The sequence below is a fragment of the Cupriavidus sp. USMAHM13 genome, assembly GCF_001854285.1.
Lineage (GTDB): Bacteria > Pseudomonadota > Gammaproteobacteria > Burkholderiales > Burkholderiaceae > Cupriavidus > Cupriavidus malaysiensis.
Genome location: NZ_CP017752.1, coordinates 2,259,811 through 2,483,847, shown reverse-complemented (window position 1 = coordinate 2,483,847; position 224,037 = coordinate 2,259,811). Strand labels below are relative to the sequence as shown.

Sequence of the window (224,037 nt, the reverse complement as noted above, 5' to 3'; positions counted from 1 at the left end):
GGCCATGGTACCGAGGCGCCCGGCCGGGCAGATCTGCCAGAACTGGCGGGTCTTCTCCTCTCCTGCATTGGCCAGGTAGTCTTCGAAATCTGGCGTCAGTACCCCGCCCGGCGCCATCGCGTTGACGAAGATGTTGGCACCGGCGACCTCGGCGGCGACCGACTTGGTGAAGGCGATCACCGCGCCCTTGGTGGCGCTGTAGTGCGGGCTATGCGCGCTCATCGCCGACAGGCCGGCGACCGACGCGATGTTGACGATGCGGCCGTAGCGCTGCGTCTCCATCTGCCGCAGCGCGGCGCGCGTGCAGTAGAACACGCCGTGAACATTGACGTCCCAGAAGCGATGCCACTCCTCGTCGCTCAGCGCGCTGGTGAACTGCAGTGACTGCCGCGGCAGCGGTGTGGTCAGGTAGGCATAGTGGCGGTTGCGCCGTTCGACGTCGGCCGGCCGGGTCGGGATCACGGCGGCGTTGTTGATGAGGATGTGCAGGCTCCCGCATTGCCGCACGATGTCGTCGACCATGGCATCGACCGCCGCGCTGGCGGAGACGTCGCAGGGGAAGGCGAGGCAGCGGGCACCGGTGGCGGCCACCGTCGCGCGGGTATGCTCCAGCGCCGGCAAGTCGATATCGCACACGGCGACGGTGGCGCCGGCCTGGCCGAGCGCCAGCGCGATTGCGCCGCCGAGGCCGCGTCCTGCTCCGGTGACGAGCGCCACGCGGCCGTCCAGGGCCCGGTTTTCCTGAAGCATGGTGCTGTCTCCTTCAGCGTGTGGCGTGGATGCCGGCAAGCGCCGGCCGGCGGGCACAGCGCGCGGCACAGGCAAAGGCGATGGCGGAAGCGATCGCCACCAGGTCGGTGCCCAGCAGGACGTAGGTGATCGGCGACGCGGTCCCTTGCCGGCCGAGCAGGTCGATGGCCCAGCCGGCCAGCAGGTTGCCGGCCGAGATCGCGAACACATTGATGCACAGCATCGAGAAGCCGGTCATCGTCGAGCGCGTGTGCGCCGGCACGCGCGCCATGATGGCGGCGTTCGCCGGCCCGTAGACCGCCAGCGGCAGGAAGGCGCCGGCGCACATGCCGGCATAGAAGGCCGGCGAACCCGGTTCGGCGAAGCGGTAGGCGATCATCAGCGGTGCGCACAGCAGCACCAGCAAGGCCATCAGCGCGGCGTGCCCTCCCGGCAGGCGGCGCGCCGCGCGGTCGCCGAGCATGCCGCCGACGACGGCGCCGAGCGTGCCGAACACCAGTTGCAGCAGCCCGATGCGGGTGGCGATGACGGCCGCATCCATGCCGCGTTCCTTGACCAGCCAGAGCTGCGTGAACGACAGCCCGGCAAAGACCACATGCACCAGCACCACGCCGGCGAGCAAGTGGCGCAGCGGCCGGCTTTCCCGTATCAGGCGCAACACTGCTGCCATCTGCTGCAGGAAGGGGGCGCCGCGCTCCGTGATCGCCTGCGCCGTGCGGTCTTCCCGCAGGCAGGCCAGCGGCAGGGCCAGGGCCATGCCGGCGGCACCCAGTGCATAGAAGGTGGCGCGCCAGCCGTGGCTGGCGCCGAAGGTGCCGGCCAGCAGGAAACTGCAGCCCACGCCCATCGGGATGCCCATGAAGAACACCCCCATGGCGGTGCTGCGGCGCCGCTCGCTGAACAGCTCGGCCAGCAGGCTCACTGCCGCCGGCACCAGCGCCGCTTCGCCGCTGGCGACGAAGAAGCGCGCCAGCACCAGCTGGCCGAAGCTCTGCGCATGGCCCGAGGCCCAGGTGCAGAGGCTCCAGATCAGCACGCCGGCGGCAATCACGCGGGTACGGCTGAAGCGGTCGGCCAGCGACCCCAGCACCAGCGCCATCGCACCGAAGCTCAACACCCATACGGCGCCGACCAGGAAACCGTACTGGGCATTGCTGAGGTGGAGTTCCGCGATCACTTGGGGCGAGAAGCCCAGCAGCATATTGCGGTCGATGTGCGCCAGCAGGTGGATCACCAGCAGGCAGGCCAGCACGGCCGGGGGGCGCTTCTTCCAGTCCATCAGTCGTCTCCGTTCAGGGCAAAGACCGCGCCCGCGGGCGCGCCGGCGCGGCGGCACACTGCCGCCGCTGGCCGGGGTGCGGCAGGGTTGCCGTCAGGCTGCCTTGCGCAGCGGTACGCCACGCTGCGCCGTGCCGCGGTTGGGCACCATGCCCAGGTGTGCGAGGGTCTCGTCGGCGCCGCTCCAGAAGGTGCCGGTCCGGTAGATGCGGTGAGCATCCTCGCCGCTGGCCACCTCGCGGTGCAGTTCGCGCGCGATGCGCACCATCTGCTCGACCTGCCGGACCGAGCTGGCGCGCTCGCCGTCCGGGCCGAACAGGGTGTCTTCGATGCCGACTCGTACATGCAGGCCCAGCGCGATGGCCATGGTGTTCATCGGCACCACGTTGCGGTTCAGCGTCTCGATGGTCAGCACGGCGCCGTCGGGCGTGCGGCGCGCGAACTCGATCATGTCGGCCGGATGCAGGCCGGCGGCGCCGCCGCCGATCGCCACGTAGTTGAGCACCAGCGGCCCGCAGTAGTCGCCACGGCGGATCAGCCGCTCGACCGTCTCCAGCGAGGTCAGGTTGCCCAGCATGAAGTGCGGCTGGATGCCGTTGGCGACCAGGCGGCGGATGTGCTCCACATGCCAGGATGGATTGGACGGCACGATCATGTCGCGATAGGCGGCCTGCAGGGCGGGACTGGCGAGCGAGGTGCCGGCGACGTCCGCCGCGGTCATCAGCTCCATCACGTTCATCTGGCTGGTGTTGATGGCCACCGTGACCTGGTCCGGGCGCGGCTGCAATTCGGCCAGCATATGGCGGGTGTCGTCGTTGAGCCAGCGTGCGGCCTGGCCGTCGTCTTCCGGCGCGAAGGAGATCGAGCCGCCCACCTGCAACACCATCTTCGGCACGGCTTCGCGCAGGCGCGCCAGCATCTCGTTGAACATCGACAGCCGCTTGCTGCCCTTGCCGTCGGCCTCGCGCACATGCACGTGCAGCACCGTGGCGCCGGCGTTGTAGCAATCCACCGCCTTCTGCACTTGTTCGTCCAGGGTCACCGGGATGTCATCGGAATCGCCCGGCAGCCACTGGGGGCCGTAGGGCGCGACCTGGATCACCAGCTTCTCCTGGTTTTCGGGCAGCAGGGAATCATCGAGGAAATGCATGTTCTGTCTCCTTGTGGTTCGGGATCGGGCTGGCGCGGCACGCTGCCGTGCCAGCAGAAACTCGCGGAAACCCGGGCAGGCGCGCCGGCCTCAGGCCGCGGCGGCTCGCACCGTGTCCTCGCTGTGCGCCGGCTCCAGCGCGGCCAGTTCTTCCAGCAGCATCGGCATGCCCAGGCTGGCCGAGTGGATGCCCAGCACGCTGACCGCCTGCAGCACGGCGGCGATCTCTGCGCGGGTGGCGCCAAGTTCGAGGGCCTTGCGGATATGGCGGCGGGTACCCGGCGCGTACATATGGGTGCAGGAGGCATCGACGGCGATGGCCAGGAACTCCAGCACCTTGGGCTCCAGCACGCCGGCGAGCACCGGGTGCATGCCCATCGCCATGAACTTCTCGGTCCACGCCGGATCGATTTCCGCCAGCGCGTCCCAGGCCGGATTCCAGTTGCCCGTGGCACGCAGTTGGTCGCAGATGGGGGTGGCGCCGGGGGTGCTCCCTTGGCCTTTGTCGATCGGCATCGTCGGTCTCCTTGCAGTCCCGGCTGGCGGGGCGCTGTGTCTGGTGTGGGGGGCGGCCCCGCCGGACGCTGTTTCCGTGCCGTGGCCGTGGTCGAAGTATCGCCGTTTGACCCGTCGTAATTTGACGTTTTGGGAAATTGACTTTACATTTTGGGAGGGTCCGGGAAAACACCATGCCTTACTTCGTCCGCAGTGCGAGCCTGATCAACTATGTGGAAGTCGCGCGCTCCGTGGGCCTGGAGCCGAACCGGCTGTTGCGTGCCGAGGGCATCAGTTCCTACGCCCTGCTCGATCCCGACAGCCGCATTCCGGTGGATGCCGTCGGCAGGCTGCTGGAAGCCTCGGCACGTGAAGCGGGCATCGAGGACTTCGGCCTGCGCATGGCGCAGACGCGGCAGCTTTCCAACCTGGGCCCGCTTGCCATGGCCGTGCGTGAAGAACCGACGCTGCGCCGCGCGATGGAGGCGATGGCGCGCTATATGCGGCTGCACAACGAAGCACTGGTCACACGCGTGGAGGAAGCCGAAGGCCTGGTGATGATCCGCGAGGACCTGATCGACCAGGCCGCGGTGCCCTTGCGCCAGTCGACCGAACTGGTGATCGGCGTGCTGTTCCGCACGCTGCAGCTGTTCCTCGGTGCGGGCTGGAAGCCGCGCAGCATCTGCTTCACGCACGGCCCGCCCGCGAGCACCGCCACCCATCGGCGCCTGTTCGGCATGCCGGTGCTGTTCCACCAGGAGTTCGACGGTATCGTCTGCCGGGCGGCGGAGCTGGAAACGCCGCTGCCCGGCTACGACGCCGCCATCGCGCAGCAGGTCCGGCAATACATGGATGCCATGCTGGCGCAGTCGAGTTCCAGCATGGCCGATAAGGTGCGTGAACTGGTGCTGGCGATGCTGCCGCTGGGCATCTGCTCGGTGGAGCGGATCGCCGGCCAGCTCGACGTGGACCGGCGTACCGTCCATCATCACCTGAGCGCGCGCGGCGAGAGCTATTCCTCCATCCTGAACGCGGTGCGCGTCGACCTCGTGGTGCGCTATATCGAGAACCGCGAGCGGCCGCTGTCCGAGGTGGCGACCCTGCTGGGCTTCGCTTCGCTGAGCGCCTTCTCGCGCTGGTTCGGCGGACAGTTCGGCTGCAGTGTGTCCAAGTGGCGGACACGCCAGGGACGATGACCCGCTGCGGCCTTGCCGGTGATGCCGGCGGCGCTGATCTGCATCAAGCCGCCCACGCCTTGCACGGCGCACAATGGCCGCAGGCGCTCACACAGGGTGAGTGGCCATTGCAGGCAGGGCACGCCAGGAGGAAAGCGGATGTTTCCCGAGTATCGCGAGCAGATTTCGGTATTGAAGACACAGGATGCGCACTTCGCGCGCCTGTTCGACCGTCATAACGAACTGGACCAGCAGATCAAGAACATGGAGGCCGGCATCGTCCCGGCCGACGAGCTGGCGATCGAGCAGCGCAAGAAAGAGAAGCTCCACCTGAAGGACCAGCTCTACGTGATCTTGCGAAAGACGGCCGGAGACTGATATCTGATATCGCGCTGCCGCGCGCGGCACTTCAATTGGTGCGGTGGCGCGGCCGGGCCGGATGATGATGCCGCGAACGGAGCAGCCCGCGCCGGTGGCTGAAGATCGAGCGTACGGCAAACACGTAGACGGCAAGGATCAGCAATGCCAGGAGCAGGAGCAACACGAACGGTGTCGCCATGGCAATCCCTCCGGGACCGCGCGGTCCCTGTGCGTGACATGGATGAGGCACATTGGCGCCGCGGCGCCGGGGACGGCGCCGTCGGATGCGGGCCGGGCACCATGCGCCCGGCCGGAGTGGGCTGGCGCCGCAGACGATCGCCCGCGCGCCAGACAGGGTGCCCTTCCAGTGTAGTGCGCCGGCGCACCGACGGCGGCCGCCGGCCTGCGTTGGCAGGGTTAACCAGCGCATGCGCGCCGGCGTCGCGAGCCTGCCGGCGGGGCTGCGTGCTGCATCCTGCCCTGCTGCCGCGCGCGCCGCGCGGTGCCGGGGTTTCACCCACCGCCTAAGCTAAGTCGAAACGATCAGTTCGCGCCGGCGCGGCCGCTTCCTATACTCGCCCTCCTCGCGGCAGAAGCCGCATACCGATCCCGGGGAGAGCGATGTTGAAATCATTGGGCAAGCTGGCGGCACTGGCCGCCCTCGTGCTGGCGGTCGGCGCCGTCGCCGCGCAGGAGCGCACGCGTATCAAGGTGGGCGTGTCGGTGGGCAACGCCGAGCAGACCTTCGAGGTCGTCAAGAAGGTGGCCGCGCGCGACGGGCTGGACATCCAGGTCGTTGTCTTCAGCGATTACCTGCAGCCCAACGAGGCGCTCGCCGCCGGCGACCTCGACGCCAATGCCTTCCAGCACAAGCCCTTCCTCGACAGCCAGATCAAGGCGCGGGGCTACAAGATCGTGCCGGTGGGCCTGACCTTGACGGCACCGCTGGGCATCTACTCCAAGCGCTACAAGTCCGTCGACCAGTTGCCGGCGGGGGCGCGTATCGGCATCCAGAACGATCCGTCGAACGGCAACCGCGCACTGCTGCTGCTGCAGAAGGCCGGCCTGCTCAAGCTGCGGCCGGGCGTCGGCGAGAACGGCGTCAATGCCACGCCGCTCGACGTGGTGGAGAACCCGCGCAAGCTGAAGCTGATCGAGCTGGATGCGGCGCAATTGCCGCGCGCCCTCGACGATCTCGCCGCGGCCTCGATCAATAACGACTACGCCTTCCGCGCCGGACTCTCGCTGCAGCGCGACACCATCGCGGTCGAAGACGCGAAGGGGCCCTACGCGAACCTGATCGCCACACGTGCCGAAGACAAGGACAAGCCCTGGGTCAGGAAGCTGGTCAAGGCCTACCAGTCGGAGGAGGTGCGCCGCTTCATCGAGAGCGAGTTCAAGGGCTCGCTGGTACCCGCCTTCTGAAGCCGCCCCGAGCGGCGCGCCGCGCGGCATGCGCCGCGCGCATATGGATTCCCGCAATGCTTCGTTGTCCGGCGCTGCGGGTTTCGCTACCGTGTCTCGTCAGCAGACACCTCCCCAACGCCTGAGCAGCCGGCCGCAAGCGGACCCAGACCGCGGCCGAGGGCGGCGCTCATCGGCAACCGACAGCAGGAGCCGCGCATGGCAAGCAATGGATTCGGATTCGATAGGCAGACCGGCCACGCGGACACCGCGGCCGACGTCCTGGTGATCGGCGGCGGACCCGCCGGCACCTGGGCCGCGCTGGCGGCCGCCGAGGCCGGTGCGCGCGTGGTACTGGCCGACAAGGGCCATTGCGGCACCTCCGGCGCCACGGCGGCGGCGGGCACCGCGATCTGGCACGTGCAGCCCGAGCGCGCCGCGCGCGAGGCCGCCAAGGCGAGCCGCTACGAACTGGGTGGACGGCTGGCCGAGCCGCACTGGATGGACCGCGTTCTCGACCAGACCTATGCCGGCCTGGAGCGGCTGTCCCAGTGGGGCTACCCCTTTCCGCGTGACGCGTCCGCACGCGAACAGCGTGCCTCGCTGCAGGGGCCGGAATATATGCGGCTGATGCGCAGGCGCGCCAAGGCGGCCGGCGTGCGCATCCTCGACCACCATCCCGCGCTCGAACTGCTGCGCGACGAGGCCGGCGCGGTGCGCGGCGCGCGCGGACTGCACCGGCAGGCTGCCGACGGTGCTCCGGCGCACTGGACGGTGCGCGCCTCGGCGGTGGTGATCGCCACCGGCGGCTGCGCCTTCCTGAGCCGCGCGCTCGGCTGTAATGTGCTGACCGGCGACGGCTACCTGATGGCGGCGGAGGCCGGCGCGGCGCTGTCCGGCATGGAGTTCTCCAGCGCTTATGGCCTGGGCCCTGCGTTTTCTTCGGTCACGAAGTCGCTGTTCTACCAGTGGGCCACCTTCTACGACGGCCTCGGCCAGGAGATCGAAGGCGCAGGCTCGGCGCGCGGCCGCGGCTTGATCGCCAAGACGCTGCAGACGCAGGCCGTCTACGCCCGGCTGGACCGTGCCGATGCGCGCGTGCGTGCCTGGATGCGCGCGTCCCAGCCCAACTTCTTCCTGCCCTTCGACCGTCTCGGCATCGATCCTTTCACCCAGCGCTTCCCCGTCACCCTGCGCCTGGAGGGCACGGTGCGCGGCACCGGCGGCCTGCGCCTTGCCGATGCGCACTGTGGTACCGGCGTCGCCGGCCTCTACGCAGCCGGCGACGCCGCCACGCGCGAGCTGATCTGCGGCGGCTTCACCGGGGGCGGCAGCCACAACGCCGCCTGGGCACTCTCTTCCGGCTGGTGGGCCGGCCAGGGCGCAGCGGCGCATGCCGCCCGCCGCGCCCCGCCCGCGGCGGCCGGATTGCAGGGCGCCGGCAGTGCCGGCCTGCGTGGCGAGCCGGTGGCCGAGGCCGACAGCGCGGCGCTGGTGCAGGCCGTGCAGGCCGAGGTCTTCCCCTATGAGCGCAACTGGTTCCGCGACGGCGAGGCGCTGGCGCAGTCGCTGCAGCGGCTGGATGCGCTGTGGCAGCACTGGCGCGGCATCGTGCCGGGCGCGGGGACGGCCTTGTCCACCACCGGACAGGCGCTGCGCACGCGCGAGGCGATCGCCATGCTGGCCACCGCGCGCTGGATGTACCGCAGTGCCCTCGCCCGTACCGAGACGCGCGGCATGCACCGCCGGCTCGACCATCCCGCCCTCGACGAAGCACAGCGCTACCGCCTGCTCAGCCAGGGACTGGACGAGATCCGCATCACGCGCGAGCGGGTGGCTGATGCGGCCGATGCAGCCGATGCAGCCGGCTGGCAGGAGGCCGCATGATCGAGGCGCTCGACCCGGCCCGCTGCACGTCCTGCAATATCTGCGTGCGCGTCTGCCCTACCAATGTGTTCTCGCCCCAGCCGGGCGGCACGCCGCGCATCGCGCGCCAGCTCGATTGCCAGACCTGCTTCCTGTGCGAGGTCTACTGCCCTGAGGATGCCCTGTTCGTGTCGCCGCTGGCCGACAGCTGCGTGCCGGCGGACGAGGCGGCGGCCAGGCTGCCGGTCCATGCGGGTGCTTACCGTGCCGCGGTGGGCTGGGGCCGCGGACGTTCGCCCGGGGCGGCCGAAGACCGCAGCCACGCGCTGCTCGCGCTGGTGCAGCGTTAGCAGCCGGCGCAGCGCCTGGCCAGCCCTCGGAGCCCCGCCATGAAAGACCTGCTCGATTGGATCACCGCCATCGGCGCCGGCTTGGTCGTCTACGCCGCCCTCAGCCATCCGCTCTATCCACCGGGATCCGCCAGTGCGCGCAAGGCGTCGCGCCCGCCGCCCCAGCGCGGCGGCGACGCGGAAGACGCCGCCGCGGAGCCGCCGCCGCGCTGATGCCCGCAGGATCGCGCGCGTTCATCTCATTCACCTTACTCACCTGCCGCGCAGCGATGCGCGTCGATGCTGCGCGGTGACGCAGCGTGTCGATGCGCGCCGGACCGAGTAAGCATCTACGCAAATATTCGTGGGAAGCGCCACCCTTGCCATGCTGCAATGCCAGCATGGCTGCGGGCCTCCAGCAAGCACCGCAAGCCGCTGCGGCAACACCCTCCGGCAGCGGCAGGCGCCGCCGGGCGTTCGCCCCGGGCTGGTTCCCACCGGGCCCCAAGGCAGCCAGGCCGGTCCGCCGGCCATGATCGAACCGCGACTGCCATGACAACCTTGTCCGATTTCCCGACCCATGCCATTCCCGTGCCGCCGGCACGGCTCCCCGAACCTCACCGCGTGCGCCGCATCGCCGATGACGCCGAGGCCCTGCAGCGCGCCCACGAACTTGCCGCGGTCTTTGCCGCCGGCGCCGCCGAGCGTGACCGCGAGCGCCGCCTGCCGTGGCAGGAACTCGACCTGTGGTCGGAAAGCGGCCTGGGCGGCATCACCGTGCCGCGCGCGCACGGCGGCGCCGAGGTGTCCTACGCCACGCTGGCGGAGGTCTTCGTCATCCTGTGCGCCGCCGACCCGGCGCTGGGCCAGATCCCGCAGAACCATTTCGGCCTGCTGGGCGTGCTGCGCGAGATCGGCAGCGAAGCGCAGAAGCGCCGTTTCTACGGCGAGATACTGGCCGGCGCGCGGCTGGGCAATGCCGGCCCCGAACGGCGCTCGGCCGACAGCCCCACCGTCCTGCACGGCACCACGCGCCTGGTGCGCACCGAGCACGGCCTGCGCCTGAGCGGGCGCCGCTTCTACTCCACCGGCGCGTTGTTCGCCCACCGGGTGCCGGCCCGCGCGCTCGACGAAGCCGGCCGCGCGGTGCAGGTCTGGTCGCCGCGCGAGGTGCGCGGGCTCAGCGTCATCGATGACTGGTCTTCCTTCGGCCAGCGCACCACCGCCAGCGGCACGGTGGTGTTCGACGACGTGCCCGTGTCCCCCGACGACGTGCTGCCGCTGTGGCAGCTCGCCGAGCGGCCCGGTCTCTACGGCCCCAATTCGCAACTGATCCAGGCCGCCATCGACCAGGGCATCGCCGAGGCCGCGCTGGCCGACGCCATCGCTTTCGTGCGCGAACGCGCGCGTCCCTGGATGGATTCGGGCCTGGCGCGCGCCGCCGACGACCCCTACATCATCCAGGACGTGGGGCGCTTGCAGATCGATGTGCACGCCGCGCGCGAGGTCCTGCTGGACGCCGGCCGCACGCTCGACGCCATTGCCGCCGGCCCGCTCGACGCCGCGGCCAGCGCGCGCGCCTCGGTGGCGGTGGCGGAGGCCAAGGTGCTGACCACCGAGGTCGCGCTGGAGGCCAGCCAGAAACTGTTCGAGCTGGCCGGTTCCTCGGCCACGCGCGCCGCTTACAACCTCGACCGCCACTGGCGCAATGCACGCACCCATACGCTGCACGATCCGGTGCGCTGGAAGACCCAGTTGATCGGCAACTACCACCTGAACGGCGTGCTGCCCGCGCGCCACTCCTGGAACTGAGCCGGAGCCCTGCCATGTCCCTGCTATCCCAACCCCTGCCGGAGGCCGCCGGTGCCAGCCGGCCCGCGCCGGCGGCGCCCCCGGCCCCGCTGGCCCGCTTGATCCGCGACGACACCGAGGCGCTGGCCGTCGCCCAGGCGCTGGCGGCCCGCTTCGCGCCCGAAGCCGCTGCGCGTGATCGCGAGCGGCGGCTGCCGTGGGCCGAGCTCGACGACTTCAGCGCCAGCGGCCTGTGGGGCATCACGGTGCCGCGCGAGTACGGCGGTGCCGGCGTGTCCAATGTCACGCTGGCCCAGGTGGTCGCCACCATCGCCGCCGCCGACGGCTCGCTGGGCCAGATCCCGCAGAACCACTTCTATGCGCTGGAAGTGCTGCGCGTGGGCGGCAGCGAGGCGCAGAAGCGCTTCTTCTTCGCCCGCGCGCTGGCCGGCGAACGTTTCGGCAACGCGCTCGCCGAGATCGGCCACAAGGACTTCAAGCGCCGCACGCGGCTGAGCCGCGAGGGCAGCGGCTGGCGGATCGACGGCAAGAAGTTCTACTGCACCGGCGCGCTGTACGCGCACTGGATCCCCACCCTGGTGGTCGCGCAGGAAGACGGGCGCGAGGTCAGCTACCTGGCCTTCGTGCCCCGCCGCGCGCCCGGCGTCACCATCGTCGACGACTGGGACGGCTTCGGGCAGCGCGTCACCGGCAGCGGCTCGGTCAGCTTCGAGCATGTGCACGTGGAGGCGGATTGGGTGGTGCCGTTCCAGGCATCTTTCGACACGCCGACCACCATCGGCCCGGTGGCGCAGCTGTTGCACGCGGCCATCGATCTGGGCATCGGGCGTGGGGCTTTCGCCGCCACGCTGGAATTCGTGCGCGAGCACGCCCGGCCCTGGGTCGATGCCGGCGTCGAGCGGGCCGCCGACGATCCGCTGGCGATCCAGCAGGTGGGCGACGTGGCAGTGCGCCTGCGCGCGGCGGAAGCGCTGCTGCACCGGGCCGGGCGCATCGTCGATGCCACCCAGCGCGGGCCGGACGCCGACAGCGTGGCCAACGCATCGGTGGCGGTGGCCGAAGCGCGCGCGCTGACCACCACCGCTTCGCTGCTGGCCGGCAGCAAGCTGTTCGAACTGGGTGGCACCGGTGCCACGCTGGACCATCTCGGGCTGGACCGTTTCTGGCGCAACGCGCGCACCCATACCCTGCATGATCCGGTGCGCTGGAAATACCACGCGGTGGGGAACTTCTACCTGAACGACCGGAACCCGCCCCGGCACGGAGCCCTGTGATGGCCGCCAAGCCTATCCTGCTCAACGCCTTCAACATGAACTGCGTGGGCCACATCAACCACGGCCTGTGGACCCATCCGCGCGACCGCTCGCTCGACTATCACACCCTGTCCTACTGGACCGAGCAGGCCCGTATCCTGGAGCGCGGCCTGTTCGACGGCCTCTTCCTCGCCGACATCGTCGGCGTCTACGACGTCTACCAGGGCAATGTCGACGTGACGCTGCGCGAATCGATCCAGCTCCCGGTCAACGATCCCCTGCTGCTGGTCTCGGCCATGGCCGCGGTCACGCAGCACCTGGGCTTCGGCGTCACCGTCAATCTCACCTATGAGGCGCCCTACCTGCTGGCGCGCCGCTTCTCCACGCTGGACCACCTAAGCGGCGGCCGCGTCGGCTGGAACATCGTCACCGGCTATCTCGACAGCGCCGCGCGGGCCATGGGCCTGGACGGCCAGATCGCCCACGACGAGCGCTACGACCGTGCCGACGAGTATCTGGAAGTCCTGTACAAGCTGTGGGAAGGCAGCTGGGAGGACGGTGCCGTGCGGCGCGACAAGGCGGCGCGCGTGTTCGCCGACCCGGCGCGGGTGCATAAGGTGCGCCATGCCGGCCGCTACTACCAGGTCGAGGGCTACCACCTGGCGGAGCCCTCGCCGCAGCGCACGCCGGTGCTGTTCCAGGCCGGCAGTTCCGGGCGCGGGCAGCGCTTCGCCGCACGCCATGCCGAGTGCGTCTTCATTTCGCCGCCCAGCAAGGAGGCTGCGCGCCAGACCGTCAAGACCCTGCGCGAACAGCTGGTGGCGGCAGGCCGGCGGCCTGACGACGTCAAGGTCTTCATGGGCACCGCGGTGGTCACCGCCCGCACCGAGGCCGAAGCGCGCCAGAAGCATGCCGAGTACAAGGACTACGCCAGCCGCGAGGCCGGGCTGGCGCATTTCGCCGCCAGCACCGGCGTGGACTTCGGCCGCTACGACCTCGATGCTCCGGTCGACTATGGCGGCGGCAACGCCATCGAATCGGCCACCCGCACCGCGCAGCAGCACGGCTGGACCCGGCGCAAGCTGCTGCAACTGTTCGAACTGGGCGGGCGCTATCCGGCCATCGTCGGCGATCCCGGCCAGGTGGCCGACGAACTGGTGTCCTGGATCGACGAGACGGGGATCGATGGCTTCAACCTGAGCCGCACGGTGGTGCCGGAGAGTTATGCCGACTTCGTCGAGCTGGTGGTGCCGGCCCTGCAGGAGCGCGGCCGCTACAAGACCGCCTACGGGGAAGGCAGCCTGCGCCAGAAGCTGTTCGGCGCCGGCGACCGCCTGCCGGCGCGGCATGCGGCCGCCGCCTTCCGTGTGCCGCCGGGCTGAGCCGGCCCCCGGCGCTACAGGCGCTACAGGCGCTACAGGCGCTTCGGGCGCTTCGGGCGCTTCGGGCGCTTCGGGCGCCGGCGATTCTTTCCCCTTTTCCTTGCTTGCAGACTCCGCATCATGAAGCAGAAACGACGACTGTTGTGCTCCCTCCCCGCCCTGCTGCTCGCTGCCGTGGCGGCGCTGGCGCCGCTCTCCGGAGCCCGTGGCGCCCAGGCGGGGCCGCTGAAGATCGGCGTCACGCCGGGCGCCCTGGCCGACTCGGTCGAGGTGGCCGCGGCCGAGGCCCGCAAGCAGGGCCTGGACGTCAAGGTGATCGAGTTCACCGACTGGACCACGCCCAACGTGGCGCTGGCCTCGGGCGATCTCGATCTCAACTACTTCCAGCACCAGGCCTTTCTCGACAATGCCGTCAAGGAGCGCGGCTACGCCTTCCGCAGCGTCGGCATCGGCGTGCTGCCCAATATCGGCCTCTACTCCAGCCGTATCCAGCGCTTCGACCAGCTCAAGCCGGGCGCGCGCGTCGGCGTCGCCAGCGATCCCGTCAACCAAGGGCGCGGCCTGCTCCTGCTGCAGAAGGCCGGCCTGATCACCTTGCGCGCCGGCGTCGGCGCGCGCGGCGGGCTGGATGACGTGACGGCCAACCCGAAGCAACTCAAGTTCGTCGAGATCGAAGGGCCGCAACTGGTACGCGCGCTCGACGACGTCGACCTGGCACAGGGCTATCCGGCCCACTTCGTCAATGCCGGCAAGGCGAAGATCGCCGGCTCTGCCCTGCTCTACTCGGGCGTGGACGACGCCTACTTCGCCATCCGCTTCGTCAGCCGCCAGGACAATGCCGCCGATCCGCGCATCGCACGCTTCGTCAAGCTCTACCAGTCGTCGCCCGCGGTGCGCAAGCAGCTCAGCGCCTCCTATGCCGACGACGACAAGCTCTACAGCCTGCCCTGGCTGAAGCCCTGACAGCCGACGCCATGAGCCACGTGTCATGAGCAACGCAAGCGCAATCGAACGGCGCGGCATCGCCGGCATCCCGCGCGGTGAAGCCGCGCGTCCGCAGGCAGCCATCGAAGCGGCGGCGGACCGCCGCGCTGCCGGCACCATCGCCTTCCAGGGCGTGGGCAAGGTCTACCAGGCGGGGGCCGGCGCGGTCCATGCCCTGCAGGACGTCGACGCCGAGATCCCGGCCGGCAGCATCTTCGGCATCATCGGCCGCAGCGGGGCCGGCAAGTCGAGCCTGCTGCGCACCATCAACCGGCTGGAGCAGCCCAGCCGCGGCCGTGTGCTGGTCGACGGCGCGGACATCGCCGGCCTCGACGCCGCCGGCCTGGTGCGGCTGCGCCGGCGCATCGGCATGATCTTCCAGCACTTCAACCTGTTATCGGCCAAGACGGTGCGCGAGAACGTGGCGCTGCCGCTCAAGGTCGCCGGCGTGCCGCGCGCCGAGATCGAGCGCCGCGTCGGCGAACTGCTGGGGCTGGTCGGGCTGGCCGGCAAGGAAGACAGCTATCCTGGCCGCCTGTCGGGCGGGCAGAAGCAGCGCGTCGGCATCGCGCGGGCACTGGTGCATCGCCCGGAGATCCTGCTGTGCGACGAAGCCACCTCGGCGCTCGACCCCGAATCCACGCAGTCGATCCTGGCGCTGCTGCGCGATATCAATCGCCGCTTCGGCCTGACCATCGTGCTGATCACGCACGAGATGCGCGTGATCCGCGACATCTGCGACCGCGTGCTGGTGCTGGAGGGAGGCCGCGTCGCCGAGCAGGGGGCGGTGTGGCAGGTGTTCGGCACGCCGCGCCATGCAGCCACGCGCGCCTTGCTGCGGCCGCTGGAATCCGCGTTGCCGGAGGACCTGGCCCTGCTGCTGCGGGCCGAGCCGCCGGCCTCAGGCCGCTACGAGCAACTGGTGGAGCTGCGCTACGCCGGCGGGGCGTCGGAGTCCGACCTGCCGGCCGCCGCACCCGACCTGGCCCGCATCGCCAGCGCACTGGGCGGCCGTGCGCGCCTGCTCCACGCCGGGCTCGATCGCATCCAGGCCCGCACGCAGGGACGGCTGCTGGTGGCGGTGCCGTCCGGCATCGCGCTGCCGCCCGTCTTTGCCGCCCCCTCTCCCACCCACGCCAAGGTCCTCGGCTATGTCCCCGCTTACGATTGAACGCATCTGGCAAGGCTTGTTCGACACCCTCACCATGGTCGGTGCCTCGGCCCTGGTGGCCGTGGCCGCCGGCATTCCCCTGGCCCTGGTGCTGGTGCTGAGCGCGCCCGGCGGCGTGCTGGCCGCGCCGCGCCTGCATCGTGCGCTGGGCAGCGTGGTCAACGGCTTCCGCGCCACCCCCTTCCTGGTGCTGCTGGTGGCGCTGCTGCCTTTCACCCGGCTGGTGGTCGGCGCCACCATCGGTGTGTGGGCCGCGGTGGTGCCGCTCGCCGTCAGCGCCACGCCCTTCTTTGCCCGCATCGCGGAGATCAGCCTGCGCGAGGTCGACCGCGGCCTGGTGGAGGCGGCGCAGGCCATGGGCTGCGGCCGCTGGCACATCGTCTGGCATGTGCTGCTGCCGGAAGCCTTGCCGGGCATCGTCGGCGGCTTCGTGATCACGGTGGTGTCGCTGATCGGCGCCTCGGCCATGGCCGGTGCGGTGGGCGCCGGCGGCCTGGGCGACATCGCCATCCGTTACGGCTACCAGCGCTTCGACACCACGGTGATGGCGGTGGTGATCGTGCTGCTGATCGGCCTGGTCAGCCTGGTCCAGTGGGCCGGGGACCGCTGGGTGCGCTATCTGCGGGCACGCTGACAGGCCGATCGCCAGGCCGATCGGCTCGCCGTAACGTAGCGGCCGGAACGGGCCGGGCAGCGTCGGGACGGATACTACGGATACGGAGGCGGCGCAGATCGCAGATGGCGCGGCGGAAGGCAGGGCAAAGGCCCCACCTTCCGCTGCCGCTCCGGAATGGTCGCGCAGGCTGGGCCCCGGGGCTGCCGCGCTTAGGCCGCTCGCGCTCAGGCCGCCCTCAGGCAGCCTTGACGCCGACCGACCAGTAGTAGGTCGGCGCGGACCCGTTGATCAGGTTGTCGCCCAGGGCGCGCGCCTTGTAGATGACCGGATTGTGCGAGGCCAGCGTGCGCGCGTTGCGCCAGTGCCGGTCGAGGCGCCGGTCCTCGTCCAGTGCCGAGGCGCCGCCGATGTCGAACAGCCGGGTGGCCGCCGACAGTACCAGCTCGGTGACGCCGACCTGGGCCCTGGCCACGCGCAGTTCGAGTTCGTCGAGGCGTTCGCCCGGCACCGGCACGCCTTGCTCGCGCAGGCGGTCGATGTCGCCCAGGCCGCGCGCCAGGTCGGCGGTTGCCGCCGCGCTGAGGTAGGCGGCCGCGCCGATCTGGCCGACCACCTGCTGCACCAGCGGGTCCTGCGCCGCGGTGGCGGCGCTGCCGTGGCTGTAGACGCGCGTGCGGGCCCGCACGAAGGCGGCCGCGTCGCGCTCGATGGCGCGGGCGATGCCTGCCAGCGTGGCCAGGTGGCAGAGCTGGAAGTAGGCGGTCATCGAGGTCGGCGCCTGGCGCGGAATCGCCAGTACCTGCTCGTCCGCGACGGGCACGCCGCGCAGGCGCGTGGTGCCGGAGCCGGTCAGGCGCTGGCCGAAGCCACGCCAGTCGTCGACCCGCTCCACGCCCGGTGCGTCGGCCGGAACCACGGCGTAGACCGGATCGCTGTCACCGGGCCGGCTGGCCACCACCACGATCCAGTCGGCATACAGGGTGCCCGTGCTGTAGAACTTCTCGCCATCCAGGCGCCAGCCGGCGCCGTCGCGCGTCAGCGCGGTGCGGTGGCGGCCCAGCGCGCCCTCGCCACGCTCGGTGGTGGCATTGCCGAAGATCGCGCCCTGTCCGGCCAGGCGCAGCCAGCGTTCGCGCTGCGCAGCCGGCACCTCGGCATACAGGCGCTCGATGAAGCCGAAGTGGGCGCGCAGGATCTGCGGCAGGTTGGAATCGGCCTCGCCCAGTTCGACCAGCAGCGCGAACAGTTGCTCGACCGAGGCGCCCAGGCCGCCCAGGGCCGGCGCCACGCGCAAGGCGCCGAAGCCGGCCTCGCGCAGCCAGGCGACGGCGTCATGGGCCAGCTCGCGTTCCTGCTCGCGCTGCGCGGCCCGCGCCGCGATGCGGGCGAAGATCGGACGGAAGCGTTCGGCCAGCGCCTCGCTGGCGGGAGGGTGTGCGGTCATCGTGCTCACGCTCCCGTCAGGCGGCATGCTGCAGGGCGACCTGGCGGCTGGCGGGGAACAGCGGCGCGGCGCGGTCGGCGGCCAGGCGGATGCGTGCCGCCAGCGCCGCGCTGCTGACCTGGTAGCTCTCGAAGTCGGCCGGCCCCGCGAAGACGCCGATCGGCAGCGTCAGCGCCTGCAGGAAGCCGAACAGGGGGCGCAACTGGTGCTCCAGCACCAGGGCATGGCGGTCGCTGCCGCCGGTGGCGGCGAGCAGCACCGGCTTGTCCACCAGCGCCTCCTGGCCGACCAGGTCGAACAGGTGCTTGAAGTGCCCCGGATAGGAGCCCCGGTAGACCGGTGCCGCCACCAGCAGCAGGTCGGCGCTTTCGATCGCGCGCAGCTCGCGCTCGACGCTCTCCGGCAGTTCCTGGCGCGACAGCGCGCCGCCGAGCGGACGGGCGATCTCGCCCAGGTTGACGATATGGCTGCGCAGCAGCAGGCGGCCCTGCAGTTCGGCGATCAGTGCCTGCAGCAGAGCGAGCGTGCGCGACGGTTGTTGGGCGCTGCCGTTGACGGCAACCACGTTGAGCTGGACGGCCATGGGGAGATTCTCCGGTCGGATCAGGATGAGGGCATTTCCCGGAGGGTGCGCGGCGCCTCGCTGGCGGGTGCGGCCCGGGAACAGCGGCAGCAGCGACGGCATCAGTCACAGCAAGAGCAACGGCCGGCCGCTGGCGATGACAAAACGATAGCGCAGGGCCGGCGCGCACCGAAGGACGCATTTCGACTATGCATAGACGCGGCCGGCGCATATCGCCATGCGGCAGCCGGGCCGCCTGCCGCTCGACGTCACAGCCGGAAACGTTGCCGGCCGCGGTCGCGGGCTAAGCTTGGATGCCAGTCCGGGCCGCCTTCGTCCGCCGCCTGCGGCAGCCGTGTTCTTTGACCGCTTTCCTCAGCCACCGCCCGGAGATCCTCGCCCATGCGCGTCCCTTTCCCCGTCCCTCTCCCCTTCCCCGTCCCTCTCTGCTGTGCCGCCGCGTTGCTGCCGCAGCTGCTGCTGTGGCTGCTGGGGTTCTCCGCCGGCGCGGCGGCGCAGGGCGCCGTGGCCACCAAATGTCGCGACGGCGCCCGCATCCTGTATCAGTTCGGGCCATGCCCGCCCGGCCATGTCGAGATCACGACCGCCCCGGGCGGCACGCTGTCGGTGCTCGGCAAGAGCCCGGCGCAGCGGGCCCAGGAGGAGGCCTTCCTGGCGGAGCGCGAGCGCCAGCAGCGGCAGGAACAGGCATGGCTGGCGCAGCAAAGCCGCAACCTGGAGCTGGCGGAGCAAAGGCGCCACGAAGCCTGCCAGCGCCTCGCGCGGCGCCTGCGTGATCACGATGCGGCCGCGCAGCGCACCAGGAATGCGGAGCGTCGCGAGGCCCTGCAGCGCGGACGGCGCGCCTTGCAGGAAGCACAGCGCCGGCAGGATTGCCGCCCGTGACGGGCCCGCAGTCCTCCATCCTGAAGCCGCGCGAGAGCCGGCCCAGGCAGGCCATCGGCGAACTGGCCGTGGCGATGCCGGGCGTGGAGATCCTGGTCGTGGAGATGCCGGGCGAACAGGCGCTGCGCTGGCGCGGCCCGCTGGCGGCAGCCGACGCCGCGCCCGGTCTCGATCCGGAGGGCAATGCCGCCGTGGCCGACACCTTGCTGCCGGCGTTCCTTCACAGCCGCGCCTACACCATCTTAGGCGGGGCGGCCGAGGTCCGGCTGGACATCATCGCCAGGACCGCGCTCAGCCGTGCCAGCCGCCGGCCAGCAGCGCCTTGGCCACCATGCCCAGCGCCACCAGGCCGGCGATCACGGCAAAGCCCTGCTGCAGGCGCGGGCCGCTGATGCGCTTGGAGACCAGGCGCCCGCCCAGCATGCCGGCGATGGCGCCGCCGGCGAAGGGAATGGCAACCGGCCAGTTCATGCGGCCGGCAATGGCGGTGGACACCACGCCCGAGGTCGACACCAGGGTGATGACCGCCAGCGAGGTGGCCACGATGGCGTGCATCGGTGCATTGGTGGCGCGCCGCAGCGCCGGCACGATGACGAAGCCGCCGCCGACGCCGAGCAGGCCGGACAGGAAGCCCGCGCCCACGCCCGAGGCGGCCAGCGCGCGCGTGCAGGCGGCGGTCCAGACGAAGCGGCCGCTCTGCGTGTCGAGCTGGCAGGGCTGGGGCGGGCCGCTGAAGGCCGGCTGCGGCGCCCCCTGCCCGGCCGGCGCGGTGGCCTGGCGGTACATGCGTACCGAGACATAGGCCAGCACGGCGGCAAAGATCAGGGTCAGCGGGCCGCTCGGCAGCTTGTGCGCCAGCCACAGGCCCAGCGGTGAGAAGACCACGCCGGCGGCCGCCATCAGCGCCGCCGCACGGTAGCGCACGATGCCGGCGCGCAGCCCGATGGCGGCGCCCACCGCCGCCGACACGCCGACCGCGAGCAAGGCGATCGGGCCTGCCTCGGCCACGCCCAGGTGCAGCACGAACAGCAGCAGGGGCACGGCCAGGATGGCACCGCCGGCGCCAGTCAATGCCAGGATCAGGCCGACCACGCCGCCCAGGATCGCACTACTTCCCATGGTTCTCTCACTTCCTTTTGTCTTATTTCCTGGTCCGGTCGGCTGTCTGTGATGGCGCCGATCCTGCCAGTGCATGTCGTCTTGGCTGCGCCGCGGCGCAGCCTCGCGCCGGCGCGGCTCAGCCCGCCAGGCGCAGTGCCACGGCCAGGGCCAGCGCGAGCGCGAGCGCGCAGGCCCAGCCCGAAAACAGCCAGCGCCACAACCAGAAGCGCGGCAGGAAGCCGACGCCGCGCACGAAGCCCGCGCTCATGGCCCAGAACATCAGCGCCGCGATGCCGTGGTCGGCCTGGCCGGCCGCGTTGGACATCGCCTGCGGATAGACGGTGGCACCCACCATCAGCAGCAGCGCCGCGCCCAGGCAGGCCAGATGCAGCCGCGCCTGCCCGGCGGGGCTTTGCTCGCCATCGTGATGCTCGCGGCCGTCACTGTTCACCGCTCGTCCTCGCTCCGCATGCGGGCGTCGCTGGCTTCGCCCCACATCGCGTTGAGCACGGCCAGCAGCACGGCGAAGCCGACGCCCAGAACCCAGCTGAAGTACCACATCGTCGTTTCCTCCTGTCTGTGGGAGAGGCTGCGGGAGATGCCGGCCCGGCTCAGTAGGCCGAATGCTCGTTGGCGCGGATATGCTCGGCGGTGACCTTGCCGCGCATCACGCGGTAGGCCCAGCCGGTGTAGCTGACCACGATGGGCACGAAGATCAGCGCCACCCAGAACATCAGGCCCAGCGTGAAGTGGCTGGACACGCAGTCCCAGATCGTCAGGCTGGCCTGCGGCAGGCTGGAGGACGGCATCACGAAGGGGAACATGGCCGCTCCGGCGGTGCCGATGATGCCCGCCAGCGACAGCGCCGAGGCGACGAAGGCCAGCAGCGTGCGCCCTGCCCCGGACAGCGCGGCCCCGGCCAGTGCGCCGGCCACGCCCAGCGCGGGCAGCAGCCACAGCGCCGGCACCTTGCCGTAGTTGGCCCACCAGGCCCCGGCGCTGCGCGCCACGGTCTTGGCCATCGGGTTGGACGGCGCGGCCGGATCGATGGCCGAGGTGATGGCGTAGCCGTCGATGCCGCCCCAGCGCAGCCAGGCGCCGGCGGCCAGGAAGGCCAGCACCGCCACCAGCGCGGCCCAGGCGGCGGCGCGCCGGGCGCGGCGCTGCACCTCGCCCTCGGTGCGGTGCGCCAGGTAGATGCCGCCGTGCATGGTGATCATGGCGCTGGACAGTACCCCGCACAGCAGCGCGAAGGGGTTGAGCAGCTGCCAGAAGGTGCCGGTGTAGGTGGAGACCATGAAGGCATCGAACTGGAAGGGCACGCCCTGCAGCAGGTTGCCGAAGGCCACGCCGAAGATCAGCGGGGGCACCGCGCCGCCCACGAACAGGCCCCAGTCCCAGGCGCTGCGCCAGGTGGGATGGTGGATCTTGCTGCGGTAGTCGAAGCCCACCGGGCGGAAGAACAGCGCCCACAGCACTGCCAGCATGGCCCAGTAGAAGCCGCTGAAGGCGGTGGCGTAGACCAGCGGCCAGGCGGCGAAGATGGCGCCGCCGCCGGTGATGAACCAGACCTGGTTGCCGTCCCAGTGCGGGCCCACGGTGTTGATGATGACGCGGCGCTCGTCGTCGCTGCGGCCGACGAAGGGCAGCAGCGTGCCCACGCCCATGTCGTGGCCGTCCATGATGGCGAAGCCGATCAACAGCACGCCCACCAGCAGCCACCAGATGATTTTCAGGGTTGGATAGTCAAGCATGGCGGTCTCCTCAGGCGTGGCTCGGCTCGAACTGGTAGCGGCCGGTGCCCAGGCTGCCCGGGCCCTGGCGGGCGAACTTCACCATCAGGTAGACCTCGACGACCAGCAGCAGCGTGTAGAAGCCGAGGAAGCCGGCCAGCGAGCCGTACAGGCTCTGCACGCTCAGCGTGGACACGCTCAGGTGGGTGGGCAGCACGCCGTAGATGGTCCACGGCTGGCGCCCGTACTCGGCCACGATCCAGCCCAGCTCGATGGCGATCCAGGGCGCGGGCAGCATGCACAGCGCCCAGCGCAGCAGCCAGCGCGGCGCCAGCCGCTGCGGGCGCAGCGTGGTCCAGAAGGCCAGGCCGAACAGCGCCAGCATCAGGAAGCCCAGGCCCACCATGATGCGGAAGCCCCAGAACATCGGCCACACGCGCGGCACGGTGTCGTTGACCGCCTGCTCGATCATGGCCGGGGTGGCCTGGCGCACGTCGGTGGTGTATTTCCGCAGCAGCAGGCCGAAGCCCAGGTCCTGCTGGTGGCTTGCCAGGGTCTGGCGCGCGCTGGCGTCGTCCGGGTTGGCGCGCAGCGCCTCCAGCGCCAGCACGGCCGGGATGCCGTTGCGGATGCGCTCGCGGTTGCGCACCTTGATGTCATGGATGCCCGGGATCTCCTTGGTCACCGAGCGCGTGCCGATCAGGCCCATCACCCAGGGGATCTCGATGGCCCAGTCGTTCTTCTGCGCGGCCTCGTTGATGCCGGCCACCAGGTTGAAGCTGGCCGGCGCCGGCTCGGTCTCCCACATGGCCTCGATGGCGGCCATCTTGGTCTGCTGGGCCTCGCCCACGGTGTAGCCGGACTCGTCGCCGAGCACGATCACCGAGCACACGCTGGCCAGGCCGAAGGCTGCCGCCACGCGGAAGCTGCGCCGGGCGAACTCGAGGTCGCGCCCGCGCAGCAGGTACCAGCTGGAGACCGACAGCACGAACATGGCGCCGGTGACGTAGCCGGCCGAGACCGTGTGCACGAACTTGGCCTGGGCCACGGGGTTGAACACCACGGCCCAGAAGTCGGTCATCTCCATGCGCATGGTCTGCCAGTTGAAGGCGGCGCCGACCGGATTCTGCATCCAGCCGTTGGCGATCAGGATCCACAGGGCGGAGAGGTTGGTGCCGACCGCCATCAGGGTGGTGACCAGCAGGTGCTGGGTGCGCGAGAGGCGGTCCCAGCCGAAGAAGAACAGGCCGATGAAGGTGGATTCGAGGAAGAAGGCCATCAGGCCCTCGATGGCCAGCGGAGCGCCGAAGATGTCGCCGACGTAGTGGGAGTAATAGGCCCAGTTGGTGCCGAACTGGAATTCGAGCGTGATGCCGGTGGTGACGCCGAGCGCGAAGTTGATGCCGAACAGCTTGCCCCAGAAGCGCGTCATGTCCTTCCAGATGACCTTGCCGGTCATCACATAGACGCTCTCCATGATGACCAGCAGCCAGACCATGCCCAGCGTGAGCGGCACGAACAGGAAGTGGTACATGGCGGTGGCGGCGAACTGCAACCGGGACAGGTCGACCAGGTGCTCCGAGATCACGGCTGTGCTCCTTGTGCTGTTGGGGGCGGACCCAGGCGGTCGGCGGCGCGCCGGGCATCCACGGCAACCCGCTGGTCGGCCACGAAACACCACCAGAGCAAGGCCAGCACGGCAATCTTCACCGCGACGGCGAGCAGCAGGTGGCGCAACAGTCGTCGATCGTTGGGGGTCATGCCATGGAGCTGATCAAGAAGCGTGCCAGTGGCGACGTTCTCGAAAAGTCATATCGATTCAGTAGCTTAGTCGGCACAAGGCCACTTTGCCAGTCGGCGCGGCCCTGGCAATCTGGCAGAAGATGGCAGTCTGGCAGTGTACTGGCAGTCGCCTGACAGTGATCCGACCGTGATGCGTCAAGGATCCGGCCATGATCCGGCGGAGGCGCGACCACGTGGCCTGCGCCCTGCCGCTCAGGCCAGGCCGAGGGACTTGAGGCGCCGGTAGAGCGTGCGCTCCGACAGGCCGAGGGCGGCCGCCAGTTCGCGCCGCGTGCCGCGGAAGGCCGCCACCTGGCGCCGCAGTTCGGCCTCGTCCAGCACCGGAGCGATCGCCGCCGCCACCGCGGCTGTCAGCGCCGCCCTGCCCGCCGGTTCGGGCGGCGGTGCCAGGCCCAGTCCCGGCGGCAGCGCCTCCACCCCGATCACGCTGCCTTCGGCAAACAGCCTGGCGCGCTCCAGCACATTGCGCAGCTCGCGGATATTGCCGGGCCAGCGGTGTGCCTGCAGGCGCGCCATGGCGGCCGCGTCCACGCTCAGGCGGCGCCCGCCCGCGCCGCCGCGCTGCAGGAAGGAGTCCACCAGCAGCGGGATATCGTCCAGCCGTTCGCGCAGCGGCGGCAGGTGGACCGGGAAAGCGCTGATGCGGTAGTAGAGATCCTGGCGGAACTCTCCCTCGGCCACCATCTTCTCGAGCGGCTTGTGAGTGGCCGCCACCAGGCGGAAGTCGGCCTGCTGGGTGTCGACGCTGCCGACCCGGCGGAAGGTGCCCGATTCGATCAGGCGCAGCAGCTTGACCTGCATCGACAGCGGCACGTCGCCGATCTCGTCGAGGAACAGCGTACCGCCCTGGGCGGTCTCGACCAGCCCCTTCTTGCGTGCCACCGCGCCGGTGAAAGCACCCTTCTCATAGCCGAACAGCTCGCTTTCGAACAGCGTCTCTGTCAAGCCCGAGCAATCGACCACCACCAAGGGGCCGCCGGCGCGCCCGCTGGCTTCGTGCACGGCGTGGGCGAACAGCTCCTTGCCGGTGCCCGATTCGCCCAGCAGCAGCACCGGCAGCATCGACGGTGCCACGCGCTGCACCGCGCCCAGCGCGGTGTTGAAGGCCGGCGCCCGCCCGACCAGGCCGTCCGCGCTGGCCTGGGCCGAGGCATTGCGCACGGTGGCCAGGCGCTCGACGAACGCCACCACTTCGCGCCGGGCGTTCAGGATGGGCCGCAGTTCGACATCGACATGCTCGGGGCCGCGCGGCGTGTGGTGGATATGCAGGACCCGGTTCGGCCCCATGGTCTCGCGCGCCTTGCGCATCGGACAGTGCTCGCCGGCCTGGTCGCAAGGCATGTCGTAGTGATGCGAGATGCGGTAGCACTTATGGCCGATATAGGGCCGGTCGACCGCGCCGAACTGGCGTCGGTAGGCCGTGTTGGCGGCCAGGATGTTGTACTCGGTGTCGAGCACGATCATCGGCTGCGGATCGTGCTCGAGATAGGAGATCAGCGCCTCGACGGGCGCTTGCGCGTCGTCGGCAGGGGCGGCGACGACGCTCGGGAGATCGGCCATGGGGGGCTAGCCTGGGGCGAAGGACAAGGCATTCTAGCAGGCGCTGCCACCACTGCCAAACTGGCAGTGGTGGCAGTTCGCGGGGCCTGCCACGTGCCGTCGAGCCGTACCGGCCAGATGCGCGCATCGGCCCGGCTGCGCTCCAGGATCCTTCATGAATTCAATGACTTGGCTTTTCCCGTGGAGCCTTCCGGTGGGATGGCATGGATCTTGAGAATCCAGGCCAGACCGTGCCCGCGGCGCCATCGACACGCCCGGGCGCCGCTTCGCACACATGGCGGCGCGTGAACCCCGCCGCCCTACCAGGAGATACCGATGCCAACCCGCTCCCGCATGCAGGTCGAGGGCTTTTTCGACCCCGATACCTGGACCATCAGCTACCTCGTGCTGGACCCGGCCACGCGCGCGTGCGCGCTGGTCGACAGCGTGCTGGACTACGATCCCAAGTCCGGCCGCACCCGCACCGCCAGCGCCGACCGCCTGGTCCAGCGCGTACGGGAACTGGAGGCCGGTGTGCAGTGGATCCTGGAGACCCACGTGCATGCCGACCATCTCTCGGCGGCACCCTACCTGCGTGAGCGGCTTGGCGGCCGTATCGCCATCGGCAGCCACATCACCACCGTGCAGCAGGTATTCGGCCGCGTCTTCCATGCCGAGCCCGCTTTCCGCCGCGATGGCAGCCAGTTCGACCACCTGTTCGAAGACGGCGAGCCGTTCCGCATCGGCAGCCTGGAAGCGCGCGCCATGCACACGCCCGGCCATACGCCGGCCTGCATGACCTACGTGGTCGGCGATGGCAGCGAAAGCGCCGCCTTCGTCGGCGACACCCTCTTCATGCCCGACTACGGCACCGCGCGCTGCGACTTTCCCGGCGGCGACGCACGCACCCTGTACCGCTCCATCAACAAGGTGCTGAGCCTGCCGGCCGAGACCCGGCTCTATATGTGCCACGACTACCAGCCTGGCGGCCGCGAAGTGCGCTACCTCAGCACGGTGGCGGAGCAGCGCGAACACAACGTCCACGTGCGCAACGGCATCAGCGAGGACGAGTTCGTCGCCATGCGCCAGGCGCGCGACGCCACCCTCGGCATGCCGATGCTGATCCTGCCCTCGGTGCAGGTGAATATGCGCGCCGGCCAGTTGCCGCCCGCCGAGGCGGACGGCGTGCACTACCTGAAGATCCCGCTCAACGTCCTGTAAACGTCCTGTAGCCGACGCCGCCAGCCGGGCCGGGGCCGCCCTCCGGCCTGCCAGGCCCGCTCTTCCCTCGGCCTGCCCGCCCCACCCTCCGGGTCCCGGCCGCCCCCACTGGAGACTCCCATGAAGATCCGCCCCCTCTCGGACGCGCTGTCCGTATCCGACCAGATCACGCCCGCCGACGTTGCAGCGATCGCCGCGCAGGGCTTTCGCGCCATCGTCTGCAACCGACCTGACGGCGAGGCGCCCGACCAGCCCGGCGTCAAGGAGATCGAGCGCGCTGCCGCGGCCGCCGGGCTCGCGCTGTCCTACCTGCCGGCCACGCCCGGCCGGATCGACGACGAACAAGGCCGCGCCTTCGGCACGCTGCTGGCCGGACTGCCCGCACCGGTGCTGGCTTACTGCCGCAGCGGCACCCGCTCGGCCACCCTGTGGGCGCTATCGCAGGCCGGACGGCTGCCACCGCGTGAGATCCTGGCGCGCACGGCCGCCGCCGGCTGCGACCTGCAGGGCCTGGCGCCCCGCCTGGGCGATTGCGCCGGCGCGGCGCCGGTGCGCGTGGACGAAGCCAGCCACGAGGTCGTCATCATCGGCGGCGGCGCCGCCGGCACGGCCGTGGCGGCCAGCCTGCTGGCGCGCAGCCCCGGACTGGACGTCGCCATCATCGACCCGGCCGACGTGCACTACTACCAGCCGGGCTGGACCCTGGTCGGCGGCGGTGTGTTCGAGGCAAGGGTCACCGCGCGCGCGATGGGCTCGGTACTGCCGCGCGGCGTGCGCTGGATCCAGGCGGCCGTGGCGGCCTTCGAGCCGGAGCGCAATGCCGTGGTGCTGGATGGCTGCCGCGTGGTGCGGTATCGGCAGCTGGTGGTCTGCCCGGGGCTGAAACTGGACTGGTCCGGCATCAAGGGCCTGCCCGAGACACTAGGCCGCAACGGCGTCACCTCGAACTACCGCTATGACCTGGCGCCCTACACCTGGCGCCTGGTGCAGCAGCTATCCGGCGCCGGCGGCGGGCGCGCCGTCTTCACCCAGCCGCCGATGCCGATCAAGTGCGCCGGCGCTCCGCAGAAGGCGATGTACCTGTCGGCCGACCAGTGGCGGCGCGACGGCGTGCTTGGCCGCGTCGATATCCAGTTCTGTAACGCCGGTGCGGTGCTGTTCGGTGTGCCCGACTACGTGCCCGCGCTGATGGAGTATGTCGGGCGCTACGGCATCCATCTCAACTTCGGCCAGACCCTGGTGAGCGTGGACGGCGCCGCGCGCCAGGCTACCTTCCGCCGTGCGCTGGCGGATGGCGGCAGCGAACTGGTGACGCGCGAATTCGACATGCTGCACGTGGTGCCGCCGCAGAAGGCACCGGACTTCATCCGCGCCAGCCAGCTGGCCGACGCCGCCGGCTGGGTCGAGGTCGATCCGGCCACGCTGCGCCATCCGCGCTACGAGAACATCTTCGCCCTGGGCGATGCGGGCAACACCAGCAATGCCAAGACGGCTGCGGCCGCGCGCAAGCAGGCGCCGGTGGTGGCGCACAACGTGCTGGCGCTGCGCGGCCAGGCGCAGGGCGAGGCGCGCTACGACGGCTACGGTTCCTGCCCGCTGACGGTGGAGCGCGGCAAGGTGGTGCTGGCCGAGTTCCTGTACGGCGGCAAGGTCGCCCCCAGCCTGCCGCGCTGGCTGCTCGACGGGACCCGCCCCACCCGCGCCGCCTGGCTGCTCAAGGAGCGCATCCTGCCGCCGCTCTACTGGGACGGCATGCTCAAGGGCCGTGAATGGCTGGCGCAGCCGGCCGTCGGCGCCTGAGCGGTATCCGGGGTCTCGGCGGGCCCCGGCGGCCCTTGTCCTGGCGCGGGCGAGGCGGCAGAATACGTCCCCAAAACCAACCAGCAGAATCGTCCGCCCCGCCGCGAGGCAGGGCGGCAGGACAGGGAGAAGGGATGGGAAACCGGGGCCGGGCCGCCATCAGCGCGGCCGCCGAAGCCGTTGCGGCTGCACGCTCCGGCCAGGGCGCGCCACGCGCAGCGGCAGCCGCGCCGCAGGCGCCGGCATGTCGCCGGCATAGCGGCGCCCCCGTGCCATCGCCCTGAGGCCTGTCATCTCGCATCCACCCTGTCGGATGCGCTTCCCTTCCCCACAGTCGCTCCCCGCAGCCGTGCCGCACGTTCGCTCCTTTCCCGCACTCCGATCGATGCCAAGTCCGTTCCGCCCCACCTCGCTGGCCACGCTGCTGGCATTGCCCACCCTGGCGGCGCTGGCCGTGCCTGCCGTCGCGCAGGCCGCCGGCCCCGACCTGGCCGCCGTGCGCGCCAGGGTTTCCGCCAGTGTTTACGCCGTGCGCGCACTCGGGGCGAACGAGGTGCCGCTCGCCGCGGGCTCGGCCGTGGTGATCGGGCCCGGGCAGCTTGTCACGGCCTGCCAGGTGCTGGCCGGCGCGCGCGCGATCTCGGTGCGGCGCGATAACGTCAGCTACGGTGCCACCCTGGAGGCGCCGGACATCGAGCGTGACCTCTGCCTGCTGCGCGTGGCCAACTTCCAGGCCCCCGCCGCCAGCGTCAGCACCAGCGCCGCGCCGGCTTTCGGCCAGCGTGTGCTGGCCGTGGCCAGCGCGGATGCCAGCGGCGTGACGGCGGTCGAGGGCACCGTCTCCGGCCTGCAGGCCGGCCCGGATGGCAAGCTGGTGCGCATCGAATCGACCGCGGCGCTGCCGAATGCCATCGGCGGCGGCCTGTTCGACGACAGCGGCAAGCTGATCGGCGTGATGGCCGGACAGGGGCAAGGCGCGCAAGGTGGCCAAGCCGGCCAAGGAGGACAGGCACCGCTCCGGGCCGTACCGGCCGCCTGGATCGGCATGGTGGGCGAACGCGGCGCCGCCGCGCTGGCCCAGTACCGCGCCGGGGCGCCGGCGGTCCGTCCGGCGCCCTCCGCGCCCGCGGCCCAGGCAACTCCGGCAGCGCCCGCCGCCGACGGCATGCCGCGCGTGGGCGAGCAGTGGCGCTACGAGCTGGTCGACAAGATGACCAAGGCCCGGCGCGAGGTCTCCTACCGCGTGGACCGCATCGAAGGCGAGCGGGTGGTCTTCAACCAGGGTGCGCGCGTCGAGAGCGGCGACGGACGCGTGGTGCGCATCACCGCGGCCACCGGCGGCGATTTCGACGAGGCCTCGCCGCCGGGCGGATGGGTGCCGGAGGACGTGCGCGCTGGCCTGCGCTGGAAGCTCAGCTACCGGCAGCCCGTCACCGGCCTGCAGACCGACCTGACCGGCGAGGCCGGCGGAGAATCGACCCTCACCGTGCCGGCCGGCACCTTCCGTGTGCTGCGTCTCAGCTTCAAGGGCTACGTGTCCCGTCCCTTCTATGGCTTCACCGGTGGCGGCGCGGCCAGTTCGGTGCCTTACAGCGCGGTGGCCTGGTATGCGCCGGAACTGAAGCGCGTGGTGCGCTTCGATGCCCAGTACTCTTCGCGCTGGTCCCACCTGGACGAGAGCCTGGTACTGGTCGAACACCGGGTTGACTGACGGCCGACCGCCCGGCATGCGCGGCCGGACATCGCACTGCCCCGCCCCGTACCCCTCCTGGACCGCGCACGTCGCCTCTCAGCGGCCAACGTGGCGGCGTTCCCACGGCGGCTGCGTGCCAAAGCGGGCCTCCAGGAAGTCGATGAAGGCGCGTACGCGCGGCGGCATCAGCCGGCGCTGCGGCATCACGGCGTAGATGCCGGTCTCGGGCAGGGGGAATTCCGGCAGCACCGGCTCCAGTTGGCCGCTTTCCAGCTCGCGCCAGACATGCCAGACGGAATGCAGGGCGATGCCCAGGCCGGCCACCGCGGCGTCGGCCAGCAACTCGCCGGTATTGGCTTCGATGCGCCCGTCGACCGGCACCGCGATCTCGGCGCCGCCGTCCCCCTGGAAGCGCCACACGTCCTGCCGGCCCTGGTGGCCGGTCAGGAGCAGGCAGTCGTGCTTCGCCAGGTCCTGCGGCACGCGCGGCCGGCCGCGCCGGCGCAGGTAGTCGGGCGAGGCGCACAGCAGGCGGCGGTTGGGCGCGAGCTTGCGCGCCACCAGGCTCGAGTCCTCCAGCGCACCGATGCGCACCGCCAGGTCGAAGCCGCTGCTGACCAGGTCCATCACATGGTCGCTCAGGTTGACGTGGATGCGCAGCGCGGGATGGGCGGCGAGGAATTCCGGCAGCAGCGGCGAGATGTACAGGCGCCCGAACGAAGCCGAGGTGGTGACGCGCAGCGTGCCGCTGACGCCGGTGCCGGCCCCGCGCAGCGAACTGCCGAGGGCCTCCAGGTCGTCGACCAGGGCCCGACCCTGCTCGGCCAGCAGGCTGCCCTCCGGGGTTGGATGCAGGCGCCGCGTGGTGCGGTGCAGCAGCCTCACGCCGAGGTCGGCCTCCAGGCGCTTGAGCCGCTGGCTGGCCACCGCCGCCGAAAGGTCGAGGCTGCGCGCGGCGGCGCTGATCGAGCCCAGGTCCAGGACGCGCAGGAACAAGCCGATATCGCCGATCCGGTCCATGATTATCAATATTTTCTTGAAAGTGATTATCGATCATGCCGGTTTCCGCGTCGGATGACCAGGGGCAAACTGCGAACTCCATTCGCTTACCGCTCCGATCATGTCTTCCGCCTCTCCCCGCGCCCTGGGCTCCGGTGCCCCCGCCGGCCGGTTGCCCATCGCGCTGTATGCGCTGACCGCCGGCTCCTTCGGCATCGGCTGCGCCGAATTCGTCATCATGGGCTTGCTGTTGCAGGTGTCGGCCGATCTCCAGGTCTCCATCGCCGCCGCCGGCATGCTGGTCTCCGGCTATGCCCTGGGCGTGTTCGCCGGCGCACCGGTGCTGACCCTGCTGACCCGGCGCATGCCGCGCAAGGCCGTGCTGCTCTCGCTGATGGTGATCTACACGATCGGCAATGCCGCCTGCGCCCTGGCGCCCGACTACACCACGCTGATGGTGGCGCGCGTGCTGACCTCGCTCACCCATGGCACCTTCTTCGGCGTCGGCGCGGTGGTGGCCACCAGCCTGGTGCCGGAAGCACGCAAGGCCTCGGCGATCTCGATCATGTTTTCCGGCCTGACCCTGGCCACGCTGCTGGGCATGCCGGCCGGTGCCTGGCTGGGCCTGCATTTCGGCTGGCGTGCCACCTTCTGGGCCATGAGCGTGATCGGACTGGTCTCGCTGCTGGTGATCGCCCTGCTGGTGGCGCGCAGCCGCGATGCCGCGCCCGCGGTGCCGCTGCGCGAGGAACTGCGCACCATGGCGCGCCCGCAGGTGTTGCTGGGCCTGGCCATGACGGTGCTGCAATCCATGGGCATCTTCGCCGTCATCACCTATGTGCAGCCGCTGCTGACGCGTGTGACCGGCTATGGCGAAGGCGCCGTCTCGCCGATCCTGCTGCTGTTCGGCGCCGGCATGATCGTCGGCAATATGCTCGGCGGCCGCTTTGCCGACCGCAGCCCGGTGCGTGCGGTGCTGGTGAGCCTGGGCGCGCTGGCCGTGGTGCTGGGGCTGATGACCCTGGCCGTGCCCAGCCGTATCGGCATGGTGGCCTTCGTCGGGCTGCTCGGCGTGGCGGCCTTCGCCACGGTGTCACCACTGCAGTTGCGCGTGCTGCACCATGCGCGCGGTCCGGGGCAGAACCTGGCCTCCAGCTTCAATATCGCCGCCTTCAACCTCGGCAACGGCCTGGGCGCCTGGCTCGGCGGGCAGGTCATCGACCACGGCCCCGGGCTGGCCTCCCTGCCCTGGGTGGCCGCGCTGCTGCCGCTGGCTGCGCTGGCCGTGGCGCTCTACAGCGTCCGGCTCGAAAGCCATGCGGCGCGTACGGCGCCCGGCGCGGTGGCCAATTCCTGCTGAGGTCCGGCGTCGACCGCCTCAGCCATCCTGCCGCCCTTCGTAGGCGGCAAGTTTCTGCATGGCGCGCGCGGCGCTGGCCAGCGTGGCGCGTTCCGCGGGGTCCAGCGTCTGCTCCAGCGTGGCGGCGAGCCAGCGGCCGCGCGCCGCCATGTCCTCGGCCAGCACCGCGCGGCCGTGTGGCGTGACGGCGAGCCGCGTTTCGCGCCGGTCCGCCTCGCTGCGCGTGCGCGTGATCCAGCCCGACTGCTCCAGCTCGGCGAGGATGCGCGTCAGCGACTGCGGCCGCAGCCGCTCCCGCTCGGCCAGCCGCACCGCGCTCATCGGTCCCTCGCGATTGAGGGTGCTGAGAGCACCCAGTGCCGACAGTGCCGGGCCGCCTTGCGGGCGTTCCGCGCGCAGGCGGCGCCCCAGTGCCAGCACGGCGCGCATGATGGATTCCACCGGATCGTTCTGCATTCCCGAAATATACTACGCATTGCGTAGTAATATCCGCGAATACCTTGCCCGGCAAGAGCATGCGGCTCGGACACGGGAGACAAAGTGGGAACGAAGACACATTTTGCGCAGGTCCTGCGCTGGTCGGCCGAAGGCCGCGCCAGCCGCGCCGAGGCGCTCGCGGCCGGCCTCGGCATGGGCCTGCCGATCCTGCTCGGGGGACTGGCCGGCGCCCTGCCCGCCGGCATGGCGGCCGGGCTCGGCAGCATGGCCGTCAGCGCTACCGTGCGCGGCGCGACGCTGGGGGAGCGCTGGCAGGCCTTCCGCGCGGCCTTCGTTCCGGTCCTGCTGGCGGCCGCCAGCGCGGTCTTGCTCGCCGGCCACGGCCAGCTCAGCGGCGTGCTGACGGTGGCTGTCGTCGGCAGCGTGGCGCTGGCGAGCAGCTACAGCCGCGAGCTGGCGGTGGCGGCGACTCGCTATCTGCTGTTCCTGCTGATCTCGATGGGCCTGGGCGGCGGTGCCCGCGTGCACGCAGCGGTATTGCTGCCGATCGCCGCCGGCGCGCTGTGGACCGCGCTGCTGGGGATGCTGCTGGCGGCCCTGGCCGGGCGCCTGCGTTCCGCCACCGCCCCTGTCGGCGCAAGGGCAGGACCGGCCGCCGCGGCACAAGCGACAGCGGTGACCGCGGCCCAGCGCTGGCGGCGCTGGCGCCAGTCGCTGCGGCAGGCAGCGGGCTGGCAATATGCCGTGCGACTGAGCCTGGCCCTGGCCGCGGCCACCGCGCTGCAATGGACCTGGCCGGCCCATCATTTCACCTGGAGCGCCATGACCGTCGCGCTGCTGACGCAACGCCAGCCCGAGCCGATCTCGGCCAGGTCGACGCAACGCGTGCTAGGCACCGTGCTGGGCGTGGGCCTGGCCTCGCTGATCGTCGGCCATCATCCCGCCTTGTGGCTGCTGGCGCTGGGCGCCGGCGCGCTGGCGTCCGCGCGTCCGGTGCTGCGTGCCGGCAACTACCTCGCTTACTCGGCGGTGATGACGCCGCTGATCCTGCTGATCCTGGAGGCGCATGCGCCGCTGGGCAGCGGGCTGCTGTGGGACCGCGTCGCCGCGACGCTTGCCGGCGCCGGGCTGGTGCTGCTGGTCGACCTTGCCGCTGTGCGCCTGCTCGCCGGCAGCGCCAGGGCTACAAGCGCGGCTACAACTGGGGGCACAACTGCGGGCACAACTGCGACTACAACGAATCGCAGAGATACGCCGGCTTGAGCGCGCGGAAGGCGCGCTGGGTCGGGTCCGCCTCGGCCGGCGCGTCCGACCGGGCCGGCGTGCCCAGCCGTGTCACCAGGATGGAGCAGGCCTTGGCGTCCGCTTCGCGCCAGTAGCGCAGCTGGTATTCGGCGCCGGCCAGCGGCACGAACGACACCCCGGCCGCGCAACGGTATTTCGTACCGTCCTGGCTGGACGCCGAGACGGCGGCGATATAGAGCCGTTTGCCTGCCGCCAGCCAGCGCTCGCGTGTGTGCGCCGGCGGCTCCGGGGAGTCGCCGCCGATGTCTAGCTTCTGCGGCGGCCCCAGCGCCGCAAGCTGCTGCCCGGTGCCGGCCAGGATGACCACATGGGGCGTCTCCGGGCAGCGCGCCGGGTCGAGCACGGTGAAGGTCGTATTGTCGTCGGTGCTGGTCAGCAGGCGGACCTTGGCGGCGGGTGCGCCGGCCGCGACGTGGTAGCGGGGGGCGCACGCGGCGAGCGGAATGGCGGCAGCCGCCAGCAGGGCGAGGCCCGGGCGGCACCGCCCCGGCCAGGCTGGCGATGGCGGCGGCAGGTGCGGGATGTCCTTCGGCATGGCGGCAGCGGGGAGTGGCGCACGCGCCAAGCATAGCCGCTCGCCGCCTCGGGTGGTGTGCAGGCAGGGCCGCGCGAAGGCCAGACATGTGCGGCAAGGCACATGGCGGGACGGCCCGATCGCGCACGGTGCCAGCGCAGGTACTAAGCATCTGAGCAAATATTCGTGGGCAGCCGGCAAGTGCCATGCTGCAATGCGCGCATGCCCAGTCCCGCCCCGCCCCCCTCTCCTGCGGCCGCCGCGGCCCCGCCCCTGCTCGACATCCGTGCGCTCACGGTGCGTTTCCCCGGCCGGGACGCCGTGCGTGCGCTCGACCTGCGCATCGACAGCGGCGAGATGCTGGCGCTGGTCGGCGAGTCGGGCTGCGGCAAGTCGACCACGGCATTGGCGGTGATGCGCCTGCTGCCCGCCGCGGCGAGCGTCGGCGGCAGCATCCTGCTCGACGGGCGCGATTTGCTGGCGCTGCCGGAAGCGGCCATGAGCGGCACGCGTGGCAGCCTGGTGTCGATGATCTTCCAGGAGCCGATGAGTTCGCTCAACCCGCTGCAGCCCATCGGCCGGCAAGTGATGGAGGCCATCCTGCTGCATCGTCCACAGGCGCGCGAGGCAGCGCGCCGCGAGGCGGAGGCACTGCTCGAGCGCGTGCGCTTGCCGCAAGCGGCACGCCGTGTCGGCGCCTATCCGCACGAACTCTCCGGCGGGCAGCGCCAGCGCGTGATGATCGCCATGGCGATTGCCTGCCGGCCGCGCCTGCTGATTGCCGACGAGCCGACCACCGCGCTGGATGTCACCACCCAGGCGGAGATTCTCGCGCTGATCGACCAGCTCCGGCACGAACTCGGCATGGCGGTACTGCTGATCACGCATGACCTGGGCGTGGTCTCCCAGGTGGCAGACCGTGTCGCAGTCATGCATGGCGGCAACAAGCTGGAGGAAGGCCGCACCGGGCGGATCTTCGCCGCGCCCGCGCACGCCTACACGCGTGGCCTGCTCGCCGCCTCGCTGCACGGCGGCCGCGCGCTGCACTACACGCGCGACCGCCTGGCCGAGATCCGTGCCAGCGCCGACGGCAGCTTCCACCTGGCGCAATCCCCGCAACCCGCGCCGCAGACGCTCACGCGCCGCCCCGACGCGCCGGACCCCGCCGTGCCCTGGCTGGTGGTGCAGGACCTGCGCGTCAGCTATGCCGGCGGTGCCGGCCGGCACACCGCGGTGGACGGCCTCGGCCTGAGCCTGGCGCGCGGCGAGACGCTGGGGCTGGTGGGCGAATCCGGTTGCGGCAAGTCGACGCTGTCGCGCGCGCTGATGCGGTTGGTGCCGGCCGAGGCGGGCCGCATCGAACTGGAAGGGCGCGACCTGCTGGCATTGCCGCCGCGCGAACTGCTGCCGTGGCGCAAGCGCGTGCAACTGGTCTTCCAGGACCCCTACGGTTCGCTCAATCCGCGTCACCGCGTGGAGGACATCCTCGGCCACGCGCTGGCCATCCACGGCTTGCGCGCCCGCGCCGAACGCGTGGCCCGCATCGCCGCCATACTCGACGACGTCGGCCTGCCGCGCGGGGCGCAGCGCCGCTATCCGCATGAATTCTCCGGCGGGCAGCGCCAGCGCATCGCCATCGCACGTGCCTTGGTGCTGCGTCCCGACCTGGTCATCTGCGACGAGCCCGTCTCCGCGCTCGACGTCTCGATCCAGGCCCAGATCCTGAACCTGCTGGTCGACCTCAAGGCCGAATACGGCTTGACCTATCTGTTCATCTCGCACGATCTTGCCGTGGTGCGCTACATCGCCGACCGCGTGGCGGTGATGCAGGCCGGGCGCATCGTCGAGAGCGGTTCGCCGCAGGCGCTCTGGTCGGCCCCGCACCATCCGTACACGCGCGCCCTGCTCGACGCCGTGCCGGGTCGCCGCGGGCCGCGCGGGGAGGGCCTGGCGATGCCGCAGCCTGCCCCGCGCCAAGCCCTGGCGGATGCGCTCGCTACTTGCTGAGGTCGTCTCTGCCCGTACCCATGTCCGTGTCCGGCCGCCGTGCCCTCGTGCCGCCGTTCCACCGTTCGCCCTTCTTTCGTCAGCCTTTCCTGTCTCCGTCATGACCGATCACGATACGCCCGCGGCCGCGTCCGCCAGTTCCAGCATCACCCTCGCCTCCCAGGCGGATCCGGCCGCTCCCGGCGCGCCGGCCAACCTGCGCCGCCGCGGCGTGCTCGGCGCCACCGGCGCCCTGCTGGCCGGAGGCCTGCTGCCGCTGTGGCTGCCGGATGCGCTGGCGCTGGACAAGGCCTTGCCCGATACCGAGCAAGGTGCGCAACGCGGCGGTGCGCTCGACGCCGTGGTGCATCCTGAGCCGCCCACGCTGGCTTTCTTCATCAACACCGCCACGCCTGGCCGCACGGTGGTGAGCAAGATCTTCGACGGCCTGCTCGACTACGGCCCGGACCTCAAGCCGCGCCCGCAGCTGGCGGAAAGCGTGGAGGTGTCGCCCGACGGTCTGAGTGTGCGCCTCCGCCTGCGCAGGAACGTGTCGTGGCATGACGGCAAGCCCTTCACCGCGGCCGACGTGAAGTACTCCGCCGAGGAGATCTGGCCCAAGTACGCCCCCACCGCGCGGCGCGTGTTCCAGCACCTGCGCAAGGTCGAGGCGCCCGACAGCCACACCGTGGTGCTGACGCTCGCCAAGCCGACGCCGGTGATCCTCAACGCGCTCGACGTGGTCGCCGCGCCAGTGCTGCCCAAGCACTTGTACGCCGGCACCGACGTGCCCAACAATCCCTACAACAACAAGCCGGTCGGCACCGGCCCCTTCGTCTTCCGTGAATGGGTGCGCGGCCAGCATATCGCGCTGGAGCGCTTCGACAAGTACTGGGCACCCGGCCTGCCCTACCTCGACCGGATCACCTTCAAGATCATTCCCGACGTGGCAGGCCGCGCCGCCGCGCTGGAGACCGGTGCCGTCCAGTACGGCGAGCGCAACCCGGTCACCTTCGCCGATGCCGACCGGCTCGCGCGCTCGCCCAAGCTGGTCGTCAGCACCGGGGGCTATAACGGCTTCGCCGGCTGGCTCTGGCTGATCCCCAACCTGCGCGACCCCATCCTGGGCAACCTGAAGGTGCGGCAGGCGCTGTTGCACGCGATCGACCGCGATGCCCTGACCAGGACGGTCTGGGGCGGCTACGCGGCACCGGCCACCGGCCCGGTGTCGTCGTTGCTGAAGACCTTCTACACCAAGGACACGCAGCAATATCCGTACGACAAGAAGAAGGCCGAGGCACTGCTCGATGAGGCGGGCTTCCCGCGCAAGCCCGATGGCTGGCGTTTCAAGCTCAACCACGACTACATTCCCTTCGGCGACGACTACCGCCGCACCGGCGAATTCGTGCGGCAATCGCTGCGTGCGATCGGCATCGACGTCACCCTGCGCGGGCAGGACCTGGCGGCCTGGACCAAGAACGTCTTCTCCGACTACAACTTCCAGCTGGTCAGTTCCTGGGGCATCAACTGGCAGGACCCGCAGATCGGTGTCGAGCAGCACTACTGGTCCAAGGCCGAAGCCAAGGGGACGCCGTGGCAGAACGCCTCCGGCTACGCCAGCGCCGAGGCCGACCGGCTGCTCGAGGCCGCCCAGGTCGAGCGCGATCCGGCCCGGCGTGTCGAGCTGTACCGGCAGTTCCAGGGCGTCGCCCAGCGCGACCTGGCCCTGCTCAACCTGTTCGAGTTCCGCTGGTTCGGTGTCTGGGATAAGCGCCTGCGCAACGTGACCGACACCTTCGACCACAGCCAGAACAACTTCGCGCGCGTCTGGCTGGCGACAAAGTGAGCCGGGCATGAACCGACGCATCCTGGCCCGCTTGCTGCAGCTCGCCGGCGTCGTGCTGGCCACCGCGGTGCTGAATTTCCTGCTGCTCAAGGCATTGCCGGGCGACCTGGTCGATACCATCGCCAGCGAGAGCGGCAGCGTGCCGGCCGAGTACGTGGCGCAGCTGCGCAGCCTGTACGGCCTCGACCGCAGCACGCCGGCCCAGCTGCTGGCCTATCTCGGCCAGCTTACGCACGGTGACTTCGGCTACTCCTTCCGCTTCGGCGAGCCGGTCCTGCACCTGGTGCTGGCACGTCTCGGGCCCACCGTGGCGCTGGTCGGCACGGCGCTGCTGTGCTCGACCGTGGCGGGCGTGCTGCTCGGCGTCGCCGCGGCGCGCCGGCCGCACGGCCTGGTGGACACCGCGCTGTCGGCGCTGGCCACGGCGGGCTACTCGGCGCCGTTGTTCTGGACCGCACTGATGCTGATCGTGCTGTTCGGCGTACGGCTCGAATGGCTGCCGATCGCAGGCGTGCGCGAGGTCAATGCCGGCTACCACGGCCTGCGCTTGCTGCTGGACTACGCCGCGCACCTGGCGCTGCCGGCGCTGACGCTGTCGATCTACTACGTTGCGGTCTACATGCGGCTGACCCGCGCCGCCATGGTGGAGACGCTCGCCGAGGACTTCATCCGCACCGCCCGTGCCAAGGGTGCGCGCGAGGCGCGCGTGCTGTTCGGCCATGCGCTGCGCCATGCGCTGTTGCCGGTGTTCACGATGCTGGGCGTGCAGAGCAGCGCGCTGCTTGGCGGTTCGATCGTGGTGGAGACGGTGTTTGCCTGGCCGGGACTGGGGCAGCTTTCCTTCGAGGCCATCAAGAGCCGCGACCTGCCGGTGCTGCTGGCGGTGCTGCTGTGCAGCGGCGCCCTGGTGGTGCTGGCCAACCTGCTGGTCGACCTGGTGCAGACCTTGCTCGACCCGCGCGTGCGGCGCCAGGGCACCGCGCATCCCGAGGAGACGGCCGCATGAAGCGCTGGTACCGGCAACCCGCCCTGCTGATCGGGGGCGCCATCCTGAGCGTGGTGGCGCTCGCGGCCGTGCTGGCCGGCACCTTGTTCCCCGGCGACCCGCTCGACATGGTCGGGGCACCCTATGTCTGGCCCGGCGGCGATGCCCGCACGCCGCTGGGCACCGATCTGATGGGGCGCGATCTGCTGGCCGGACTGGTGCACGGCGCGCGCGTCTCATTGCTGGTGGGCGTCGGCTCGGCCCTGGCGGCGCTGGTGCTCGGCATCGCCGTCGGGGCCGCCTCCGGTTTCTATCGCGGCCGCGTCGATGCGGTGCTGGGCCGCGTCACCGAGTTCTTCCAGACCATCCCCTCGTTCCTGCTCGCCATCATCCTGGTGGCTGTCCTCAAGCCCACGCTGGGTACCATCGTGTTCGCGCTCAGCGTCACCGCGTGGCCCAGCGTGGCGCGGCTGGTGCGAGCAGAGTTCATCTCCCTGCGCGAGCGCGAATTCGTCAAGGCCAGCATCGCCGTCGGGGCCAGCGACATGCACCTGATCTTCCGCGAGATCCTGCCCAATGCCTGGACGCCGGTGATCGTCTCGACCGGCTTGCTGGTGGCCAACGCCATCCTTTCCGAGGCGGGCCTGTCCTTTCTCGGACTGGGCGATCCCAATGTGGTGAGCTGGGGGTCGATGATCGGCCTCGGCCGCGACGCCCTGCGCACCGGCTGGTACATGACGGCGCTTCCCGGCCTTGCCGTGGTGGTCACCGTGCTGGCGCTGAACCTGCTGAGCGACGGCCTGCATGCCGCGCTCAATCCCAAGCTGAGGCGTACCGTGCGTGAGTCCTAAGGGCTCAAGCGCTTAAGCGCTCAAGCGTCAAGCGCGCCAGTGCAGCGCCGCCCGCAGGTGTGACGCGAGGATCGAATGCGCCGCGCCGACGACTCTGGCGGCGATAGTGGCTACACCGGCGCGCGGCATCGAATATGGGCCCTGGTCCGCTGCGTCATTCGAAATCCCCCCGATCGACAGCACCTGCGGGCCGTATGCGCGTTGCAGATGCTCGCCATCGCCGTGCCATAGCCGTGCTTTGCGCCTAGCCTATGACCCTGAGACCCTGAGACCCTGAGACCCTGAGACCCGGAGACCCGGAGACCCGGAGACCCGGAGACCCGGAGACCCGGAGACCCGGAGACCCGGAGACCGGATGCACCGCAGCTTGGGTGCGTTTTCCTTGACGCAATGGGCTAATACCATGGCATGGATTCGATCGCCTCGACCACCTCCGCCTGGTGCTCGATAAAGAACTCCCCGTGGTTGCTGTTGGCAATGACGATGCGACGGCTATCCGGCAGGGCTGCGGACAACGCTTCGAAATTGCGCTCGCGATCCTGGCGTGACTCGCGCAAGCGCATCTGCGCGTCTTCCCGGGTCTGTGCATCGACAGGCTCCGTAAGCCAGGGGAAGAGGTCCCGCAGCCCGCGGGGGTCCGCCTGCAGGATAAGCGCAGGAGCACGGACCGCACTGTAATCCGGTGAAAACCGCATCGCCTCCGTGAGCGTCACGATGGATACCTCGGAAGGAGTGGCGGGGCGCACGCTACCGTTGGGCAGCACTTCGCAGGCATCGCGCAAGTTCGCCTCGATTGCAGGCGACCAGGTTTTGTGGATGCGCTTGGCAAAGGCGACGGCGGCGGCAAACGATGCGCCGTCGGCCGCCTGCGGGTCCGGGCTCAGCAAGGCCGGGTTGCGCGGCACCCGGGACGGATCCCGCTTGGCGAGTGAGTAGTCGTAGGTGGTGTCCATGTAGACGAGCCCGCGTACACGCTGCGGATATCGGCCGGCAAACAGGGTCAGTTCGTTTCCGGCAATGGAGTGGCCGCATAGCACCACGCTGCCGACATGCAGGGCAGCCAGAAGGCCGTCGAGATCGTCGACCAGTGCGGCGGTATCGTAACGCCAGCCGCGGCTTGGCAGCGGCTTGTCCGATTGGCCAAAGCCGCGCCGGCTGACTGCGAGGACGCGCGCGCGATCGGCCAGTGCGGCGGCCAGTCCATTGAAGAGCTGGGCGGTCTCCCCCTGTCCCGCCAGCAGGACGACGACCCGTTCTGCATTGCCGGGATTCCAGTCGCGCACATGAAGGGCCACACCGGTCCGAAGTGGCACGCGCCGGTCCTGAACGGTGGCTTGCGGCGTTGCGCCGCGGTCTGCGTCGCCGCCGCCGCAGGCGCTCAAGGCTGGCAGCATAAGCGTGATGGGCCAGCAGGCTAGCGCCTGCATCAGGCGACGGCGGTCGTGGCTCGAAGAGGGGAAATCCATCGGATCGTGCGCTCCAATCATTGGGGTCAAGGCCGGGACCAAGGCTGGCAATGGGCCATCCTGTAAGCGCTGAGCAAGAAGGCGGGGATCGTGACGCGCACATGCATGCGCGCGCGCCGCCAACAAGATGGCTTTGGTCATGGGAGCGCCAAGTCTAGGGAGAAGCGCGTGCCGCATGTGTGCGGAGTTGTGGCGAACTGTGCGGATCCCTGTGCGCTGGCGCTGTCGAGGGATGTCTCGGCACCTCGTTGCCGTGGCGCTGATGGATTCGCACAAAGATGCGCAGATTCGAGACAGAGCGATGGTCCAAGCATCGATGCGATGCTCTGCGCGCTCGCCGGACCGGATGGCATTGGCGGAGCAGGCCTGAAATCCAGGCGGCCCAGGGAGGCATCGCCGATGTCCCGTGGCGTAGTGCTACCGTGCCATCACGGCGTGCACGCGGCCTGATGGTCAGGCGCGGGAAAAATCCAGCAGGTCCTGCGGGCGGACAAGGAGTGGCGTCGCGCAGTGCGTCTGTAACGCCGCCGCGGCCGTGTAGCCCCAGGCTACCCCGCGGAACGCCATGCCGGCGGCGCTGGCGGCCTCCGCATCGCGGATTTCGTCGCCAACGTACAAGGCTTCGTCCGGACGCACACCAGCGGAAGAGACCAACGCCCGAAGCTTGCGCGCCTTGCCGAACATCGAGATGCCGCAGCTGAAATCGGCGATCCGGCCGCTGACGGCGGGACCGAGGATCGCGCGCACGACGTCCTCGCCGTTCGACGTGGCAACGGCAAGCCTGATGCCACGCCGTGCCAGCGTATCCAGCGTCTCGGCCACGTTCGGGAATAGCGAAACCTGCGCGATGCGCTCGCGCATCAGCTTCCTGACATCGATGGTAATGGCCGGCGCCTTCCACAGCGGCACGCCAAGCAGCCGCATGATGTGTTGCGCGGAGCTGCCGCGCGCCTGCTCGAGCAACTCGCCCTCGAGCGGGCGAAACCCGTGTTTGCGCGAAGCGACTTCAACGGCTTGCAGAAAGCACGCCATCGAATCGGCCAACGTGCCGTCGAAATCAAACGCGATGAGTTTGTAGGTCATGAAGAGTGCAGCAGCGCTGCGAGGCAAATGTAGAACGCATCAAACGTGTCAGCGCTTTGTAATCATCACGGTCGCTTCGAGGCCATGGCGCCCATGCCGGCAGCCACTCCCTTACGAATCCATGCGTGATCGGTGGGCATTTTCGCATTGCTTGGCCCAGCCAGGCGAGCATGAGAAGGCTCCACTGGACGGGACTTCGGGGAAAGCGCTTCACAGAGAGAGAAAACCTATGGGGGCGCTGAGCCGGTAAGCGTCCAACGCCTCGATCCCTTCCTTGGATCCGCAAGATCCGCAAACATCGACACAAATACGCACAATTTCAACATGGACAATCCATTAGGCTCTGTCAATGCTGCATCGGCCGCATCGACGCTCCCACTGTTTTTTCAGGCTTGGAGATGCGCGGCCTACTCTGATTCGTCACGTCAAGCCGATTCCTTATGAAGCCAGTTCGCTTGGTTGGGCCTTCGTGGCTCTCTTCTCCGGACCGCTTCTTTCCATCGCGCAGCAGCAAGGAAGACTGGCGACGCGAGCCCACTGTTACGCTTCCAAGAGGCCAATGAACGAGAATCCGATCCGTTTCGATATCCAACAGGTCTTGAGACTGTTGCCACACCGCTATCCCTGCTTGTTGATCGATCGCGTGCTTGCCTTGGAGCCGCGTGCGGCGGTGACCGCGCTCAAGAATGTGACGGTCAACGAGCCCTATTTCGTTGGCCACTATCCGGCAAGCCCCGTGATGCCTGGCGTGCTGTGCATCGAGGCATTGCTGCAGACCGCCGCGATCCTGGTCGCTGTCGAAGGGGACGCTGACGTCGAGAGTAAGCTGCATCGGTCGATCGAGATCGAAAGGGTGCGCTTCAGGCGATCGGTCTACCCAGGGGACCAACTGCTGCTTCACGTCGAGCTCGAGCAGGATCGGGACGGAGCCATGCGGTTCAAGGGTACGGCCACAGTGGACGGCGCCATCGCCGTCGAGGCAACCATTTCAAGCAGATGGGGCGGGCCGGGAACAGCACCGAACCCGACCGGTCGCGCGCAATCCGGTGCCTAGCCTCACGTGCCACCGACGCCTGCGCCCTCCCCTTCGCGGTCAACCTGACTGGTGCGAAGCGTAACGACATTGGTCTGCTCTCCCGCTTCGTGCATCGCGCCGACATGCACGGAGCTTTCCTCAAGCGCGGGCAGCAACGTTGAGTGCCGGCCCGCCGTGCATGATGTCAATGCAATCCACCAATGAGCCGGTCATTCCAAAGTTCGCGCCGCGGCATTGCCTCCATTGGCGCGGCGGGACTTCATCTTGAATGAGTTCTTAGTCAACGGAACAGATAATCAACGCCCAAGACGAATGCTTGACTCTTGACCTCGGCGCCGTTGCCTCCTTTCCATTTCAACTTGTCGTAGTTCGTGTATTGCGCGCGTATGCGCCAATTCGATGAGATGGCATAAGCCGCTCCGGCTCCGAATGTGATCACCGCCACGGAGCGGCTGCTCGAATCGATGTCTCCTGTGCGCTGCCCGTGCTCCAATCCTAGCCCAACGAGGGCCAGCAAGGAGAAGCGGTCGGTAATTGGCAGATGCCCGACGACGCTCGCCGTCATCCCGCCGATGGCGAAACGGTCCTTTTGACCATCAGTTCTCGCTTCAACGGAACCCAGGGTGGTGACTGTGCTTTCGACTGATAGGTAGCGCGAGAACTGATAGCCGCCCCGCAGTCCGACGGCGACGTGATTCGATGAAGCGTCCGTCCATCCCGGACTGGATGGGCTGACTCCGATACGCGCATACCCGAGGTCCGCGCCGAGGTAAAAGAACTCCTCGGCAGGAGGGGACTGGCGTGCCTGTGCGCTTGGCGCTCCGGCGCCAAGTACTGCCATGATGAACGTTACCCCGCCAAAAAGTGATCGATACGACATAAGTATAGATTTGCGATAAAAAATATCTGTAATACAATAAAGTTTTGTTGTTATACAATACGCAAAGTGACGTCCGCAACCTTTTTATGGAGATCAGCATCTTGAGTTCTTATGCAGCCTCGCATCCGGAGAGCACAGCCATGCGGCGCATCCGCAAGTTGTCTGACAGGATGCGGTGTCTGACCACCAGCGGCGCGGTGATCGCGCTTGCGTCCATGGTGTGGATCTGGTTTGGGTTGCCCGACGCGACCCTGGAAAAGGTGGTGCGCCAGCACATCCCGGCAAGTTCTGCCTTTGCCGTGCACGTTTCCCTGTGGCACCGGGTCGAGGGCTTTCTTGCCACCAGTATCAGCTTGGGGCTGCTCAGCTGCGCGCTGTATCAGGCTCGACAGATGTTCGTGACCTTCGGGCGTGGCGAGGTCCTGACGGTTGAAGTCGCCAAATGCCTACGCCGCCTGGCGATGGCTTCGATATCTCTGGGACTGTCCAGTCCGCTGGTTAAACTTCTGGTGGGCCTATTGCTGATTGGTGAACCAGGCAAGCCCTACTGGATTTTCATACTCACGCTGGGGGACTATTTCGTGTGCCTGCTTGGCGGCCTGCTGCTGGCAATTGCGTGGGCGTTGGTTATCGCTGCACAGGTTGCGGAGGAGAACAAGGGCTTTGTCTGAAGGACGATGGCAGTGCTGGTCCACTGCGTCATGCGAAAGGCACCCTTGCTCGACGGCGCCTCCAGGCCGGACAGGCATTCAAGGCCTGAGCCGCGCTCCAAGTCGCCGGGCCATGGAAGTGCAGGCGCCCGGCCCCGGCCACCGATGAGCCGGTCGCCGGGTTGGGGCGCTATCGGCGTGCCCAGGGGGCTTCCTGTGCGAATGGCATGCCCTGCTCAGGACATGTGATTCAGCAGCCAGGAGCCGGGAATCTGGAGTACTCCATGCGCTGCCATATGGCCCAGCATGGCCGCCTCCAGGCCGCGCCGCCAATACAAGAAGCCGAACACGACGCCTGCAAGCCCATTCAGCACCAGTGCTCGCAACACCAACATCGGTGTCAGAGGAACCACGGCGGCCGTTGCCGGCAGGTGAGCCAGTGCGAAAAGCAGCGCCACAAGGCCAATTGCTGTCCGGAATGCCCCGGGAGCCGGCATGCCATCGGCCTGTTTCCACCATCGCCCCGCAAACCAGACCAGGAGCGGCAGCAGGAACAAACGCATCAGGAGTTCCTCGGTCAGCCCGCCATACAAGACGCCCGCCAGTAAGCGTTTCCACAACGGCACCCTGAACAGCGACTGCATTGGCGCGGGAAGATGAGGGAAGAAACACAGTGCATCGACCGCAACTAACACGGCTCCCAGGATTGCCCCGGCCAGCAGTCCTGCCCGCAAGCCCACCGGCGACGGTGTCCCCCTGCCTTCCGTCCAGGCCTGGAGAAGCGGCATTCGCAGTCCCACCTTGCTGGACAAGCGCATCCCCACGAGAATAACGACCGCAAGCAAGAACCCGTTCTGCACCAGGACCACTGCTACCAGCCACGGCAACGGTACAGCGGACTTGGCAATCGGGGCGGTCCCGGCCACCGCCAGCATATCGGCCATATCGGCCATATAGGGCATGCCGGCTATCACGCCCGACAATCCTGCCAGCAGCAGGATGGCGAAGATCTTCTTGTTGATCGTCTTGAACATAGGATCTGCAAACAGGTGGACAAGCACGGAGGGAGGCTCCGAGCTTCTACCCACGAAGCTCAGAAGCGTGTGCGCCCTGGAAACATCCTTCACTTATCGCTGCGCCTGATCGAGGCCGACTGCGCTTCGCGGCGGGCGGGCGCGGCTATCGCGGCCGCTCGCCGCTCCCTGCCCCGGTCCGGTCTCCCGGGTTGTCCTGGGACCGCGCCGGCTCGCTCCTGGGGAACATCTTCCTGTTCAGCACGCCGGTGGGTTCCTGGTCCTGGGTTTCATTGAAACGCCACTTCCTGGCGGTGCCTTCCCTGTCGAACAGAATGACGAGCTCCTTGCTGTCGTTCTCCTGGCCACCCAGCAGGACACTGGCGTTCCTGTAGAAGTTCAGCAGGCTGGGCGTCGATTCGCGGTAGCTGTAGATCCAGACCTCGGCGCCGCTCGCGAACCGGATTTCGTTCTGCGTATTGCCGAGCCAGTCCTTGATGTCCGCCTTGGTCATCGACTTTCCAGACATCCGGTTCTCCAGTCTGGCCGGGGTCATCTCGGCGACGTTCTTGTTTCCGGCGGAGGCACATGCGCCTGACAGCAGCGCGGCCATGACGATCGCACATGCCTTGCCTGACGAAGTCCCGGGCAGCGGATGGAGCCATGGCATGCGGCTCGGATGAATGGTCAGGTCAGGCTCAGGCATCGTCCATGTATTCGAATGTGACCAGTGTGTCGTCGGGCCACTTGCTGCGTTCCAAGGGCAATTCATAAAGGCGATCTTTCAGGTAAGGCGGATCGTGAAACGGGTTATGCATCGCCAGGCCGCCATACAGCCAGATGGTGGGCAGCACCAGTTGTTTGCCGCCGTGGCGCAGCGTGACGCTGAAGATCGGCCTGTCGGCGATGAACAGGTAGCGAAAGCCGCCATGCTCATAGGCGGTTTTCACCTCGTTCAGGGGAACCACGCTACTCAGCAGGAAGCCGCCAAGCGCGGCGGGCGCGTGGGCCAGGCACTGGCCGGGTTCTTCCAGGCAAGTGGCTTCGGCAGCCGAGCCGGAGCAGACCTGGCGCAATTCGCTTGGCCGGCTGGGATCGCTGTCGATGTCGACCAGGCACTCCAGCCGCAGGTCTCCAAGGCGCCGGCTGCCGCGTGGCAGGCCGGGGGTACGGACTTCGGGGCGCCAGGTCAGGCTGCCTGCGGGCTTGTTGCTTACCACGGTGGCCTCGCCTTCCAGCGCAGCATGTTCGCGCGGTATCGAGAACGTCTGGTCGGGGGCGACCCGCAGCGGCGCTTGCGTGGCGTTGCCTGTCAGGCTTAGCGCGATGTCCGCCATGGCGATGTTGGGCTGGCGCGCATGGAGCCGGAAGCGCAGCACACCTTGCGGTGACAGTTCATGGTTTTCCGTGAAGGTATTCATGCCTTTGAGGATGGCCCGGAACGACCTCTCATCAGGCGGATAGGGCTGCTCGGCGGGCGCAGGGGGGCGAAGTGCTGCCTGCGCCAGAGGCCGCTTGCCACCCGGCGCGCCGGGCGCGCCGCATGCGTGCGGTGCCGCAAGCGCGGCCAGCGCCAGGGCGGCCGTCAGGACAGCCAGCTTGCTTGCCGGCGAAGGTCTAAAGGGGGGGCTTCGTCTCACCGCATATCCTCAGGTTTCTTGTCTTCGTCGTGCACCAGGCGCTGCCTGGTGCCATCTCGTCATCGATTCCGCTCAGCGCGGCAAGCGCATCACGAAGCAGCAACCACCTGTTGCGGGGCAAGTCAGAAGCAGATCTCCGCCATGCAGCCGTGCGATGTCGCGCGCGATCGCCAAGCCGAGGCCGCTGCCGCTGGTGTGTGCCGCGCTGCGCCCGCGCTCGAAGCGGTTGAAAATGCGCTCCCGCTCGTCAGGGGCGATGCCGTGGCCATCGTCTTCCACGAAAATCTCCATGCTCGTCTCGAACTGGCGGCAGCCCAGGCTGACGGTGCCCCCGGAAGGGACGTAGTGGATCGCGTTGGCGATCAGATTGTCGAGCGCGCTGATCAGCAGGTCCTCGTCCGCCTCGATCCGGCAAGCGGGAGACGGCTTCAGGCCCAGGTCCAGTGCCTTCGCGATGGCCAGGGGGGCGTATTCGGCGATGCGCGCCTGCAGCAGCTCGGGAATGTCGACCGCGAGTTTTCGCGGTACGCGCTCCAATGCGTCGAGCCTTGCCAGCGTCAGCACCTTGGTGAGGACCTGGGCCGAGCGCTGCACGCCGCGTTGCAGGGCCGCCTGCAACTGCGCCAGGCGGGCCGGGTCGCGTTCTTGCGCCAGCACGTGGACCTGGGCGCTGATCACTGCCAGCGGCGTGCGCAGTTCGTGGGCGGCATCGGCGAAGAAGCGCCGTTCTGTGCTGCGCAGCCGCGCGACCTGTGCAGCCTGTGCATCCAGGGCGGCGATGATGGGTGCCAGTTCCAGCGGGTCATCGCGCAGCCGCGCCAGCGGCGTCGGGTCATCGGCCGTGCGCTGCCGGATACGCTCGGACAAGCTGGCCAGCGGCTTGAGTCCCATGCGTGTGGCAAGCCACAGCCCGCACAGCAGCATCGCATGCAGCACCAGCAGCGCGAGCAGGAACACGTGTGCCAGCTCAGCGTTGTTACGCTCATAGAAGGCCTGGGACAGGCCGACCACGGCCCAGATTTTCCGGTCGGGGCTCCAGGCCCCGAGCCAGTACCAATGGCCTAGCTGCGTGCGAGTCTCCACGGGCGCGCTGCCGGGGCGAGTCAGGGGCAGCGTGTCGGTGAGCGCGTCGCGGGCCAGCAAGGTGCCGTCGCGATCCCAGATCTGGATAGCGAACTCATGGGGTTTCACCGTGATCCCCTGCGTTGCCACGATTTCCTGGAGCTGCCGGGCTACGGCCTGGGCCCGCTCCGGCCGGGTGTCGAGACTGGCAAAGCGGGCGCCGGCGCCGGCGATCATCGACAGCTCGCGTGCGAGGGTGCCGCCTTGCGGTGCCTGGCTGCGCCAGAGCTGCCCCAGGGTGACCAGGCTGTATAGCACCAGCACGCTGGCCGCCTGCCACAGCAGCAAGCGACGGAACAGGGAGGGCTGGCACAGGAGCCGCAGCAGCGGCAGCTGTTCCAGCCAGTGCCGGATGATCTTCATGGCGCGCTCAGCATGTAGCCAACGCCGCGGATGGTCTGTATGGCGCTGGCGCCCAGCTTGCGCCGCAAGGCGTGGATCTGGAACTCCAGCGCGCCGGCGCTGGGCACCGCCTCGTCAGGCCAGACCCGCAGGCATAGTTGCTCGCGTCGAACCACGCGGCCACTGGCAGCCGCCAGCTCGCGCAGGATGGCGTACTCGCGCCCGGTCAGCCCGATCGGCTCACCGCAGCGCGTGACCGATTGCGACACCGTATCGATCTCCAGCTCGCCCACCCGCCAGCGCGGCGCGGCATGGCCCGCAGAGCGGCGCATCAGGACATGCACGCGTGCGATCAGCTCGGGCATCATGAAAGGCTTGATCACATAGTCGTCGGCGCCGCCATTGAGCGCGCGCAAGCGGTCGTCCAAGGCCTCGCGTGCCGAGATCACCAGTACCGGCGTGGCGATGCCACGGCGGCGGATCCGCTCCAGCAGCGAGAAGCCTTCGCCATCGGGCAGGTTCAGGTCGAGCAGGATGCAGTCGAATTCCCGGGTTTGCAGATGGGCATTGCCATCCACCAGCCTGCGCACCCATACCGTCGGCAGATCGGCTTGGGCGAGCGCCAGTTGCAGGGCATTGCCGAAATCAAGGTCGTCTTCAATCAGGAGCAATTGCATGGGGTGGTTTGCGATGCGCCGGGGTGTGGGCGGGCTGGGAGGGCGGTCCGCCTTGGCAGAGAACGGATTGTTCCCGAACGGGCTTTGAATTGGCTTTGGAAGCGCCGCTGAAGCGGCCGGGGAAAGCCGAGGTGGATCCCGGCGGCCAAGCCCAGAAGCCCATGCAGGGCGCCAGTGGAAAGAAGGCTGACCGGGATGGGCAAAAGATCCTCCACATCGCCGGCGACCCTGAGAAAGCCGGCCATGGATCAAGCACCGGTTGGCGTCACTGAAGATCCGGCAGGTCGTCGCGAAGCCGGCTGGCGGGCCGGCCATCGCTGCTTCAGGTCATCGAGCCCGGCTTGAACTTGGTGCGTCGGACTGCCACCGGCCGCCGCGGCGCCACCGGGTGCCGGGCTGCTGCGGCTTCGGCCCGCTCGCGTTCGGCCCGCCGCCGCGTTTCGTCCAGTTCGCCGTGCAGTGCCTGCCGCGCGGCGTCCGCCTCGGCGCAGGCCTGCTTCCAGGCGCCGGCCTCCTTGGTCGCCGCGTCGCGTTCGGCCTGCAGCGCGGCGCGGGCTTCGGCGGCTTCCAGCGCCGCCTGCTGCGCCCTGCCCTGTTGCGCAGCCAGCTCGCCCCGCAGCTCGGCCGCTGCTTTCTCGGCGGCCTGGCGGGCGCCGCGTTCCTGGTCGATCTCACGCAGCGCGCGCCGTTCGCTCGCGGTTGCGCGCTCTTGTGCGAGCCGGACCTGCTCACGCATCTGCTCCAGTTCTTGCGAGAACTGTGTGCGCAATTCCAGCAACTGACGTTCGAGCGCAGCGATCTGCTGCTGTGCGGCCTCGTGGCGGGCACGGCTGGCGGCATGGGCCTGCTTTTCCGCTTCCAGCTCGCCCTGGCGCGCGGACTCGGCCAGCCTGGCCTGCTCCAGCGCCGCGCGCACGGTGGCGGTTTCCTCCTCCGCGGCAACTCGCGCCGCCTTGGCCTGGTCGCGCTCGGCCTCGGCGTCCGCAGCCTGCAGGCGGGTCTCGGCGCGCAAGGCGGCCAACTCGGCCGCCGCGGCTTCGTTGGCCGACTGCCAGATGGTCTGCACCGCCTCCGCCGCGATCTGCTTGAGCGCGTCCGGCAGTTCCGGGTGATCGATCTTCACGCGCGTCTTCTCGCGCAATTCCTGCCAGAACTGCGCCAGCACCTCGGTCGGCGTACCCATGCTGCCCTTGCGCACCAGTCCGTAGAGCTTGTTGGCGGTCGGCGTGATGCCGTAGCGGAAGAACAGCAGGCCGCAGACTTCCTTGTACAGCGCGCGCGTTTCGGTGAAGCGTGCCCGCAAGGCGGCCACGTCGGCTTGCAGGGCGGTGTCCAGCGGGGTCGATTCGGGGCTTGCGCTCATGACGGATGGAGATGGCTTCGAATTTAACAATATTACTACGTAAAACGTATATTTTCTATTTCTTTGATCTAGTCTTTAGACATAAGTGTGCTTCTGTCTATAATGCTGCATCGGTCGCAATCCGACCCCCCCGCCTCGCAAGATGGACCACGCCACGCCCTCCCTGCCCTCGCCTTCGCCCTCACCCGCGCAGCTCGCGACGCTTCCCGCCATCCCGTTGGAGCGCCTGCGCCTGCCTGTCGATCTGTCCGGTGCCCTGGGCGCGAACCGGGCCGCGGGTGCTGGGGCGCAGATCGCCGCGCAGGACGACGTGGCCGCCATCACCGCCTGGCTGGCGCGCTACGCCGACAGCCAGGCGACCTTGCAGACCTATCGGCGCGACGTCGAGCGCCTGCTGCTGTGGGCCGTGCAGCAGCGCGGCAAGCCGCTTTCCTCGCTGACGCACGAGGACCTGTTGCTGTATCAACGCTTTCTCGCCGACCCCCAGCCGGCGGCGCGCTGGGTGATGCCGCCGGGCAAGAAGCTGGCGCGCAGCCATCCGGGCTGGCGGCCTTTTGCCGGACCGTTGTCGCCGGCCAGCGCACGGCAGGCCATGGTGATCCTGAACGCCTTGTTCGCCTGGCTGACCGAGGCCGGCTACCTGGCTGGCAATCCGCTGTCGCTGGCGCGCCGGCGCCGCAGCCAGACGCCGCCGCGCGTGACCCGCTACCTCAGCCATGCCATGTGGGATGCCGTCAAGGAAGCCATCGAGGCCATGCCCGGCACGGCCGCCGAGGCCTCGGCGCGCGAACGGCTGCATGCCGCCCGCTGCCGCTGGCTCTGCACCCTGCTCTATCTAGGTGGCCTGCGTGCGGCCGAAGTGCTGGACACCTGCATGGGTGCCTTCTTCTGCCGGCGCGATGCGCTGGGGGTGGAGCGCTGGTGGCTGGAGGTGGTGGGCAAGGGACGCAAGACGCGCCTGGTGCCGGCCACCGATGAGCTGGTCGCGGAGCTGGCGCGCTATCGCCGCGCCCATGAGCTGCCGGCCATGCCGCAGTTCGGCGAAGAGCGGCCGCTGGTACTGCCGGTGATCGGCCGCGACAAGGCCTTGTCGCGCGGCGCCCTGCACCTGATCCTCAAGGAGGTCTTCGCCATGGCGGCGGCGCGGATGCGCGCGCGCGGTCCCCAATGGGAAGCCCAGGCGGCGGTGCTGGAAAGCGCATCGGCGCACTGGCTGCGCCACACCGCCGGTTCGCACATGACGGACCGGCAGGTCGACCTGCGCTTCGTGCGCGACAACTTCGGCCATGCCTCGATCGCCACCACCAGCGCTTACCTGCACAGCGAGGACGATGCGCGGCACGCGGCCACGCAGGAGCGTCACCAGATCGGCTGGGGGCGCAAAGGCTGAGCCCCGCAGCGGGCGCCCGGGCTGCCCCGGGGCGGATGGGGCATGAACGATGGCTGTTGCCTGGCTCCTTGGGCGCCGCCGAGCGGATGGCGGTGTGGAGTCCCTGCCGGCCAGGCGATCTGCAATCCGCCAGCCGAGCATTCCAGGACGGCATCCACCTTCTCGCTCTTGTGTCCGCGATGACCTGGCTGGAGTGCCGCCGGCGAGGTGTCGCCGGGGAGTGACAAGCCCGATGCTCTGCGCCGGGCTCCGGTCGGACCCGGCCCGATGCCGGGGCCGCACCCAGATAAAAAAAACCCGCCGGTCCTTGCGGCCGGCGGGGTCTTCAGTACTGCCACGAAGACAGGGAGTGTTGTCGAGGTTCAGTCTGCGTGAATGCCGCGCGACTTGATCAGCGGGCCCCACTTGGCCATCTCGCGCGCCAGGTAGTCATGCAGCGCCGCGGGCGTGCTGCCGATCGGCTCGGCGCCGATGCTCGCCAGCTTCTTCTGCACGTCGGGCTTCTTCAGCGCTTCCACCATGGCCTTGTTCAGCTTGTCCACCACGGCCGGCGGCGTGCCGGCGGGCACGAAAGCTCCGAACCAGGGCGACAGTTCATAGCCGGGCACGCCGGCTTCCGCCACGGTCGGCACATTCGGCAGGGCCGAGGAGCGCTTGGCCGTGGTGACGGCGATGGCGGTCAGTTTGCCGGAGTCGATCTGCGGCTTGGCCGAGGTGATGCTGTCGAACATGTAGTCCACCTGCCCGCCCAGCAGGTCGCTCATCGCCGGGGCACTGCCCTTGTAGGGCACGTGCAGCATATTGACACCCGTCATCGAGGTGAACAGCTCGCCCGCCAGGTGGATCGAGGTACCGTTGCCGGCCGAGGCGTAGGTGTATTTGCCAGGATGCGCCTTGGCCTGGGCGATGACTTCGGCGATGGTCTTCTCGGCGTGCTTGGACTTGTTGGTCACCAGCACGTTGGGCACCACGGCCAGCAGCGAGACCGGCGCGAAGTCCTTGACCGGGTCATAACTGAGGCGGCCGTAGAGGAAGGGGTTCACCGCCATGCCGTTGGCGACGATGATGAGGGTGTAGCCGTCGGCAGGGGCGCGCGCGACCATCTCCGCGCCGATATTGCCGCCGGCGCCCGGACGGTTTTCCACCACTACGGCGGCACCCATCGAGCGGCCCATTTCCTGGCCCAGCACGCGTGCGATGTTGTCCATGGCGCCGCCGGCCGGGAACGGCACGATCCAGCGCAGGGGCTTGTCCGGATAGGCCGCGTGGGCGGCGCCGGCGCTCACGGCCAGGCCGGCCAGCAGCGCGGCCGCGCAGGCCTGGTGAAGGCGCGCGGACAGGCGCGCGAAAGGTTTTGCGTTCAAGGTCTCCCCCCGTGTTTGGTTGGTTTGTCGTCGGTGCCGGTGTCGCTGACGGTGTCGCGCGCTCAGCGGATCGACGACGGATGCTTGGCCAGCGGCGTCACGTGGATCTTCATGTACGGGAACAGGGGCAGCCCGGACAGCAGGGTGTGCAGCTCATCGTGGGATTCCACGTCGAAGATGCTGTAGTTGGCGTACTCGCCGACCACGCGGTAGATCTGTGGCCACTTGCCGCTGCGCTGCAGTTCCTGCGAGTAGGCCTTTTCGCGGGCCTTGATCTCGTCGGCCTGCGCTGCGGGCATGTCGTGCGGGATGTTGACGTCCATCCTGACCAGGTAAAGCATGGCGTGTCCTTCTGTACGATGAGTGGGTCGGGGCGCGCGGCTCAGGCGGCGCGCCGGTAGAACTTGAGCTTGTCCTCGTCCAGGACCAGGCCGAGGCCCGGGCCTTCGGGCAGATGGAGGCTGAAGTCACGGTAGGCCGGGCGCTCGACGACGATGTCGTCCTTGAGCAGCAGCGGCCCGAACAGTTCGGTGCCCCAGGCCAGCTGCGGCAGCGTGCAGAAGCCATGGGCGGCGGCGATGGAGCCGACGCTGCCTTCCAGCATGGTGCCGCCATACAGCGCGATGCCGGCCGCATCGCCGACCGCGGCGGTGCGCAGCATGGCGTGGATGCCGCCGGCCTTGGCGATCTTCAGCGCGAACACGTCGGCGCCGGCGATGCGCGCCAGCTCCATGGCGTCTTCCGGGCCGCACACCGCCTCGTCGGCCATGATCGGTACCACGAAGCGCGCCGCCAGCCGGGCCAGCGCGCCACGGTTGTCGCGCGGCGTGGGCTGTTCGATCAGGTCGATGCCGGCAGCTTCCAGCATGGCGATGCCGGTGGCGGCTTCGGCCTCGTTCCAGGCCTGGTTGACGTCCACCGTGATGCGTGCGCGCTCGCCCAGTGCCCGCTTGATGGCCGACACGTGTGCCACGTCCTCGCGCAGCGCGCGGCGGCCGATCTTGAGCTTGAAGGTATCGTGGCGGCGTTGCGCCAGCAGCGATTCGGCTTCCTCGATATCGCGGCCGGTATCGCCGCTGGCCAGGGTCCACAACACCGGCAGCGTCGGCCGCACGGCGCCGCCGAGCAGTTCCACCAGCGGCACGCCGAGGCGCTTGGCCTGCGCGTCGAGCAGCGCGGTCTCGATGGCCGACTTGGCGAAGCGGTTGCCGCGCGCCACCTTGCCCAGGCGCTGCATGGCGCCGTGGACATTGGTCGCATCGACGCCGGCCAGTGCGGGGGCCAGGTAGGTGTCGATGGTCAGCTTGATGCCTTCCGGGCTTTCGTCGCCATACGACAGGCCGCCGATGGTGGTGGCTTCGCCGATCCCCTCCACGCCGTCGCTGCAGCGCAGGCGCACGATCACCAGCGTCTGCCGCTGCATGGTCGCCATGGCCAGCTGGTGGGCCCGGATGGTGGGCAGGTCGACCAGGATGGCCTCGATCGCGCTGACGCTAGCTTTCATACCTGAAGGATTGGGTTTGGACGTTGAAAGAATGACCTCCGCAGTATGCAGGTTGACTTTGTGAGTGTCCAAGACCGATCATGTCTCGAATGATACCTTGGAGGTATGAGTGGAGCTTCGCCACCTGCGCTATTTCCAAGCGGTCGCAGAGGAGCTGAATGTGACGCGCGCCGCCGCGCGGCTGCACATCGCCCAGCCGCCGCTGTCGCGCCAGATCCGCCAGCTGGAGGACGAGATCGGCGTGCCGCTGTTCGACCGCGTCGGGCGCGGCCTGCGCCTGACCGAGGCCGGGCGCTTCCTGCTGGAGCAGTCGGTCCAGCTGACGGGGCGCATCGAGGAGGTGGTGGAGGGCACCCGCCGCATCGGCCAGGGCGACAAGCGCTGGTTCGGCATCGGCTTCGTGCCCTCGGTGCTGTACGGATTCCTGCCCGAACTGATCCGGGAACTGCGTGCCGCCGATGCCCAGGTCGAGGTCGGCTTGTCCGAGCTGATCACGGTCCAGCAGGTGGAGGCCTTGAAGGCCGGACGCATCGATATCGGCTTCGGCCGCATCACCCTGAACGACCCGGCCATCTCCCGCGCCGTAGTGATGGCCGAGCCGCTGGTGGCCGCCCTGCCGGCGGCACATCCGGCCAGCGGGCAACCGTCCTTGTCGCCCGAGGCGCTGGCGCGCCAACCCTTCATCCTCTACCCGGCCCGCCCTCGCCCGAGCTATGCCGACCACGTGCTGGGCCTGTTCCGCGCGCGCGGCCTGCAGTTGCGCGTGGTGCAGGAAGCCAACGAGCTGCAGACGGCGCTCGGGCTGGTCGCCGCAGGGCTGGGCATCACCCTGGTGCCGGCCTCGGTGCAGCGCCTGCATCGCGACGATGTGCGCTATCAGGCGATCGATGCGCCCGGCTTCACTTCGCCGGTGATCATGAGCTACCGCGCCGGCGATCGCTCGCCATTCCTGGCGCGCGCCATCGCCTGGGTCGAGCGGCAGGCCAAGCTGCACGCCGCTGCGCACGACGCCTGATACGCGCGTCGCGCGGTGCCGCCCATCGTTTGCTGCATGGCAACAATTCCAGCAGCAATGCCTCGTGAATTCGGGGATTGTTGCAGGATCTGATCGCAATACGCCAATGCATTGACTTGACCGGCCGGTCGGATATCTCTAGCATCCTCGCACTGCCGCAATATGTTCGCAATGAGAACATGAGTTCTATATGCGGCAATTTTAAGTTGACTTGTCTGGGGACACAGAGTGAACAAGATCGCCGGGTTCTTCACGGAACTGATGCGCCGGTACCTGCCGGATCCTTTCGTTTTCGCCATCGGCCTGACGCTGCTGACCATGGTGATGGCCATTGCAGTGGAGGGACAGCCGGTTCCCGCCGTGATTACCAGCTGGGGCAAGGGTTTCTGGAGCCTGCTGGCCTTTACCACGCAGATGGCCGTCATCCTGGCCATGGGCTATGTGCTGGCCACCGCGCCGCTGACCGACCGCCTGCTCGACCGCATCGTCGGCGCGGTGCGCACGCCGCGCACCGCCATCATCGTCGCCACCCTGGTGGGCGGCATCGGCAGCTACCTGAACTGGGGCTTCGGCCTGGTGATCGGTGGAATTGTCGCCAAAAAGCTGGCAACGCGCGTCAAAGGTGTGCATTACCCGCTGATCATCGCGGCAGCCTATAGCGGTTTCACGCTCTACGGACTGGGCCTGTCGGCCAGCATCCCGGTGCTGATCTCGACCAAGGGCCACCCGATGGAGAAGCTGATGGGCGTGGTGCCGCTGTCGGAGACCATCTTCTCCACGCCGATGCTGCTGACCAGCCTGGTGGTGATCGTCACCCTGCCGCTGCTGAATGCCTGGCTGCATCCGCGCAACCCGGCCGACATCGTCGAGATCCGCCCCGCCGCCAGCGACGGCCAGGACGAGGGCGCCGCGCCGGTGCACAGCATCGGCGGCGAGAACACGCTCGCCAGCCGCCTCAACAACAGCCGCCTGCTGAGCCTGCTGATCGGCCTGTGCGGCATCGCCTATGCCGTATTCCATTTCCGTGACGGCGGCTCGCTCGACCTGAACCTGATCAACTTCTTGATCCTGTTCCTGGGCGTGCTGCTGCTGGGTACGCCGGCCCAATACGTGGCCAAGCTGAACGAGGGCATCAAGACCATTTCCGGCATCATCCTGCAGTACCCGTTTTATGCCGGCATCATGGCGATCATGGCCGGGTCGGGCCTGGTCGACAGCATTTCGCGCGTGTTCGTCGACATCGCCACGCCGCAGACGCTGCCGTTCTGGGGGCTGATCAGCTCCTTCGTGATCAACTTCTTCGCGCCGTCGGGCGGCGGCCACTGGGTGATCCAGGGCCCGTTCATGATCGATGCGGCCAAGGCGATCGGCAGTTCGGTCAGCCAGACCTCGATGTCGGTGATGCTCGGCAATGCCTGGAACGACCTGGTGCAGCCCTTCTGGATCCTGCCGGCGCTGGCGTTGTCCAAGCTCAGCCTCAAGGACGTGATGGGCTACACGGTCATCATGATGTTCTGGGTCGGCCTGGTCTACATCGGCGCCATGCTGCTGTGGGGCGCCCAGATCGGCTGAGCCAGGAGGGCGGCCGCCTGCGCGGCCGCCGCTGCTACCCGAGGCGGCTCAAGGCCGCCGCCACCAAGGAGACCCGCATGCCTTTCCTGATCGAAACCTGGGACAAGCCCGACCACCAGGCGGTGCGCCAGGCCCACCGCCCTGCCCACCTCGACTACCTGGAACAGAACAAGGCCCTGCTGCTGGCCAGCGGCGCCAAGCTGCACGACGATGGCGGCGATGCCGGCGGCGGCATCTACATCGTCGACCTGCCGACCCGCGAAGCGGCCCAGCAGTTCATCGACGCCGATCCGTTCGCCCGCGCCGGGCTGTTCGCCGAGGTGCGCGTCACGCGCTGGCGCAAGGCCTATCTCGACGGCCGCTGCTTCCTCTGACACCGGCGCGCCGCGCCCGCTCCCTGTTCCATGACCGACGCGACCCTGCCACCCATGCGCTGGAAACATCGCCCAGAAGGGGCCAACTGGGGCGACTTCGGCCCTGACGACCAGCTCGGCCGCCTCAACCTGATCACGCCGGAGCGGATCCGCGCGGCGGCGGCCGAGATCCGTGCCGGCCATACCTTCTGCCTGTCGCTGCCGCTCGATTTCCCGGGCGGCAACGCCCTCAATGCGCGGCGCAACCCGCCGCGGCTGCGGCCCACTTTCCGCGACGGCGCCGCCTACGTCAATTTCCCGCTGGCCAAGCTGGAGCCGGGTGCCGTCGACGTGCTCAGCGACGACCAGGTACTGCTGTCGCTGCAGTACTCGACCCAATGGGATGCGCTGGCGCACGTCGGCGCCCTCTTCGATGCCGACGGCGATGGCATTGCCGAGCGTGTCTACTACAACGGCTACCGGCCCAACCAGGACATCGTCGGCCCGGTCGACTATCCCGAAGCCGCCGCCTTCGCCGACCATCCCTGCGGCCACGAGCACAGCCACGCGCACGCGCTCGGCATCGAGCGCGTGGCCGAGCACGGTGTGCAGGGCCGGGGCGTGATGGTCGACCTGGCCGAGTATCACGGGCGCGAGTTCCGCACGATCGGCTACGACGACCTGATGCGTGTGCTGGAGGCCGATGCCGTCGAGGTGGAGCCCGGCGACATCCTGGTGCTGCGCACCGGCTTCGCCGAGATGGTGCTGGAGATGCAGCGGCAGCCTGACGCCCACGCGCTCCACCACAGCTGCTGCGCCCTCGACGGACGCGATGCCCGCCTGCTGCAGTGGATCACCGATTCCGGCATCGCCGCGCTGGCGGCGGACAACTACGCGGTCGAACGCTACCCGGCCCGGCCGGCACCCGATCCGGCGCCGCGCCTGCCGCTGCACCATCATTGCCTGTTCAAGCTCGGCCTGCCGCTCGGCGAGCTGTGGTACCTGCGCGAGCTGGCCGCCTGGCTGCGCACGCAGCGGCGCACTCGCTTCTTCCTGACCGCCCCGCCGCTGCGGCTGCCCGGCGCCCTGGGTTCGCCCGTGACGCCAGTCGCGACCGTCTAGTATCCTGCGTGGCCGATGCTGCCGATGCACACTGCCCCAGGACACCCGCAACCTGCCGGCCGCCGGGCGCGGCCGCTTCATCCCCTACCGCAAGGAGCTTCGCATGCTGTTCATGGCCCAGATGACCGTCCGTATTCCCCATTCGCTCGACCCGGCCTTCGTCGAGCAGCTCAAGGCCGACGAGAAGGCGCTGTCGCAGCAACTGCAGCGCGAAGGCAAATGGCGCCACCTGTGGCGCGTGACCGGGCAGTACGCCAACGTCAGCATCTTCGACGTTGCCTCGAACGATGAACTGCACACGCTGCTGACCTCGCTGCCCCTCTACCCCTACATGGACATCACCGTGACGCCGCTGGCACAGCACGGCTCGGCGATCGTCCAGAACTGAGCGGGCGCCGGCGCCCGCATCCTTCCACTCCAACCATTCCGTACGCGACCATGCCCTACGCTGACCTTCCCGGCGTCCGCCTGCACTACCGCCTCGACGGCGATGCCGGCCTGCCCGTCCTCGTGCTGTCCAACTCGCTCGGCACCAACCTCGACATGTGGACGCCGCAGGTCGCCGCATTCAGCAAGCATTTCCGCGTGCTGCGCTATGACACGCGCGGCCACGGCGCTTCGTCGGTGCCGGCCGGCCCCTACCAGGTGGAGCAGCTCGGCGCCGACGTGATCGGCCTGCTCGACGACCTGCAGATCGAGCGCGCGCACTTCTGCGGCCTGTCGATGGGCGGCATCACCGGCATGTGGCTGGCGCTGGCGCATCCGCAGCGCTTGTCGAAGCTGGTGCTGTGCAATACCGCGGCCTATATCGGCCCGCCGGAAAACTGGACCAACCGCGCGGGCGCGGTCGAGCGCGACGGTGTCGGCTCCATCGCCCCGGCCGTGGTCGACCGGTGGCTGACGCCGGATTTCGCCGCCAAGCGCCCGGAACTGGTCAAGTACCTGCGCCAGATGCTGAGCGCCACCGATGCGCGCGGCTATGCCGCCAACTGCCTGGCTGTGCGCGACGCCGACCTGCGCGAGCGGGTGCGCGACATCCAGCTGCCGACGCTGGTGATCGCCGGCTCGGGCGACCTGCCCACCCCGCCGCGCGACGGCCAGTACCTGGCCAAGGCGATCCCGGGTGCGCGCTATGTGGAACTGGAAGCCGCCCACATCTCGAACCTGCAGCAGGTCGAGCCCTTCACGCGGACGGTGCTGGAGTTCCTGCAGGGCTGAGGCCCGCCGCGGCTGGCGCGGCAAGGTAAAAAAAGGCCGGGCATGTGCCCGGCCTTCTTCTTTTTTCCGTGTTCGCTTCCATCGGCGCGGACCCTGGCCGAGGCCCCAGGTCGGCGCCGCGCCGTGCAGCGCCGTGTCGTGTCGTGTCGTCAGAACGACGGCACCATGGCGCCCTTGAACTGGCTCTTCATGAACTGGCGCACGTCTTCCGACTGGTAGGCGGCCAGCAGCTTCTTGACCCAGGGCTTGTCCTTGTCCTGCGTGCGCACCACGATGATGTTGGCGTAGGGGCTGCGGATGTCCTCCAGCGCGATGGCGTCGTGGGTCGGCTGCAGGCCGGCGGCCAGCGCATAGTTGGTGTTGATGGCGGCGGCGGCCACGTCCGGCAGTGCGCGCGCAAGCTGGGCGGCGTCAAGCTCGACCAGCTTCAGCTTCTTGGGGTTCTCGGCGACATCCAGCGGCGTGGCGTTGCTGCCGTTGGTGCCGGCACCCGGCTTCAGCTTGATCACACCCTGCGCGGCCAGCAGCAGCAGCGCGCGGTTCTCGTTGGACGGATCATTGGGAATCGCGACGCGGGCGCCTTGCGGCAGGTCCTTGGTCGCCTTCACCTTCTGCGAATAGATGCCCAGCGGCGAGATATAGGTGAAGCCCACGCTGGTCATCTTGTAGCCGCGCTGCTTGATCTGGCTGTCCAGGTAAGGCTGGTGCTGGAAGCTGTTGGCCTCCAGTTCGCCGGCGTCCAGCGCGGCGTTCGGCTGCACGTAGTCGTTGAACTCGATCACCTTGACGTTCAGGCCTTCACGCTTGGCCACCTTCTGCACCACCTTCCACACGTCGGCGTCGGGGCCGCTGACGGTGCCGACGCGGATGGTCTGCTCCTGGGCCGCGGCGCTGCCGGCGACGGCGATGCCGAGGGCGGCGACCAGGAAGGTAAGGGTCTTGGAAATCGCGGAAACGCGCATGGGAATCTCTCTTGTCTAGTCAGCCGGCGCGGATGGCGCCGGACCCCGCCTGCCGACGGCCGGGGGCGCTTGCTGAGCGCCCCCGGCCCCGCGCGGCGCGCCGATGGGCGTGCCGCCGGAATGGCCAGGACAGGACGGGAACGGGAAGGAATCACGATATGTGAGCCATCCGGCGCCTGGTGGCGCCGGACAGGCCACAGGGTACCTCAATGCGTGCCGGCCGTGGCGCCCTCGTGGTCGCTCTCGTGGTCGCTCTCGTGGTCGCTCTCGTGGTCGCTCTCGTGGCGCGAGCGTTCGGTGGCGAGATGCTCGTGGACCTTGAGTGCCCCCTGCCAGCCGCCGCCGAGGGCGAGGAAGAGGCTGATCTGGTCCATCGCCACCTGGCCGTCCGAGGCAGCCAGCGCGGCGTCGTTGTTGGCGAGCGTCCGATCGGCGTCGAGGCTGTTCAGGTAGGGCGCGCGGCCGGCCTCGTACAGCAGCCGGTTCTGGTGCGCGGCCTGGTCAGCCTTGTCGCGCGCGGCCCGCAGTGAGGCATTGCGCTCCAGTTCGTGCGTGTAGGCGCTGAGGGCCGTGTCGGTCTCGCGCAGGGCCTTCAGCACCACCCCGTCGAAGTGCGCCAGCGCGGCGTCGGCGCCTGCTTCCATATTGTGGATGCGCGCCCGGGTGCCGCTGGTGGGGATATTCCAGGTGATCGCAGGACCGATGCCCCAGTGCGCCGTCTGTGCCTGGCCCAGGTGATCCAGGATGCCGGTGAAGCCGGCCGAGGCGCCGATGGTGATGGACGGATACAGATCGGCGGTGGCCACCCCGATCTTGGCGGTGGCCGAGGCCAGCTCGCGTTCGGCCTGGCGCACGTCGGGGCGGCGCTTGAGCAGCGCCGCGCCGTCGCCGACCGGCAGGGCCTGGCTCAGCTTGGGAATCGCGTGGCAGGCATAGTCCTGCACGGCACCGGCGGCGGGCGGCTTGCCCAGCATCACCGCCAGGCGATAGGCGGCGGCTTCCCGGCCCGCGCGCAGCCTGGGCAGCGCGGCGCGCAGGCTGTCGGCCTGCGACTGGGCGCGCAGCAGGTCAAGCGGCTGTCCGCGGCCCGCCTCGACCAGGCGGCGCGTCAGCTCGACGCCGCGTTCCTGCAGTGCGAGCTGGTGCTCGGCCACTGAGAGTTCATGCGAGGCGGCGCAGCCTTCCACATAGGAACGCGCGGTCTCTGCGGCCACGACCACGCGCGTCTGGTCGAGCGCGGCCTGACTGGCCTGGGCGCCGGCCAGTGCGGCCTCGTCGGCGCGGGCCAGCTTGCCGAAGAAATCGATCAGGTAGGACACGCCGAAGCCGACGTTGCCGAAATTCATGACCGGAATCTTCTCTTCATGCAGCAGCGGTTCGGCCGCGATCTCGCCACGCTGGGCGCCCGCCTCGACCCGTGCCATCGGCAGGTTCTCGGCTTCGACCTCGTGGTAGGTGGCGATGGCGCGGCGCAGGTTGGCAGCGGCCACGCGCAGATCGGTATTGGCGGCCAGGGCTTCCTGTACCAGCGCGTCGAGCCGCGGATCGTCGTACAGGCGCCACCAGCCGTCCGGCACGGGGGCGATCGAGACGGCCGGGTTGCCGGCGCCGGGCAGCGGGCCGTTGGCTTCCGGCGACTTGACCGCGGCTTGCTCCGGCAGGTGATAGTCGGGGCCGACCGTGGTGCAGGCGGCGAACAGCAACGGCGCCAGCGCCGGAATCAGGGCTAGCGTAAAGCGTTTCACTGGATGGACTCCTGCTTGCCGGCCGGGGTCTGGGCGACCGCATGGCCGGACTGGGGGGCGGCGCCGGCGGCGGCCGGGGCCGCATCGCCCTTGCCGCCGCGCGCTTCTTCGACCGACACGGTGGCCGTGCGGCCCGCCACCAGGCGGATATCGGCCGGCATGTCGTCCAGCGCGATGCGCACCGGCACGCGCTGCGCCAGCCGCACCCAGTTGAAGGTGGGATTCACGTTCGGCAGCAGCGAGGAGCCGGCGCTGCGGTCGCGGTCCTCGATACCGGCCGCGATGCTCTGCACGTGGCCGCGCAGCACCTGCGACTCGCCCATGATGCGGATGCGCACCGGGCTGCCCAGGTGGATGCCGCCGAGCTTGGTTTCTTCGAAATAGCCTTCCACGTGGAAGGACTGCTCGTCGACCATCGACATCACCGGCTTGCCGGTGCTGACGTAGTCGCCCAGGCGCGGCAGGCGGTCGTTGACGTAGCCATCGACGGGGCTCAGCACGCGCGTGCGCTCCAGGTTCAGCTTGGCCAGGTTGACCGCGCTCTCGGCCTGGGCCAGCGCTGCCTCGCCCTGCTGCACCTTGGCCAGCCCTTCTTCCACCACTTCCTTGGCGACGATGTCCGACAGCTTCTGGCTGCGTGCCGCCTCGCGGCGCGACTGGCCCAGCGTGGCGCGGATCGCCGCCGCATTGGCCTCGGCTTGCTGCAGCGCCAGGGCGAAGCGGTCGCGGTCGATCTCGAACAGCGCGTCGCCGCGCTTGACACGCTGGTTGTCCTTGACCAGCACGCGGGTGACCAGGCCTGACACGTCGGGGGCGATCTGCACGACGTCGGCCCGCACATGTCCGTCGCGCGTCCACGGTGCGATCGTGTAGTAGTCCCACAGGTGCTTGGCGACGACCGCCGCTCCGGCGGTCAGGGCCAGCGTGAGCACGACCGGCCCGATGGATTTCAGTCTGAGTTTCATGATTGCAGATGCGTCGCCAGCCACACCACCCCACCCAGGATGAGGGCGTACAGCGACAGGTTGAAGAGGGAACGGTGCCAGACCAGCCGGTAGAAGCCCACGCGCGACAAACCGGCGCGCAGGCCCGCCATGATCACGAAGGCCAGCAGCATCCACACCAGCAGGCTGGGAACGTAGACGCCGTAGAGGTTGACTTCACCGCTCATCATTGCTTCCCGTTGACGGGAGAGGTTGAAAACAAGGCCACTTCCATTTCGACGAGGGCCGACATCGCCGTACGCGAGGCCTGGTCGGCCCGCTCGGCCACCCCCTGCATCGCGCGCATCAGGCGCCGCTGCAGAGCTTCCGGCGGTGCGTCGGCCTTGGCTTCGAGGCGGTCGCGGTAATAGCCGGCCACGCTTTGCAGCACGCGGCGCACTGCATGCTGGGAGGCCTCCGGCAGCGCCGGCAGCTCGCGCTGCAGCGCCAGCGTGCTCAGTTCCACCCGTACCTCGGTGAAACCGTCGGTGGAGCGCTCGTTCTCGCTGGCCGCCAGGCGCGGCACCAGTTGCGCCAGCCGGTCCAGCATGCGGGCGCGCAGGTGGTCGTGCTCATGGGGAGCGCGTCCGGTGGCATTGCGCGCGATGTCGCCCCAGCTTGCCCGCACCAGGCGGCGTGCCGCCGCGGCGGTGCCGAAGGGCCGGACCAGCAGCGTCCACACCAGCGCGAACAGAATGCCCGCCACGCCGGCCACGTTGGTGTTGAAGAAAGTCTGGAAATCGGCGTTGTAGCTGCCTTGCAGGCCGATGTCGGTGGCCGTGACCATGGCCAGCGGCACGGCGATCAGCGCCAGCCTGGGTTGGGCGATCATCACGCCGAACAACAGGTAGGGGATGGCGAACATCGCCACCAGCATCTCGAAGTCGTGCGCCCGCGGCAGGATCATGAACAGGTAGACCATGGCCAGCAGCACGCAGACCACGTTCCAGATGAAGAAGGAACGGATCATCGGCGCGGGTTCGTCCAGCGCGGCGAAGAAACAGCAGGACACCGCGCCCAGGGCCACCGCGCTGGCGCCGTCGGCCCAGCCGGACAGGATCCAGACCATGCCCATGCAGAAGATGCCCAGCGCGGTGGTGCCGGTGGAAAACAGCAGCATGCCGTGGTCGTAGTGGCGTGCCGCGCCGACGTTCCAGCGCCGGAATACGGGCTGCCAGTCTCCGGCCGGCGCGGCTTCACCCAGGCGCCGCTGCAGTGCCACGCAATCCTGCCACAGGGCGGTCAACTCGCGCAGCCGCTCGTAGGCGGTGGACGCCACCGCGGTTGCCAGCGCAGGCGGTGTGTTCTCCTCGAGCGCGGGAGGGGCCGCAGCCTCGCCGCGGATCCAGGCGGAAACGGCGGTCATGCGGGCGGCCAGCTGGTCCGGTACGCCGGCTTCGTCGCGCTGCATGGTCTCGACCAGGCTGGCCAGGGAGGCCAGCACCGGCAGCAGCATGGTCATGCGGCCGCGCAGTTCCTTGGCATCGCGGATGCGCGCGGCGGTCTCGGTGTCGTAGGAAAGCTGGCTGATCAACTGGTCGAGCGCCAGGATGTCGGCGGCCATGCGGTGCCGGCTCTGGTGAAGCGATACCGCCGCACCGGCATCGCGCAGCGACAGCATGTCGCCGGCCCACTGCGCCGCGTCGCCCATCCACTGCGCCAGGCGGTCGCGCAGCACGTTGGAGACCTTGGCGGGGAAGACCACGGCGCCGACCACGCTGGCGCAGATGATGCCCAGGCAGATCTCTTCGGAACGTGCGATGGCCAGGTCGAAGACGCCGCCCGGGTGGTCCACTGCCGGCAGCGCCACCATCGGCAGCGTGTAGGCGGCCAGCATGAACAGGTAGCTGCGCGGGGAGCGGTCGAGCAGCGCCACGTAGAGCAGCACCGCGACCCAGACAGCCACTGCCGCCATCAGCAGCGGTGGCGTATTGACCAGCGAGGGCACCAGCGCCACCGAGGCGGCCGCGCCCAGCAGCGTGCCGAGCACGCGGTACATGGATTTGGAGCGGGTCGCGCCGGTCAGCGGGTGCGCCACCACGTAGACGGTCGCCATGGCCCAGTAGGGGCGCGGCAGGCCGATGTAGAGCGCGATGAACAGGGCCAGCATGGAGGCCACGAAGGCCTTGGTGGAGAAGATCCAGTCGCGCGCGGACGGCCAGGTACTGCCCATCACGTCAGGCCTCCTGGCTCGGTGCCGGGCTCTGCGGCACGACCACCGAATCCGCGGCGCGCGCCAGGGCATCCAGCACGCGCAAGGCGCCCTCGAGGTCCTGCGCCGGGATGTGGGCGAAGACCTGCGAGCGGATGCGCTTGAGGTCCACTTCGATCTTGGCCGCCAGTTCCTCACCTGCCTCGGTCAGCCACAGGGCATTGGCACGGCGGTCGCTGGCGTCCACCTCGCGGCGTACCAGGCCCGCGGCGCTCAACTGGTCGAGCAGGCGCACCAGCGAGGCGCCTTCCAGGCCGACGTAGTCGGCCAGCGTGACCTGGCGCACCCCTCCTCCGAGGCGGCGGATGAACAGCAGGGGGCCGGCGGCGGCGGCGGAGATGCCGTAGGACGTCACGGCTGCCTGGGAGATCTGGCGCCACTGTCTCCCTGCCAGCATCAGCTGGCCGGTAAAGGCAAAGCGCAGCGCGTCTATCGAGTTCATGGGCAGAATGATAGTTGTGAAATAATTAGAATGCAAACTATTTTTGTGGCATTGCAGCAACCGCGGCCGCCGACCTGCCATCCGGGTGCGGCAAGCCGTGGCGCGCACATTCTGCGTGTAACCTATCGCGCACATCACGCGCGTCACGCGCATCACGCACGTTTGATCGCAACATCCTTCTGCCGTCCCGCCGCATCACCGGCAGGCCCCGTACCCTGCCCGCGTTCAGGACAGCGACAGCGCCGCGAGGGTCCCAAGCCAGGTGGCCCCGGCGGCGGCCACCAGCCCGGCGCCTACCTGCAGCGCGAAGCGGTATCCCCCGGCCGCCGTGGCCAACCCGATCTTGGTGAGGGTATTGGTGCTGAACGCCGCCAGCACGGGCCACATCGCGCTGCCGACCGGCAGCCGCCCTGCCGCCACCTGGGCACCGATCGAGGCGGTGGCGGCGTGGGCATCGGCAAAACCGGCGACGGCAGCCACGGCGACCAGGGCCGTTGCGCCGAGCCAGGCCTGCGCCGCGGCGGCCAGCCACAGCAGGAATGCCGTCATCAAGGCAAAGCCGGCCGCCACGCGCCAGTCGAAGGCCCGGCCTTGCGGTGACTCTTCCGGCGCTTGTTCCGCATGCGTGGAGCGCCAGGCCCAGAGGCCGCCGAAAGCGGCGATCACCGCCAGCCCGGCCGCGAGCGGGATGGCAAGCTGGCGCAAGGTGGCGAGGCTGGTGGCCGCCAGCAGCAGGATCATCTGCACGAAGGTGGACACCGTGGACAGCAGCGCCGCGGCGACCGCCGCCTGCGCCTTGTCGGGCTCCTTGCGCGCCAGCGCCGCCATGCTGGCGATGGTGGCGCTGCTGGAGACGAAGCCCCCGAACAGGCCGGCCATCGGCAGCCCGAGCTGGCTGCCCAGCCAGCGCACGGCGATGTGGCCGGCGGCGCCCATCAGCATCACCAGCACGGCGATCAGCCACAGTGTGTGCGGGTTCCAGGCCTTGAACGGGCCGAGGTAACGATCCGGCAGCAGCGGCCAGACCACCAGCGCGGCGGCGGCCAGTACCAGGGCGTCACGCAGTTCCTGCTCACTGAGGATCTGGCGGGCGAAGTGGTGCAGCCAGGCCTTGCCGTGCAGCAGCAGCAGCACCACCGTGGCGGCGCCCGCGGCCAGCGTGGCCTCGCTGGTGGCGAGTGCGCCCAGCAGCACCACGCACAGCAGCGCCAGCTCGGTGGTCATGCCGGGATCGCGATCCGAGGTGCGGTGGTAGGCCAGGCAGGCCAGCGCGCCCGTCGCCAGCAGCACGGCGGGCAGCACCAAGGGACCGGGCAGGCGCGCGGCCACGGCACCTGCGAGGCTGGCGACGGTGAAGGTGCGCAGGCCGGCCGGCACCTGTTCGTCGCCACCGGCATTGCTGCGCTCGCGCTCGAGCCCGATCGCCAGGCCGATGCCCAGTGCCACAGAAAATGCCACGTAGTCGTGTTCCATCGCATCTCCGTTGCGCCGCGGTGCGCATCGCGCCCGCCAGGACCCACAGGCTACCTTGACTCCGCCCGTCCGTATATGCGCCGGGCCGCACGTTGCGCCCGCCCTTGATGCTTCTCAAGAAAGCGGCCGCCCTTGTCTCCTACCATGACCGCAGGCCCGCGCGGCGGGCACGGCTCGGAGGATGGCATGGACGATGGCGCACTGACGCGGGCCCTGATGCACGGCGCGGCCTATCCGCACGCGGCGCCCGGGGTGCGCTGCATCGAGACCCATCTTTCGCGCGTGTTCCTGGCCGGCGAGTATGCCTATAAAGTACGCAAGCCGGTGCGCTTCGATTTCGTCGATTTTTCCACGCTGGCGGCGCGGCGCGCCGATTGCGAGGAAGAACTGCGCCTGAACCGCAGGCTGGCCGGCGCGCTGTACCTGGACGTGGTACCCATCGCGGCCGTCGCCGGCGGTGCGGGCGGGCATGAGGACCGGGAAGCGGACGGCAATACGCCGGTCCGCCTTGGCGGCAGCGGCCCGGCCCTGGACTATGCCGTGCGCATGCGGCGTTTCGCCCAGCACGACCTGCTGGCCGCGCGCGTGCAGGCCGGCAACGTGGACGGGGCGATGATGGACGCGCTCGGCCGGCGGCTTGCCGATTTCCACGCGGACGCGCCGCGCTGCGGCAGCACGGACGCCACCGACTACGGTACGCCCGCGCGCGTTGCCGCCACACTGGAAGAATGCCTGCAAGGCGTCGCACGCCTGGCCGACGCCGACGGCGCGGAGGCCATCCAATGCCTGGGCCGCGCCATGCGCGCGGAGGCGCTGCGCCTGGCGCCGGCCATGGCGGCGCGGCGCCGCAGCGGCCATGTGCGGGAGTGCCATGGCGACCTGCATCTCGGCAACGTCGTAGTCGTCGACGGCGAGGCGCTGCCCTTCGACTGCCTGGAGTTCAATGCCGGCCTGCGCTGGATCGATTCCATCAGCGATACCGCCTTTCTCTATATGGACCTGATCCACCATGGACGGCGCGACCTGGCCTACCGCTTCCTCAATGCCTACCTCGAACGCGGCGGCGACTATGCCGGGCTCGGCCTGCTGCCTTTCTATGCCGCACTGCGGGCACTGGTGCGCGCCCGCGTGGGACTCGAACGCAGGCAGCAGTGCGCGGCCGCCGGCGCGGACGCCGCGCCCGCGGCCGGCTGGCGCGCCCTGCTGGAGCTGGCCGAGACGCTGCTGTCCAGGCGCCGCGGCGCCATCCTGCTGATGCACGGCCTGTCCGGCAGCGGTAAGTCCACCGTGGCGGCACGGCTGGCCGAGCGGGGCGGCATGGTGCGTGTGCGTGCCGATGTCGAGCGCAAGCGGCCGGGCGCGCCACCCGCCGGCGGCTGGTATGCGCCGGCCGCCGGCGCCGCGACCTACCGGCGCCTGCTGGCCGCGTGCCGCCTCGGGGCCTGCGCCGGCTTTCCGATGATCGCCGACGCCACCTTCCTGGCGCGCGCGCACCGCGAGTGCTTCGCCGCACAGGCGGCGCGGCTGCGCCTGCCCTTCGTCATCGTCCACTGCGAGGCGACGGTCGACACCCTGCGTGCGCGCATCTCGGCACGGGCCCAGGCGCGCAACGATCCGTCCGATGCCGACCTCGAGGTGCTCGGCCGGCAGTTGCGCGAGCAGGAGCCGCTGTGCGCGGCCGAGCTTCGCGCCACCACCAGCGCGAGCGATGCGGACATGCTGGCGGCGCGCTTCGCCTGAGGCGGCGCCGGTGCGGCGGATCCCGGCGGCAGACCGTGCCCGCTGGAGCCGAAAACCGAGGCAAGACTCTACGACTCGCTTGCCGGCAATCAAAGACACGGCATTGCCGGCCGCTGCCCCCTCGGCGTGGGGCTTGTGCAGCGCAGCGCGAAGTGTAGGATGGAGCGCATCGCTTGATCGTGGCAGCACCGGCGCCGAGCCGGTCCCACGGCATTCCTGCAACGATCCGACAGGTGGTGAATGAAGAACCGATTCCGCTGGGCCCTCCTTGGCCTGCTCGTCATCCTGCTCGCGGGCGCGGGCTTCTGGTGGGAAACCGCCCACCGCACGCGCTGGCCGGCGGATATCGCTTACGCCAACGGCCGCCTGGAAATGGCGAGGGTCGACGTCGCCGTCAAGTATGGCGGCCGCGTGGTCGAGCTGCCGGTGCACGAAGGCGACGTGCTGGCGGCCGGGGCCCTGGTGGCCCGCCAGGACGACAGCGAACTGCGCGCCCAGCTGGCGGCGGCCAATGCAGCCCGGGCACGCGCGGCCGACGCGATGCTGCGCGCCCGCGCCGAGACCGATGGCCGCGCCGCACGCCAGCGCCTGGCGCGGCTGGAATGGTCGGAAACCGTCAAGCTGTTCGACGAGGGCCAGGTCTCCGCAGTGGAACGCGACCGCCGTCGCCTGGCCCTGGAGGGTGAACAGGCGGGCGTCGACGGGGCACACGCCGCGCTGGGCGAAGCCCGCGCGGCGGAGGCCGAGGCCGAGGCCCAGATCGCGCGGCTCCAGGCCGTGCTGGACGAGACCGCCGTGCGCGCGCCGGTGGCCGGGCGCGTCGAGTACCGCGTGGTCGAGGTCGGCACGGTACTGCCGGCCGGCGGCCGCGTCGCCTCCATGCTGAATCCGGACGACATCTACTTCACGATCTTCCTGCCGGGCCCGCAGGCAGGCCGGCTCGCCATCGGCGCCGCGGCCCGTATCCTGCTGGATGCCTTCCCCGGCGAGGCCATCCCGGCCAGGATCGGCTATGTCGCCAGCGAGGCCCAGTTCACGCCGAAATATGTCGAGACCGAGGGGGAGCGGGCCAAGCTGATGTATCGCGTCAAGCTGCAGCTGCCGGTCGAGGTGGCGCGGCGGCTGGCGCCGCGGCTGAAGGCGGGCATGACCGGCGCGGGCTATGTCCGGCTGGATGCGGCCCGCTCCTGGCCGCCGGCACTCGCCGTGCGCGGGGAATAAGGGATGGCCATGAGCGGCGGCGCGCTGCCGGGCGCCATCGAGATCACCGGGCTCGCGCACCGCTACGGCGCCGTGCAGGCGCTGGAGACGGTGTCGCTGACGCTGCCGGGCCAGAGCACCATCGGCCTGATTGGTCCCGACGGTGTCGGCAAGTCGACCCTGCTGGGGTTGATCGCCGGCGTCAAGCGCATCCAGCAAGGCCAGGTGTCGGTGCTGGGCGCCGACCTGCGTGAGCGTGCCCGTCGCGAGGCGATCCTGCCGCGCGTCGCCTTCATGCCGCAGGGCCTGGGCCGCAATCTTTATCCCACGCTGTCGGTCTACGAGAACGTCGACTTCTTCGGCCGCCTGTTCGGCCTGGACGGCGCCGCGCGCGCGGCGCGCATCCGGCGCCTGCTCGAGGCCACCGGCCTGGCGCCCTTCCCCGACCGCCCGGCCGGCAAGCTGTCGGGCGGCATGAAGCAGAAGCTCGGCCTGTGCTGCGCGCTGGTGCACAACCCCGACCTGCTGATCCTCGACGAACCGACCACCGGCGTCGACCCGCTGTCGCGGCGCCAGTTCTGGACCCTGGTGGACGAGCTGCGTGCCGAGCAGCGTGGCATGACGGTGATCGTGGCCACTGCCTATATGGAAGAAGCCCAGCGCTTCGAGCACCTGGTGGCCATGGACGCGGGCCGCGTGCTGGTCAGCGACAGCACCGCCGCCGTGCTGCAACGGGCCGGCACCCGCGACCTGGAGCAGGCCTATATCTCGCTGCTGCCACCGGCCCGGCGCGGCGACGGCGCCGGCCTGCAGATCCCGCCGCGGCCGCCCGTGGACGGTGAGCCGGCGATCGAAGCCGAAGGCCTGACACGCCGCTTCGGCGACTTCGTCGCGGTGGACCACGTCAGCTTCCGCATCGAGCGCAGCGAGATCTTCGGCTTCCTCGGCTCCAACGGCTGCGGCAAGACCACCACCATGAAGATGCTGACCGGCCTGCTCGATGCCAGCAGCGGCAGCGCGCGCCTGCTCGGCCAGCCGATCGACGCCACCGACATGCGCACGCGCATGCGTGTCGGCTATATGTCGCAGTCCTTTTCGCTCTATGAAGAACTGAGCGTGCGGCAGAACCTGGACCTGCATGCCCGCCTCTACCGCATGGAGGGTGAACAAGCGCAGCAGGCGGTCGCGCAAGCGCTGGACGGCTTCGAGCTGGCCCCCTATGCCGACGAGCGTCCGGCGGCGCTGTCGCTGGGCATCCGCCAGCGCCTGCAGCTGGCGGCCGCCTGCCTGCACCGGCCCGAAGTGCTGATCCTGGACGAACCGACCTCGGGCGTCGATCCCGGCGCGCGCGACATGTTCTGGCGCCACCTCGTCAAGCTGTCGCGCGAAGCGCGCGTCACCATCTTCGTCTCCACCCACTTCATGAACGAGGCGGCGCGCTGCGACCGCATCTCCTTCATGCACCGCGGCCGCGTGCTGGCGGTGGGCACGCCGGAGGCATTGCGCCGGCAGCGCGACGCCGCCACGCTGGAAGATGCCTTCGTCGACTACCTGCTGGAAGCCGAGGGGCAGGATGCGCCCGCGGCCACGCCTGCCGCAGCCGCTGCCGGGACCAAGGCCACCACCGGGCCGGCCGGCCACGGCCTGCCGGGCGGCGACGCGGCGGCACCGGCGCCATCTGCCCTGGCCGCGCCACTGGCGCGCATCTGGGCCTTCGCCCGGCGCGAGTCGATCGAACTGGCGCGCGACAAGCTGCGGCTGGCCTTCGCCATCCTCGGTCCCGTCATCCTGCTGCTGGCGGCGGCATGGAGCGTGTCCTTCGACGTCGAGAACGTCCGTTTCGCCGCGCTCGACCGCGACCAGAGCCTGGCCAGCCGCGAACTGCTCGAACAGTTCGCGGGTTCGCGCTATTTCGTGCCGGCCGGCACGGTGCGGGACGAGACCGAGGCGCAGCAGGCGCTGCGGGCCGCGCGCGCCTCGCTGGTGGTGGAAATCCCGCCGGACTTCGGCCGCGACCTGCTGGCCGGCCGCCGGCCGGAAGTCGCCTTCCATATCGACGGCTCCAGTCCCTTTCCGGGCGCCACCGTGCGCACCTACGCCAACGCCGTGCTGCTCGGCTACGTGCAGGCGCGCGCCCGCGCCCTGCCGGTGGCGGCGCCCGCGCTGCCAATGGGTGTGGAGACGCGCTTCGTCTACAACGAGCAGTTCCGCAGCATCTACGCCATCTCGCCGGGCATCGTCATGCTGGCATTGATCCTGATCCCCACCATGCTGACCGCGCTCGGCGTGGTGCGCGAGAAGGAGATGGGCTCGATCACCAATCTCTATGCCTCGCCGGCCGGCGTCGGCGAGTACCTGCTGGGCAAGCAACTGCCTTATGCCGGCCTGGCGATGGTGGCTTACCTGGCTCTGGTGGCGTTGACCATCACGGTGCTGGGGGTACCGCTCAAAGGCTCCTTCCTGGCGCTGTCGCTGGGCGCGCTGCTGTTCATCCTGGCCGCCACCAGCCTCGGCCTGCTGGTGTCGACCTTCGTGCGCTCGCAGGTGGCGGCCATCTTCGGCACCGCCATCCTGTGCCTGATCCCCTCGGTCAACTTCTCCGGCCTGCTCTACCCGGTCTCCACGCTGACCGGCAGCGGCTACTGGGTCGGGCTGGGCTTCCCGTCGTCCTGGTTCCAGCTGGTCAGCCTCGGCAGCTTCACCAAGGGCTTGGGCGCGGACAGCTTCGGTGCCATGTACCTGGCGCTGCTGGGCTTCGCCCTGGCCTACCTGGCCGGCGCGCGCTGCCTGTTGCGCAAGCAGGAGGCCTGACCGTGCGCCAGTGGCTCAAGAACGTCGCCCGCCTCAGCCGCAAGGAGATCTTCAGCCTGTTCAGCGATGCCACGCTGATGATCCTGATCGTGTTCGCCTTCACGCTGGCGGTGGTCTCGGTGGCCAAGGGGATCAAGGCGGAGGTCTCGAACGCCTCGGTCGCCATCGTCGATGGCGACCAGTCGGCCTTGTCGCGCCACCTGCGCGACGCCATCCAGCCGCCCTACTTCAAGCCGCCGGTCGACGTGGACCGGCGCGCCATCGACGCCGAACTGGACCGCGGCCGCTATATCTTCGCCATCGAGATCCCGCCGGACTTCGAAGCCAACGTGCTGGCGGGGCGATCGCCGTCGCTGCAGGTGCTGGTCGACGCCACCGCCATGACCCAGGCCGGACTGGGCGCGGCCTACCTGCAGGAAATCCTGACCGGCGAGACCCTGGCCTTCCTGCGCGCGCGGAACCTGCAGGCGCAGCTGCCCGCGGTGGCGGTGATGCGTGTCCAGTTCAACCCCAACACGGAATCGTACTGGTTCACCTCGACGATGCAGATCGTGGTCAATATCACCGTGCTCTCCATCATCCTGGTGGGCGCGGCGGTGATCCGCGAGCGCGAGCACGGCACCATCGAGCACCTGCTGGTGATGCCGGTGCGCGCCAGCGAGATCGCGGCGGCCAAGATCATCGCCAACGGCTCGGTGATCTTCCTGGTCTCGCTGCTGTCGCTGTGGCTGGTGGTGAATCTCTGGCTGCGGGTGCCGCTGCAAGGCTCGCTGGCCTTGTTCGCCCTCAGCACGGCGCTCTACCTGTTCTCGGTGACTGCGCTGGGCATGTGGCTGGCCACGCTGGCGCCGGCCATGCCGCAGTTCGGCCTGCTGGCGGTGCCGACCTACGCGGTGGCCTACCTGCTGTCGGGCGCGGCCACACCGGTGCAGAGCATGCCGGCGGCGATGCAGCCGGTGGTGCAGTTCCTGCCTACCACGCAGTTCGTCACCCTGACCCAGGCCATCCTGTTCCGCGGCGCGGGGATCGACATCGTGTGGCCGCAGCTGCTCGGGGTCACCGCCGCCGGCGGGCTCTTCCTGGCGCTGGCGCTGGCGCGCTTCCGCGCCATGCTGGCGCAGCAGGGCTGAGGCCGGCAACGGCCGCCGCCCTCACCGAACCCACCGAACCCACCGAACCTACGGAATCCATTCGGAGCAAGCTAGTGAAGCAGACCAAGGCAAGATTCGCGGCAGGTGCCGCCGCCCGGCCGGAACCCGGTGCCGCGCTGCTGGCGGCCGCCGCCTGCCTGATGGCCGCCTGCAGCACCGTCCAGGTGGACATGCCGGCCGCGCCGGCCGCGCCTGCGGCCTTCCAACAGGTGCCGCAGGCCGGCGGCAGCCAGGCCGACCTGGCACGCTGGTGGCAGGATTGGCACGACCCTGAACTCACGCGTCACGTCGAAGCCGCGCTGCGTGCCAACACCGACCTGCGCGTGGCCCGCGCGCGGGTGCTGGAGGCCCGTGCCTGGGCCGCCGTGGCCGATTCGGCCCGCTATCCCACGCTGGCGGCACAGGCCGGTGCGGCACGTGGCTTCGGCGACCTGCGCAGCCCGTCGCCGGTGCCGGACCGCTCGCCCGACCTCGAGGCCTATGCTGGCGGTGTCAGCGCCGCCTGGGAGGTGGACGTGTTCGGGCGCCGTGCCAGCGATGCCGAGGCCGCCGCCGGCATGGCCCTGGCCGCCGAAGAGCAACTGCACGGCGTGCAGCTGGCCATTGCCGCCGACGTGGCTCAGAACTACCTCGAAGCGCAGGGGCTGCAACGGCGCCTGGCCCTGCTAGACCGCAGCCTGGCGACGCTGGGTGAACTGGAGCGCTATGTCCAGGCGCGCTTCCGTGCCGGGCAGGCACTGGGCTACGACCTGGAGCGGGTGCGCGAGCAGGTTTCGGCGCGCGAGGCGGAGCGGCCGGTGCTGCAAAGCCAGATCGAGGTGCGCCAGCGCCGCCTGGCGGTGCTGGAGGGGCAGGCGGCGCAGTCGGCGCCTGCGCTGGGCGAGCCGGGGCCCTTCCATGTCCCGCCCGTTCCTTCCGGCGAGTTGCCTTCATCTGTGTTAGATCGGCGACCGGACGTGCGCGCAAGCGCCGCCCTCGTCCGTGCGCAGGCCGCCCGCCTGGGCAGCGCCAAGGCCGAACTGCTGCCGCGCTTCTACCTCAGCTTCGTCGGGCTGGACGGACGCATCCGCATCGACGGCCTGCCCGCGCTCAGCGGGACTGGCGGACTGCTCGGCGTCGGGGTGGACCTGCCGCTGTTCAACGCCGGCCGCATCCGCTCCACCATCGCCGCCAACGACGCCCGCTTGCAGGCGGCCCTCGCGGAACACGACAAGACCGTGCTGCGCACCCTGGAGGAGGTCGACAGCGCCTATGGCGTGCGCAGCGGCCTCGACCAGCGCGAAGCCCGCCTCGGCGGCACCCTTGCCATCGCCAGGCGCAACGCCGACCAGTCCCGGCGGCTCTACGAGGCCGGGCGTCGCACGTTCGAGGACGTGCTCTCAGCCCGCCTCGGCGCCCTGCAGCGCGAGGACGAACTGTTGCAGGCGCAGACCGGACAGGCGCTCGCCACAGTCCAGCTCTACCGTGCCCTGGGCGGCGGCTGGTCGCCCGCGGCCGGCGCCGCCGCGGGCTGAGGCTGGCGCGCAACGGCCGGCCAGCGCTGCCGACCCGCCTGCGGCATTCGGTGTCACAATGGCGGCCGCATCGCCCGGCGGCAAGCCGCCCGGCGCCTGCCTGGTGTGCTGAGCCGACGGGCTCCAGGCACCCGCCGAACCCGAACACGCGATCCCGCGCCCTGTCTCGCCGCCGTCCATGCTTGCCTCCAGCTACGATCAACTGCTTGTCCTGTTCTCCGTGCTGGTGGCCATGCTGGCCTCGTATACCGCGCTCGACCTGGCCGGCCGGCTGACGGCGGCGCGCGGGCGCGCCGCGCAGATGTGGCTGCTGGCCGGCGCCGTGGTGATGGGACTGGGCATCTGGTCGATGCACTTCGTCGGCATGCTGGCGTTCCGCCTGCCGATCCGCCTGGGCTACGATCTGCCCATCACGCTGCTCTCACTGCTGATCGCGATCGGCGCATCCGGCTTCGCCCTGCGCCTGGTGACGCTGCCCTCGCTGCCGCCGAGCAGGCTCGCGCTCGGGGCGCTGCTGATGGGCGGCGCGGTGGCGGGCATGCACTATACCGGCATGGCTGCCATGCGCATGCGGCCGGGTATCGACTATGAACCTTGGTGGTTCGCGCTCTCCCTCGTCATTGCCGTGGCCGCCTGCGGCGCCGCCTTGTGGATCGCCTTCCGGCTGCGCCATCAGGGCCGCCATACCCATCGCCTGCGCGTCGGCGCGGCCGTGCTGATGGGCCTGGCCATCGCCGCCATGCATTACACCGGCATGGCGGCTGCGCGTTTCCCGCTGGGCACCATCTGCGGGGCTGCCACCGATGGCCTGGCGGGCGAGGCGCTGGCGCTGCCCATCCTGGTGATCACCATCTGCGTGCTCACCATGGCGCTTCTGACCTCCATCCTCGACCTGCGCATGGAGATGCGTACCGCGGTGCTGGCCGCATCGCTGGCCGCCGCCAACGAGGAGTTGAGCTATCTCGCCCTGCATGACAAGCTCACCAAGCTGCCCAACCGCGCCCTGCTTGAGGACCGCTTCGAGCAGGCACTGCGCTCCGCCGCGCGCACCCGCAGCCGGCTTGCCATCCTCTTCATCGACCTGGACGGCTTCAAGGCCATCAACGACTCCTTCGGCCACCAGATCGGCGACCAGGTGCTGGCCGAGGCGGCCGGGCGCATCCGTGCCAGCGCGGGCGCGGGCGACATCGTCGGGCGGCTGGGCGGCGACGAGATCGTGCTGGTGAGCCAGTCGGATGCGCCGGAGGATGCCGGCGCGCTGGCCGCCCGCATTCTCGGCAGCCTGCGCGATGCCATCACGGTGTCGGGACACGCGCTGCATATTTCGGCCAGCATCGGTATTGCCCTCTATCCGGACAATGGCACCGACCAGCGCACGCTGCTGCGCAACGCCGATGCCGCGATGTATCACGCCAAGGCCTCCGGACGTGACACCTGCTGCTTCTTCACCCATTCGATGAATGCCGACGCCCAGGCGCGCCTCGAGCTGGCGCAGGACCTGCGCATGGCTCTCGAACGCCACGAACTGGAACTGCACTACCAGCCCAAGTTCCAGGCGCCCGACAACACCGTCTGCGGTGCCGAGGCGCTGTTGCGCTGGCGCCACCCGCGCCGCGGGCTGCTGTCGCCCGACCAGTTTCTCGCCCTGGCCGAGAAGACGGGCCTGATCCTGCCGATCGGCACCTGGGTGCTGGACGAGGCCTGCGCCCAGCTGGCGCGCTGGCATGCCGAGGGGCGGGCGCAGCTGACCATGGCCGTCAACCTGAGCGCCACCCAGTTCTGCCATCCGGCGCTGGTGGGCACGGTGCGGGCGGCCATCGAACGCCACGGACTGGCGCCGCAGTGCCTGACCATCGAGATCACGGAATCCACGGCGATGCGCGATGTCGAGACCAGCCTGGCCATTCTCCAGCGGCTTGACGAAATGGGCGTGCGCATCGCCATCGACGATTTCGGCACCGGCTATTCCAGCCTGCTCTACCTCAAGCGGATCCCCGCCAGCGAGCTCAAGATCGACCGCGGTTTCGTGCGCGAACTGGCGCAGGATGGGGAAGACGCCGCGATCGTCTCGGCCATCATCGCGCTGGGTCAGACCCTGAACCTGAAGATCGTCGCAGAAGGGGTCGAAACCACCGCCCAGCAGGACTTCCTGACCCGGCTCGGTTGCGACACGCTGCAGGGCTACCTGCTCGGCGCACCGGTTCCTGCGGTGGATTTTCCTGGCCAGGCCATCCCTGCCGCCGCCTGATGGCAGGCGTCCGGCAGCCGCGTGCGTCTTGCCAGGATACCTGCCCGCACCAGAATGACGCTCCACCCACCCGTGGGGTGGTCCATAAGTTGCGGTGCAAGCACAATCAATCACGACAGGACTTGACCCCCCTGTCGTTCCCGATAGCCACGGCCCTCGTTGCCGTGGCTTTTTTTTCGCCTGGATCGACCGCTTCCCCGCGCGGTGTCGCGGGCGAAATCGCTCCTTTCCTTGGCCTTTTCCCAGCCTAATCACGGCGTTCGCGCTGCCGGGCGGCATTAGCTTATGACGAAGTAATGTTTGTCCGCCGCCGCTCCGGCCGGTAGTCTTCGCACTTTTGCCGCTTCTTCCCATGCCGTTCTTCGCCGTTCCCGTACGCGCCGCCATGTTCCGCCGCCTTGGCGCCTTCGCCTCCCTGGCCACCGTGGCCGCCGCTTTTGCCATGCCGGCCCAGGCGCAGAGCCCCGTGCTGCAGAAGATCCGCGATACCGGCACGATCACGCTCGGCTACCGCGAATCGGCGCTGCCGTTCTCCTTTGCCGACGACAAGGGCCAGCCCGCCGGCTACGCTGTCGACCTGTGCCTGCGCGTGGCGGAAGCCGCCAAGCAGAAGCTGGGCCTGCCTGAACTCAAGGTGCGCTGGCTGCCGCTGACGCCGCAGAACCGGGTGCCCGCCGTCGTCAACGGCCTGGTCGATCTCGACTGCGCACCGAACACCAATACCCTGGAGCGCCAGAAGCAGGTTGCCTTCAGCGTGTCCCACTATGTATCGACGGTGCGTCTGCTGGTGCGCGCCGATTCCGGCATCCACTCCTTCGCCGACCTGCGCGGCAAGACCGTGGTGACCAGTGCCGGCTCCACCGGCGACCGCCACGTGCGCCGCCTGAAGGCTGAGTACGGCTATCGCGACGTCTATGCCAAGGACCACGGCGAGTCCTTCCTGCTGCTCGAATCCGGCCGTGCCCAGGCCTTCGTGATGGACGACGTGCTGCTGGCCGGCCTGCGCGCCCGTGCCAAGGACCCTTCGCAGTACGTGATCGTCGGTCCGGCCCTGTCCGTGGAGCAGAACGCCCTGATGATGTCCAAGGCCGATCCTGCCTGGAAGCAACTGGTCGACCAGACGCTGGCCAAGATGTTTGCCGGCCCGGATATCGCGGCGCTGCAGAAGCGCTGGTTCCAGGAGGCGATCGGAGCGCGTGGCGTGAACCTGGCACTGGTCCCCTCCGACCAGGTCCGGGCTGCCTGGAAGCATCCGTCGGACGCCGTCACCGAGTAAGGCGCCGGCGTGGCGCTGGCGCGTCCTTGTGCGCAAGACAAGACAATGAGGCGCCGGCGACGACCGTTGCGTCGGCGCCGCCCCTGGCTGACAAGAAAGTTGACAGCCAGGCGAAATGTTAGCGAAACTGCTTTCAAGCGGCGCCCGCCGGCTCCGGAAAAGGGCTGGCAAGGCGCCGCGTATTCGATCGACCGCCGGAGGGGCGGCATTTTCCAGGAGATATCATGAATAAAGTTGTCGCAACGGCCGTCGCTCTCACGCTCGGTACTGCGTCGCTGGTAGCCTTCGCTCAGAACAGCGGTAAGCAGTTCGACCCCTACAGCCAGGGTGCCAAGGCTGGCGAGAAGTTCGATCCCTACAGCCAGGGTGCCAAGGCCGGCGACAAGTTCGACCCCTACAGCCAGGGCGCGAACAAGAGCACCCGTGCCGACCTCGCGGCCAGCGACGCCTCGGCGCCGGCGGCCAAGAAGAGCCACAAGAGCAAGAAGAGCAAGAAGTCGAAGAAAGCCGCATCCGCTGCTGCAGCGAGCTGAGCACTCGCGTCCGGCCTTTCCTGCAAAGGCCGGTGCAGCCGGAAGAAAGAAGCCCGCTGACGCGGGCTTTTTTCGTGTTGCCGTTCAGGCCGCGGCGTAGTCCGGGTGGTCCCCCAATGGGCTGCCATGCTCCGCCGGGGCAAGCCTGCCGCCGGACCGGGCGACAGGCAGGCGGAAGAAGGCGACTGCCTCCTTCAGGCGGCGGGCCTCCTCCTCCATGGCCCGCGAGGCCGAAGCCGCCTCACTGACCAATGTGGCGTTCTGCTGGGTGACGTGGTCGATCTGGCTGATGGCCTGGTTGACCTGCTCGATGCCCCGGCTCTGTTCTCCGGATGCCTGGGCGATCTCCTCGATGATGCGGTTGACGCGCGCCACCGCCTGCGTCACCACTCCCATGGTTTCCCCGGCCTCTCCGGCCAGCGTGGAACCGGCATGGACCTGCTGCACGGACACCGAGATCAATTCCTTGATTTCCTTGGCGGCGCTCGATGAACGCTGCGCCAGGCTGCGCACCTCGCTGGCGACCACGGCGAAGCCGCGCCCCTGCTCGCCCGCGCGCGCCGCCTCTACCGCGGCATTGAGTGCCAGGATATTGGTCTGGAACGCAATGCCCTCGATGATGCCCGTAATCTCCGCGATTTTCTCGGAACTGGCGCTGATCTGCTGCATGGTATCGACAACGCGGCCGACGGCGGTGCTGCCCTTCTGCGCGACGTCCGCAGCGTCGTGTGCCAAGGTGCTGGCCTCGCGCGCATTCTCACTGTTCTGGCGCACGGTGACTGTCAATTCCTCGATGCTGGCGGCGGTCTCCTCCAGCGATGCCGCCTGCTGCTCCGTGCGCGCGCTGAGGTCGACGTTGCCTGTCGCGATCTCGCCCGTGGCCCCGGTGATACGGCCGCTGCTGTCGCGCACGCCAATGACGATCTGCGCCAGGCGCGCGGTCATGTCCCGCAGCGCACGGAGCAGGCGGCCGGTCTCGTCATCGCTTTCGACGTCGATGCGTTGCCCCAGTTCGCCCTGCGCCACCGCGCGCGCGGCATCCACTGCGCGCTCGATCGGGCGCGTGATGGCGCGCGTCAGCAAGAGGCCACCGATCACGGCCAACGCGACCGCGGCGATCGAGATGCCGATCAGCAACTGCCGCTGCAAGGCGTAGTCCGCTTCCATCTGGCGGATGGTCTCTTCCTGGCGCGTGCGCGTGAAGGCGGCATAGGCTTCGGTTGCCTTGACCTGCGCAGCCAGCAGGGGCCGGCATTCATTGTTCATCTTGGCGATCGCTTCGTCATTGCGCTTGGCCAGCGCCAGGCTGACGATGTCCAGCGCAACCGGGCCGTAGCGTGTTTCCACCCGGTCGATCTCGGCGACCAGTTCCTGCGCCCTCGCGGGCGCCGACAGCGCCATTTCCTTCAGCCGGCGAAGGTTGTTCTTCACATCCTCATGTGCCTGCGCGACATCGGCCTTCTCGATGTCCAGATCGGCCTGCTGGGTGACCAGGACCAGGTTGCGGGCGGCGATGGCGCGCCGGTCGACCGCGGTACGTACCTTGACGGCCATCTCCGCGCGCGCGTCCAGGCCATGGATATAGGCTGAAAAGGCTTCGGTGGTCTGGCTCAAGGCCCGCAGCGACATCGCGCAGATCACGATAGCGATGGCGGCCAGCGTGCCGAATCCGAGCAGCAGCTTGGTCTTGATGGTGAGGCTGGACAATTTCACGGTCACTCCTTCCGCTTGGGGGGCGTTGTTATACGGATCGGTCAGACAATGGGAGTCCGCGATGCGTCGATCGCGCATCGGGCCGCTGCGTGTCCCGTTCCGCTCGTACGGAGATGACGCCGTGAGAGTGGCGTACGCATGCGGCGTGCATGTGCGCCGCATGGCTTTATGCCTCTGGCTAACGACAGCCGTGGCAGGGAGTTTCTCCCCACTGCGGTGGGGAGGGATGTCCCGGATAGGCGCTCGGATAGACGCTCGGATGGAGGGGCGGAAGGCGTCAGTTGTCGCCGGAATCGAGCGTCATCGACGTTACGTCGATGCGCTGCAACTGATCCAGCTGGCGGATATCCGTGCGCAGCACGAAGGCTTCGGTGGGGCAGTACCAGTCGGTGATATGCATCACGGTCGGTTCGACCTGGATGACCTCGTCGCCGACCATCAGCGGTCCGAGCGAAGTGCGTTTGTCATAGGTGATCGGCAGGCAGCTCTTGCGGCCGAGCACGGTATCGATCACCTGCCGCTTGCCCACGCGGCGCGACCCCACGATGATCGAGGCATGCAGCGCGCGCATGCTGCCGACCACCTCGTCGGACCCCGCCGGCGAGATATCGAGCGCCACGCTCGATTCGAAGGTCTCGCCTGCCAGCGTGGTGCCTTCGCGAATGTCCATGCCGGCGTAACTGAACACGCCTTTGCCCTTGAAGGCGGCCTCGCCGAACATGCGCGCATAGCGTCCCCGCGCGTTGATCACGGCGTGCTGGCTCTCGATTTCGCTGGCTGCGTCCGGCGCGGTCTCGTTCGGATGACGGTCGATCGAGACCTCGTGCACCTGGTCCATCACTACCGGCGGGCCCATCAGCGCCGACAGCGCGGATTTCGACATGACCTCGAGCACCGCGCGGCAGCCTTGCGGCGTCTGGTCGGTATCGCGCAGTGTCATCGTGATCGACATCGGCATCGCGCCATCGCCCTCCATCTGCACGCGTGCCCCCGAGCGGAACCAGGGGGCATCGCATAGCACCGCCCGGGCCGGCGGCACGGTGATGGCAGGAGCCTCGCCGGCGCCGCCCGCCGCCGCCTGCGCGCCGCGGCCGTCCAGCGCTTGCGCCGAGGCCGGCGCGAATGCCCAGAGATAAAGCCAAGCCAGCGCCAGCGGCAAGCCATGTAGCGACTTCTTCTTCACATGAATCCTGTCTAGAATGAAACGACCATCCGCATCCATCACGTCGTCCACCTGCCGGCATCGGCGCGCCGTTGTGTTCGTTGTATTCGTTGTGTTCCACCAGGCGGTCGCAGAGGGAAAGTAACGCGTTTCGGGCGGCTTGTCTCGTCGAGCATCCCGTGACCATCCCGTCAGGCCCGCCCGCATCCCTGGGAGATTCTATGCTTCTGTACTACGCGAAACTGTGGTGGGTCGTGGCGCTGCGAGGTATTTTCGCAGTGCTGTTCGGCCTGTGCGCCTTTTTCGCGCCGATCGCGACGCTGGCCGTGCTGATACTGATCTTCGGTGCCTACGCCGCCGCCGACGGGGTGGTCGCCCTGGCCATGGCCATCTCGGGCAAGGAGCGCGACGGCAGCGACCGCTGGATCCTCGCGTTGCAAGGGGTGCTCGGCCTCGGCATCGGCGCGCTCACCTTGTTCAATCCAGCCGTCACGGCGCTGTCCCTGCTGCTGTACATCGCTGCCTGGACCCTGGCCACCGGGGTGCTGCAGATCGTTGCCGCGGTCCGCCTGCGCAAGGAGATCCCGAACGAGTGGTGGATGATCCTGGCCGGGCTGGCCAGCATCGCGCTCGCCTTCCTGCTGCTGTGGAATCCCGTTGCAGGCGCACTCGCCGTCCTGTGGATGATTGCAAGCTGGGCCACTGTGTGCGGCATACTGCTCATTGGCGTCGCATTCCGGCTGCGGCGCGCGCATCACGACCACCTGCACGGAAAACCCCTGGCGGCCTGATCCCGGCGGGAAAGCCGCCTCGGCAGGCGTTCCGCCGGGAGGGGGGCGACGGTCGTGCTACCATTGCGCGCCGCGCGCCTCAGGCAGCATTGTTGCGCGCGGTATAAGTGCTGCATGAATCACCTTTTTGCCGCTACTCGACGCAATCCGCGGATCCGATGTCTACCGGATCCGATGCGAATGCGTTGAGCCTCTCTTCCGTCCGGCCCCGTGGCCGCCCGGAAGGATCGCCCGGCCCGCCTAGCGCCGGAGAGGCGTGGCCCCATGCAGCGCCGGACGACCATCAAGCCAGTTTCTCTTCAGGAGATTTATGCGTAGTTCATCGACCTCGCGCTATGCCGGGTTACCTGTCGCTGCTATCGCGCTGGTAAGCCTGTTCATTCTGCTGGTCTGGTTCGGCACGCTCGATGCGCGCCACCTGCTGCGCTCCGACGAGGGACGATATGCCGAGATCGCGCGCGAAATGTTCGCCAGTGGCGACTGGGTGACGATCCGCTACAACGACCTGAAGTATTTCGAGAAGCCGCCTTTCCATATGTGGGTCACGGCGCTGACCTACACGCTGTTCGGCCTCGGTGACTGGCAGGCACGGCTGTGCGTGGCCTTGTCGGGCATGATCGGCCTGGTGGCCTCGATGATGGCGTCCACCCGCTGGTTCGGCGCGCGCGCCGGCCTGCTGACCGGCCTGGTGCTGGTCGCCGCGCCGATGTGGAGCGTGGCGGCACACTTCAATTCGCTCGACATGACCTTGTCGGGTGCCATGGCCTGCGTGCTGGCCTTCATGCTGCTGGCACAGCATCCGGATGCCAGCCCGGCCGCGCGGCGGGGCTGGATGTGGGCCTGCTGGCTGGCCATGGGTGTGGCCATCCTGACCAAGGGCCTGGTGGGCATCGCCCTGCCCGGCCTGGTGCTGGTGCTCTATACACTGATCTCCCGCGATTTCGCCTTGTGGCGGCGTATCCACCTGTTTTCGGGCATCGCGCTGATGCTGGTGGTCACGGTGCCCTGGTTCTGGCTGGTTTCCGAGCGCAACCCGGAATTCCCGCAGTTCTTCTTCATTCATGAGCACTGGCAGCGCTATACGTCCAAGGTGCACTCGCGCAGCGGCCCCGTGTATTACTTCGTGCCCCTGTTGATCGCCGGTTTCCTGCCCTGGCTCGGCCTGTTCCCGCGCATGTGGCAGGTGGTCCGAGGTGAAGGCCAGGCGCTCCGCTCCGGCGCGCGGCCGTTCCGCCCCGCGTTGCTGACGGCTATCTGGGCCATTGCCATCTTCGTCTTCTTCAGCCTCTCGGACTCCAAGCTGCCCGGCTATATCGTGCCGATCTTCCCGGCCCTGGGCATCCTGGCCGGGTCGGCGCTGGAGCACATCACCGAGCGCTCCTGGCGGCGCCAGATGCTGGCGATGGCGGTGATCTGCGCGATCGGCCTCGCCGCCAGCCCCTACGTGGCTACCCTCAACTCGGACAACACGCCGAATGCCCTCTACCGTCCTTTCGCGGTCTGGGTCGGCGCCGCCTTCGTCGCCCTGCTCGCCGGCATCTGGCTCAGCTATCGCGTGCTGCGCCGCCGTGGCGTCTTCGCCAGCGTCGTGACCTACTCCGTCGCCATGTTCTGCGGCTTCACCATTGCCCTGCTCGGCCACGAGGTGATGGGCCGCAAGTCGTCCGGCGCCGATATGGTGCCCGCCATCAAGGCGGTGCTGACCGACGACATGCCGCTCTACGGCGTGCGCATGCTTGATCACACCCTGCCGTTCTACCTGCAGCACACCCTGGTCATGGTGGAAGCGCCGGACGAACTCGACTTCGGCACCAAGCAGGAACCCCAGAAATGGGTGCCGACGCTGGATGGCTTCGTCGCCAAGTGGCAGGACGGCCAGCATGCGATGGCGATCATGGGCGCCGATACCTATGAACACCTGCGCCAGCGCCATGTGACGATGTACAAGATCGCTCAGGATACGCGCCGCGTGGTGGTGTCGAACTTCGCGCCGCCGGGCCAGGCGCAGGCTGCGCCGGCCGCCTCCGTCGAACCGGCCGCTTCCGCCCCGCAATGAGTGCCGCATGAGCCTTTCTACCTTTGCCTTCATCTTTACCGGCGTGCTGCTCAACGCCTGCGCGCAACTGCTGCTCAAGGCCGGCGTCAACGCCGTCGGTGCGATCACGCTGGATCGCGCCACGCTCTTCGCCACCGCCCTGCGCGTGCTGACGCAATGGCCGGTGCTGGCCGGCCTGACCCTGTACGTCGTCAGCGTGGGGGTGTGGATCGTCGGCCTGTCGCGCGTCGACGTGTCGATCGCCTATCCCATGCTGTCGCTCGGCTATGTGGTCAACGCGCTGGCAGCCTGGTGGCTGTTCGGCGAGATGATCGGTCCCTTGCGCGTCGCCGGCATCCTGTTGATACTGGCTGGCGTTTTTCTGATTGCCCGTTCCTAGGAGCCCGCGCCCATGTCCGCATCCGTTTCTCCCGCCGAGGCTTTCCTGCCCTTCGTGCGGCCGAGTATCGATGAAGCCGCCATTGCCGAGGTCGGCAAGGTGCTGGCGTCCGGCTGGATCACCTCAGGCCCCAAGATGCAGGCCTTCGAGGAAGCCCTGTCGGCCCTGTTCGGCGGCCGTCCGGTGCGCACCTTCGCCAATGGTTCGGCAACCATGGAGATCGCGCTGCGCATCGCCGACATCGGCCCGGGCGACGAAGTGATCACCACGCCGATCACCTGGGTGGCGACGGCCAACGTGGTGCTGACCGTCGGTGCCCGTCCGGTGTTCGTCGACATCGACCCGCGCACCCGCAACATCGACCTCGATGCCGTCGAAGCCGCCATCACGCCGCGTACCCGCGCCATCATGCCGGTCTACCTGTCGGGCCTGCCGGTCGACATGGAACGGCTCTACGCCATCGCCGCGCGCCATCAGCTGCGCGTGATCGAGGATGCCGCCCAGGCCATCGACTCGCGCTGGCGCGGCCAGCGCATCGGCGCCTTCGGCGACCTGGCCAGCTTCAGCTTCCAGGCCAACAAGAACATCACCTGCGTCGAAGGCGGCTGCCTGGTGATGAATTCACCCGAGGAAGCCCTGCGCGCCGAGCGCCTGCGCCTGCAAGGCGTGATCCGCACCGGCATGGACGGCATGGACGTCGAGGAGCCGGGCGGCAAGTTCAACCTGACCGACGTCAATGCGGCCATCGGCCTGGCGCAGCTGGCGCACCTGGACGCCATCACGGCGCGCCGGGCGGCGCTCGCCGAGACCTATTTCCGCTGCGCGGAGGCCGCCGGCCTGCGGGATCTGGGCATCGGCCTGCCCTTGCCGCTCGACCCGCACGAGGCCACCACCAACTGGCATATGTTCCAGGTGGTGCTGCCCGTCGAGCGCTTCGCCGGCGAGCATCCGCTGGGCGCGCGCGCCGCGGTGATGGAAGCGATGCGCGAGCAAGGCGTCGGTACCGGCGTGCACTATCCGCCGGTCCACCTGTTTTCTTACTACCGTTCCCTCGGCTGGCGCGAGGGCATGCTGCCGCACGCCGAGCGCATCGGCCGCGGCATCGTGACGCTGCCGATGTTCCCCGCCATGCGGGATGCCGACGTGGAACGTGTCTGCGCAACCCTAAGCGAAACATGCAAACGCCTCTTCAAATGAGCCCCGTGGAGGTCTCGGTCATCATCCCCGTCTACAACGAGGAAGACGGCCTGCAGGCCCTGTTCGACCGCCTCTACCCGGTGCTCGACGGACTCGGCGAATCGTACGAGATCATCTTCGTCAACGACGGCAGCCGCGACCGCTCGCCGCAGTTGCTGGCCGCGCAGTTCCACCGCCGCCCGGACGTGACGCGCGTGGTGCTGTTCAACGGCAATTTCGGCCAGCATATGGCGATCCTGGCCGGCTTCGAGCATTCGCGCGGCAAGATCGTCGTCACCCTCGACGCCGACCTGCAGAATCCGCCGGAAGAGATCCCGCGCCTGGTCGCCTCGATGCGCGAGGGCCACGACTACGTGGGCACCATCCGCCGCGAGCGCAACGACTCGGCCTTCCGCCGCATCGCCTCCAAGGCGATGAACCGCCTGCGCGAGCGCATCACCCGCATCAAGATGACGGACCAGGGCTGCATGCTGCGTGCCTACGACCGCAACATCGTCGACACCGTCAACGCCTGCCGCGAGGTCAACACCTTCATCCCGGCGCTGGCCTACACCTTCTCGGCCAACCCGATCGAGATCGTGGTCGAGCACGAGCAGCGCCATGCCGGCGAGTCGAAGTACTCGCTGTTCCAGCTGATCCGGCTCAACTTCGACCTGGTAACCGGCTTCTCGATCGTGCCGCTGCAGTGGTTCTCGGCCATCGGCACGCTGCTGTCGATCGCCTCCGCCGGCCTGGTGGTCCTGCTGCTGGCGCGTCGCTTCCTGTTCGGCGCGGAAGTCCAGGGTGTCTTCACCCTGCTGGCCTTCAACTTCTTCCTGGTCGGCATCATGCTGTTCGGCATCGGCCTGCTGGGCGAGTACATCGGCCGCATCTACCAGGAAGTGCGCAACCGCCCGCGCTTCCGCATCCAGGCCGTGCTCGAGGCCGGCCCGGAAGGCGCCGCCAGGCCCGCCAGTACGGAGGCACCGTGCGCGCAGTAGTCTTCGCCTACCACAACGTCGGCGACCGCTGCCTGCGCGTGCTGCACGCGCGCGGCGTCGAGGTGGCGCTGGTCGTCACGCATCGCGACCGCGCCGACGAGAACATCTGGTTCCGCCGCGTGGCAGACACCGCGGCCGAGCTGGGCCTGCCCTGCATCTATGGCGAGGATCCGGCCGACCCTGCGCTGGCCGAGGCCGTCGCGGCCGCGCGTCCGGACATGATCTTCTCGTTCTACTACCGCGCCATGATCCCGCAGGCGGTGCTGTCGCTGGCGCCGCGCGGCGCCTTCAACATGCACGGCTCGCTGCTGCCCAAGTACCGCGGCCGCGTGCCGGTGAACTGGGCGGTGCTGCACGGCGAAAACGAGACCGGGGCCACGCTGCACGCGATGGAAGCCAAGCCGGATGCCGGCTACATCGTCGGCCAGACCGCGGTGCCCATCCTCCCGGACGACACCGCCGCCCAGGTCTTCGACAAGGTGACGGTGGCCGCCGAGCAGACGCTCTGGGGCGTGCTGCCCGAGATGCTGGCCGGACGCACGCCGCAGCATCCCAACCGGCTCGAGCAAGGCAGCTATTTCTCCGGGCGCAAGCCCGAGGATGGCCGCATCGACTGGTCCCAGCCGGCCGCGGCCGTCTACAACCTGATCCGCGCGGTGGCGCCGCCCTACCCGGGCGCGTTCACCGATCTCGGCGGCAGGCGTTTCGTGGTGGCGCAGGCGCGCCGCCCCGCTCCCGCCCGCCAGGCATCGCTGGCAGCCGCCCTGCAAGGCGGCGCGCCGGGTCTGCACGTGGTGCAGGACAGCATCGTCGGCCTGTGCGGCGATGGTGGCCTGGTCCTCGTCCATGAACTCCAGTCCGACGGCGCCACGCTGGCACCGGCGGCATTCGCATCCCTTCTCACCGCATCGACCAAAGAGGAAAACCGATGAAAAAGGTCCTGATTCTTGGCGTCAACGGCTTCATCGGCCATCACCTGACGCGTCGCATTCTCGAAACCACGTCGTGGGAAGTCTACGGCATGGACATGTCGTCCGACCGCCTCGGTGATCTCGTCGAGCACCCGCGCATGCACTTCTTCGAAGGTGACATCACCATCAACAAGGAGTGGATCGAGTACAACATCCGCAAGTGCGACGTGGTGCTGCCCCTGGTGGCCATCGCCACCCCGGCCACCTACGTGCGCCAGCCGCTGCGCGTGTTTGAACTCGACTTCGAGGCCAACCTGCCGATCGTGCGCGCCGCCGTCAAGTACGGCAAGCACCTCGTGTTTCCGTCGACCTCCGAGGTCTACGGCATGTGCACCGACGGCGAATTCGATCCCGAGTCCTCCTCGCTGGTGTACGGCCCGATCAACAAGCCGCGCTGGATCTACGCCTGCTCCAAGCAGCTGATGGACCGCGTGATCCACGCCTACGGCATGGAACAGGGCCTGAACTACACGCTGTTCCGCCCCTTCAACTGGATCGGCGCCGGCCTCGACTCGATCTTCGAATCGAAGGAAGGCTCCTCGCGCGTGGTGACCCAGTTCCTGGGCCACATCGTGCGCGGCGAACCGATCAAGCTGGTCGACGGCGGCGAGCAGAAGCGCGCCTTCGCCGACATCGCCGACGGCATCAGCGCGCTGATGCGCATCATCGAGAACCCGAACGGCGTGGCCAGCGGCAAGATCTACAACATCGGCAACCCGGGCAATATCCACTCGGTGCGCGAGCTGGCCGAGATGATGCTGAAGATGGCCGGCGACTACCCCGAGTACGCCGAGGAAGCCAAGAAGACGCAGATCATCGAGACCTCGTCCGGCGACTTCTACGGCAAGGGCTACCAGGACGTGCAGCACCGCGTGCCGAAGATCGACAACACCATGACCGAGCTGGGCTGGAAGCCCGAGTTCAACATGGAACAGGCGCTGCGCCGCATCTTCGAAGCCTACCGTGGCAAGGTGGTGGAAGCGCGCACCCTGGTCGACTCGGCTTCCTGAGTACGGCGCCGATGGCACGCATTGCCCTGAAGGTGGACGTCGACACCCTGCGCGGCACGCGCGAGGGGGTGCCGGCCCTGCTGAACATGCTGGAGAAGGTGCGTGCCGAAGCCACCTTCCTCTACAGCCTCGGCCCCGACCACACCGGCTGGGCGCTGCGGCGCGTGTTCCGTCCCGGTTTCCTGAAGAAGGTCTCGCGCACCTCGGTGGTGTCCAACTACGGGCTGCGCACGCTGATGTACGGCGTGCTGCTGCCCGGCCCGGACATCGGCCGGCGCGGCGCCGCCCAGATGCGCGCCGCGCAGGCGGCCGGCCACGAGTGCGGCATCCACACCTGGGACCACGTCTACTGGCAGGACAATGTGCGCGGCCGCGACGCAGCCTGGACGCGCCGGCAGATGCAGAGCGCCTTCGACCGCTTCGTCGACATCTTCGGCGAAGCGCCGCCGACGCATGGCGCGGCCGGCTGGCAGATGAACGACGAGGCTTTCCTGCAGATCGACGACTGGGGCATGGCCTATGCTTCGGACGGCCGCGGCGTCTCGCCCTACATCCCGACCGTGGGCGGCCGGCCCTGCCGCCACGTGCAGATGCCGACCACACTGCCGACCCTGGATGAACTGATCGGTGTCGACGGCCTGACCGAGGACAATGTGCACGAAGCCGTGCTGAAACTGAGCGCGGATGGCCGCGATCATGTCTTCACGCTGCACACCGAACTGGAAGGCGGCAAGCTCGCGCCGGTCTTCATGCGCCTGCTGCAGGGCTGGCGGGCGCAAGGGCACGAGCTGGTGTCGATGGCCACCTACTACCGCCATCTCGACCGCAGCACCCTGCCGCAGCTGCCCGTGAGCTGGGGCAGCATCCCCGGGCGCAGTGGTGAGCTGATCATTCAGCCTTGAGGCTGCGCGCAGAGCGATCGCCTGCTCCCCGCGTCCCCCTGACGAGACTGTCATCGCGCGGTCATGCTGCCGTGGCCGACCGCTCGCTGCGCCGGTTTCCGGCATGCGATCCCCGCATGCATCCTGACCGGAGACCTGCATGACGACACCGTTTCGCAATGGTCTGGCCGCCTTCGGGCTGGCCGGCACCCTGGCCTTGGCCGCAGTACCCGCCGAGGTCAGCGCCGCCGACGCGCCCCTGCCATCATCCGCTTTGCCTCAAGGGCCCTTGCCGGGCGAGCGCGTCCAGCCCGCAATGTCTCGCGCGCCGTCGTGGTCGCGCCGGGCCAGAGGAATATCGACGTCGAGGCCGGCGAGTCGGTAGCGTTCCGCTTTGGCACGCAGAAGGCAGCCTGGGCCTTCGCGCCGTGCTCCGACGCCGGTGCTCTCGAACGGGTCCGCAAATTCTCCGGGATCCCTGCCGCGCTGGGTATCTGGATGCGGATCCGCCCGGGCAGCATGTTCAGCGGCGGATGACGCGTGCGCGCCTGTCGTACGCGAGGTCCACATATCCTAGGGTTTACCCTGTCAACTTCGGCCACCTGGTGACGCTAACTGTGAGGGTTTTCCATCACAAGAACGGGTCCGCCGCCGCATCGTACGGCTGGCGATAGGGGTTGCAGCGCATGTTACGCATTGAAGATCTGGATACGCCGCCGGAGGTATTCCTGCGCGACCAGGCAGAGGGGTATGACTTCTATACCGCCTTCCAAGGGGCAAAAATCGAGGGGTTCCGCTTCGGCTACTTTGCCGTCTACCGGCACGACACCCTGGTGACCGTGGCGCCGTATTTCGTCATGGACTTCCGCCTGGACACGCTGCTGCCGGCGGGCCTGCTCAAGCGCAGCCTGAGCTGGATCAAGTTCAACCTGGCCTGCATCGGCAGCCCGACGGCGGACTTCGGCCGCATCCATGGCGAGGTCTCGAGCGATATCCTCGCGCTGATCAATGCCACGCTGTCGACGCGCGGCAGCCTGCTCGCCTACAAGGGCTTCGGCGACGGCCTGCCGGTGGCGGGTTTCGTGCAAGCGGCCGGACTGCCGGTGCCGGTGCTGCCGCTGCGGCCCGACTACTTCAGCGCGCTCAAGAGCGATCGGCGCAACCTGCTCAAGCGAAAGCTGAAGAAGGCGAGCACGCTGCGCTATGAAGAGTGCGACGGCCTCGCGCCTGAGCTGGTGGAGGCGGTGCACAGGCTTTACCTGAACACATACAACAAGGCCGAGCTGAAGTTCGAGAAGCTCACCCCGGAGTATTTCCGCCGGACCGCGCCGATCAGCAAGTACCTGCTGTTCTTCCACGAGGATGAACTGATCGGCTTCACCCAGCTGATCGGGCGCAACGGCCGCCTGGTCAACCGCTATATCGGCCTCGACTACGACAAGAGCGACCAGCACGGCCTGTACTTCGCCATGTTCATCCGCGCGGTCGAGGTGGGTGCGCGCGAGGGCTACCGCGACATGGAGCTCGGCGCCACCGCCTACGAGTTCAAGCGCATCCTGGGGGCGCAGCAGGTACCGACCTGGAATTACTACCGCCACACCACGCCGTGGGTCAACTGGGTGCTGGGCAAGCTGCGCAGCGTGCTGGAGCCTTCCGAGTCCGAACTGCGCTGAGACAGCGCTGATCTGGCGCCGCGGGCGGCCCGCCCGTCGCGTCAGGCGGCGATGCCGCCGGCAGGCCGGGCGGCGCCTTGCGGCGCCCGCGCTTCCTGCTGCCTGGCCAGCCGCAGCCCGTTGAACACGACCAGCAGGCTGGCGCCCATGTCGGCGAACACCGCCATCCACATGGTGCCCTCGCCCATCACCGTGAGCACCAGGAACACGGCCTTGATGCCGAGCGCCAGCACGATGTTCTGCCACAGGATGCGCGAGGTCTGGCGCGAGAGGCGGATAAAGGCGGGCACCTTGCGCAGGTCGTCGTCCATCAGCGCCACGTCGGCGGTCTCGATCGCGGTATCGGTACCGGCCGCGCCCATGGCGAAACCGATGTCCGCGCGCGCGAGCGCCGGTGCGTCATTGATGCCGTCGCCCACCATGCCGGTCTTGCCGGCCCCTCCTTCCAGCGTCGCCGCCAGCGCGGCCAACGCATCGGCCTTGTCCTGCGGCAACTGGTCGCCGCGTGCTTCGTCCATTCCCACCTGCGCAGCGATTGCGGCGGCCGTGTGCGGGTTGTCGCCCGACAGCATCAGCGTCTTGACACCCAGCGCATGCAATTCGGCGATCGCCTGCCGGCTGCTTTCGCGCACCGTGTCCGCCACGGCGAACAGGGCCAGCACACCATGGTCCGCGCCGGGTGCGCCTTCCAGGGCCAGCAGGACCACGGTCTTGCCATGGCGCTCCAGCGCTTCGAGCCGGGCCTCCAGCGCGGGCGAGCACAGGCCGAGTTCATGCACCAGCCGGTGATTGCCCAGGCAATAGCGGCGGCCCGCAACGGTGCCGCGGGTGCCGCGGCCGGGCAAGGCTTCGAAGGCTTCCACGCCCAGCAGGTCGAGGCCGTCGGCGCCGGCGGCATGGGCCACGGCGAGAGAGACCGGGTGGTCCGAGCGTGCCGCCAGGCTGGCCGCGATGCGCCGCACCTGCGTCTCCTCGCCGGCCAGCACGGCGAAATCGGTCTGCGCGGGCTTGCCGTGCGTGAGGGTGCCGGTCTTGTCGAGCGCAAGCCAGCGCAGGTCCTTGCCCTGCTCCAGGTAGACGCCGCCCTTGACCAGGATGCCCTGGCGTGCGGCGGCGGCCAGGCCGCTGACGATCGTGACCGGCGTCGAGATCACCAGCGCGCACGGGCAGGCGATCACCAGCAGCACCAGGGCCTTGTAGCACCAATCCAGCCAGTCCCCGCCAAGCAGCAGGGGCGGCGCCAGCGCCACCAGCAGTGCCACGGCGAACACCACGGGCGTGTAGACGGCGGCGAAGCGGTCGACGAAGCGCTGGGTCGGCGCGCGGCTCGCCTGGGCGGCTTCGACCGCGTGGATGATGCGTGCCAGCGTCGAGTCGGCGGCCACCGCCGTCACGACGTATTCCAGTTCGCCCGCCTGGTTGATCGAGCCGGCGAACACGGCATCGCCCTCGCCTTTTTCCGCCGGCACGCTTTCGCCGGTGATCGGGGCCTGGTCGATGGTGGAGCGGCCGCGGCTGACCTTGCCGTCCAGCGGAACGCGCTCGCCGGGGCGCAGGCGGACCGTGGCGCCGACCGCCACGCTGCGTGCCTCGACCTGCAGCCAGCCGCCGTCGGCCTGGCGCACGGTGGCCTGCTCCGGCGTCATCGCCATCAGGCCGCGGATGGCCTGGCGCGCGCGGTCGAGCGAGGCCGCCTCGATACGCTCGGCCACGGCGAACAACACCATCACCATGGCAGCCTCGGGCCACTGGCCGATCAGCATGGCGCCGGTCACGGCGATACTCATCAAGGCGTTGATGTTGAGCTTGCCGTGGCGCAGCGCGATCCAGCCCTTGCGGTACGTGTCCAGGCCGGCCAGGCCGATCGCGGCAAGCGCGAAGGCCAGCGGCAGCCAGGGCACGGCAAGGCCGGCCCACTCGCTGAGCTCGGCACTCAGGGCGGCGACGCCGGCCAGGGCGAGCGGCCACCATGGCTTGCGCACGGCCTCGGGCGCCGCCGCGGGCTCGGCGCCGGCTTCCAGCACTTCCGGCTTCATGCCAAGGCTTTCGATGGCACGCGCCAGGGAATCCAGCGACGCCAGCTTGTGATGAACCGTCAGCACCCGCTGCATCAGGTTGAAGTCCAGTGCCGCCACCCCGGGCATCGCGGCCAGCTTGTCGCGCAGCAGGGCTTCCTCGGTCGGGCAGTCCATGGCGTCGATGCGGTAGCGCACCGTGCGCGTGCCGGGAGGCGCCGCCTGCGCTACCCGGGGCGCGACGGGGGCGGCGCAGCAATCGCCGCCGTGGGCATGGCTGTGCTCATGCGTGTGCTCGTGGCCGTGCTCGTGGCCATGGCTGTGGCGGGGCTCATGGCCGGCTTCATGGTCGTGGCCGTGCACATGACCATGGTCGTCATGGTCGTGCCCGCAGGCCTTGCCAGCACCGGACGCGTGCCCATGCTGGACCTGTCCATGCGCATGGCCGGGTGCGTGATGAGGGGCGTCGCCCTTTGCCTCGGCCGTCCGGGGCTGGCACTGGCCGGCGCAGCAGCCCGGTTCTTCCCGCTTGTTCTGTGCCTGATCGGTCATGGTTCTTATCCGTTGGATGCTTTGCATGCGCTCGATGCGCTCGATGCTATTGAAGACCCTGAAGCGACTACAGGGTCAAGCATCCGGTCTGCGGCGCAGAGAATTCAGCCTCAAGGATCACAAAAACCGCGTACCGAGGTTTGTATGTGCCGCAAACTTAATATATGGCGCGGAAGCGCCGCGAGACGCCTGGGGCTTCCGACCCGCCGCCGGCCATGGCTATAATCGCGGCCATGCGCCGCATCCTGATCCTCCTGCTCGCTTTGCTGCTGCCGCTCCAGCTCGCCTGGGCCGGTGCCGCGGCCTATTGCGGGCACGAGAAGGGGGCCGCGTCGAGCCGGCATTTCGGCCACCACAGCCATGCGCACCAGGAACGGACCACCGCCGGCCACGCCGACGGCGAGGGCGCCAAGCTGCCCGACCTCGACTGTGCCATGTGCCATTTCGCCGGCTCGCACGGACTGGTTCCCGCCACCGACTGGTCGGCCGCGCCGGGCGTCGCCACGCTGCAATACCACCCGCTCGCGGCCACCTGGCGCTCGGCGCCCGCGCGCGCACCAGATCGTCCCCAATGGTCCCGTCCCGCCTAGCCGGCGAGACGACCGCGACCTCTCTTTCCTGCTGACGCCGATTCGTCTCGCCGAATTCCCCGTTTCCAAACCGGTGCAATTCGATGAGAACACTCGTGATCCCGCTCGGGCTGGCGGCAGCCATGCTCGTCCCCGCGGCGTCCGCCCAGGATGCCCTGCCCTTGCCGCCACCGCCTTCGCCGGCCGCCGCGGCATCCCCTCCTATCCCGCCCTCGCGCCAAGCCGAAGCCGGCATGCCGGCGGAATCCACCGGCGTGCTGACGCTCGACAGCGCTCTGGCCCTGGCCGTGGCCTACAACGACACACTGCGCGCCGCTCGCCATGAGGTGGCCGCCAGCGATGGCGGCGTGCTCCAGGCCGGCCTGCTGCCCAACCCCGAAGTGGCTGTGCAGATGGAGGACACGCGCGAAGCGTCGCGCACCCTCACCGGGCAGCTCAACCTGCCGATCGAACTGGGCGGCAAGCGTGCCGCGCGCGTCGGCGCCGCGCAGAAGGCGCGCGAGCTCGCCCTGGCGCAACTTGCGGGCACGCAAGCCAGCTTGCGCGCGGCCGTCAGTGCCGCCTTCTTTGAACTCTTGATCGCCCAGGAGCGCGTCACGCTTGCGCGCGGCACGCTGGGGATCGCCGCCGAAGGCATGCAGGCCGCCGCGCGCCGCGTCGCCGCCGGCAAGATCGCCCCGCTGGAGGAAACCAAGGCGCGCGTCGAGCAGGCCAATGCCGAACTGGAACTGTCGGAGGCGACGGCCGGCCTGGCACAGGCGCGCCAGGCGCTGTCCAGCCTGTGGGGTAGCCCCGTGCCCGGCTTCGGCGAAGCGGGTGGCGACCTGCAGACCGTACCCGCCGCCCCGGCCGACGTCTCGCTGGCGGGCGGTCTCGACGCCGCGCCGGCCCTGCTGGCCAGCCGGCGCGAGATGGAGCGCCGCCAGGCCGAGATCGAGGTCGAACGCAGCCGCCAGTACCCGGACCTGACGGTGAGCCTCGGCGCCAAGCGCGACAACGGCAGCGGTCGCGGCGCCTATCCGGTGCTGGGCATCTCCTTGCCGCTGCCGCTGTTCGACCGCAACCAGGGGCGCCTCTACACGGCGCTGCGGCAGGCCGACAAGGCGGCGGACGAGTACCGTGCCACGCGGGTCCGGCTCGACACCGAACTGCGCCAGGCGGCCAGCCGCCTGGCGGTCGCGCGGACTTCCGCCGAGACGCTGCGCGCGACCGTGCTGCCGGGCGCGCAGCAGGCGTATGGCGCCGCCCGGCGCGGCTTCGAGGCCGGCAAGTTCACCTACCTGGACGTGCTCGATGCCCAGCGCACGCTGTTCCAGGCGCGCATCCGCTACCTCGGCGTGCTGGCCGGCGCCTACCAGGCCGCCGCCGCCATCGACGGCATTCTCGGCCGCTGAAGCCGCATCACAGGACATCTCATCCATGGCAATCACCCGACAACAGAAGATGATGATCGCGGCCATCGCCGCAGCGGCCGCGCTGGCCGCCGGCGGCCTGCTGCTGAGCGGCGACGGTGCCGACGCCCATGCCGACGGCGACGCCGGGCATGCGCATGCAGCCGAGGCCGGGGCCGCCAAGGCCGATACCGGCCCCAACGGCGGCAAGCGCTACGTCGATGGCGACTACACGCTCGAGGTCCTGCTGGCCGAAGACGGCGGCGAACCGCGCCTGCGCGTGTGGGCCACGGCCGCGGGCAAGCCGTTGGCGCCGGCGGGCGTGACCTTGCAAGGCATCGTGCAGCGCCCGACCGGTGACAGCGAAGCACTCGCCTTCCGCGCCGCCAAGGACGGCCTGGTCAGCACCACGGCCGTGGCGGAACCGCATGCCTTCGAAATCCGCCTCGACCTGGCGGTACCCGGCCGGGCCAAGGCCGCGACGGTGCGCCTGCGCAGCGAGGAGGGCCTGGTGGAAATGACGCCGGAGCAGATCCAGTCGGCGGCGCTCACGCTGCGCACCGCCGGCCCCGCGCGCGTCGAGGACAGCGCCCAGTTCCCCGGCGAAATCCGCTTCAACGAGGATCGCACCGCCCACGTGGTGCCTCGCCTCGCCGGCGTGGCGGAGGCGGTGCCGGCCAATCTCGGCCAGCGCGTGAAGAAAGGCGAGCTGCTCGCGGTGATCGCCAGCACGGCGCTGTCGGACCAGCGTAGCGAGTGGCTGGCCGCCCAGCGCCGCCTCGAACTCGCACGCACCACCTATGCGCGCGAGAAGACGCTGTGGCAGGACCGCATCTCGGCCGAGCAGGATTTCCTCGCCGCCCGTACCGCCCTGCAGGAAGCCGAGATCGCCGCCAGCAACGCCGCGCAGAAGCTCGACGCCATCGGCGCGGCGCGCAGCGGCAGCGCGCTCAACCGCTTCGAGCTGCGCGCCCCGTTCGACGGCGTCATCGTCGAGAAGCACCTCTCGCTGGGCGAGGCGGTAGCCGCCGACGCCAATGTCTTCACGGTCTCTGACCTGTCCACGGTGTGGGCCGAGTTCTTGATCGCGCCCAAGGACCTGGACAGCGTGCGCATGAATGAAAAGGTCAAGATCGCCTCGACCGCCTTCGACGGCAAGGCCGAGGGCCGTGTGTCCTACGTGGGGGCGCTGCTCGGCCAGCAGACCCGCACGGCCACCGCCCGCGTCACCCTGCCCAATCCCGAGATGGCCTGGCGCCCGGGACTGTTCGTCACGGTCAGCGTGACGCGCAGCGAGACCGAGGTCCCGGTCGCCATCGATGCCGAGGCGCTGCAGACCGACGGCGGACAGGCGCGCGTGTTCGTCGCCGTGCCGGGCGGCTTCCTCGCGCAGCCGGTGCAGACCGGCCGCAGCGACGGCAAGCGCGTGGAAATCGTCTCCGGCCTCAAGCCGGGCTGGCGCTACGTGGCCGGCAACAGCTTCGTGCTGAAGGCCGAGATGGGCAAGGCCGGTGCCGAGCACGCGCACTGAACCGGAGAGCGATATGTTCGAACGACTGATACGCTTCGCCATCGCGCAGCGCTGGCTGGTCATGCTCGCCGTGCTCGGCGTGGCGGCGCTGGGCCTCTATAGCTACACGCGCCTGCCCATCGATGCCGTGCCCGACATCACCAATGTCCAGGTGCAGATCAACAGCAGCGCCGCCGGCTATTCGCCGCTGGAGACCGAGCAGCGCGTCACCTACCCGATCGAGACCGCCATGGCCGGCCTGCCCGGCCTGGAGCAGACGCGCTCCCTGTCGCGCTACGGGCTCTCGCAGGTCACAGTGATCTTCCGGGACGGCACCGACATCTACTTCGCGCGCCAGCTGGTCAACCAGCGGCTGCAGGAGGCCCTGGTGCAGCTGCCGCCGGGGGTGGTGCCGCAGATGGGGCCGATCTCGACCGGCCTGGGCGAGATCTACCTGTGGACCGTGGAGGCCGAGCCCGGCGCGCGCAAGCCGGACGGCACGCCCTACACTCCGGCCGACCTGCGCGAGATCCAGGACTGGGTCATCAAGCCGCAGTTGCGCACCGTGCCCGGCGTGACCGAGATCAACACCATCGGCGGCTTCGCCAAGGAGTACCTGATCGCCCCCAGCCCCGAACGCCTGGGCGCCTACGGCCTGAGCCTGCAGGACGTGGTGCAGGCGCTGGAGCGCAACAACGCCAACGTGGGCGCGGGCTACATCGAGCGGCGCGGCGAGCAGTACCTGGTGCGCGCGCCCGGCCAGGTCAAGTCGCTGGAAGACATCCGCGACGTCATCGTCGGCACCGCCCAGGGGCAGCCGATCCGCATCCGCGACGTGGCCGAAGTCGGCCTCGGCCGCGAACTGCGCACCGGCGCGGCCACCGACAACGGCCGCGAAGTGGTGCTGGGTACGGTCTTCATGCTGATCGGCGAGAACAGCCGCACCGTGTCGCGCGCGGTCGACGCCCGCATGGCCGCCATCAACCGCACGCTGCCGCCCGGCGTGCGGGCGGTGACGGTCTACGACCGCACCGTGCTGGTCGACAAGGCGATCGCCACGGTGAAGAAGAACCTGCTGGAGGGCGCCGCCCTGGTGGTGGCCATCCTCTTCCTCTTCCTCGGCAACCTGCGTGCCGCGCTGATCACGGCGCTGGTGATCCCGCTGTCGATGCTGTTCACCTTCACCGGCATGGCAGCCTACAAGATCAGTGCCAACCTGATGAGCCTGGGCGCGCTGGACTTCGGCATCATCGTCGACGGCGCCGTGGTGATCGTGGAGAACTGCGTGCGCCGCCTGGCCCACGCCCAGCAGGAACGCGGCCGGCCGCTGACACCGGCCGAGCGCTTCCAGGAAGTCTTCGCCGCCTCGCGCGAGGCACGCCGCGCGCTGATCTACGGCCAGCTGATCATCATGATCGTCTACCTGCCGATCCTGGCGCTGACCGGTGTCGAGGGCAAGATGTTCCACCCGATGGCGCTCACGGTGGTGCTGGCACTGCTGGGGGCGATGGTGCTGTCGGTGACCTTCGTGCCGGCGGCCGTGGCGCTCTTCATCGGCGAGCGCGTGGCGGAGAGCGAGAACCGCCTGATGGCGGGCGCACGCCGCCTTTATGCGCCGCTGCTGGCCTGGACCCTGGCCAACACGCCGGTCGTGCTGGCCTTCGCCGGCGCCGCCGTGCTGCTGGCCGGCCTGACCGCCACGCGCCTGGGCAGCGAGTTCATCCCCAGCCTCGACGAAGGCGACTTCGCCGTGCAGGCCTTGCGCATTCCCGGCACCAGCCTGAGCCAGTCGATCGCCATGCAGCAGCAGATCGAAACGCGGCTGAAGGCGAAGTTCCCCGAGATCGAACGCGTGTTCGCCCGCACCGGCACCGCCGAGATTGCGTCGGATCCGATGCCGCCCAACGCCTCCGACGGCTACGTCATGCTCAGGCCGCGTGCGCAATGGCCGGACCCGTCCAAGCCGCGCGCCCTGCTGCTCGAGCAGATGCAGGCCGAACTGGAGACGCTGCCGGGCAACCGCTTCGAGTTCTCGCAGCCGATCCAGCTGCGTTTCAACGAGTTGATCTCCGGGGTGCGCAGCGACGTCGCCGTCAAACTGTTCGGCGACGACAACGGCGTGCTGGAAGATACCGCGCAGAAGATCGCCGCCGTGCTGGGCAGGATCCCGGGCGCCAGCGAGGTGAAGGTGGAGCAGACCAGCGGGCTGCCGGTGCTGACAGTCGAGGTGGACCGCGCCAAGGCGGCACGCTATGGCCTGAACATGGCCGACGTGCAGGATACCGTGGCCATCGCCATCGGCGGGCGCGATGCCGGCATCCTGTACCAGGGCGACCGGCGCTTCAATATCGGCGTGCGGCTGCCCGAAGGGATCCGCGCCGATGTCGAGGCGCTGCGCCGCCTGCCGATCCCGCTGCCCAAGGCCGGCGAAGCGGCTGCGGGGCTGCCGCGCGCCAGCTACATCCCGCTGGGCGAACTGGCCACGCTGGAGTTGGCGCCCGGCCCCAACCAGGTTTCGCGCGAGAACGGCAAGCGCCGCATCGTGATCAGCGCCAATGTGCGCGGGCGCGATGTCGGCGGCTTCGTGGCGCAGGCCATGGCCGCGCTGGACCAGCAGGTCAAGGTGCCGACCGGCTACTGGATCACCTGGGGCGGCACCTTCGAGCAACTGCAGTCCGCCACCGCCCGCCTGCAGGTGGTGGTACCGGTCGCGCTGCTGCTGGTCTTGCTGCTGCTGTTCAGCATGTTCGGCAACCTCAAGGACGGCCTGCTGGTCTTCACCGGCATCCCCTTCGCCCTGAGCGGTGGCATCCTGGCCCTGTGGCTGCGCGGCATCCCGCTGTCGATCTCGGCGGCGGTTGGTTTCATCGCGCTGTCGGGCGTCGCGGTGCTCAACGGCCTGGTGATGCTGTCCTTCGTGCGCGGGCTGCGCGAGCAGGGCCTGGGGCTGGACGAGGCGGTGCGCGACGGTGCACTGACGCGGCTGCGGCCCGTGCTGATGACCGCGCTGGTGGCCTCGCTCGGCTTCGTCCCGATGGCGATCGCCACCGGCACCGGCGCGGAGGTGCAGCGTCCGCTGGCCACCGTGGTGATCGGCGGCATCCTGTCCTCGACGGCCCTGACCCTGCTGGTGCTGCCGGTACTGTACCGGCTTGCGCACCGGCGCGACACCGCGCCATCGGCGTCCGTGGCGAGCACCCCGCACGCCGACGGCGAGCTGCCTGCCGCCGGATGACGCCAGCCCGGCCCGGCGGCTATCGTGCGGCCGGGCCGGCCCGGCGTTCGGGCTTCAGGGCACGACGTTCAGCATCCACGATACGCCGAAGCGATCGCGCACCATGCCGAAGCCTTCGGCCCAGAAGGTCTTCTGCACCGGCATCAGCACGGTGCCGCCGTCCGCCAGCGCCGCGCACAGGCGCTGCGCCTCCTCGACCGAGGCCGGATCGAGCGACAGGCTGAAGCCGGCAAAGGAGACCGGCTGGCCGGGCATGCCGTCCGAGGCCATGATCTGGCTGCTGCCGACCTGGAGGTTGGCATGCATGATTTTCTCTTCCCACCCCGGCGGCACCGGCGGCCCGCCGGCCGGGGCTTCCTTCTGGCGCATCATGAACGTCACGCTGGCGCCGAGCACCGCGCCGTAGAACGTCATTGCCTCTTCGCAGCGGCCGCCGAAGATCAGATAAGGTTGTACCTGCATCGCGTCTCTCCTGTCGTGGGTCCGGCTGACTGCCGGTGAAGGCATTATGACGCCGCCGGGTTGCGGGCGCGCGGCATCCCCGCCTGGCCCTGGTATTTCCGGTAACTTTTGATTGCAAGCGGATTTCAGCCTTGCAGGAATACTCGAAGAATCAAATCGAGAGATCGGACGGCCATCGCGTGCCAGCGTGCCAGCGTGCCAGCGTGCTGCGCCGCGCCCGCGCCGTCCTTGCAGGCGGGTGAGCCATGGACCACAGTGCAGGCGCTCCCCATGATGTGCGCGCGCATGCTGCGCCACCAGCGGACCGACACTTTCCACCCCCTGAGGGCGGCAGCCGGCCAGGCGCTCAGGCGCCGCCGCGTGGGGCCTGAGCGCCGGCCCCGTAGGGAAACATCAGTTCGAGCACGGTCTCGCCCGCGCTGCTGGAGGCCGTCACGGTGCCGCCGTGCAACCGCATGATGCTGTCGACGATGGCCAGCCCCAGCCCGGTGGAGCCCGCCGAGTTGCTGCGCGCCGGGTCGCCCCGGTAGAAGCGGCCGAACACGTGCGGCAAGGTCTGCGGCGAGATGCCCGCGCCGCCGTTGGTCACGCGGATGCGGGTCGCCTGGTCAGCGCTCGCCACCTCGATGCCGACCCGGCTGCCGGCCGGCGAGTGGCGCAAGGCATTCTCGACCAGGTTGGTCACGGCCCGCCGCAACAGGGTCTGGTCGGCACGCACGGTACCGCTGCCGGCCAGCTCCAGCGCCAGGTCGCGTTCGGCGGCCACCGCCTCGAAGTAGTCCACCACCTTCTCCATTTCCGCGCGGGCGTCGAGCGGGCGCAGGTCCAGCGCGACTTGCGCATGGTCGGCGCGAGCCAGGAACAGCATGTTCTCGATCATGCGCGCGAGGCGCTCATACTCCTCCAGGTTCGACTCGAGCAGCATCTCGTATTCCTGCTGCGCACGCGGCTGCGCCAGCGTGACCTGGGTCTGGCCGATCAGGTTGCTGATGGGTGTGCGGAAATCGTGGGCCAGGTCGGCCGAGAATTCGGACAGACGGGAGAAGCTGTCCTGCAGCCTTGCCAGCATGCCGTTGAACGCATCGGCCAGGTCGCGCAGCTCGGCCGGGGCGCGGCCGGTGTCGAGGCGCGTCGCCAGCCGGCTGGTGGTGACGGCCGACGCCTCCTTGGCCATGCGGCGCAGCGGCCGCAGGCCACGGCACGCCAGCAGCCAGCCGAGGCCGGCCGCCACGCCCGCCCCGCATAGCGTGGCCCACAGCATGCGGCGCTGGTAGGCACCCATCAGCACGGCGCGGTAGCCCGCGTCGCGCGCCACCACGATCTCGACCGCCTCATCGCTGTCGCCGATCCGGCCCAGCGCCGCGATGCCGCTGGACGCCACGCCGTTGCGAGGATGCCAGACCTGCAGGTCCTCGCGTTCAGGGGTCGCCTCGGCGGGCAGCACGCGCAGCGGCGGCACCTGTTCGTGGCGCGGATTGCAGTTGATCAGCGTTTCCCCCTGGCGCGTGCGCACCATCAGGATCAGGCCTTCGTGGCCCAGGGCCAGGTCGGAGAAACGATGGGAGTCCTGGCGCACCTCGTCCACGGAGCCCACCTCGCGCAACAGGTGGCGCACCACCAGCACCTCGCCGATCAGATCGCCTTCGTCGCGCTCCTCGAGCTGCGCGGCCAGGCCGCGTGTCAGGTAGGTGCCGACACCGACCAGGATGGCCACGGTGGCGAGACCATAGGCCAGCGCCAGGCGGACCGTCAACGATTGGTGCAGCCGCCGCCGCAGGCCGGCCGCCGGCACCTGCCGCAGCGGCGCGGGTTGGTCCGGCTCGCCTGCGCCGCTCACGACAAGCCCTCCTCGTCCAGCACATAGCCCATGCCACGCCGCGTGTGGATCAGCTTCTGCTCGAACGGCTCGTCGACCTTGGCGCGCAGGCGGCGGATCGACACGTCGACCACATTGGTGTTGCTGTCGAAGTTCATGTCCCAGACCTGGGAAGCGATCAGCGAGCGCGACAGCACTTCGCCGCGCCGGCGCGCCAGCAGCTGCAGCAGCGCGAACTCCTTCGAGGTGAGTTCCACTTTCTGCCCGGCGCGGGTGACACGGCGGCGCACGGTATCGATCTGCAGGTCGGCCACTTCGATCAGCTCGCTCTCGCGCAGCGGGCCACGCCGCAGGATGGTGCGGATCCGCATCACCAGCTCGGCGAAGGAGAAGGGCTTGATCATGTAATCGTCGGCCCCGAGCTCGAGCCCCTTGAGCCGGTCCGGCAGCGTATCGCGCGCGGTCAGGAACAGTACCGGGGTATCGCGGTCGCGGCGCAATTCACGCAGCACCTGCCAGCCGTCCAGCCCTGGCAGCATCACGTCCAGCACGATCAGGTCATAGGCCTGCCCGCGCGCATGGGCGAGGCCGTCGATGCCGTCGCGGGCAAGGTCGGCCACGAAGCCGGACTCGGTCAGCCCCTTGAGCAGGTAGTCACCCGCCTTCGGCTCGTCTTCCACAATCAGGATGCGCATGGTCTCACTCTTGGTTCACGCCCGCCGCACGGCGGGCGCCTCTGGCCTCGGCTTTCCGCAGCGATGGTCCGGTGGCGATACGCTACCGCAGCCAGGCCTTGCGGAAGCGAACATTGCAGCTTTGTCATGCTGATGTCAGCAAAATGACGCAAGAAAAACCGGTATAATGACCAATTGACCGCATTTGATACGGTTTGGTTCGCGCCACGGTCTTTGCGGTTGATGCGAACAATGCGGCCGATGCAACCCAATGCGGCCGATGCCGGCCTCCGATTGCCGGCGCGGTACGCCTCCAGTCGCCTGACCAATCCCCATCGATGAAACGCTTGCTGCGCTGCTTCCTGTTGTGTCTCGCCGTGTTCGCGCTTCCCTTCCAGGGCGCGGCGGCGGCCATGATGGTCGGCACCGCCGCGCAGGAGGCCGGGGTGGGCGTGTCGATGGCGTCGCATCACGCCGCCGTCCTGATGGAAACGCGCGCCAGCCTGACCAGCGCGCATGATGCGGGCACCGCGCCGCACTGCCACAAAGCCGCCAAGGCTGCGCCGGACGGCGCCGCCGACGCCGGCAAGGCACCGCTCCCGCGCTAGGGCTCCGACCCCACGGCGACTGCAGCCTCTGCGGCCTCTGCGCACTCAGTGGCGCCCCGCCCGGGACCGGTGACGACGCCTGCCTTGTCGCATGCGCAACGGCTGGAGCGAATCCCATCTGGTGGCCGAGCCGGTCGAGCGCGAGTTCGCGCCGGGCATGAAGGCGCATCCGTCGGACAACGCCGGCCAGACCCCTGGTCCCACGTATCGAATCCGTGGAGGACGACCGCAAGCGCATCCACATGGACACGCCGACCATCGAGCATGGCCCTCGCCAAGCTCGACATGGAGGCCAGAACGATGGTGTTCCAGGTCGCCGATCCCGCCTGGATCAATGCCGCCAAGGCAGGCGACATGGCCCGCTTCGCCGTCGAGCGGCGGGATGGCCTGCTGACCGTCACCGCCATCGAGCCCGCGCCCTGGCGGTCGGCGGGATCAGGCCGTGGTCGACAAGAGGGCCCCGCTGGCACTGGAGCCGGAGGCATTCAGCAACTGGGCCAGTGCCGCCATCGCAGACTGCAGTGCCGCGGACGTGGAAGCGATCTCGGTCTGCAGCGCGGACACCGCCGCCGCCTTCGCCTTGTCGTCCATCTTGCTTGCCTGCAGCGCCTGCAGTCGGGTCTCCTCTTCCTGCAATTGCTTCTGCAATTGGGCGATCTGCTTCCTCAGTTGCGCCTCGGTCGTAGAGCTGCCCGTGCTGGAACCGCTGCCACCGGCGGCCCCGGCACCAGCCTGGCCCACAGCCGGTGGCGCCGTTGCGCCTTGGGAGGTGGCCGCGGCCGAGGTGTCGCCGCTGACGGGTGACTGCGCCTTGGCCGAGGTGCCGGCCTGCGCCGCCACCTGGGGTTGAATGAGGGGAATACTGGACATCCGCTGATCTCCGAGAAGGTTTGGGGACACGCCGGGACGGCTCTCCCACCTTCTACGGTTCCGCCGGGCGAAAATTGAGCGCCTGCCCGGCCATGGACCGGCACCATTCCTTCGCCATACTTACACGTCCCCGCCGTCCTTGGACGACCAGCGCGAACGCGCGCCGGCCTCGGGCGGCGGCATCAGCGGATCGAGGTCGGCGCCCGGCATAGGCTCGGGAATCGGCCGGCCGGAATCGCGCCACTCGGCCGCGGCGGCGAAGCCATAGCGCTCGGCATAACCCTTGAACCACATGCCCTCGGGGGAATGCCGCGCGATGCCGTCGAACAGGTTGGCCAGCGTCTGCGTGCTGTGCAGGCCCATGTTCTCGTAGGCCTGGTTGATCATCAGCTTCTGCATCATCAACTGGTTCTTCGGCACCGCGGCGATGCGCTCCGCCAGCCGGCGCACGGCCCCGTCGAGTTCGGCGGCCGGCACCGCCTCATGTGCCAGGCCCCAGGACTGCGCGGTGCGGCCATCGATGACGTCGCCGGTGAACAGCATGCGCTTGGCTTTCTCCGCGCCGATGCGGTATACCCACATCGCCGTGGTCGGGCACCCCCAGACGCGCGCCGGCATATAGCCGATACGGGCATCCTCGGCCATCACCAGCAGGTCGGCGCATAGCGCGATGTCCGAGCCGCCGGCCACGGCGTAGCCATGGACCTTGCAGAGGGTCGGTTTGTAGGAGCGCCACAGGCTGAAAAAGTGGTCGGTATTGGCCCGCATCAGGCGATAGTCGCGCATCGGGTCCCATGGCATGGGCTGCGTATAGCGGCGCTCGCGGTCACCTTCCGCGAAATCCTTGAGGTCATAGCCCGCGCAGAATGCCTTGCCGGCGCCTTGCAGCACGATCACGTGCACGCGCTCGTCGTCATTGGCCGCGGCCACCGCCTGCGCGATCTCGCCGGGCATGGCGGCATCGATGGCATTGAGCCGCTCGGGCCGGTTCAGCGTAATGAACGCCAGGCGGTCTTCCACCTCCAGCTTCAGGGTCGTGAACACCATGATTGCCTCCTCCGTGCTGCCGGGATTCCCAAGGAAAGCACCCGGCGACGGCCTGCGGCCGGCGCGGGCATCGTGCCATTAGAGCAGCGACGGACGACGGCCCACAAGGTGCGGTGCCGCATTCAAGGAGGCTGGGCAGCCTTGGCGACTCAGCGGAAGAAGCGCATGGCCGGGCTATGCGACGCGGAAATGCTCGATGGACTGGCCGGCATTGACGGCGCGCTGCAACCAATCGGGGTATTCACCGGTGCCGTCCCAGGACTGGCCCAGGGCGTTGCGGTAAAGCGCCATCGGGGCGGACGCCGGGACCGGCGGCGGCGCCTCAGCCTCCGCCGTGGCGACGCTGCCGGGGAAACACCCTGCTTCGACGAGATCCTCCAGCGTCAAGCCATGGCGATCCATCTGCTCGCGCACCCATGCTGCCGCTGCGAGCCTGGCAGTTTCAAACTCTGACATTGATATAGCCGAGAAGCCCGCGGACTGACGCGCCGCGCGGGCGAACGTGAGGGAGCGGCCAGACCGGCGACCGCCCCATGGCGGGGATTCTACAGGTAGACAGCCGTCATACGATGCGGAATTGCCCGTACTCTTGTTGCCGCCGGTGCAGCAAGGGTCCGCGGGCGCGGGCAGGGGTGCTTCGGCCTTGCTGCGGCGGAGACGCCAAGTCCCTGATTTCAACTGCTTTTCCGATGGCGCCACGCAGCGCGCGCAAGCGCATCCGGGAAACGACAAGGGGCGCGGCGATTCCTGTCCTGCGCGACTCGCGGCGACGCTGTTGCATCTGGCCGCCCGCGAAGCGTGGCGTGCGCATCACCCGAGGGGGAATCAACTGGATCCGCCGGTTTACTTCGCGCGCGAAACATTTATACTTCGCATGCGAAATACATCGCTAACCGGAGACACCTCCATGCATACCGACCTCGATATCGACCTCACCGAAGGCGTGCTGACTCTCACGCTTGCCCGCCCCGCAAAGAAGAATGCCTTGACCAATGAGATGTATGGCGCGCTGGCCGACGCCATCGCGGGTGCCGCCACCGATGCCGAAGTCCGCGTCGTGCTGATCCAGGGCGACGGTGACCTCTTCACCGCGGGCAACGACATGGCGGAATTCGCCGCACAGGCCGTTGGCAAAGGGCCGGAGGAACGCCATGTCGCGCGCTTCCTGCACAGCCTGTCCAACGCGCTGGTACCGATCGTGGCAGCGGTCCAGGGCAAGGCGGTCGGTATCGGTACCACGATGCTGCTCCATTGCGACTACGTGCTGCTGGCCGAGGGCGCCGAATTGACGACCCCTTTCATCAATCTCGCGCTGGTACCCGAGGCGGCGTCCAGCCTGCTGCTGCCCCAGCGCATCGGCCACGCGCGGGCCTTCGAAATGTTTGCGCTCGGCGAGCCCCTGCCCGCCACTTCGGCACTTGCCTGGGGCATCGCCAACCGGATCGTGCCGGCGGCTACCCTGCGCAGCGAGGCCCGCCGCGTCGCGGACGCGCTCGCCGCCAAGCCGCAGGGCGCGCTGGGCGCGATGAAGCGCCTGATGCGCGATGCCGGCAAGCTGGCGGCGCAGATCGAAGCGGAGGGCGCGGCCTTCGCCCAGCGGCTGGCCAGCCCCGAGGCGAGGGAAGCCTTCCAGGCCTTCGCCGAGAAGCGCCGGCCCGATTTCAAGCGCCTGGCGCAACGTTAGCCGGCGCGGCCGGCTAGGCGAGATCGTCGTCGGAGGCCGGGAACTTCTCCTGCAGGCTGGCAAGCCAGCGCGCCACTACGTCGATCTCGGCCTCGGAGAAGCCGTCGGTCAGGCGCGCGTTCAACTCCGTCAGGCCCGCCTTGGAGCGCTTCAGTGCCGCCCGGCCGGCGTCGGTCAGCCACAGCCGGGCAGCGCGCCGGTCCGTGGTGTCGGCGCGCCGCTCGACCAGTCCGGCACGCTCCGAGCGCTCCGCCAGGCCGCTCATGCCGGGCGCCCCGAGATCGAGCGCCGCGGCGGCTTCGCTCATCAAGGCACCGTTCTGCTTGCCGAGGAAGAAGAGCAAGCCAGCCTGCGCCGCCGTTACACCGCCCGCCGAGGTACGGGCCTGGGTCCAGCGATGCAGGCGCCGCTGGCCGACATTCAACAGATAGACGAGCCGATGTTCCATGTCTTCAGTGAGGGAGCCGTTCCGGCGCGCGGCACCGGCTGGAGCCGTCGTGGCGCCGTCGCGGAGCGGGATTGGTTCGCGTGCGAATCGTAGCATGCGTGGAGCCGGCTCGAAGCCACATGTAGCTCACTTGCGCACGCCCTGGTCATCCTGGCGCGGACGCCATGCTGGTGGCATCCGCACCACGGCCGGCATAGGGGCTGGCGCCGCGCGAGCCTTGTGCCGGCCGCCGCTGCCGGCCGCCGTGGTGCATTGCAGCTTTGTCATTTTCCAGTCATGTTGCGGTGGGCGAGCGCTGCGTAGACTTCCTCCATCGGTAACCGCTTCCGGTTGCCAAATCTCAGGAGAAACGCCATGCGCACGTTCAAGCAAGCCCTGCTCGGCACAGTTCTGGCCACCTCGCTGGCCGCTGCCGCCGGCCTCGCCAACGCCGCTCCCCGCGCCGTCGACCCGTACACCGATGGCGCTGCCGCCAGCAGCAGCCATGCCTACACCGGCGAAGCGCGCCGCGTGCAAGGTGCCCGCGACCCATACTCGGACGGCAATCACCAGGTCAATGCCCGGCGTGATGCCTTCTCCGACGGCGCTTGAGCGGCCGGCCTCCCTGACTTCCCGGGCGTCTGCGCGCCCGGCCGCCCTGGACGGACGCTTTCCCGCGACGCTCGCAGCAAGGGCCGCCGTCTCCGCAAGGGGGCGGCGGCCCTTGCGCCATGCCGGCCCCGAGGTCACGGTGTCACAGTGGGTACGGCCCCTTCGCGGTTCACGCAGCACTGCCTTCATGCCTTGATTGGCCCGGCGCGGCCGCCCGAAGCCGACCCGTGGCCGGCCTGGCGCTGGCTGAGGCGCCTTGACGCCGGCGACCCGTTCATGCACATGCGTGACCGGCCAACGCGCGCCGGCCGCTCACGTAGAATCGAGCTTTTCCAGTCAGGGAGCAGTCGTCATGCGTGTCGCATTCCTCGGTCTCGGTGTCATGGGCTACCCCATGGCCGGCCACCTCGTGGCCAAGGGCCACGAAGTCACCGTCTACAACCGCACCGCCGCCAAGGCACAGCGCTGGGCAGCCGAGTACGGCGGCAAGGCTGCCGCCACGCCCGCCGAAGCCGCGCGCGATGCCGACGTGGTCTGCTCCTGCGTCGGCAACGACGACGACCTGCGCGCCGTGCTGGCGGGCGCTGATGGCGCCTATAGCACCGCGCCGGCCGGCTGCGTCTTTGTCGATCACACCACCGCCAGCGCCAATGTCGCGCGCGAGCTGCACGCGGCAGCCACCGCGCGCGGCCTGCAATTCGTCGATGCTCCGGTCTCCGGGGGCGAAGTCGGCGCGCAGAAAGGCGTGCTCACCATCATGTGCGGTGCCGACGAGGCAGCCTTTGCGCGCATCGAACCCGTGATCTCGGCCTATGCGCGCGCCGTGACCCGCATCGGCGGCCCCGGGGCGGGCCAGCTCGCCAAGATGGTCAACCAGATCTGCATCGCAGGACTGCTGCAAGGCCTGTCCGAAGCGATCGCCTTCGGCCAGCGCGCCGGCCTCGACATGCCGGTCGTGCTGGACGTGATCAGCAAGGGCGCGGCCGGTTCGTGGCAGCTCGAGAACCGCGGCCCCACCATGGTGGAAGACAAGTTCGACTTCGGCTTCGCGGTCGACTGGATGCGCAAGGACCTGGGCCTGTGCCTGGACGAGGCGCGCCGCAATGGCGCCACCCTGCCGGTCACGGCGCTGGTCGACCAGTTCTACGCTGAACTGCAGACGCGCGGCTGCGGCCGTGCCGATACCTCCTCGCTGATCAAGCGCCTGCGCGACTGAGGCGCCGCACCGCCGCGCCGCTGTCGTCCTGGTCCTACACGGATTTCGGCGCGGCGCCGGCACGGCGGACCGCCGCCCCTGCCTATGCTGGTCCTCATCAGGCCCGGACCGGTCGCTGCCATTGCGGCGGCCGGCGGGCAGGAGACCGATCATGGACAAGACCCGATGGATGCGCGCGCTCGCAGCCGGCACGCTGCTGGTCGCGGCGCTGAGTGGATGCACGGCCACCGGCGCGGTGGTGGGTGGCGTGGCAGGCCACGAACTGACCCACGGCAGCACGGCCGGTACCGTCGGCGGTGCTGTCGTCGGCGGGGTGGTCGGGCACGAGCTGGGCAAGTAGCACGAGCACCGGCGCCCGGGCCGGCCGGAAGCTCAGTAGGACTTGGGCAGGCCCAGCACCCGCTCCGCGATGTGGCACAGGATGAGTTGCGCGCTGACCGGCGCGATACGCGGGATATACGATTCGCGCAGGTAGCGCTCCACGTGGTACTCGCGCGCATAGCCCATGCCGCCCAGCGTCAGTACCGCTGTCTGGCAGGCCTGGTGCGCGGCTTCCGCGGCCAGGTACTTGGCCGCGTTGGCTTCGGCGCCACACGGCTGTCCCTGGTCGTATAGCCAGGCGGCCTTCCACACCATCATGTCGGCCGCTTCCAGCGCCATCCAGGCCTGCGCCAGCGGATGCTGGATGCCTTGGTTCTGCCCGATCGGCCGCCCGAACACCACGCGCTCCCGCGCGTAGCGCGTCGCTGCCTGCAGGGCAGCGCGGCCCAGCCCTACGGCCTCGGCGGCAATCAGGATGCGTTCCGGATTGAGGCCGTGCAGGATGTACTCGAAGCCGCGTCCCTCCTCGCCGATGCGGTCACCCGCCGGCACCATCAGGCCGTCGATGAACAGCATGTTGGAATCGACCGCACCGCGCCCCATCTTGTCGATCTCGCGCACTTCGATATGCGCGCGGTCGAGCGTGGTGTAGAACAGGCTCAGGCCCTGGGTCGGCTTGCTCACCTGCTCCAGCGGCGTAGTGCGCGCCAGCAGCAGCATGCGGTTGGCCACCTGCGCGGTGGAGATCCAGATCTTGCGGCCGTCGACGCGATAGGCCGAGCCGTCGGCGCTGCGCACCGCCTGCGTCTTCAGGTGCGTGGTATCGAGCCCGGCATCCGGTTCGGTCACGGCGAAGCACGCCTTGTCCTGCCCCGCGATCAGCGGGGGCAATGCCGATTCCTTCTGCGCATCGGTGCCGAACACCACCACCGGATTGAGCCCGAACACATTCATGTGGATCGACGAGGCGCCCGAGAAGCCTGCCCCCGAGGCCGACACCGTCTGCATGATCAGGGCTGCCTCGGTAATGCCGAGGCCGGCACCACCGTAGGCTTCCGGCATGGCGATACCCAGCCAGCCGGCCTTGGCCATGGCCTGGTGGAAGGCGTGCGGGAACTCATGCCGCTGGTCCTGCCCGGCCCAGTACTCGGGGCCGAAGTCGCTGCACAGTTGCGTCACCGCCTCGACGATGGCGCGCTGCTCCGGGGTTCTTTCGAAATTCATGCCTGCCTCATTCCGGCTGGATGCCGGCGTCCTTGACCAGTTTGGTCCATTTGACCAGCTCATCGGCGACGAAGCCGGCGAACTGTCCGGGCGACTGCCCGAATCCTTCGAAGCCCAGTGCCTCGAAACGCGGAGCCACCTCCTTGCTCGTCGCGATGCGCGACAGCTCGCGGTTTAGCCGCGCCACGATCTCGGGCGGCAACCGCGCCGGCCCGAACACGCCGTTCCACGAGGTGATGTCGAACCCCTTGAGTTCCGGCGTCTCCGCCAGCGGCGGCAGCTCGGGCAGCAGCCGGCTGCGCTGCGCGGTGGTAACCGCCAGCGCGCGCAGCTTGCCGGCCTTGACGTTGGCGATGCCGGCCGCCACGTCGACGAACATCATCGGCACCTGCCCGGCGATCACATCGGTCATGGCCGGCGGCGTGCTCTTGTAGGGCACGTGCAGCAGGTCGAGCCTGGCCATGCGGCCCAGCGTGGCGCCGGCGACGATGCCGGTGCTGTTGCCGCTGGCATAGGACATGCCGGGGTGGGCGCGGCACCAGGCGATCAGCTCGGACACGGTCTTGACCGGCAGCTTGGGGTTGACCACCAGCATGAAGGGCAGGTTGCCCATGCGCGCCACCGGCGTGAAGTCGCGGATCGGGTCGTACAGCAGCTTCTTCATCAGCGAGGGATTGGCCGAATGGGTGGTGTTGGTGGTCATGAACAGCGTGTAGCCGTCCGGCGCCGCCTGTGCCACCAGTTCCGCCGCGATGGCGCCGTTGGCGCCCGGACGGTTGTCCACCACCACGTTCTCCTTCAAGGCCTCGCCCAGTTCCCTGGCGGTGATGCGGGCCACCGCGTCGGTGCCGCTGCCCGCGGCGAACGGCACCACCAGCCGGATCGGCCGGCTCGGATAGGCATCGGCTGCGCGTGCCGGCGGCAGCGCGCCCGCGCACAGGAAGGCCAGCAGGATGGCGCACAGGCCAGGCAGCTTGGTCCGGATCATCATCAGTCTCCTCATTCCAGGCCTGGCGTTCATTGCGCCATCCTTTCCTTGTAGTGCGTATCCTTGACCAGCTTCGCCCAGCGCGCGCTGTCGTCGGCGATGATGGCGGCGAACTGTTCCGGCGTGCTGCCGACCGCCTCATAGTCGATCGCCGCCAGCCGTTCCTTGATCTCGGGGGAAGCGACGATGCGGCTCACTTCCTGGTTCAGCCGCACGATGATCTCCCTGGGCGTGCCGGCCGGCGCCAGCAGGCCGGCCCAGGAGTTGAAGCTCATGCCGGGAATGCCCGCCTCCTGCATGGTCGGCACGTCGGGCAGGGCCGGCGAACGCTTGGACGCCAGCACCGCCAGCGGGCGCAGCTTGCCGGCCCGGATCATCTGCATGCCGTTGAACGGATCGATGGTCATGTCCACCTCGCCGGCCACCACGGCCTGCAACTGGGGACCCGTGCCCTTGTACGGGGCGCTGACCATCTTGGGCGCGCCGATGGCCGTCTTGAAGGTCTCCCCGATCAGTTCGATCATGCTGCTGCCGGTCGACAGGCTCAGCGGCCGGCTGCCGGCACGCGCCAGCGCGACGAACTCCTGCACGGTCTTGGCCGGCACCGACGGGTGCACCACCATGACGAAGCCGATCGCGCTGATCAGGCTGATCGGCGCGAAGCTCTTGACCGGGTCGTAGCCAGCCTTGTACAGCACCGGGCTCAAGGTCTGCGCCCCCGCCGTGTTGAGCAGCAGCGTGTAGCCGTCCGGCGCGGCGCGCGCCACCTGGTCGGTGCCGATGATGCCGTTGGCGCCGGGCCGGTTTTCCACCACCACGGGCTGCTTGAGCGCCTCGCCCAGCTTCTGCGAGAACAGCCGCGCCACCATATCGGTGGCGCCGCCGGGCGCGTAAGGCACCACCAGCCGGATGGGCCGGCTCGGATAGGCATCCGCCCAGGCCAGCGCCGGCGTCAGGCACAATGCCGCGGCCAGCGCCAGTATCCGGCGTCGGGATCTCTGACTCATGCACACCTCCTCTTTGACCTGCTTGCCCTGCTCGATGGATTCCGGCACATGCCGCCGCGGCCCGCCGCCGGGCCGCCGGCGTTCAGGCCGGGCGCACCACGCGCTGTGGAGACTCTTCGTACGGGGGGGCGTAGATCACCAGTACCTTGACCGGCTCGTCGCTGAGCACGGTGAACACATGCATGGTGTCGGCCGGGAAGAAACAGCAGTCGCCGGGGCCGAGTTCGCGCGACTGGCCGCCGATCTCGGCGCGCGCGCGGCCCTGCAGCAGGTAGCAGACCTGTTCGATGCCCGGATGCGCATGGGGCAGCGCGCCCTTGCCCTTCTCGATGGTGCCGTGCACCACTTCGAGCTGGGTGGCGCCGACAGTCTCGCGGCCGATCAGGCGGCGGTTGAGCGTGCCGGTGTGATTCGCCGGGTGGTAGCCGGGCACTTCGTCCGTGCGGACGAAGTATCGAGGCAGGTCTTGCGTCATGGCTGTCTCCGGGCGCCTTGGCGCCGTTTTCATAATTGTGAAAGCGATTTTATACTCATGAAAAACCAAGTCAACTATCGGAAACCACGATCGGGAGAGAGAGCACATGCGCCGCGCTGAAGGCCATCCCCAGCCTGCCCAGGCCGCCCAAGGCGCGACCCAAGGCGCCCAGACCATGAATGTGAAGACCGCGCTGCGGGTGATCGAGATCATCGAGACCTTCGCCCGCGAGCGGCGCGCCCTGTCGTTGACGGAGCTGGCGCGGCTGCTGTCGGTGCCGGCGTCGAGCTGCCTGGCGCTGATCCGCACCCTCACCGCCCTCGGCTACCTGTACGAAGCCGGGCGCCGCCAGGGCTACTACCCGACGGGGCGCCTGCTGGCCATGGCGCAGCAGATCGCGCGGCACGACCCGGTGCTCGACCGCGTCCACGACACCATGAACGAGTTGCGCGCAGCCACCGGCGAGACTGTCGTCATCGGCAAGCTGCACGACGGCGCCGCGGTGCTCTACCTCGACGTACTGGAATCCCCTCACGCGATCCGCTATATCGCCACGGCGGGCGAACGGCGCGAACTGCACGCCAACTCGATCGGCAAGGCGCTGCTATGGGCCATGGCGCCGGAGGAGCGGCAGGTCCTGCTCGCGCAGCTTTCCTACCGGGCCTTCACGCCGCGCACGCTGGCGAGCGCGGCGCAGCTGGAGGCCGACCTCGCCCGTGGCGCGGAACGGGGCAGCTTCGTCAACCTGGGGGAATCGATGCCGGACGTGGGCGCATTGGCCTGGCCGCTCAAGCTGTCGGGCGAGTGGTACGGGATCTCGATCGCCGGGCCGGTCTACCGCATCGAGCCCAATCTCGAGCGCTTTGGCGCCATATTGCGTACCGCCTGCGCTACGCTGGAGAAAGTCAACTGATACCGATTGGAAAACCGGGCGTACGGGCTGCCCGCTGGCGAACCGCCAGGCGGCAACGGCTGGCACGATTGTTTCAGCGCTGAAATATCGATGTCATATCGATTTGCCGCGGGGACGCGGAACCTGGCACCGCCAAGGCTCGACGGCACGTGAATCGGGACGCGTTGGCTTGCCCTGCGCTACGCTTGCGGTCTTGCGCGTGGCCGTGCACGAACGGGCACGCATCTTCCCCACACCAATCTGAACGAGACCGATCCATGATGAATCCATCACGACGCGGCTTCCTGGCTTGCGGCCTGGGACTGAGCACCGCCTTTGCCTGGCAGCAAGCGGCCCGGGCGCAATCGACCCGCCTAGAGGAAAGCGATCCAGCCGCGCAAAAGGTCGGCTACGTGCACGACGCCGCCCGCGTGGACAAGGCCAGGTTCACCACTTACCAGTCCGGGCAGAACTGTGCCGGCTGTTCGCTCTACCAGGGCGACACAGGCAGTGCCTGGGGCGGTTGCGTGCTGTTCGGCGACAGGCAGGTCGCGGCCGCCGGTTGGTGCAGCGCGTACGCCACGATGTAAGCGCGCGCGGCCCGTCGGAAGCGGCGGAGCCGGCGCATGGGCTCAGCGTTTCACCGCTTCCGGCGCTTCGCCGCAGCGTGGCGGCTGCAGGCGCCGCCAGGCCAGCAAGGGCAGGCGCAGCAGTCCGCCCGTCAGCAGGCGCAAGTGCATCGACACCAGCAGCACGTTGTCGCGCAGGTAATTGAAGTGCGAGACGCCCCCCTCATCGGCGCGGAAGTAGCGTACCGGGGCATCCAGGTTGAGCGGATGCAGGCCGCGCCAGCACAGGCGCACCGCCACTTCCGGGTCGAAGTCGAAACGGCGCATCCACGGGCGCTCGGCCATGACCGCGCGCAGCGGCGCGATAGGATAGACGCGGAAGCCGTAGAGGGAGTCGCCGATGCCGGCCCAGAGCGTCTCCAGGTCCGTGCACAGGTTGGAAAGCCGGCGCCCGTAGACGCGCTCGCGCGGCGCACTGCGGTCGAACAGCGGCCGGCCCAGCACGAGCGCCGCCGGATCGCGCTGCGACGCCGCCATGAACGGCCGGATCAGGTGGGCGGGGTGCTGGCCGTCGGAGTCCATCACCAGCGCGTGGGTGAAGCCCGCCGCCGCGGCGCGTTCCGCCCCGTGCAGCACGGCCGCGCCCTTGCCGGCGTTGCGCGGCAGTTCCAGCACGCGCAGGCCCGGGTCGCGTGCGGCCTCTTCACGCAGCCACGCCGTGCTGGCATCCGTGCTGCCATCGACCACGACCCATACGGGGTTCCAGGCGCGCCGTGCGGCGCGAACGGTCTCGCGCACCTTGTCCCCCGGGTTGTAGCTGGGGATCAGTACGAGGTGGGTTTTCGATGCCTCCGGATCACCGGGGCCGAGGCGTCGATCCATCGTCTTCCTTCCGTGCGGCCGCCGACAGCGCCTGCCGTCGGCCGCCTTGCCCTCTTGCGATTCAGCGTGACCGCTGTTGTTGCGTATAGGCCGCCAGGCTGCCCAGCGACTGGAAAATGCGCTTGTTGTCCGGATTGTCCGAGCGCAGTTCGAAGCCGTATTTCTTGGACACGAGCAGCGCGATCTCGAGGATGTCGATCGAGTCCAGGCCGAATCCCTCGCCATAGAGCGGTGTATCGGGCCGGACGTCGGCCAGCGCGATATCCGTGATGTCGAGTTCGCCGATGATCAGGCGCGCGAGTTCGGTTTCCAGTTCGTTCATCATTCCAGGGGGCTGTGGGCTGCACGCCCGCGCGTCCGATGCTGCACGCGCGGCGCCGTGGCGGGTCGCCGAGGCTAAGGCTAAGGTATACTCGCGCTCCGCCTTCGTGGTGAATGCTACCAAGCTAGGCAATATCCCACTAGGCAAGAGAACTTTCGTAACAACATTGTCGGTGCCACCGGAAACCACCTCCCGCCGGTGCGGTCTTCCTGGCGTGGTCCGCCGGTTTTCGCGGCCGGCCCCGGTCGCAGGGGCGATCCGGGCCGCACATGCTGAGCGCCGTCATGTCTGTTGTCAATCGCTTTCCTCGACTTCCCTGCGCCCCGGCGCCCCGGCGGCCGCCCCACGCGGCGCGCCACCGCACCGGGCTGGCGGCCGCCTGATGCCGTCACGCAGCCCAGCCTTCCCGCTCGCCATGCCTGCCATTGCCCTTGTCTCCCATGCCTCGCCGGACGACGTGATCGCGTACCGGATGGGACAGGCGGTCACGGTACGCCGCTTCCTGGCCGATGTCGCCCGGCTGGCCGCGCTGCTGCCGGCTGGCGGCCATGTGCTGAACCTGTGCGGCGACCGCTACCGATTCATGGTCGGCCTTTGCGCGGCGCTGGTCGGCGGCAAGCCGAGCCTGCTGCCGCCGACACTGAATCCGCACACGCTTGCCGCGCTCTGCGCCGGCGCGACGGATACGGTGTGCCTCTATGACGACGAGGCCCTGGCCACCGAGGCCCTGGCGGCGACCGGCCTGCCGCGCCTGGCGTATCCCGCGGAGATGGCGGCTTGCTCGGCCGGCCTGGGTGAGCCGGGTGAAGCGCCGGCCGCCGCCGTTCCCGCCGCCCCGCTCATTCCGCTGATCCCGGCCGAGCGGATCATGGCCTATATCTTCACCTCGGGTTCTTCGGGCTTGCCCGTGCCGCATGCGAAAACGTGGGGGCAGATGGTGCGGCTCGCCCGCGCGTCGGCCGCCCGCCTCGGCCTGGACGATGGACGCCGGCATGTCCTGGTCGGCACCGTGCCGCCCCAGCACATGTTCGGCTTCGAATGCACGGTGATGCTGGCCTTGCAGGCCGGCCTGGCCCTGCAGGCGGCGCCGGTCTTCTACCCGGCCGATATCCGCGCGGCGCTCGCAGCCGCCCCCCGCCCGCGCGTGCTCGTCACCTCGCCGCCGCACCTTCGTGCGGTGCTGGCAAGTGGCATCTCCCTGCCGCGCGCAGACCTGCTGCTGTCGGCCACCGCCGCCCTCCCCGCGGCCCTGGCGCATGAGGCTGAACACGGCTTCGGGGCGCCGCTGCTGGAAATCTACGGCAGCACCGAGACCGGACAGATCGCAGTACGCGCGAGTGCGCGCGACACTGCGTGGACATTGCTGCCGGGCATCGATCTGGACTGGCGCGCGCCGGCGGCTGGCGAGGAGGAAGACGGCCCGGTGGCCTGGGCATCCGGCGGCCACGTCGGCCAGGCGGTGCCGATGGGCGACCTGCTCGAACGCCTCGACGCACGCCGTTTCCTGCTGCATGGGCGCCGCGCGGACCTGGTCAATATCGCGGGAAAACGCAGTTCCCTGGCCTACCTGAACCACCAGTTGACCGCTATCGAGGGCGTGCAGGACGGGTGCTTCTTCCTGCCGGAGCCGGCGCCCGGGGCGGGCGCCGCGCGCCTCGTCGCGCTGGCGGTCGCGCCGGGCCTGGACAGCGGGCGCCTGCGGCGCGCGCTGCGCGAACGCATCGATCCTGCCTTCATGCCGCGCAGCGTGCTGCTGGTGGACAGCCTGCCGCGCAATGCCACCGGCAAACTGCCGCGCGACCAGCTGGCACCGCTGGTCGCGCGGCTGCTGGCGGCGCGCCGCGGGGAGCGCCCGTCATGAGCGCGCCGTACGGCTTCGGCATCCCGGCCAGCCACCCTGCCCTGCCCGGCCACTTTCCCGGACACCCGGTGGTACCGGGCGTGGTGCTGCTGGACCTCGCGGCGCTCCACCTGGCGGATACGCTCGGCCTCGCGCCCGGCCAACTGCGCCTGGGCACGGCGAAATTCCTGTACCCCGTCGCTCCCGGCGACTTCGTCGTCCTGCAATACACGCCGCCGACGGACGCTACCCTGCGCTTCACGTTGCGCGTGGGTGAGCACGATGTCGCCAACGGGGTTTTCAACATCGCACCCGCCGCCGCGCCAGCCGGCGCAGACGCGCCATGAGCGGCCCCGCCCCGCAGCCCGCCGGCCAGCCCGAATGGAGCGAAAGCCGCGAGCGCAGCAACCTCTTCCTGCTGCGGCTCATGACGTCGCTCTCGCTGCGCCTGGGCCGACGCGCCGCGCGGCTGCTGCTGTATCCGATCACGCTCTATTTTCTCGGCTTCGCGCCGCGGGCGCGGCGGGCCTCGCTGGCCTACCTGTCGCGCGTCAGCGGGCGGCGGGCACGCCTGCGGGATACCTTCGGCCATCTGCTGTCCTTCGCCAGCACCATCCTCGACCGGGTCTACCTGCTCAATGGCCGCTTCGAGCAGTTCGATATCCGCGTACACGGCACCGACGTCATCGACGCGGCGCTGGCCGACGGCGGCGGAGCCTTCCTGCTCGGCGCGCATCTCGGCAGCTTCGAAGTGATCCGCGCCGCCGGACGCCAGCGGCCCGGCCTGCAGGTGGCGATCACGATGTACGAAGAGAATGCGCGCAAGGTCAACGATGTGCTGCAGGCCGTCAACCCGGCCATGCGGCAGGACGTGATCGCGCTGGGCAGCCTGGACGCCATGCTCAAGGTGCGCGACTACCTGGAGCGCGGCTTCCTGGTCGGCATGCTGGCCGATCGCACGCTCGCGCAGCGCGCCAGCGATCCGGTCGAACCGCGCGACTTTCTCGGCGCGGCCGCCGGCTTTCCCACCGGCCCGCTGCGGATCGCGGCGATGCTGCGCCGCCCCACCCTGTTCATGACCGGCCTGTACCTGGGCGGCAACCGCTACGAGATCCACTTCGAGTGGCTCGCCGATTTTTCACGCACGCCCCGCCGCGATCGCGACGCCGAGATCGAGGCCGCGCTTGCCCGCTATGTCGCGGCGCTCGAGCGGCATTGCCGCGCGGCGCCGCGCAATTGGTTCAACTTCTACGATTTCTGGCAGGACAGCCGCTCCGGCGCACCTGCCAGCGCCCCACGCTGACGCCATGCCGCTTCGACGCTTCACGCCGCCCGCCCTGTTTCTCGCCGCCTGCCTGGCCTGTGCCCACACGCCCGTCGCGCGGGCCGCATCCGCCGTGCCCGCTGCGCCCGAAGCTCCGGCCCAGGCCGCCGGAGCCTGGGGTGTCGACCAGTTGATGTCGGCACTGGCCCAGCGCAAATCGGGCCGGGTCCGCTTCTCGGAACGCAAGTACCTGGCCATGCTGGAGCGCCCGGTGGACTCGACCGGCGAACTCGTCTTCGTCGCCCCCGACCATCTCGAGAAGCGCACGCTGACGCCCAAGCCCGAGAACATGGTGCTGGACGGCGACATGATGACCGTCGAGCGCGGCGGCAAGTCGTATGTGATGCCGCTGCAGAACTACCCGGAGCTGGCCGCCTTCATCGAGAGCATCCGCGCCACCCTGGCAGGCAACCGTGATGCCCTCGAGCGCTACTACCGGCTGCGCGTCGACGGCGTGGCGAACCGCTGGGCCCTGACGCTGGTTCCCACCGACGCGCGCATGGCAGCGCACGTCAAGCAGGTGCGTATCGACGGCGTGCGCGACAACCTCAGCAGTGTCGAGATCGTCCAGGCCGACGGCGACCGCTCGGTGATGCAGATCCGGCCGGCCCCCTGAGCGCGCCAGCACCTATGAACGCCTCGTCCGGCCCGCTCTCTTCCGCACCGGCACCGCGCCGGCCACGCCTTGCCGTCTGGTTGTGGCTGGCGCTGCTGCTGGCATGCGCCCTGGTAGCCTCGCGCAGCCGTTTCACGGCCGATCTCTCGGCCTTCCTGCCGCGCGCGCCGAGCACCGAGCAGCAGGTGCTGGTCGACCAGCTGCGCGACGGTCTCGTTTCGCGCCTGATCCTGGTCGGCATCGAAGGCGGCGACAGCGCAGGCCGCGCCACGCTGTCGCGCGCACTGGGTGCGAGCCTGCGCGCCGACCAGCGCTTCTCCGCCATCAGCAACGGCGAGCCGGTCAATCGCGAGGCCGACCAGCGTCTGCTCTACGGCCACCGCTACCTGCTCAGCCCGGCGGTGACGCCCGAGCATTTCTCACAGGAGGGCCTGCGCGCTGCCGTGGCGGACTCGCTCGACCTGCTGGCCTCGCCCGCCGGCCTGTTTACCAAGTCACTGCTGCCGCGCGATCCCACCGGCGAGATGGCCACGCTGCTGGGCCAGTTCGACGCCGGCCGCAGCGTGCCGATGCGCGACGGTGCCTGGGCCTCGCGCGATGGCCGGCGCGCAGTGCTGCTGGCGCAGACAGCCGCCGCGGGCGCCGACACCGATGCGCAGGAACAGGCCATCGCCGCCATCCGCACGGCCTTCGCCCAGGTCGCCAGCCGGCAGGAACTGCCCGCCAGTGCCGCCCCCTATCGGCTGCTGATGACCGGGCCGGGCGTGTTCTCGGTGCAGACGCGCGATACCATCCGGCACGATGTCGAACGCTTGTCGACCACGGCGCTGGCCATCATCGCCGGCATGCTGCTGCTCGTCTATCGCTCGCCGCGCACGCTGGCGCTCGGCATGGTGCCGGTGCTCACCGGCGCGCTGGCCGGGGTCGCCGCCGTGAGCCTGGGCTTCGGCGGCACCGTGCACGGCCTGACGCTGGGCTTCGGCACCACCCTGATCGGCGAGGCGGTGGACTATTCGATCTACCTGTTCGTGCAGTCGGCCCACGCCGACAGCCGCGACCCGCGCGAGTGGGTGCGCCGCTTCTGGCCCACCATCCGCCTCGGCGTGCTGACCTCCATCTGCGGCTTTGCCTGCCTGCTGCTGTCCGGCTTTCCCGGCCTGGCGCAGCTCGGCGTGTACTCGATCGCCGGGCTTGCCGCCGCCGCGCTGACCACCCGCCATGTGCTGCCGCAACTGCTGCCGGCAGGCTTCCGCCTGCGCGACGTCAGCGCGCTGGGCGGCCGCCTCGCGCGCGCCGCGGCGGCGGCGGGGCGGTTGCGCTGGTGCGTGGTAGTGCTGCCGCTCGTCGCGCTGGCCATGCTCTGGCAGCACCCCGGCACGTTGTGGAATCCAGAGCTCTCTTCGCTGAGCCCGGTGCCGAAGGACGCACAGGCCCTCGACAGTTCGCTGCGCGCCGACCTGGGCGCGCCCGACGTGCGCTATCTCATCGTGCTCGATGGCCCCGACCGCGAAAGCGTGCTGCAAGGCGCGGAGCGCGTCGGACGTGAGCTCGACGGCCTGGTGGCGCAAGGCGTGCTGACCGGCTACGAGACGCCCGCTCGCTACCTCCCCAGCGAAGCCACCCAGCGCGCCCGCCAGGCCAGCCTGCCGCCGCGCGCGGAACTGGCGCAGCGGCTGGCGGCCGCCGTGGCCGGCCAGCCGGTCAAGGCGAGCCTTTTCACCCCCTTCCTCGACGACGTCGAACGGGCCCGGCAGGCGCCGTTGCTGCAGGAGGACGACCTGCGCGGCAGTTCGCTGGCGCTGGCCGTCAGCGCCCTGTTGCGCCATCAGGGCGGGCGTTGGAGTGCCACCTTGCCGCTGCGCGCCAGCGGCACGCCCGAGGCGGCGCCGGTGCGGGCGGCGCTGGCGCGCGCCGGCGTGGCCGGCGCGCTCTTCGTCGACCTCAAGGGCGAATCCGACCGCCTCTACGACAACTATCTGCGCGAAGCCATCCATCTGGGCCTGGCCGGCTTTGCCGCCATCGTGCTGCTGCTGGCGGCGGCGCTGCGCTCGCCGGCGCGCGTGCTGCGCACGCTCGTCCCGCTGGTTGCCGCCGCTCTCGTCGTCGCCGCCGCCTTGACCTTCAACGGGCGCCAGCTCAGCCTGCTGCACCTGGTGGGCATGCTGCTGCTGGTGGCGATCGGCTCGAACTACGCGCTGTTCTTCAACCAGCGCGCGGACGGCACGGCGACCGGCCCGTCGCCGCACACCCTGGTTTCGCTGGTGCTGGCCAACCTCGCCACCGTCGCCGCCTTCGGCCTGCTGGCCGCTTCCAGCCTGCCGCTGTTGCAGGCCTTCGGCCTGACGGTGGCCCCGGGCGCCGTGCTCGCGCTGCTTTTTTCCGCCATGCTGGCGGCGCCGCGCCGCCGCGGCGCGCGCACAACGGGAGGGCGGTCATGAGCGGCGCCCCCACCATGCTGGCGGGGGTCCGCCCCTGGCGCCCGTCCGGCCTGCTGTATGCGGCCGCGGCGACCCATGTCGGGGCCCTGGGCGCGGTACTGCTGGCGCCCGCCACACTGCCCTGGGCGGCCGGCGGCGTTGCCGCGTCACACCTGCTGATGGCCGGTGCCGGCCTGTGGCCGCGCTGTGCCTGGCTCGGCCCCAACCTGCGCCAGCTGCCGCCGCAGGCAGAGGACTGCATCGCCCTCACCTTCGACGACGGCCCCGACCCGGAGCTGACGCCGCGGGTGCTGGACTGGCTGGCCCGCCATGACCTGCGCGCCACCTTCTTCTGCATCGGCGCGCGAGCCGAACGGCATCCCGCGCTGGTGCGGGAGATCGCCCGCGCCGGACACGCGGTCGAGAACCACAGCCAGCATCACTCTCACCGCTTCTCCGTGTCGGGCCCAGGCTGGATGCGCGCCGAGATCGCATCCGCCCAGCAGGTGCTGGCGGAGCTGGCGGGCACGGCGCCGCGCTTCTTCCGCGCCCCCGCGGGCCTGCGCAACCCCTTCCTGGAACCGGCGCTGTGCGGGCTCGGCCTGAACCTGGCGAGCTGGACCCGGCGCGGCTTCGATACCTTGCCCCGTGCCCGCCCCGAGCGCATCGCCGCCCGCCTGCTGCGCGGCCTGGCCGCGCGCGACATCCTGCTGCTGCACGACGGCCACGGCGCGCGCATGGCAGGCGGCACGCACACGCTGCCGGCGGTCCTGCCCCATGTGCTCGCCGCGGTGCAGGATGCCGGGCTGCGCTGCGTCACCTTGCGCGAGGCCTTCGCCGCTCCCGCCATCGCGCCCACGCGCCCGGAGGACGGGCAGGCCTGAGCTGCCGAGGCCCTTTGCTACAATTCAATGACCCCCGCAACCCGGCAAGTCCCCCCAGTGTCTCCCCTTCTGGTCTCCCATTTCACGGCCACCAGTTGCCTGGGCCATGGTCTCGACGCCATGAGCGCGGCCCTGCGCGAAGGACGTAGCGGCCTGGCACCGTGCTGCTTCAGCGATGTGGCGCTCGATACCTATGTCGGCGAGGTCGCTCAAGTGGATAGCGTGCGGCTGCCGCCGGCGCTGATGGCCTTCGATTGCCGCAACAACCGCCTGGCGGAGCTGGCCCTGGCCCAGGACGGCTTCGCGCAAGCCGTGTCGAGCCTGGTGGCCCGCTACGGCACGCACCGCATCGGTGTCTTCGCCGGCACCAGCACCGGCGGCGTGCTCGAGACCGAGCTCGCCTACCGGCGGCGGGACGCGCTCACCGGTGCGTTGCCGGCCGGCTTCGAGTACGCCAAGGCGCACTCGTCGTTTTCGCTGGCGTCCTACCTGCGTGCGCGTTTCGGCCTGCAGGGGCCGGCCCTGGGGATTTCCTCGGCCTGCTCCTCCGGCGCCAAGGTCTTCGTTTCGGCGCGGCGCATGATCGAGGCCGGCGTGATCGATGCCGCCCTGGTTGGCGGCGTGGATTCACTGTGCCACACCACGTTGTACGGATTCAGCTCGCTCGAACTGGTCTCGCGCCAGGCCTGCCGCCCCTACGATGCACACCGTGACGGCATTTCCATCGGTGAAGGGGGGGCTTTCGCACTGCTGGAGCGTCCGACGGCACATGGCGCAGAACTTCCGGGCGACGCCATCCTGCTGCTCGGCATCGGCGAGTCCAGCGACGCCCACCATATGTCCGCGCCGCATCCCGAGGGACTGGGCGCGCGCCTGGCGATGGCGCAGGCCCTGGTCTCGGCCGGCCTGCAAGCCGGTGACCTTGACTACGTTAACCTGCACGGCACCGCCACCCGCAGCAACGACGCCGCCGAAGGACGCGCCATGCTCGACCTGCTGCCGCGCACGCCCTGCAGTTCCACCAAGGGCGCCACCGGCCACACGCTGGGCGCCGCCGGCACCATCGAGGCGGTGGCTTGCGCGCTGGCCCTGCGGCACGGCCTGCTGCCCGGCAGCGCCAATACCACCGTGCTGGATCCTGCCTTGCCGCTCGCTTACCTGCTGCGCAGCCGCCGCGCGCCGCTGCGCTTCGCTCTATCCAATGCCTTCGGATTCGGCGGCACCAATTGCAGCCTGCTGTTCGGCCGTGCCGACGCCGTGGCGGGAGGGCGCGCATGAAACTGAGCGCCTGGATCGATGGCATCGGGCTGATCGGCCCCGGCCTGCCGGACTGGCCCCACGCGGCGGACATCCTCGCCGGGCATGCCGCTTACCACCCGAAGCGCACCGAAGCGCCGCCGCCGGCCGCGCTGCCGAGCGCCGAACGACGGCGCAGCGGCCCGGGCGTGCGCGTGGCGCTGGACGCGGCGAGCGAGGCGGTGGCAGCCAGCGGATGGCAGGCTGACGCATTGCCCGCCGTCTTCGCCGCCTCGGGCCCCGACGGCTACAACTATCACGCTATCTGCGAAACATTGGCCGGAGAGGATCGCTCCCTGTCGCCAACCCGCTTCCATAATTCGGTTCACAATGCGGCGGCGGGCTATTGGAGCATCGCCTGCGGCGCGATGACCGCGTCCAATGTGCTGACTGCCCACGATGCCAGCTTCGGCGCCGGCCTGCTCGATGCGATGAGCCTGCTTGCCTGCGACGGCGGGGCTTGCCTGCTGGTGGCCTACGACACGGACTATCCCGAGCCGCTGCGCACGCATCGGCCGATTCCCGACTGCTTCGGGCTGGGACTGGTGCTGGCTGCATCGGCCGGACCGCATACGCTGGCCCGCCTCGACCTGGCATGGAGCTCAGAGGCCGCGACCACACTGGCCGAGCCGGCGCTGGAGATGCTGCGCAGCGGCGTGCCGTCGGCACGCGCCCTGCCGCTGCTGCGCGTGCTTGCCGGCGGCAGCGGTGGCAGCGTCGTGCTGGACTATCTGGATGAACTGCGGTTGCGCGCCACGGTCACGCCCCATGGAGCAGACGGTGCAGGCTGAACCGGCCGCGCGCAGCGGCATGCCGGCGGCACCATTGCCGCACGAATGGATTGCGGCGCGGATTCCCCACCACGGCGCCATGTGCCTGCTCGACAGCGTCCTGGAACTCGATGCGGACCGCATCGTCTGCAGTGCGCGCAGCCATGCCGATCCGGCCAATCCGCTGCGCGCGGCCGGCAGGTTGGCTGCGGTCTGCGGCATCGAGTATGCGGCGCAGGCGATGGCCGCGCACGGTGCGGCGCTGCGCGCCGGCGGCGGGCGCCCTGCCCTGGGCTATCTCGCCAGCGTGCGCAAGCTTGCCATGCACGTCGAACGCCTCGACAACATCGCCGCGCCGCTGCGCATCGAGGCAGAACGCGCCGGCGCGGACGGCGATCGCGTGCTCTACCTGTTCACGCTCAGCGCAGACGGACGCTGCCTGCTGGAAGGCCGGGCCGCCGTGTTGCTGGAAGTACCGCGCCCCTGAATGCAGCGATGGGCGCGGTGGGGCGCGGTGACAGATGCAGTGATGGGCGGCGGCGGGCCGCCCATTTCCTTCAGCGGCAACAGCCGCTTCAGGCTCGCTCAGGCAGCGATGGCCGGCAGGATGCGGCCACGCACCTCGCCGAAGCCGATGCGATAGCCGTCGCCCTGGCACCAGCCACGCATCACCACCTCGTCGCCATCCTCCAGGAAGCCGCGCTTGGCGCCGCCAGGCAGCGTGACCGGCTCGGCGCCGTTGCGCGTCAGTTCCAGCAGGCTGCCATAGGAATCCGGCGTGGTGCCGCTGATGGTGCCGGAGCCCATCAGGTCGCCGACGCGGACATTGCAGCCGGACACCGTGTGGTGGGCCAGTTGCTGCGCCATGGTCCAGTACATCGCCTTGAAGTTGGTGCGGCTGATAGTGGCGGCGTCTTCCGCGCCGTCGGCGCGCAGCAGCACCTCCAGGTCGATGTCGTAGGCGTTGCGGGCCTGCTGGCGCAGGTAGGACAGCGGCTCGGGCGATTGCGCCGGGTTGTCGCGGCGGAACGGCTCCAGCGCTTCCATCGTCACCACCCAGGGCGAGATCGACGTGCCGAAGGTCTTGCTATTGAACGGTCCGAGCGGCACGTATTCCCATTGCTGGATATCGCGCGCGCTCCAGTCGTTCAGCAGCACCATGCCGAACATGTGCTCCGGTGCGGCCGCGGTGCTGACCGGCGCGCCCAGCGCCGAATCCTTGCCGACGATGAAGCCCATCTCCAGTTCGAAGTCCAGCTTGCGGCAGGGCCCGAACAGCGGGCGGGCCTCGTTCGGCAGCTTGATCTGGCCGTTGGGACGGTGCAGCTCGGTACCGCTGACCACCACCGAGCTGGCGCGGCCGTTGTAGCCGATCGGGATCTCCAGCCAGTTCGGCAGCAGCGCGTTTTCCGGGTCGCGGAACATGCGGCCGACGTTGGTGGCGTGCTCCTTCGACGAGTAGAAATCGGTGTAGCCGGGAATCTGCACCGGCAGGTGCAGGGTCACCCAGCTGGCGGGCGCCAGCGCGGCGGCGCGCAGCGCGGGATTGCCTTCGAGCGCCTTGTCGTCGCCCGACAGCAGCGCGGTCAGGCGCTGGCGCGTCTCGGACCAGACCGGCTTGCCCAGCGCGATGAAGCGATTCAGGCTGTCGCCGTCGAACGCGCCCTTGGCGGCGGCAGGCAGCAGGCCGGCTTCGTCGAGCACTGCCAGGTCGAGCACCATATCGCCGATGGCCACGCCCACGCGCGGGGTCTTGCCGTTGGCCGAGAAGATGCCGTACGGCAGGTTCTGCAGCGGAAAATCGGTCTGGCCGTCGTTGGCGGATTCGATCCAGCTCGTCTTGCGATCAGTCATTTGGGGCTCCGGAAAATGCGGCCGGCATGGCGCCTGGGGGCGGCGGCCATGCCGAGGACTTCAATCTGTCTGGGTTAGGTCGGGCCGGGCACCCGCAGCGCGGGCGCCTGCCTCGGCGCTGGTGCAGCGCCGGTTCCATGCTCGTTCAACGCTGGTTGGGATTGAAGTGTTTCTTCAGGCCTTGCCAGCAAGTGTAGTAGTCGGGCTGCAGGTTAGCGGATTCCGCCGCGTAGCGGGTCGGACGGATCACCCCGGGCGTCTCGAACATGAAGGCCATGGTGTCGGTGATCTTGTGCGGCGCGCTGGTGTCGGCGGCGCTGGCACGCTCGAAAGTCTCCGCATCCGGACCGTGGCCGCTCATGCAGTTGTGCAGGCTCGCGCCACCCGGCAGGAAGCCTTCGGCCTTGGCATCGTACACGCCGGCGATCAGGCCCATGAACTCGCTGGCGATGTTGCGGTGGAACCAGGGCGGGCGGAACGAATCCTGCATGGCCAGCCAGCGCGGCCCGAAGATGACGAAGTCGATGGTATCGACGCCTGGCGTGTCCGACGGCGATTGCAACACCAGGAAGATCGACGGATCCGGGTGGTCGTAGCTGATCGAGCCGATCGTATTGAAACGGCGCAGGTCGTATTTGTACGGGGCGTAGTTGCCGTGCCAGGCCACTGCGTCAAGCGGCGAGTGGCCGATATCGGCGCGCCACAGATTACCCTGGAATTTCGCCACCAGTTCGAAATCGCCCTCGCGGTCTTCGTACCAGGCCACCGGCGTGAGGAAATCGCGCGGGTTGGCCAGGCCGTTGGAGCCGATCACGCCCAGGTCGGGCAGCTTGAACAACGCACCGTAGTTCTCGCAGATATAGCCGCGCGCCTCGCCGTCCGGCAGTTCCACGCGGAAGCGCACGCCGCGCGGAATCACGGCGATCTCCTGCGGCTCCACTTCCAGCCGGCCCATCTCCGTCGCCAGCAGCAGGCGCCCCTGCTGGGGCACGATCAGCATCTCGCCGTCCGCGTTGTAGAAGAAGCGGTCCTGCATCGAGCGGTTGGCCAGGTACAGGTGGATGCCGCAACCGCTCATCGCCTCGGGACCGCCATTGCCGCCCATGGTGATGATGCCGTCGATGAAATCGGTCGGCGCGGCAGGCATCGCTTCGGGGCTCCAGCGCATCTGGTTGGGCGAAGGCGGTACTTCATCGAAGCGGCTCAGCCAGCGCGTCTGCGCCATCTGCGTGAAGGGACTGTGCAGCGCCGCCGGGCGGATCCGGTAAAGCCAGGAACGGCGGTTGTGCGCACGCGGGGCGGTGAAGGCCGTGCCCGACAACTGCTCGGCATACAGGCCGTACGGAGCACGCTGCGGGGAGTTCTGGCCGACCGGCAGCGCGCCGGGCAGTGCCTCGGTGGCGAACTCGTTGGCAAAGCCGGACTGATAGCCGTCCGCAGCGGACTGCGCCGCCATCGATTGGGTCTGGGTCATCTCGTCTGTCTTCCTCTATCTCGGTGAATCGGCGCGCCGGCGCCGGTTTCGGGTCAGGCCGCGCGGCCCCGCTCCCGTGGAGCGCGCCATGGCGGCCCGTCACCCCGCTGCCTTGAGCCGGGGACACCCGCCTGATGCCTCACACGAAATTACGTATTCCGTAATTGATTTACTATATCGTAATCCTCGCTGGCAGCGCCTGTCAAACGATGCCGGCGGTCGCCTCGCCGGGCGGGCTGCTGAGCCAAAGCATAGGCGCAGCCATCCGCGGCCGCGACGGAGCCGGCACCGCCCTGCGGGCGGAAGGCGCAGGGGCACTGATGCCGCCAGGCAAGCCAGTGCGGTCAGCGTGGAAATGTGTGGAGGAAGCAGTGCGGGGCCTGCGTCAGCAGGCGTACGGCGGGTGAGGGAAAGCGGTACGGCGGGGCACGACACGAACCGGCGCGCGGAGCCGGCACAGCAGCGCCGCACCGGCACGGCGGTCGGCAAGGAGACCTGCGCCGCATCGGCGGCGTGTACCCGCCACAGGTGTCGAGCCACCTGTGGCGAGGCAAGAGAACGGAAACGAGGCGGCCAGCCACCCCGCCCTGTCAAGGACGGTGTGGCAGGAGACCCCATGCGGGGCCTGCCTGCCGGCTTCTCTGTCTCTTAGAGGGGCTTGTGGCCTTCGCCGGGGGCGGAACCGAAGCCGCCGGGGCTCGGCGTGGCCGCCGGCGCCACGGGGGCGACCGTCGGCGCGGGACCGGCCATCGAGGCCACCGTCACGCCGCCGTTGCGGCTGGCGATGAAGGCATTGACTTCGGCAGCAAGTTGCTGCGGCGCCAACACCACTTCCAGTCCAAGCGCCTCGCATGCGGCCAGGAAAGTTGACATACGCGGGTCAGCCTGACCCGATTCCGCCCGCAGGTACGCTTCCCGGGAAATCCCGGCCTTTCGGGCGACATCTTCCTGCTTGAGCTTGCGCGCTCGGCGCAGGGCCCGCAGTTGCCGGAACGGTTCGCTAGCGCCACGTGGCACGGCTGTACTGTTCATATCGGTCTCCAGTCACCAGTTGAAAAAGTGCGCGGACGTGCATTCGAGTATAGAGCACGCAAGGCATTCCGTATGTAATTGCGGCAACACTTTGTGCAGATTTCTTCTGATCCCTGCACGGCGCGTCGAAAACCGCACATATAGACGCTTTGAAAGGGCAAATTCAGCACAAATCTACACTTCCGCCCCGTCTCTAACGGGACAGTGGATCACTCGTTGACCGCAAATTCGTTACAACACTTTACAAAACGACCGGTCGTGCTATTCTGGCGCCATGTTGAAAGGTCAACTGACACGCACTGCCATCCTCGAGCAAGCCTTCGAGACGGCCGCCCGTATCGGCTTCGATGCGCTCTCCCTCGCCACCCTGGCCCAGGACACCAGCATGTCCAAAAGTGGCCTGTACGCGCATTTCAAGTCGAAGGAAGCGCTGCAGCAGGCGGTGCTGGAACTGGCCACGGAGCGCTTCGCCACCATGGTGGTACGTCCTGCCCTGCGCGAGCGGCGCGGCGAAGCGCGCCTGCGTGCCCTCTTCGAAGGGTATCTGGCGTGGATCTGCGGTTCCGCCACGCGGGGCTACTGCCTGTTCATGGCCCTGGGACAGGAATACCGGGACCGGCCGGGACCGATCCGCGAGCGCGTAGTGCAGGCGCTGGGCGCCTGGCACGGCGTGATCGCGCGCGTGGTGGAGGGGGCAATCGCGGTCGGCGAACTGCCGCCCGACACCGATGCGCGCCAGTTCGCCTTCGAGATGGTCGGCATCGGCATGTCCTTCCAGCAATCGTTCCAGCTGCTCGGCCGCGCCGACGCGCAACTGCTGGCCCGCGATGCGTTCGACGGACTGCTGGCACGCTCGCGCCTCCCCAAGGGCCGGCCATCTGGGCGTCATCAGGTGGCAGCACGAGTGTGAGGTAGACGGCCCTCGCCACCAGGCGAGGGTCCTGCCTCGTTTTTTTAACCCGAAAATAGCACGACCGGTCGGTCTTTACAGCAGGTACCCGGAGCACCGGCCCGCACCTGCGCAGCATCCACCCCTTGGAGGTAGTGACGTGTCGGATTCCCTCTCCTCGCGCGCGCCGCAGGGCCGCGCCTCCGCCCGGCCGGACGCAGCGGCGGCCTGGCAGCAACTGGGCTGGCAATTGGCCGGACTGGTCTACCCGCAAGGCGTCGCACGGGCTTTCGAGCGCGCCTGCTTCGAGCCCCCGCCCCCGCGCTACGACGCGGCCGCGCAGTCGCTGCTCGACAGCGCACGCGCGGACTGGGCCCTGGTGACCGGCCAGGGTGGCAGCCGCCGCATCCGCGTCTATCGCTGGGGCAGCCGCGGCCCGACGGTCCTGCTGGCGCACGGATGGGGCGGCCATGCGGGCCAGTGGCATGCCCTCGTGCCCGCTCTGCTGCAGGCCGGCTTTCGCGTGGCCGCATTCGATGCCTTGTGCCACGGCGCCTCGGATGCCGGCGCGCAGGGGCCGCGACGGTCCGCCTTGCCGGAGATGGCGCGCGCACTGCTGGCTGCTGCCTGGCATGTCGGCCCGGTCCACGCCGTGGTAGCGCACTCGCTGGGCGGCGCGGCTGCCGCGCAGGCGTTTCGCGAGGGCCTGCTGCCCTCGCATGCGGTCCTGATCGGCGCGCCGGCCGACATGTTCCGTGCGGTCTCCGCGCAGGCCTGGCGCCTCGGCATCGGACCTGCTGTCGTGCAGCGCGTACAGCAACGTGCCGAACAATGGATGGGCATGTCCTGGTCCGCCTTCAACGTGCCGGCGGTCGGTCGCGAGCGCCAGGTACCGCGCACGCTGGTGGTCCATGATCGCGGCGACCGCGAGGTCGCCTGGGAAGACGGCGCGGCCATTGCCGGCGCCTGGCCTGGCGCCCGTCTCCATACCACCGACGAACTCGGCCACCGCCGCATCCTGCGCGACCCCGATGTGCTGGCCCGCGTGGTGGCCTTCTTGGCGCCCGATGCGGTGGCCGGCAAGGCCGCGCCACTCGCCGAGGCCGCGCAGGCCTGAGCAGGATGCCACCGGCGGCCGCGTTGACAGCTGGCGATGCCGCCGCCAATACTCTGGCGCTGGATGCGCAGGCCAGAGCCGGCCCGTAGCGGCCACCACGCGCACCAGCCATGATCGACGAGGAGACAACCCGCATGAGCCATCGCCGCCGAGCCGTGCAGCTCGCCTGCACCGCCCTGCTGACCCTTTGTGCCGCATCCGCCGGCGCCCAGGACAGCGGCGCCATCGACCCCATGGCCGCCCGCCAGGCGGTCGACGCCCAGTTGAGCGCCATCTATCCCGACCTGGACGCACTTTACAAGGATATCCACGCCCACCCCGAACTGGGCTTCCAGGAGACGCGCACCGCCGCCACACTGGCGCGCGAAATGCGCCGCCTCGGCTTCGAGGTCACGGAAGGTCTCGGCAAGACCGGCCTGGTCGCCATCTACCGCAACGGCAGCGGTCCGACGGTGATGGTGCGCACCGAGCTCGACGCCTTGCCGATGGCGGAAAAGACCGGCCTGCCCTATGCCAGCCAGGTGGTGACCGACTGGAACGGCAAGCCGACGCCGGTGGCGCACAGCTGCGGCCATGACATCCACATGGCGGCCTGGGTCGGCACGGCGCGCACGCTGGTGGCGCTGAAGGAACGCTGGCACGGTACGCTGATGTTCGTCGCGCAACCCGCCGAGGAGCTGGTTTCCGGCGCGGAATCCATGCTCAAGGCGGGCCTGTTCACCCGCTTCGGCAAGCCTGACTATGCCTTCGCCTTGCACACCGCGCCCGCGCCGGTCGGCATGATCGGCTTCAACAGCGGCGCCGTCACGTCGAATTCAGATGGGCTGGAGGTCCGCTTCAAGGGGCGTGGCGGCCATGGCTCGGCCCCGGACAAGACCATCGACCCGATCATGATGGGCTCACGCTTCGTGGTCGACCTGCAGAGCGTAGTCAGCCGCGAGAAGGACCCGCAGGAATTCGGTGTGGTGACCGTCGGCGCCTTCCAGAGCGGCACAGTAGGCAACATCATCCCTGACGAGGCCATCGTGCGCGGCACGATCCGCTCCTACAAGCCCGAGGTGCGTGAAGGACTGCTGGCCGGCGTGCGGCGTACCGCCAGGGCGGTGGCCGACATGGCGGGCGCCCCGGAGCCGGAAGTACGCATCGAGGCCGGCGGCAAGGCGGTCAACAATGATGCGCAACTGGTCAGCCGCACCGAAGCCGTGCTGCGCGGCGCCTACGGCAAGAACGTCATGCACGTGCCGCCGATCACCGCCAGCGAAGATTTCTCGGACTTCGTCAATGCGGGCGTTCCGTCGATGTTCTTCTTCGTCGGTGTCTACGATCTCCAGCGCTATCTCGATTCGCGCAAGCCAGGTGCGGCGCCGCTGCCGTCGAACCATTCGCCCTACTTCGCCCCGGTGCCGGAGCCGTCGATCAAGACCGGCGTCGGCGCCATGAGCCTGGCCGTGATGAACGCACTGACGCTGCCCAAGACCAACTGACGGCATCCGGCCCGCGCGATTCGGCTTGGCGGGCACGCCGGCGCTTGCGGCTGTCTTCGCCACGGCCACGGCCAGGGACGCTGCTGGCGTTCAGGGGGCCGGCGGAGGGCGGCGAAGACGCTCTCCGCCGCATAAGGTGTGGGTGGAAAAATTCCGGCCGTTAATTGAATTAGATAGCCAGGAAATAGCCCGCGCCCGCACCTCGCGCCGTCATGCCAGCCGCCCTGGCCGACGCCCGTTTGGCCGTCATTCACACGCAATGATGTGCTGTGCGCGCAAGCGGGTATCATCGCTGGCACAAGACCAGAAACGCTTTGCCAATGATTCCTGCCGAACTCACCGCCACCGATGGCGGTACCAACGCTTCCCTGCCGCGCGCCGAGCGCGCCTACCAGCAACTGCGCGCGGCCATCCAGGCCGGCCAGCTCGCCCCCGGCACCCGCCTGCGCGAAGTCGAACTGGCCGAGTCGCTCGGCCTGTCCCGTACCCCCGTGCGCGAAGCGCTCTCCCGCCTAGAATCGGAAGGCCTGGTGGTCAACGAACCCAATCGCGGCATGATGGTGACGCAGCTCGACGCCAGCATGGTGAGCGAGCTGTACGTGATGCGGGAAGTCCTGGAGGGTACCGCGGCGGCGCTGGCGGCCCGCCACGCCACCGATGTGGAGCTGTCTCTGCTGCGCGATATCGTCGAGCGCGACCTGGCGATTGCCGACGATCCCGTGCGCCTGGCGGCCAACAACCGGCTGTTCCACGAAACGCTGCATCGCTGTGCGCACAACCGCTACCTGCTCAAAACGCTGCGCTCCCTGCACGAATCCATGGCCCTGCTCGGCCGCAGCACGCTTGCGGTGCCGGGACGGGCACACGCCTCGTACGAGGAACATGCCTCCCTGGTGGCGGCGCTGGAACAGCGCGATCCGGCCCTGGCCGAGCAGATCATGCGCCGGCACATCCAGCAGGCCTACAAGGTCAGGCTGTCGCTGTGGATCGAAGAGCAGGCCGGGAGCTGAAGACGGCGCCGGGGCGCGTCCCGGCGCATATGACAAAGCCGGCCGGACACCTCGCGTGGAGCGGGCATGCCTGGCCGGCCTGGCTGGCAACGACGGGCCGTTGCCATGCGCTTCACCGTGCGGCCCGCGGCTGGCGGGCGGCGCGCGAAGTACTGCGATCAGCCGTTGGCGAAGGCGACCTTGGCCTTGCGTGCCTGCCCTTGCAGGCGCAGCAGGGTGCGCTGGACGGCGGCGACGGCACGCTTGATGTCGTCGACGAAGCCGAGGCGCGGGGTGCCGAGCTCGCGCTCGATCAGTTCACGTTCCAGTTGGTCGGTCAGCTTGATGTCGGATTGGGTGCTCATGGCGTTGACTCCTAGGGAATACCCTTATGGGGTTTTCCCTAATCATAGCAAAAGAATTGCCGCATCGCAGCATTAGGTAAAAGTACGTATGCGGGGAAGCAACAGGAAGGCTGCGCCGCGCGCTCCTCACGCCTCTTAGTGGCGCGCAAGACACCCCGTGGCGGGGCCATCCCCGGAGTCCGCCCGGGCGGCGTGGCGGGCGCCCCGTCAGGGGGAAGCCGTGGCCAGCACCTGGGTGGGGCCCGTGCCGGCCTGCGGCCGGTTGCCCGCGGCATCGCCGGCATCGTAAGGCCGGATCACCAGCGCCACGTAGCTTTCCTCGGAGATGACGACATAGGCCAGATCGGACATCACCAGTCCCACATTGCCGAGTTCTTCGCCCAGGCGGGCCAATACGAAGCGCTGCAGGACACCAAGATCCGCATCGTCGTCGAGGGTGAGCGCGACCATGCAGATGGTCAGGAAGCATTTCTCGGCAGCACCGCACAGCACCACCACTTCGTCGAGCGCACGCCCACCCGCGGCAGGCTTCACCAGCACCGAGATACCGGCGCTAGGCACCGCGCGATGCCAGCCGCGCTGCACGCGGAATGCCGGCAGCTTCAGTTCGCTGCCCGCTTGCCTGGCCACGGCATTGAAATGTTTGGTGAACTCGCCCGGGCTGATACCGAGCAGGGGTTTGGCGACCGGTACCGACGAGACCGCCATCGAGGAAGCCAGGCACAGCGTCGCAAGCGTAGTCAGCAGGTTCATCGCAGCCCCCCTGCGAGGAAGGCGTCCGTCGCACCACGCGGCGTCCCGGCCGGCCCTGGTCGGCCCTGATCGGCGATACCCGCCAGTTGCCACAGCAGGTTCCGCCCGACTTGGCGGTCGACCGGCGCGCGCCGCGCCCATGCCTGCGGCGAAACCACCGGGCCATGGTCCGGCTCGACCCGGGGCCCGTCGGCGGGCGTTGCCTCGATGTCTCTAGTAAATGCTGGCGCTTGGCGGATTGCCAGAGGTTTTTCTGACGTACCTGGGCGGGATGCATACAGCAGGCCAGGACTTTGTCGCATAACCTAGAGGATCATTCTCATAGGCGATTCGGAGCACCGGCCACTGCACGGCGCGCGTCTTCCGCGCAAGGCCACAAGGCCGGGGTATCGACGCCTCGCAGCGTGCGCCACCACGCCTCCGCCGCTGGCGGCACGCAGGATCCACAGCTAGCATGACTAGCGTGCAGCCGAGCGGCGTGCCGCGTCGTGCAAGGAGAATCGCATTGCACACTACTCCGGACCCCGACATCCTTCCGCCGCCCCCCGGGCCACCTGCGGAGCCTAGCGAACCCGTCTCTCCGCCGGTCAGCGACCCGCCGCCGGCCGAGGTACCGCCGCCGCCCGTCCAGCATGCCCGCCGCTAGACCTGCGTCGAGAGGCAGCGCCCGCAAGCGGCCCGGGCAGGCATGCCGCCTGCTGTGGCCGCTCGGTCTGCTGGCCGCCTGCGCGGCGCACGCCCAGACCCCCTCGCCGCTGGCCGAATGGCAGTACTCGGCGGGCGTTCCGCTGGAGAAGATGTTCGAGCCCGAAACGGCGCAATGGGGCATCCGCCTGGGCGCGGGAGCGATCATGCGGCCGATGTACGATGGCGCCTCGCGCTACCACATGCTGGCCGGCCCCAGCATCGACATCCGCTACCGCGACCTGCTGTTCCTCTCGACCGGCGAGGGCCTCGGCATCAACCTCGTCAGCACACCGCACTGGCGTGCCGGCATCGCGCTCTCCTACGATCTCGGCCGGCGCAGCGAGGACGACCCTGGCCATCTGCACGGCCTGCCCAACCTCAATCCCGCCCCCGAAGCGAAGCTGTTCGCCGAATACGTGGTCTCCAAGAGCTTTCCCCTGGTGCTGCGCGTGAACGCTCGCCGCACGCTGGCACCGGATGACGGCTGGACCGCGGATATCGGCGCCTACCTGCCACTGCCAGGCAGCAGCGAGACCTTCTACTGGTTCGCCGGCCCCACCGTGACCTTGGCCGATTCGCGCTACATGGCACGCCGCTTCGGCATCGACGCCGCGCAGGCGGCCAGTTCAGGCTACGCGCCCTACAGCCCCGGCGGCGGCATCAAATCGGCGGGCTTCGGCGTCAGCACCGTGTACTACCTGAACAAGCACTGGTTCGCCACCGCCGATGTCGCGTTGAGCCGGCTGCTCGGCGCGGCAGCGAACAGCCCGCTCGCCGCCAACCCGCTCGGCCTGGCCATCGATGCCTCGCTCAACTACGAGTTCTGAGTGCCGGGCTGCGCGTTCCAGCGCCTCGAGGCCGCGCCAGCTCAGCCAGGCCCAGGCCAGTACCGTGGCGGCGATGGCGAGCAGCGCCAGCGACACGGCATAGTAGGACGCCAGCGGGTGGAACCGGCCAGTCAGCGCCTCCTGGTGGAGAGCCATGGCCGCCGGTGCGTGGCGTTGCGCCTGCGGCATCAGCCAGCCCGCGCAGAAGAACACTGCCACCGCAGACAGGAACAGCCGCAGGAAGGCCTTCAACACGGCGCGCTCCGCTGTTCGCGCGCGCGTGCGAACAGGTAGCCGCGCCCCCACACGGTCTTGATGCGAGCGGGATCGCGCGGATTGTCATTGAGCTTGCGGCGCAGCCTGCCGATGCACACGTCGACGCTGCGGTCCAGCCCGTTGAAGTCGACGCCGCGCACCGCGTTGAGGAGATCGTCGCGCGTCAGCACGGTACCGGCACGGCTGGCCAGCGCCCACAGCATCTCGAATTCCATGGTGGTGACATCGACCGGGCGACCCTCCAGCACCACCGTGCGGGAACTGCGCTCGATTTCCAGCGCGTCGAAGGCCAGCCGCGGAACCTCGGCCAACCACTGCACCGGACGACGCAGCAGCGCGCGCATGCGCGCCAGCAGCACGCGCGGCTCGACCGGCTTGGCCACGTAGTCGTCGGCGCCGGCCTCCAGCCCGAGGATCACGTCGACGTTCTCGCCACGTGCCGACAGCATCAGCACCGGTACCGGAGACACCGCACGCAGGTCGCGGCATACCTGCATGCCATCGCGGCCGGGCAGCATCTGGTCCAGCACGACGATGTCCGGCGCGCTGGCGCGCACGGCCGCCAGCACGGCGTCGCCGCGGTGCACCTGGGTCACGAGGAAGCCGTGCTGACCGAGGTATTGCGCGATCAGCCGCGCGAGTTTCAGGTCGTCTTCGACAATCAAGGCTCTGGTCATCGCAGGAAAGCAGGAACGGGATACGGAAAAAGGGCGGTAGAAGACAGATGGCCGCGCTACGCAGCGGCGCCGGAAACGGGACAAGGACCCGCGCCGGCGCACCGGGCCGCCCGGCGACACCGCCGCAGGAACGAACGCTACCTTCCCGCCGCCCGCATGTCCGGGGGAAGTTGTATGAAAACTGTGGGAAAGTTTGATGTGCCGGGCCGAGCCGGGCCGGTTCACGCGGGCTCAGCCGCTGGCGCTGTCCTTCATCAATCCCTGCCGCCAGGCAAAGGCCACGGCCTCGGTGCGATCGGCCAGGTGCAGCTTGGCCAGCACGTTGCTGAGGTGCGACTTCACCGTCTTCTCGGTGATGTGCAGCGCCGCGGCGATGCGCGCATTGCTGCCGCCCTCCGCGAGCTGGCGCAGCACTTCGAGTTCGCGCTCGGTCAGTTCGGCGAAGGGATTGCGCTGCGGCTCGCGTACCCGCCGCACCGCCTGCAGGATGCGCCGCGCCACCTGCGGATGGATCACCGCCTCGCCCTGGGCGGCCCGGCGCAGCGTGCTCAGCAGCTCGTCGCCCAGCATGGTCTTGAGCGTGAACGACTGGGCGCCCGCCTCGATGGCGGCGAAGGCCAGGTCGTCCTCTTCCGATGAGGTCAGCACCACCACATGGCTGCGCGGGCTGACGGTGCGTATGCTGCGGATGGCGCTGACGCCATCCACGCCGGGCATCAACAGGTCGATCACCACCAGGTCCGGCGCGGTATCGCGCGCCAGCCCGATAGCCTCGGCGCCATCGCCGGTCTCGGCGACCACCTCGAAATCCTCGGTCAGCGCCAGCAGGCTGCGCACGCCTTGCCGCACGATGGCGTGGTCGTCGACCAGCATCACGGAAGTCTTCATGTCCTGCATCCCATCTGTTCGTCCTGCTTTCCTTCCGGGATCTCTTCCTGACTCGCATCCGGGTTCGCACCCGGCTCCATGCGGAAGGTGACGCACACCAGCACGCCCTTGCCCGGCCCGCTGCGGATCTCCAGCTCCCCCGCCGGCAGCGCCCGGGCGCGCAGCTGCATATTGGCCAGGCCCATGCCCGTGCCGCCGCCCCGATCCGGATCGAAACCGCGGCCATTGTCGCGCACCGACCAGCACGCCCTGTCGCCGGCACAGGCGAAGTCCACCTCGAGCAGGCTCGCTCCGCTGTGCCGCAGCACGTTGGCCGCCGCCTCGGTGGTCAGCAGCAGCAACTGGCCGGCCACATCAGGCCGGGCACACAGCCGGGCCTCGTCCTGCGGCGTCAGGCGCAGCGACCAGTCGATGCCGCTGCCGCTCAGCATCAGTTCGAGGCTGTCGCGCAACGTGCCAGCCAGCCCGGCCTCGACGATGGTGGTCGCGCCGAAGCGCTGGATGATGTCGGCGAGGTCCTGCTGCAGCCGCGAGGTCAGCTGCAGCGCCGTCTGCACCATCTCCTGCGCCTCGCCCTGGCCGCCGGTCAGGTGGCGCAGCACGCTCAGCTGCAGGCCGAGCGCGAAGGCACGCTGCTTGGCGGTATCGTGCAGGTCGCGCGCCAGCCGGTTGCGCTCCTGCGCCGCCGCCAGTGCCTGCTTGACCTCGATCACCTCGCCCAGCGCATCGGCCATGCGGTCGAAACGCTGCGACAGCCGGCTCAGTTCGTCGCCGCCATGATCGTTGATGCGCAGCGCGAGATCGCCGGCGGCCCAGGTCTCGGCCGCGCGGCCGGTGCGACGGATGCGGCCGACCAGCAGCACGGCCACGGTCAGCGCCGACATGGCGCTGATGATCAGCAGATAGCACAGCAGGTCCAGCAGTTCCCCGCGCGTGAGGCGGCCGAGCATGGATAGCGGGCTGCGCGCATCCATGCCCAGCGTCAGCGTGGCGCCGGGCTCCTGCGCCGGGTGGATCGCCACTGCCAGCGTCCAGGGCCGGGTCAGGTCCTCCCAGCGCCCGGGTGGCGGCGCGTCCGGCAGCCGCCCTGCCGGACGGCCGGGCGCGGCCGCGCCCATGGCCGCTTCGAGCCGGGCGCCCGCCCGGGCGGGATACTGGCAGCCGCTGCCGTCCGCGCGCCGGTAGCGCAACGCCAGGCGCCCGTCCCGGCTGGCGCCGGCCATGCCGTCGTAGTCGGCCCACATGCGCAACTCCGGGTCGGCCATGCGCAGCAGCAGCCCGAGCATCAAGGTCTCGCACTGCGCCTGGCGCCCGGCGTCCACGCCCGCCAGCGGCCCCAGCGCCGCGGCCTCGCGGGCCATGCGCGGCGCCAGCGCCGCCGGCTCGAAGGCCCGCCGCAGTTCCCGTCCGGCGCCAGCCAGGTCCAGCACGGCCAGCAGCAGCGTGCCGGCCAGCGAGGCGGCAAGCATGGCGCCCAGGTATTTCCAGAACAGGCTGCGCCACCAGCGCGTGGCGGCGGAGGGCGGCGGGGCATCGCCGCGGCCGGCTGACGGCCGGGAGAGAACGGTGGGAAATGGCATGGGCGCCAGTATCGCCCATCGGGGAGGCCGGCGAAACGGCCTCCGGTCGGACTCAGGACTGGACTTCCGGCCGATGCGCGCGCGCGTGACCGGCGCCAAGATGCAAGCCCGACCGATGCGGTCCGGGGCCGCTTTCGCCAACCCCTTTCGCCAACCCTTTCCCCAACCCTTTCCGACGGTCAACGGTTCGCCGCCCCGTCCGCACCCCTCATGCAAGCTACTCTCTCGCGGCGCCGCCGCCTGCCTCTCCTGCTCGGCGCGCTCGGCCTGCTGGCGCTCGCCGGGGCCGGGCTGGCCTGGCGGCTCGGCACGCCGCCCCAGCCCGAATTCCTCAGTGCCCCCGTGGTACGCGGCGACCTCGAGGATGCCGTGATGGCCATCGGCATCCTGCAGCCGCTGCGCCAGGTCGAGGTGGGCGCCCAGGCCAACGGCCAGCTCAAGTCGCTCAAGGTCAAGCTGGGCGACCACGTCAAGCGCGGCGACCTGCTCGCGCAGATCGACGCCGTGCAGCCGCACAATGTCCTGCTGCAGGCCGAGGCGGCATTGGCCGCGCTGCAGGCCCGACGCGACAGCAACCAGGCGCGCCTGCGCCAGGCTCGCCTCGAATGGCAACGCCAGCGCGACATGCGGGCCCACGACGCCAGCGCCGAACAGGACCTGGTGGCGGCGCAAGCCGAGCTGCGCGCGCAGGAGGCCGCCCTGCGCGAGACCACCGCCGAGATCGCCCAGCAGCGCTCGCGCGTCGCCGCCGCGCGCACCGACCTCGGCTTCACCCGCATCACCGCGCCGATGGACGGCGAGGTGGTCGCGCTCAATACGCTGGAGGGACAGACCGTGGTGGCCTCCTACCAGGTCCCCAACATCCTCAAGCTGGCCGACCTCAGCACCATGACCGTGCGCGCCCAGGTGTCCGAGGCGGACGTGATCCGCATCCGCGAGCAGCAGCCGGTCTATTTCACCGTGCTCGGTGCGCCGGACCGGCGCTACCACGGCCGCCTGCGCGCGATCCAGCCGTCGCCCGAGAAAATCAACAATGCGGTCTTCTTCAATGCCTTGTTCGACGTGCCCAACCCCGACCGCAGCCTGCGCATCGACATGACCGCGCAAGTCTCCATCGTCCTCGGCGCGGTGAAGCAGGCCGTGCTGGTGCCCCTGTCGGCGCTCGGCCCGCGCAGGCCCGACGGCCGCTTCCCCGCGCGCGTGCTGCATGCCGACGGTTCGGTGGAACACCGCCAGGTCCGCACCGGCCTGCGCAACAACGTCAACGCCCAGGTGCTCGAAGGACTGCGCGAAGGCGAGCGGGTGGTCACCGGAGACAGCACCGATGCCGCCGCCCCGGCCCCGGCCTCCAACCGCGCGGCGCGGCAGGCGCGCGGCCCCGCGCTCGCGGCGCGCCCCGCAACCAGCCGGAGCGCATGATGTCCCGTCCGCCGCTCTTGCTGCTCCAGCAAGTGGAGCGCCGCTTTCCGTCCGATGCCGGCGAAACCGTTGTGCTGTGCGACGTCGGCCTTGCCATTGCCGCCGGCGAGATGGTCGCCATCGTCGGCGCTTCGGGTTCGGGCAAGTCCACCTTGATGAACATCCTGGGCTGCCTCGACCGGCCGAGTGCCGGTCGCTACCTGGTCGACGGCCAGGACGTCGCCATGCTGGACGCCGATGCGCTGGCGCAACTGCGCCGGGAGCGCTTCGGCTTCATCTTCCAGCGCTACCACCTGATGCCCCACCTGTCGGCGGCCGGCAATGTCGAGGTCCCGGCCGCTTATGCCGGCATTCCGGCCGCGGCCCGGCATGAGCGCGCCCTGCACCTGCTCGACCGTCTCGGGCTGGGCGGGCGCGGCGCGAGTCGCCCCGGCCAGTTGTCGGGCGGCCAGCAGCAGCGCGTCAGCATCGCTCGCGCGCTGATGAACGGCGGCCAGGTGATCCTGGCCGACGAGCCCACCGGCGCCCTCGACAGCCGCAGCGGCGAAGAGGTCATGGCCATCCTGCGCGAACTGCACGCCCAGGGCCATACCATCGTCCTCGTCACCCACGACCGCCAGGTGGCCGCCTGCGCTGAACGCATCATCGAGGTGGCTGACGGCCGCATCGTCGCGGACCGCACCAACCGCCCGGCCGCGCCCGCCGCCCGCGCGGCGGCGGACAGGAGCCCGCCGGCCTCGCCGCCGGGGCCCGGCACGCCCCCCAAGGCCTTGCCCGCGCCGCCCGCGGCACGCCTGCGCGGCGGCTGGCAACGGTTCACCGAGGCCTTCCTGATGGCCTGGCGCTCGATCCTGGCGCACCGACTGCGCTCGGCGCTGACCATGCTCGGCATCGTCATCGGCATCACCTCGGTGGTGGCGATCACGGCCATCGGCGAAGGCGCCAAGCGCTACGTGCTGGACGATATCCGCGCGATCGGCACCAACACCCTGGAGATCTACCCCGGCGCCGACTTCGGCGACGACCGCGCCGACAGCATCCGCACCATGGTCGCGGCCGACCTCGATGCGCTGCGCGCGCTGCCTTACGTCGACAGCGTCACGCCGCTGACCACCCGCACGCTGCGCCTGCGCCACCGCAACGTGGACGTCAACGGTGCCGTGCACGGGGTCAGCGAAAGCCTGTTCCGCGTGCGCGGCATGAGGCTGGCCGACGGCAGCGGCTTCCGCAGCGAGGACGTCCTCCGCCACGCCCAGGTGGTGGCCATCGATGAGAACACGCGCCGCAAGCTGTTCGGGCGCCAGGGCCAGGCCATCGGCAAGATCATCCTGGTGGGCAACCTGCCGTGCACCGTGGTCGCGGTACTGCGCGAACGCAAGAGCATGTTCGACGACAACAAGAGCCTCAATGTCTGGCTGCCATACAGCACCGCCGGCAGCCGGCTGTTCGGCCAGCAGCATTTCGAGGGCCTCGCCGTGCGCATCGCCGAAGGCCAGCCCGGCAAGGCCGCCGAACAAGGCGTGGTGCGGCTGCTGGCGCAGCGCCACGGCAAGAAAGACTTCTTCACCTTCAACCTGGACAGCATCGTCAAGACCGCCGAGCGGACCAGCCAGGCGCTGACCCTGCTGCTCTCCACCGTGGCGGTGATCTCGCTGGTGGTGGGCGGCATCGGCGTGATGAACATCATGCTGGTGTCGGTCACCGAACGGACGCGCGAGATCGGCATCCGCATGGCAGTCGGCGCGCGCCGTGGCGATGTCATGCAGCAGTTCCTGACGGAGGCGGTGCTGGTCTGCCTGATGGGCGGCGTCATCGGCGTCGTGCTGGCCTACGGCCTCGGCCTGGTCTTCGCGCTGGCGAGCAGCCGCTGGCAGATGGTGTTCTCCCCGCTCTCCGTGGCCGGCGCCTTCCTGTGCGCCACGCTGGTCGGCGTGGTCTTCGGCTACCTGCCGGCGCGCAAGGCCGCCCGGCTCACCCCCATCGAGGCACTCAACCGTGAATGACGCGGCAAACCCCTTCCCGTCCCCCGGCCGTCCGCGCACGCGTGGCGGGCGCCTGCTGCTGTGTGCCCTGGCCTGGGCCATGGCCGGCTGCGCCGGCCTGCGAACGCCCGTCCTCGACCCCGCGCCCGACATTCCCGCGCACTGGAGGCAGGGCACGCCTGCAGGATCCGCAGCCGCACCGGCACCGGCACCATCGCCGGAATGGTGGCGCAGCTTCGGCGACGCGCGCCTCGACACCGTGATCGGCGCGGCGCTGGCACGCAACCCCGACCTCGCCATCGCCACCCTGCGGCTGAGGCAGGCGCGCCTGCGCGCCCGCCTCGCCGGCACCGACCTGTGGCCGGCACCCGGCGCGAGCCTCCAGGCCAGCCGCCGGTGGGGCCTGGACGGCCAGGCGCGGCGCGACGCGGGCGAGCTGAATGCCACCGTGGCCTACGAGCTGGACCTGTGGGGACGGCTGGCTCAACTGCGCAGCGCCGCCGAATGGGAGGCGCAGGCCAGCCAGGCCGATCATGAAGCCGCCGCCATCGCCCTCGTCGCCACCACGGCCACACTCTACTGGCGCGCAGGACTGCTCAACGAACGCATCACGCTCTCGGTACTCAGCCTGGCCGATGCCCGCGCCACGCTGGAACTGGTGGCCGCGCGCCACCGCGCCGGCGCCGCCGCCGGGCTCGACCTGGCCCAGGCCCGGCAGCAACTGGCCGACCTGCAGGCCGAGCATACGCTGCTGGAACAGGCGCGCACCGAGAATCGCCACGCCTTCGCCATCCTGTTCGACCGGCCGCCCGGGCAGGCGGCCGCCGAACCCGAGCGCCTGTCCTCCGCACCGCCCCCCGCGGTCGAGGCCGGCCTGCCGGCCAGCCTGCTCGGCCGCCGCCCTGACCTGCGCCAAGGTGAGGCGCGCCTGCGCCGCGCCCTGGCCGAAGCCGATGCGGTGCGCGCCGGTTTCTACCCCAGGCTGACGCTGACCGGCGTGCTCGGCAGCGCCAGCGCCGACCTCGGCTCCCTGTTGCGCGACCCGACCGCCCTGCTCGGCGCCGGGGTGGAACTCCCCTTCCTGCGCTGGTACCGCATCGAGCCGGCCATCGGCGTAGCCCAGGCCGAGTACGAAGAAGCCGTGGTGCGCTACCGCAAGACCCTGTACACCGCTTTTGCCGAGGTCGAAGACGCATTGGCGGCACGCGCGCAACTGGCCACGCGGGGCACACGGCTGGACCAAGCGCTGCGTGCCGCCGAGCAGGCCGAAACCCTGTCCGGCGTGCGCTATCGCGCCGGCGCCACGGCGCTGCAGCCATGGCTGGATGCAAAGCACAAGCGCCGGCTTGCCCAGGCCGCGCTGGCGCAGACGCGGTTCGACCGGCTGGTCGCCACCATGGCGCTCTACAAGGCATTGGGCGGGCCGGCCGAGCTGGCGGCGCGCTGAGTGGATAAGGATGCGGCCCTATTCCAGGGCCGTTCGAAGACGCACGGCAGACTCCCGACACAATCGCCGGGTGGCCGCAAGCAGACATCCGGGCGCGCCAGGCGCCGCAGGCCTCACATCTAGGCCGAAGGCCGTCCGGGAAGGCATTCCGCCCCGCCATCTTTGCCATGCCGGCCTTGCATTTGTTGACAGTCGCCCCAGGCCCGGCTGACTACACTGCAATCAACCCTTGGTGGCTCCCGGGGGCCCAGGAAACCCATATCGCCAGGCACTGACCCGCCTGGCGTTTTTTTTGTGCGCACCGTGCAGCGGCAATGCCGGCCCCCCTTGCGCTCGCGCTATCCGACCGAGGCCTCGAACACCCGCCGGTAGTTGCCGCCCAGCAGCTTGTCCAGCTCCGCCGGACGGAAGCCGCCTGCCAGCAGCGCCTGTGCCAGCGCCGGCAGTTGCGCGTAGCTGCGGAACACCGGCGGCGAGATGAAGCCCAGCATATCGCTGCCCAGGCCCACGTGGTCCACGCCGACCACGTCGACCATCCGCTTGATGCCGTCCGCCATGCCCGCCAGGTCGCGGAAGGACCCGGCGCTGGGCCAGACGCCGATCACACCGCCGGTGCCGGCGATCACGCGGGCGTGGTCCGGCGAGACCAGCCGGCTGCGCGCGCCGGGATGGGCCGCCAATGCGGTATGAGACAGCACCAGGGGCTTGCTCGACACCGCCGCCGCCCGCTTGACCAGGTCGTAGGTGCCGTGCGCCACGTCGACCACCAAGCCGAGCGCATTGCAGCGGCGCACCACGGCCGCGCCGAAATCGCTCAGGCCTCCATGCACCGGCGCTTCGCTCTGGATGTCTCCCAATTCGTTGACGCGGTAGTGCGTCAGTTGCAGGTGCCGCAGCTGCTGCTCCGTGTAAGCCTCGTCGACCCGCTCGATGCGGCCCTCGAGGAAATCGGCCCCCTCCGCCGCCAGGATCACGCTCGGGCCGGCCGGGGCCAGCCTGGCGAGCGAAGCGGCGTCGGTGACGACCTGCAGCTTCTCGTGGGCGATCAAGGCCCGTGCCCGCGCGAACTCGGCCTGGCCGAGCGCATGGAGCTCGCCCGGCTCCGGCTTGCGCCACGGCTCGAAGCTCCGGCGGTTGGCGGACACCCGCGTGACCGTGGTATCGGTGACGATGGCCAGGCAGATCACCTGCATGCCGCCGGCCCGCATGGGCGCGGCGAGCGGCAGGAAGGGGCGCCGGTCGCCGAGCGCCGGGTCGCGCGACACCGTGACGCGGCCGCCGTGGCTGTGCATGTCGATGGTCAGTGCGCCCGGCGCGGGCTGCCAGGCGGGCGCCGCGGCCTCGCCCGGCGCAGCGGCGTCCGCATCGGATGCGAAGGGTCCGCGCGCGCAGGCGGCCAGCCCGAGCGCCGCGCCGGCGGCGAGGAACACCCGCCGGCCCGGCATGGCCGGTGCCGCGTCGATCAGTACGGCGCCATCCAGGCGATAGCGCCACGCCTCGGGATCGTCGCCCCCGCTGCGCAGCCAGCCACGCAGCACGATGGCCCGCCCCGTCACCGCCACCGGCAGCGCCGCCCGGATTTCCATGCAGGCCTGCGCGTCTTGCGGCAGGCCAGGACCGCAGCAAGGCGCCTCGGCAACCAGCAGGAAGCCGTCCACCGCGCGAGCCGCCGCATCGGGCGGGATCATCCAGCCGGCGATCTCGACCTGCCGGCCTTCGAATCGGCCCGCACTGCCCGCATGGACCTCTGCCCACTCCAGTTTCATGCCGTGTCCCCCGGTGCCTGGCGATGTGCCCGGCCGCGCCGCCGGGTGGGCAGAGCATAGCGCCACCGCCCCCGGGCAGGCAAACCCGCACGGCCGCCGCCGGCATCGGGGCCGGGCTCAGGCGCCGCGCAGGGCCCGCCGGGCGTAGTACTCGAAGGTCAGTTGCGAGCGGCGCGGCGTCAGGATCCAGTCATGTGCCTCCTGGGCCAGGGCCTCGGGCAACGGCCGGATGGCGCCCGCCGACATGGCGGCCAGCTGCATCTTCGCCGCGCGCTCGAACAGCAGGGCCATCACGCACGCCTCCTCCACCGACGCCGCCGCCACCAGCAGCCCGTGGTGGGCCAGCAGGATGGCGCGCTTGCTGCCCAGCGCGGCCGAGATGATCTCGCCCTCCTCGTTGCCGACCGGCACGCCGGGCCATTTCTTCAGGAAAGCGCAATCGTCGTAGAGCACGCAGGTATCCATATGCGACACCACCAGCGGCACCTCCAGCATGGCCAGCGTCGCCGCGTGGAAGGGGTGGGTATGGATGACGCAGCGCACGTCCGGGCGGGCACGGTAGATCCATGAGTGGAAGCGGTTGGCAGGATTAGGCATGCCGTCGCCGTCGAGCACGCGCAGGTCTTCGTCGACCCGCAGCAGGTTCTCGGCGGTGATCTCGTCGAAACCCAGGCCCAGGCGCTGGGTGTAGTAGCTGCCCGGCTCTTCGGCGCGCGCGGTGATCTGGCCGGCCAGGCCGGAGTCGTGGCCGCCGTCGAACAGGATGCGGCAGGTCAGCGCCACCTTCTCGCGCAAGGTGCGCTCCGGAATCGACAGCTTCGACTGCATGTCGGCCTGGGCGCGGGAGATCAATTCGTCTTTCTTCAGGGTAAGGGTATCGGCCATGGTCTGGATGGTTTCTCTGCTAGGTATTCCTGGGTCGTTCGGATCGTTCAGCTTGTTCAGGTCGACGGAAGATTCTGCGGGGCCGCACCCGGCGGCCCCTGGCAAGTCACGCTGCCGGCCCGCTCATTCCGCCGTGATGCGGGCCGCGCTGACCACCGCCGCCCACTTGGCCTTCTCCGCCTGCATGACCTGCGCATACTCCTGCGCGCTGCCACTGTATGGTTCGCTGCCCTGTGCGGCCAGGCGGGAACGCAAGACGGGACTGGCCAGGGCGGCGCGCAGCGCCACCGACAGCCTGCCCACTACCTCCGGCGGCGTGCCGGCCGGCACGTACAGCGCATTCCACGAACTGACGTCGAAGGCCGGCAGGCCGGCCTCTTTGCTGGTCGGCACACCGGGCGCGCCCGGCAGGCGCCGGGGGCCGGCCACCACCAGCGCCCGCAAGCGCCCTGCGTCCACCTGCGGCAGGATCACCGGCGCAGCATCGAGCACCACGCCGACATTGCCGCCGATCGCCGCATTGACGGCCTCGGCGCCGCTCTTGAAGGGGATGTGTTCCAGCTTGATCCCTGCGCTCTGCTTCAGCAGTTCGATGCCGATATGGGGTGCGCTGGCATTGCCGGCCGAGCCATAGTTCAGCGCGCCGGGATGCTGGCGGGCGTAGCCGACGAATTCGCGGAAATCGCCGGCCGGCACGGCGGCGCCGACCGCCAGCAGGAATGGCGAGCGCGAGACCAGGCCCAGCGGCACGAACTGGGTATCGGGCGCATAGGGCAGCCGGCCCTTGGCGTAGATCAGTGGGTTCACGACCTGGGTGCCCACCGTGCCCATGAATACCGTATAGCCATCGGGCGCGGCGCGCGCGGCGGCCTGGGCCGCGATCACGCCGCCGGCGCCCGGCCGGTTCTCGATCACGACGCCCTGCCCGAGGCTGCCGCCCCAGGCCTGGCCAACGAGGCGCGCCACACTATCGGTGATGCCGCCGGCGCCGAACGGCACCACCAGGCGGATCGGCCGGTTCGGGAAAGCCTGCGCGCCGGCGCCGGGCGAGACGAGTGAGGTGAGCAGGCAGGCTGCGGCCAGGGCCGCGATCAAGGGGGGCGCTTTCATCGGAGTCTCCATGGGAAATCAGGCGTTCGATCACACCGGGCTGTCACGCCAGGTATGACACTTCATCTTTTATATGACTCAGTGTGTCCTTTGGAAAACAAGATGTCAAGAAGGACATCAGCGTCCGGTGTTGGCCGCGCGGCGGATATAATGCGCGGGTCGCTTCCTCTCGCCCCCTCATGGTCAACCTGCCGCATCGCCTCCGCACCCTCCGCCGCCAGCGCGGCCTGTCGCTGGAAGCGCTCGCCGAGCAGACCGGCCTGACCCGCAGCTATCTTTCCAAACTGGAACGCGGCCTCAGCTCTCCCTCGATCGCCACGGTACTCAAGATCGCCCAGGCCTATGGCATGGGCACAGGACACCTGCTGGGAGACGCGCGCGACAGCGCCGAGGAAGTGGCCTGCGTTTCCCGCGCCTCGCAGCGCGAGCCGCTATCGCGCGAGGGGGAATCGCACGGCTACCGCTATGAAGCCATCGCGGCAGCACGCAAGGTCAAGGCCATGGAGCCCTTCGTCATGCACCCGCCGAGCGACTTCCCCGACGAGGCAAGGGTCGCGCACAGCGGCGAGGAATTCCTGTTCGTGCTGAAGGGACAAGTCGAGGTCCAGCTGGGCGAGGAACTGGTGACACTGGCCAGCGGCGATGCACTGTATTTCGATGCCGACCTGCCCCACCGCGTGCGCAGCGTCGGGAGCGCCCGGGCCGAAGTGCTGGTCACCACCACCCGATAGTGTCGTACGTCTTCCATCCGTGGAAGAACACGGGCCGTCGAGAAGCCGCCTCCAAGCCGCCTCCAAGTCGCCGCTAAATCGTCCTTAGGTCGTCTTAGGTCGTCCTAAGTCGCCTGTCTATCGCGTCCGGGCGGGCACAGGACGGAGGTTTGCCGGGCCAGGCCGGGTGCCGGCGGACTAGAATCGATCGGCAAGCCAGTCACTCCGGAGACGCCGATGCATCTCGAAGGCTCCTGCCATTGCGGCGCTGTCCGCTTCCAGCTGGAAGCGGACAGCCCCTACCCCTTCATGCACTGCCACTGTTCGATCTGCCGCAAGACCGCGGGCAGCGGCGGCTACGCCATCAATCTCGGTGGCGACGCCCGCACCCTGCGCGTGCAGGGCCGCAAGCATCTCGGCATCTATCACGCCGTGCTGCGCGAACGAGGCAAGCGCGCCACGCGTTCGCCGGCGGCGCGCCATTTCTGCCGCGAGTGCGGCAGCCCGCTCTGGTTGTGGGACCCGCGCTGGCCGGAACTGGTCCATCCGCATGCCTCGGCAATCGACACGCCGCTGCCCAGGCCGCCGGAGGTGGTCGAGGCGGCGCTGGACTACGCCGCGCCCTGGGTGGACGTACCGCGTGGCGCGGGCCACGTCGCTTGCCGTACGTGGCCCGCCGAGTCCTTGCACGACTGGCACCAGCGCCACGGCCTGCTGAGCCCGGGCTGAAGCGCAGCGCGCGCGGCGGGCAGACCCGCCGGACTCAGGCCTTGCTACGCGACGTGCCGGTGGCCGCCGCGGCGGCCGTGTCGAGATGGCTGACGGCGGCTTCGCGCGCCTGGTGCGCGACCTGGCGCAGCGCACCGAAGGCGCCGCTGGTGGCATTGGCGGCGGCCTGCAGCAGGGCGGTGGCTGCCTCGGTGCCGACCGGTGCGTTCTTGACGAAGGTCTCCGCGAAGGCCTCCAGCGCGCGGCCATACTGCTCGCAGTGCGCCTCCGCCACGTGGGCGAAGCCGGCCTGCGTACCGGCAGCGATATCGTAGACGTGGCGCGCGTAGGCCAGGGCCTTCTCCGTCGCCGGCTGCAGCGAAGCTCCCTGTGCCAGGGCCGCGCTGCCGCCGTCGTTGCCGTCCAGCGCCGCGATGGCCTGCTCCCGGCCTTCGGCAAGCGCCGATTTCGTCGCCTGGAGATTCAACTCGGTCAGCTTCTGGATACCCTCCAGCGCCGTGTTCGCCATGGCGAGCAGGCTGTTCAGGTGGGCCTGCTGGGCGGCCAGCAATTGTTCGGACGCGAAAACAGACATGGACTCCCTCTCCCTGCGATGGGCCGGTGCGGAACGCAGCCGGCAGATTGGTTTCGGGTTGGCTTCAGCTTGGCTTCGACGCGCCCGCCCTGCGGCAGCGCGACGGCACGGACGAGCGCGGAACAGCGCATGGCGCACCGCAACATCCGACACGCGATTCTAGAGCACCGCACGTCCGTTTTGCTCGGGCCGCCGGCTCAGGACATACCCCGATATGGCTGCGCCCCCGGCCCGCCTCGCCGATCTCCCGCAGCGCGTGCAAACGCCTGCAGCCCGGGTATTGCCGCGAGCCGCGCGGCGAACGCGGTGCAACATAAATCATCGCGTATGGCGTAGAGGTATGGCCGGGACACCGAAAAATTTCATATCGGCACCCCTGAAAGAGTCAATACGATACCCCCCGATCCGGGCATTGCCGAAGCCGTCAGGCAGGCGATGCCCGCGGCCAGGACAACACCCCCGGCTGCGTGCCAGGCCGCTCCCGGGTGGCGCCCCAAAAGAAAAACGCACCAGCCCGCTTGGCGGCCTGGTGCGTCGGTAGGAGTGCCGGCCGGCGCAACGCTCGCGGACCGTGCGTCGTGGCCGCGGACGGCAAGACTTGCCGCCGTCCACGCCTTCCTCGCAGTACTCGGTACTTATTCGCCGGCGACGAACTGCTCGCCGTCCAGCATGGTGGTGCGCTGCTGCCTGGCGCGACGGCTGCCGCGCCAGGCCGAGTAGGTCACGCCGATCACCAGCAGGGCCGACATGACCACGAAGGCGCAGCTGATCGGGCGCTCGACGAACACCATCATGTCGCCGCGCGAGAGCAGCAGCGAGCGGCGGAAGTTCTCTTCCACCATCGGCCCCAGCACGAAGCCGAGCAGGATCGGGGCCACCGAGAACTCCAGGTACATCAGCAAGGCGCCGATCACGCCGAAGGCCAGCACTTCCCAGATCTGGAACAGGCTGTTCTGCGTGCTGAACACACCTACCACGATGAAGAACATCGCCGACGGGAACAGGTAGCGGTAAGGCACCTGCAGCAGCTTGACCCACACGCCGATCAGCGGCACGTTCAGCACCATCAGGATCACGTTGCCGATCCAGAAGCTGGCCACCAGGCCCCAGAAGATGTCCGGGTGGTCGCTGATCAGCTGCGGCCCCGGGGTGATGCCCTGGATCATCAGCGCGCCGAGGATCAGCGCCATCACCGCGTCGCCCGGGATGCCCAGGCTCATGGTGGGGATGAAGTCGACCTGGGTTTTCGAGTGCGCCGAGGCTTCGGGCGCGGCCACGCCGGCGATCATGCCGGTGCCGAACTTCTCCGGCGTCTTCGAGATCTTGCGCTCCAGCGCGTAAGCGATGAAGGTGGTGATGGTCGGGCCGGTGCCGGGCATGGCGCCGAACAGCGTGCCGACGCCGGTGCCGCGCACCATCGGCCAGAACGCCTGCTTCATCTCGGCCATGGTCGGACGCATGTCGCGGATGCGCAGCGTGGTCTTGGCCGTCACGGTCTTCATGCGGTTGACGTTGAGCAGGAAGTCGGCCACGCCGAACAGGCCCATCGCGATCGCCACCAGTTCCAGGCCGTCGCTCAGTTCAGGAATGTTGAAGGCGAAGCGGAAGGTGCCGGTGTTGACGTCGGTACCCACCACGCCGCACAGCAGGCCGAACAGCGTCATCGCCACCCCCTTCAGCGGGGAGCCGCGCGACATCGTCGAACCGGCCAGCAGGCCCAGCAGCATGATCGAGAAGATCTCGGTCGGACCGAACTTGAACGAGATCTCGGTCAGCAGCGGCGAGCAGAAGATCATCACGATGATGCCCACCGAGGCGGCGAAGAACGAGCAGATCATCGTGATGCCCAGCGCCGTGCCGCCGCGGCCGGCGCGCGTCAGCGGGTAGCCGTCCAGGCAGGTCACCGCGTGCGGCGGGTGCGAGGGCAGGTTCAGCAGGATCGCGCCGATCGCGCCGCCGTACTGCGAGCCGTAGAAGATACCGGCCAGCATCAGGATGGCGGGAACCGGGTGCATGACGTAGGTCAGCGGCAGCAGGATGGAGATCGCCGACAGCGCGCCCATGCCGGGCAGCACGCCGATCAGGTTGCCCATCAGCACGCCGAAGAACGACCACATCAGGTTGGTACCCTGGAAGGCGACGCCGAAGCCGAACCAGAGGTCGTGAAGTGCATTCGATACCATGGTGCTTACGCCCCCCAAGCGAACAGCGGCAACTGCAGTTGCAGCGCCCACCAGAAGACGACCACCGCCACCACGCACATCGCCGCAGCCAGCACGACGGCTTGCTTGACGGTATTGCTGCGGTCACCCAGGGCCGAGATGAAAACGATGGCGAAGGTCGCCGGCACCAGGCCGCCGAACTTGCCGAACAACAGGAAGGCCAGCACGCCGACGACGATGGCGACGGCGCCGCGCAGGTCGGGCAGGTCATGGCTGTGGCCCGGCGCGCCCTTGGCGGATTCGGTGGCGTTGCGGGCCGACACGGCGATCAGCACGCCCACCAGCGCCAGCAGCGTGCCGACGGCCGCCGGGAAGAACCCGGGACCCATCTGGCGCAGCGTGCCGACGCGGTATTGCATGCCGGCGACGACCGCAGAGAGCCCGATCAGCGTCATCAGCGCGCCGCCGTAGTAGTCCTTCTTGAACTTGGAAGGCTTGCTCATTGCCGTGCCTCCCTCGCCGCCGACGGGCACGTGCCCGCCTTCAGCCGGACCTGGGCCGACCGATGTGAATGGATGGTTTGATGCATGGGGTTTCCTCTAGTCTCCTGAGTCACCAGCGGCCATTTCGGCTGCGCTGCGGATCGTCGCAGCGGAAATGGGCCGGCGTGCGGAGTCTATGAAGAGCAGCTTCCAAACCCCTTTCTGGTGGCTTGCAAACGGCTTTCGAGCGTCCGTGAAAGCACGGATATTTGACGGATCAAGGGAAAACCCCGAGTGGGGAGCGCGCCGCCAACATCACATCCCGGCGACCAAGGATCTGCTGCGGCCTGGCGCCGCTGCAGAGCACTCCGCATCTCGCATGGCGCGCGCCTGAGCAAGAAGCTCCCGGCGCAGCGCAAAGCGAACGGCGTAATCGCCTGCGCGGCGAGCGGAACGACGAGCAATGAGACGACGCGCAGGCCATGCATGCCGCGCCATGCACCTAGTGCACGGCGCCAGAAAAACGCGCCCCCCGGGCGACGGTGCATGCCGGCCGCAGGCTCGGCGGCACAGCGATGGCGAGCCTTTGCAACGACGCATCGGACCAGGTTGGCTCAGCGCTGCGCAGGTCGGCAGGCCGCGGCGCCACCGCGCCTGCCCGCCCGGGCTTACCAGCGCTCCATCCAGGGCCGCAGGTCGAGTTCGAAGGTCCAGGCGTCGCGCGGCTGCTGGTGCAGGTGCCAGTAGTTCTCGGCAATATGATCGGGGTTCAGGATGCCGTCCTGGTCCTTGAGCGCGTAGCGCTCGGGGAAGTTGCTGCGGATGAATTCGGTGTCGATCGCGCCGTCCACCACCACATGCGCAACGTGGATATTGCGCGGCCCCAGTTCGCGCGCCATGCTTTGCGCCAGCGCGCGCAGCGCGTGCTTGGCACCGGCGAAGGCGGCGAAGTTGGCCGCACCACGCAGCGCCGCGGTGGCGCCGGTGAACAGGATCGTGCCCCGCTCGCGCTGCACCATGCGCCGCGCCACCTCGCGCGCATTGAGGAAGCCCGAGAAGCAGGCCATCTCCCAGATCTTGAAGTACTTGCGCGCAGTCTCGTCCAGCACGGAGCTGGGCACATTGGCACCGATATTGAAGACCAGCACTTCGATCGGGCCGATTTCCGCCTCGATGCGCTCCACCAGGGCGGCCACCTCTTCTTCCTTGCGCGCATCCGAGCCGAAGGCATGCGCGCGGCCGCCGGCGGCGCGGATGCTGTCCACCAGGGGCTGCAGCTTGTCGGCAGAGCGCCGCGTGACGCACACCGTCAAGCCACCGGCGGCGAAGCGCCGCGCGATGGCGCCGCCCGTCGAGTCGCCGGCGCCGATCACCAGCGCCACCCCTTGCTGCTGCGATTGTCCAGACATCGCGTCTCCTCCTTTTTCTAAACGATCGTTAAGTAAAGCGACGTTATGCCTTGCGCGGCCACCTGTCAAGGGTGGCCGCGCAGGGAAACGGCAGCAGCGGGCCAGGCACGCGGTGCCCCGCCCGGACCTTGCGGCACCGCGCGGGGACGTGCCCTGCTCAGTCGTCGCTCAGTCGTCGCTCAGTCGTCGAAGTCCCAGAGCCGATGCAGGTCGAGCTGCAGCCGGGTGTCCGCCTCCAGCGCGTCGACCCGCGCCAAGCGCTCAGCCTGTTCGCTGTCGGCAAGATTGCGCCGCACCACCAGCAGCTCGGTCAGCCCCGCCTCCCCTTCGGCATAGGCGCGCCCGCTGCGCGCGGCCGCGCTGCGCTGCAGGGCCAGCGCCTGTGCCTGCGCCTCGGCCGCGCTGCGCTTGCCCTGCAAGGCGTGGTAGAGCTGCTCGAATTCCGCCCCCACCTTGCGCTCCACCGCCAGGCGCCGCCGCGCCGCCCCCTCGGCGTCGGCCGCGGCGGCGGCGGCGTTGCTGCGACGCGCCGCCGAGCCGAGCGGCATCGACACGCTGACACCGGCGATGCGCTCGGCTCCGCCGCGTTCGATGGTGACGAAGACGCCCACGGTGGGATCGGGGTGGCGTTCCAGGTCGATCCGCCGCGCCTGGCGCTGCGCCTGCAGTTCCTGCGCCTGGGCCAGCAGGAACTCGTGGCTGCCGAGCAGGTATTGGTTGCGCAATTGCGCAGCCGGCTCGGCCGGCATGTCCGGCAGCGCCGGCGTAGCGACCAGGGCTGCCGGCACCCCCAGCTCGGGGAAGCGCGCGCGCAGTTCCGCCTGCGCCGAGGCTTCCGCGGCACGGGCGGCCGCCAGGGCCGCCGTGGTGCGGGCGCGTTCCGCCAACGACAGTTCATGGTCCAGGCGCGCCGCATCGCCCGCCCGCAGACGGCGCTCCGTCACGCGCGCCAGCTCGGCCGCCAGCACATCGGCCGCCTGCGCCGCCGCGCGCGCCTGCTGCGCCCGCAGCGCGGCGAACCAGAGCGCAAGGACCTGCCGCGAGGCCTCGTGGCGCGCGTCCATCGCCGCCAGTCGCCCCGCCTGTTCTGTCACGTCGGCCAGATCGGCATCCGCGCCCGACTTGCCCCACAGCCGCAACGGTCGCTCCAGCAACAGTTGCCCCTCGGCAAAACGATCGGACGGGTCGCGCACGCGACGGCCCTGGGCCGTGGTGCGCAGCACGGTCTCCGCATTGCCGGCGCGGATGCCGCCTGCGCGCGCCAGCATCGCCTCACGCGCGGCTTCGGCCGCCTGCACGTCGGGCGCCTGCCGCACGGCTTCGCGCACCGCCGCCTCCTCCGGCAGCCATGCCGCCGCGGCCTGGGCCCAGGCCATTCCGGGCAAGGCGCCCAGCGGCACCGCCAGCGCCAGCGCGACCGCGAGCGTCACCCGCGCGCCGCCATTCCCCGCACCACCGCGGCGCTGCCGGTATCCGTCTCCGACTCCATATGCGACCGGCTTCATTGCACATCTCCTTGTCCAGGTGCCTGGCCGAGCGGCCGCCGGCCGCCACGCTGTTCGGGCAAGCCGAAGCGCTCGAACAACAGCGGCAGCAGCAGCAGGGTCAGCGCGGTCGAGCTCAGCAGGCCGCCAGTCACCACGATGGCGAGCGGGCGCTGGATTTCCGAGCCGGGGCCGCTCGCCAGCAGCAGCGGAATCATGCCCAGCGCGGTGATGCAGGCCGTCATCAGCACCGGACGCAAGCGGTCGCGCACGCCGGTGCGCACCGCCTCGGCCACCGGCAGGCCGGCCGCCAGCAGGGTGTTGAAGTGCGACACCAGCACCACACCGTTGAGCACGGCGATGCCCAGCAGCGCGATGAAGCCGACCGAGGCCGGCACCGACAGGTATTCGCCGGACAGCCGCAGCGCGGCCATGCCGCCGACCAGCGCAAAGGGGATATTGGCGATCACCAGCACGGCCTGGCGCAGCGCCCGGAAGGTCAGCATCAGCAGCAGGAAAATCGCGCCGAGCGCCAGCGGTACCACCAGCGCCAGGCGCGCCGCGGCGCGCTGCTGGTTCTCGAACTGCCCGCCCCAGGCCAGCCTCAGGTCCTTGGGCAGACCCGGCATGCCGGCCACCGCCGCGCGCGCCTCCGTGACGAAGCCGGCCAGGTCGCGGCCTTCCACGCTGACCTGGATCACCGCGAAGCGGCCGCCGTCTTCATGGTTGATGCGCACCGGGCCGACCGCCCGGCGCACCTCGGCCAGCGAGGTCAGCGGCCAGGCCTTGCCGTCGGGCGCACTCACCAGCAGCGCGCCGAAGCTCTCCGGCGTGCGCCGCAGCGCGTCGCTGCCGCGCAGGATCAGCGGCGTGCGCACCGTCCCCTCCGGCACCGTGCCGATCTGTTCGCCTTCCACCTGCGCGCGCAGCAGGGCCTGCAGCGCGTCGCCGGACAATCCGGCGCGCCCCAGCGCGGCGCGGTCGGGCGCCAGCGTCAGGTATTGCACGCCATCGTTGGCCGGCGCGATGACCTCGGCGGCGCCGCGGATGCGCCGCACGCGCTCGGCGATGGCCTGGGCGGCGCCGTCGATGGCGGTGAGATCGCTGCCGAAGATCTTGATGGCGACGTCGCCGCGGGTGCCGGTGAGCATCTCGGCCACGCGCATCTCGATCGGCTGGGTGAAGCCGTAGACCACGCCCGGAAAGCGTTCCATCACCCGCCGGATGGCTGCGGCGATGTCCTCCTTGCTGCCGCGCCATTGCGCTTTCGGCTGCAGCACCAGGAAGGTGTCGGTCTCGTTCAGGCCCATCGGGTCCAGGCCCAGGTCGTCCGAGCCGGTGCGCGCCACCACCGCGCGGATCTCCGGCACCTCGGCCAGCAGCGCACGCTGCAGGCGCAGGTCGAGGTCGACCGAGGCGTCCAGCGACACCGCCGGCGACTTCTGCACCTGCACGATCATGTCGCCCTCATCCATGCTCGGCATGAAGGTCTTGCCGACCGACGCGTACAGCACCGCGGCCAGCACCAGCGAGGCGCCAGCCACGCCGAACACGATGCGCGGGTGTGCCGTGCTCCAGCGCTGCATGCGCCCGAAGCCGGCCTGCAGCCGCCGCATCACCGGCGGCTGCGCGGCCCCGGCATGCACGCGCAGCAGCAGCGACGCGAGCGCCGGCACCACCGTGAAGGCGATCAGCACCGAGGCGCCCAAGGCCAGCACGATGGTCAGCGCCACCGGACCGAACAGTTTGCCTTCGAGGCCTTCCAGCGTCAGCAGCGGCAGGAAGACGATGGCGATGATCGACACCCCGGCCAGCATCGGCGCGGCCACCGCGCTGACCGCCCGCCGTATCACCGCCTCGCGCGCGAGACCTCCATCGTGCGCGAGGGCAGTCTCGATGTTCTCCACCACCACCACGGCGGCGTCCACCAGCATGCCCAGCGCGATGGCCAGGCCGCCCAGGCTCATCAGGTTGGCGCTCAGGCCCACGTAACGCATCAGCAGGAACGTCGCCAGCATCGACAGTGGCAGCGTGGCCGCCACCACCAGCGCGGCGCGCACGCCGCCCAGGAACAGGTACAGCACCACGATCACCAGCAGGCTGGCTTCGATCAGGGCGCGCACCACGGTATTGGCGGCGCGCGTGACCAGTTCGCCCCGGTCGTAGAACACATGGGTCGTCATACCCTTGGGCAGGCGGGGCGCCAGCGCGTCCAGCCGCGCCTGCACCGCCTGCACCAGGGCGCGCGCATCCGAGCCGCGCAGCCCCAGCACCAGTCCTTCCACGGCCTCGCCGCGGCCATCCTGGCTGACCGCGCCATTGCGCGTGGCCACCCCCAGCCGCACCGTGGCGACGTCGCCGACGCTCACCAGCGGCGCGTCGGCGGCACCCGCCGCGGGCAAGGCGATGCGGCGCAGGTCCTCGACGCCGCGCACGCCGCCCTCGACCCGCACCACCCAGTGCTCCTCGCCCTGCGCCACCCGGCCCGCGCCATCGTTGCGATGGTTGGCGTCCAGCGCCTGGCGCAACTGGTCGAGCGTGACACCGCGGGCGCGCAGGCGCGCCGGATCGGGTATCACCTCGAAGCTGCGCACCTCACCGCCGAGCACATTGACGTCGGCCACGCCGGGCACCGTGCGCAGGGCGGGCCGGATCACCCAGTCGAGCACACGCCGGCGCTCGGCCAGCGAGTAGCCCTCGCCCTCCACGGTGAACATGAACATCTCACCCAGCGGTGTGGTGATCGGCGCCAGCCCGCCGACCGCATTAGGCGGCAGGTCGCGCAGCAGCCCCGACAGGCGCTCCGACACCTGCTGGCGCGCCCAGTAGGGATCGACGCCCTCGGCGAAATCGACGGTGACATCGCTGATGCCGTACTTCGACACCGAGCGCACCATGGTCTTGTGGGGAATGCCGAGCAGTTCCTGCTCGACCGGCGTGGAGACGCGCTGCTCCACCTCCTCGGGCGTCATGCCCGGGACTTTCAGGATCACCTTGACCTGCGTCGGCGAGATGTCCGGGAAGGCATCGATCGGCAGGTTGAGGTAGGCCCAGGCGCCGGCCACGGCCAGCGCGCAGGCGGCGATCAGGACCAGCGCCCGCTGGCGCAGCGAGAAATCGATCAGGCCGGCCAGCATCATTGCCCCCCGCCCAGCATGCCCTTCAGCGCCGCGATGCCGGCCACCGCGACGCGCGCTCCCGCCGGCAGCGCGCCACGCACGGTCGCCGTGGCGTCGTCGGTGGACTCCACCGTCACCGGCACGAAGCGCGCCCCTTCCTTCGACTGGACGAATACCCCCGGCCGGTTCTGCCAGTAGGTCAAGGCCGCCGCGGGCACGCGCACGCGCCCGCCTTCGGCGCCTCCGGCCCCGCCGCCCGCGCCGCGCAGGCGCAGCGTGGCCGCTACGCTCTCGCCAGCCTGCAGGTCGCCGCGCTGCTCCAGCACCACGCGCACCCGTACGGCGCCGGTGCCGTCGCCCGCCGGCACCACCCCCGCCACGCTGCCACGCGCGCCGCGCGCGCGCACCTCCACCCGTTCGCCGCCGCGCGGCGCGGGCATGTCGCGGCCCAGCAGCAATTCCAGTTCCAGTGCCGTGGGGTCGACGATGCGGAAGAGCGGCGCGGCCGCGTCCACACGCACGCCCGGCACCGCGTTGACCTCGGCGATCATCCCTGCGCGGCCGGCCACCAGTTGCGCCTCGCCCCCGCGCGGCGCCATCGCCACGCCGGCCGCGGCCATCTCCGCCTCGCGCGCCCGCACCATCGCCGCGGCCTCGCCGGCGCGTGCCTGGCTGGACTGCAGCCGGCTGGCAGCGATGATGCCGTCTTCGTGCAGGCTGCGGTCGCGCGCCAGCACCTGGCCGGCCAGCGTCGCCTGCGAGCGCGCCTCGGCCAGCGCGCGCACCGCTTCATAGAGCTGGGGACTGGCGAAGCTGGCGAGCGGCTGGCCGGCGCGCACCGGCTGCCCGAGCGCCACCAGCACACGCGGCACCATGCCGGGATACGGCGCCGCCACCACGTACTGGGCGTCGGGCCGGAGCACGACGCGCGCATTGCCCGTGGCATCGAGCTCGGCGGCGGCGGCGGCCGGCGCGAAGCGCAGGCCGAGCGATTGCGACTGGGCCGCGCTCAGCGGCAAGGACTGCGCCTGCGCGCAGTCGGCGGCGAACACCACCAGCGCCGCCCAGCCGGCGGCGCGGAAAAAGGAAGGAAAAGACATGCCTGATTCGGGAGCAAGGGTCGGCAAAGCGCGCGCCTCCCAGGGGGAAGCGCGCGGGCACGCAACGCCGGCGGGGCCGGCGGGAATCAGGAAAGGAGCGGAGGAGCTTGCGCGGGAGGCGGCCGCGCGGGTCCGCGCCAGCGCCTCGGAGGCAGCGCCGTGCGTGGCCGCCAGCGCAGGGGCGGCGCATTGTCGAGGGTGCCCAGCAAGGCCACCAGGGCGCAGGCCAGGGCCACGAGCACGGCCGCAGGCCGCACCTCGAGCGTCATCAGCAGCGGGCCGATCGCGGTCTGCACGTCCACCTCGAGGGGCTCCTGCGCCACCGCCACCGCGTCGCCACTGCCGCTCTGCGCCGCCGCACCCACCTCGACGGGGATGCCATGCGGCATCTGCGAGTATCCGTACATCGCGCTTTGCTGAAACACATGCATGTGCCACCCCGTCCGCCCCGGCGTGCCGAAATGGCCGTGCAGCAGCGGCGTCAGCAGCTGCAGCAAGAACAGCAGCAGCAACAGGACGCCTCGGTAGAGGGGGGGGATGTCTTCAGCGCGCGACATGGCGCGAGATTGTATAGCAGACAGTGCGCGCTGCCATGACAATTCTCATACCACCCGCAAAAACCACACCATATGCGATTCATAATTCTTCGCATTTAGATTCATTATCTTATTCACATCGAGACCCAAGCCAGGGCCGCCGATACGCGCAAAGGAAATCCATCACCACAGGCGCGGGCAAACGCAGGGATGGCCAAGACTGGCTCCCATCGGCCAGAATCCAGGATGCGGCAGTACCCACCGGGAAACTCCCTCATCATTATCGAGGGGCCGTTTCCAGCTCGCACGAAATGCACAGGCATAATCCAGCCGCAATCGACACGGTAACAGCAGGGCAATAACAATGACTCGTATTCACAAGGAATTCCATAATGCTGACCGCATCGGCTGGCTGCGTGCGGCCGTGCTCGGCGCGAACGACGGGGTCATCTCCGTGGCCGCGCTGGTGCTGGGCGTCGCGGCCGCCGGCGCGCCACGCGCCAGCGTGCTGCTGACCGGCGTGGCCGGCCTGCTGGCCGGCGCGATGTCGATGGCCGCCGGCGAATACGTGTCGGTGAAGTCGCAGGCCGATACCGAGGACGCGGATATCCGGCGCGAGCGCCACGAACTCGCCTCCGACCCCGACCACGAACTGACCGAATTGACCGCCATCTATCGCGAGCGCGGCCTCGATCCCGCGCTGGCCCGCCAGGTGGCGGAACAGTTGACGGCCCACAACGCCCTGGAGGCGCACGCGCGTGACGAACTGGGCATCACCGCCACCCTGCGCGCGCGGCCGCTGCAGGCCGCGCTGGCCTCGGCCGCCTCGTTCACCGTGGGCGCGGCGATTCCCTTGCTGGCCGTGGTCGCCGCGCCGGCGGCATGGATCGGGGAAGCGCTGACGGCCACCACGCTGGCGGCCTTGCTGCTGCTCGGCGGGATGGCGGCACGCGCGGGCGGCGCCGCGGTCGCGCGCGGGGCGCTGCGCGTTTTCGTCTGGGGGGCGCTGGCGCTGGCGCTCACGGCGGGCGCGGGCTCCCTGTTCGGCGCAGCGCCCTGAGAGCCGGCCGCCTCCGTGAGAGCCGGCCGTCTTCGGCTCAGGGGCCGGCCAGCCCCGGTTGGGGATCGATCGCCGTTTCCAGGAAGCGCCGGCTGGCGGCCAGGATCTCATGGCGCGTCTGCGGGCTCTCGACCACCCGTGCCAGCAGGATGGCGCCCACGCACTGCGCGAGCAGGGCCCAGGCCGCATCCGCATCGCCCACACGGTCGCGCCAATCTTCCTGCAGGCGGCGCAGCGCGGCCTCCACTTCGGCCCGCACGCCAGGGCCGGCGCGCGCGATCTCTGCACCGAGCGCCGGCAGCACGCAGCCCGACTCCGGGTGTTCGGCATGGCCATCGCTCAGGTAGCGCCGCAGGCAGCGCGCCACGTGGTCGGGCGGTGCCTGTTCGTCGCCCGCCAGCATCTGCGCGCTATGTTCCAGTTCCCGCGCGACGATGGCAGCGAACAATGCGTCCTTCGAGGGGAAATGCCCGTAGAAGGCACCGCCGGTCAGTCCGATCGCACTCATCAGGGCATCGACCCCGGTGGTGCCGAAGCCTCCCTTCTTGGCAATCGCGCTGCTGCTGTCCAGCAGCTTTTCCCGCATGTCCCGCTTATGTGTTTCCGAATAGCGCATGGCCGCGCCCTCCCTGTCCCCCGCGGACGCTGCCGCCGGGATCTGCCCCGGTGCCGCCCGCCGGCTGCTCGGAACGATAGCATGACCATCGTTCAGCCATGAAGCGAAATGGTGGTGTGCTCCCAGCCGCGGGGCCTGTGCCTGGATGAACCGATTCCGCGCCGCCTCGTCAAACTGAACAACTGACGGCTTGCGCAGCGGCCGCCGGGCGCATCACGCATCACTGCAGCGCGCCCCGTGCGACGCGCCGTGCCTCAGTGCTCCCCCTTGCTTTCTCGTGTCCCTCCCCGCCCCCAGGAGATGTACATGCTGAGTCCACACGAAATCGCCACCTTGATGCTGCTGCGGGATCGCCCCGATCCCTTGCAGCTCGATCCGATCGACCTCGAAGCCTTGATCCGCCACGACCTGGTGCGCGTCGAGCCGCTGCGGCAAGGTCCTGCCTTCCCCCGCCTGACCCGGCGCGGCCGCACCTTCCTCGAGGCATTCGCGGCATTCGCGCGTGAACCCGCCGGCCTGCCCGGCCGGTTCTCCTGATCCCGGCCCCGCCTCCTGGCGCGGCCGGGCGGGCGGCCCGGCCCATGCCAAAGGGGGGCTTGACGCCATTCCCCGCGTCGCCGATGGTTATCCCATGATCGCGACGATGTGATGCATGCCCGGCGCAAGGAACGCGCCGACCCGCCACCCTCGCCGCACCAAGCCCCTGCGGGCGCCACAACCGCCACATTGCGCCGGCCCGGCGCGCAAAGGAAGGCCTCCGTCCACGATGAGCCCCTGGCTGCCCAAGCTGGACCTCCCCACGGCGCTGCTGTTCGCAGGCATCAGCTATGCCTTGCTTGCGGCGGTCGTCTTCACGCTGTGGCAGGGCAGCCTCGGACGGCGCGGCGGCGGCTGGTGGCTGTGGAACGAGGTCGTGCTGGCGGTGGGGACGCTGATCCTGCTGACGACGCCGGTGCTGCCGCGCTGGCTGGTGCTGTCGCTGTCGAACATCCTGCTGTTCTTTTCCCTGCCGCTGCTGGGCGCGGGACTCAACGACTTCCTGCATCGCGCGGCGCGCACGGAGGTCCTGTGGCTATGGGCCATGGGCGTGGCCGCGGCCTCCCTGTGGGCGCTCACCTATGTGACGGACGCAGGCTATACGGCACGCAGCGTGGCCGTGACGGCGGGCCTGACCTTGCAGGGCGTGGCCTTGTTCAGCGTGGTCGCCAAGCACGGCGACCGCTTGCCGACCGCGGCGCGGCGCCTGTTCCAGGGCGCCTTGATCGTGCTGCTGCTGACCTGCCTGGAGCGCCTGGGACGGCTGGCCTACAGCGATACCGCTTCGCCGGTGGCCGCCATCCCCGATGCGCTGCTGCTGACGCTGGCGGGGCAGGTCGCCAACTTCGCCTTCGTCTGCGCCATGCTGATCTTCCTGCACACGGAACAGCAGGAAAAGCTGCTGCTGGTGCAGCAGCAGCTCGAGTTCCGCGCCAATACCGACAGCCTCACCGGAGTGGCGAGCCGCTCCCATTTCGAGGCGACCGCCGCGGGCTGGCTGGCGCACGCCGCGCTGCAGGACCAGCCACTGGCACTGATGCTGCTCGACGTCGATCGTTTCAAGGAGGTCAACGACCGTTTCGGCCATCTTGCCGGCGATCAGGTGCTGCGCGAACTCGGCGCCCTGCTGCGCGCGCTGGCCGGTGCCGACGGCCTGTCGGGCCGACTGGGCGGGGACGAGTTTGCCGTGCTGGTCGGTTCGCCCGAGGCCGAGGCCGTGCATGAGATGGCGGCGCGCCTGCACCAGCTCGCCGCCTGCGTGCACCTGCCCGACGGGCAGCCACTGCGGCTCAGCATCGGCGCCGTGCGGTTCCGCCTGGGCGAGACCTTCGACGAAGCCTATGCGCGCGCCGACCGCGGGCTCTACGATGCCAAGCAAGGCGGTCCCGCGCGGCCGCGCCGGTCCATCATGGCCGCCAACGACGCGGCCGCTTGAATGGCTGTCCGAGCGGCCCGCGGCCCGCGCCTCGCGGTGCCGGCCGCGCCGCTGGGCTCAGCTCAACCCGTCGAGCACCAGGTGGCGGCCGTGCACGGCATCGGCCGCGGCGGAGGCCAGAAAGGCGATCGCCTCCGCCGCCTGTGCGGTCGACACCCAGGCGGACGGATCCGCGTCCGGCATGGCCTGCCGGTTAGCCGGCGTGTCCAGCACGCTGGGAGCGACGCTGTTGACATGGACGCCGGCGCCGCGCACCTCCTGCGACAGGCTCTCCACCAAGCGCTGCAGCGCGCTTTTCGACGCGCAGTAAGCCGACATGCCGGCCACCCCGGCCGCCGCCGAGCGCGCCGATACCGCCACCACCCGGCCGCTGCCGCGCGCCAGCATCGGCGGCAGGAACGGGCCGGTCACCGCCACCAGCGACCAGGCATTGAGGTCCATCATGCGCTGCCAGGCAGCACGGCTCAGCGCGTGAACGGGCTCGCCCATCTCGAAGCCGCCCGCTACGTGCACCAGCACGTCGACCTGGCCGAGCGCGCCGAGGATGACACCGGCCGCCTGTGCCATGGCGTCGGGCGAGGTCACGTCGGCCGCGTGCAGCAGCGGCGGCGGTGTGCCACCCATGCCACCGAAGGCCGCCTGCAGCGGCGCCAGTTCCCGGTCGATCAGTGCCAGCCGCGCCCCTTCCCGGGCAAAGCGCGCTGCTACCGCGCGACCGAGCGCGCCCGCCGCACCGGTGATGACCACGCCGCGCAAGGATTCACCTGCTTGCATCGTCCACCCTCCCCGCTCTGCTGCCGCCCGCACCCGGTGCGTGCCGGCAGGGTTGTTCCCCCGGGCCGGTCGCCAGGACCGCCCGGCCGTTCCCGCCGACGCGCGGCCGGGCACCTTCCACCATAGCGGCCGGCGCGCGGGACGCAAGGAGCGACGGCCTGCCGCGGCCCCAGCCGGTCTCCCACGGCCTCACCCGCCCTCGCTAGCCAGCCGCACCAGGATCGGGCAAGATGCGGCAGCCCCGCCCGCGCGGGCCGCCCCGCTTTTCACTTTCCGCGTCCCAAGCCGAACCGAAGTGTCCAGTCCCCGCACCACCGACTCCAACCATGGCACTGCCATCGCCGTGCTCGCCCTGGTGGGTTCCATGGCCTCCCTGTGCCTCGGCACCTCGTTCGCCAAGAGCCTGTTCCAGGCCCTGGGCGCGCAGGGCACCACCACGCTGCGGGTCGGGTTCTCCGCCCTGATCCTGCTGACGGTATGGCGGCCCTGGCGCTTCCCCCTGAGCGCCGCGCACGCACGCGCGATCGCGCTGTACGGCGCCGCCCTGGGCGCCACCAATCTGATGTTCTACCTGTCCCTGCGCACCATCCCGCTGGGGCTGGCCATCGCCATCGAATTCACCGGGCCGCTGACCGTGGCGGTGTTGTCGTCGCGGCGCGCGCTCGATTTCGTCTGGATCGCATGCGCCCTGCTCGGGCTGGTGCTGTTGCTGCCGCTGGATGCCGCCGCCGCACGGCTGGACCCTACCGGCATGGCCTTCGCGCTGGCCGCCGGGGTTGGCTGGGCCCTCTATATCGTGTTCGGCAAGCGCGCCGGCCAGGCACATGGCGGCCAGGCCACGTCGCTGGGCTTGACCATGGCGGCGCTGGTGGTGGCGCCCTTCGGCGTGGCTCACGCGGGCAGCGCCTTGCTGAGCCCGCCGCTGCTCGCCGCCGGCCTGGCTGTCGGCCTGCTGTCGAGCGCGGTGCCCTATTCACTGGAGATGGTGGCGCTGAAGCGGCTGCCGCCACGCACCTTCGGCATCCTGTTGAGCCTGGAACCGGCCATGGGCGCGCTCGCCGGCCTGGCGTTGCTGCATGAACAACTCAGCGGCAGGCAGTGGCTGGCCATCGGCGCCATCATCATCGCCTCGGTCGGGGCCACCGCCACCGCCCGCCGCGCGAGTGGCGCGGCTGCGGCCGCCGACTGACAGGCTGGCTCAACGCGAGAGCGAAGGCCCCGCCGCCGGCGCACGTGCCCCGCCGGACTCCTCCGCACGGTCCAGCGCGACCTCGACCAGGTGCAGCATGCTGTCCTCGGGATTGCGGCGCAGATGGAAACCGCAGTCGCGCAGCAGGGCCAGCATGCGGCGGTTCTCGCTGAGGACGTCGCCGCGCATGCGATGCAGGCCGGCGCTGCGCGCCAGTTCTCGCAGCTTGCCGATCAGGCGGCGGCCCAGGCCCTTGCCCTGCCAGTCGTCATCGACGGCAACGGCAAACTCCGCCGTGTCCTGGTTGACCACGTACTGGCCGTTGGCGACGATGCGCTCGCCCTGGTCCGTGTCCACCAGCACCAGCATCGCCACGCCGCCATCGGTGGCCGAGGCCAGGAAGCTCTCGAGGACCGGCTCGGCCACGCGTCCGCCGGTCAGATAGCGGAAGTAGCGGCTTTCCCGTGACAGGCCATCGACGAAGGCACGCAACGCGGGCCCGTCCGCCGTGGTGGCCGGGCGCACCGCCAACCGCACACCGTCCCGCAGGACCCACTCCTGAACTGCCAGGGGCGGCACCCCGCAATCCGCCATCGTGGCAGCATCCGCGCGAGCGAGGGAAGCGGTGAAAGACATGGCGACTCCTGACTACACAAAACGTATTCAGAGTATAGGGGAGAACCTGAGTTTTGCAAATGAAGTCAGCATGCTATGCTGATCTCATCATGAAACCGCGCGACCCTGTCCTCGACCAATGCTCCATCGCGGCCACGCTCGCGCTGATCGGCGAGAAGTGGACGATGCTGATCCTGCGCGATGTCTTCCACGGCATCCGGCGTTTCGACGACTTCCTCGAACGCCTGCAATGCTCGCCGGCAGTGCTGTCGGCACGCCTGAAGACCCTGACGGACGCCGGCATCCTGCGCCGCGTCGGCTACCGCGAACCCGGCGCGCGCGAGCGCTTCGAATATCGCCCGACACGCGCCGCCGTCGAGTTGCTGCCGGTGCTGGTCGGCCTGATGCAATGGGGGGATGCCCACCTCAGTCCGGATGGCCAGGGACCGGTGGTGCTGCGCGCACGCACGAGCGGCCGGCCCGTCCATGCCGCCCTGGTGGACGATACGGGCGAGGCGGTCTCGCCGTCGGACATCGCGGTCCAGCGCATTCCGCGCACCGCCACCCGCACTACCACCTCCGGCGCCGCCGACGCCGCCGACATGCCGCCGGCCGCCTGAGCCGGCGCCGGCACGGCACCCGCTTGATGCATTGCGCCGCACCATTCGCGTGCGGCCCCTCCCGCCCCCTCCCGCCAATTCCCCGGCATGGCGCATGATGCGCCGCGGCAAGCAGATGGCGGCGCCAGTGGCGCGCACCTCCTTCGGTGGAAAACAACCGATAAGGCACTTGCAGTCCCTGGCACAGCGCTTGCGTAATGGAACGCAGGCGGGCCAACGGCGGTTCGCCTGACAAACAGCGCGCCGGCCATCCCACGTGGCCGGCGTCAGGACAACGGCGTCCCCTGGACCGGTCTGCGACCGGTTCGCGGGACGCCTTTTGTTTTCCGGAGCCCGCCCATGAACGGCAAAGCCACCCGCATCGAACTGCTGAGCCTGCGCACCCCGCAGATGCGCGCCTTCCATCTGTCCTGGATGGCCTTCTTCGTCTGCTTCTTCGCCTGGTTCGCCTGCGCGCCGCTGATGCCGGTGCTCAAGGGTGAGTTCCACCTGACCCCGGCGCAGATCGCCAATATCAATATCGCCGCGGTGGCCGTCACCATCCTCGTGCGGCTGGTGATCGGCCCGATGTGCGACCGCTTCGGCCCGCGCAAGACCTATACCGCGCTGCTGGCACTCGGCGCCATCCCGGTGCTGGGCGTGGCGCTGGCCCGCAACTACGAGACCTTCCTGGTGTTCCGCCTGCTGATCGGCGCGGTCGGGGCCAGTTTCGTCATCACGCAGTACCACACCTCGGTGATGTTCGCGCCCAACGTGGTCGGCACCGCCAACGCCGCCAGCGCCGGCTGGGGCAATGCCGGCGGCGGCGTGGCGCAGGGCGCGATGCCGCTGCTGCTGGCCGCCGTGCTGATGCTGGGCGTGGACCATGCGCTCGGCTGGCGCCTCGCGCTGCTGGTGCCGGGCATGCTGATGCTGGCCATGGCCGCGCTTTACTGGCGCTACGCCCAGGATTGCCCGCAAGGCAACTACGCCGAACTGCGCGCCCGCGGCATCGCCATCGACGGCGGCAAGAAGGGCGGCTGGGACAGCTTCCGCGCCGCCAGCGCCAACTACCGCGTGTGGCTGCTGTTCATCACCTATGGCGCCTGCTTCGGCGTGGAGCTGTTCATCCACAACGTGGCCGCGAGCTACTACGTCGACCGCTTCGGCCTGTCGCTCGGCAGCGCCGGCATGGCCGCCGCCAGCTTCGGCCTGCTTGCCCTGTTCGCCCGTGCCCTGGGTGGGTGGCTGTCGGACAAGGTGGCGCGGCGCCGCGGCCTGGACGCACGCACCACGCTGCTGTTCGTGCTGATCCTCGGCGAGGGCCTGGGGCTGCTGTGGTTCGCCCACGCCGACCACTTCGCGCTGGCACTGGCCGCCATGCTCGCCTTCGGCCTGTTCACCCACATGGCCTGCGGTGCCACCTATGCGCTGGTGCCCTTCATCGACCGCAAGGCGCTCGGCGGCGTTGCCGGCATCATCGGCGCGGGCGGCAACGTCGGCGCGGTCGCGGCCGGCTTCCTGCTCAAGGGCTTGGGCAACCTGCAGCTGACGCTGTCGGTGCTCGGCCTAGTCGCGGTCGGCGCCGCCCTGTGCGCCATCGCTATCCGCTTCAGCGCCGACCACAAGGCCAGCGAACAAGCCCTCTATGACAACGCCCTGGCCAACTGAGCCAGCCGATCCCCAGTCCCAGGCCCAATCCCGCCACCGGATCGCCCCAGCAAGGAAAGCATCATGAATATCATCGTCATCGGACACGGCATGGTCGGCCACAAGTTCCTGGAATGCCTGGCCGAGTCCGGCGCCCAGGACCTCACGGTGACGGTACTGTGCGAGGAAGCGCGCCCCGCCTACGACCGCGTGCACCTGTCCGAGTTCTTCTCGGGCAAGTCCGCCGACGACCTCTCGCTGGTGGCGCCGGGCTTCTTCGCCGAGCACGGCAATATGCTGCTGCGCCTGAACGACCGTGCCGCCGCCATCGATACCGCCGCGCGCACGGTCACCACGGCCGGCGGCGAGACCCTGCACTATGACAAGCTGGTGCTGGCCACCGGCTCCTACCCCTTCGTGCCGCCGGTGCCCGGCAAGGACCGCCGCAACTGCTTCGTCTACCGCACCATCGAAGACCTGGAAGCGATGCAGGCCCGCGGCGCCCACGCCCGCTCCGGCGTGGTGATCGGCGGCGGCCTGCTCGGCCTCGAATGCGCCAAGGCGCTGCGCGACATGGGCCTGCAGACCCATGTGGTGGAGTTCGCCCCGCGCCTGATGGCGGTGCAGGTCGACGACGGCGGCGGCCGCATGCTGCGCCAGAAGATCGAGGCGCTCGGCGTGACGGTCCACACCGGCAAGAACACGCTGGAGATCGTCGACGGCGAGCACGGCACCCATCGCATGCGCTTCGCCGACGGCAGCCACCTCGACACCGACATGATCGTGTTCTCGGCCGGCATCCGCCCGCGCGACGAACTGGCGCGCGCCGCCGGGCTGCGTGTCGGCGAGCGTGGCGGCATCGCCATCGACGACCAGTGCCTGACCTCGGACCCGCATATCTACGCCATCGGCGAATGCGCACTGTGGCAGGGCAAGCTATTCGGCCTGGTCGCGCCGGGCTACGACATGGCGCGCGTGGTGGCGCGCCAGCTGCGCGGCGAGGCGGCGTCGTTCGCCGGGGCGGACCTGAGCACCAAGCTCAAGTTGATGGGCGTGGACGTGGCCAGCATCGGCGACCCGCACGGCCAGGTGCCGGGAAGCCGCGCCTACCACTTCGCCGACGAGCGCAAGCAGGTCTACAAGAAGCTGGTCGTGTCCGAGTGCGGCAAGCACCTGCTGGGCGGCGTGCTGGTCGGCGACGCGGCCGAGTACGGCACCCTGCTGCAGATGATGCTCAACCGCATCGAGCTGCCGGAATCGCCTGAATTCCTCATCCTGCCCGCCGCCGACGGCAAGGCGCGCCCCGCGCTCGGCGCCGACGCGCTGCCCGACGGCGCCCAGATCTGCTCCTGCAACAACGTCAGCAAGGGCGAGATCTGCGCCGCCGTCAGCGACGGCGCCACCAGCATCGGCGCGCTCAAGTCCTGCACCAAGGCCGGCACCGCCTGCGGTGGCTGCGTGCCGCTGGTCACGCAGATCATGAAGGCGCAGATGCAGAAGCAGGGCCTGGCGGTCAGCAACCACCTGTGCGAGCACTTCCCCTACTCGCGCCAGGAGCTCTACCACCTGGTGCGGGTCGGCAAGTTCAAGTCCTTCGACGACCTGCTTGCTGCCCACGGCAAGGGCCTGGGCTGCGACATCTGCAAGCCGGCGGTGGGCAGCATCCTGGCCTCGTGCTGGAACGACTTCGTGCTGAAGGAAGAGCACGCCGGCCTGCAGGATTCGAACGACTATTTCCTCGCCAACATCCAGAAGGACGGCACCTATTCCGTGGTGCCGCGCATGCCCGGCGGCGAGGTCACGCCGGACGGCCTGATCGCGGTCGGCCGCATCGCCAAGAAGTATGGCCTGTACACCAAGATCACCGGCGGCGCGCGTGTCGACATGTTCGGCGCGCGCCTGGAAGAACTGCCGCGGATCTGGGAAGAACTGATCGCCGCGGGCTTCGAGTCGGGCCACGCCTACGGCAAGTCGCTGCGCACGGTGAAGTCTTGCGTGGGCTCGACCTGGTGCCGCTATGGCGTCGACGACTCGGTCGGCCTGGCGGTCGCGCTGGAGAACCGCTACAAGGGCCTGCGCGCCCCGCACAAGATCAAGTTCGGCGTGTCCGGCTGCACGCGCGAGTGCGCCGAGGCGCAAGGCAAGGACGTCGGCGTGATCGCCACCGAGCGCGGCTGGAACCTGTACGTATGCGGCAACGGCGGCATGAAGCCGCGCCATGCCGAACTGCTGGCGGGCGACCTCGACCGCGACACCCTGATGCGCTACATCGACCGCTTCCTGATGTTCTACATCCGCACCGCCGACCGCCTCCAGCGCACCAGCGTCTGGCGCGACAACCTGGAAGGCGGGCTCGACTACCTGAAGGCCGTGGTGGTCGACGACAAGCTCGGCCTCGGCGCCGAACTGGAAGCCGAGATGCAGCACGTGGTCGATACCTACGAGGATGAATGGAAGCGCGCCGTGACCGATCCGGAAACGCGCCGCCGCTTCCGCCACTTCGTCAACAGCGATCACCGCGACGACAACCTGGTCTTCATGGAAGAGCGCGGCCAGATCCGCCCCGCCACGCCGGAGGAACGGAAATTGCAGCGTTCCCGCGTGAGCCACATCCCCGTGGTCGCCGTGCCCGCCAATGCAGCATGAAATCAAGGAGAACGTGATGAGCCATACCCATCAAGCGGAAACCTGGACCGCCGTCTGCACCCTGCGCGAGATCGTGCCCAATACTGGTGTCTGCGCCCTGGTCGATGGCCAGCAGATCGCCGTGTTCCGCATCGGGCGCGGCGAGGAAGTCTACGCCCTCGACAACTACGACCCCAACGCCCAGGCCGCGGTGCTGTCGCGCGGACTGGTGGGCAATCTCGGCGAGCACCTGGTGGTGGCGTCGCCGATCTACAAGCACCATTTCGACCTGCGCACCGGGGAATGCCTGGAGGCGCCGCAGCACTCGGTCGATGCCTACCCGGCGCGTGTCTACGGCGGTAAGGTCTGGGTCGCCGCCGCGGCGGTGGCGCGCGAAGCCGAAGCCGAAGAGCTGGCGGCATGACTTCCCCCGCCAAACCCCGGCTGGTGGTGGTCGGCAACGGCATGGCCGGCATGCGCACGGTCGAGGAACTGCTGCGGCTGGCGCCGGACCTGTACGACATCACGGTGTTCGGCGCCGAGCCGCACGGCAACTACAACCGCATCCTGCTGTCGCCGCTGCTCGCGGGCGAGAAGACGGTCGACGACATCATGCTCAACACGCTCGAGTGGTACGCGCAGCATGGCATCGAGCTGCTGGCGGGCGACCCGGTGGTGGCCATCGACCGCCCGCGCCGCCTGGTGCGCGCCGAGTCCGGCCGCGCAGTGCGCTATGACAGGCTCTTGCTGGCCACCGGCTCCAAGCCGTTCATCCTGCCGGTGCCCGGACACCAGCTGGAGGGCGTGATCGCCTTCCGCGACATCCATGACGTCGAGCAGATGCTGGCTGCGGCGCGCCGCCACCGGCACGCGGTGGTGATCGGCGGCGGCCTGCTCGGCCTGGAGGCGGCCAACGGCCTGCTGCGCCAGGGCATGGAGGTGACCGTGGTGCACGCCACCGACAGCCTGATGGAGCGCCAGCTCGACAAACCCGCCTCGGCCCTGCTCAAGCAGGCGCTGGAGCGGCGCGGCCTGCGCTTCCTGCTCGATGCCCGCACCAGCGGCATCCTGGGTGAGGAGCGCGTGACCGGCGTGTGCTTCCAGGACGGCAGCCAGATCCCGGCCGACCTGGTGGTGATGACCGCCGGCGTCCGCCCCAACACCGCCCTGGCGCAGTCCGCCGGGCTGCGCTGCGAGCGCGCCATCCTGGTCGACGACACGCTGCAGACCTATGACCCGCGCATCTATGCCGTCGGCGAATGCGTGCAGCACCGCAACGCCACCTTCGGCCTGGTCGCGCCGATCTGGGACCAGGCGCGCGTGTGCGCCGCCCACCTGGCCGGCGCCGGGCACCGCCGCTACATCCAGCAGGCCACCGCCACCAAGCTCAAGGTGACCGGGGTCGACCTGTACTCGGCCGGCGATTTCCTCGGCGGCGAAGCCAGCGAGAACCTGGTGCTGCGCGACCCCCGGCGCGGCGTGTACAAGCGGCTGGTACTGGAGGACGGCTGCCTGGTGGGTGCCGTGCTGTACGGCGACGTGCAGGACGGCCCCTGGTATTTCGACCTGATCCAGCGCCGCGCCAGCGTCGGCGCGATGCGACAGCGGCTGCTGTTCGGCCGCGCCCAGTGCGAGGCACTGGCCGCGTAGCCGTGCGGCAGTCGCCGGCACGCCCCCATCAGGTAGACAGACAGGTAGACAGGTAGACAGGTAGACAGACAGCGTGAATCTCTCCGACATCCCCGTCGTGGCCACCGCCACCGGCCCGGCTGCCTCCGCCGACGCCGGCGCGGCGGTCGCCACCACCTGCCCCTATTGCGGCGTCGGCTGCGGCGTGCGTGCCACCCTGCAGGCCGACGGACGCATCGAGGTCGGCGGCGATCCGTCCCACCCCGCCAACCAGGGCCGGCTGTGCGTCAAGGGCTCGGCGCTTGGCGAAACGCTCGGCCTGGAGGGGCGCCTGCTGGCGCCGCAGCTGCGCACGCCCGACGGCGGCCTGCGCCGGGCCGGCTGGGACGAAGCGCTCGACGCGGTGGCGCGCGGCTTCGCAGACGTGATCGCGCGCCACGGCCCGGACGCGGTCGCCCTCTACGTCTCCGGACAGTTGCTGACCGAGGACTACTACGTCGCCAACAAGCTGATGAAGGGCTGCATCGGCAGCGCCAACATCGACACCAATTCCCGTCTGTGCATGTCCTCGGCGGTGGCCGGCCACAAGCGCGCCTTCGGCGAAGACCTGGTGCCGGGCAGCTATGAAGACCTGGAACTGGCCGACCTGGTGGTGCTGGTCGGCTCCAACGCCGCCTGGTGCCATCCCATCCTCTACCAGCGCCTGGCACGCGCCAAGGAGGCCCGTCCGGATCTGCGCATCGTGGCGATCGATCCGCGCCGCACCGCCACCTGCGAGCTGGCCGACCTGCACCTGGCGCTGAAGCCCGGCACCGACGTGCGCCTGTTCAACGGCCTGCTGGCCTGGCTGGTCGACCACGGCGCCGCCGATGCCGCCTTCGTCGAAGCCCATACCGCGGGGCTGGAGACGGCGCTCGCCGCCGCGCGCGCGGGCGGCGCCGATCCCGCCGAGGTGGCACGCGCCTGCCGCCTCGACGAACAGGACCTGCTGACCTTCTACCGCTGGTTCGCCGAGACGCCCAAGGTGGTCACAGCCTTCTCGCAGGGCGTGAACCAGTCCTCGTCCGGCACCGACAAGGTCAACAGCCTGATCAACTGCCACCTGCTGACCGGGCGCGTCGGCAAACCGGGCGCCGGGCCGTTCTCGCTGACCGGCCAGCCCAACGCCATGGGCGGGCGCGAGGTAGGCGGCCTGGCCAATATGCTGGCCGCCCACCTGGAACTCGGCGATGCCGGCCACCGCGAGCTGGTCCGCGCCTTCTGGCAGGCACCGGCCCTGGCCGAGCGTCCGGGGCTGAAGGCGGTGGAGCTGTTCGATGCCATCGAGACCGGCCGCGTCAAGGCGGTGTGGGTGATGGCCACCAATCCGCTGGTCAGCCTGCCCGACGCCGACCGGGCGCGGCGCGCGCTGCAGCGCTGCGAACTGGTGGTGGCCTCCGACATCATCGAGCGCACCGACACCAATGCCTGCGCGCACGTGCTGCTGCCCGCGCTCGGCTGGGGCGAGAAAGACGGCACGGTGACCAACTCCGAACGCCGCATCTCGCGCCAGCGCGCCTTCCTGGCCGCGCCCGGCGAAGCGCGCGCCGACTGGCAGGTGATCTGCGAAGTGGCGCGCCGCATGGGGTTCGCCGGCTTCGACTACAGCGGCCCGCACGAGATCTTCGACGAGCATGCGCGCCTGAGCGCCTGGCGCAACCACGACGGCCCCGACGGGGTGCCGCGCATGTTCGACATCGGCGGCCTGGCCGGCCTCTCGCGCCAGGCCTATGACGCCCTCGCGCCGGTGCAGTGGCCGCTGCCGGCGGCAACCGACGGGGCAGTTCCGCCGGCCGGCATGGCGCGCCTGTTCGCCGGCGGCCGCTTCGCCCACGCCGACGGCCGCGCCCGCTTCGTGGCCACCGCGCCGCGCGCGCCGGCCAACGCGCCGGACCAGGCGTTTCCGCTGATCCTCAACACCGGCCGGGTCCGCGACCAGTGGCACACCATGACGCGTACCGGCCGCGCGGCCCGGCTGGGCGAGCACCTGCCTGAGCCCTTCGTCGACATGCACCCGCAGGATGCCCTGCTGGCCGGCGTCGGCGAAGGCCGCCTGGCACGCATCCAGAGCCGCTGGGGCGCCATGGTTGCGCGCGTGCGCCACGGCGGCGGCATCCCGCGCGGCAGCATCTTCATCCCCATCCACTGGAACGACCAGTTCAGCTCCGACGCCCGTGTCGGCGCCCTGGTCAATCCCGTGGTGGACCCCGTCTCCGGCGAACCCGAGTTCAAGCACACCCCGGTGCGGGTGGAGGAATTCCGCGTCAACTGGCATGGCTTCGTGCTCAGCCGGCGGCCCCTGCCGCTCGATCCGCTCACCTACTGGACGCGGGTGCAGGGCAAGGCCTTCCAGCGCTACGAGTTCGCCGGGCGCGACAACGTGGCCGAGCGCGGCGCCTGGGCGCGCGCGTTGCTGGGTGTCGTGGATGACGAGGCCGACTGGATCGAGTACGAAGACCGCAGTGCCGGCATCTACCACGCCGCCCATGTGGTCGGCGAGCGCCTGGAAAGCTGCCTCTATGTCAGCACCCGTCCCGACCTGCCCTCGCGCGCCTGGATGGCCACGCTGTTCGGCCAGGACGCCCTTGAAGATGCCGACCGCATCGCGCTGCTGCTGGGCCAACCACTGGAAAAGGGCGCCGATGCCGGACCGACCGTCTGCTCCTGCTTCGGCGTCGGGCGCAACACCATCTGCGACGCGGTGCGCCGGCACGGGCTGAAGACACCGGCGGAGGTCACCGCCTGCGTCAAGGCCGGCGGCAACTGCGGGTCCTGCGTTCCCGAGTTGAAGAAGCTGCTGGCGGAACTGCAGGTGGACGAAGCGGCCTGACTTTCTGCCCTTCCGCGGGCTCTCGCCCGCCCCTTCCCCCCTTCCCCCCCTTCCCACCTGCCCTCCACGCGCACCGGCCCGGCCAGCCGCTGCGCATGCAGGCGCTCGACAGTGTGCTGCCCGGCACGCTGGTCCACCGCCGCGGCGGGTCGTTTTTCCGCCCCGCACGCCGGTGAGGCGGGGCCGTGCAGGCAACGCCCCCATCCTCTACACCGTTGCCGGGCTTAAGGCTGGATTAAGACTTGCCGATTAGGCTAGCCATGCGGCGCCAGCCTATGCCCGATGCGCCACCTGCTCCTTTCGTCACATACGACCCGCCATGATCCGCCCCACCTTCGTGCGCTACGCTTCCGCCGCCGCCGCGCTCTCCGTCGCCGTCGGCGGCGTGGCCTACCTGCGCCACGAGCCCGCCCTGCCTGCCGCGGCATCGGCCCAGTCCGGCTCCCCGGCGCGCGGCCCCGGCGCGCCGCTGGATTTCTCCGCCATCGTCGAGCAGTACGGGCCGGCCGTGGTCAATATCAGTGTCACCAGCCAGGGCAAGGCGGACGATGACGATGCGCAGGACACCCAGGACGGGCCGGCCAGCGGCAATTCCAACGACCCCTTCAACCAGTTCTTCCGCCGCTTCGGCCCGCCGCAGCGGCCGCCTGGCCAGGACCAGCCGTCCTTCGTGCAGGGCCAGGGTTCCGGCTTCATCGTCAGCGCCGACGGCCTGGTGCTGACCAACGCCCACCTGGTCGCCGATGCGCAGGACGTCACCGTCAAGCTGATCGACCGGCGCGAGTTCAAGGCCAAGGTGGTCGGCGTGGACAGCCCCAGCGACGTCGCCGTGCTGCGCATCGACGCCACCGGCCTGCCCACCGTCAAGCTCGGCGATGCCTCGCGCGTGCGCGTGGGCGAGCCGGTGCTGGCGATCGGTTCGCCCTACGGTTTCGAGAACACCGTCACCGCCGGCATCGTCAGCGCCAAGTCGCGCTCGCTGCCGGAAGAGAACTACGTGCCCTTCATCCAGACCGACGCCGCGGTCAACCCGGGCAGCTCCGGTGGTCCGCTGTTCAACCAGTACGGCGAGGTGATCGGCATCAACTCGCAGATCTACAGCGAGACCGGCGGCTACCAGGGCCTCTCCTTCGCCATCCCGATCGACATCGCCACCCGCGTCGAGAACGAGCTGATCGCCCATGGCAGCGTCACGCGCGGGCATATCGGCCTGGCGGTGCAGGAGGTCAGCCAGGCGCTGGCGCAGTCCTTCGGACTGCCGCGCCCGGCCGGTGCCCTGGTCAATATGGTCGACGCCGACAGCCCCGCGGCCAAGGCCGGCGTGCAGGCGGGCGACGTGATCGTGCAACTGGGCGAGCGCACCATCGAGCATTCGGCCGACCTGCCCGAGCAGGTGGCCGACATCGCCCCCGGCACGCGCACCACGCTGAAGCTCTACCGCAAGGGCAAGGCGCTGAACCTGCCGATCGAGATCGGCAAGCTGACCGAGGTGGCGGCGCCGGCCATGCCGGGCTCCGGCTCCAGCCTGGGCATCACGGTGCGGCCCCTGACCCCGGGCGAACGGCGCCAGGGCGGCCTCGACAGCGGGCTGGTGGTGGAACAGGCGGCGGGCGCGGCGGCGCAGGCCGGCATCGAGGCCGGCGACGTGATCCTCGCCTTGAACGGCACGCCGGTGGCCAGCGGCGCACAGCTGCGCGAACTGGCCGCGCAGGCCGGCAAGCGGGTGGCGCTGCTGATCCAGCGCGGCGGCACGCGCATCTTCGTGCCGCTTGAGCCGGACTGAGCGCGGTGGGTACGGGCAGCGCCGGCGCGCCGCCCTCGCCCGCGCCTCAGCGTGTCCCCTTCAGCCTGCGCCTTCGGCTGGCTCCCTCAGCCTGCATCGTCGCCGAGAATCTCGCCCGCCATGTGAAAGGCGGAATTGGCCGCCGGCACGCCGCAATAGATGGCGGTCTGCAGCAGCACTTCCTTGATCTCGTCCGGCGTCACGCCGTTGTTGGCCGCGGCGCGCAGGTGCAGCCGCAGTTCTTCGTTGCGGTTGAGCGCCACCATCATGGCGATGGTCAGCAGGCTGCGGGTATGGCGCGGCAGGCCTTCGCGCGTCCAGATCTCGCCCCAGGCGTAGCGCGTGATCAGGTCCTGGAACTCCTCGTTGAGCGGCGTCAGCCGCGCCAGCGAGCGGTCGACGTGCTCGCTGCCCAGCACCGCGCGGCGCACGCCCAGGCCGGCCGCATAGCGCGCGCCGTCGTCCAGGCGGGCGGCGCGCCCGCTGCCAAGGAATTCCACCAGGGCTTCGGTAAAACGCTCCGGCTGCTCGCGGTTCGACAAGTGGGCGGCGGCCAGCTCCCGGTAGCGCGCGCCGGGAATCGCCTCGGCCAGCTCCCGCCCCTGCGCGGCGGTGGTGGATGGATCCGCGCTGCCAGCGATCACCAGCACCGGCACCGGGATGGTCTTGACCGCTTCGCGCAGGTCGGCGTCGCGCACGGCGGCACAGTTGGCGGCGTAGCCGCGCGGGTCGAGCCGGGCCAGTACCGCGCGCAGGTCATCGAGGCTGTCGCCGGCGCCCGCCACGAAGTCCGGCGTGAACCAGCGCTGCAGCGAACCGTCGACCAGCGCTGCCATGCCATCGCGCATGACGCCGTCGATGCGCGCGTTCCACATGTCGGCGCTGCCGATCTTGGCGGCGGTGTTGGCCAGCACGATCTGCGTGAAGCGCTGCGGCGCGTTGACGCCCAGCCACATGCCGGTCAGGCCGCCCATCGACAGGCCGCAGAACGCCGCGCGGCGGATATGGAGCGCATCCATCAGGGCCAGCACATCCGCCCCCAGCTCGGCCACCGTGAACGGCGCCGCCGGCATGCCCGATTGGCCGTGGCCACGCGTGTCGTAGCGCAGCACGCGGAAGCGGCCGGCCAGTGCGCTGGCCTGCGGCTCCCACATACCGTGGTCGGTGCCGAGCGAATTCGAGAAGATCAGCACCGGCGCGGCGGCCGGGCCTTCGAGGGTGTAGTAGAGCCGGACGCCGGCGTGGTCGAGATAGGGCAAGACGGTCTCCTGAGAACAGCATGCCGCCGGCGCGTGAGGCCGGCGGTTCGATCAAGCATATAAGGTGGACGGCGGCGCGGCCGCCGCCGCGTCGGCATCAGCGTCCGCGTGCCGCCACGGCCTCGCGCCAGCCCTGCACCGCCGCATCGGCGAAGGCGGCCGACTGGCCGGCGTAGTTGGCCGGGTCGCTGAGGCGATCCAGGGCCTCGGCATCCAGCAGTGGCGCGGTGTCCGGCGCGTCCGGCGTGTCCGCCCTGTCGGCCAGGGTCCGCGCCAGCGCCTCGCGCAGCGTCAGGCCCTCGGCCACGGCGCGGCGCGAGGCCGCCTCGACCAGGTGGTGGGCGGGCAGGCGGCCGATGCGTCCGCCCAGCTCCAGCATGGCCGCCTCGCCCAGGATCAGGCCGTGGGTCAGGTCGAGGTTGGCGCGCATGCGCGCCGCATCCACCTGCAGGCCGGCCACCACTTCGCGCATCTGGCGCAGGGCCCCGGCGGCCAGCGCAGCGATCTGCGGCAGGGTGTCCCACTCGGCCTGCCAGCCGCCCAGCGCGCGCTCGTGCTCCTGCACCATGCCGGCCAGCAGCGTCGCCACCAGCGGCGGCACGCGCACGGCGGCGGTCAGCACGGCGGCGCAGCCGACCGGATTGCGCTTGTGCGGCATGGTGCTGGAACCGCCGCGCCCGGGCCCGGCGGGCTCCGCCACCTCGGCCACCTCGGTCTGCATCAGCAGCGAGATATCGCGCGCCATCTTGCCCAGCGTGCCGGTCAGCATGCCGAGCGCGGCGGCGGCCTCGACGAAACGGTCGCGGTGCGCGTGCCAGGGCAAGGCCGGCAGCGCCAGTTCCAGCTCGGCGGCGAAGGCCTGCGCCACGGCCGGCGCCGCCTCGCCCAGGCTGGCCAGCGTGCCGGCGGCGCCGCCGAACTGCAGCGCGGCTGCCTGCGCGCGGGCGCGCTCCAGCCGCAGCAGGTCGCGCCGCAGCGCGTCGAGCCAGCCGGCGGCCTTGAGCCCGAAGCTCATCGGCAGCGCGTGCTGCAGCCAGGTGCGCGCCACCATCGGCGTGGCGCGGTGCGCCTGCGCTTGCGCGGCGCAGGCATCGCCCAGCGCCAGCAATTCGGCTTCGATCGCCAGCAGCGCCTGGCGCAGTTGCAGCGCCATCGCGGTGTCGATGATGTCCTGGCTGGTGGCGCCCCAGTGCACATAGCGCGAGGCCGGCTCGTCGAGCGCGGCCACGCGCGCGGTGAGCTGGCGCACAAAGGGAATGGCGAGGTTGCCGGCCGCCACCGCGGCGGCGGCCAGGTCATCGAGGTCGATCACCTCGGCGGGCGCGCCGGCGCAGACGGCGGCAATGCGCGCCGCCGCCTCGGCCGGGATCACGCCGGTGCGGGCCTGGGCGCGCGCCAGCGCGGCTTCGACCTCCAGCATGCGGCCTACCGTGGCGGTGTCCGCGAAAGCGGCCAGCACGGCGGGGCTGCCGAACATGGGATCGGTCAGTCGGGAAGAAGTGGGCATGCTGAGGGGGCGTGCTCGGTGGGCATCTTGGTTGGCATGCTTGAAGCAGCAAAGCGGCCCGCCGCTCGACGGCGGCGGTACCGCAGTGCAATGCCGTGAATCAGATATCGAAGTATACGGTTTCGTCCTGGCCTTGCAGCACGATCTGCCAGTGCAAGCGGGCCGGGCCGGCCTGCTCGGCCACCAGCGTATGCCGGCGCTCGGCCGGCACCTTCGACAGCACCCAGTCCGCCGCGTTGGCTTCGGCCTCGTCAGGGAAGTAGACGCGGGTCGTCAGGTGCTTGAGCAGACCGCGCATGAACACCGCCACCACCAGGTGGGGGGCCTGCGGCCTGCCGTCCGGCCCGGGCACCGCGCCGGGCTTGACGGTGACGAAACGGAACTCTCCCTGCGGCCCCGTAGGCACCCGCCCGAAGCCGGTGAACCCCGGCGTCAGCTCGAGATCGCGTGCGTCCTCGGCATGGCGGTAGCGGCCGGCCGGATTGGCCTGCCAGATCTCGACCATGCCATCGGGCACGGGATCGCCGTTACCGTCGAGCACGCGGCCCTCGATGACGATGCGGCGGCCTTCCAGCGACGGCGCCTGGGCGGTCAGGTCTTCGCAGTACAGGCCTTCCAGGCCGATATGCAGGTAAGGACCGACGGTCTGGGATGCGGTGGCGTACAACATGGCTTACTCCATCGGCGTGGCATCGCGGCCACGCAGCACGATATCGAAACGGTAGCCGAGGGCGTACTCGGGCTGCGTGGTCTCCCAGTCCAGGGCGGCGATCAGGCGGTCGCGCGCCTTGGCGTCGGGCACGCAGTTGAAGATCGGATCGAAGGGCAGCAGCGGATCGCCCGGGAAGTACATCTGCGTGACCAGGCGCGTCGCATAGGCATTGCCGAACAGCGAGAAATGGATGTGCTGCGGCCGCCAGGCGTTGTGGTGGTTGCGCCAGGGATAGGCGCCGGGCCTGATGGTCTTGAACTGGTAGCGCCCATGGGCGTCGGTGACCACGCGGCCCTGGCCGCTGAAGTTGGGATCGAGCGGAGCGTCGTGCTGGTCGCGCTTATGCAGGTAGCGGCCGGCGGCATTGGCTTGCCAGATCTCGATCAGCGCGTCGGGTACCGGACGACCGTTCTCGTCCAGCACACGCCCGCTGACCAGGATGCGCTCGCCGAGCGGCTCGCCGGCATGGCCGGCGGTGAGGTCGTTGTCACCGGCGCGCACGAACTCCGCGCCGTAGGCGGGACCGGTCACCTCGGACAGGGTCTGCGGCAGCGCCACCAGCGGCTGGGCCGGCGAGCGCAGCTGGGTCGAGGCATAGGGATCGAAGCGGTACTCCGGCTGGGTATCCCAATAGGGACGCCGGTACTGGGCGAGCTTTTCCATGACGTTCATGTCTCCGTGGGGCATCGATGGGGGCCACTGTATCCGTCACAGGAAGTCATGTAAATTGAGTTTTCAGCCGATTTCCATAACTTTTCATCCGCCCGACGAGTCCCAGCGTTGGACATCGGGCCGCCATGTGCCGGCAGCTACGCCGCCTGGGCCGCCGCCGGCCTTCGGTCGTCCCCCTGCCTGGCCATGGCGTCCGGTTCCCGATGCGTCACCCCTTCGCGCCGTCCGCGGCCGGCGCCCCCTTCTGCGCATTCGGCGCGCTCTGCTGCGGCGCCTGCGGCTTGACAGGTTCCGGCTGCGTGCCGACCAGTTCCAAGACGTTGTCGTTCGCGACGATCTTCACCGGATCCGTCGACTTCCACTGCTTCCTGGGGATCAGCAGCTTCCACACCCCGCTCTTGCCGCTATCCCGGAACAGCGCGACGACGCCGACGTACTGCGCATCGTCTTTCATGGGTTCGCTGATGCTCGCCACGGCATCGGGCCGGAGCACGACATCCCTGGTGGCCAGCAGGTCGGCTTTCAATCCATCCAGATCGTCGACGCGGAATCGGCTATAGCGCATTCTCAACAGCCGCCGTGGGAGTCTTGCGCACCTGCCGGACTACGGGCTCGGGGATCTCTCACACATCTACCGCCACCTACCCGCATCCGCCCACCGGCCAGGAATCGGGGCCGGACATAAGGAAAGGCCCGCAATCTCGCCACCCACCGCACCCAGGGCCACCCAGGGCTCCCTGGAGCACGACTTTGCCCGCCTTCGTGCGAGAATGCCGGTCACCCGACTGCTACGCCATCACGCTAGCTTGGCGAGGTCCACGCCGGGCTGCCCGGCCCCGGCCAGCCCCCGATGACGATGTCACTACCTATCCCTCTGTTCGATGCCATGCTGCGCGGCATGGTACTGGCCCTGCTGGCGCTGCTGGCCGCGCTGCTAGGGCGCGACCGCCCGGCCCTGCCCGCGGCACGCGCAGCCGTGGCACTGGCCGCCGGCCTGGCCGTGCAGGTTGCGAGCAGCATGCCCTGGTTCGAGCAGTCGGTGCCGCGGCTCTGGCAGGCACCGCTGGTCGGCATCGCGGTGGGCAATGCCGCGCTGCTCTGGATCTTCGTGCAGGCGCTCTTCGACGACGGTTTCGCCTTCCGCCCCGTCCATGCGCTTGCCTGGGCCGCCGCGACCGGGCTCGGCACCCTGAACTGCGCGGTGCTGGCGCATAGCGGCTCGGCCATCGCGCCCTTCACGACGGCCCTGCAGCGCGTCTTGCCGGGACTGTTCGCCGTGCTGACGATGATCGCCGCCGCGAAGGGCTGGCGCGGCGACCTGATCGAGGGCAGGCGCCGGCTGCGTGCCTTCATCGTGATTGCCGGCGTCGCCTACACCCTGCTGCAGCTTGCCGCCCGGCTCGCATCGCCCGATGGCCGGCTCTCGGACGCCGGCGCGACGCTCGACACCGCGCTGCTGTTGTGCATCGTGGCACCGCTGGCGTGCAGCATGCTGCGCATGACGGCGACGGAATTGTTTCCTTCGGCCCGCGCCATGGCGCCCCCGGAGCCCGGACCGCTGCCAGCGCCCCCACCGCCGCCCAGTCACACGGCGGCCGACGCCACGCCCGCCCGGCCCGAAACGCCCCCGCCCATGCCCTCTCCTGCCGAAGCCCTGGCGGCCGGCAACGGCCAGGCCAACGCGGCCAACGCGGCCGACGCGGCCGAACAGGCACTGGTGGACGCCTTGCTGCGGCTGATGGCCGACGAGCAGGCCTACCGCAGCGAGCAGCTCAGCGTGGCCAGCCTGGCCGCCCGGCTGGCGGTGCCGGAGTACCGCCTGCGCCGCGCCATCAACCAGCGTCTCGGCTACCGCAACTTCAGCGCCTTCGTCAACGGCTTCCGCCTGCGGGAAGCGCAGGCCGCGCTCAGCGATCCCGCCCGGCGCGCCCTGCCCGTGCTGACCATCGCGCTGGAAGCCGGCTTCCAGTCGATCGGCCCGTTCAACCGTGCCTTCAAGGCCGCCACCGGCGCCACGCCGAGCGAATACCGGCGCCAGAAGCTGGCCGATTCCTGAAATCGGCCAGCCGCGCACCAGCCGCCTGCGGCTTTCGGCGAGACGGCGGTGCCGCGCCCGGCCATGCTTCCCTCGGCGGGACGACAGTCTCCGGCAAGCGCCGGAGCCCCGCCTTCACTTCTTGACGATTTGACGAGGGTTTCCATGCAAGGTTTACGTTGGGCCGGCCTGGTGCTGGCATGGCTGTGCGGCTTGGCGCACGCATCGATGGGGCTGACCGAGCTGCCGGCCACGGCGCAGGAAGGGCCGGTCACGATCTATTACCCGTCCGACAGCGCCAGCCGGCCCGAGCCGCGCGGGCGCTTCGTGCTGGAGGTGGCGGCCGACGGCCACCCGGTGCCCGGCAACGGCCGCCTGGTGGTGATCTCGCACGGCTCCGGCGGCGCCCCCTGGGTGCATGCCGACCTGGCACGCGAACTGGTCGAGGCCGGCTTCGTGGTCGCCATGCCGCTGCACCACGCCGATAACTATCTCGATCCCAGCGACCCGGGCCCCGACAGCTGGACCATCCGCCCCGCCGAAGTGTCGCGCGCCATCGACGCGGTCGGGCACGATCCGCGCTTCGCGCCGCTGCTGCGCCTGGACAAGGTCGGCATGTTCGGCATGTCCGCCGGCGGCCACACCGCCCTGAGCCTGGCCGGCGGGCGCTGGTCGCCGGCCCGCTTCGCGCGGCACTGCGACGCGCATATCGCCGAGGATTTCCAGTCCTGCGTCGGCCTGATCACCGAGCAGACCGGCGGGCCGCTCGACGGCCTGAAACGATGGCTGGCCCTGCGCGTGATCCACTTCCGCTTCGACGACGACGCCCCGCGCGTCGATCACGATCCGCGCATCGCGGCGGTGGTGGCGGGCGTACCGGCCGCGGCCGACTTCGACATGGACTCGCTGGTGCGTCCGGCGGTGCCGCTCGGCCTCGTCACCGCCGGACGGGACCTCTGGCTGACGCCGCGCTTCCACGCCGACCAGGTGCTGGCGGCCTGCCAGACCTGCGAGCACCTGGCCGACCTGCCCGACGGCGGCCACGGCGCGCTGCTGTCGCCGCCGCCACCCGGGCTGCATGGGCTCGTCGGCGAACTGCTGAACGATCCGCCGGGCTTCGACCGCGCCGAGGTGGCCGAGGCTCACCACAAGATCACGGCCTTCTTCCAGCGCCACCTGCTGCCGTGACGGCCGCGCCGGAACGATGCAGCCTGAATGCGGCCTAGTGCAGCACTTCGTCGCCCGGCTGGGCTGGCTCGCCGGCATGCCGGCGCACTTCCGGCGACAGTTGCAGGAAGATCCAGGCCGATGCCGACGTGATCAGCCCCACGCAGACGAAGGTGGCATGGAAGGCCGGCAGCACGCCGGTCAGGCCGTGGGCGCCGAACACCTGCTGGAAGGTGGCCAGCAAGGCACCGGCCGAGGTCACCGCCAGGCTCATCGACAGCATCTGCACCATCGACAGCATGCTGTTGCCGCTGCTGGCGCCGGCGCTGCCGAGATCCTTCAGCGTGACGGTATTCATGGCAGTGAACTGGACCGAGTTGACGGCGCCGAACACCGCCAGCTGCAGCAACAGCAGCCATAGCGGCTGGGCCGGAGAGATCAGCGCGAACGAGGCCATCGCCAGGCCGACCGTGAAGGTATTGGCCACCAGCACGCGCCGGTAACCATGGCGCTCGATCAAGTTGGTGGCGATGCGCTTGGACAGCATGCCGGCGGCGGTGACCGGCAGCATCATCAGGCCCGCGTCGAGCGGCGAATAGCCCAGGCTGAGCTGCAGCGTGAGCGGGATCAGGAAAGGCATGGCACCGTTGCCGATGCGCGCGAACAGGTTGCCCAGCAGCCCGACGCTGAAACTGTGGATGTGGAACAGCTTGAGCGGGAACAGCGGCTGGCTCTTGCGCCCGGCGTGCAGCACATAGGCGGTCAGCGCCGCCATGCTGCCGATCAGCAGCATCAGCACGGTGGCATGCTGGAAGCCCAGCTCGGCCAGGCCATCCAGCGAGAAGGACAGCGTCACCATGGCCGTGGCCAGCAACACATAGCCGCCCAGGTCGAAGCCACCCAGGCCCGCCAGCTTGCTGTTGGGCATATAGCGCAGCGTGGCGATGCCGCCCGCCAGCCCGACCGGCACGTTGATCAGGAAGATCCAGTGCCAGGACAGCGCCTGGGTCAGCCAGCCGCCCAGCGTGGGCCCGATCAGCGGCCCGACCATGCCGGGGATGGCGACGAAGCTCAGCGCCCGCAGGTACTGGTCGCGCGGGAAGGTGCGCAGCACGGCCAGGCGCCCCACCGGCAGCAGCATGGCGCCGCCTACCCCCTGGATCACCCGCGCCGCCACCAGCCACGCCAGTTGGCTCGAGTAGGCGCACAGCACCGAGCCGGCCACGAACAGCACGATCGCCGTCTGGAAGATGGTGCGCGTGCCGAAGCGGTCGGCCAGCCAGCCGGAGGCCGGGATGATGACGGCCATGGTCAGCGAATAGGCAATGATCACCGACTGCATGCGCAACGGGCTCTCGCCGAGGCTGCGGGCCATGGCCGGCAATGCCGTGTTGACGATGGTGGAGTCGAGCGTCTGCATGAAGAAGCCGACGGCCACCACCCAGAGCATGATGCTGCGGTCGCGGTCGCTTTTCAGGGGGGAATTCATGGGGGCAGGGATTCGGGGCGGAGACCGCGCACGCGCGGCCGGATCCCGCACCTTACTGCCGCGGCGCGCTGCCGACAAGGGAAAGCCTGATGTGGCGTGCGGTTTTCGCCCGCGTGGCGCGCCCATGCCACGCCCACGGGCCGGCGCGGCCGGCAAGGAGTTGCCCCAGCCCCCGCGCCGGCTTATCCGGCCTGCCTGACGAAAACCGGGTTCGAGTAGAACCACAGGTCGCTGTAGTTGCGCAGGTTGATGGCATTGAAGCGGGCCTGGTCCTCGGCGATGGTCGTGCGGCTGTCGGCCAGGGGGTTGCCACCCTGGGTCTCACCGGCCACATCGGGGCCCAGATTGGTGCCACGCAGGCGGAAATAGCGGCTGCCAGTCGCGGTGAAGGTATAGCTGACGGTGTTGTAGCCGTCCTTGTCCACCTTCCAGTCGGCGCGGGTGAAGGTAGCGATGACCTTGGTGGAGTCGTTGGTGTCCTTGTCGTAGGCGGGCGTGCCGGGCTTCGGCCGCTCGACCACGTCGCCGGCGATCAGGTCGATATGGTCGACCGCCGGCCGCGCGTTGAAGGAAACGCCGCTGCCGAGCGGGTATTCGTAGTTGTTGCGCTCCGGGCTCTTGAAGCGGATCGTGAGGGTGACCTTGTCGCCCGTCTTCACTGGCAGCTCGCCACCCATCTCGCGCGAGGTGCCGCCGGTCGACACCGTGAAGTCGAGTGCGTTGATCAGGTCGCCATAGACCGCGAAGCCCTTGCCGGAGCGCAATCCGTCGAGCAGCGACTGCGCACTGCCATCCTTGAGCCAGACGTAGTTCTTGGCATAGGCGCCCGGATAGTAGCTGCTGCTGTAGATGCCGTTGGCCATCTCGAAATGGTGGTCGGAGTTGGCCACGTTCCAGATGCGGCGCCCTTCGCCCAGCAGCGCGTCCCAGATTCCACCGACCTGGGCCACGATGTAGTCCACTCCGCCATAGGTACGCGACCTGGCGTTCTCCGGCGTGTAGGCGCTGGTGTAGCCGCCGCGGTCCGGCTCCAGTTGGCCGCCCACCATGCCTTCGATGGCGAAGAACTGGTTCGGCGCCAGGTCGTGCAACTCGCGGAAGTTCGCCGCCGTGTACTTGCCCGGATTGCGCGAGGGATGGTTGATCAGCGCGTAGCTGGTGTCGGGATAATTGGCCTTGAGCCAGGCGACCGCCTTGAGCGCGTCCGCATGCGTGCTGTAGCTGCGGGGGCCCTCGGCGCTCCAGGCCGCCACGTCGACCGGGTCGAACAGGGAGTCCGACCGGTTGGTGAACAGGTACTCGAACTTGGCAACGGCCTTGGCCGCGGTCTCGAGCTTGCCGCCGCTCGGCGCGAAGATGCCGATATTCATGTGGTCGTGCGTCGGCATGTCCCATTCCGTGGCGGACAGGATCAGCTTGCCGGCATAACGCCCCGCCGCCTGCCATTGCTTGACGGCCGGCTGCTCGTACAGCGCCATGCCCTTCGAGAACGCCACGCTGCCACCGGCGATGGCGGCGCCGGTATGGTCGCGGTCCGATACGCGCAGATGATTGGACAGCGTGATCCAGTCGAGCTGGTACTTGCCAAAGGCCTGGTCGAGCACGTCCGCCAGCGGCGTTTGCGCATCGTTCGACTGAATGGTGTGGACATGCAGGTCGCCGGTGGTCCAGCGGCCCTGCACCACGGGCGTCGGCGGAGCTGGCGGCGTCGTTGGCGAAGTCGGCTGCGTGCCGCCGCCATTGCCGGCGTTGGTGGCGGGCGCATCATCCCCGCCGCAGGCGTACAGGCCGGCGCCGATGGCGCAGGAAATGGCGAAGCCGATCAAGGGCTTGCGAGCGTGCAACAACATGGTGTTTCCCTGGGAGTGAAATGGCGGACCCGTGCGGCTTCTGGCCTGCCGGACCCTTGTGCGGCGCATCATAGCGGTGGCATATGACACACACGTGACCCATTCACCACTAAATTCCTACTAACACAATATAGTTCTTACAGATAGAACAAAAGGAAAAATCATCCGGTCCACGGCTGCCGTCCGGCCCGACGCTCCCGCGCCTGCGATGCACGCCCGGTGCTACGCTGATGGCCAGGCATCGCGCCCTCCGCGCCGCCTCCGGCGACCGCCCCCGCGCGAGACATCGAGGAGCAATGATCATGTGCCGCTGGCTGGCCTATTCGGGCAACCCCATCCATCTGGAAACCGTGCTGTTCCGCGCCCAGCACTCGCTGATCGACCAGAGCCTGCACTCGCGCATGGGCCATACCACCACCAACGGCGACGGCTTCGGCGTCGGCTGGTATGGCGTGCCGACGGAGCCGCCCTTCCGCTACCGTTGCGTGGCGCCGGCCTGGAGCGACCGCAACCTGCGCGAGGCCGCGCGGGCGATCCGCTCGCCGCTGTTCGTCGCCCATGTGCGCGCTGCTACCGACACCCCGGCGCAGGAGACCAACTGTCACCCCTTCCGGCACGGCCGCTGGCTGTTCGCCCACAACGGCCTGATCCGCGACTACCCGGCGGTACGGCGCGAATTGATGCTGATGATCGCCCCCGACCTGTTTCCCGTCATCGAGGGCTCCACCGATTCGGAGGTCATGTTCCTTCTCGCCCTGACCTACGGGCTGGAGCGCAACCCGGTGCAGGCGCTGGAGCAGATGGTGGGCGTGGTGGAGGCCACCGGCGCGGCCAAGGGCATCCAGCATCCACTGAACATGACCGTCGCCGCCACCGACGGCGAGCGGATCGTGGCCGTGCGCTATTCCAGCGAGGGAGAGTCGCGTTCGCTGTTCCACAGTGCCTCGTTCCGCCACCTGCGTGCGCTCTATCCGGACGACCGGCGCATCACCGCCGCCGGCGACGATGCCTTCCTGGTCCTCTCGGAGCCGCTGATCGACCTGCCCGGCGCCTGGGAGGAGATCCCCGAGGCGACCGCGGTCGTGGCGCACGCCGGCAACGTCGAGCAGCGTCCCTTCCGGCCGCACCTGCCGGCGTTGCCGGCGCCATAGCATAGGCGCCCCCCCGGCTGACGCCCTCGGCCGACACCTTGGCCGACGGGCCAGCGGTGCCGGCAGGCACGGCCCGCGGCGAACCATCCTGGCCGCAGGGACATCCGCACACGCGCGCCGCGCTTCGTGGACAATGTCCGCAGCCGCGGCGCACGCCGCGGTCCTTGCCATGCTGATCGGAGAACACCTTGACCGAGCCACTGCTCATGCCCGGACGGCGCGCCCGCGCCGCCGTCCCGGCGCACCGGAGGCAGCCATGACGACCGCCATGCTGCTGGAGAACATCCACCAGAGCGCCACCGCGCCGCTGCAGGGCGCCGGCATCTCGGTCGACCGCCGCACGGGCGCGCTGGCCGGCGACGAGTTGCGCCAGGTGCTGGCCGCCCACGACCTGGTCGGCATCCGCTCCGCCACCCACCTGCGCGCGGCGGACATCGCCAGCGCGCCGCAACTGCTGTCGATCGGCTGCTTCTGCATCGGCACCTCCCAGGTCGACCTCGAGGCCGCCGCCGCGGCCGGCATTCCGGTCTTCAACGCGCCGTTCTCCAACACGCGCTCGGTGGCCGAGCTGGTGATCGCCGAGGCCGTGATGCTGCTGCGGCGCATTCCGGAGAAGAGCGCGCTGGCACATGCCGGCAAGTGGGCCAAGGGCGCCAGCGGCGCCTTCGAGGCGCGTGGCAAGACCATCGCCATCGTCGGCTACGGCAATATCGGCTCGCAGGTCGGCGTGCTGGCCGAGGCCATGGGCATGCAGGTGGTCTACTTCGACGTGCTGGCCCGCCTCTCGCTGGGCTCGGCGCGTGCCTGCGCCACACTCGAGGAGGCGGTCGGGCAGGCCGACGTGGTCACGCTGCACGTGCCCGCCACGCCGCGCACCCGCAACCTGGTCGATGCGCGGGTGCTGGCCGCGTGCAAACCCGGCGCCATCCTGATCAATGCCTCGCGCGGCACCGTGGTCGACATTGCCGCGCTGGCTGCGGCGCTGCGCGAGAAGCGCCTGGGCGGTGCCGCCATCGATGTCTTCCCCGAAGAGCCCAAGACCAACAGCGAGCCGTTCGTCAGCGAGCTGCAGGGCCTGCCCAACGTGCTGCTGACCCCGCACGTCGGCGGCAGCACCGAGGAGGCGCAGGAGAACATCGGCACCGAAGTGGCGGCCAAGCTGGTCCACTTCCTGACCACCGGCGGCACCATCGGCGCGGTCAACTTCCCCGAGGTCGATCCCGGCCCTCTGCAGGCGCCGGCACGCCTGCTGAACGTGCACAGCAACGCCCCCGGCGCGCTGGCCGCGCTCAACACGCTGCTGGCACAGGACGGCGCCAACATCACCGGCCAGCACCTGCAGACGCGCGGCGCCACCGGCTATGTGGTGACCGACCTGGACCGCGTGCCCTCCGCCGGGCTGATGGAGGCGCTGCGCGCGCACGCCGGCTTTGTGCGCTCGCGCCTGCTGACGCGCTGAGCGCCCGGTACGCGGCGGCGGTGCGGGGCGGCCCGGGCGGTGCGGGCGGCGCCGTGCTTCCGCGGCGAGCTGGGAAAGCCTGCACGGTTCGTGCGGGCGGCCGGCGCGGCGCCCGAGCAGGCCGCCGCAGTGCAGCCCCGAGCCGCACGCTCAAGCATCCCGCCTCGCCTCACATCCAGCCGAAGCGGCGCAGGTAGAAGCGCTTCATCGCCGTGGTCAGCAGCGCATAGCCCAGCACGATCGCCACCAGCCAGGGGAAGTAGGCCAGCGGCAGCGGCACCAGCTTGAAGTTGGCCGCCAGCGGGCCCATCGGCAGGTAGATGCCGATGGCGATGATCAGCCCGGTCATCAGCGTCAGCGGCCAGGCCGCGCGGCTCTGGATGAACGGCAGCTTGGGCGTGCGGATCATGTGCACGATCAGCGTCTGCGTGACCAGCCCCACCACGAACCAGCCCGACTGGAACAGCGACTGCTGCGCCGGCGTGCTGGCGTGGAAGACGAACCACATCAGCGCGAAGGTGGCGAGGTCGAACAGCGAGCTGAGCGGCCCGAAGAACAGCATGAAGCGGCCGATGTCGCCCGGATTCCAGGTCAGCGGCCGGTTCACCAGTTCCTCGTCGACCTTGTCGAAGGGGATGGCGATCTGGGAGATGTCGTAGAGCAGGTTCTGCACCAGCAGCTGCAGCGGCAGCATCGGCAGGAAGGGCAGGAAGGCGCTCGCCACCAGCACCGAGAACACGTTGCCGAAGTTGGAGCTGGCCGTCATGCGGATGTACTTCAGCATATTGCAGAAGGTGCGCCGCCCTTCGATCACGCCGGCTTCCAGCACCATCAGGCTCTTCTCCAGCAGGATGATGTCGGCCGCCTCCTTGGCGATGTCCACCGCGCTGTCCACCGAGATGCCGATGTCGGCGGCGCGCAGCGCGGCGGCGTCGTTGATGCCGTCGCCCATGAAGCCGACCACGTGGCCGTTGGCGCGCAGCGCCTGCACGATGCGTTCCTTGTGCAGCGGCGACAGGCGCGCGAACACATTGTGCGCCTCGACCGCCTGCGCCAGCGCCGCCGCGTCCATCGTCTCCACGTCGGGCCCGAGCAGCACGCCGTCCAACTCCAGGCCGACCTCGCGGCAGACCTTGGCGGTGACCAGCTCGTTGTCGCCGGTCAGCACCTTGACGTCCACGCCGTGCGCGGCCAGCGCGCGCAGGGCCGGCGCGGTGGACTCCTTGGGCGGATCGAGGAAGGCGATGTAGCCGACCAGCGTCAGGTCGCGCTCGTCGACCACGCTGTAGGTGGTCATCGAGGCCGGCGTTTCCTTCATCGCCACCGCCACCACGCGCAGGCCTTCCTGGTTCAGGTCGTGGGTGACCTGGCGCACCCGGGCCAGCAGCGCGCCGTCCAGCGGCCGCACCATGCCGTCGATCTGCACCCAGGTGCAGGCGGCCAGCACCTCTTCGACGGCACCCTTGCAGATCAGCTCGTTGTGGTCGCCGCGTTCGGACACCACCACCGACATGCGGCGCCGCTCGAAGTCGAAGGGGATCTCGTCGACCTTGCGGTAGTCGAGCACCAGCTTCAGTTCCTTCTGCAGCTCGGCGTGCTCCAGCACCGCACGGTCCAGCAGGTTCTTCAGGCCGGTCTGGAAATAGCTGTTCAGGTAGGCGTGCTTGAGCACCTCCTGCGAGACCTGGCCGAGCACGTCGGTATGCCGCTCCAGCACGATCTTGTCGCGTGTCAGGGTGCCGGTCTTGTCGGTGCACAGCACGTCCATCGCGCCGAAGTTCTGGATCGCGTCGAGGCGCTTGACGATGACCTGGCGGCGCGACATCAGCACCGCGCCCTTGGCCAGCGTCGAGGTCACGATCATCGGCAGCATCTCCGGCGTCAGGCCCACCGCCACCGACAGCGCGAACAGGAAGGCCTCCATCCAGTCGCCCTTGGTGAAACCGTTGACCAGCAGCACGATGGGCACCATCACCAGGGCGAAGCGGATCAGCAGCCAGCTCACCTGGTTGACGCCGGCCTGGAAGGCGGTGCCGGAGCGGTCGGCCGAGGTCGCGCGTGACGCCAGGGTGCCGAAGTAGGTGCGGTTACCCGTCTCCAGTACCACCGCGGAGGCAGCGCCAGAGACCACATTGGTGCCCATGAAGACGATATTGCCCAGTTCGAGCGCGTTGGCGGTGGGTGCGCGCAGCTCGGCGAATTTCTCCACCGGCAGTGACTCGCCGGTCATCGCGGCCTGGCTGACGAACAGGTCCTTGGCGGCGAGGATGCGGCAGTCGGCCGGGATCATGTCGCCCGCCGACAGCACCACGATCTCGCCCGGCACCAGCTCGCGCAGCGGCACTTCGATCTGTGCCGGCGGGCGCGAGTGCACCTGCATATTGAAGTGCCTGGCGTCCTCCGCCGCGCGCAGGCGCACCAGGTCGCGCCGCACCACCGTGGCGGTGGTGCTGACCATGGCCTTGAGGGCGTCGGCGGCGCGGTTCGAGCGCCGCTCCTGCACGAAGCGGATCACCGTCGACAGCAGCACCATGGTGCCGATCACGGTGGTGGCCTGGACGTCGTCGGTCAGCCAGGAGATGACCGCCAGCACCGTCAGCAGCAGGTTGAAGGGATTACTGTAGGCGTGCCAGAAGTGAAGCCAGGCCGGCAGGGGCTTCTCGTGCTCGACCTCGTTGGGGCCCAGGCGGTCCAGCCGCTCCTCCACGTCCAGGCTGGTCAACCCGTCCTCGTGTGCACGCAGGTGTACCAGCACCGCCGGGATATCGTCGCGGGCGGCGCGGTGCAGCTCGCGCGAGAGCGCCTCGGGAACCACCCGCGCGCTCTTCTGGTCGTGCAGCGATTCGAACAGCGCGAGGCGGCGGAAGTGGTGGGTGGCGCGGCGCGTGCGCAGGAAGGCCGCGTACAGGGTTCTCAGCATGCCGAGCTTCATCGCGGCACCTCCTCGCAGGCTTGCGCGCCGGGCGGCAACGCCGCGGCGCCACGGTGACGGCAGCGGCGGCAGCGCCGGTCCGACAGGGCCAGCACGGCCGCGGCACGCCAGGCGCGCAGATAGGGCAAGGCGGCCAGCCCGAAAGGAATCAGATGGAATGACATGAAGCCTCCCTCATGCCTTGCCGGCATTCCGGCAGCAGGCAGGCGAGACGACTCCGCCGCGCGGCGCGCGGATGACGGACGAGCGCCGTCCATCGCGCGATCAGCCGATCAGCGGAAGTCGAAGCAATGGATGTGGGAGGGAGGCGTGCGGAGAACCCGCGCGCATGCCACTACCCGCCGTATCGGCCAGGCAGTGGCGAGGAATCGCCTTGACTGACTAGCCGCTCAGGAATCGGCCGGCGGCCGACTAGAACAACTGTCCATGGGAATCACCCGAAGTGAAGACGGAGCGAAGCATACCAAAGAGGCAAATCGGCGCGCAATGCCAATTTCTCGGCATTTGACATGGAAATTTCCACCCCACCGGCGGCGCGTTCATCGCGTCAGGTCCGCCTGCGTGGCACTGCCGGCGCACGCGCGCGGCGCCGCTCCCCGGCTGGCGCCGTCTCCACCGCCGTTTCCACCGCTGGCTTAGTCGCCGGCTTCGCCGCCTCGCGCCCGGCCAGCTTGGCGCTGCGCTTCGCCTGCGCGCTCGCAGCCGTCGCCCCGGCCTGCGCCGAACGCATCTGCGCGCTCTCGCTGGTGGTGACACCGATGGTGCGCGCCAGTTGGCGGCTGACGCTGATATAGGCGTGCCCGAGGCGCGCATCGAAGTAAAGCGAATCGCCCCGCGCCAGCCGCACGAACTCGCCATTGGTGAAATGCACCTCGACCTCGCCGCTGAGCACGTAGATGAACTCTTCGCCCGGGTGGCTGGCGTAGGCTTCGGGGCCGGTGATGCGGCGCGCATGCACCGTCGCCACGGTGGGGCTCATCTGCTTGCCCGCCGCCTCGGTGCCGAGGAACTCATAGGTGATCGACTGGCCTGTGTAGACCACGCCCTGGTTGGCGCGCGTGACGATCGGCCCCTGGAACGGCGCCGCGGTCTCGCCAGCGCCGGCGAACATTTCCCCCATGTCCATCTGCAGCGCCTTGCCCAGGGCCGCAAAGTTCTCGTAGCCCAGCGCAAGCTGGCCACGCTCAGCGCGCGAGATGGTGGTGATGGAGACGCCGGACAGCTCCGACAGGTGGGCCAGGGTCCAGCCGAAGTCCTTGCGTGCGCGGCGCAGGCGCTCGCCGAAAGTCTCCCGGTCAAGGGTGCGCGATGCATTGGCGCCGCGCGGCGGCACGTCTTTCTCTTTCAAGCCAGGTCCTCTATCGATGGCACGGCGCCGTCCCGGCGGACGGCGTGAGGGCAGATTATCCCAGAATTTGCGGATCCGCCAATTTGTGCATCCGCAAATTTGCATAAACGCGAATTTGCGTAAACGCTAATTTGCGTATTCGCAAATTCTTGAATACACTCGCTGCACCCCTGAAGATCGCGCCCCGGCCCGGGATGCGCCGCCGACCCGATTTCATGCAAACGCCCACCTCCGCTTCCCCGCTCCGCTCCGATTTCCTGGTGATCGGCGCCGGCATTGCCGGCGCTTCCATCGCTTACTGGCTGGCGCCGCACGGCAGCGTCACCGTGCTGGAACGGGAAAGCCAGCCCGGCTACCACTCCACCGGCCGCTCGGCCGCCCTCTTCATGGAAAGCTACGGCACGCCGCAGGTGCGCGCCCTGACCATGGCCAGCCGCGCCTTCCTGGAGCAGCCGCCGGCCGGCTTCGCCGAGCACCCGCTGCTGAGCCCGCGCGGCGCCATGATGGTAGCCGCGCCCGGCCAGGAAGCCCTGCTCGACGAACACTGGGCGGTGCTGCACCCGATGGCGCCCGAAGCGCGGCGGCTGAGCGCCGCCGAAGCCTGCGCGCGCGTGCCCGTGCTGCGCCCCGAGCAGGTCATCGGCGCGGTCTACGAACCCGGCGCGGCCGACATGGACGTGCACGCCATCCACCAGGGCTATCTGCGCGGCATGCGCCAGGCCGGCGGCAAGCTGGTGTGCGATGCCGAGGTGCGCGCCATCGCGCGCGACGGCGCAGAGTGGCAGGTCGCTACCGGCACCCAGTCCTTCCGCGCCCCGGTGCTGGTCAACGCCGCCGGCGCCTGGGCCGACGTGGTGGCGCGCCTGGCCGGCGTGGCGCCGCTGGGTCTGCAGCCCTGCCGCCGCTCGGCCTTCGTGTTCCAGCCGCCGGCCGGCCTGGACTGCCATGGCTGGCCGATGGTGCACAGTGCGGACGAATCCTGGTATCTCAAGCCCGACGCCGGCATGCTGCTCGGTTCGCCCGCCAACGCCGACCCGGTCGAGCCCCAGGACGTGCAGCCCGAAGAACTGGACATCGCCCTGGCCATCCACCGCATCGAGGAAGCCACCACCTTGTCGATCCGTCACCCGGCGCGCACCTGGGCGGGACTGCGCTCCTTCGTCGCCGACGGCGACCTGGTGGGCGGCTTCGACGACGCCGTGCCCGGCTTCTTCTGGGTGGCGGCGCAGGGCGGCTACGGCATCCAGACCTCGGCCGCCATGGGCGAGACCTGTGCCGCGCTGGCGCGCGGCCTGCCGGTGCCGGCGCACGCGGCCGCCTTCGGCCTGACCGCCGCCATGCTGGGACCCGGCCGCCTGCGCCCCCGCGCCGCCTAGCGCCGCGGCGCGCGGATGGCAAGACGGACAACCAAGACAACAACGACATCCAGGAGACAACCATGCGCGTGTTCAGCGCTTCCCTCGCCACCGAGACCAACACCTTCGCGCCCATGCCCACCGGGCTGGCGTCCTTCCGCGACCGCGGCTACTTCCCGGCGGGCAAGCATCCCGACCAGATGACTTTCTTCTCCGGCCCGCTGTGGGCCGCGCGCCTGCGCGGCAAGGAACGCGGCTGGACCCTGCTGGAAGGCATGGTGGCCGGGGCCCAGCCCAGCGGCACCACCACGCGCCAGGCTTACGAGTCCCTGCGCGAGGAACTGCTGGCCGACCTGCGCGCGGCGCTGCCGGTCGACATGGTGCTGCTCGGGCTGCACGGCGCCATGGTCGCCGATGGCTACGATGACTGCGAGGGAGACCTGCTGCGCCGGGTTCGCGAGATCGTCGGGCCCGAGGTGGTGGTCGGCGCCGAACTGGACCCGCACAGCCACCTGACGCCGGCCATGACCGCGCACGCGGACCTGCTGATCGCCTTCAAGGAATATCCGCACACCGACGTGCTGGAGCGTGCGCTGGAACTGGTCGACCTGTGCGCGGCCAGGGCCGCGGGACGCATCCGCCCGGTGGCCGCGGTGGTCGACTGCGAGATGATCGTCACCATGCACACTTCGCGCGAGCCGGCGCGCGGCTTCGTCGACCGCATCCAGGCGCTGGAAGGCCGCGATGGCGTGCTGTCGATCTCCATCGCGCACGGCTTCGCCTGGGGCGACGTGCCCGAGATGGGCACCAAGGTGCTGGTCTACACCGACGGCGACCCCGCCGCCGCCCAGGCGCTCGCGCGCCGGCTGGCCGACGAGCTGATCGGCCTGCGCGAGGCGCTCGACGTACCCTACCCCGACATCGATGCCGCGCTCGACCAGGCGCTGGCCTGCGACGGCGGCCCCGTGGTGCTGGCCGACGGCGCCGACAACCCCGGCGGCGGCGCGGCCGGCGACTCCACCTTCATCCTGCGCCGCCTGCTCGAACGCGGCATCGGCAACGCCGCCATCGGCCCGCTGTGGGACCCGGTGGCGGTGCGCATCGCCTTCGAAGCCGGCGTGGGGGCACGGCTGCCGCTGCGCATCGGCGGCAAGATCGGCCCGCTGTCCGGCCAGCCCCTCGACCTCGACTGCACGGTCAAGGCGCTCCATCCCGACATGGTGATGACGGGCCTGGCCAACGCGCCGATGCCGCTCGGCGACTGCGCGCTGGTGGAAGCCGGCGGCATCGACATCGTGCTGATCACGCTGCGCAACCAGGCCATGGGCACCGACCTGTTCACGCAGCTGGGCTGCGACCTGTCGGCGCGCAAGCTCATCGTCGTCAAGTCCTCGCAGCACTTCTATGCCGCCTTCTCGAAGGTGGCACGCCATGTCATCTATGTGGGCGCGCCGGGCGCGGTCACGCTGGACCTGCGCACCCTGCCGTACCGGCATATCCGGCGGCCGAAGTGGCCGCTCGACGCCGCCTGAGCGCCGCCTCAGCGCCACCTGACGCCACCTGAGCCCGGCCAGGGCTGCCTCGCAGATAACAGGACACCAGGCCTCCGCCTCCTGGCACATCCAGGAACACCAGAGAAGCCGGCCAACACAACGGAGACACACCATGTTCCACCGCCCGCTCACCGCGCCCGCCGCGATCGTCCTCAGCGCGCTGCTCTGCACCGGCGCGGCCCTGCCGCCGCAGGCCCACGCCCAGGCTGCCGCCAAGACCCTGAAGGTCGTGCCGCACGCCGACCTGAAGATCCTCGATCCGACCTTCACCACGGCCTACATCACGCGCAATTTCGGCTACATGGTCTACGACACGCTGTTCGCCCAGGACGCGAACGGCAAGCCGCAGCCGCAGATGGTCGACACCTTCAACAGCAGCAAGGACGGCAGGCAGTGGACCTTCACGCTTCGCCCCAACCTGAAGTTCTCCGACGGCCAGCCGGTCACGGCGGCCGACGCCGTGGCCTCGCTGCAGCGCTGGGGCGCGCGCGACAGCCTCGGCCGCGCCATGGGCGAGGCCGGGGCCACCTGGAAGGCGGTCGACGCGCGCACCTTCACGCTGACCCTGCAGCAGCCCTTCGGCATGGTGCTCGACGCGCTGGCCAAGCCCTCGGGCTTCCCGCCGGTGATCCTGCCGGAACGCCTGGCCAAGCTGCCGGCCACCGCGCCGCTGACCGAGGTGGTCGGCTCCGGCCCCTACCTGTTCAAGCGCGATGAGTGGGTGCCCGGCAACAAGGCGGTGTTCGTGCGCAACCCGAACTACGTGGGCCGCCGCGAGGCACCGAGCGGGCTGGCCGGCAACAAGGCCGGCCACTTCGACCGCGTCGAATGGCTCTACCTGCCCGACGCGAACAGCGCCATCGCCGCGCTCAAGCGGGGCGAGGTCGACCTGATCGAGCAACTGCCGCCCGACTACATCACCCCCCTGCGTGCCGATCCCGCCATCAAGATCGGCGCCGGCGGCACCTACCAGGGCATGCTGGTGATGAACCAGCTCCATCCGCCCTTCAACAACCCCAAGGTGCGCCAGGCGGTGCTGCAGGCGGTCAGCCAGGAACGCTTCACCGCGGCCATGGGCTTCCCGCTGGACATGCGCATGAACTACTGCGCCACCTTCTTCATCTGCGGCAGCCCGAACGACACCTCGGCCGGCGCCGATCCCTTCCGCAAGGCCGACGTGGCCAAGGCCAAGCAGATGCTGGCGGGTGCCGGCTACAAGGGCGAGAAGGTGGTGCTGCTGGTGCCCACCGACGTCACCGCCCTCAATGCCGAGGCGCTGATGGCGGCGCAGACCCTGCGCAGCATCGGCGTCAACGTCGACATGCAGAACATGGACTGGGCCTCGATCGGCGCGCGCCGCGCCAAGCGCGACGCGCCCGAGGCCGGCGGCTGGAACATGTACGTCACCGTGGCCGGCGAGTTCGACGCCAACTCGCCCATCACCAATGCCTACCTGAGCGCGGCCTGCGGCAGCAGCCTGCCCGGCTGGCCCTGCGACAAGCCGCTCGACGAACTGCGCAGCGCCTGGGTGCGCGAGACGGCGCCGGCCAAGCGCCGCGAGCTGCTCGACGCCTTCCAGAAGCGCGCCTACGAGGCCGTGCCCTATGTGAACGCCGGCCAGTATTCGGCGGCCTTCGCCGCCCGCGCCAACCTCAAGGGCCTGGACAAGCTGTGGGGCGGCGTGCCCACGGTCTGGGCCCTCGACCGCTGAGCCGGGGCCGCCATGGGCTTCCTGCTCCGCCGCCTGCTGGCCACGCTGCCGGTGATGGCCGTGGTGGCCGTCGTGGTCTTCCTGCTGATCCACCTGTCGCCGGGCGATCCGGCGGCGCTGATCGCCGGGGACCTCGCCACTGCCGACGACATCGCCCGCCTGCGCGGCGCGCTCGGCCTCGACCAGCCGCTCTGGCGGCAGTTCCTGCTGTGGGCCGGGCGCCTGGCCGGCGGCGACCTCGGCACTTCGATCTTCACCCAGGTGCCGGTCACCACCCTGCTGGCCCAGCGGCTCGAGCCGACCGTGTCGATCGCCGCGCTGACCATGCTGCTGACGCTGCTGGTGGCGGTGCCGCTCGGCACGCTGGCGGCCTACCGCGCCGGCAGCTGGGTCGACCGCCTGGTGATGCTGTTCGCCGTGCTGGCCTTCTCGCTGCCGGTGTTCCTGGTCGGCTACCTGCTGGTCTATGCCTTCGCCATCCGCCTGCCCTGGTTCCCGGTGCAAGGCTACGTGCCGCTGGCCGAAGGCGCCGGCGCCTGGCTGCGCAGCCTGGTGCTGCCCTGCATCAACCTGGCGCTGGTCTACATCGCGCTGGTGACGCGCATGACGCGCGCCACCGTGCTCGAGGTGCTGCACGAGGACTACATCCGCACCGCGCGCGCCAAGGGCCTGGGCGTGCTGCCGGTGCTGGGCCACGCGCTGCGCAACGCCGCGGTGCCGATCGCCACCACGGTGGGCATCGGCATCGCGCTGCTGATCGGCGGCGTGGTGGTCACCGAGACCGTGTTCGCCATTCCGGGCATCGGCCGCCTGGTGGTGGACTCCGTGCAGCGCCACGACTACCCGGTGATCCAGAGCGTGCTGCTGTTGTCCGCCGGCGTCTACGTGCTGATCAACCTCCTGATCGACCTCAGCTACCGGCTGTTCGATCCGCGCATCCGCTACTGAGCCGGAGCCCGACCATGACCCCATCCCTGCCCGCCGCGCCGGTGGACGGCGCGACGGACGCCGCCCTGAACGGCGCCCCGAACGGCGCCCCGAACGGCGCCCATCACGGCGCCGACCTGCCCGATGACACCCCGTTCCAGCTGCCCCGCTGGTACTGGGTGCGCAAGCACCCGACCCTGCTGATCGGCGCGCTGCTGCTGCTTGCCGTGGCCGCGCTCGCGCTGGCCGCGCCCTGGCTCGCGCCCTTCGACCCGCAGGACATCGATCCCCTGGCGCGCATGCAGCCCCCATCCGCCGTGCACTGGTTCGGCACCGACGCGCTCGGCCGCGATGTCTTCAGCCGCGCCGTCTGGGGCGGCCGCGTCTCGCTGACGGTGGCCCTCGCGGTGGGCCTGCTGGCCACCGTGCTCGGCGTGGCGCTCGGCCTCACCGCCGGCTTCGTGCGCTGGACCGATGCCTTCCTGATGCGCGTGATGGACGGCCTGATGGCCATCCCCGGCGTGCTGCTGGCGATCGCCCTGATGGCGCTGACCCAGGCCAGCCTGGGCGCCGTCATCGTCGCCATCACGGTGCCCGAGGTGCCGCGCGTGGTGCGGCTGGTGCGTTCGCTGGCGCTGACGCTGCGCGAGCAGCTCTACGTCGAGGCCGCGCACGCGCTCGGCACGCGCCTGCCGGTGATCCTGCTGCGCCATGTGCTGCCCAATATGGTGGCGCCCCTGGTGGTGCAGGCCACCTTCATCGCCGCCGCCGCGGTGCTGACCGAGGCGGCCCTGTCCTTCCTCGGCGTGGGCGTGCCGCCGCAGACGCCGAGCTGGGGCAATATGATGGCCGAAGGCCGCAACTTCGTCGCCGTGGCCTTCCACATCCTGCTCTATCCCGGCCTGCTGCTCGCCACCACCGTGCTGGCCATCAACCTGCTCGGCGACGGCCTGCGCGACGCCCTCGATCCGCGCCTGGCGCGCCAACTCTGAACCCTGATCCCGGGAGCCGAACATGATGCCAGACCGGACCACGCCGCCCGCCGGCACGCCGCTGCTGGAAGTCCAGGACCTGCAGGTCCGTTTCGATACCCTCAGCGGGCCGGCGCGCTCCGTCAACGGCGTGTCCTACACCGTGCGCGCCGGCGAGACGCTCGGCGTGGTGGGCGAGTCGGGCTGCGGCAAGAGCGTGACCGCGCTCGCCATCATGCGCCTGCTGGCCACGCCGCCCGCCCGCGTGCGCGGCAGCATCCGCCTGCGCGGCACCGAGCTGCTGGCGCTGAGCGAGCGCGAGATGCGCCGCATCCGCGGCAACCGCATCTCGATGATCTTCCAGGAGCCGATGACCTCGCTCAACCCGGTGCTGACCATCGGCCGCCAGATCGGCGAGACGGTGCGCCTGCACCAGGGCGCCAGCCGCGCCGAGGCGCGCCGGCGCGCCATCGAGATGCTGCGCCTGGTGCAGATTCCCGAGCCGGAGCGCCGTGTCGACGAGTATCCGCACCAGCTTTCGGGCGGCATGCGCCAGCGCGTGATGATCGCGCTGGCACTGGCCTGCCATCCCGAAGTGCTGATCGCCGACGAACCCACCACCGCGCTGGACGTCACCATCCAGGCGCAGATCCTCGAGCTGGTGCGCCGGCTGCAGCAGGAACTCGGCATGGGCGTGGTGATGATCACGCATGACCTCGGCGTGGTGGCGGAGAGCTGCCAGCGCGTGGTGGTGATGTACGCCGGGCGCAAGGTGGAGGAAGCCGACGTGACCGAGCTGTTCGACCGGCCGCTGCACCCCTACACGCGTGCGCTGATGGCCTCGATGCCCTCGCTCAATGCGGGCGGCGGGCGCCTGGCCGAGATCCCCGGCCTGGTGCCCTCGCCGCTGCAGCCGCAGCGTGGCTGCGCCTTCGCGCCGCGCTGCGCGCTGGCCGAGGCACGCTGCCACCAACAGGCGCCGGCGCTGGCCGAATCCGGCGCCGGCCACCTGGTGGCCTGCTTCGCCGTGGCCGCCGCCCACCCCGCATCCCCGCTGGAGATCGCCGCATGAACGCCCCCGCCCAGGCCGCCGTCCCCTTGCTGCAGGTCGAAGGCCTGCGCAAGCACTACGCCGCGCCGCGCCGCTGGCCGGCCCCGCCGCCCGCGCCGGTACAGGCCGTCGATGGCGTCTCCTTCACGGTGGCGCGCGGCGAGACGCTGTCGCTGGTCGGCGAATCGGGCTGCGGCAAGACCACCACCGCCAAGTCCGTGCTGCGCCTGGTGGAACCCAGCGCCGGCTCGGTGCGCCTGGACGGCGAAGAACTGCTGGAGCTGTCGGCCAGCGCCATGCGCCAGCGCCGGCGCGACGTGCAGATCATCTTCCAGGACCCCTACGCCTCCTTGAGCCCGCGCCTGACCGCCGGCGAGATCGTCGCCGAGCCGCTGCGCAATTTCGGCATGCGCTCGCGCGCCGAGCGCGAGGCGCGCGTGCAGTGGCTGTTCGGCAAGGTCGGGCTGCGCCCGGAAGCGGCCGCGCGCTATCCGCACGAGTTCTCCGGCGGCCAGCGCCAGCGCCTGGGCATCGCGCGCGCGCTGGCGCTGCAGCCCAGGCTGATCGTCTGCGACGAACCGGTCTCCGCGCTCGACGTGTCGGTGCAGGCCCAGGTGGTCAATCTGCTGATGGACCTGCAGCAGGAATTCGGCATCGCCTACCTGTTCGTCGCCCATGACCTGGCCGTGGTACGCCATATCAGCCACCGCGTGGCGGTGATGTACCTGGGCCGCATCGTCGAGCTGGCCGACCGCGACACGCTGTTCGACGCGCCGCGCCACCCCTACACCGAGATCCTGCTGTCGGCCGCGCCGGTACCCGACCCGCGCGCGCCGGTGCGCCGCATGGTGCTGCAGGGCGACCCGCCCAGCCCGGCGCGGCCGCCCTCCGGCTGCCGCTTCCATACGCGCTGCCCGCTGGCGCAGGAGGTCTGCCGCACCCAGGCGCCGGCGCTGACCCCGCGCCCGGGCGCCGGGGCCGCCGAGCACCTGGTGGCCTGCCATTTCCGCTGAAGGTGGCACCCCGCTGCTGCCTCCCTTTCCGATCCCCTTGCCCTGCCCAGGAGAACCCCACGATGGCTGAACCGGTTACCACCCACCACGACCTGCTGATCCGCGGCGGCACCGTGATCGACGGCAGCAGGGCACCGCGCTTCGAAGCCGACGTGGCCGTGCGCGACGGCCGCATCGCCGCCATCGGCGACCTGTCCGGCCACAGCGCCGCGCGCACGCTCGACGCGCACGGCCGCATCGTCGCGCCCGGCTTCATCGATTCCCATACCCACGACGACCAGGCCGTGCTGTCGCAGCCGGCCATGCCGTTCAAGGTCTCGCAGGGTGTCACCACGGTGGTGGCCGGCAACTGCGGCATCAGCGCCGCGCCGCTGCGCGCCGACATGGACCTGCCGATGCCGCTGGGCCTGATCGACGCCCCGCCCGACGGCCGCTTCGGCACCTTCGCCGCCTACCTCGACGCGCTGCGCGCGGCGCCCAGCTCGGTCAACGTGGCCGCCATGGTCGGCCATTCCACGCTGCGTGCGGTCACCATGGCCTCGCTCGAGCGCCCGGCCGACGCCGGCGAGATCGCCGCCATGCAGGCCCTGGTGGAAGAGGCCATGCAGGCCGGCGCCATCGGCCTCTCGACCGGCACTTTCTACCCGCCGGCGGCCAAGGCCACCACCGAAGAGATCATCGAGGTATGCCGGCCGCTGAGCGCGCGCAAGGCGCTCTATGTCACCCATATGCGCAACGAATCCGACCATGTGATGGAGGCGCTGCAGGAGACCTTCCGCATCGGCCGCGCGCTCGACGTGCCGGTGGTGGTGTCGCACCACAAGGTGCAGAACACCCCCAACTTCGGCCGCAGCCGCGTCACGCTGCCCTTCATCCAGGAGACCATGCGGCAACAGTGTGTGTCGCTCGACTGCTATCCCTACACCGCCGGCTCCACCATGATCCGCACCGAGGCGCACATGCTGGAAGGCCGCGTGCGCATCGCCTCCAGCCAGCCGCACCCCGAGTGCGCCGGCCGCGACCTCGACGAGATCGCGCGCGAATGGGGCGTGTCCAAGCAGGAGGCCGCGCAGCGCCTGCAGCCCGGCACCGCGATCTACTTCCTGATGGACGAGGGCGATGTGCAGCGCATCCTCGCCTTCGAGGACACCATGATCGGCTCCGACGGCATTCCCGTGGGCGAGAATCCGCACCCGCGCCTGTGGGGCACCTTCCCGCGCGTGCTCGGCCACTACTGCCGCGACATCGGCCTGTTCCCGCTGGAAACCGCGGTGTGGAAGATGACCGGACTCACCGCGCGCAACTTCGGCCTGCACGGGCGCGGCACGCTGGCGGCGGGCAATCATGCCGACCTCGTCATCTTCGACGCCGGCACGATACGCGACGCGGCGGACTACGACACGCCCACGCGGCCGGCCGAAGGCATCGATACCGTGATCGTCAACGGCGCCGTCACCTGGCACGCGGGCCGGCATACGGGCGTGCGCAACGGCCAGGTCATCACGCGGCGCGATCCCGTGGCGGCTTAGCCAGGCGGCGAGCCGACCAGCCGGCCGAGCCGCCGAGCTGCCGAGCTGCTGAAACCCTAAGGCGCGGGCGCGCCGCCCGGCCGTGCGCCGGCCGCGGCGCGCCAGGCCTCCAGCTGCGCGCGCACCGCCGCCAGGTGCTCGCCTGCGGCATCGACCGCGTCCTCGAGCTGCTGCGGCGTGCAGTGCAGCTCCGCGCACCAGTAACGCGCCTCCAGGGCATCCATCAGGTTGACCCGGCCCGGGTCCAGGGGCCGGAAGCCCTGCGGAATGTCGCTCATGCCTGCCTCCCTATGTCGGCGGGCGCCACCTGTCCCGCCGGCGCGTGCTTGCGGCCGGCATCCGTGCGACGCCTTCAGGCACTGTAGACCAAATCCGCCTGCATGCAGCCCGGGCGCACCAGGCCCGGACCATGCTCGGGGCCGCCTTCCTGCAAGGCGGGCCGCGACCGGGCGCCGCCGCGCGCTCAGGCGCGCGGCGGGGGAAACACATACCAGCATCCGTCGCCGTGCCGGAAGAAGAACAAGGCGAGGCGGCTGTCGCCATGCGCGGCCTCCACCCGCACGCAGCCGTGCGGATTCACCGGGGAGCGCGCCACACGCGTGATGCGCACCGGCAGGCCGGCCGCCGGCCCCATCCATTTGCCGATCAGCCGGCGCAGCGATATCGCATCGGTCCGCATGGCCTCCTCTTCCTCAGCCTGCGTGGGTGACGTACGGCACGCAGCCGGCGGCGCAACGCGCCGATGCCCGCCCGGGTCGGGGCCTGGCCGTGGCGAGCCGTCCCCGGCGAGGGCCTGGGATTGCGCGGCCCGCTTTGAGCGCGGCGCCCCAGTGGCTATGCTGATCGATGGGCGCGCGCTCCCCGGTGCCACCTCGACCCGGGCCTTGCGGCGGCCGTGGCGGCACGCCCGGCATGGCAGGTGCCGGCCGATCGCAGTGATTCCGTGGACCCGCATCGTGAACATCGTGCGTTGCGCATCGCCATTCCCTTGGCAGTCTTCCGCCTGCACGGACGTCGGGCGGGTGCGGCTGCGCAACGAGGACGCCTGCCTCGACCTGCCCGGGCGCGGCCTGTGGGCCGTGGCCGACGGCATGGGCGGCCACGCGCTCGGCGACTACGCCAGCCAGGCGGTGGTGGCCGCGCTGGCCGCGCTGCCCGCGCCCGCCACGCTGCAGGACGCGCTGCGCGATGCGCGCGCGGCGCTGCGGCAGGTCAACCAGGCGCTGCTCGACGAGGCCGCGCGCCGCCGCGTGCCGTGCATCGGCAGTACCGTGGTGGTGCTGCTCGCCTGCGGCCCGCGCCGTGCCTGCCGCTGTGCCTGCCTGTGGGCGGGCGACAGCCGGCTCTACGCCCTGCGCGACGGCCACCTCTCGCGCATCACGCACGACCACAACCGCGCGGAAGAGCTGCGCGCGCGCAGGCTGATCACCGCCGGGCAGGCCCTGCACCACCCGGCGCAGAACCTGGTCACGCGTGCACTCGGCGCCGCCGCCACGCTCGAGACGGAAGAACGGGAGATCGAAGCCGAAGCCGGCACCGTGTTCCTGCTGTGCAGCGACGGTCTCAGCAACGAGCTCTGCGACGAAGACATCGCGTCGATCCTGGCGGCCTGCGGCGACGACTGTGCGCAGGCCGCCAGGGCCCTGGTGCAGGCCGCGCTCGAGCGCGGCGGCAGCGACAATGTCTCGGCGGTCGTGGTACGTGCCGGCGAGGCCGGCCTGCCAGCCGGGCCCTTGCCGGATTCCGCGTGACGCGAGGGTTCCGCGGTCCCCGCTCATCACTTGCCCCGCTGCGACTCCACGAAGGCCTGCACCGCCCACAGCACCTCCTGCGGCAGCAGCCCTTCCCACGGCGGCATGTGCACCACGCCGACCCGCACCTTGCCGTGCAGCACCGAGTCGCGGAAGAAGACATCGTTGTCGACCATGCAGTCGTGGCGCAGCTTGGCGTCGCCGATGGCGCGGCAGAAACCGTCGAGCCGGCGCAGGTCGGGCGCGCTGCCGCCGCCGGCGGCATCGGCGCCGTGGCAGCGCGCACACGACTGGTTGAATACCGTGCGCCCGACCGCTTCGGCCTCGGCGTTGCCGCGATAGGGGTTTTCTGTGCGCCACTCGGTACCGAGCGGCGGCAGCCGCGAGGCGTCGACCACCGGCGCATGCGCGACCTCGGCCGCCGCGCAGCCGATGGTCAGCACGAACAGGGCCAGCGCGGCCAGCGCCAGCCAGAGCGTCATCGCGAGCATGCCCATGGTCTTCCCCCTGGGTTCCCGGTGCGGATGTTGAAGGATCGATGTCATGGTGCCTACCAGTCCGTCGGGCAGCCGCGGCAGCCCTCGAAGGCGCTGTCGGGAAAGATCGTGTAGCGGATCAGGCTCCCTTCCAGCGTGGCATTGCGCAGGTTAACGGTCACGAATTTGGTTTCCTGCAGGTTGGCGTCGGCCAGCTTGGCGCCGGCGAACCAGGCGAATTGCGCACGCGCCGCTTCCAGGCTGGCGGCGGTGAGGTCGGCGCCACTGAAATCGGCGCGCATGATGCGGCCGAATTCCAGGTCGGCGCCGACCAGCCTGGCGTTGCGGAAGGTCGCCGCAGGGGCGTTGACCTTGTTCAGGCGCGCGCCGGTCAGGTCGGCGCCGTCGAGATTGGCGCCGGCCAGGTTGGTGCCGCGCAGGTCGGCCCGCGCCAGCCGGGCGCCGCGCAGGTCGGCGCCGGCCAGGTTCTGGCCGGACAGGTCGGCATGGCGCAGGTCGGCGCCGGCGCAGCGGGCATGGGGCCAGATACCGCAGCCGTTGATGACCAGCGGCGTGATGGTCTTCGGCTGGGCCTGGGCGGCAGGCGCGGCCAGCGCCACGGCTGCGCCCAGCATGAACGCCGCATGGCGGGGGAAACGCGCAGGGCGGGCGGGAAGTCGCATGGGAAGCTCCTGAAGCGGGCGGAAAGCGGATCCGAGCGGATCCGAGCAGCGCCACCGCATGACACGCGCGGCGCCGGCGGGCGGCCGAGGCGGCGGGACGCTCGCCCCGCCGCCTCGGCCCCTCCTGCTTACAGCCGTGTCGCCTTGGGCAGCTTGAACACCCACATCGAGCCGCCCTGCGTGACCTGCTTGGTCAGCTCGGCCATATCGCCGCCCCACAACGGCACCGCGCCGCCGTAGCCCGACTGCACGCCGATGTACTGGTCGCCGTCCATTTCCCAGGTGATCGGCACCGAGACCACGCCGGAGCCGGTCTGGAAGCTCCACAGCTCCTTGCCGGTCTTGGCATCGAAGGCCTTCATGAAGCCGTCCGAGGTGCCGGTGAAGACCAGGCCGCCGGCAGTGGTCAGCGTGCCGGCCCACAGCGGGAACTTCTCCTTGTGCTCCCAGGCGATCTTGCCGGTCTTGGGATCGATGGCGCGCAGGATACCCACGTGGTCGTCGAACAGGCGCTTGATGCGGAAGCCCTGGCCGAGGTAGGCCGAACCCGGCTTGTAGGTCAGGTGCTCGGTCCAGTAGTCCATCGCCCAGTGGTTGGCGGGGATGTAGAACAGGCCGGTGTCGGGGCTGTAGGACATCGGGTGCCAGTTGGTGCCGCCGAGGAAGGGCGGCGAGACGAACACGCTCTCGCCCTTGTCCTCGCCGTCCTTGGGCAGCGGCGGGCGGTTGTTCTTCTCGATCGGCTTGCCGGTCTTGAGGTCGAAGCCCGAGGCCCAGGTGATGCCGTCGACGAAGGGCCAGGCCCCGATCAGCGAGGTCGGCTTGTTGGGATAGCCGGCGCCGGTGGCGAGCTTCTCGCGGTCGGTGACGAAGAAGAAGCCGTTGCGGTCGGCGTGCGCCGAGGCCTTGATCTGCTTGCCGGTCTTGGCGTCCTTGTACTCGAACAGGATCACCGAGTTATTGCCCGAGAAGTCCCAGGCATCGTTGGGCGTGTGCTGGTAGAAACCCTTCAGTTCGCCGGTGCTGGCATCGACGTAGGCCTGGCCGGAGGTGAACAGGCTGTCCCAGTTGCGCGGGTCGTCGCCCTTGGCGGTGCGCTTCCAGGTGTTCCACGGCGCCGGATTGCCCGCGCCGATGACGATGGTGTTGGTATCCACGTCGAAGGAGGCGCTCTGCCACGGCGCGCCGCCACCGTGGTTCCAGGCCTCGACCTTGCCGGTGGGCGATTCGGGGTCGGCCGGCCAGGACGGCGCCTTGGGATCGCCGGTGGGCGTGCTGTCCTTGCCGTCGAGGCGGCCCATATGGCCTTCCACCAGCGGGCGCGCCCACACCTCCTTGCCGGTATCGGGATCGCGCGCGAACAGCCAGCCGACCACGCCGAACTCGTCGCCCGAGGAACCGTGCACCAGCAATACGCGGCCGGTGCGCTTGTCCTTGACGATGGTGGGCGCGCCGGTCATGGTGTAGCCGACCTTGTGGTCGCCGAACTTCTCCTTCCAAACCACCTTGCCGGTCTTGCGGTCGAGCGCCACCACGGCGGCGTCGAGCGTGCCGAAGTAGACCTTGTCGCCGTAGATGGCGGCGCCGCGGTTGACCACGTCGCAGCAGGGGCGGATATCGTTGGGCAGGCGGTGCTCGTAGGCCCACAACTGCTTGCCGGTACGCGCGTCGATGGCATAGAAGCGCGAGTACGAAGCGGTGATGTAGATCACGCCGTCGCGCACCAGCGCCTGGCCCTCCTGCCCACGCTGCTTCTCGCCGCCGAAGGAGAACGACCAGGCCGGCACCAGCTGGCTCACGGTCTTGGCGTTGACCTGCTTGAGCGGGCTGTAGCGCTGCGCCTTCACGCCCAGGCCATAGGTCAGCACGTCGCCGGGGGTCTTGTCGTCGTTGAGGATGTCTTCCCAGGTCACGTCGCCGGCGGCGGCTTCGGCGGCGCCGACCATGGCGCCGAAGGACAGCGCGGCGGCCGTCAGCACGACCAGGCTCTTGAGCGCGGGCAGCGCGGATTGTTGTGGCTTCATCGTTGCAATGTCTCCCTTCATTATTGGTTGGTTCGAACCGTTGGCTGCGCCGCGGCTGGTGTCCTGATCACCCGCTCACCAACTGGCGGCACCGGCGCGACGCGTAGGCCGCGCCACCTACCTGCAATCGCTGTGCCAGTGCCGTGCCGACCGCCCGGCACGGTTGCCACCCCCGCCGCAAGCGCACCGCCGCGCGCCATTGTTCAAATCCGCAACAGCGCGCACGGCGCAACGGTCCGCCATGCAACAGGCCCCGGCGGCACGGTACAACGTGCCTTGCCGCGGCACCGTGCCAGGCGCCGCAGCGACACGCCGGAGGGCACGCCAGGCGCCTCGCGCCGGCCCGCAGGCACGCCGTTTCTCCGCACAAACCCTGAGATGCGCAGCAGCATCGCCACACTGGCACGGCACTTGCCCTGCTGTATCGCGGAGCCGGCGGCACGCACCCGCCTGCCGGCGATCCGAACCTTCAGGCCCCTCAGGTCATTCGGGCCGAATCCGGCCAATCCAGGAGACAAAGATGAACCACGCCGAAATGAAGTTCCTCGACATCGAATTCCCGTACAAGGACCGCTACGACAACTACATCGGCGGCAAGTGGGTGCCCCCGCGCTCGGGCCAGTACTTCGACAACATCTCGCCGGTGACCGGCGAAGTCTTCTGCCAGATCGCGCGCTCCAACGCCGACGACGTGGAACTGGCGCTGGACGCCGCGCACGCCGCCAAGACCGCCTGGGGCCGTACCTCGCCGGCCGAGCGCGCCAATGTCCTCAACCGCATCGCCGACCGCATGGAGGCCAACCTCAAGCGCCTGGCCGTGGCCGAGACCATTGACAACGGCAAGCCGCTGCGCGAGACCATGGCGGCCGACCTGCCGCTCGCGGTCGACCACTTCCGCTACTTCGCCGGCACCGTGCGCGCCCAGGAAGGCGGCATCTCCGAGATCGACCACGACACCATCGCCTATCACTTCCATGAGCCGCTGGGCGTGGTCGGCCAGATCATCCCGTGGAACTTCCCGCTGCTGATGGCCACCTGGAAGCTGGCCCCGGCGCTGGCCGCCGGCAACTGCGTGGTGCTCAAGCCGGCCGAGCAGACCCCGGCCTCGATCCTGGTGCTGATGGAGATCATCGGCGACCTGCTGCCGCCGGGCGTGCTCAACGTGGTGAGCGGCTTCGGCCTCGAGGCCGGCAAGCCGCTGGCGTCGAACAAGCGCATCGCCAAGATCGCCTTCACCGGTGAGACCACCACCGGGCGGCTGATCATGCAGTACGCCTCGCAGAACCTGATCCCGGTCACGCTGGAGCTGGGCGGCAAGAGCCCCAACATCTTCTTCGCCGACGTGCTCGACAAGGACGACGCCTTCTTCGACAAGGCGCTGGAAGGCTTCGCCATGTTCGCGCTGAACCAGGGCGAGGTCTGCACCTGCCCGTCGCGCGCCCTGATCCAGGAATCGGTCTACGACCGCTTCATGGAGCGCGCCATCAAGCGCGTCGAGGCCATCAAGCAGGGCCACCCGCTCGACCCCTCCACCATGATCGGCGCGCAGGCCTCGCAGGAGCAGCTCGAGAAGATCCTCTCCTACATCGACCTGGGCAAGCAGGAAGGCGCGCAGCTGCTGGCGGGCGGCGCGCGCAACCAGCTCGGCGGCGCGCTCGACAAGGGCTACTACGTCAAGCCGACCGTGTTCCGCGGCCACAACAAGATGCGCATCTTCCAGGAGGAGATCTTCGGGCCGGTGGTATCGGTGACCACCTTCAAGACCGAAGAGGAAGCGCTGGAAATCGCCAACGACACCCTGTACGGGCTGGGCGCCGGCGTATGGACGCGCGACGTCAACCGCGCCTACCGCTTCGGCCGCGAGATCCAGGCCGGCCGCGTGTGGACCAACTGCTACCACGCCTACCCGGCCCACGCGGCCTTCGGCGGCTACAAGCAGTCGGGCATCGGGCGCGAGAACCACAAGATGATGCTCGACCACTACCAGCAGACCAAGAACCTGCTGGTCAGCTACAGCCCGAACGCGCTCGGCTTCTTCTGAGCGGAACCGGCACCGGCAAGGGCGGCGCGCGCCCGCCCGTCGCGCGCGCCGCCCGCAGGCTCCGCAACCCGGGTGCCGCCTCCTCCGGCACCCGCTTTCGCCAGGCCGCCGCGCCCCCGCGGCGGCGGCCGGCTTTTTCTCTCGCGCCCATGACCGACACCACCCTGCCCGCCCGCGTCACCGCCACCGATGCCGCGCTGGCGCTGATCGCCCGCCTCGTGCGCGACCACGGTCCCGTGCTCTTCCACCAGTCCGGCGGCTGCTGCGACGGCAGCGCGCCGATGTGCTTTCCGCGCGGCGAGTTCCTCGTCGGCGGCAGCGACGTCAAGCTCGGCGAGATCGGCGGCGCGCCGTTCTACATGAGCGAGTCGCAGTTCGAGTACTGGCAGCACACCCAGCTCATCATCGACGTGGTGCCCGGCAATGGCGGCATGTTCTCGATGGAGCGCGCCACCGGGCTGCGCTTCCTGACCCGCTCGCGGCTGTTCAGCGACGCGGAAGCCGATCGGCTGGCCGCCCATCCGCCGCAGCGCGCCACCGTGGACTTCCCATGAGCACGCCGCAAACCTTCCAGGTCCGCCACGGCTGCGATGCCATCCACTCCCGGCTGCCGGGGCGGCCCCGCCCCTGGACGTCCGCGCCGGCCCTGCTGGCGGCGCTCATGGCCACGCTGCTGGCCGCGCTGCTGGCCGCGCTCCTGCCGGGCACGGCGCGGGCCGCGCCGGCGCAGGACCGCCAGGCCTTCCCCGTGCGCCCGCTCACGCTGATCGTGCCGTGGCCCGCCGGCGGCGCCACCGACCTCTCGATGCGCATCCTGGCCGAGCGCGCCGGGCGCGAGCTCGGCCAGCCCATCGTGGTCGAGAACCGGCCCGGCGCCGGCGGCACCCTGGTGGGCGGCCTGCTGGCGGCGGCCGCACCGGACGGCTACACCCTCGGCCAGCTGCCGCCCACGGTATACCGGCTGCCGCACCAGCAGCGCACCGCCTGGCAGCCGCTGCGCGACCTGCAGCCGGTGCTGATGATCTCCGGCTACACCTTCGGCGTGGTGGTCCCCGCCGACAGCCCGTTCCGCAGCTTCGACGACCTGCTGGCCTGGGCCGCCGCGCACCCCGGGCAGCTCACGGCCGGCTCCACCGGCATCGGCACCACCGCCCACCTGGCCATGGAAGACGTGCTGGGCCGGCGCGGCATCGACTACGTGCACGTGCCCTACCGCGGCACCGCCGACCAGATGCTGGCGGTAGCCAACGGCTCGCTGATGGCCGGCGTCAACTCGACCGGCTTCGCGCCCTTCGTGGAGAGCGGCAAGATGCGCCTGCTGGCCATCTTCAGCGACAAGCGCTCGCCGCGCTGGCCGCAGGTGCCCACCGTGGCCGAACTCGGCTTCCCCGGCGCGGTCCACACCGCGCCCTACGGCATCGCCGTTCCGCGCGGCACCGATGCGCGCATCGTGCGGCGCCTGCACGACGCCTTCCGGCTCGCCATGCAGGACCCCGCCCACCTGGCCGAACTGGCCAAGTACGACCAGTCGCTGTCCTACCTCGATACCGAGCACTACGAGGCCTATACGCGCGACCTGTGGCAGCAGGAAAAGCGCTTCGCCGAACGGCTGGGCATGGCCGCCAGGGAGGGTTCGCGATGAACACGCGCCGCACCCTGCTGCGGGCCGGCCTGTGCCTGCCCCTGGCCGTCCCGGCCGCCATGCTGGCCACCCCCGCCCGCGCACAGGGCAGCGACCCGCTCGGCTCGCCGCAATGGCCCGCGGTCTGGCGCGACGTGCTGGGCGGCGGCCGGGTGGTATTCGATCCGCGCGTCAAGGTCAGCGGCCCCGCCTTCGCCGAAGACGCCATGCACGTGCCGATCGCCTTCGATGCCGGCGAGCTCGGCGCGGTGCGGCGCATCGTGGTGGCGGTCGACCGCAACCCGATCCGCAAGGTGCTGGAGTTCGAGCCGGGCCCGCTGCGCGCGGCGCTCACCTTCCGCTTCAAGCAGGAGCAGGCTTCGCCGGTACGGGTGGCGGTCCAGGACGGGGATGGCGTCTGGCACGTCGGCGGCATCCTGGTCAACGCGGCCGGCGGCGGCTGCACGGTGCCCGGCGACACGCGCCGCGACGGCTCCTGGGAGGCCACGCTGAACCGCGTCGAGGCGCGCGTGTTCCCCGGCCGCACGCCCGGCACGGCGCGGCTGCGCCTGCGCGTGATGCACCCGATGGACACCGGCCTGGTGGCCGGCATCCCCGCTTTCCACATCGAGCAGCTCGCCATCACCGAGCCCGGCGCCGCGGCGCCGGCCCTGCTGCGGCTGTACGAGCCGGTCAGCGAGAACCCGGTGTTCTCCTTCGACCTGCCCGCCTGGCCGCGCAGCGGCACCCGCGTCAGCGGGCAGGACAACAACGGCAACCGCATTGCCGCACGGATCGTGCCATGAGCCGACCCCAGCGCCTTCTCCTCGCCCTGGCGGCCAGCGCCTGCGCCGCGCTGGCCGCCACCGGCGCGCCGGCCCAGAGTGCCCAGGGCACCCCGAGCGACTACCGGCTCGCGCCGCAGCGCATCGCCCCCGATACCTGGCTGATCGCCGGCGAGAACGCCGACTTCGCACCGGCCAACGGCTGCAACATCATCAACACCGCCTTCATCGACACCGGCGACGGCGTGGTGGTGGTCAACACCGGCCCCTCGCTGCGCTACGGCCAGCAGCAGCGCCGCGCCATCGCCGCCGCCACCGCCGCGCCGGTGCGGCAGGTGCTCAACCTCAACCTGCATCCCGACCACTTCTTCGGCAACCAGGCCTGGAGCGACGCGCCGACGCAGGCGCTGCCCGGCACCATTGCCGGCGCGGCGCGCGAAGGCGAAGCCTACGCCGACAACCTCTACCGCCTGTGTGGCGCCTGGCTGGCGGGCACCACGCCGGCCCCGGCCGGGCTGCCCGCCCAGCCCGGCCGTTTCCGCCTCGGCACGCACGAACTGGAGCTGCTGCGCTTCGACGGCCATACCGGCGACGACCTGGTCCTGGTCGACCACAGCGCCGGCGTGATCTTCGCCGGTGGCCTGGTCTTCCACCAGCGCGCGCCGACCACGCCCCATGCCGACCTGCCGCGCTGGCTGGCCAGCCTGGACCGCCTGGAGGCCCTGCAGCGGCGCAGCGGCGCGCGCGTGCTGGTGCCCAGCCATGGCCCGCTCGACGCCGACGGCGGCGCGGAGGCCATCGGCCAGACCCGGGCCTACCTGCGCTGGCTCGACACGCGCATGCGCGAGGCAGCCGCTGCCGGCACCGACCTCGCCGAGCTGATCGCCCAGCCGGTGCCCGCGCCCTTCGCCGGCTGGGCCGCCATGCCGCAGGAATACGTGCGCAACCTGACCCACCTCTACCCGGCCTACGAGCGCGCGGCCCTGGCCGACTGAGCCGTCCGCCCGCACCGCTTTCCCTCAAAACACAAAGGAGACCTCCATGCCCCCGAACCCCTACCCCGCAGCGCTGCCGGCTGCCCGTGTGGCTGCCCGTGTGGCTGCCCGTGCGGCCCATCGGCCAGCCCCGCTGCCCGCCCTCGGCACCGCCTTCGGCCTGGCGCTCGCGCTGGCGCTGGCCCCCGCCGCCTCGCACGCTGCGCCCGACATGCAGGCGCTGGCGGAGAAAAGCGGCTGCTTCTCCTGCCACGGCATGCAGAACAAGGTGATCGGTCCGGGCTTCGCCGAGGTCGCCGCCAAGTACAAGGGCGACGGCGAGGCCGCCGCACGGCTGGCGCGCAAGATCCAGGAAGGCGGCAAGGGCAATTGGGGCCGCATCCCGATGCCGCCGCATCCCGGCCTGAAAGAGGCCGAAGCGCGCCAGCTTGCCGACTGGGTGCTGGGCGCGGGCTGACGCACGCTTTCCCGGCCCTGCCCTGCGGTGGCGCTGAAGCCCGGCGCCGCCGCGCCGTCCAGGCCATAGCGACGGGGCTGCCCCCCCCTGGAGGCGCACCTACGCACCTACGCACCTACGCACCTACGCACCTGCCGAATGCTTGCCGCAGGACTTGTCGACCGGCTCGCCGTGCGGCCCGCGGGCGAGCCGCAAGGGGCCGCGGCACCGCGGCGCCCGCAGGTCCGCGCCGGCTAGCCCCGGCTCAGGCGCAGTGAGTTGGCGTCGGTGCGGAACACCAGCGGCGCGGTGGACGCCGCTGCGGCACCGTCCCGCGGCGCCAGGGCCGCCGCCAGCCTCCCGTGCGCCACGCCGCGCGTGGCCGCCACGCCCGGACCGGTTGCCATCGACGCCGCGCCTTGCGCCACCGCCTCGCGCACGCGTCCGTGCTCGGGCGAGCGCTCGCAGGCCGGGTCGGTGGCCGCCGGGTCGCCGGTCAGCAGGAACGCCTGGCAGCGGCAGCCGCCGGCATCGTCCTCGCGGCCGTCGCAGCTGCGGCACGGCTCGGGCATCCAGCCGGTGCCGCGGAAGCGCTGGAAGGCTTCGCTCTCCTGCCAGATCCAGCGCAGGCCGTGCTCGCGCACATTGGGCAGCGCCGGCCCGGGCAGCATGCGCGCCGCGTGGCAGGGCAGCGCGGTGCCGTCCGGCGCCACGCCGAGGAAGGTCGTGCCCCAGCCGTTCATGCACTTCTTCGGCTTGCCCTCGAAGTAGTCCGGCACCACGAACAGGATGCGGCAGCGCTGCCCCACCTGGGCCCGGTAGCGCTCCACCACCGCCTCCGCCTCGCGCAGCTGCCGGGCATCGGGCATCAGCGCCTGGCGGTTGTGCCAGGCCCAGCCGTAATACTGCGTGTTGGCCAGTTCCAGGTATTCCGCCCCCATCTGCAAGGCCATCTCGATGATGGTGCCCACGTGCGGCAGGTTGTAGCGGTGCAGCACGCAGTTGAGCACCATCGGGTAGCCATGCGCCTTGATGCTGCGGGCCACGCGGCGCTTGAGCTCGAAGGTGCGGGTGCTGGAGAGGAAGTCGTTCAGTTCGCGGGTCGAATCCTGGAAGGAGAGCTGGATATGGTCGAGCCCGGCCTCGCGCAGCGCGGCCAGGCGTGCGTCGGTGAGGCCGATGCCTGAGGTGATCAGGTTGGTATAGAAGCCGAGCCCGTGCGCGTGCGCCACCAGGGTTTCCAGATCCTTGCGCAGCAGCGGCTCGCCGCCGGACAGGCCGAGCTGCACCGCGCCCAGCGCGCGCGCCTGCGTCAGCACGTCCAGCCACTGCGCGGTATCGAGCTCGGCCTCGTGGCGGGCGTAGTCGAGCGGATTGGAGCAGAAGGCGCAGTGCAGCGGGCAACGGTAGGTCAGCTCGGCCAGCAGCCACAGCGGCGGCCCCGGCCGCGCCGCCGCGGCGTCCGCGGGCACCGCCTCAGACCAGCCAGCCGCGTTCGATTGCATGACTGACAAAGGCGTGGACCTCGGGGGCGATGCCATCGACGCCGAAGGCGGCCTGCAGGTCGTCGATCAGCATGTCGAGCGTGCGCGTGCCGTCGCAGTGGCGCAGGATGGCGGCGGCGCTGTCGTTCAGCGTCACCATGCCTTCCGGATAGAGCAGCACCCAGGCCTGCTGGGCGGGCTCCCACTGCAGGCGGAAGGTGCCGTGCAGGCTGGGCCTGCGCGCCGCGGCGGCAGGCGCCGGCGCGGTCTCGGTGGTCGGGGCGGCGCTCATGGATAGGCCTTTTCGATGGCGTCCAGCATCGACCACAGCACGTCGAGCTTGAACTGCAGGATCTCCAGCGCGCGCAATTGCAGCGCCGGCGTGCGGAAATGGGACAGCGTCACGCGCAGCCCATGGTCGACGTCGCGCTGGGCGAGCGGGATGCGCGAACGGAAATAGGCCAGCCCCTCGCGCTCGATCCACGGATAGTGTTCGGGCCAGCCCGACAGCCGCTGCTGGTGGATCTCCGGCGCGAACATCTCGGTCAGCGAGGAACAGACCCCCTCCTGCCAGGGCGCGCTACGCGCAAAGTTCACATAGGCGTCGACGGCGAAGCGCACGCCCGGCAGCACCAGGCGCTGCGACCACAGCTGCTCGCGCGACAGCCCCACCGCCTCGCCCAGGCGCGTCCACGCCTCGATGCCGCCCGGCGTTTCCGGGGTGCCATCGTGGTCGAGGATGCGCACCACCCACTCGCGCCGCGTCTCGCGCTCCGGGCAGTTGGCGAGGATGGCCGCATCCTTCTGCGGGATGCGGACCTGGTAGTAGAAGCGGTTGGCCACCCAGCCGCGGATCTGCTCCGGCGTGCAGGCGCCGGCCGCCATGCGCTGGTGGAAAGGATGGTGGATGTGGTAGCCCGACTGGCGGGCGCGCAGCCGGGCCTCGAATTCCGCCGGGCTCCAGGGTTCGCTGTGGCTCATAGCGCGATCTCCATGCCGTCCCAGGCCACCTCGATGCCGTGCGCGGCCAGGCGGCGGCGCTGCGGCGAGTCTTCGTCGAGGATGGGATTGGTGTTGTTGATGTGGATCAGGATCTTGCGGGCGCGCGGCACGGCATCCAGCACTTCGATCATGCCGCCCGGGCCGGATTGGGCCAGGTGGCCCATATCGCGCGCGCGCTTGGCCGACAGCCCCAGTTTCGGCATCTCGTCGTCCTGCCAGAAGGTGCCGTCCACCAGCACCACGTCGGCCGCCTGCAGCTCGGCCATCACGTGCGGCTCGATCGCGCCCAGCCCCGGGGCGTAGAACAGGCGCGCGCCGCTGCGCGTGTCGACCACGCGCAGGCCGATGTTGTCCCCGTGCTGGGTGGCCTCGCGGTTGGGCGAGTACGGCGGCGCCTTGCTGTCGAGCGGCACCGGCGTCAAGGCCAGCGACGGCAGCGCGGCCAGGCGCAGCGCGCTGCCGTCGAGCGGCAGCGGGTGGGCCTCCAGGCCGCAGTAGTGGGACAGGATGCGCCGCAGCGGGAAAGCCTGGTCGAGATCCGCCAGCACCGGCGCGGTGGCGTAGAGCGGCAACGGCCGGCCATGCTCGCGCAGCATCAGCAGGCCGGTGACGTGGTCGATCTGGGCGTCCATCAGCAGCACCGCGGCGATGCCGCTGTCGCGCTGGCTGCGTGCCGGCTGCAGTGCCGGCGTGGCGCGGACCTGCGCCAGGATGTCGGGCGAGGCATTGACCAGCAGCCAGTCGCTGCCGTTCTCGCTCAAGGCGATCGAGGATTGTGTGCGCGGCGTCGCGCGCACGGTGCCGCGCCGCACGCCGGCGCAGTTCGGGCAGTTGCAGTTCCATTGGGGAAAGCCGCCGCCCGCGGCGGATCCCAGTACCCGCAGTGTCACCATGTTCTTGTCGGGCGCGGTGCGCCTGTCTCCCTTGTCTGTGCGGCCCCGCCGGTTCGCGGGAAGCCGGCACGGCAGGCTGCGCGGCCGGGCCCGCCGCGCGGGCGGGCCCGGCCGGCTACGGCGTCAGCGGTTCGCGATGTACATCGTGATCTCGAAGCCCAGGCGCAGTTCGGTGTAGGCGGGGGTATTCCAGGTCATGTCTCCTCCTTGATTCGGATGTCGGATTGGCTTGGTCCGGATGGCTCGTTGCTACGGTGCGCCCGGCTGGCACGGATCGTGTTCGCCTGGCCTGCGCGGGCGTCCATCCGGGCCGCCGCGCATGAACCCTGACGAGGCAAATTCCATGCCCAACACGCCATCGCCCCCGTCCGGCGAGGTCTTCTGGCTGCGCACACCCGACGCGCACCG

The 224,037-nt window shown here is 69.8% G+C and carries 202 protein-coding genes and 3 pseudogenes (2 of these 205 cut by a window edge); 111 read left to right on the top strand and 94 right to left on the bottom strand.

Going from position 1 to position 224,037, the window contains the following annotated elements; genetic code table 11:
• The 4 genes from BKK81_RS29210 to BKK81_RS29195 form a co-directional block, all read right to left on the bottom strand.
• Nucleotides 1–750 carry the 5' portion of an SDR family NAD(P)-dependent oxidoreductase gene (locus BKK81_RS29210; protein WP_071020193.1) on the bottom strand. The gene continues 90 nt to the left of window position 1, outside the view, so only the first 750 of its 840 coding nucleotides appear in the window; the start codon lies at nt 748–750; its stop codon lies beyond the left edge, outside the window.
• Between the two features lie 13 nt (nt 751–763).
• Nucleotides 764–2,029, bottom strand: a complete 1,266-nt coding sequence (locus BKK81_RS29205; RefSeq protein WP_071020190.1) for an MFS transporter — start codon at nt 2,027–2,029, stop codon at nt 764–766.
• A gap of 93 nt (nt 2,030–2,122) precedes the next feature.
• The gene (locus BKK81_RS29200; protein WP_071020187.1) at nt 2,123–3,178 is read right to left on the bottom strand and encodes a 3-keto-5-aminohexanoate cleavage protein; all 1,056 of its coding nucleotides are present in this window, start codon (nt 3,176–3,178) and stop codon (nt 2,123–2,125) included.
• 90 nt (nt 3,179–3,268) lie between these two features.
• Complete coding sequence (locus BKK81_RS29195) at nt 3,269–3,694, bottom strand: carboxymuconolactone decarboxylase family protein (protein ID WP_071020185.1); 426 nt, start codon at nt 3,692–3,694, stop codon at nt 3,269–3,271.
• A gap of 173 nt (nt 3,695–3,867) precedes the next feature.
• Between BKK81_RS29195 and BKK81_RS29190 the strand changes: the two genes are divergently transcribed.
• Nucleotides 3,868–4,869 (top strand): AraC family transcriptional regulator, encoded by a 1,002-nt coding sequence (locus BKK81_RS29190; protein ID WP_071020182.1) that lies wholly within the window; start codon nt 3,868–3,870, stop codon nt 4,867–4,869.
• Nucleotides 4,870–5,007: 138 nt separating this feature from the next.
• On the top strand, nt 5,008–5,226 hold the full coding sequence (locus BKK81_RS29185; RefSeq protein ID WP_071020179.1) for a YdcH family protein: 219 nt from the start codon (nt 5,008–5,010) through the stop codon (nt 5,224–5,226).
• Nucleotides 5,227–5,257: 31 nt separating this feature from the next.
• Here BKK81_RS29185 and BKK81_RS35725 read toward each other — a convergent pair whose 3' ends face one another.
• Nucleotides 5,258–5,407 carry a hypothetical protein gene (locus BKK81_RS35725; RefSeq protein ID WP_156811482.1) on the bottom strand — a complete coding sequence of 50 codons (150 nt, stop codon included), beginning with the start codon at nt 5,405–5,407 and terminating at the stop codon, nt 5,258–5,260.
• 422 nt (nt 5,408–5,829) lie between these two features.
• Between BKK81_RS35725 and BKK81_RS29180 the strand changes: the two genes are divergently transcribed.
• The 10 genes from BKK81_RS29180 to BKK81_RS29140 all read left to right on the top strand — a co-directional run bounded on the left by BKK81_RS29180 (nt 5,830) and on the right by BKK81_RS29140 (nt 16,043).
• Nucleotides 5,830–6,633 (top strand): MetQ/NlpA family ABC transporter substrate-binding protein, encoded by an 804-nt coding sequence (locus BKK81_RS29180; RefSeq protein WP_071020176.1) that lies wholly within the window; start codon nt 5,830–5,832, stop codon nt 6,631–6,633.
• Between the two features lie 198 nt (nt 6,634–6,831).
• Nucleotides 6,832–8,499, top strand: a complete 1,668-nt coding sequence (locus BKK81_RS29175; RefSeq protein WP_083384525.1) for an FAD-dependent oxidoreductase — start codon at nt 6,832–6,834, stop codon at nt 8,497–8,499.
• Entirely contained in the window at nt 8,496–8,828 is a 333-nt protein-coding gene (locus BKK81_RS29170) for a 4Fe-4S dicluster domain-containing protein (protein ID WP_071020172.1), read from the top strand. The genes BKK81_RS29175 and BKK81_RS29170 overlap by 4 nt, the downstream gene beginning before the upstream one ends.
• A gap of 39 nt (nt 8,829–8,867) precedes the next feature.
• Nucleotides 8,868–9,041, top strand: a complete 174-nt coding sequence (locus BKK81_RS35720) for a hypothetical protein (protein WP_156811480.1) — start codon at nt 8,868–8,870, stop codon at nt 9,039–9,041.
• A gap of 318 nt (nt 9,042–9,359) precedes the next feature.
• Nucleotides 9,360–10,619, top strand: a complete 1,260-nt coding sequence (locus BKK81_RS29165; protein WP_071020169.1) for an SfnB family sulfur acquisition oxidoreductase — start codon at nt 9,360–9,362, stop codon at nt 10,617–10,619.
• 14 nt (nt 10,620–10,633) lie between these two features.
• Nucleotides 10,634–11,893: an SfnB family sulfur acquisition oxidoreductase gene (locus BKK81_RS29160; RefSeq protein ID WP_083384524.1), complete on the top strand. Its 1,260-nt coding sequence runs from the start codon at nt 10,634–10,636 to the stop codon at nt 11,891–11,893.
• The gene (locus BKK81_RS29155) at nt 11,893–13,254 is read left to right on the top strand and encodes an LLM class flavin-dependent oxidoreductase (RefSeq protein ID WP_071020166.1); all 1,362 of its coding nucleotides are present in this window, start codon (nt 11,893–11,895) and stop codon (nt 13,252–13,254) included. The genes BKK81_RS29160 and BKK81_RS29155 overlap by 1 nt, the downstream gene beginning before the upstream one ends.
• A gap of 120 nt (nt 13,255–13,374) precedes the next feature.
• Nucleotides 13,375–14,217, top strand: a complete 843-nt coding sequence (locus BKK81_RS29150) for a MetQ/NlpA family ABC transporter substrate-binding protein (RefSeq protein ID WP_071020163.1) — start codon at nt 13,375–13,377, stop codon at nt 14,215–14,217.
• Between the two features lie 25 nt (nt 14,218–14,242).
• The gene (locus BKK81_RS29145) at nt 14,243–15,409 is read left to right on the top strand and encodes a methionine ABC transporter ATP-binding protein (RefSeq protein ID WP_083384523.1); all 1,167 of its coding nucleotides are present in this window, start codon (nt 14,243–14,245) and stop codon (nt 15,407–15,409) included.
• Nucleotides 15,390–16,043, top strand: coding sequence for a methionine ABC transporter permease (locus BKK81_RS29140; RefSeq protein WP_071020160.1), 654 nt, complete (start codon nt 15,390–15,392; stop codon nt 16,041–16,043). The genes BKK81_RS29145 and BKK81_RS29140 overlap by 20 nt, the downstream gene beginning before the upstream one ends.
• Before the next feature lie 217 nt (nt 16,044–16,260).
• Here the strand turns inward: BKK81_RS29140 and BKK81_RS29135 are convergent, their stop codons facing one another.
• A complete protein-coding gene (locus BKK81_RS29135) occupies nt 16,261–17,469 on the bottom strand; it encodes an acyl-CoA dehydrogenase family protein (protein WP_071020157.1) in 1,209 nt (402 codons plus the stop codon).
• Nucleotides 17,470–17,485: 16 nt separating this feature from the next.
• Nucleotides 17,486–18,052 carry an FMN reductase gene (gene msuE, locus BKK81_RS29130; RefSeq protein ID WP_071020155.1) on the bottom strand — a complete coding sequence of 189 codons (567 nt, stop codon included), beginning with the start codon at nt 18,050–18,052 and terminating at the stop codon, nt 17,486–17,488.
• 381 nt (nt 18,053–18,433) lie between these two features.
• On the opposite strand from msuE, the gene BKK81_RS29125 reads away from it, so the two are divergent.
• Nucleotides 18,434–18,937, top strand: a complete 504-nt coding sequence (locus BKK81_RS29125; protein WP_156811479.1) for a hypothetical protein — start codon at nt 18,434–18,436, stop codon at nt 18,935–18,937.
• Between the two features lie 291 nt (nt 18,938–19,228).
• On the opposite strand, the gene BKK81_RS29120 is transcribed toward BKK81_RS29125, so the two are convergent.
• The 7 genes from BKK81_RS29120 to BKK81_RS29095 all read right to left on the bottom strand — a co-directional run bounded on the left by BKK81_RS29120 (nt 19,229) and on the right by BKK81_RS29095 (nt 25,134).
• Nucleotides 19,229–20,056 (bottom strand): sulfite exporter TauE/SafE family protein, encoded by an 828-nt coding sequence (locus tag BKK81_RS29120; RefSeq protein ID WP_071020149.1) that lies wholly within the window; start codon nt 20,054–20,056, stop codon nt 19,229–19,231.
• A 118-nt stretch (nt 20,057–20,174) separates the two neighbouring features.
• Complete coding sequence (locus BKK81_RS29115) at nt 20,175–20,489, bottom strand: cyd operon YbgE family protein (protein ID WP_231908128.1); 315 nt, start codon at nt 20,487–20,489, stop codon at nt 20,175–20,177.
• On the bottom strand, nt 20,486–20,599 hold the full coding sequence (gene cydX / locus BKK81_RS29110) for a cytochrome bd-I oxidase subunit CydX (protein ID WP_071020146.1): 114 nt from the start codon (nt 20,597–20,599) through the stop codon (nt 20,486–20,488). The genes BKK81_RS29115 and cydX overlap by 4 nt, the downstream gene beginning before the upstream one ends.
• A gap of 50 nt (nt 20,600–20,649) precedes the next feature.
• The gene (gene cydB / locus BKK81_RS29105) at nt 20,650–21,792 is read right to left on the bottom strand and encodes a cytochrome d ubiquinol oxidase subunit II (protein ID WP_071012623.1); all 1,143 of its coding nucleotides are present in this window, start codon (nt 21,790–21,792) and stop codon (nt 20,650–20,652) included.
• Nucleotides 21,793–21,802: 10 nt separating this feature from the next.
• On the bottom strand, nt 21,803–23,359 hold the full coding sequence (locus BKK81_RS29100; RefSeq protein WP_071020144.1) for a cytochrome ubiquinol oxidase subunit I: 1,557 nt from the start codon (nt 23,357–23,359) through the stop codon (nt 21,803–21,805).
• Nucleotides 23,356–23,532 (bottom strand): cytochrome oxidase putative small subunit CydP, encoded by a 177-nt coding sequence (gene cydP, locus BKK81_RS36175; protein WP_167366696.1) that lies wholly within the window; start codon nt 23,530–23,532, stop codon nt 23,356–23,358. The genes BKK81_RS29100 and cydP overlap by 4 nt, the downstream gene beginning before the upstream one ends.
• Nucleotides 23,533–23,766: 234 nt before the next feature.
• Nucleotides 23,767–25,134, bottom strand: a complete 1,368-nt coding sequence (locus BKK81_RS29095; protein ID WP_071020141.1) for a sigma-54 interaction domain-containing protein — start codon at nt 25,132–25,134, stop codon at nt 23,767–23,769.
• Between the two features lie 315 nt (nt 25,135–25,449).
• On the opposite strand from BKK81_RS29095, the gene BKK81_RS29090 reads away from it, so the two are divergent.
• The 3 genes from BKK81_RS29090 (at nt 25,450) to BKK81_RS29080 (ending at nt 29,845) form a co-directional block, all read left to right on the top strand.
• Nucleotides 25,450–26,334: an MBL fold metallo-hydrolase gene (locus BKK81_RS29090; protein ID WP_071020138.1), complete on the top strand. Its 885-nt coding sequence runs from the start codon at nt 25,450–25,452 to the stop codon at nt 26,332–26,334.
• A gap of 120 nt (nt 26,335–26,454) precedes the next feature.
• Nucleotides 26,455–28,134 carry a bifunctional protein tyrosine phosphatase family protein/NAD(P)/FAD-dependent oxidoreductase gene (locus BKK81_RS29085; protein WP_071020136.1) on the top strand — a complete coding sequence of 560 codons (1,680 nt, stop codon included), beginning with the start codon at nt 26,455–26,457 and terminating at the stop codon, nt 28,132–28,134.
• Nucleotides 28,135–28,519: 385 nt separating this feature from the next.
• Nucleotides 28,520–29,845 carry a S1 family peptidase gene (locus tag BKK81_RS29080; protein ID WP_071020133.1) on the top strand — a complete coding sequence of 442 codons (1,326 nt, stop codon included), beginning with the start codon at nt 28,520–28,522 and terminating at the stop codon, nt 29,843–29,845.
• Between the two features lie 78 nt (nt 29,846–29,923).
• On the opposite strand, the gene BKK81_RS29075 is transcribed toward BKK81_RS29080, so the two are convergent.
• Nucleotides 29,924–30,847, bottom strand: a complete 924-nt coding sequence (locus tag BKK81_RS29075; RefSeq protein WP_071020131.1) for a LysR family transcriptional regulator — start codon at nt 30,845–30,847, stop codon at nt 29,924–29,926.
• 100 nt (nt 30,848–30,947) lie between these two features.
• On the opposite strand from BKK81_RS29075, the gene BKK81_RS29070 reads away from it, so the two are divergent.
• Nucleotides 30,948–32,186, top strand: coding sequence for an MFS transporter (locus tag BKK81_RS29070; RefSeq protein ID WP_083384522.1), 1,239 nt, complete (start codon nt 30,948–30,950; stop codon nt 32,184–32,186).
• 18 nt (nt 32,187–32,204) lie between these two features.
• On the opposite strand, the gene BKK81_RS29065 is transcribed toward BKK81_RS29070, so the two are convergent.
• Nucleotides 32,205–32,642, bottom strand: coding sequence for a MarR family winged helix-turn-helix transcriptional regulator (locus tag BKK81_RS29065; protein WP_071020125.1), 438 nt, complete (start codon nt 32,640–32,642; stop codon nt 32,205–32,207).
• 84 nt (nt 32,643–32,726) lie between these two features.
• Between BKK81_RS29065 and BKK81_RS29060 the strand changes: the two genes are divergently transcribed.
• Nucleotides 32,727–33,887, top strand: a complete 1,161-nt coding sequence (locus BKK81_RS29060; RefSeq protein WP_071020122.1) for an FUSC family protein — start codon at nt 32,727–32,729, stop codon at nt 33,885–33,887.
• Here the strand turns inward: BKK81_RS29060 and BKK81_RS29055 are convergent.
• Nucleotides 33,856–34,464 (bottom strand): hypothetical protein, encoded by a 609-nt coding sequence (locus BKK81_RS29055; protein ID WP_231908127.1) that lies wholly within the window; start codon nt 34,462–34,464, stop codon nt 33,856–33,858. The two genes, BKK81_RS29060 and BKK81_RS29055, sit on opposite strands and share 32 nt — an antisense overlap.
• Before the next feature lie 201 nt (nt 34,465–34,665).
• Here BKK81_RS29055 and BKK81_RS29050 point away from each other — a divergent pair, with 201 nt between their 5' ends.
• The 4 genes from BKK81_RS29050 (at nt 34,666) to BKK81_RS29035 (ending at nt 40,111) form a co-directional block, all read left to right on the top strand.
• Complete coding sequence (locus BKK81_RS29050; protein WP_083384521.1) at nt 34,666–36,450, top strand: ABC transporter ATP-binding protein; 1,785 nt, start codon at nt 34,666–34,668, stop codon at nt 36,448–36,450.
• A 100-nt stretch (nt 36,451–36,550) separates the two neighbouring features.
• Entirely contained in the window at nt 36,551–38,275 is a 1,725-nt protein-coding gene (locus BKK81_RS29045) for an ABC transporter substrate-binding protein (protein ID WP_071020119.1), read from the top strand.
• Between the two features lie 7 nt (nt 38,276–38,282).
• Complete coding sequence (locus tag BKK81_RS29040; RefSeq protein ID WP_071020116.1) at nt 38,283–39,281, top strand: ABC transporter permease; 999 nt, start codon at nt 38,283–38,285, stop codon at nt 39,279–39,281.
• Nucleotides 39,278–40,111 carry an ABC transporter permease gene (locus tag BKK81_RS29035; RefSeq protein ID WP_071020113.1) on the top strand — a complete coding sequence of 278 codons (834 nt, stop codon included), beginning with the start codon at nt 39,278–39,280 and terminating at the stop codon, nt 40,109–40,111. The genes BKK81_RS29040 and BKK81_RS29035 overlap by 4 nt, the downstream gene beginning before the upstream one ends.
• Nucleotides 40,112–40,506: 395 nt before the next feature.
• On the opposite strand, the gene BKK81_RS29030 is transcribed toward BKK81_RS29035, so the two are convergent.
• Both BKK81_RS29030 and BKK81_RS29025 read right to left on the bottom strand, forming a co-directional pair.
• Nucleotides 40,507–41,718: an alpha/beta fold hydrolase gene (locus BKK81_RS29030; protein ID WP_157903354.1), complete on the bottom strand. Its 1,212-nt coding sequence runs from the start codon at nt 41,716–41,718 to the stop codon at nt 40,507–40,509.
• A 312-nt stretch (nt 41,719–42,030) separates the two neighbouring features.
• The gene (locus BKK81_RS29025) at nt 42,031–42,660 is read right to left on the bottom strand and encodes an HAD hydrolase-like protein (protein ID WP_071020103.1); all 630 of its coding nucleotides are present in this window, start codon (nt 42,658–42,660) and stop codon (nt 42,031–42,033) included.
• Nucleotides 42,661–43,219: 559 nt separating this feature from the next.
• Here BKK81_RS29025 and fabZ point away from each other — a divergent pair.
• Nucleotides 43,220–43,714, top strand: coding sequence for a 3-hydroxyacyl-ACP dehydratase FabZ (fabZ, locus tag BKK81_RS29020; RefSeq protein ID WP_071020100.1), 495 nt, complete (start codon nt 43,220–43,222; stop codon nt 43,712–43,714).
• A 262-nt stretch (nt 43,715–43,976) separates the two neighbouring features.
• Here the strand turns inward: fabZ and BKK81_RS34720 are convergent, their stop codons facing one another.
• Nucleotides 43,977–44,537 (bottom strand): porin family protein, encoded by a 561-nt coding sequence (locus tag BKK81_RS34720; RefSeq protein WP_231908126.1) that lies wholly within the window; start codon nt 44,535–44,537, stop codon nt 43,977–43,979.
• A gap of 125 nt (nt 44,538–44,662) precedes the next feature.
• Here BKK81_RS34720 and BKK81_RS29015 point away from each other — a divergent pair, with 125 nt between their 5' ends.
• Nucleotides 44,663–45,247 carry a DUF2975 domain-containing protein gene (locus BKK81_RS29015; RefSeq protein WP_071020098.1) on the top strand — a complete coding sequence of 195 codons (585 nt, stop codon included), beginning with the start codon at nt 44,663–44,665 and terminating at the stop codon, nt 45,245–45,247.
• Between the two features lie 215 nt (nt 45,248–45,462).
• Here the strand turns inward: BKK81_RS29015 and BKK81_RS29010 are convergent, their stop codons facing one another.
• The 6 genes from BKK81_RS29010 to BKK81_RS28985 all read right to left on the bottom strand — a co-directional run bounded on the left by BKK81_RS29010 (nt 45,463) and on the right by BKK81_RS28985 (nt 51,383).
• On the bottom strand, nt 45,463–46,260 hold the full coding sequence (locus BKK81_RS29010) for a CPBP family glutamic-type intramembrane protease (protein ID WP_071020095.1): 798 nt from the start codon (nt 46,258–46,260) through the stop codon (nt 45,463–45,465).
• Between the two features lie 145 nt (nt 46,261–46,405).
• Entirely contained in the window at nt 46,406–46,945 is a 540-nt protein-coding gene (locus tag BKK81_RS29005) for a hypothetical protein (RefSeq protein WP_156811478.1), read from the bottom strand.
• On the bottom strand, nt 46,938–47,879 hold the full coding sequence (locus tag BKK81_RS29000; RefSeq protein ID WP_156811477.1) for a hypothetical protein: 942 nt from the start codon (nt 47,877–47,879) through the stop codon (nt 46,938–46,940). The genes BKK81_RS29005 and BKK81_RS29000 overlap by 8 nt, the downstream gene beginning before the upstream one ends.
• Before the next feature lie 72 nt (nt 47,880–47,951).
• A complete protein-coding gene (locus BKK81_RS28995) occupies nt 47,952–49,289 on the bottom strand; it encodes a sensor histidine kinase (RefSeq protein ID WP_197523995.1) in 1,338 nt (445 codons plus the stop codon).
• Between the two features lie 71 nt (nt 49,290–49,360).
• Nucleotides 49,361–50,020, bottom strand: a complete 660-nt coding sequence (locus BKK81_RS28990) for a response regulator (RefSeq protein WP_071020078.1) — start codon at nt 50,018–50,020, stop codon at nt 49,361–49,363.
• A gap of 322 nt (nt 50,021–50,342) precedes the next feature.
• Nucleotides 50,343–51,383 carry a DNA-binding protein gene (locus tag BKK81_RS28985; protein ID WP_071020076.1) on the bottom strand — a complete coding sequence of 347 codons (1,041 nt, stop codon included), beginning with the start codon at nt 51,381–51,383 and terminating at the stop codon, nt 50,343–50,345.
• 142 nt (nt 51,384–51,525) lie between these two features.
• Between BKK81_RS28985 and BKK81_RS28980 the strand changes: the two genes are divergently transcribed.
• The gene (locus BKK81_RS28980; protein ID WP_071020073.1) at nt 51,526–52,773 is read left to right on the top strand and encodes a tyrosine-type recombinase/integrase; all 1,248 of its coding nucleotides are present in this window, start codon (nt 51,526–51,528) and stop codon (nt 52,771–52,773) included.
• 362 nt (nt 52,774–53,135) lie between these two features.
• On the opposite strand, the gene BKK81_RS28975 is transcribed toward BKK81_RS28980, so the two are convergent.
• The 3 genes from BKK81_RS28975 to BKK81_RS28965 form a co-directional block, all read right to left on the bottom strand.
• Nucleotides 53,136–54,137 carry a tripartite tricarboxylate transporter substrate binding protein gene (locus BKK81_RS28975; protein ID WP_418235900.1) on the bottom strand — a complete coding sequence of 334 codons (1,002 nt, stop codon included), beginning with the start codon at nt 54,135–54,137 and terminating at the stop codon, nt 53,136–53,138.
• 62 nt (nt 54,138–54,199) lie between these two features.
• Complete coding sequence (gene catC / locus BKK81_RS28970; protein WP_071020071.1) at nt 54,200–54,478, bottom strand: muconolactone Delta-isomerase; 279 nt, start codon at nt 54,476–54,478, stop codon at nt 54,200–54,202.
• Nucleotides 54,479–54,519: 41 nt separating this feature from the next.
• Complete coding sequence (locus BKK81_RS28965; protein WP_071020068.1) at nt 54,520–55,641, bottom strand: muconate/chloromuconate family cycloisomerase; 1,122 nt, start codon at nt 55,639–55,641, stop codon at nt 54,520–54,522.
• Nucleotides 55,642–55,750: 109 nt separating this feature from the next.
• Between BKK81_RS28965 and BKK81_RS28960 the strand changes: the two genes are divergently transcribed.
• The 6 genes from BKK81_RS28960 (at nt 55,751) to pcaD (ending at nt 60,921) form a co-directional block, all read left to right on the top strand.
• Nucleotides 55,751–56,656, top strand: a complete 906-nt coding sequence (locus BKK81_RS28960) for a LysR family transcriptional regulator (protein WP_071020065.1) — start codon at nt 55,751–55,753, stop codon at nt 56,654–56,656.
• A 228-nt stretch (nt 56,657–56,884) separates the two neighbouring features.
• The gene (locus BKK81_RS28955) at nt 56,885–58,228 is read left to right on the top strand and encodes a short-chain fatty acid transporter (protein WP_071020062.1); all 1,344 of its coding nucleotides are present in this window, start codon (nt 56,885–56,887) and stop codon (nt 58,226–58,228) included.
• 77 nt (nt 58,229–58,305) lie between these two features.
• Nucleotides 58,306–58,602: a YciI family protein gene (locus BKK81_RS28950; RefSeq protein ID WP_071020060.1), complete on the top strand. Its 297-nt coding sequence runs from the start codon at nt 58,306–58,308 to the stop codon at nt 58,600–58,602.
• 54 nt (nt 58,603–58,656) lie between these two features.
• The gene (locus BKK81_RS28945; RefSeq protein ID WP_071022564.1) at nt 58,657–59,703 is read left to right on the top strand and encodes a cyclase family protein; all 1,047 of its coding nucleotides are present in this window, start codon (nt 58,657–58,659) and stop codon (nt 59,701–59,703) included.
• 103 nt (nt 59,704–59,806) lie between these two features.
• Nucleotides 59,807–60,091 (top strand): muconolactone Delta-isomerase, encoded by a 285-nt coding sequence (catC, locus tag BKK81_RS28940; RefSeq protein ID WP_071020058.1) that lies wholly within the window; start codon nt 59,807–59,809, stop codon nt 60,089–60,091.
• A gap of 50 nt (nt 60,092–60,141) precedes the next feature.
• Nucleotides 60,142–60,921, top strand: coding sequence for a 3-oxoadipate enol-lactonase (gene pcaD / locus BKK81_RS28935; RefSeq protein WP_071020055.1), 780 nt, complete (start codon nt 60,142–60,144; stop codon nt 60,919–60,921).
• A gap of 149 nt (nt 60,922–61,070) precedes the next feature.
• On the opposite strand, the gene BKK81_RS28930 is transcribed toward pcaD, so the two are convergent.
• The 7 genes from BKK81_RS28930 to BKK81_RS28900 all read right to left on the bottom strand — a co-directional run bounded on the left by BKK81_RS28930 (nt 61,071) and on the right by BKK81_RS28900 (nt 68,738).
• On the bottom strand, nt 61,071–61,847 hold the full coding sequence (locus BKK81_RS28930) for a MetQ/NlpA family ABC transporter substrate-binding protein (RefSeq protein ID WP_418235919.1): 777 nt from the start codon (nt 61,845–61,847) through the stop codon (nt 61,071–61,073).
• A gap of 242 nt (nt 61,848–62,089) precedes the next feature.
• Entirely contained in the window at nt 62,090–63,628 is a 1,539-nt protein-coding gene (locus BKK81_RS28925; RefSeq protein WP_071020050.1) for an efflux transporter outer membrane subunit, read from the bottom strand.
• Nucleotides 63,625–64,593, bottom strand: a complete 969-nt coding sequence (locus tag BKK81_RS28920; protein WP_071020047.1) for an efflux RND transporter periplasmic adaptor subunit — start codon at nt 64,591–64,593, stop codon at nt 63,625–63,627. Before BKK81_RS28920 ends, BKK81_RS28925 begins: the two co-directional genes overlap by 4 nt.
• Nucleotides 64,590–64,799 (bottom strand): DUF1656 domain-containing protein, encoded by a 210-nt coding sequence (locus BKK81_RS28915; protein WP_071020044.1) that lies wholly within the window; start codon nt 64,797–64,799, stop codon nt 64,590–64,592. The genes BKK81_RS28920 and BKK81_RS28915 overlap by 4 nt, the downstream gene beginning before the upstream one ends.
• Nucleotides 64,799–66,784, bottom strand: a complete 1,986-nt coding sequence (locus tag BKK81_RS28910) for an FUSC family protein (RefSeq protein ID WP_071020042.1) — start codon at nt 66,782–66,784, stop codon at nt 64,799–64,801. Before BKK81_RS28910 ends, BKK81_RS28915 begins: the two co-directional genes overlap by 1 nt.
• A gap of 4 nt (nt 66,785–66,788) precedes the next feature.
• Complete coding sequence (locus tag BKK81_RS28905) at nt 66,789–67,265, bottom strand: MarR family winged helix-turn-helix transcriptional regulator (RefSeq protein ID WP_071020039.1); 477 nt, start codon at nt 67,263–67,265, stop codon at nt 66,789–66,791.
• Between the two features lie 225 nt (nt 67,266–67,490).
• Nucleotides 67,491–68,738: an MgtC/SapB family protein gene (locus BKK81_RS28900; protein ID WP_071020036.1), complete on the bottom strand. Its 1,248-nt coding sequence runs from the start codon at nt 68,736–68,738 to the stop codon at nt 67,491–67,493.
• A gap of 186 nt (nt 68,739–68,924) precedes the next feature.
• Between BKK81_RS28900 and BKK81_RS28895 the strand changes: the two genes are divergently transcribed.
• The 8 genes from BKK81_RS28895 (at nt 68,925) to BKK81_RS28860 (ending at nt 81,211) form a co-directional block, all read left to right on the top strand.
• Nucleotides 68,925–70,478, top strand: a complete 1,554-nt coding sequence (locus BKK81_RS28895; protein WP_071022562.1) for a bifunctional aminoglycoside phosphotransferase/ATP-binding protein — start codon at nt 68,925–68,927, stop codon at nt 70,476–70,478.
• Between the two features lie 240 nt (nt 70,479–70,718).
• On the top strand, nt 70,719–71,699 hold the full coding sequence (locus BKK81_RS28890) for an HlyD family secretion protein (protein WP_071020035.1): 981 nt from the start codon (nt 70,719–70,721) through the stop codon (nt 71,697–71,699).
• 3 nt (nt 71,700–71,702) lie between these two features.
• Entirely contained in the window at nt 71,703–74,489 is a 2,787-nt protein-coding gene (gene rbbA / locus BKK81_RS28885; RefSeq protein WP_071020032.1) for a ribosome-associated ATPase/putative transporter RbbA, read from the top strand.
• A gap of 2 nt (nt 74,490–74,491) precedes the next feature.
• Nucleotides 74,492–75,619, top strand: a complete 1,128-nt coding sequence (locus BKK81_RS28880; RefSeq protein WP_071020029.1) for an ABC transporter permease — start codon at nt 74,492–74,494, stop codon at nt 75,617–75,619.
• A gap of 74 nt (nt 75,620–75,693) precedes the next feature.
• Nucleotides 75,694–77,154 carry a TolC family protein gene (locus tag BKK81_RS28875; protein ID WP_231908125.1) on the top strand — a complete coding sequence of 487 codons (1,461 nt, stop codon included), beginning with the start codon at nt 75,694–75,696 and terminating at the stop codon, nt 77,152–77,154.
• A gap of 178 nt (nt 77,155–77,332) precedes the next feature.
• The gene (locus tag BKK81_RS28870; protein WP_071020027.1) at nt 77,333–79,402 is read left to right on the top strand and encodes a putative bifunctional diguanylate cyclase/phosphodiesterase; all 2,070 of its coding nucleotides are present in this window, start codon (nt 77,333–77,335) and stop codon (nt 79,400–79,402) included.
• Nucleotides 79,403–79,754: 352 nt separating this feature from the next.
• The gene (locus BKK81_RS28865) at nt 79,755–80,678 is read left to right on the top strand and encodes an amino acid ABC transporter substrate-binding protein (protein ID WP_071020024.1); all 924 of its coding nucleotides are present in this window, start codon (nt 79,755–79,757) and stop codon (nt 80,676–80,678) included.
• 224 nt (nt 80,679–80,902) lie between these two features.
• Nucleotides 80,903–81,211 (top strand): amino acid ABC transporter permease, encoded by a 309-nt coding sequence (locus BKK81_RS28860; protein ID WP_071020022.1) that lies wholly within the window; start codon nt 80,903–80,905, stop codon nt 81,209–81,211.
• Nucleotides 81,212–81,295: 84 nt separating this feature from the next.
• Here the strand turns inward: BKK81_RS28860 and BKK81_RS28855 are convergent, their stop codons facing one another.
• Both BKK81_RS28855 and BKK81_RS28850 read right to left on the bottom strand, forming a co-directional pair.
• On the bottom strand, nt 81,296–82,924 hold the full coding sequence (locus BKK81_RS28855) for a methyl-accepting chemotaxis protein (RefSeq protein ID WP_071020020.1): 1,629 nt from the start codon (nt 82,922–82,924) through the stop codon (nt 81,296–81,298).
• Nucleotides 82,925–83,201: 277 nt separating this feature from the next.
• Entirely contained in the window at nt 83,202–84,107 is a 906-nt protein-coding gene (locus BKK81_RS28850) for a hypothetical protein (protein ID WP_083384517.1), read from the bottom strand.
• A gap of 200 nt (nt 84,108–84,307) precedes the next feature.
• Between BKK81_RS28850 and BKK81_RS28845 the strand changes: the two genes are divergently transcribed.
• The 10 genes from BKK81_RS28845 to BKK81_RS28800 all read left to right on the top strand — a co-directional run bounded on the left by BKK81_RS28845 (nt 84,308) and on the right by BKK81_RS28800 (nt 94,024).
• Entirely contained in the window at nt 84,308–84,877 is a 570-nt protein-coding gene (locus BKK81_RS28845; protein ID WP_071020017.1) for an HdeD family acid-resistance protein, read from the top strand.
• 310 nt (nt 84,878–85,187) lie between these two features.
• Entirely contained in the window at nt 85,188–86,933 is a 1,746-nt protein-coding gene (locus BKK81_RS28840; RefSeq protein WP_071020016.1) for a glycosyltransferase family 39 protein, read from the top strand.
• A gap of 7 nt (nt 86,934–86,940) precedes the next feature.
• Entirely contained in the window at nt 86,941–87,312 is a 372-nt protein-coding gene (locus BKK81_RS28835) for a DMT family transporter (RefSeq protein ID WP_071020013.1), read from the top strand.
• A 12-nt stretch (nt 87,313–87,324) separates the two neighbouring features.
• The gene (locus tag BKK81_RS28830) at nt 87,325–88,509 is read left to right on the top strand and encodes a DegT/DnrJ/EryC1/StrS family aminotransferase (RefSeq protein ID WP_071020010.1); all 1,185 of its coding nucleotides are present in this window, start codon (nt 87,325–87,327) and stop codon (nt 88,507–88,509) included.
• On the top strand, nt 88,488–89,489 hold the full coding sequence (locus BKK81_RS28825; RefSeq protein ID WP_071020008.1) for a glycosyltransferase: 1,002 nt from the start codon (nt 88,488–88,490) through the stop codon (nt 89,487–89,489). Before BKK81_RS28830 ends, BKK81_RS28825 begins: the two co-directional genes overlap by 22 nt.
• On the top strand, nt 89,477–90,421 hold the full coding sequence (locus BKK81_RS28820; RefSeq protein WP_071020005.1) for a formyltransferase: 945 nt from the start codon (nt 89,477–89,479) through the stop codon (nt 90,419–90,421). Before BKK81_RS28825 ends, BKK81_RS28820 begins: the two co-directional genes overlap by 13 nt.
• Nucleotides 90,418–91,470 carry a bifunctional UDP-4-keto-pentose/UDP-xylose synthase gene (locus BKK81_RS28815; RefSeq protein ID WP_071020002.1) on the top strand — a complete coding sequence of 351 codons (1,053 nt, stop codon included), beginning with the start codon at nt 90,418–90,420 and terminating at the stop codon, nt 91,468–91,470. Before BKK81_RS28820 ends, BKK81_RS28815 begins: the two co-directional genes overlap by 4 nt.
• A gap of 11 nt (nt 91,471–91,481) precedes the next feature.
• Nucleotides 91,482–92,372, top strand: a complete 891-nt coding sequence (locus BKK81_RS28810) for a polysaccharide deacetylase family protein (RefSeq protein ID WP_071020001.1) — start codon at nt 91,482–91,484, stop codon at nt 92,370–92,372.
• A 63-nt stretch (nt 92,373–92,435) separates the two neighbouring features.
• On the top strand, nt 92,436–92,888 hold the full coding sequence (locus tag BKK81_RS37135; protein WP_083384516.1) for a CzcE family metal-binding protein: 453 nt from the start codon (nt 92,436–92,438) through the stop codon (nt 92,886–92,888).
• Nucleotides 92,889–93,037: 149 nt separating this feature from the next.
• On the top strand, nt 93,038–94,024 hold the full coding sequence (locus BKK81_RS28800; RefSeq protein WP_156811476.1) for a GNAT family N-acetyltransferase: 987 nt from the start codon (nt 93,038–93,040) through the stop codon (nt 94,022–94,024).
• A gap of 41 nt (nt 94,025–94,065) precedes the next feature.
• On the opposite strand, the gene BKK81_RS28795 is transcribed toward BKK81_RS28800, so the two are convergent.
• Complete coding sequence (locus tag BKK81_RS28795; protein ID WP_083384515.1) at nt 94,066–96,591, bottom strand: heavy metal translocating P-type ATPase; 2,526 nt, start codon at nt 96,589–96,591, stop codon at nt 94,066–94,068.
• Between the two features lie 215 nt (nt 96,592–96,806).
• Between BKK81_RS28795 and czcI the strand changes: the two genes are divergently transcribed.
• The 4 genes from czcI to BKK81_RS28775 all read left to right on the top strand — a co-directional run bounded on the left by czcI (nt 96,807) and on the right by BKK81_RS28775 (nt 103,317).
• Nucleotides 96,807–97,181, top strand: a complete 375-nt coding sequence (czcI, locus tag BKK81_RS28790) for a cation efflux protein, CzcI family (protein ID WP_231908123.1) — start codon at nt 96,807–96,809, stop codon at nt 97,179–97,181.
• An 83-nt stretch (nt 97,182–97,264) separates the two neighbouring features.
• A complete protein-coding gene (locus BKK81_RS28785) occupies nt 97,265–98,575 on the top strand; it encodes a TolC family protein (RefSeq protein WP_083384514.1) in 1,311 nt (436 codons plus the stop codon).
• 25 nt (nt 98,576–98,600) lie between these two features.
• Complete coding sequence (locus BKK81_RS28780) at nt 98,601–100,103, top strand: efflux RND transporter periplasmic adaptor subunit (protein ID WP_071019988.1); 1,503 nt, start codon at nt 98,601–98,603, stop codon at nt 100,101–100,103.
• Between the two features lie 13 nt (nt 100,104–100,116).
• Nucleotides 100,117–103,317, top strand: coding sequence for a CusA/CzcA family heavy metal efflux RND transporter (locus tag BKK81_RS28775; protein WP_071019986.1), 3,201 nt, complete (start codon nt 100,117–100,119; stop codon nt 103,315–103,317).
• A gap of 54 nt (nt 103,318–103,371) precedes the next feature.
• On the opposite strand, the gene BKK81_RS28770 is transcribed toward BKK81_RS28775, so the two are convergent.
• The 3 genes from BKK81_RS28770 to BKK81_RS28760 all read right to left on the bottom strand — a co-directional run bounded on the left by BKK81_RS28770 (nt 103,372) and on the right by BKK81_RS28760 (nt 106,290).
• On the bottom strand, nt 103,372–103,779 hold the full coding sequence (locus BKK81_RS28770; protein WP_071019983.1) for a VOC family protein: 408 nt from the start codon (nt 103,777–103,779) through the stop codon (nt 103,372–103,374).
• 346 nt (nt 103,780–104,125) lie between these two features.
• Nucleotides 104,126–105,556 carry a heavy metal sensor histidine kinase gene (locus BKK81_RS28765; RefSeq protein ID WP_197524077.1) on the bottom strand — a complete coding sequence of 477 codons (1,431 nt, stop codon included), beginning with the start codon at nt 105,554–105,556 and terminating at the stop codon, nt 104,126–104,128.
• 56 nt (nt 105,557–105,612) lie between these two features.
• Nucleotides 105,613–106,290, bottom strand: a complete 678-nt coding sequence (locus BKK81_RS28760) for a heavy metal response regulator transcription factor (protein ID WP_071019981.1) — start codon at nt 106,288–106,290, stop codon at nt 105,613–105,615.
• 317 nt (nt 106,291–106,607) lie between these two features.
• Between BKK81_RS28760 and BKK81_RS28755 the strand changes: the two genes are divergently transcribed.
• Complete coding sequence (locus BKK81_RS28755; RefSeq protein ID WP_156811475.1) at nt 106,608–106,877, top strand: hypothetical protein; 270 nt, start codon at nt 106,608–106,610, stop codon at nt 106,875–106,877.
• Nucleotides 106,878–107,141: 264 nt separating this feature from the next.
• Nucleotides 107,142–107,231, top strand: a pseudogene (locus tag BKK81_RS37130) (copper-binding protein); the annotation flags it as partial.
• Nucleotides 107,232–107,312: 81 nt separating this feature from the next.
• Here BKK81_RS37130 and BKK81_RS36620 read toward each other — a convergent pair.
• The 3 genes from BKK81_RS36620 to BKK81_RS28740 all read right to left on the bottom strand — a co-directional run bounded on the left by BKK81_RS36620 (nt 107,313) and on the right by BKK81_RS28740 (nt 109,250).
• Nucleotides 107,313–107,747, bottom strand: coding sequence for a hypothetical protein (locus BKK81_RS36620; RefSeq protein ID WP_071019976.1), 435 nt, complete (start codon nt 107,745–107,747; stop codon nt 107,313–107,315).
• 120 nt (nt 107,748–107,867) lie between these two features.
• Entirely contained in the window at nt 107,868–108,794 is a 927-nt protein-coding gene (locus tag BKK81_RS28745) for a crotonase/enoyl-CoA hydratase family protein (protein ID WP_083384513.1), read from the bottom strand.
• A gap of 174 nt (nt 108,795–108,968) precedes the next feature.
• The gene (locus tag BKK81_RS28740) at nt 108,969–109,250 is read right to left on the bottom strand and encodes an H-NS family nucleoid-associated regulatory protein (protein ID WP_071019973.1); all 282 of its coding nucleotides are present in this window, start codon (nt 109,248–109,250) and stop codon (nt 108,969–108,971) included.
• Nucleotides 109,251–109,701: 451 nt separating this feature from the next.
• Between BKK81_RS28740 and BKK81_RS28735 the strand changes: the two genes are divergently transcribed.
• The gene (locus tag BKK81_RS28735) at nt 109,702–110,478 is read left to right on the top strand and encodes an enoyl-CoA hydratase (RefSeq protein WP_071019970.1); all 777 of its coding nucleotides are present in this window, start codon (nt 109,702–109,704) and stop codon (nt 110,476–110,478) included.
• A gap of 13 nt (nt 110,479–110,491) precedes the next feature.
• Here the strand turns inward: BKK81_RS28735 and BKK81_RS28730 are convergent, their stop codons facing one another.
• Nucleotides 110,492–110,926, bottom strand: coding sequence for a MarR family winged helix-turn-helix transcriptional regulator (locus BKK81_RS28730; protein WP_071019968.1), 435 nt, complete (start codon nt 110,924–110,926; stop codon nt 110,492–110,494).
• A gap of 354 nt (nt 110,927–111,280) precedes the next feature.
• Here BKK81_RS28730 and BKK81_RS28725 point away from each other — a divergent pair, with 354 nt between their 5' ends.
• From BKK81_RS28725 to BKK81_RS28715, 3 genes are all read left to right on the top strand, one after another.
• A complete protein-coding gene (locus BKK81_RS28725; RefSeq protein WP_071019965.1) occupies nt 111,281–111,517 on the top strand; it encodes a hypothetical protein in 237 nt (78 codons plus the stop codon).
• Nucleotides 111,518–111,869: 352 nt separating this feature from the next.
• Complete coding sequence (locus BKK81_RS28720; RefSeq protein ID WP_071019962.1) at nt 111,870–112,733, top strand: NAD(P)-dependent oxidoreductase; 864 nt, start codon at nt 111,870–111,872, stop codon at nt 112,731–112,733.
• A gap of 169 nt (nt 112,734–112,902) precedes the next feature.
• Nucleotides 112,903–113,073 carry a glycine zipper 2TM domain-containing protein gene (locus BKK81_RS28715; RefSeq protein WP_231908253.1) on the top strand — a complete coding sequence of 57 codons (171 nt, stop codon included), beginning with the start codon at nt 112,903–112,905 and terminating at the stop codon, nt 113,071–113,073.
• A gap of 32 nt (nt 113,074–113,105) precedes the next feature.
• Here the strand turns inward: BKK81_RS28715 and BKK81_RS28710 are convergent, their stop codons facing one another.
• From BKK81_RS28710 to BKK81_RS28695, 4 genes are all read right to left on the bottom strand, one after another.
• Entirely contained in the window at nt 113,106–114,278 is a 1,173-nt protein-coding gene (locus tag BKK81_RS28710) for an acyl-CoA dehydrogenase family protein (protein ID WP_071019957.1), read from the bottom strand.
• A 7-nt stretch (nt 114,279–114,285) separates the two neighbouring features.
• Nucleotides 114,286–115,266, bottom strand: coding sequence for a Bug family tripartite tricarboxylate transporter substrate binding protein (locus BKK81_RS28705; protein ID WP_156811561.1), 981 nt, complete (start codon nt 115,264–115,266; stop codon nt 114,286–114,288).
• A gap of 29 nt (nt 115,267–115,295) precedes the next feature.
• Nucleotides 115,296–116,273: a Bug family tripartite tricarboxylate transporter substrate binding protein gene (locus BKK81_RS28700; protein ID WP_071022541.1), complete on the bottom strand. Its 978-nt coding sequence runs from the start codon at nt 116,271–116,273 to the stop codon at nt 115,296–115,298.
• Between the two features lie 82 nt (nt 116,274–116,355).
• Entirely contained in the window at nt 116,356–116,748 is a 393-nt protein-coding gene (locus tag BKK81_RS28695) for a cupin domain-containing protein (RefSeq protein WP_071019951.1), read from the bottom strand.
• Nucleotides 116,749–116,923: 175 nt separating this feature from the next.
• Between BKK81_RS28695 and BKK81_RS28690 the strand changes: the two genes are divergently transcribed.
• Both BKK81_RS28690 and BKK81_RS28685 read left to right on the top strand, forming a co-directional pair.
• Entirely contained in the window at nt 116,924–117,661 is a 738-nt protein-coding gene (locus BKK81_RS28690) for an IclR family transcriptional regulator (protein ID WP_071022539.1), read from the top strand.
• Nucleotides 117,662–117,921: 260 nt separating this feature from the next.
• Nucleotides 117,922–118,230, top strand: a complete 309-nt coding sequence (locus BKK81_RS28685) for a high-potential iron-sulfur protein (protein ID WP_071022536.1) — start codon at nt 117,922–117,924, stop codon at nt 118,228–118,230.
• A gap of 42 nt (nt 118,231–118,272) precedes the next feature.
• Here the strand turns inward: BKK81_RS28685 and BKK81_RS28680 are convergent, their stop codons facing one another.
• Entirely contained in the window at nt 118,273–119,091 is an 819-nt protein-coding gene (locus BKK81_RS28680) for a glycosyltransferase family 2 protein (protein ID WP_071019949.1), read from the bottom strand.
• A 61-nt stretch (nt 119,092–119,152) separates the two neighbouring features.
• On the bottom strand, nt 119,153–119,413 hold the full coding sequence (locus BKK81_RS28675; protein WP_071019946.1) for a phosphopantetheine-binding protein: 261 nt from the start codon (nt 119,411–119,413) through the stop codon (nt 119,153–119,155).
• A 415-nt stretch (nt 119,414–119,828) separates the two neighbouring features.
• Between BKK81_RS28675 and BKK81_RS28670 the strand changes: the two are divergent.
• The 8 genes and pseudogenes from BKK81_RS28670 to BKK81_RS28635 all read left to right on the top strand — a co-directional run bounded on the left by BKK81_RS28670 (nt 119,829) and on the right by BKK81_RS28635 (nt 129,047).
• Nucleotides 119,829–121,600 (top strand): annotated as a pseudogene (locus tag BKK81_RS28670) (AMP-binding protein).
• Entirely contained in the window at nt 121,597–122,556 is a 960-nt protein-coding gene (locus tag BKK81_RS28665) for an LpxL/LpxP family acyltransferase (RefSeq protein WP_071019944.1), read from the top strand. The pseudogene BKK81_RS28670 and the gene BKK81_RS28665 overlap by 4 nt, the downstream one beginning before the upstream one ends.
• Nucleotides 122,557–122,560: 4 nt before the next feature.
• Entirely contained in the window at nt 122,561–123,193 is a 633-nt protein-coding gene (locus tag BKK81_RS28660; RefSeq protein ID WP_071019942.1) for a LolA-related protein, read from the top strand.
• Between the two features lie 14 nt (nt 123,194–123,207).
• A complete protein-coding gene (locus tag BKK81_RS28655) occupies nt 123,208–125,631 on the top strand; it encodes an MMPL family transporter (RefSeq protein ID WP_071019939.1) in 2,424 nt (807 codons plus the stop codon).
• Entirely contained in the window at nt 125,628–126,494 is an 867-nt protein-coding gene (locus BKK81_RS28650) for a polysaccharide deacetylase family protein (protein ID WP_071019937.1), read from the top strand. The genes BKK81_RS28655 and BKK81_RS28650 overlap by 4 nt, the downstream gene beginning before the upstream one ends.
• Before the next feature lie 57 nt (nt 126,495–126,551).
• Entirely contained in the window at nt 126,552–127,772 is a 1,221-nt protein-coding gene (locus tag BKK81_RS28645) for a beta-ketoacyl-[acyl-carrier-protein] synthase family protein (protein WP_071019935.1), read from the top strand.
• On the top strand, nt 127,769–128,581 hold the full coding sequence (locus tag BKK81_RS28640; RefSeq protein ID WP_071019932.1) for a beta-ketoacyl synthase chain length factor: 813 nt from the start codon (nt 127,769–127,771) through the stop codon (nt 128,579–128,581). The genes BKK81_RS28645 and BKK81_RS28640 overlap by 4 nt, the downstream gene beginning before the upstream one ends.
• Before the next feature lie 19 nt (nt 128,582–128,600).
• On the top strand, nt 128,601–129,047 hold the full coding sequence (locus BKK81_RS28635; RefSeq protein ID WP_071022533.1) for a hydroxymyristoyl-ACP dehydratase: 447 nt from the start codon (nt 128,601–128,603) through the stop codon (nt 129,045–129,047).
• Nucleotides 129,048–129,145: 98 nt separating this feature from the next.
• Here the strand turns inward: BKK81_RS28635 and fahA are convergent, their stop codons facing one another.
• The 3 genes from fahA to BKK81_RS34705 all read right to left on the bottom strand — a co-directional run bounded on the left by fahA (nt 129,146) and on the right by BKK81_RS34705 (nt 132,920).
• Nucleotides 129,146–130,414 carry a fumarylacetoacetase gene (gene fahA, locus BKK81_RS28630; protein WP_071019929.1) on the bottom strand — a complete coding sequence of 423 codons (1,269 nt, stop codon included), beginning with the start codon at nt 130,412–130,414 and terminating at the stop codon, nt 129,146–129,148.
• 145 nt (nt 130,415–130,559) lie between these two features.
• Nucleotides 130,560–131,888, bottom strand: coding sequence for a homogentisate 1,2-dioxygenase (hmgA, locus tag BKK81_RS28625; protein ID WP_071019926.1), 1,329 nt, complete (start codon nt 131,886–131,888; stop codon nt 130,560–130,562).
• A 648-nt stretch (nt 131,889–132,536) separates the two neighbouring features.
• Nucleotides 132,537–132,920, bottom strand: a complete 384-nt coding sequence (locus BKK81_RS34705) for a helix-turn-helix domain-containing protein (RefSeq protein ID WP_083384510.1) — start codon at nt 132,918–132,920, stop codon at nt 132,537–132,539.
• 274 nt (nt 132,921–133,194) lie between these two features.
• On the opposite strand from BKK81_RS34705, the gene BKK81_RS28615 reads away from it, so the two are divergent.
• The 4 genes from BKK81_RS28615 to BKK81_RS28600 all read left to right on the top strand — a co-directional run bounded on the left by BKK81_RS28615 (nt 133,195) and on the right by BKK81_RS28600 (nt 137,420).
• Nucleotides 133,195–133,830, top strand: coding sequence for a TetR/AcrR family transcriptional regulator (locus BKK81_RS28615; protein WP_071019921.1), 636 nt, complete (start codon nt 133,195–133,197; stop codon nt 133,828–133,830).
• 139 nt (nt 133,831–133,969) lie between these two features.
• On the top strand, nt 133,970–134,926 hold the full coding sequence (locus BKK81_RS28610) for an alpha/beta fold hydrolase (protein WP_071019918.1): 957 nt from the start codon (nt 133,970–133,972) through the stop codon (nt 134,924–134,926).
• A 134-nt stretch (nt 134,927–135,060) separates the two neighbouring features.
• Nucleotides 135,061–136,410: an amidohydrolase gene (locus BKK81_RS28605; RefSeq protein ID WP_071019916.1), complete on the top strand. Its 1,350-nt coding sequence runs from the start codon at nt 135,061–135,063 to the stop codon at nt 136,408–136,410.
• Between the two features lie 320 nt (nt 136,411–136,730).
• On the top strand, nt 136,731–137,420 hold the full coding sequence (locus BKK81_RS28600) for a GntR family transcriptional regulator (RefSeq protein ID WP_071019913.1): 690 nt from the start codon (nt 136,731–136,733) through the stop codon (nt 137,418–137,420).
• 158 nt (nt 137,421–137,578) lie between these two features.
• Here the strand turns inward: BKK81_RS28600 and BKK81_RS28595 are convergent, their stop codons facing one another.
• Together BKK81_RS28595 and BKK81_RS28590 are read right to left on the bottom strand one after the other, a co-directional pair.
• Nucleotides 137,579–137,764 carry a hypothetical protein gene (locus BKK81_RS28595; RefSeq protein WP_071019910.1) on the bottom strand — a complete coding sequence of 62 codons (186 nt, stop codon included), beginning with the start codon at nt 137,762–137,764 and terminating at the stop codon, nt 137,579–137,581.
• A gap of 207 nt (nt 137,765–137,971) precedes the next feature.
• Entirely contained in the window at nt 137,972–138,517 is a 546-nt protein-coding gene (locus tag BKK81_RS28590) for a malto-oligosyltrehalose synthase (RefSeq protein ID WP_071019907.1), read from the bottom strand.
• A 632-nt stretch (nt 138,518–139,149) separates the two neighbouring features.
• On the opposite strand from BKK81_RS28590, the gene BKK81_RS28585 reads away from it, so the two are divergent.
• Nucleotides 139,150–140,031, top strand: a complete 882-nt coding sequence (locus tag BKK81_RS28585; RefSeq protein WP_083384508.1) for a MipA/OmpV family protein — start codon at nt 139,150–139,152, stop codon at nt 140,029–140,031.
• Between the two features lie 248 nt (nt 140,032–140,279).
• Here the strand turns inward: BKK81_RS28585 and BKK81_RS28580 are convergent, their stop codons facing one another.
• The 3 genes from BKK81_RS28580 to BKK81_RS28570 form a co-directional block, all read right to left on the bottom strand.
• Nucleotides 140,280–140,984, bottom strand: a complete 705-nt coding sequence (locus BKK81_RS28580) for a response regulator (RefSeq protein ID WP_071019904.1) — start codon at nt 140,982–140,984, stop codon at nt 140,280–140,282.
• A 231-nt stretch (nt 140,985–141,215) separates the two neighbouring features.
• Nucleotides 141,216–141,872: a response regulator gene (locus tag BKK81_RS28575; RefSeq protein ID WP_083384794.1), complete on the bottom strand. Its 657-nt coding sequence runs from the start codon at nt 141,870–141,872 to the stop codon at nt 141,216–141,218.
• Entirely contained in the window at nt 141,869–143,452 is a 1,584-nt protein-coding gene (locus BKK81_RS28570; protein ID WP_156811474.1) for a histidine kinase, read from the bottom strand. Before BKK81_RS28570 ends, BKK81_RS28575 begins: the two co-directional genes overlap by 4 nt.
• Before the next feature lie 210 nt (nt 143,453–143,662).
• Here BKK81_RS28570 and macA point away from each other — a divergent pair, with 210 nt between their 5' ends.
• From macA to BKK81_RS28555, 3 genes are read left to right on the top strand one after another with little or no spacing between them, the layout of a single operon-like run.
• Nucleotides 143,663–144,871 carry a macrolide transporter subunit MacA gene (gene macA / locus BKK81_RS28565; RefSeq protein WP_071019897.1) on the top strand — a complete coding sequence of 403 codons (1,209 nt, stop codon included), beginning with the start codon at nt 143,663–143,665 and terminating at the stop codon, nt 144,869–144,871.
• Nucleotides 144,871–146,874, top strand: a complete 2,004-nt coding sequence (locus BKK81_RS28560) for a MacB family efflux pump subunit (protein ID WP_071019895.1) — start codon at nt 144,871–144,873, stop codon at nt 146,872–146,874. Before macA ends, BKK81_RS28560 begins: the two co-directional genes overlap by 1 nt.
• On the top strand, nt 146,867–148,300 hold the full coding sequence (locus BKK81_RS28555; protein WP_231908122.1) for an efflux transporter outer membrane subunit: 1,434 nt from the start codon (nt 146,867–146,869) through the stop codon (nt 148,298–148,300). Before BKK81_RS28560 ends, BKK81_RS28555 begins: the two co-directional genes overlap by 8 nt.
• 338 nt (nt 148,301–148,638) lie before the next feature.
• Here BKK81_RS28555 and BKK81_RS34700 read toward each other — a convergent pair whose 3' ends face one another.
• The 3 genes from BKK81_RS34700 to BKK81_RS28540 all read right to left on the bottom strand — a co-directional run bounded on the left by BKK81_RS34700 (nt 148,639) and on the right by BKK81_RS28540 (nt 152,061).
• On the bottom strand, nt 148,639–150,066 hold the full coding sequence (locus BKK81_RS34700; RefSeq protein WP_083384507.1) for a dipeptidase: 1,428 nt from the start codon (nt 150,064–150,066) through the stop codon (nt 148,639–148,641).
• A 117-nt stretch (nt 150,067–150,183) separates the two neighbouring features.
• Entirely contained in the window at nt 150,184–150,951 is a 768-nt protein-coding gene (locus BKK81_RS28545; protein ID WP_071019892.1) for an aldolase, read from the bottom strand.
• A gap of 123 nt (nt 150,952–151,074) precedes the next feature.
• Entirely contained in the window at nt 151,075–152,061 is a 987-nt protein-coding gene (locus BKK81_RS28540; RefSeq protein ID WP_071019889.1) for a Bug family tripartite tricarboxylate transporter substrate binding protein, read from the bottom strand.
• A 179-nt stretch (nt 152,062–152,240) separates the two neighbouring features.
• Here BKK81_RS28540 and BKK81_RS28535 point away from each other — a divergent pair, with 179 nt between their 5' ends.
• Together BKK81_RS28535 and BKK81_RS28530 are read left to right on the top strand one after the other, a co-directional pair.
• Nucleotides 152,241–152,792 (top strand): helix-turn-helix domain-containing protein, encoded by a 552-nt coding sequence (locus tag BKK81_RS28535; RefSeq protein WP_071019887.1) that lies wholly within the window; start codon nt 152,241–152,243, stop codon nt 152,790–152,792.
• A gap of 216 nt (nt 152,793–153,008) precedes the next feature.
• Nucleotides 153,009–153,500, top strand: coding sequence for a GFA family protein (locus BKK81_RS28530; RefSeq protein WP_071019885.1), 492 nt, complete (start codon nt 153,009–153,011; stop codon nt 153,498–153,500).
• Between the two features lie 34 nt (nt 153,501–153,534).
• On the opposite strand, the gene phaP is transcribed toward BKK81_RS28530, so the two are convergent.
• From phaP to BKK81_RS28490, 8 genes are all read right to left on the bottom strand, one after another.
• Nucleotides 153,535–154,074 (bottom strand): TIGR01841 family phasin, encoded by a 540-nt coding sequence (gene phaP, locus BKK81_RS28525; RefSeq protein ID WP_071019882.1) that lies wholly within the window; start codon nt 154,072–154,074, stop codon nt 153,535–153,537.
• A 635-nt stretch (nt 154,075–154,709) separates the two neighbouring features.
• On the bottom strand, nt 154,710–156,257 hold the full coding sequence (locus BKK81_RS28520; protein ID WP_071019880.1) for a tripartite tricarboxylate transporter permease: 1,548 nt from the start codon (nt 156,255–156,257) through the stop codon (nt 154,710–154,712).
• A 5-nt stretch (nt 156,258–156,262) separates the two neighbouring features.
• Nucleotides 156,263–156,739: a tripartite tricarboxylate transporter TctB family protein gene (locus tag BKK81_RS28515; RefSeq protein ID WP_231908121.1), complete on the bottom strand. Its 477-nt coding sequence runs from the start codon at nt 156,737–156,739 to the stop codon at nt 156,263–156,265.
• Nucleotides 156,740–157,386: 647 nt separating this feature from the next.
• Nucleotides 157,387–158,127 (bottom strand): SDR family oxidoreductase, encoded by a 741-nt coding sequence (locus tag BKK81_RS28510; RefSeq protein WP_071019877.1) that lies wholly within the window; start codon nt 158,125–158,127, stop codon nt 157,387–157,389.
• 179 nt (nt 158,128–158,306) lie between these two features.
• Nucleotides 158,307–159,503 (bottom strand): TolC family protein, encoded by a 1,197-nt coding sequence (locus BKK81_RS28505; RefSeq protein WP_071022518.1) that lies wholly within the window; start codon nt 159,501–159,503, stop codon nt 158,307–158,309.
• Nucleotides 159,504–159,628: 125 nt separating this feature from the next.
• Nucleotides 159,629–162,748 (bottom strand): efflux RND transporter permease subunit, encoded by a 3,120-nt coding sequence (locus tag BKK81_RS28500; RefSeq protein ID WP_071022515.1) that lies wholly within the window; start codon nt 162,746–162,748, stop codon nt 159,629–159,631.
• Nucleotides 162,748–163,830, bottom strand: coding sequence for an efflux RND transporter periplasmic adaptor subunit (locus BKK81_RS28495; protein WP_071019875.1), 1,083 nt, complete (start codon nt 163,828–163,830; stop codon nt 162,748–162,750). Before BKK81_RS28495 ends, BKK81_RS28500 begins: the two co-directional genes overlap by 1 nt.
• 86 nt (nt 163,831–163,916) lie before the next feature.
• Nucleotides 163,917–164,342: a hypothetical protein gene (locus tag BKK81_RS28490; RefSeq protein WP_083384505.1), complete on the bottom strand. Its 426-nt coding sequence runs from the start codon at nt 164,340–164,342 to the stop codon at nt 163,917–163,919.
• Between the two features lie 388 nt (nt 164,343–164,730).
• Here BKK81_RS28490 and BKK81_RS28485 point away from each other — a divergent pair, with 388 nt between their 5' ends.
• Nucleotides 164,731–165,426 carry a VIT1/CCC1 transporter family protein gene (locus BKK81_RS28485; RefSeq protein ID WP_071019870.1) on the top strand — a complete coding sequence of 232 codons (696 nt, stop codon included), beginning with the start codon at nt 164,731–164,733 and terminating at the stop codon, nt 165,424–165,426.
• A gap of 37 nt (nt 165,427–165,463) precedes the next feature.
• On the opposite strand, the gene BKK81_RS28480 is transcribed toward BKK81_RS28485, so the two are convergent.
• Entirely contained in the window at nt 165,464–166,012 is a 549-nt protein-coding gene (locus BKK81_RS28480; RefSeq protein ID WP_231908120.1) for a TetR/AcrR family transcriptional regulator, read from the bottom strand.
• A gap of 336 nt (nt 166,013–166,348) precedes the next feature.
• Here BKK81_RS28480 and BKK81_RS28475 point away from each other — a divergent pair, with 336 nt between their 5' ends.
• The gene (locus BKK81_RS28475; protein ID WP_071019864.1) at nt 166,349–166,579 is read left to right on the top strand and encodes a hypothetical protein; all 231 of its coding nucleotides are present in this window, start codon (nt 166,349–166,351) and stop codon (nt 166,577–166,579) included.
• A gap of 229 nt (nt 166,580–166,808) precedes the next feature.
• Nucleotides 166,809–168,014 (top strand): GGDEF domain-containing protein, encoded by a 1,206-nt coding sequence (locus BKK81_RS36855; RefSeq protein WP_071019862.1) that lies wholly within the window; start codon nt 166,809–166,811, stop codon nt 168,012–168,014.
• Between the two features lie 57 nt (nt 168,015–168,071).
• On the opposite strand, the gene BKK81_RS28465 is transcribed toward BKK81_RS36855, so the two are convergent.
• On the bottom strand, nt 168,072–168,788 hold the full coding sequence (locus BKK81_RS28465) for an SDR family NAD(P)-dependent oxidoreductase (RefSeq protein ID WP_071019860.1): 717 nt from the start codon (nt 168,786–168,788) through the stop codon (nt 168,072–168,074).
• A gap of 364 nt (nt 168,789–169,152) precedes the next feature.
• On the opposite strand from BKK81_RS28465, the gene BKK81_RS28460 reads away from it, so the two are divergent.
• The gene (locus BKK81_RS28460; protein ID WP_083384792.1) at nt 169,153–169,977 is read left to right on the top strand and encodes an EamA family transporter; all 825 of its coding nucleotides are present in this window, start codon (nt 169,153–169,155) and stop codon (nt 169,975–169,977) included.
• A 9-nt stretch (nt 169,978–169,986) separates the two neighbouring features.
• On the opposite strand, the gene BKK81_RS28455 is transcribed toward BKK81_RS28460, so the two are convergent.
• Complete coding sequence (locus BKK81_RS28455) at nt 169,987–170,613, bottom strand: GNAT family N-acetyltransferase (RefSeq protein ID WP_083384504.1); 627 nt, start codon at nt 170,611–170,613, stop codon at nt 169,987–169,989.
• Between the two features lie 89 nt (nt 170,614–170,702).
• On the opposite strand from BKK81_RS28455, the gene BKK81_RS28450 reads away from it, so the two are divergent.
• From BKK81_RS28450 to BKK81_RS28420, 7 genes are all read left to right on the top strand, one after another.
• Entirely contained in the window at nt 170,703–171,212 is a 510-nt protein-coding gene (locus BKK81_RS28450; RefSeq protein ID WP_071019855.1) for a winged helix-turn-helix transcriptional regulator, read from the top strand.
• Nucleotides 171,213–171,551: 339 nt separating this feature from the next.
• Entirely contained in the window at nt 171,552–172,862 is a 1,311-nt protein-coding gene (locus tag BKK81_RS28445; RefSeq protein ID WP_071019852.1) for an MFS transporter, read from the top strand.
• A gap of 63 nt (nt 172,863–172,925) precedes the next feature.
• A complete protein-coding gene (gene nirB, locus BKK81_RS28440; protein ID WP_071019850.1) occupies nt 172,926–175,487 on the top strand; it encodes a nitrite reductase large subunit NirB in 2,562 nt (853 codons plus the stop codon).
• 16 nt (nt 175,488–175,503) lie between these two features.
• On the top strand, nt 175,504–175,890 hold the full coding sequence (nirD, locus tag BKK81_RS28435) for a nitrite reductase small subunit NirD (protein ID WP_071019848.1): 387 nt from the start codon (nt 175,504–175,506) through the stop codon (nt 175,888–175,890).
• Nucleotides 175,887–177,116, top strand: a complete 1,230-nt coding sequence (locus BKK81_RS28430) for an NAD(P)/FAD-dependent oxidoreductase (protein ID WP_071019845.1) — start codon at nt 175,887–175,889, stop codon at nt 177,114–177,116. Before nirD ends, BKK81_RS28430 begins: the two co-directional genes overlap by 4 nt.
• Nucleotides 177,117–177,189: 73 nt before the next feature.
• Nucleotides 177,190–179,964, top strand: a complete 2,775-nt coding sequence (locus BKK81_RS28425; RefSeq protein WP_071019842.1) for a nitrate reductase — start codon at nt 177,190–177,192, stop codon at nt 179,962–179,964.
• 319 nt (nt 179,965–180,283) lie between these two features.
• A complete protein-coding gene (locus tag BKK81_RS28420) occupies nt 180,284–181,747 on the top strand; it encodes a Do family serine endopeptidase (RefSeq protein ID WP_071019840.1) in 1,464 nt (487 codons plus the stop codon).
• A gap of 86 nt (nt 181,748–181,833) precedes the next feature.
• Here BKK81_RS28420 and pcaDC read toward each other — a convergent pair whose 3' ends face one another.
• From pcaDC to tssJ, 5 genes are all read right to left on the bottom strand, one after another.
• The gene (gene pcaDC / locus BKK81_RS28415; protein WP_071019837.1) at nt 181,834–183,006 is read right to left on the bottom strand and encodes a bifunctional 3-oxoadipate enol-lactonase/4-carboxymuconolactone decarboxylase PcaDC; all 1,173 of its coding nucleotides are present in this window, start codon (nt 183,004–183,006) and stop codon (nt 181,834–181,836) included.
• Between the two features lie 97 nt (nt 183,007–183,103).
• The gene (locus tag BKK81_RS28410; RefSeq protein ID WP_071019834.1) at nt 183,104–184,483 is read right to left on the bottom strand and encodes a 3-carboxy-cis,cis-muconate cycloisomerase; all 1,380 of its coding nucleotides are present in this window, start codon (nt 184,481–184,483) and stop codon (nt 183,104–183,106) included.
• Nucleotides 184,484–184,613: 130 nt separating this feature from the next.
• Nucleotides 184,614–185,183 (bottom strand): protocatechuate 3,4-dioxygenase subunit alpha, encoded by a 570-nt coding sequence (pcaG, locus tag BKK81_RS28405; RefSeq protein ID WP_071019831.1) that lies wholly within the window; start codon nt 185,181–185,183, stop codon nt 184,614–184,616.
• Nucleotides 185,184–185,186: 3 nt separating this feature from the next.
• Nucleotides 185,187–185,888: a protocatechuate 3,4-dioxygenase subunit beta gene (gene pcaH, locus BKK81_RS28400; protein ID WP_071022510.1), complete on the bottom strand. Its 702-nt coding sequence runs from the start codon at nt 185,886–185,888 to the stop codon at nt 185,187–185,189.
• Between the two features lie 217 nt (nt 185,889–186,105).
• On the bottom strand, nt 186,106–186,462 hold the full coding sequence (tssJ, locus tag BKK81_RS28395; protein ID WP_071019828.1) for a type VI secretion system lipoprotein TssJ: 357 nt from the start codon (nt 186,460–186,462) through the stop codon (nt 186,106–186,108).
• On the opposite strand from tssJ, the pseudogene BKK81_RS36610 reads away from it, so the two are divergent.
• From BKK81_RS36610 to BKK81_RS28385, 3 genes and pseudogenes are all read left to right on the top strand, one after another.
• Nucleotides 186,458–186,556, top strand: a pseudogene (locus BKK81_RS36610) (type VI secretion system baseplate subunit TssE); the annotation flags it as partial. The gene tssJ and the pseudogene BKK81_RS36610 sit on opposite strands and share 5 nt — an antisense overlap.
• A gap of 197 nt (nt 186,557–186,753) precedes the next feature.
• Nucleotides 186,754–187,953 carry a helix-turn-helix domain-containing protein gene (locus BKK81_RS28390; protein WP_231908118.1) on the top strand — a complete coding sequence of 400 codons (1,200 nt, stop codon included), beginning with the start codon at nt 186,754–186,756 and terminating at the stop codon, nt 187,951–187,953.
• A gap of 144 nt (nt 187,954–188,097) precedes the next feature.
• Nucleotides 188,098–189,120 carry an alpha/beta hydrolase family protein gene (locus BKK81_RS28385; RefSeq protein WP_071019823.1) on the top strand — a complete coding sequence of 341 codons (1,023 nt, stop codon included), beginning with the start codon at nt 188,098–188,100 and terminating at the stop codon, nt 189,118–189,120.
• A 34-nt stretch (nt 189,121–189,154) separates the two neighbouring features.
• Here BKK81_RS28385 and mdtD read toward each other — a convergent pair whose 3' ends face one another.
• Nucleotides 189,155–190,588: a multidrug transporter subunit MdtD gene (gene mdtD, locus BKK81_RS28380; RefSeq protein ID WP_071019820.1), complete on the bottom strand. Its 1,434-nt coding sequence runs from the start codon at nt 190,586–190,588 to the stop codon at nt 189,155–189,157.
• Between the two features lie 182 nt (nt 190,589–190,770).
• A complete protein-coding gene (locus tag BKK81_RS28375; RefSeq protein WP_071019818.1) occupies nt 190,771–192,438 on the bottom strand; it encodes an S-layer protein in 1,668 nt (555 codons plus the stop codon).
• 302 nt (nt 192,439–192,740) lie between these two features.
• On the opposite strand from BKK81_RS28375, the gene BKK81_RS28370 reads away from it, so the two are divergent.
• Nucleotides 192,741–193,589, top strand: a complete 849-nt coding sequence (locus tag BKK81_RS28370) for a class II glutamine amidotransferase (RefSeq protein WP_071022507.1) — start codon at nt 192,741–192,743, stop codon at nt 193,587–193,589.
• A gap of 256 nt (nt 193,590–193,845) precedes the next feature.
• Complete coding sequence (gene serA, locus BKK81_RS28365) at nt 193,846–195,048, top strand: phosphoglycerate dehydrogenase (protein WP_071019815.1); 1,203 nt, start codon at nt 193,846–193,848, stop codon at nt 195,046–195,048.
• Nucleotides 195,049–195,217: 169 nt separating this feature from the next.
• Here the strand turns inward: serA and mgtA are convergent, their stop codons facing one another.
• The 3 genes from mgtA to BKK81_RS28355 form a co-directional block, all read right to left on the bottom strand.
• The gene (gene mgtA, locus BKK81_RS28360) at nt 195,218–197,980 is read right to left on the bottom strand and encodes a magnesium-translocating P-type ATPase (RefSeq protein ID WP_071019812.1); all 2,763 of its coding nucleotides are present in this window, start codon (nt 197,978–197,980) and stop codon (nt 195,218–195,220) included.
• Nucleotides 197,977–198,144, bottom strand: a complete 168-nt coding sequence (locus tag BKK81_RS35715) for a hypothetical protein (protein ID WP_156811472.1) — start codon at nt 198,142–198,144, stop codon at nt 197,977–197,979. Before BKK81_RS35715 ends, mgtA begins: the two co-directional genes overlap by 4 nt.
• Before the next feature lie 383 nt (nt 198,145–198,527).
• Nucleotides 198,528–199,328, bottom strand: coding sequence for a helix-turn-helix domain-containing protein (locus BKK81_RS28355; protein WP_231908117.1), 801 nt, complete (start codon nt 199,326–199,328; stop codon nt 198,528–198,530).
• A gap of 215 nt (nt 199,329–199,543) precedes the next feature.
• On the opposite strand from BKK81_RS28355, the gene BKK81_RS28350 reads away from it, so the two are divergent.
• From BKK81_RS28350 to BKK81_RS28315, 8 genes are all read left to right on the top strand, one after another.
• Nucleotides 199,544–200,704 (top strand): NAD(P)/FAD-dependent oxidoreductase, encoded by a 1,161-nt coding sequence (locus BKK81_RS28350; RefSeq protein ID WP_071022505.1) that lies wholly within the window; start codon nt 199,544–199,546, stop codon nt 200,702–200,704.
• 62 nt (nt 200,705–200,766) lie between these two features.
• On the top strand, nt 200,767–202,215 hold the full coding sequence (locus BKK81_RS28345) for a M81 family metallopeptidase (RefSeq protein WP_071019810.1): 1,449 nt from the start codon (nt 200,767–200,769) through the stop codon (nt 202,213–202,215).
• Nucleotides 202,216–202,348: 133 nt separating this feature from the next.
• Entirely contained in the window at nt 202,349–203,947 is a 1,599-nt protein-coding gene (locus BKK81_RS28340) for an ABC transporter substrate-binding protein (protein ID WP_071019808.1), read from the top strand.
• A 12-nt stretch (nt 203,948–203,959) separates the two neighbouring features.
• Nucleotides 203,960–204,895, top strand: coding sequence for an ABC transporter permease (locus BKK81_RS28335; RefSeq protein ID WP_071019805.1), 936 nt, complete (start codon nt 203,960–203,962; stop codon nt 204,893–204,895).
• A 14-nt stretch (nt 204,896–204,909) separates the two neighbouring features.
• Entirely contained in the window at nt 204,910–205,866 is a 957-nt protein-coding gene (locus BKK81_RS28330) for an ABC transporter permease (RefSeq protein WP_231908116.1), read from the top strand.
• 22 nt (nt 205,867–205,888) lie between these two features.
• Nucleotides 205,889–206,917 carry an ABC transporter ATP-binding protein gene (locus tag BKK81_RS28325; protein ID WP_071019803.1) on the top strand — a complete coding sequence of 343 codons (1,029 nt, stop codon included), beginning with the start codon at nt 205,889–205,891 and terminating at the stop codon, nt 206,915–206,917.
• Nucleotides 206,914–207,909 carry an ABC transporter ATP-binding protein gene (locus BKK81_RS28320; protein WP_071019800.1) on the top strand — a complete coding sequence of 332 codons (996 nt, stop codon included), beginning with the start codon at nt 206,914–206,916 and terminating at the stop codon, nt 207,907–207,909. Before BKK81_RS28325 ends, BKK81_RS28320 begins: the two co-directional genes overlap by 4 nt.
• A gap of 62 nt (nt 207,910–207,971) precedes the next feature.
• Nucleotides 207,972–209,438, top strand: coding sequence for an N-acyl-D-amino-acid deacylase family protein (locus BKK81_RS28315; RefSeq protein WP_071019797.1), 1,467 nt, complete (start codon nt 207,972–207,974; stop codon nt 209,436–209,438).
• A gap of 56 nt (nt 209,439–209,494) precedes the next feature.
• Here the strand turns inward: BKK81_RS28315 and BKK81_RS28310 are convergent, their stop codons facing one another.
• Together BKK81_RS28310 and BKK81_RS28305 are read right to left on the bottom strand one after the other, a co-directional pair.
• The gene (locus BKK81_RS28310) at nt 209,495–209,716 is read right to left on the bottom strand and encodes a DUF3606 domain-containing protein (RefSeq protein ID WP_071019794.1); all 222 of its coding nucleotides are present in this window, start codon (nt 209,714–209,716) and stop codon (nt 209,495–209,497) included.
• 185 nt (nt 209,717–209,901) lie between these two features.
• Complete coding sequence (locus tag BKK81_RS28305; protein WP_071019791.1) at nt 209,902–210,117, bottom strand: hypothetical protein; 216 nt, start codon at nt 210,115–210,117, stop codon at nt 209,902–209,904.
• Nucleotides 210,118–210,403: 286 nt separating this feature from the next.
• On the opposite strand from BKK81_RS28305, the gene BKK81_RS28300 reads away from it, so the two are divergent.
• Nucleotides 210,404–211,189, top strand: a complete 786-nt coding sequence (locus tag BKK81_RS28300) for a PP2C family protein-serine/threonine phosphatase (protein ID WP_071022500.1) — start codon at nt 210,404–210,406, stop codon at nt 211,187–211,189.
• 26 nt (nt 211,190–211,215) lie between these two features.
• Here the strand turns inward: BKK81_RS28300 and pedF are convergent, their stop codons facing one another.
• From pedF to BKK81_RS28285, 3 genes are all read right to left on the bottom strand, one after another.
• Nucleotides 211,216–211,686 carry a cytochrome c-550 PedF gene (gene pedF / locus BKK81_RS28295; protein ID WP_197523993.1) on the bottom strand — a complete coding sequence of 157 codons (471 nt, stop codon included), beginning with the start codon at nt 211,684–211,686 and terminating at the stop codon, nt 211,216–211,218.
• A 53-nt stretch (nt 211,687–211,739) separates the two neighbouring features.
• Nucleotides 211,740–212,348, bottom strand: a complete 609-nt coding sequence (locus BKK81_RS28290) for a pentapeptide repeat-containing protein (protein ID WP_071019788.1) — start codon at nt 212,346–212,348, stop codon at nt 211,740–211,742.
• A 128-nt stretch (nt 212,349–212,476) separates the two neighbouring features.
• On the bottom strand, nt 212,477–214,294 hold the full coding sequence (locus BKK81_RS28285) for a methanol/ethanol family PQQ-dependent dehydrogenase (protein WP_231908249.1): 1,818 nt from the start codon (nt 214,292–214,294) through the stop codon (nt 212,477–212,479).
• Between the two features lie 598 nt (nt 214,295–214,892).
• Between BKK81_RS28285 and adh the strand changes: the two genes are divergently transcribed.
• The 6 genes from adh to BKK81_RS36605 all read left to right on the top strand — a co-directional run bounded on the left by adh (nt 214,893) and on the right by BKK81_RS36605 (nt 220,271).
• A complete protein-coding gene (gene adh, locus BKK81_RS28280; RefSeq protein ID WP_071019783.1) occupies nt 214,893–216,413 on the top strand; it encodes an aldehyde dehydrogenase in 1,521 nt (506 codons plus the stop codon).
• 149 nt (nt 216,414–216,562) lie between these two features.
• Nucleotides 216,563–216,967 (top strand): DUF779 domain-containing protein, encoded by a 405-nt coding sequence (locus BKK81_RS28275; protein ID WP_071019780.1) that lies wholly within the window; start codon nt 216,563–216,565, stop codon nt 216,965–216,967.
• A 107-nt stretch (nt 216,968–217,074) separates the two neighbouring features.
• Nucleotides 217,075–218,055: a tripartite tricarboxylate transporter substrate binding protein gene (locus BKK81_RS28270; RefSeq protein WP_071022495.1), complete on the top strand. Its 981-nt coding sequence runs from the start codon at nt 217,075–217,077 to the stop codon at nt 218,053–218,055.
• The gene (locus BKK81_RS28265; protein WP_071019777.1) at nt 218,052–218,840 is read left to right on the top strand and encodes a quinoprotein dehydrogenase-associated SoxYZ-like carrier; all 789 of its coding nucleotides are present in this window, start codon (nt 218,052–218,054) and stop codon (nt 218,838–218,840) included. Before BKK81_RS28270 ends, BKK81_RS28265 begins: the two co-directional genes overlap by 4 nt.
• Nucleotides 218,837–219,814, top strand: a complete 978-nt coding sequence (locus tag BKK81_RS28260; RefSeq protein WP_071019774.1) for a quinoprotein relay system zinc metallohydrolase 1 — start codon at nt 218,837–218,839, stop codon at nt 219,812–219,814. Before BKK81_RS28265 ends, BKK81_RS28260 begins: the two co-directional genes overlap by 4 nt.
• 211 nt (nt 219,815–220,025) lie before the next feature.
• Nucleotides 220,026–220,271 carry a c-type cytochrome gene (locus tag BKK81_RS36605; RefSeq protein ID WP_231908248.1) on the top strand — a complete coding sequence of 82 codons (246 nt, stop codon included), beginning with the start codon at nt 220,026–220,028 and terminating at the stop codon, nt 220,269–220,271.
• A gap of 233 nt (nt 220,272–220,504) precedes the next feature.
• On the opposite strand, the gene pqqE is transcribed toward BKK81_RS36605, so the two are convergent.
• The 5 genes from pqqE to pqqA form a co-directional block, all read right to left on the bottom strand.
• On the bottom strand, nt 220,505–221,755 hold the full coding sequence (gene pqqE, locus BKK81_RS28250) for a pyrroloquinoline quinone biosynthesis protein PqqE (RefSeq protein ID WP_071019771.1): 1,251 nt from the start codon (nt 221,753–221,755) through the stop codon (nt 220,505–220,507).
• Nucleotides 221,727–222,026 (bottom strand): pyrroloquinoline quinone biosynthesis peptide chaperone PqqD, encoded by a 300-nt coding sequence (gene pqqD / locus BKK81_RS28245; RefSeq protein WP_071019768.1) that lies wholly within the window; start codon nt 222,024–222,026, stop codon nt 221,727–221,729. The genes pqqE and pqqD overlap by 29 nt, the downstream gene beginning before the upstream one ends.
• Entirely contained in the window at nt 222,023–222,715 is a 693-nt protein-coding gene (gene pqqC, locus BKK81_RS28240) for a pyrroloquinoline-quinone synthase PqqC (protein ID WP_071019767.1), read from the bottom strand. The genes pqqD and pqqC overlap by 4 nt, the downstream gene beginning before the upstream one ends.
• Nucleotides 222,712–223,629, bottom strand: coding sequence for a pyrroloquinoline quinone biosynthesis protein PqqB (gene pqqB / locus BKK81_RS28235; RefSeq protein ID WP_071019764.1), 918 nt, complete (start codon nt 223,627–223,629; stop codon nt 222,712–222,714). Before pqqB ends, pqqC begins: the two co-directional genes overlap by 4 nt.
• Nucleotides 223,630–223,752: 123 nt before the next feature.
• Complete coding sequence (pqqA, locus tag BKK81_RS34695; RefSeq protein ID WP_083384790.1) at nt 223,753–223,827, bottom strand: pyrroloquinoline quinone precursor peptide PqqA; 75 nt, start codon at nt 223,825–223,827, stop codon at nt 223,753–223,755.
• Between the two features lie 145 nt (nt 223,828–223,972).
• Between pqqA and BKK81_RS28230 the strand changes: the two genes are divergently transcribed.
• Nucleotides 223,973–224,037, top strand: partial view of an alpha/beta fold hydrolase gene (locus BKK81_RS28230; protein WP_071019761.1) — the 5' end (the start) only. The gene runs 907 nt beyond the window's last position; the window shows 65 of its 972 coding nt (coding positions 1–65); the start codon lies at nt 223,973–223,975; its stop codon lies beyond the right edge, outside the window.

What these genes read in the sequence shown, in the direction of transcription:
- BKK81_RS28945 (WP_071022564.1), top strand. Translation starts at nt 58,657, where the DNA reads ATGCGCTGGAAACATCGCCCAGAAGGGGCCAACTGGGGCGACTTCGGC.
- BKK81_RS28605 (WP_071019916.1), top strand. Translation starts at nt 135,061, where the DNA reads ATGAGCCATCGCCGCCGAGCCGTGCAGCTCGCCTGCACCGCCCTGCTG.
- BKK81_RS28520 (WP_071019880.1), bottom strand. Translation starts at nt 156,257, where the DNA reads ATGGTATCGAATGCACTTCACGACCTCTGGTTCGGCTTCGGCGTCGCC.
- BKK81_RS28570 (WP_156811474.1), bottom strand. Translation starts at nt 143,452, where the DNA reads ATGCCATTTCCCACCGTTCTCTCCCGGCCGTCAGCCGGCCGCGGCGAT.
- BKK81_RS28690 (WP_071022539.1), top strand. Translation starts at nt 116,924, where the DNA reads ATGAATGTGAAGACCGCGCTGCGGGTGATCGAGATCATCGAGACCTTC.
- BKK81_RS28870 (WP_071020027.1), top strand. Translation starts at nt 77,333, where the DNA reads ATGCTTGCCTCCAGCTACGATCAACTGCTTGTCCTGTTCTCCGTGCTG.
- BKK81_RS28680 (WP_071019949.1), bottom strand. Translation starts at nt 119,091, where the DNA reads ATGGATCGACGCCTCGGCCCCGGTGATCCGGAGGCATCGAAAACCCAC.
- BKK81_RS29095 (WP_071020141.1), bottom strand. Translation starts at nt 25,134, where the DNA reads ATGGCCGATCTCCCGAGCGTCGTCGCCGCCCCTGCCGACGACGCGCAA.
- mgtA (WP_071019812.1), bottom strand. Translation starts at nt 197,980, where the DNA reads ATGAAGCTCGGCATGCTGAGAACCCTGTACGCGGCCTTCCTGCGCACG.
- BKK81_RS34705 (WP_083384510.1), bottom strand. Translation starts at nt 132,920, where the DNA reads ATGAACAGTACAGCCGTGCCACGTGGCGCTAGCGAACCGTTCCGGCAA.
- BKK81_RS29090 (WP_071020138.1), top strand. Translation starts at nt 25,450, where the DNA reads ATGCCAACCCGCTCCCGCATGCAGGTCGAGGGCTTTTTCGACCCCGAT.
- BKK81_RS28540 (WP_071019889.1), bottom strand. Translation starts at nt 152,061, where the DNA reads ATGAAAGCGCCCCCCTTGATCGCGGCCCTGGCCGCAGCCTGCCTGCTC.
- BKK81_RS28675 (WP_071019946.1), bottom strand. Translation starts at nt 119,413, where the DNA reads ATGAACGAACTGGAAACCGAACTCGCGCGCCTGATCATCGGCGAACTC.
- BKK81_RS28660 (WP_071019942.1), top strand. Translation starts at nt 122,561, where the DNA reads ATGCCGCTTCGACGCTTCACGCCGCCCGCCCTGTTTCTCGCCGCCTGC.
- BKK81_RS28795 (WP_083384515.1), bottom strand. Translation starts at nt 96,591, where the DNA reads ATGACCGATCAGGCACAGAACAAGCGGGAAGAACCGGGCTGCTGCGCC.
- BKK81_RS28290 (WP_071019788.1), bottom strand. Translation starts at nt 212,348, where the DNA reads ATGCGACTTCCCGCCCGCCCTGCGCGTTTCCCCCGCCATGCGGCGTTC.
- BKK81_RS28980 (WP_071020073.1), top strand. Translation starts at nt 51,526, where the DNA reads ATGGACCACGCCACGCCCTCCCTGCCCTCGCCTTCGCCCTCACCCGCG.
- BKK81_RS28780 (WP_071019988.1), top strand. Translation starts at nt 98,601, where the DNA reads ATGGCAATCACCCGACAACAGAAGATGATGATCGCGGCCATCGCCGCA.
- BKK81_RS35725 (WP_156811482.1), bottom strand. Translation starts at nt 5,407, where the DNA reads ATGGCGACACCGTTCGTGTTGCTCCTGCTCCTGGCATTGCTGATCCTT.
- BKK81_RS28735 (WP_071019970.1), top strand. Translation starts at nt 109,702, where the DNA reads ATGCATACCGACCTCGATATCGACCTCACCGAAGGCGTGCTGACTCTC.
- BKK81_RS28325 (WP_071019803.1), top strand. Translation starts at nt 205,889, where the DNA reads ATGATGCCAGACCGGACCACGCCGCCCGCCGGCACGCCGCTGCTGGAA.
- BKK81_RS28315 (WP_071019797.1), top strand. Translation starts at nt 207,972, where the DNA reads ATGGCTGAACCGGTTACCACCCACCACGACCTGCTGATCCGCGGCGGC.
- BKK81_RS28860 (WP_071020022.1), top strand. Translation starts at nt 80,903, where the DNA reads ATGAATAAAGTTGTCGCAACGGCCGTCGCTCTCACGCTCGGTACTGCG.
- BKK81_RS29050 (WP_083384521.1), top strand. Translation starts at nt 34,666, where the DNA reads ATGCCCAGTCCCGCCCCGCCCCCCTCTCCTGCGGCCGCCGCGGCCCCG.
- BKK81_RS28720 (WP_071019962.1), top strand. Translation starts at nt 111,870, where the DNA reads ATGCGTGTCGCATTCCTCGGTCTCGGTGTCATGGGCTACCCCATGGCC.
- tssJ (WP_071019828.1), bottom strand. Translation starts at nt 186,462, where the DNA reads ATGCGCTATAGCCGATTCCGCGTCGACGATCTGGATGGATTGAAAGCC.
- BKK81_RS28810 (WP_071020001.1), top strand. Translation starts at nt 91,482, where the DNA reads ATGGCACGCATTGCCCTGAAGGTGGACGTCGACACCCTGCGCGGCACG.
- BKK81_RS29120 (WP_071020149.1), bottom strand. Translation starts at nt 20,056, where the DNA reads ATGGGAAGTAGTGCGATCCTGGGCGGCGTGGTCGGCCTGATCCTGGCA.
- BKK81_RS29145 (WP_083384523.1), top strand. Translation starts at nt 14,243, where the DNA reads ATGAGCAACGCAAGCGCAATCGAACGGCGCGGCATCGCCGGCATCCCG.
- BKK81_RS29205 (WP_071020190.1), bottom strand. Translation starts at nt 2,029, where the DNA reads ATGGACTGGAAGAAGCGCCCCCCGGCCGTGCTGGCCTGCCTGCTGGTG.
- pcaH (WP_071022510.1), bottom strand. Translation starts at nt 185,888, where the DNA reads ATGGAAAAGCTCGCCCAGTACCGGCGTCCCTATTGGGATACCCAGCCG.
- BKK81_RS28695 (WP_071019951.1), bottom strand. Translation starts at nt 116,748, where the DNA reads ATGACGCAAGACCTGCCTCGATACTTCGTCCGCACGGACGAAGTGCCC.
- catC (WP_071020058.1), top strand. Translation starts at nt 59,807, where the DNA reads ATGCTGTTCATGGCCCAGATGACCGTCCGTATTCCCCATTCGCTCGAC.
- msuE (WP_071020155.1), bottom strand. Translation starts at nt 18,052, where the DNA reads ATGGCCGTCCAGCTCAACGTGGTTGCCGTCAACGGCAGCGCCCAACAA.
- BKK81_RS28335 (WP_071019805.1), top strand. Translation starts at nt 203,960, where the DNA reads ATGGGCTTCCTGCTCCGCCGCCTGCTGGCCACGCTGCCGGTGATGGCC.
- BKK81_RS28575 (WP_083384794.1), bottom strand. Translation starts at nt 141,872, where the DNA reads ATGAAGACTTCCGTGATGCTGGTCGACGACCACGCCATCGTGCGGCAA.
- BKK81_RS28515 (WP_231908121.1), bottom strand. Translation starts at nt 156,739, where the DNA reads ATGAGCAAGCCTTCCAAGTTCAAGAAGGACTACTACGGCGGCGCGCTG.
- BKK81_RS28495 (WP_071019875.1), bottom strand. Translation starts at nt 163,830, where the DNA reads ATGTCTTTTCCTTCCTTTTTCCGCGCCGCCGGCTGGGCGGCGCTGGTG.
- BKK81_RS28640 (WP_071019932.1), top strand. Translation starts at nt 127,769, where the DNA reads ATGAAACTGAGCGCCTGGATCGATGGCATCGGGCTGATCGGCCCCGGC.
- BKK81_RS28285 (WP_231908249.1), bottom strand. Translation starts at nt 214,294, where the DNA reads ATGGTCGGCGCCGCCGAAGCCGCCGCCGGCGACGTGACCTGGGAAGAC.
- BKK81_RS29155 (WP_071020166.1), top strand. Translation starts at nt 11,893, where the DNA reads ATGGCCGCCAAGCCTATCCTGCTCAACGCCTTCAACATGAACTGCGTG.
- BKK81_RS28905 (WP_071020039.1), bottom strand. Translation starts at nt 67,265, where the DNA reads ATGAACTCGATAGACGCGCTGCGCTTTGCCTTTACCGGCCAGCTGATG.
- BKK81_RS28775 (WP_071019986.1), top strand. Translation starts at nt 100,117, where the DNA reads ATGTTCGAACGACTGATACGCTTCGCCATCGCGCAGCGCTGGCTGGTC.
- BKK81_RS28480 (WP_231908120.1), bottom strand. Translation starts at nt 166,012, where the DNA reads ATGCGGGAAAAGCTGCTGGACAGCAGCAGCGCGATTGCCAAGAAGGGA.
- BKK81_RS35715 (WP_156811472.1), bottom strand. Translation starts at nt 198,144, where the DNA reads ATGTCATTCCATCTGATTCCTTTCGGGCTGGCCGCCTTGCCCTATCTG.
- BKK81_RS29085 (WP_071020136.1), top strand. Translation starts at nt 26,455, where the DNA reads ATGAAGATCCGCCCCCTCTCGGACGCGCTGTCCGTATCCGACCAGATC.
- BKK81_RS28710 (WP_071019957.1), bottom strand. Translation starts at nt 114,278, where the DNA reads ATGAATTTCGAAAGAACCCCGGAGCAGCGCGCCATCGTCGAGGCGGTG.
- BKK81_RS28475 (WP_071019864.1), top strand. Translation starts at nt 166,349, where the DNA reads ATGCTGAGTCCACACGAAATCGCCACCTTGATGCTGCTGCGGGATCGC.
- pcaG (WP_071019831.1), bottom strand. Translation starts at nt 185,183, where the DNA reads ATGTTGTACGCCACCGCATCCCAGACCGTCGGTCCTTACCTGCATATC.
- macA (WP_071019897.1), top strand. Translation starts at nt 143,663, where the DNA reads ATGCAAGCTACTCTCTCGCGGCGCCGCCGCCTGCCTCTCCTGCTCGGC.
- pqqB (WP_071019764.1), bottom strand. Translation starts at nt 223,629, where the DNA reads ATGGTGACACTGCGGGTACTGGGATCCGCCGCGGGCGGCGGCTTTCCC.
- pedF (WP_197523993.1), bottom strand. Translation starts at nt 211,686, where the DNA reads ATGGGCATGCTCGCGATGACGCTCTGGCTGGCGCTGGCCGCGCTGGCC.
- BKK81_RS28485 (WP_071019870.1), top strand. Translation starts at nt 164,731, where the DNA reads ATGACTCGTATTCACAAGGAATTCCATAATGCTGACCGCATCGGCTGG.
- BKK81_RS28845 (WP_071020017.1), top strand. Translation starts at nt 84,308, where the DNA reads ATGCTTCTGTACTACGCGAAACTGTGGTGGGTCGTGGCGCTGCGAGGT.
- BKK81_RS28705 (WP_156811561.1), bottom strand. Translation starts at nt 115,266, where the DNA reads ATGATCCGGACCAAGCTGCCTGGCCTGTGCGCCATCCTGCTGGCCTTC.
- BKK81_RS34720 (WP_231908126.1), bottom strand. Translation starts at nt 44,537, where the DNA reads ATGGCAGTACTTGGCGCCGGAGCGCCAAGCGCACAGGCACGCCAGTCC.
- BKK81_RS28830 (WP_071020010.1), top strand. Translation starts at nt 87,325, where the DNA reads ATGTCCGCATCCGTTTCTCCCGCCGAGGCTTTCCTGCCCTTCGTGCGG.
- rbbA (WP_071020032.1), top strand. Translation starts at nt 71,703, where the DNA reads ATGGCCATGAGCGGCGGCGCGCTGCCGGGCGCCATCGAGATCACCGGG.
- BKK81_RS28260 (WP_071019774.1), top strand. Translation starts at nt 218,837, where the DNA reads ATGAGCCGACCCCAGCGCCTTCTCCTCGCCCTGGCGGCCAGCGCCTGC.
- BKK81_RS29195 (WP_071020185.1), bottom strand. Translation starts at nt 3,694, where the DNA reads ATGCCGATCGACAAAGGCCAAGGGAGCACCCCCGGCGCCACCCCCATC.
- BKK81_RS28800 (WP_156811476.1), top strand. Translation starts at nt 93,038, where the DNA reads ATGTTACGCATTGAAGATCTGGATACGCCGCCGGAGGTATTCCTGCGC.
- BKK81_RS29160 (WP_083384524.1), top strand. Translation starts at nt 10,634, where the DNA reads ATGTCCCTGCTATCCCAACCCCTGCCGGAGGCCGCCGGTGCCAGCCGG.
- hmgA (WP_071019926.1), bottom strand. Translation starts at nt 131,888, where the DNA reads ATGACCCAGACCCAATCGATGGCGGCGCAGTCCGCTGCGGACGGCTAT.
- BKK81_RS36855 (WP_071019862.1), top strand. Translation starts at nt 166,809, where the DNA reads ATGAGCCCCTGGCTGCCCAAGCTGGACCTCCCCACGGCGCTGCTGTTC.
- fabZ (WP_071020100.1), top strand. Translation starts at nt 43,220, where the DNA reads ATGAACGAGAATCCGATCCGTTTCGATATCCAACAGGTCTTGAGACTG.
- nirD (WP_071019848.1), top strand. Translation starts at nt 175,504, where the DNA reads ATGAGCCATACCCATCAAGCGGAAACCTGGACCGCCGTCTGCACCCTG.
- BKK81_RS28725 (WP_071019965.1), top strand. Translation starts at nt 111,281, where the DNA reads ATGCGCACGTTCAAGCAAGCCCTGCTCGGCACAGTTCTGGCCACCTCG.
- BKK81_RS28825 (WP_071020008.1), top strand. Translation starts at nt 88,488, where the DNA reads ATGCAAACGCCTCTTCAAATGAGCCCCGTGGAGGTCTCGGTCATCATC.
- pqqC (WP_071019767.1), bottom strand. Translation starts at nt 222,715, where the DNA reads ATGAGCCACAGCGAACCCTGGAGCCCGGCGGAATTCGAGGCCCGGCTG.
- BKK81_RS28650 (WP_071019937.1), top strand. Translation starts at nt 125,628, where the DNA reads ATGAGCGGCGCCCCCACCATGCTGGCGGGGGTCCGCCCCTGGCGCCCG.
- BKK81_RS28580 (WP_071019904.1), bottom strand. Translation starts at nt 140,984, where the DNA reads ATGACCAGAGCCTTGATTGTCGAAGACGACCTGAAACTCGCGCGGCTG.
- BKK81_RS28985 (WP_071020076.1), bottom strand. Translation starts at nt 51,383, where the DNA reads ATGAGCGCAAGCCCCGAATCGACCCCGCTGGACACCGCCCTGCAAGCC.
- fahA (WP_071019929.1), bottom strand. Translation starts at nt 130,414, where the DNA reads ATGACTGATCGCAAGACGAGCTGGATCGAATCCGCCAACGACGGCCAG.
- BKK81_RS28990 (WP_071020078.1), bottom strand. Translation starts at nt 50,020, where the DNA reads ATGCAATTGCTCCTGATTGAAGACGACCTTGATTTCGGCAATGCCCTG.
- BKK81_RS29045 (WP_071020119.1), top strand. Translation starts at nt 36,551, where the DNA reads ATGACCGATCACGATACGCCCGCGGCCGCGTCCGCCAGTTCCAGCATC.
- BKK81_RS28530 (WP_071019885.1), top strand. Translation starts at nt 153,009, where the DNA reads ATGCATCTCGAAGGCTCCTGCCATTGCGGCGCTGTCCGCTTCCAGCTG.
- BKK81_RS28420 (WP_071019840.1), top strand. Translation starts at nt 180,284, where the DNA reads ATGATCCGCCCCACCTTCGTGCGCTACGCTTCCGCCGCCGCCGCGCTC.
- BKK81_RS28665 (WP_071019944.1), top strand. Translation starts at nt 121,597, where the DNA reads ATGAGCGGCCCCGCCCCGCAGCCCGCCGGCCAGCCCGAATGGAGCGAA.
- BKK81_RS28760 (WP_071019981.1), bottom strand. Translation starts at nt 106,290, where the DNA reads ATGCGCATCCTGATTGTGGAAGACGAGCCGAAGGCGGGTGACTACCTG.
- BKK81_RS28740 (WP_071019973.1), bottom strand. Translation starts at nt 109,250, where the DNA reads ATGTCAGAGTTTGAAACTGCCAGGCTCGCAGCGGCAGCATGGGTGCGC.
- BKK81_RS28370 (WP_071022507.1), top strand. Translation starts at nt 192,741, where the DNA reads ATGTGCCGCTGGCTGGCCTATTCGGGCAACCCCATCCATCTGGAAACC.
- BKK81_RS29005 (WP_156811478.1), bottom strand. Translation starts at nt 46,945, where the DNA reads ATGCCTGAGCCTGACCTGACCATTCATCCGAGCCGCATGCCATGGCTC.
- BKK81_RS29055 (WP_231908127.1), bottom strand. Translation starts at nt 34,464, where the DNA reads ATGCCGAAGGACATCCCGCACCTGCCGCCGCCATCGCCAGCCTGGCCG.
- serA (WP_071019815.1), top strand. Translation starts at nt 193,846, where the DNA reads ATGACGACCGCCATGCTGCTGGAGAACATCCACCAGAGCGCCACCGCG.
- BKK81_RS28265 (WP_071019777.1), top strand. Translation starts at nt 218,052, where the DNA reads ATGAACACGCGCCGCACCCTGCTGCGGGCCGGCCTGTGCCTGCCCCTG.
- BKK81_RS37135 (WP_083384516.1), top strand. Translation starts at nt 92,436, where the DNA reads ATGCTGCCGTGGCCGACCGCTCGCTGCGCCGGTTTCCGGCATGCGATC.
- BKK81_RS28890 (WP_071020035.1), top strand. Translation starts at nt 70,719, where the DNA reads ATGAAGAACCGATTCCGCTGGGCCCTCCTTGGCCTGCTCGTCATCCTG.
- BKK81_RS28685 (WP_071022536.1), top strand. Translation starts at nt 117,922, where the DNA reads ATGAATCCATCACGACGCGGCTTCCTGGCTTGCGGCCTGGGACTGAGC.
- nirB (WP_071019850.1), top strand. Translation starts at nt 172,926, where the DNA reads ATGAATATCATCGTCATCGGACACGGCATGGTCGGCCACAAGTTCCTG.
- czcI (WP_231908123.1), top strand. Translation starts at nt 96,807, where the DNA reads ATGGCTATAATCGCGGCCATGCGCCGCATCCTGATCCTCCTGCTCGCT.
- BKK81_RS28340 (WP_071019808.1), top strand. Translation starts at nt 202,349, where the DNA reads ATGTTCCACCGCCCGCTCACCGCGCCCGCCGCGATCGTCCTCAGCGCG.
- BKK81_RS28865 (WP_071020024.1), top strand. Translation starts at nt 79,755, where the DNA reads ATGCCGTTCTTCGCCGTTCCCGTACGCGCCGCCATGTTCCGCCGCCTT.
- pqqD (WP_071019768.1), bottom strand. Translation starts at nt 222,026, where the DNA reads ATGAGCGCCGCCCCGACCACCGAGACCGCGCCGGCGCCTGCCGCCGCG.
- BKK81_RS28655 (WP_071019939.1), top strand. Translation starts at nt 123,208, where the DNA reads ATGAACGCCTCGTCCGGCCCGCTCTCTTCCGCACCGGCACCGCGCCGG.
- BKK81_RS28815 (WP_071020002.1), top strand. Translation starts at nt 90,418, where the DNA reads ATGAAAAAGGTCCTGATTCTTGGCGTCAACGGCTTCATCGGCCATCAC.
- BKK81_RS28770 (WP_071019983.1), bottom strand. Translation starts at nt 103,779, where the DNA reads ATGCAGGTACAACCTTATCTGATCTTCGGCGGCCGCTGCGAAGAGGCA.
- BKK81_RS28345 (WP_071019810.1), top strand. Translation starts at nt 200,767, where the DNA reads ATGCGCGTGTTCAGCGCTTCCCTCGCCACCGAGACCAACACCTTCGCG.
- BKK81_RS29075 (WP_071020131.1), bottom strand. Translation starts at nt 30,847, where the DNA reads ATGGACCGGATCGGCGATATCGGCTTGTTCCTGCGCGTCCTGGACCTG.
- cydP (WP_167366696.1), bottom strand. Translation starts at nt 23,532, where the DNA reads ATGACCCCCAACGATCGACGACTGTTGCGCCACCTGCTGCTCGCCGTC.
- BKK81_RS28840 (WP_071020016.1), top strand. Translation starts at nt 85,188, where the DNA reads ATGCGTAGTTCATCGACCTCGCGCTATGCCGGGTTACCTGTCGCTGCT.
- BKK81_RS28730 (WP_071019968.1), bottom strand. Translation starts at nt 110,926, where the DNA reads ATGGAACATCGGCTCGTCTATCTGTTGAATGTCGGCCAGCGGCGCCTG.
- BKK81_RS28835 (WP_071020013.1), top strand. Translation starts at nt 86,941, where the DNA reads ATGAGCCTTTCTACCTTTGCCTTCATCTTTACCGGCGTGCTGCTCAAC.
- BKK81_RS36605 (WP_231908248.1), top strand. Translation starts at nt 220,026, where the DNA reads ATGCAGGCGCTGGCGGAGAAAAGCGGCTGCTTCTCCTGCCACGGCATG.
- BKK81_RS29140 (WP_071020160.1), top strand. Translation starts at nt 15,390, where the DNA reads ATGTCCCCGCTTACGATTGAACGCATCTGGCAAGGCTTGTTCGACACC.
- mdtD (WP_071019820.1), bottom strand. Translation starts at nt 190,588, where the DNA reads ATGAATTCCCCCCTGAAAAGCGACCGCGACCGCAGCATCATGCTCTGG.
- BKK81_RS28635 (WP_071022533.1), top strand. Translation starts at nt 128,601, where the DNA reads ATGCCGGCGGCACCATTGCCGCACGAATGGATTGCGGCGCGGATTCCC.
- cydB (WP_071012623.1), bottom strand. Translation starts at nt 21,792, where the DNA reads ATGCTTGACTATCCAACCCTGAAAATCATCTGGTGGCTGCTGGTGGGC.
- BKK81_RS28700 (WP_071022541.1), bottom strand. Translation starts at nt 116,273, where the DNA reads ATGAGTCAGAGATCCCGACGCCGGATACTGGCGCTGGCCGCGGCATTG.
- BKK81_RS28460 (WP_083384792.1), top strand. Translation starts at nt 169,153, where the DNA reads ATGGCCTCCCTGTGCCTCGGCACCTCGTTCGCCAAGAGCCTGTTCCAG.
- BKK81_RS29040 (WP_071020116.1), top strand. Translation starts at nt 38,283, where the DNA reads ATGAACCGACGCATCCTGGCCCGCTTGCTGCAGCTCGCCGGCGTCGTG.
- BKK81_RS28455 (WP_083384504.1), bottom strand. Translation starts at nt 170,613, where the DNA reads ATGTCTTTCACCGCTTCCCTCGCTCGCGCGGATGCTGCCACGATGGCG.
- BKK81_RS29185 (WP_071020179.1), top strand. Translation starts at nt 5,008, where the DNA reads ATGTTTCCCGAGTATCGCGAGCAGATTTCGGTATTGAAGACACAGGAT.
- BKK81_RS28745 (WP_083384513.1), bottom strand. Translation starts at nt 108,794, where the DNA reads ATGGTGTTCACGACCCTGAAGCTGGAGGTGGAAGACCGCCTGGCGTTC.
- BKK81_RS29065 (WP_071020125.1), bottom strand. Translation starts at nt 32,642, where the DNA reads ATGCAGAACGATCCGGTGGAATCCATCATGCGCGCCGTGCTGGCACTG.
- BKK81_RS35720 (WP_156811480.1), top strand. Translation starts at nt 8,868, where the DNA reads ATGAAAGACCTGCTCGATTGGATCACCGCCATCGGCGCCGGCTTGGTC.
- BKK81_RS28600 (WP_071019913.1), top strand. Translation starts at nt 136,731, where the DNA reads ATGATTCCTGCCGAACTCACCGCCACCGATGGCGGTACCAACGCTTCC.
- BKK81_RS28445 (WP_071019852.1), top strand. Translation starts at nt 171,552, where the DNA reads ATGAACGGCAAAGCCACCCGCATCGAACTGCTGAGCCTGCGCACCCCG.
- BKK81_RS28320 (WP_071019800.1), top strand. Translation starts at nt 206,914, where the DNA reads ATGAACGCCCCCGCCCAGGCCGCCGTCCCCTTGCTGCAGGTCGAAGGC.
- phaP (WP_071019882.1), bottom strand. Translation starts at nt 154,074, where the DNA reads ATGTCTGTTTTCGCGTCCGAACAATTGCTGGCCGCCCAGCAGGCCCAC.
- BKK81_RS29025 (WP_071020103.1), bottom strand. Translation starts at nt 42,660, where the DNA reads ATGACCTACAAACTCATCGCGTTTGATTTCGACGGCACGTTGGCCGAT.
- BKK81_RS29010 (WP_071020095.1), bottom strand. Translation starts at nt 46,260, where the DNA reads ATGTTCAAGACGATCAACAAGAAGATCTTCGCCATCCTGCTGCTGGCA.
- BKK81_RS29030 (WP_157903354.1), bottom strand. Translation starts at nt 41,718, where the DNA reads ATGACCAAAGCCATCTTGTTGGCGGCGCGCGCGCATGCATGTGCGCGT.
- BKK81_RS29175 (WP_083384525.1), top strand. Translation starts at nt 6,832, where the DNA reads ATGGCAAGCAATGGATTCGGATTCGATAGGCAGACCGGCCACGCGGAC.
- BKK81_RS28270 (WP_071022495.1), top strand. Translation starts at nt 217,075, where the DNA reads ATGGCCACGCTGCTGGCCGCGCTGCTGGCCGCGCTCCTGCCGGGCACG.
- BKK81_RS28330 (WP_231908116.1), top strand. Translation starts at nt 204,910, where the DNA reads ATGACCCCATCCCTGCCCGCCGCGCCGGTGGACGGCGCGACGGACGCC.
- cydX (WP_071020146.1), bottom strand. Translation starts at nt 20,599, where the DNA reads ATGTGGTACTTCAGCTGGGTTCTGGGCGTCGGCTTCGCCGTGCTGCTG.
- BKK81_RS28785 (WP_083384514.1), top strand. Translation starts at nt 97,265, where the DNA reads ATGAGAACACTCGTGATCCCGCTCGGGCTGGCGGCAGCCATGCTCGTC.
- BKK81_RS29200 (WP_071020187.1), bottom strand. Translation starts at nt 3,178, where the DNA reads ATGCATTTCCTCGATGATTCCCTGCTGCCCGAAAACCAGGAGAAGCTG.
- BKK81_RS28715 (WP_231908253.1), top strand. Translation starts at nt 112,903, where the DNA reads ATGCGCGCGCTCGCAGCCGGCACGCTGCTGGTCGCGGCGCTGAGTGGA.
- BKK81_RS29135 (WP_071020157.1), bottom strand. Translation starts at nt 17,469, where the DNA reads ATGACCGCACACCCTCCCGCCAGCGAGGCGCTGGCCGAACGCTTCCGT.
- BKK81_RS28305 (WP_071019791.1), bottom strand. Translation starts at nt 210,117, where the DNA reads ATGCGGACCGATGCGATATCGCTGCGCCGGCTGATCGGCAAATGGATG.
- BKK81_RS28545 (WP_071019892.1), bottom strand. Translation starts at nt 150,951, where the DNA reads ATGGCCGATACCCTTACCCTGAAGAAAGACGAATTGATCTCCCGCGCC.
- pcaD (WP_071020055.1), top strand. Translation starts at nt 60,142, where the DNA reads ATGCCCTACGCTGACCTTCCCGGCGTCCGCCTGCACTACCGCCTCGAC.
- BKK81_RS28510 (WP_071019877.1), bottom strand. Translation starts at nt 158,127, where the DNA reads ATGTCTGGACAATCGCAGCAGCAAGGGGTGGCGCTGGTGATCGGCGCC.
- BKK81_RS29125 (WP_156811479.1), top strand. Translation starts at nt 18,434, where the DNA reads ATGCGCGTCCCTTTCCCCGTCCCTCTCCCCTTCCCCGTCCCTCTCTGC.
- BKK81_RS28500 (WP_071022515.1), bottom strand. Translation starts at nt 162,748, where the DNA reads ATGCTGGCCGGCCTGATCGATTTCTCGCTGCGCCAGCGGGCGCTGGTC.
- BKK81_RS28350 (WP_071022505.1), top strand. Translation starts at nt 199,544, where the DNA reads ATGCAAACGCCCACCTCCGCTTCCCCGCTCCGCTCCGATTTCCTGGTG.
- BKK81_RS28755 (WP_156811475.1), top strand. Translation starts at nt 106,608, where the DNA reads ATGAAACGCTTGCTGCGCTGCTTCCTGTTGTGTCTCGCCGTGTTCGCG.
- BKK81_RS28910 (WP_071020042.1), bottom strand. Translation starts at nt 66,784, where the DNA reads ATGGGCAGTACCTGGCCGTCCGCGCGCGACTGGATCTTCTCCACCAAG.
- adh (WP_071019783.1), top strand. Translation starts at nt 214,893, where the DNA reads ATGAACCACGCCGAAATGAAGTTCCTCGACATCGAATTCCCGTACAAG.
- BKK81_RS29150 (WP_071020163.1), top strand. Translation starts at nt 13,375, where the DNA reads ATGAAGCAGAAACGACGACTGTTGTGCTCCCTCCCCGCCCTGCTGCTC.
- BKK81_RS29080 (WP_071020133.1), top strand. Translation starts at nt 28,520, where the DNA reads ATGCCAAGTCCGTTCCGCCCCACCTCGCTGGCCACGCTGCTGGCATTG.
- BKK81_RS28590 (WP_071019907.1), bottom strand. Translation starts at nt 138,517, where the DNA reads ATGAACCTGCTGACTACGCTTGCGACGCTGTGCCTGGCTTCCTCGATG.
- BKK81_RS28450 (WP_071019855.1), top strand. Translation starts at nt 170,703, where the DNA reads ATGAAACCGCGCGACCCTGTCCTCGACCAATGCTCCATCGCGGCCACG.
- BKK81_RS28505 (WP_071022518.1), bottom strand. Translation starts at nt 159,503, where the DNA reads ATGGCCTGGGCCCAGGCCGCGGCGGCATGGCTGCCGGAGGAGGCGGCG.
- BKK81_RS28560 (WP_071019895.1), top strand. Translation starts at nt 144,871, where the DNA reads ATGTCCCGTCCGCCGCTCTTGCTGCTCCAGCAAGTGGAGCGCCGCTTT.
- BKK81_RS28915 (WP_071020044.1), bottom strand. Translation starts at nt 64,799, where the DNA reads ATGAGCGGTGAAGTCAACCTCTACGGCGTCTACGTTCCCAGCCTGCTG.
- BKK81_RS29190 (WP_071020182.1), top strand. Translation starts at nt 3,868, where the DNA reads ATGCCTTACTTCGTCCGCAGTGCGAGCCTGATCAACTATGTGGAAGTC.
- BKK81_RS29015 (WP_071020098.1), top strand. Translation starts at nt 44,663, where the DNA reads ATGGAGATCAGCATCTTGAGTTCTTATGCAGCCTCGCATCCGGAGAGC.
- BKK81_RS28465 (WP_071019860.1), bottom strand. Translation starts at nt 168,788, where the DNA reads ATGCAAGCAGGTGAATCCTTGCGCGGCGTGGTCATCACCGGTGCGGCG.
- BKK81_RS28595 (WP_071019910.1), bottom strand. Translation starts at nt 137,764, where the DNA reads ATGAGCACCCAATCCGACATCAAGCTGACCGACCAACTGGAACGTGAA.
- catC (WP_071020071.1), bottom strand. Translation starts at nt 54,478, where the DNA reads ATGCTTTACCTGGTCAGGATGGACGTCAACATCCCGCACGACATGCCC.
- BKK81_RS28390 (WP_231908118.1), top strand. Translation starts at nt 186,754, where the DNA reads ATGTCACTACCTATCCCTCTGTTCGATGCCATGCTGCGCGGCATGGTA.
- BKK81_RS28385 (WP_071019823.1), top strand. Translation starts at nt 188,098, where the DNA reads ATGCAAGGTTTACGTTGGGCCGGCCTGGTGCTGGCATGGCTGTGCGGC.
- BKK81_RS29070 (WP_083384522.1), top strand. Translation starts at nt 30,948, where the DNA reads ATGTCTTCCGCCTCTCCCCGCGCCCTGGGCTCCGGTGCCCCCGCCGGC.
- BKK81_RS28965 (WP_071020068.1), bottom strand. Translation starts at nt 55,641, where the DNA reads ATGAAAGCTAGCGTCAGCGCGATCGAGGCCATCCTGGTCGACCTGCCC.
- pqqE (WP_071019771.1), bottom strand. Translation starts at nt 221,755, where the DNA reads ATGCAATCGAACGCGGCTGGCTGGTCTGAGGCGGTGCCCGCGGACGCC.
- BKK81_RS28535 (WP_071019887.1), top strand. Translation starts at nt 152,241, where the DNA reads ATGGTCAACCTGCCGCATCGCCTCCGCACCCTCCGCCGCCAGCGCGGC.
- BKK81_RS28900 (WP_071020036.1), bottom strand. Translation starts at nt 68,738, where the DNA reads ATGGAACACGACTACGTGGCATTTTCTGTGGCACTGGGCATCGGCCTG.
- BKK81_RS28310 (WP_071019794.1), bottom strand. Translation starts at nt 209,716, where the DNA reads ATGAGCGACATTCCGCAGGGCTTCCGGCCCCTGGACCCGGGCCGGGTC.
- BKK81_RS28950 (WP_071020060.1), top strand. Translation starts at nt 58,306, where the DNA reads ATGCCTTTCCTGATCGAAACCTGGGACAAGCCCGACCACCAGGCGGTG.
- BKK81_RS29035 (WP_071020113.1), top strand. Translation starts at nt 39,278, where the DNA reads ATGAAGCGCTGGTACCGGCAACCCGCCCTGCTGATCGGGGGCGCCATC.
- BKK81_RS28410 (WP_071019834.1), bottom strand. Translation starts at nt 184,483, where the DNA reads ATGTTCGGCAGCCCCGCCGTGCTGGCCGCTTTCGCGGACACCGCCACG.
- BKK81_RS28920 (WP_071020047.1), bottom strand. Translation starts at nt 64,593, where the DNA reads ATGAAACTCAGACTGAAATCCATCGGGCCGGTCGTGCTCACGCTGGCC.
- BKK81_RS28275 (WP_071019780.1), top strand. Translation starts at nt 216,563, where the DNA reads ATGACCGACACCACCCTGCCCGCCCGCGTCACCGCCACCGATGCCGCG.
- BKK81_RS29165 (WP_071020169.1), top strand. Translation starts at nt 9,360, where the DNA reads ATGACAACCTTGTCCGATTTCCCGACCCATGCCATTCCCGTGCCGCCG.
- BKK81_RS28585 (WP_083384508.1), top strand. Translation starts at nt 139,150, where the DNA reads ATGCCCGCCGCTAGACCTGCGTCGAGAGGCAGCGCCCGCAAGCGGCCC.
- BKK81_RS28430 (WP_071019845.1), top strand. Translation starts at nt 175,887, where the DNA reads ATGACTTCCCCCGCCAAACCCCGGCTGGTGGTGGTCGGCAACGGCATG.
- BKK81_RS28895 (WP_071022562.1), top strand. Translation starts at nt 68,925, where the DNA reads ATGGACGATGGCGCACTGACGCGGGCCCTGATGCACGGCGCGGCCTAT.
- BKK81_RS29180 (WP_071020176.1), top strand. Translation starts at nt 5,830, where the DNA reads ATGTTGAAATCATTGGGCAAGCTGGCGGCACTGGCCGCCCTCGTGCTG.
- BKK81_RS34700 (WP_083384507.1), bottom strand. Translation starts at nt 150,066, where the DNA reads ATGAAACTGGAGTGGGCAGAGGTCCATGCGGGCAGTGCGGGCCGATTC.
- BKK81_RS28615 (WP_071019921.1), top strand. Translation starts at nt 133,195, where the DNA reads ATGTTGAAAGGTCAACTGACACGCACTGCCATCCTCGAGCAAGCCTTC.
- BKK81_RS29170 (WP_071020172.1), top strand. Translation starts at nt 8,496, where the DNA reads ATGATCGAGGCGCTCGACCCGGCCCGCTGCACGTCCTGCAATATCTGC.
- BKK81_RS28375 (WP_071019818.1), bottom strand. Translation starts at nt 192,438, where the DNA reads ATGTTGTTGCACGCTCGCAAGCCCTTGATCGGCTTCGCCATTTCCTGC.
- BKK81_RS36620 (WP_071019976.1), bottom strand. Translation starts at nt 107,747, where the DNA reads ATGTCCAGTATTCCCCTCATTCAACCCCAGGTGGCGGCGCAGGCCGGC.